This window comes from Flavisolibacter nicotianae, assembly GCF_003628535.1.
In the GTDB taxonomy this organism is placed as follows: Bacteria; Bacteroidota; Bacteroidia; order Chitinophagales; family Chitinophagaceae; genus Flavisolibacter; species Flavisolibacter nicotianae.
Genome location: NZ_RBCI01000004.1, coordinates 461,371 through 665,645, shown reverse-complemented (window position 1 = coordinate 665,645; position 204,275 = coordinate 461,371). Strand labels below are relative to the sequence as shown.

Annotated in this window: 173 protein-coding genes, 3 tRNA genes and 1 other RNA gene (1 of these 177 running past the window's edge); 123 read left to right on the top strand and 54 right to left on the bottom strand. The window is 50.6% G+C overall.

Features of this window, described 5'->3' with window-relative positions; all coding sequences use genetic code 11:
* The 14 genes from D6024_RS14630 to D6024_RS14560 form a co-directional block, all read left to right on the top strand.
* The coding region (locus D6024_RS14630) for a T9SS type A sorting domain-containing protein (RefSeq protein ID WP_162944776.1) at positions 1 to 451 on the top strand (451 nt) is incomplete at its 5' end.
* Between the two features lie 615 nt (positions 452 to 1,066).
* Entirely contained in the window at positions 1,067 to 1,651 is a 585-nt protein-coding gene (locus D6024_RS14625) for a serine O-acetyltransferase (protein ID WP_121355346.1), read from the top strand.
* A 543-nt stretch (positions 1,652 to 2,194) separates the two neighbouring features.
* Positions 2,195 to 6,952 (top strand): carbohydrate-binding protein, encoded by a 4,758-nt coding sequence (locus tag D6024_RS14620; protein WP_162944775.1) that lies wholly within the window; start codon positions 2,195 to 2,197, stop codon positions 6,950 to 6,952.
* Positions 6,953 to 7,256: 304 nt separating this feature from the next.
* Positions 7,257 to 8,060 (top strand): polysaccharide biosynthesis/export family protein, encoded by an 804-nt coding sequence (locus D6024_RS14610; protein WP_121355343.1) that lies wholly within the window; start codon positions 7,257 to 7,259, stop codon positions 8,058 to 8,060.
* A gap of 182 nt (positions 8,061 to 8,242) precedes the next feature.
* Positions 8,243 to 9,373: a non-hydrolyzing UDP-N-acetylglucosamine 2-epimerase gene (gene wecB / locus D6024_RS14605; protein WP_121355342.1), complete on the top strand. Its 1,131-nt coding sequence runs from the start codon at positions 8,243 to 8,245 to the stop codon at positions 9,371 to 9,373.
* 169 nt (positions 9,374 to 9,542) lie between these two features.
* Positions 9,543 to 14,216 carry a DUF3320 domain-containing protein gene (locus D6024_RS14600; RefSeq protein ID WP_240410042.1) on the top strand — a complete coding sequence of 1,558 codons (4,674 nt, stop codon included), beginning with the start codon at positions 9,543 to 9,545 and terminating at the stop codon, positions 14,214 to 14,216.
* A 69-nt stretch (positions 14,217 to 14,285) separates the two neighbouring features.
* Positions 14,286 to 14,879, top strand: a complete 594-nt coding sequence (locus D6024_RS14595) for an NUDIX domain-containing protein (RefSeq protein ID WP_121355341.1) — start codon at positions 14,286 to 14,288, stop codon at positions 14,877 to 14,879.
* A 169-nt stretch (positions 14,880 to 15,048) separates the two neighbouring features.
* Positions 15,049 to 16,023, top strand: coding sequence for a Gfo/Idh/MocA family protein (locus tag D6024_RS14590; protein ID WP_121355340.1), 975 nt, complete (start codon positions 15,049 to 15,051; stop codon positions 16,021 to 16,023).
* Positions 16,024 to 16,027: 4 nt separating this feature from the next.
* Positions 16,028 to 17,425: an exopolysaccharide biosynthesis polyprenyl glycosylphosphotransferase gene (locus D6024_RS14585; RefSeq protein ID WP_121355339.1), complete on the top strand. Its 1,398-nt coding sequence runs from the start codon at positions 16,028 to 16,030 to the stop codon at positions 17,423 to 17,425.
* A 455-nt stretch (positions 17,426 to 17,880) separates the two neighbouring features.
* Entirely contained in the window at positions 17,881 to 19,176 is a 1,296-nt protein-coding gene (pepT, locus tag D6024_RS14580; protein WP_121355338.1) for a peptidase T, read from the top strand.
* 131 nt (positions 19,177 to 19,307) lie between these two features.
* Entirely contained in the window at positions 19,308 to 20,339 is a 1,032-nt protein-coding gene (locus D6024_RS14575) for an OmpA family protein (protein WP_121355337.1), read from the top strand.
* A gap of 66 nt (positions 20,340 to 20,405) precedes the next feature.
* Entirely contained in the window at positions 20,406 to 21,392 is a 987-nt protein-coding gene (locus D6024_RS14570) for an SPFH domain-containing protein (protein ID WP_121355336.1), read from the top strand.
* Positions 21,393 to 21,565: 173 nt separating this feature from the next.
* Positions 21,566 to 22,261 (top strand): MotA/TolQ/ExbB proton channel family protein, encoded by a 696-nt coding sequence (locus D6024_RS14565; RefSeq protein WP_121355393.1) that lies wholly within the window; start codon positions 21,566 to 21,568, stop codon positions 22,259 to 22,261.
* A gap of 38 nt (positions 22,262 to 22,299) precedes the next feature.
* The gene (locus tag D6024_RS14560) at positions 22,300 to 22,698 is read left to right on the top strand and encodes an ExbD/TolR family protein (protein WP_121355335.1); all 399 of its coding nucleotides are present in this window, start codon (positions 22,300 to 22,302) and stop codon (positions 22,696 to 22,698) included.
* 424 nt (positions 22,699 to 23,122) lie between these two features.
* Here the strand turns inward: D6024_RS14560 and prmC are convergent, their stop codons facing one another.
* Entirely contained in the window at positions 23,123 to 24,034 is a 912-nt protein-coding gene (prmC, locus tag D6024_RS14550) for a peptide chain release factor N(5)-glutamine methyltransferase (RefSeq protein ID WP_121355333.1), read from the bottom strand.
* Between the two features lie 46 nt (positions 24,035 to 24,080).
* Here prmC and ribD point away from each other — a divergent pair, with 46 nt between their 5' ends.
* A complete protein-coding gene (gene ribD / locus D6024_RS14545) occupies positions 24,081 to 25,160 on the top strand; it encodes a bifunctional diaminohydroxyphosphoribosylaminopyrimidine deaminase/5-amino-6-(5-phosphoribosylamino)uracil reductase RibD (protein ID WP_262670719.1) in 1,080 nt (359 codons plus the stop codon).
* A 55-nt stretch (positions 25,161 to 25,215) separates the two neighbouring features.
* The gene (locus tag D6024_RS14540; RefSeq protein ID WP_121355331.1) at positions 25,216 to 25,812 is read left to right on the top strand and encodes an IMPACT family protein; all 597 of its coding nucleotides are present in this window, start codon (positions 25,216 to 25,218) and stop codon (positions 25,810 to 25,812) included.
* 52 nt (positions 25,813 to 25,864) lie between these two features.
* Here the strand turns inward: D6024_RS14540 and D6024_RS14535 are convergent, their stop codons facing one another.
* A complete protein-coding gene (locus D6024_RS14535; protein ID WP_121355392.1) occupies positions 25,865 to 26,599 on the bottom strand; it encodes a class I SAM-dependent methyltransferase in 735 nt (244 codons plus the stop codon).
* Positions 26,600 to 26,693: 94 nt separating this feature from the next.
* Between D6024_RS14535 and glmM the strand changes: the two genes are divergently transcribed.
* On the top strand, positions 26,694 to 28,088 hold the full coding sequence (gene glmM, locus D6024_RS14530) for a phosphoglucosamine mutase (RefSeq protein ID WP_121355330.1): 1,395 nt from the start codon (positions 26,694 to 26,696) through the stop codon (positions 28,086 to 28,088).
* A 127-nt stretch (positions 28,089 to 28,215) separates the two neighbouring features.
* The gene (locus D6024_RS14525; protein ID WP_317125271.1) at positions 28,216 to 29,412 is read left to right on the top strand and encodes a cysteine desulfurase family protein; all 1,197 of its coding nucleotides are present in this window, start codon (positions 28,216 to 28,218) and stop codon (positions 29,410 to 29,412) included.
* A 4-nt stretch (positions 29,413 to 29,416) separates the two neighbouring features.
* On the opposite strand, the gene D6024_RS14520 is transcribed toward D6024_RS14525, so the two are convergent.
* Genes D6024_RS14520 through D6024_RS14510 form a run of 3 tightly spaced genes read right to left on the bottom strand, consistent with a single transcriptional unit; the run spans position 29,417 to position 31,671 of the window.
* Entirely contained in the window at positions 29,417 to 30,034 is a 618-nt protein-coding gene (locus D6024_RS14520) for a hypothetical protein (protein ID WP_121355328.1), read from the bottom strand.
* Positions 30,031 to 30,534 (bottom strand): pyridoxamine 5'-phosphate oxidase family protein, encoded by a 504-nt coding sequence (locus D6024_RS14515; protein ID WP_121355327.1) that lies wholly within the window; start codon positions 30,532 to 30,534, stop codon positions 30,031 to 30,033. The genes D6024_RS14520 and D6024_RS14515 overlap by 4 nt, the downstream gene beginning before the upstream one ends.
* A gap of 33 nt (positions 30,535 to 30,567) precedes the next feature.
* Positions 30,568 to 31,671 carry an App1 family protein gene (locus tag D6024_RS14510; RefSeq protein ID WP_121355326.1) on the bottom strand — a complete coding sequence of 368 codons (1,104 nt, stop codon included), beginning with the start codon at positions 31,669 to 31,671 and terminating at the stop codon, positions 30,568 to 30,570.
* 21 nt (positions 31,672 to 31,692) lie between these two features.
* On the opposite strand from D6024_RS14510, the gene D6024_RS14505 reads away from it, so the two are divergent.
* Together D6024_RS14505 and D6024_RS14500 are read left to right on the top strand one after the other, a co-directional pair.
* Complete coding sequence (locus D6024_RS14505) at positions 31,693 to 32,616, top strand: diacylglycerol/lipid kinase family protein (RefSeq protein ID WP_121355325.1); 924 nt, start codon at positions 31,693 to 31,695, stop codon at positions 32,614 to 32,616.
* A 130-nt stretch (positions 32,617 to 32,746) separates the two neighbouring features.
* Complete coding sequence (locus D6024_RS14500) at positions 32,747 to 32,935, top strand: CsbD family protein (protein WP_121355324.1); 189 nt, start codon at positions 32,747 to 32,749, stop codon at positions 32,933 to 32,935.
* A gap of 63 nt (positions 32,936 to 32,998) precedes the next feature.
* Here the strand turns inward: D6024_RS14500 and nhaA are convergent, their stop codons facing one another.
* Positions 32,999 to 34,171 carry a Na+/H+ antiporter NhaA gene (gene nhaA / locus D6024_RS14495; protein WP_121355323.1) on the bottom strand — a complete coding sequence of 391 codons (1,173 nt, stop codon included), beginning with the start codon at positions 34,169 to 34,171 and terminating at the stop codon, positions 32,999 to 33,001.
* Between the two features lie 200 nt (positions 34,172 to 34,371).
* On the opposite strand from nhaA, the gene rimO reads away from it, so the two are divergent.
* Positions 34,372 to 35,679 (top strand): 30S ribosomal protein S12 methylthiotransferase RimO, encoded by a 1,308-nt coding sequence (gene rimO / locus D6024_RS14490; protein ID WP_121355322.1) that lies wholly within the window; start codon positions 34,372 to 34,374, stop codon positions 35,677 to 35,679.
* Positions 35,680 to 35,870: 191 nt separating this feature from the next.
* On the opposite strand, the gene D6024_RS14485 is transcribed toward rimO, so the two are convergent.
* Both D6024_RS14485 and D6024_RS14480 read right to left on the bottom strand, forming a co-directional pair.
* Positions 35,871 to 36,161, bottom strand: a complete 291-nt coding sequence (locus tag D6024_RS14485) for a hypothetical protein (protein ID WP_162944774.1) — start codon at positions 36,159 to 36,161, stop codon at positions 35,871 to 35,873.
* 206 nt (positions 36,162 to 36,367) lie between these two features.
* Positions 36,368 to 37,192 (bottom strand): DUF6089 family protein, encoded by an 825-nt coding sequence (locus tag D6024_RS14480; RefSeq protein WP_121355391.1) that lies wholly within the window; start codon positions 37,190 to 37,192, stop codon positions 36,368 to 36,370.
* A gap of 167 nt (positions 37,193 to 37,359) precedes the next feature.
* Here D6024_RS14480 and D6024_RS14475 point away from each other — a divergent pair, with 167 nt between their 5' ends.
* The 3 genes from D6024_RS14475 (at position 37,360) to D6024_RS14465 (ending at position 39,681) form a co-directional block, all read left to right on the top strand.
* A complete protein-coding gene (locus tag D6024_RS14475; protein WP_121355320.1) occupies positions 37,360 to 38,352 on the top strand; it encodes a D-alanine--D-alanine ligase in 993 nt (330 codons plus the stop codon).
* A 171-nt stretch (positions 38,353 to 38,523) separates the two neighbouring features.
* Complete coding sequence (locus tag D6024_RS14470) at positions 38,524 to 39,360, top strand: PASTA domain-containing protein (RefSeq protein WP_121355319.1); 837 nt, start codon at positions 38,524 to 38,526, stop codon at positions 39,358 to 39,360.
* A 6-nt stretch (positions 39,361 to 39,366) separates the two neighbouring features.
* Positions 39,367 to 39,681, top strand: coding sequence for a rhodanese-like domain-containing protein (locus D6024_RS14465; protein ID WP_121355318.1), 315 nt, complete (start codon positions 39,367 to 39,369; stop codon positions 39,679 to 39,681).
* Between the two features lie 212 nt (positions 39,682 to 39,893).
* Here D6024_RS14465 and D6024_RS14460 read toward each other — a convergent pair whose 3' ends face one another.
* The 5 genes from D6024_RS14460 to D6024_RS14440 form a co-directional block, all read right to left on the bottom strand.
* Positions 39,894 to 40,919: a WD40/YVTN/BNR-like repeat-containing protein gene (locus D6024_RS14460; protein WP_162944773.1), complete on the bottom strand. Its 1,026-nt coding sequence runs from the start codon at positions 40,917 to 40,919 to the stop codon at positions 39,894 to 39,896.
* Between the two features lie 157 nt (positions 40,920 to 41,076).
* Positions 41,077 to 43,806 carry a valine--tRNA ligase gene (locus tag D6024_RS14455; protein ID WP_121355390.1) on the bottom strand — a complete coding sequence of 910 codons (2,730 nt, stop codon included), beginning with the start codon at positions 43,804 to 43,806 and terminating at the stop codon, positions 41,077 to 41,079.
* Positions 43,807 to 43,873: 67 nt separating this feature from the next.
* Positions 43,874 to 44,299: a response regulator gene (locus D6024_RS14450; protein WP_121355316.1), complete on the bottom strand. Its 426-nt coding sequence runs from the start codon at positions 44,297 to 44,299 to the stop codon at positions 43,874 to 43,876.
* 131 nt (positions 44,300 to 44,430) lie between these two features.
* Positions 44,431 to 45,075 (bottom strand): response regulator, encoded by a 645-nt coding sequence (locus D6024_RS14445; RefSeq protein ID WP_121355315.1) that lies wholly within the window; start codon positions 45,073 to 45,075, stop codon positions 44,431 to 44,433.
* A gap of 6 nt (positions 45,076 to 45,081) precedes the next feature.
* Positions 45,082 to 46,956: a sensor histidine kinase gene (locus D6024_RS14440; protein WP_121355314.1), complete on the bottom strand. Its 1,875-nt coding sequence runs from the start codon at positions 46,954 to 46,956 to the stop codon at positions 45,082 to 45,084.
* Between the two features lie 171 nt (positions 46,957 to 47,127).
* Between D6024_RS14440 and D6024_RS14435 the strand changes: the two genes are divergently transcribed.
* Entirely contained in the window at positions 47,128 to 47,859 is a 732-nt protein-coding gene (locus D6024_RS14435; protein ID WP_121355313.1) for an esterase family protein, read from the top strand.
* 114 nt (positions 47,860 to 47,973) lie between these two features.
* On the opposite strand, the gene aat is transcribed toward D6024_RS14435, so the two are convergent.
* Positions 47,974 to 48,636 carry a leucyl/phenylalanyl-tRNA--protein transferase gene (aat, locus tag D6024_RS14430; RefSeq protein ID WP_121355312.1) on the bottom strand — a complete coding sequence of 221 codons (663 nt, stop codon included), beginning with the start codon at positions 48,634 to 48,636 and terminating at the stop codon, positions 47,974 to 47,976.
* Positions 48,637 to 48,715: 79 nt separating this feature from the next.
* Entirely contained in the window at positions 48,716 to 49,006 is a 291-nt protein-coding gene (locus tag D6024_RS14425; RefSeq protein ID WP_121355311.1) for an ATP-dependent Clp protease adaptor ClpS, read from the bottom strand.
* Positions 49,007 to 49,207: 201 nt separating this feature from the next.
* Between D6024_RS14425 and fucP the strand changes: the two genes are divergently transcribed.
* The 7 genes from fucP to D6024_RS14390 all read left to right on the top strand — a co-directional run bounded on the left by fucP (position 49,208) and on the right by D6024_RS14390 (position 56,757).
* Entirely contained in the window at positions 49,208 to 50,494 is a 1,287-nt protein-coding gene (gene fucP / locus D6024_RS14420; RefSeq protein ID WP_121355310.1) for an L-fucose:H+ symporter permease, read from the top strand.
* 24 nt (positions 50,495 to 50,518) lie between these two features.
* Complete coding sequence (locus D6024_RS14415; protein WP_240410041.1) at positions 50,519 to 51,298, top strand: SDR family NAD(P)-dependent oxidoreductase; 780 nt, start codon at positions 50,519 to 50,521, stop codon at positions 51,296 to 51,298.
* A 14-nt stretch (positions 51,299 to 51,312) separates the two neighbouring features.
* Positions 51,313 to 52,167 (top strand): fumarylacetoacetate hydrolase family protein, encoded by an 855-nt coding sequence (locus D6024_RS14410; RefSeq protein WP_121355308.1) that lies wholly within the window; start codon positions 51,313 to 51,315, stop codon positions 52,165 to 52,167.
* A 138-nt stretch (positions 52,168 to 52,305) separates the two neighbouring features.
* On the top strand, positions 52,306 to 53,085 hold the full coding sequence (locus tag D6024_RS14405) for an L-fucose dehydrogenase (protein WP_121355307.1): 780 nt from the start codon (positions 52,306 to 52,308) through the stop codon (positions 53,083 to 53,085).
* A gap of 62 nt (positions 53,086 to 53,147) precedes the next feature.
* Entirely contained in the window at positions 53,148 to 54,074 is a 927-nt protein-coding gene (locus D6024_RS14400; protein WP_121355306.1) for an SdiA-regulated domain-containing protein, read from the top strand.
* Between the two features lie 177 nt (positions 54,075 to 54,251).
* Positions 54,252 to 55,913 carry a glutamine--tRNA ligase/YqeY domain fusion protein gene (locus D6024_RS14395; protein WP_121355305.1) on the top strand — a complete coding sequence of 554 codons (1,662 nt, stop codon included), beginning with the start codon at positions 54,252 to 54,254 and terminating at the stop codon, positions 55,911 to 55,913.
* 67 nt (positions 55,914 to 55,980) lie between these two features.
* Positions 55,981 to 56,757: a sulfite exporter TauE/SafE family protein gene (locus tag D6024_RS14390; protein ID WP_205573285.1), complete on the top strand. Its 777-nt coding sequence runs from the start codon at positions 55,981 to 55,983 to the stop codon at positions 56,755 to 56,757.
* 14 nt (positions 56,758 to 56,771) lie between these two features.
* On the opposite strand, the gene D6024_RS14385 is transcribed toward D6024_RS14390, so the two are convergent.
* The 5 genes from D6024_RS14385 to D6024_RS14360 form a co-directional block, all read right to left on the bottom strand.
* Positions 56,772 to 57,008 carry a hypothetical protein gene (locus tag D6024_RS14385; protein WP_121355304.1) on the bottom strand — a complete coding sequence of 79 codons (237 nt, stop codon included), beginning with the start codon at positions 57,006 to 57,008 and terminating at the stop codon, positions 56,772 to 56,774.
* A 219-nt stretch (positions 57,009 to 57,227) separates the two neighbouring features.
* Positions 57,228 to 58,250 carry an SMP-30/gluconolactonase/LRE family protein gene (locus D6024_RS14375; protein WP_121355302.1) on the bottom strand — a complete coding sequence of 341 codons (1,023 nt, stop codon included), beginning with the start codon at positions 58,248 to 58,250 and terminating at the stop codon, positions 57,228 to 57,230.
* Positions 58,251 to 58,387: 137 nt separating this feature from the next.
* Positions 58,388 to 60,952: a zinc-dependent metalloprotease gene (locus D6024_RS14370; RefSeq protein WP_205573284.1), complete on the bottom strand. Its 2,565-nt coding sequence runs from the start codon at positions 60,950 to 60,952 to the stop codon at positions 58,388 to 58,390.
* 313 nt (positions 60,953 to 61,265) lie between these two features.
* Complete coding sequence (locus tag D6024_RS14365) at positions 61,266 to 61,799, bottom strand: hypothetical protein (protein ID WP_121355301.1); 534 nt, start codon at positions 61,797 to 61,799, stop codon at positions 61,266 to 61,268.
* An 18-nt stretch (positions 61,800 to 61,817) separates the two neighbouring features.
* The gene (locus tag D6024_RS14360) at positions 61,818 to 62,399 is read right to left on the bottom strand and encodes an RNA polymerase sigma factor (RefSeq protein ID WP_121355300.1); all 582 of its coding nucleotides are present in this window, start codon (positions 62,397 to 62,399) and stop codon (positions 61,818 to 61,820) included.
* Between the two features lie 425 nt (positions 62,400 to 62,824).
* On the opposite strand from D6024_RS14360, the gene D6024_RS14355 reads away from it, so the two are divergent.
* The 7 genes from D6024_RS14355 to D6024_RS14330 all read left to right on the top strand — a co-directional run bounded on the left by D6024_RS14355 (position 62,825) and on the right by D6024_RS14330 (position 68,332).
* Positions 62,825 to 63,232: a DUF6249 domain-containing protein gene (locus D6024_RS14355; RefSeq protein ID WP_205573283.1), complete on the top strand. Its 408-nt coding sequence runs from the start codon at positions 62,825 to 62,827 to the stop codon at positions 63,230 to 63,232.
* A gap of 95 nt (positions 63,233 to 63,327) precedes the next feature.
* Positions 63,328 to 64,617 (top strand): flavin monoamine oxidase family protein, encoded by a 1,290-nt coding sequence (locus D6024_RS14350; protein ID WP_121355299.1) that lies wholly within the window; start codon positions 63,328 to 63,330, stop codon positions 64,615 to 64,617.
* Between the two features lie 58 nt (positions 64,618 to 64,675).
* Positions 64,676 to 64,858, top strand: coding sequence for a hypothetical protein (locus D6024_RS26745; protein WP_162944721.1), 183 nt, complete (start codon positions 64,676 to 64,678; stop codon positions 64,856 to 64,858).
* A gap of 230 nt (positions 64,859 to 65,088) precedes the next feature.
* On the top strand, positions 65,089 to 67,017 hold the full coding sequence (nagB, locus tag D6024_RS14345; RefSeq protein ID WP_121355298.1) for a glucosamine-6-phosphate deaminase: 1,929 nt from the start codon (positions 65,089 to 65,091) through the stop codon (positions 67,015 to 67,017).
* 145 nt (positions 67,018 to 67,162) lie between these two features.
* Positions 67,163 to 67,654: a hypothetical protein gene (locus tag D6024_RS14340; protein WP_121355297.1), complete on the top strand. Its 492-nt coding sequence runs from the start codon at positions 67,163 to 67,165 to the stop codon at positions 67,652 to 67,654.
* Positions 67,655 to 68,072: 418 nt separating this feature from the next.
* Positions 68,073 to 68,180: a hypothetical protein gene (locus D6024_RS27275; RefSeq protein ID WP_240410040.1), complete on the top strand. Its 108-nt coding sequence runs from the start codon at positions 68,073 to 68,075 to the stop codon at positions 68,178 to 68,180.
* 78 nt (positions 68,181 to 68,258) lie between these two features.
* A tRNA-Arg gene (locus D6024_RS14330) sits at positions 68,259 to 68,332 on the top strand.
* Between the two features lie 220 nt (positions 68,333 to 68,552).
* On the opposite strand, the gene D6024_RS26740 is transcribed toward D6024_RS14330, so the two are convergent.
* A complete protein-coding gene (locus tag D6024_RS26740) occupies positions 68,553 to 68,744 on the bottom strand; it encodes a hypothetical protein (RefSeq protein ID WP_162944772.1) in 192 nt (63 codons plus the stop codon).
* A gap of 373 nt (positions 68,745 to 69,117) precedes the next feature.
* Here D6024_RS26740 and D6024_RS14325 point away from each other — a divergent pair, with 373 nt between their 5' ends.
* The 7 genes from D6024_RS14325 to folB all read left to right on the top strand — a co-directional run bounded on the left by D6024_RS14325 (position 69,118) and on the right by folB (position 76,096).
* Complete coding sequence (locus D6024_RS14325) at positions 69,118 to 71,313, top strand: penicillin acylase family protein (RefSeq protein WP_121355387.1); 2,196 nt, start codon at positions 69,118 to 69,120, stop codon at positions 71,311 to 71,313.
* A 162-nt stretch (positions 71,314 to 71,475) separates the two neighbouring features.
* Positions 71,476 to 72,285 (top strand): SDR family oxidoreductase, encoded by an 810-nt coding sequence (locus tag D6024_RS14320; RefSeq protein ID WP_121355296.1) that lies wholly within the window; start codon positions 71,476 to 71,478, stop codon positions 72,283 to 72,285.
* 86 nt (positions 72,286 to 72,371) lie between these two features.
* Positions 72,372 to 73,199, top strand: a complete 828-nt coding sequence (locus D6024_RS14315) for an SAM hydrolase/SAM-dependent halogenase family protein (RefSeq protein ID WP_121355295.1) — start codon at positions 72,372 to 72,374, stop codon at positions 73,197 to 73,199.
* Positions 73,200 to 73,227: 28 nt separating this feature from the next.
* The gene (locus D6024_RS14310) at positions 73,228 to 73,521 is read left to right on the top strand and encodes a putative quinol monooxygenase (protein ID WP_121355294.1); all 294 of its coding nucleotides are present in this window, start codon (positions 73,228 to 73,230) and stop codon (positions 73,519 to 73,521) included.
* Between the two features lie 102 nt (positions 73,522 to 73,623).
* Positions 73,624 to 74,538: a DUF4249 domain-containing protein gene (locus D6024_RS14305; protein ID WP_121355386.1), complete on the top strand. Its 915-nt coding sequence runs from the start codon at positions 73,624 to 73,626 to the stop codon at positions 74,536 to 74,538.
* A 136-nt stretch (positions 74,539 to 74,674) separates the two neighbouring features.
* Positions 74,675 to 75,619, top strand: a complete 945-nt coding sequence (trxB, locus tag D6024_RS14300) for a thioredoxin-disulfide reductase (protein WP_121355293.1) — start codon at positions 74,675 to 74,677, stop codon at positions 75,617 to 75,619.
* A 102-nt stretch (positions 75,620 to 75,721) separates the two neighbouring features.
* The gene (gene folB, locus D6024_RS14295) at positions 75,722 to 76,096 is read left to right on the top strand and encodes a dihydroneopterin aldolase (protein WP_121355292.1); all 375 of its coding nucleotides are present in this window, start codon (positions 75,722 to 75,724) and stop codon (positions 76,094 to 76,096) included.
* Between the two features lie 126 nt (positions 76,097 to 76,222).
* On the opposite strand, the gene D6024_RS14290 is transcribed toward folB, so the two are convergent.
* Entirely contained in the window at positions 76,223 to 77,569 is a 1,347-nt protein-coding gene (locus D6024_RS14290) for an MATE family efflux transporter (RefSeq protein ID WP_121355291.1), read from the bottom strand.
* Positions 77,570 to 77,635: 66 nt separating this feature from the next.
* Between D6024_RS14290 and D6024_RS14285 the strand changes: the two genes are divergently transcribed.
* From D6024_RS14285 to D6024_RS14260, 6 genes are all read left to right on the top strand, one after another.
* Complete coding sequence (locus tag D6024_RS14285; protein WP_162944771.1) at positions 77,636 to 78,439, top strand: DUF3822 family protein; 804 nt, start codon at positions 77,636 to 77,638, stop codon at positions 78,437 to 78,439.
* Positions 78,427 to 78,981, top strand: a complete 555-nt coding sequence (locus tag D6024_RS14280) for an RsmD family RNA methyltransferase (RefSeq protein WP_121355289.1) — start codon at positions 78,427 to 78,429, stop codon at positions 78,979 to 78,981. Before D6024_RS14285 ends, D6024_RS14280 begins: the two co-directional genes overlap by 13 nt.
* A 194-nt stretch (positions 78,982 to 79,175) precedes the next feature.
* Positions 79,176 to 79,745 carry a 5-formyltetrahydrofolate cyclo-ligase gene (locus tag D6024_RS14275; RefSeq protein WP_121355288.1) on the top strand — a complete coding sequence of 190 codons (570 nt, stop codon included), beginning with the start codon at positions 79,176 to 79,178 and terminating at the stop codon, positions 79,743 to 79,745.
* Entirely contained in the window at positions 79,735 to 80,808 is a 1,074-nt protein-coding gene (gene lpxK / locus D6024_RS14270; protein WP_121355287.1) for a tetraacyldisaccharide 4'-kinase, read from the top strand. The genes D6024_RS14275 and lpxK overlap by 11 nt, the downstream gene beginning before the upstream one ends.
* Positions 80,809 to 80,810: 2 nt before the next feature.
* Entirely contained in the window at positions 80,811 to 82,883 is a 2,073-nt protein-coding gene (gene rnr / locus D6024_RS14265) for a ribonuclease R (RefSeq protein ID WP_121355286.1), read from the top strand.
* 198 nt (positions 82,884 to 83,081) lie between these two features.
* A complete protein-coding gene (locus D6024_RS14260; RefSeq protein ID WP_121355285.1) occupies positions 83,082 to 84,047 on the top strand; it encodes a polyprenyl synthetase family protein in 966 nt (321 codons plus the stop codon).
* 96 nt (positions 84,048 to 84,143) lie between these two features.
* Here the strand turns inward: D6024_RS14260 and D6024_RS14255 are convergent, their stop codons facing one another.
* Positions 84,144 to 84,497 carry a hypothetical protein gene (locus tag D6024_RS14255; protein WP_162944770.1) on the bottom strand — a complete coding sequence of 118 codons (354 nt, stop codon included), beginning with the start codon at positions 84,495 to 84,497 and terminating at the stop codon, positions 84,144 to 84,146.
* A gap of 125 nt (positions 84,498 to 84,622) precedes the next feature.
* Here D6024_RS14255 and D6024_RS14250 point away from each other — a divergent pair, with 125 nt between their 5' ends.
* Together D6024_RS14250 and D6024_RS14245 are read left to right on the top strand one after the other, a co-directional pair.
* Positions 84,623 to 86,380: an APC family permease gene (locus D6024_RS14250; protein WP_121355283.1), complete on the top strand. Its 1,758-nt coding sequence runs from the start codon at positions 84,623 to 84,625 to the stop codon at positions 86,378 to 86,380.
* A 58-nt stretch (positions 86,381 to 86,438) separates the two neighbouring features.
* On the top strand, positions 86,439 to 87,461 hold the full coding sequence (locus D6024_RS14245) for a Smr/MutS family protein (protein ID WP_121355282.1): 1,023 nt from the start codon (positions 86,439 to 86,441) through the stop codon (positions 87,459 to 87,461).
* Between the two features lie 23 nt (positions 87,462 to 87,484).
* Here the strand turns inward: D6024_RS14245 and D6024_RS14240 are convergent, their stop codons facing one another.
* The 3 genes from D6024_RS14240 to D6024_RS14230 all read right to left on the bottom strand — a co-directional run bounded on the left by D6024_RS14240 (position 87,485) and on the right by D6024_RS14230 (position 90,342).
* The gene (locus D6024_RS14240; RefSeq protein WP_121355281.1) at positions 87,485 to 88,279 is read right to left on the bottom strand and encodes a hypothetical protein; all 795 of its coding nucleotides are present in this window, start codon (positions 88,277 to 88,279) and stop codon (positions 87,485 to 87,487) included.
* Between the two features lie 96 nt (positions 88,280 to 88,375).
* A complete protein-coding gene (locus D6024_RS14235; RefSeq protein WP_121355280.1) occupies positions 88,376 to 89,896 on the bottom strand; it encodes a glycosyltransferase family 39 protein in 1,521 nt (506 codons plus the stop codon).
* Between the two features lie 35 nt (positions 89,897 to 89,931).
* The gene (locus D6024_RS14230) at positions 89,932 to 90,342 is read right to left on the bottom strand and encodes an iron chaperone (protein ID WP_121355385.1); all 411 of its coding nucleotides are present in this window, start codon (positions 90,340 to 90,342) and stop codon (positions 89,932 to 89,934) included.
* 99 nt (positions 90,343 to 90,441) lie between these two features.
* Here D6024_RS14230 and rnpB point away from each other — a divergent pair.
* Positions 90,442 to 90,815: RNase P RNA component class A (rnpB, locus tag D6024_RS14225), an RNA gene on the top strand.
* A 132-nt stretch (positions 90,816 to 90,947) separates the two neighbouring features.
* Here the strand turns inward: rnpB and D6024_RS14220 are convergent.
* Positions 90,948 to 91,853 (bottom strand): CPBP family glutamic-type intramembrane protease, encoded by a 906-nt coding sequence (locus D6024_RS14220; RefSeq protein ID WP_121355279.1) that lies wholly within the window; start codon positions 91,851 to 91,853, stop codon positions 90,948 to 90,950.
* 79 nt (positions 91,854 to 91,932) lie between these two features.
* Here D6024_RS14220 and D6024_RS14215 point away from each other — a divergent pair, with 79 nt between their 5' ends.
* From D6024_RS14215 to D6024_RS14185, 7 genes are all read left to right on the top strand, one after another.
* Positions 91,933 to 93,078: an esterase-like activity of phytase family protein gene (locus D6024_RS14215; protein ID WP_162944769.1), complete on the top strand. Its 1,146-nt coding sequence runs from the start codon at positions 91,933 to 91,935 to the stop codon at positions 93,076 to 93,078.
* Positions 93,079 to 93,147: 69 nt separating this feature from the next.
* Positions 93,148 to 93,540, top strand: coding sequence for a hypothetical protein (locus D6024_RS14210; protein ID WP_121355277.1), 393 nt, complete (start codon positions 93,148 to 93,150; stop codon positions 93,538 to 93,540).
* 47 nt (positions 93,541 to 93,587) lie between these two features.
* A complete protein-coding gene (locus D6024_RS14205) occupies positions 93,588 to 94,061 on the top strand; it encodes a GAF domain-containing protein (protein WP_121355276.1) in 474 nt (157 codons plus the stop codon).
* 183 nt (positions 94,062 to 94,244) lie between these two features.
* Complete coding sequence (locus tag D6024_RS14200) at positions 94,245 to 94,469, top strand: hypothetical protein (RefSeq protein ID WP_121355275.1); 225 nt, start codon at positions 94,245 to 94,247, stop codon at positions 94,467 to 94,469.
* Between the two features lie 22 nt (positions 94,470 to 94,491).
* A complete protein-coding gene (locus D6024_RS14195; RefSeq protein ID WP_121355274.1) occupies positions 94,492 to 94,686 on the top strand; it encodes a hypothetical protein in 195 nt (64 codons plus the stop codon).
* Between the two features lie 3 nt (positions 94,687 to 94,689).
* Complete coding sequence (locus tag D6024_RS14190) at positions 94,690 to 94,884, top strand: hypothetical protein (RefSeq protein ID WP_121355273.1); 195 nt, start codon at positions 94,690 to 94,692, stop codon at positions 94,882 to 94,884.
* A 9-nt stretch (positions 94,885 to 94,893) separates the two neighbouring features.
* Positions 94,894 to 95,256, top strand: coding sequence for a hypothetical protein (locus D6024_RS14185; RefSeq protein WP_121355272.1), 363 nt, complete (start codon positions 94,894 to 94,896; stop codon positions 95,254 to 95,256).
* Between the two features lie 104 nt (positions 95,257 to 95,360).
* Here D6024_RS14185 and D6024_RS14180 read toward each other — a convergent pair whose 3' ends face one another.
* Positions 95,361 to 96,890, bottom strand: coding sequence for a S41 family peptidase (locus tag D6024_RS14180; RefSeq protein ID WP_240410039.1), 1,530 nt, complete (start codon positions 96,888 to 96,890; stop codon positions 95,361 to 95,363).
* Between the two features lie 158 nt (positions 96,891 to 97,048).
* On the opposite strand from D6024_RS14180, the gene D6024_RS14175 reads away from it, so the two are divergent.
* The 7 genes from D6024_RS14175 to D6024_RS14145 all read left to right on the top strand — a co-directional run bounded on the left by D6024_RS14175 (position 97,049) and on the right by D6024_RS14145 (position 103,650).
* On the top strand, positions 97,049 to 97,894 hold the full coding sequence (locus D6024_RS14175) for an N-acetylglucosamine kinase (RefSeq protein ID WP_121355271.1): 846 nt from the start codon (positions 97,049 to 97,051) through the stop codon (positions 97,892 to 97,894).
* Between the two features lie 74 nt (positions 97,895 to 97,968).
* Positions 97,969 to 98,793 (top strand): N-acetylmuramic acid 6-phosphate etherase, encoded by an 825-nt coding sequence (murQ, locus tag D6024_RS14170; RefSeq protein ID WP_121355383.1) that lies wholly within the window; start codon positions 97,969 to 97,971, stop codon positions 98,791 to 98,793.
* Between the two features lie 83 nt (positions 98,794 to 98,876).
* On the top strand, positions 98,877 to 99,443 hold the full coding sequence (locus D6024_RS14165; protein ID WP_121355270.1) for a hypothetical protein: 567 nt from the start codon (positions 98,877 to 98,879) through the stop codon (positions 99,441 to 99,443).
* 70 nt (positions 99,444 to 99,513) lie between these two features.
* Positions 99,514 to 100,230: a succinate dehydrogenase cytochrome b subunit gene (locus D6024_RS14160; RefSeq protein ID WP_121355269.1), complete on the top strand. Its 717-nt coding sequence runs from the start codon at positions 99,514 to 99,516 to the stop codon at positions 100,228 to 100,230.
* Positions 100,231 to 100,335: 105 nt separating this feature from the next.
* Positions 100,336 to 102,309, top strand: a complete 1,974-nt coding sequence (locus D6024_RS14155; RefSeq protein WP_121355268.1) for a fumarate reductase/succinate dehydrogenase flavoprotein subunit — start codon at positions 100,336 to 100,338, stop codon at positions 102,307 to 102,309.
* Positions 102,310 to 102,492: 183 nt separating this feature from the next.
* Positions 102,493 to 102,885, top strand: a complete 393-nt coding sequence (locus tag D6024_RS14150; RefSeq protein WP_121355267.1) for a gamma-glutamylcyclotransferase family protein — start codon at positions 102,493 to 102,495, stop codon at positions 102,883 to 102,885.
* Positions 102,886 to 103,650 (top strand): succinate dehydrogenase/fumarate reductase iron-sulfur subunit, encoded by a 765-nt coding sequence (locus tag D6024_RS14145; RefSeq protein ID WP_121355266.1) that lies wholly within the window; start codon positions 102,886 to 102,888, stop codon positions 103,648 to 103,650.
* 60 nt (positions 103,651 to 103,710) lie between these two features.
* On the opposite strand, the gene D6024_RS14140 is transcribed toward D6024_RS14145, so the two are convergent.
* Positions 103,711 to 104,994 carry an HAD-IIIA family hydrolase gene (locus D6024_RS14140; RefSeq protein ID WP_205573282.1) on the bottom strand — a complete coding sequence of 428 codons (1,284 nt, stop codon included), beginning with the start codon at positions 104,992 to 104,994 and terminating at the stop codon, positions 103,711 to 103,713.
* A 122-nt stretch (positions 104,995 to 105,116) separates the two neighbouring features.
* The gene (locus D6024_RS14135; RefSeq protein ID WP_121355265.1) at positions 105,117 to 106,421 is read right to left on the bottom strand and encodes an exo-beta-N-acetylmuramidase NamZ family protein; all 1,305 of its coding nucleotides are present in this window, start codon (positions 106,419 to 106,421) and stop codon (positions 105,117 to 105,119) included.
* Positions 106,422 to 106,599: 178 nt separating this feature from the next.
* Between D6024_RS14135 and D6024_RS14130 the strand changes: the two genes are divergently transcribed.
* Entirely contained in the window at positions 106,600 to 107,052 is a 453-nt protein-coding gene (locus D6024_RS14130; protein WP_121355264.1) for an FKBP-type peptidyl-prolyl cis-trans isomerase, read from the top strand.
* Between the two features lie 262 nt (positions 107,053 to 107,314).
* On the opposite strand, the gene D6024_RS14125 is transcribed toward D6024_RS14130, so the two are convergent.
* Together D6024_RS14125 and D6024_RS14120 are read right to left on the bottom strand one after the other, a co-directional pair.
* Positions 107,315 to 108,319: a hypothetical protein gene (locus D6024_RS14125; protein WP_121355263.1), complete on the bottom strand. Its 1,005-nt coding sequence runs from the start codon at positions 108,317 to 108,319 to the stop codon at positions 107,315 to 107,317.
* Positions 108,312 to 108,830 (bottom strand): RNA polymerase sigma factor, encoded by a 519-nt coding sequence (locus D6024_RS14120; protein ID WP_240410038.1) that lies wholly within the window; start codon positions 108,828 to 108,830, stop codon positions 108,312 to 108,314. Before D6024_RS14120 ends, D6024_RS14125 begins: the two co-directional genes overlap by 8 nt.
* Before the next feature lie 217 nt (positions 108,831 to 109,047).
* Here D6024_RS14120 and D6024_RS14115 point away from each other — a divergent pair, with 217 nt between their 5' ends.
* The gene (locus tag D6024_RS14115; RefSeq protein ID WP_162944768.1) at positions 109,048 to 109,344 is read left to right on the top strand and encodes a hypothetical protein; all 297 of its coding nucleotides are present in this window, start codon (positions 109,048 to 109,050) and stop codon (positions 109,342 to 109,344) included.
* Positions 109,345 to 109,440: 96 nt separating this feature from the next.
* Here the strand turns inward: D6024_RS14115 and xerD are convergent, their stop codons facing one another.
* From xerD to D6024_RS14100, 3 genes are read right to left on the bottom strand one after another with little or no spacing between them, the layout of a single operon-like run.
* Positions 109,441 to 110,391 (bottom strand): site-specific tyrosine recombinase XerD, encoded by a 951-nt coding sequence (gene xerD / locus D6024_RS14110; protein WP_240410037.1) that lies wholly within the window; start codon positions 110,389 to 110,391, stop codon positions 109,441 to 109,443.
* A 46-nt stretch (positions 110,392 to 110,437) separates the two neighbouring features.
* Complete coding sequence (locus tag D6024_RS14105) at positions 110,438 to 111,085, bottom strand: TolB-like translocation protein (RefSeq protein WP_121355260.1); 648 nt, start codon at positions 111,083 to 111,085, stop codon at positions 110,438 to 110,440.
* Between the two features lie 32 nt (positions 111,086 to 111,117).
* Positions 111,118 to 111,474: a YraN family protein gene (locus D6024_RS14100; protein WP_121355259.1), complete on the bottom strand. Its 357-nt coding sequence runs from the start codon at positions 111,472 to 111,474 to the stop codon at positions 111,118 to 111,120.
* A gap of 37 nt (positions 111,475 to 111,511) precedes the next feature.
* On the opposite strand from D6024_RS14100, the gene manA reads away from it, so the two are divergent.
* Both manA and D6024_RS14090 read left to right on the top strand, forming a co-directional pair.
* Positions 111,512 to 112,714 carry a mannose-6-phosphate isomerase, class I gene (manA, locus tag D6024_RS14095; RefSeq protein ID WP_121355258.1) on the top strand — a complete coding sequence of 401 codons (1,203 nt, stop codon included), beginning with the start codon at positions 111,512 to 111,514 and terminating at the stop codon, positions 112,712 to 112,714.
* Between the two features lie 51 nt (positions 112,715 to 112,765).
* Positions 112,766 to 113,335 carry a DUF6580 family putative transport protein gene (locus D6024_RS14090; protein WP_121355257.1) on the top strand — a complete coding sequence of 190 codons (570 nt, stop codon included), beginning with the start codon at positions 112,766 to 112,768 and terminating at the stop codon, positions 113,333 to 113,335.
* A gap of 48 nt (positions 113,336 to 113,383) precedes the next feature.
* Here the strand turns inward: D6024_RS14090 and rnhA are convergent, their stop codons facing one another.
* The 5 genes from rnhA to D6024_RS14065 form a co-directional block, all read right to left on the bottom strand.
* Positions 113,384 to 113,863: a ribonuclease HI gene (gene rnhA / locus D6024_RS14085; protein WP_121355256.1), complete on the bottom strand. Its 480-nt coding sequence runs from the start codon at positions 113,861 to 113,863 to the stop codon at positions 113,384 to 113,386.
* Positions 113,864 to 114,259: 396 nt separating this feature from the next.
* Positions 114,260 to 115,393 (bottom strand): alpha/beta hydrolase-fold protein, encoded by a 1,134-nt coding sequence (locus D6024_RS14080; RefSeq protein ID WP_121355255.1) that lies wholly within the window; start codon positions 115,391 to 115,393, stop codon positions 114,260 to 114,262.
* A gap of 5 nt (positions 115,394 to 115,398) precedes the next feature.
* On the bottom strand, positions 115,399 to 116,283 hold the full coding sequence (gene dapA, locus D6024_RS14075) for a 4-hydroxy-tetrahydrodipicolinate synthase (RefSeq protein ID WP_121355254.1): 885 nt from the start codon (positions 116,281 to 116,283) through the stop codon (positions 115,399 to 115,401).
* A 24-nt stretch (positions 116,284 to 116,307) separates the two neighbouring features.
* Positions 116,308 to 117,333: an acetyl-CoA carboxylase carboxyltransferase subunit alpha gene (locus D6024_RS14070; protein WP_121355253.1), complete on the bottom strand. Its 1,026-nt coding sequence runs from the start codon at positions 117,331 to 117,333 to the stop codon at positions 116,308 to 116,310.
* Positions 117,334 to 117,417: 84 nt separating this feature from the next.
* Complete coding sequence (locus D6024_RS14065) at positions 117,418 to 118,155, bottom strand: LexA family transcriptional regulator (protein ID WP_121355252.1); 738 nt, start codon at positions 118,153 to 118,155, stop codon at positions 117,418 to 117,420.
* Positions 118,156 to 118,260: 105 nt separating this feature from the next.
* Between D6024_RS14065 and D6024_RS14060 the strand changes: the two genes are divergently transcribed.
* From D6024_RS14060 to D6024_RS14015, 10 genes are all read left to right on the top strand, one after another.
* Positions 118,261 to 118,563 carry a hypothetical protein gene (locus tag D6024_RS14060; RefSeq protein WP_121355251.1) on the top strand — a complete coding sequence of 101 codons (303 nt, stop codon included), beginning with the start codon at positions 118,261 to 118,263 and terminating at the stop codon, positions 118,561 to 118,563.
* A 112-nt stretch (positions 118,564 to 118,675) separates the two neighbouring features.
* Positions 118,676 to 119,539: an AAA family ATPase gene (locus D6024_RS14055; RefSeq protein ID WP_121355250.1), complete on the top strand. Its 864-nt coding sequence runs from the start codon at positions 118,676 to 118,678 to the stop codon at positions 119,537 to 119,539.
* On the top strand, positions 119,514 to 119,993 hold the full coding sequence (locus tag D6024_RS14050) for a hypothetical protein (RefSeq protein ID WP_162944767.1): 480 nt from the start codon (positions 119,514 to 119,516) through the stop codon (positions 119,991 to 119,993). Before D6024_RS14055 ends, D6024_RS14050 begins: the two co-directional genes overlap by 26 nt.
* Positions 119,990 to 120,271, top strand: coding sequence for a hypothetical protein (locus D6024_RS14045; RefSeq protein WP_121355248.1), 282 nt, complete (start codon positions 119,990 to 119,992; stop codon positions 120,269 to 120,271). Before D6024_RS14050 ends, D6024_RS14045 begins: the two co-directional genes overlap by 4 nt.
* 120 nt (positions 120,272 to 120,391) lie before the next feature.
* Positions 120,392 to 121,012, top strand: coding sequence for a hypothetical protein (locus D6024_RS14040; protein WP_121355247.1), 621 nt, complete (start codon positions 120,392 to 120,394; stop codon positions 121,010 to 121,012).
* A gap of 249 nt (positions 121,013 to 121,261) precedes the next feature.
* Positions 121,262 to 122,740 (top strand): M6 family metalloprotease domain-containing protein, encoded by a 1,479-nt coding sequence (locus D6024_RS14035; RefSeq protein ID WP_121355246.1) that lies wholly within the window; start codon positions 121,262 to 121,264, stop codon positions 122,738 to 122,740.
* An 8-nt stretch (positions 122,741 to 122,748) separates the two neighbouring features.
* A complete protein-coding gene (locus D6024_RS14030; protein WP_121355245.1) occupies positions 122,749 to 123,042 on the top strand; it encodes a hypothetical protein in 294 nt (97 codons plus the stop codon).
* 124 nt (positions 123,043 to 123,166) lie between these two features.
* Positions 123,167 to 123,240 (top strand) — tRNA-Asp (locus tag D6024_RS14025).
* Between the two features lie 154 nt (positions 123,241 to 123,394).
* Positions 123,395 to 124,192, top strand: a complete 798-nt coding sequence (locus D6024_RS14020) for a helix-turn-helix domain-containing protein (RefSeq protein ID WP_162944766.1) — start codon at positions 123,395 to 123,397, stop codon at positions 124,190 to 124,192.
* Between the two features lie 65 nt (positions 124,193 to 124,257).
* Entirely contained in the window at positions 124,258 to 125,910 is a 1,653-nt protein-coding gene (locus tag D6024_RS14015; RefSeq protein WP_121355243.1) for an amidohydrolase, read from the top strand.
* A gap of 288 nt (positions 125,911 to 126,198) precedes the next feature.
* On the opposite strand, the gene D6024_RS14010 is transcribed toward D6024_RS14015, so the two are convergent.
* Positions 126,199 to 126,636 carry a hypothetical protein gene (locus D6024_RS14010; protein WP_121355242.1) on the bottom strand — a complete coding sequence of 146 codons (438 nt, stop codon included), beginning with the start codon at positions 126,634 to 126,636 and terminating at the stop codon, positions 126,199 to 126,201.
* An 81-nt stretch (positions 126,637 to 126,717) separates the two neighbouring features.
* Positions 126,718 to 127,638 (bottom strand): alpha/beta hydrolase, encoded by a 921-nt coding sequence (locus D6024_RS14005; protein ID WP_121355241.1) that lies wholly within the window; start codon positions 127,636 to 127,638, stop codon positions 126,718 to 126,720.
* Between D6024_RS14005 and D6024_RS14000 the strand changes: the two genes are divergently transcribed.
* From D6024_RS14000 to D6024_RS13970, 8 genes are all read left to right on the top strand, one after another.
* Positions 127,613 to 127,924 (top strand): hypothetical protein, encoded by a 312-nt coding sequence (locus tag D6024_RS14000; RefSeq protein ID WP_121355240.1) that lies wholly within the window; start codon positions 127,613 to 127,615, stop codon positions 127,922 to 127,924. The two genes, D6024_RS14005 and D6024_RS14000, sit on opposite strands and share 26 nt — an antisense overlap.
* Positions 127,925 to 128,005: 81 nt before the next feature.
* Positions 128,006 to 128,599, top strand: a complete 594-nt coding sequence (locus D6024_RS13995; protein ID WP_121355239.1) for a hypothetical protein — start codon at positions 128,006 to 128,008, stop codon at positions 128,597 to 128,599.
* Between the two features lie 243 nt (positions 128,600 to 128,842).
* Positions 128,843 to 130,771 (top strand): PAS domain-containing sensor histidine kinase, encoded by a 1,929-nt coding sequence (locus D6024_RS13990; RefSeq protein WP_162944765.1) that lies wholly within the window; start codon positions 128,843 to 128,845, stop codon positions 130,769 to 130,771.
* A gap of 109 nt (positions 130,772 to 130,880) precedes the next feature.
* Entirely contained in the window at positions 130,881 to 131,531 is a 651-nt protein-coding gene (locus tag D6024_RS27270; RefSeq protein ID WP_240410036.1) for a GMC family oxidoreductase, read from the top strand.
* On the top strand, positions 131,528 to 131,728 hold the full coding sequence (locus D6024_RS27265; RefSeq protein ID WP_240410035.1) for a gluconate 2-dehydrogenase subunit 3 family protein: 201 nt from the start codon (positions 131,528 to 131,530) through the stop codon (positions 131,726 to 131,728). The genes D6024_RS27270 and D6024_RS27265 overlap by 4 nt, the downstream gene beginning before the upstream one ends.
* Positions 131,729 to 131,748: 20 nt before the next feature.
* Positions 131,749 to 132,189: a VOC family protein gene (locus tag D6024_RS13980; RefSeq protein ID WP_121355236.1), complete on the top strand. Its 441-nt coding sequence runs from the start codon at positions 131,749 to 131,751 to the stop codon at positions 132,187 to 132,189.
* Between the two features lie 207 nt (positions 132,190 to 132,396).
* Entirely contained in the window at positions 132,397 to 133,824 is a 1,428-nt protein-coding gene (locus D6024_RS13975; protein ID WP_121355235.1) for an L-serine ammonia-lyase, read from the top strand.
* A gap of 188 nt (positions 133,825 to 134,012) precedes the next feature.
* Complete coding sequence (locus tag D6024_RS13970) at positions 134,013 to 136,214, top strand: B12-binding domain-containing radical SAM protein (RefSeq protein ID WP_121355234.1); 2,202 nt, start codon at positions 134,013 to 134,015, stop codon at positions 136,212 to 136,214.
* Positions 136,215 to 136,243: 29 nt separating this feature from the next.
* Here the strand turns inward: D6024_RS13970 and rpiA are convergent, their stop codons facing one another.
* Both rpiA and D6024_RS13960 read right to left on the bottom strand, forming a co-directional pair.
* Positions 136,244 to 136,906 carry a ribose-5-phosphate isomerase RpiA gene (gene rpiA, locus D6024_RS13965; RefSeq protein ID WP_121355233.1) on the bottom strand — a complete coding sequence of 221 codons (663 nt, stop codon included), beginning with the start codon at positions 136,904 to 136,906 and terminating at the stop codon, positions 136,244 to 136,246.
* Between the two features lie 42 nt (positions 136,907 to 136,948).
* Complete coding sequence (locus tag D6024_RS13960; RefSeq protein ID WP_121355232.1) at positions 136,949 to 138,079, bottom strand: alpha/beta hydrolase; 1,131 nt, start codon at positions 138,077 to 138,079, stop codon at positions 136,949 to 136,951.
* A 176-nt stretch (positions 138,080 to 138,255) separates the two neighbouring features.
* Here D6024_RS13960 and D6024_RS13955 point away from each other — a divergent pair, with 176 nt between their 5' ends.
* The gene (locus D6024_RS13955; protein WP_121355231.1) at positions 138,256 to 138,750 is read left to right on the top strand and encodes a VOC family protein; all 495 of its coding nucleotides are present in this window, start codon (positions 138,256 to 138,258) and stop codon (positions 138,748 to 138,750) included.
* A 61-nt stretch (positions 138,751 to 138,811) separates the two neighbouring features.
* On the opposite strand, the gene D6024_RS13950 is transcribed toward D6024_RS13955, so the two are convergent.
* On the bottom strand, positions 138,812 to 139,051 hold the full coding sequence (locus tag D6024_RS13950) for a hypothetical protein (RefSeq protein ID WP_121355230.1): 240 nt from the start codon (positions 139,049 to 139,051) through the stop codon (positions 138,812 to 138,814).
* 885 nt (positions 139,052 to 139,936) lie between these two features.
* Between D6024_RS13950 and D6024_RS13945 the strand changes: the two genes are divergently transcribed.
* Positions 139,937 to 140,020: transfer RNA gene (locus tag D6024_RS13945), tRNA-Leu, on the top strand.
* Between the two features lie 178 nt (positions 140,021 to 140,198).
* Here D6024_RS13945 and D6024_RS13940 read toward each other — a convergent pair.
* Together D6024_RS13940 and D6024_RS13935 are read right to left on the bottom strand one after the other, a co-directional pair.
* Positions 140,199 to 140,972: a response regulator transcription factor gene (locus tag D6024_RS13940; RefSeq protein WP_121355229.1), complete on the bottom strand. Its 774-nt coding sequence runs from the start codon at positions 140,970 to 140,972 to the stop codon at positions 140,199 to 140,201.
* 18 nt (positions 140,973 to 140,990) lie between these two features.
* Positions 140,991 to 144,143, bottom strand: a complete 3,153-nt coding sequence (locus tag D6024_RS13935) for a ligand-binding sensor domain-containing protein (RefSeq protein WP_121355228.1) — start codon at positions 144,141 to 144,143, stop codon at positions 140,991 to 140,993.
* 426 nt (positions 144,144 to 144,569) lie between these two features.
* Between D6024_RS13935 and D6024_RS13930 the strand changes: the two genes are divergently transcribed.
* The 19 genes from D6024_RS13930 to D6024_RS13840 all read left to right on the top strand — a co-directional run bounded on the left by D6024_RS13930 (position 144,570) and on the right by D6024_RS13840 (position 180,002).
* Positions 144,570 to 146,420: a glycoside hydrolase family 2 protein gene (locus D6024_RS13930; protein ID WP_121355227.1), complete on the top strand. Its 1,851-nt coding sequence runs from the start codon at positions 144,570 to 144,572 to the stop codon at positions 146,418 to 146,420.
* A gap of 32 nt (positions 146,421 to 146,452) precedes the next feature.
* Positions 146,453 to 148,150, top strand: a complete 1,698-nt coding sequence (locus D6024_RS13925; RefSeq protein WP_121355226.1) for an arylsulfatase — start codon at positions 146,453 to 146,455, stop codon at positions 148,148 to 148,150.
* A gap of 50 nt (positions 148,151 to 148,200) precedes the next feature.
* Positions 148,201 to 149,322: a formylglycine-generating enzyme family protein gene (locus D6024_RS13920; RefSeq protein ID WP_121355225.1), complete on the top strand. Its 1,122-nt coding sequence runs from the start codon at positions 148,201 to 148,203 to the stop codon at positions 149,320 to 149,322.
* A gap of 188 nt (positions 149,323 to 149,510) precedes the next feature.
* Positions 149,511 to 151,811, top strand: coding sequence for a GH92 family glycosyl hydrolase (locus D6024_RS13915; RefSeq protein WP_121355224.1), 2,301 nt, complete (start codon positions 149,511 to 149,513; stop codon positions 151,809 to 151,811).
* Between the two features lie 43 nt (positions 151,812 to 151,854).
* Positions 151,855 to 153,906 carry a beta-L-arabinofuranosidase domain-containing protein gene (locus D6024_RS13910; protein WP_121355223.1) on the top strand — a complete coding sequence of 684 codons (2,052 nt, stop codon included), beginning with the start codon at positions 151,855 to 151,857 and terminating at the stop codon, positions 153,904 to 153,906.
* 135 nt (positions 153,907 to 154,041) lie between these two features.
* Complete coding sequence (locus D6024_RS13905; protein ID WP_162944764.1) at positions 154,042 to 157,566, top strand: VCBS repeat-containing protein; 3,525 nt, start codon at positions 154,042 to 154,044, stop codon at positions 157,564 to 157,566.
* Positions 157,563 to 158,900, top strand: a complete 1,338-nt coding sequence (locus D6024_RS13900) for a vanadium-dependent haloperoxidase (protein WP_121355221.1) — start codon at positions 157,563 to 157,565, stop codon at positions 158,898 to 158,900. Before D6024_RS13905 ends, D6024_RS13900 begins: the two co-directional genes overlap by 4 nt.
* Positions 158,901 to 158,942: 42 nt before the next feature.
* The gene (locus D6024_RS13895; protein ID WP_121355220.1) at positions 158,943 to 159,443 is read left to right on the top strand and encodes an RICIN domain-containing protein; all 501 of its coding nucleotides are present in this window, start codon (positions 158,943 to 158,945) and stop codon (positions 159,441 to 159,443) included.
* 474 nt (positions 159,444 to 159,917) lie between these two features.
* Entirely contained in the window at positions 159,918 to 163,097 is a 3,180-nt protein-coding gene (locus D6024_RS13890; protein ID WP_121355219.1) for a SusC/RagA family TonB-linked outer membrane protein, read from the top strand.
* 27 nt (positions 163,098 to 163,124) lie between these two features.
* Positions 163,125 to 165,032 carry a RagB/SusD family nutrient uptake outer membrane protein gene (locus D6024_RS13885; RefSeq protein ID WP_121355218.1) on the top strand — a complete coding sequence of 636 codons (1,908 nt, stop codon included), beginning with the start codon at positions 163,125 to 163,127 and terminating at the stop codon, positions 165,030 to 165,032.
* A gap of 18 nt (positions 165,033 to 165,050) precedes the next feature.
* Positions 165,051 to 165,752, top strand: coding sequence for a DUF3823 domain-containing protein (locus D6024_RS13880; RefSeq protein WP_121355380.1), 702 nt, complete (start codon positions 165,051 to 165,053; stop codon positions 165,750 to 165,752).
* 128 nt (positions 165,753 to 165,880) lie between these two features.
* Positions 165,881 to 166,885, top strand: coding sequence for a glycoside hydrolase family 43 protein (locus tag D6024_RS13875; RefSeq protein ID WP_121355217.1), 1,005 nt, complete (start codon positions 165,881 to 165,883; stop codon positions 166,883 to 166,885).
* Positions 166,886 to 166,969: 84 nt separating this feature from the next.
* The gene (locus D6024_RS13870) at positions 166,970 to 169,078 is read left to right on the top strand and encodes a CehA/McbA family metallohydrolase domain-containing protein (protein ID WP_240410034.1); all 2,109 of its coding nucleotides are present in this window, start codon (positions 166,970 to 166,972) and stop codon (positions 169,076 to 169,078) included.
* A gap of 22 nt (positions 169,079 to 169,100) precedes the next feature.
* Positions 169,101 to 171,554: a glutaminase family protein gene (locus D6024_RS13865; protein WP_121355378.1), complete on the top strand. Its 2,454-nt coding sequence runs from the start codon at positions 169,101 to 169,103 to the stop codon at positions 171,552 to 171,554.
* 85 nt (positions 171,555 to 171,639) lie between these two features.
* A complete protein-coding gene (locus tag D6024_RS13860) occupies positions 171,640 to 172,737 on the top strand; it encodes a cellulase family glycosylhydrolase (RefSeq protein ID WP_121355216.1) in 1,098 nt (365 codons plus the stop codon).
* A gap of 267 nt (positions 172,738 to 173,004) precedes the next feature.
* Positions 173,005 to 174,069 (top strand): aldose epimerase family protein, encoded by a 1,065-nt coding sequence (locus D6024_RS13855; protein ID WP_240410033.1) that lies wholly within the window; start codon positions 173,005 to 173,007, stop codon positions 174,067 to 174,069.
* A gap of 116 nt (positions 174,070 to 174,185) precedes the next feature.
* A complete protein-coding gene (locus D6024_RS13850) occupies positions 174,186 to 176,384 on the top strand; it encodes a GH92 family glycosyl hydrolase (RefSeq protein WP_121355214.1) in 2,199 nt (732 codons plus the stop codon).
* A gap of 121 nt (positions 176,385 to 176,505) precedes the next feature.
* Positions 176,506 to 177,921, top strand: a complete 1,416-nt coding sequence (locus tag D6024_RS13845) for a glycoside hydrolase family 125 protein (RefSeq protein ID WP_121355377.1) — start codon at positions 176,506 to 176,508, stop codon at positions 177,919 to 177,921.
* Positions 177,922 to 177,974: 53 nt separating this feature from the next.
* Positions 177,975 to 180,002, top strand: coding sequence for a beta-L-arabinofuranosidase domain-containing protein (locus tag D6024_RS13840; RefSeq protein WP_121355213.1), 2,028 nt, complete (start codon positions 177,975 to 177,977; stop codon positions 180,000 to 180,002).
* 193 nt (positions 180,003 to 180,195) lie between these two features.
* On the opposite strand, the gene D6024_RS13835 is transcribed toward D6024_RS13840, so the two are convergent.
* Together D6024_RS13835 and D6024_RS26735 are read right to left on the bottom strand one after the other, a co-directional pair.
* Entirely contained in the window at positions 180,196 to 180,717 is a 522-nt protein-coding gene (locus tag D6024_RS13835; RefSeq protein WP_121355212.1) for a hypothetical protein, read from the bottom strand.
* Positions 180,718 to 180,763: 46 nt separating this feature from the next.
* On the bottom strand, positions 180,764 to 180,943 hold the full coding sequence (locus tag D6024_RS26735; RefSeq protein ID WP_162944763.1) for a hypothetical protein: 180 nt from the start codon (positions 180,941 to 180,943) through the stop codon (positions 180,764 to 180,766).
* 484 nt (positions 180,944 to 181,427) lie between these two features.
* Here D6024_RS26735 and D6024_RS13830 point away from each other — a divergent pair, with 484 nt between their 5' ends.
* The 5 genes from D6024_RS13830 (at position 181,428) to D6024_RS13810 (ending at position 186,467) form a co-directional block, all read left to right on the top strand.
* Entirely contained in the window at positions 181,428 to 181,883 is a 456-nt protein-coding gene (locus D6024_RS13830) for a MarR family winged helix-turn-helix transcriptional regulator (protein WP_121355211.1), read from the top strand.
* An 82-nt stretch (positions 181,884 to 181,965) separates the two neighbouring features.
* Positions 181,966 to 183,237 carry a TolC family protein gene (locus tag D6024_RS13825; RefSeq protein ID WP_162944762.1) on the top strand — a complete coding sequence of 424 codons (1,272 nt, stop codon included), beginning with the start codon at positions 181,966 to 181,968 and terminating at the stop codon, positions 183,235 to 183,237.
* 23 nt (positions 183,238 to 183,260) lie between these two features.
* Positions 183,261 to 184,367 carry an HlyD family secretion protein gene (locus D6024_RS13820; protein ID WP_121355209.1) on the top strand — a complete coding sequence of 369 codons (1,107 nt, stop codon included), beginning with the start codon at positions 183,261 to 183,263 and terminating at the stop codon, positions 184,365 to 184,367.
* Position 184,368: 1 nt separating this feature from the next.
* On the top strand, positions 184,369 to 185,946 hold the full coding sequence (locus tag D6024_RS13815; protein ID WP_121355208.1) for a DHA2 family efflux MFS transporter permease subunit: 1,578 nt from the start codon (positions 184,369 to 184,371) through the stop codon (positions 185,944 to 185,946).
* 83 nt (positions 185,947 to 186,029) lie between these two features.
* Positions 186,030 to 186,467 (top strand): universal stress protein, encoded by a 438-nt coding sequence (locus D6024_RS13810; protein ID WP_121355207.1) that lies wholly within the window; start codon positions 186,030 to 186,032, stop codon positions 186,465 to 186,467.
* A gap of 120 nt (positions 186,468 to 186,587) precedes the next feature.
* On the opposite strand, the gene D6024_RS13805 is transcribed toward D6024_RS13810, so the two are convergent.
* Positions 186,588 to 188,084, bottom strand: a complete 1,497-nt coding sequence (locus D6024_RS13805; protein WP_162944761.1) for a PAS domain-containing sensor histidine kinase — start codon at positions 188,082 to 188,084, stop codon at positions 186,588 to 186,590.
* A gap of 397 nt (positions 188,085 to 188,481) precedes the next feature.
* On the opposite strand from D6024_RS13805, the gene D6024_RS13800 reads away from it, so the two are divergent.
* Both D6024_RS13800 and D6024_RS13795 read left to right on the top strand, forming a co-directional pair.
* Complete coding sequence (locus D6024_RS13800; protein WP_121355205.1) at positions 188,482 to 189,993, top strand: alpha-amylase; 1,512 nt, start codon at positions 188,482 to 188,484, stop codon at positions 189,991 to 189,993.
* A 152-nt stretch (positions 189,994 to 190,145) separates the two neighbouring features.
* The gene (locus D6024_RS13795) at positions 190,146 to 193,943 is read left to right on the top strand and encodes an ATP-binding protein (RefSeq protein ID WP_121355204.1); all 3,798 of its coding nucleotides are present in this window, start codon (positions 190,146 to 190,148) and stop codon (positions 193,941 to 193,943) included.
* A gap of 103 nt (positions 193,944 to 194,046) precedes the next feature.
* On the opposite strand, the gene D6024_RS13790 is transcribed toward D6024_RS13795, so the two are convergent.
* Positions 194,047 to 195,735: a CHRD domain-containing protein gene (locus tag D6024_RS13790; protein WP_162944760.1), complete on the bottom strand. Its 1,689-nt coding sequence runs from the start codon at positions 195,733 to 195,735 to the stop codon at positions 194,047 to 194,049.
* A gap of 263 nt (positions 195,736 to 195,998) precedes the next feature.
* Between D6024_RS13790 and D6024_RS13785 the strand changes: the two genes are divergently transcribed.
* From D6024_RS13785 to D6024_RS13770, 3 genes are all read left to right on the top strand, one after another.
* Positions 195,999 to 196,589, top strand: a complete 591-nt coding sequence (locus D6024_RS13785; RefSeq protein WP_121355202.1) for a ferric reductase-like transmembrane domain-containing protein — start codon at positions 195,999 to 196,001, stop codon at positions 196,587 to 196,589.
* A 941-nt stretch (positions 196,590 to 197,530) separates the two neighbouring features.
* Positions 197,531 to 198,133 carry an RNA polymerase sigma factor gene (locus D6024_RS13775; protein WP_162944759.1) on the top strand — a complete coding sequence of 201 codons (603 nt, stop codon included), beginning with the start codon at positions 197,531 to 197,533 and terminating at the stop codon, positions 198,131 to 198,133.
* Positions 198,126 to 198,878 carry an anti-sigma factor gene (locus D6024_RS13770; protein WP_121355199.1) on the top strand — a complete coding sequence of 251 codons (753 nt, stop codon included), beginning with the start codon at positions 198,126 to 198,128 and terminating at the stop codon, positions 198,876 to 198,878. Before D6024_RS13775 ends, D6024_RS13770 begins: the two co-directional genes overlap by 8 nt.
* A gap of 14 nt (positions 198,879 to 198,892) precedes the next feature.
* Here the strand turns inward: D6024_RS13770 and D6024_RS13765 are convergent, their stop codons facing one another.
* Together D6024_RS13765 and D6024_RS13760 are read right to left on the bottom strand one after the other, a co-directional pair.
* Positions 198,893 to 201,661, bottom strand: a complete 2,769-nt coding sequence (locus D6024_RS13765) for a CHAT domain-containing protein (protein WP_162944758.1) — start codon at positions 201,659 to 201,661, stop codon at positions 198,893 to 198,895.
* 14 nt (positions 201,662 to 201,675) lie between these two features.
* Positions 201,676 to 202,500, bottom strand: coding sequence for a hypothetical protein (locus D6024_RS13760; protein ID WP_121355197.1), 825 nt, complete (start codon positions 202,498 to 202,500; stop codon positions 201,676 to 201,678).
* 218 nt (positions 202,501 to 202,718) lie between these two features.
* Between D6024_RS13760 and D6024_RS13755 the strand changes: the two genes are divergently transcribed.
* The gene (locus tag D6024_RS13755) at positions 202,719 to 203,936 is read left to right on the top strand and encodes an NAD(P)-dependent oxidoreductase (protein WP_121355196.1); all 1,218 of its coding nucleotides are present in this window, start codon (positions 202,719 to 202,721) and stop codon (positions 203,934 to 203,936) included.
* A 56-nt stretch (positions 203,937 to 203,992) separates the two neighbouring features.
* Here the strand turns inward: D6024_RS13755 and dapB are convergent, their stop codons facing one another.
* On the bottom strand, positions 203,993 to 204,275 hold the 3' end of the coding sequence (dapB, locus tag D6024_RS13750) for a 4-hydroxy-tetrahydrodipicolinate reductase (RefSeq protein WP_121355376.1). 434 nt of this gene lie beyond the right edge of the window; the window shows 283 of its 717 coding nt (coding positions 435-717); its start codon lies off the right edge, out of view; its stop codon occupies positions 203,993 to 203,995.

The following is a 204,275-nucleotide window of genomic DNA, read 5'->3' as shown; positions in this document are numbered from 1 at the left end:
TTCATCGGGTGGCTGGCAGACCTGGAAGACAGTGAGCAGCAGCGTCACGCTTCCGGCCGGACTGCAAACCCTTCGGCTCTATGTTGTCGACCCGGGCTTTACCCTCAACTGGTTCGAAGGACTGAATAGTGCTACCCTCGTTACGGCTCGTCCGGGCTTCGGTTCAAGCGCCGCTACGCAGGAGGTCAACACATTGAACACATCGTTGCTACGCCTTTACCCGCTTCCGGCGCGCAGTGAAATGACCCTTCAATTGAACAATACCTACACGGGTGCGCTGCATGTGATGATCCTGGATGAAGCCGGGCGGCTGCATCGGTCGCTTCGCCTGCAGAAGCGTGGGCCCGAAATGACACAACGTATTCCCGTGAATGATTTGTCAAGGGGCGTGTACCTGCTCCAGGTGGAAATGAACGGTCGTGTGCAAAGCCAGACTTTTTTGAAACAATAGCAGGAAACTAAAATAGCTTGACTTGTGAACAGGCGACCCTTCAAAGAGGTCGCCTGTTCTTTTTTGGTTGACGCAGGACGCACAACGTGATGCCAAACTGTTTTCGGTCAGGATTGTGTCGGTGGATAATGGATGATCGCAGGAAAATACCTGCGCTTCTTCACAGACGACGGTTTCATCCAATTATGAAATTAAAAAGAGAGACAGGACTATTTACGGAAGAAAATCTTGCAATCAATCATACTCCCGAACTTCTGGGAAGCTATCTTAAAATCTCCAGCGTCAATGGTGAATGAGAAATTTCAACATTGCCTATTTAAAAGTACAATCTGAAAAATCCATTTGAGGGACGGTTGCTAAACTGCTTTCTCCTTTAAAACGTTTTATAACCATCGTCCCTGAATGAACCAAACCTCGAACAATGACAGCGGGGAAAGACAAAAACGCCTGTCGGTGACGTCGGCAGCGCAAATGCCCCTATTTTTGACCGTCTCTTAATGTGCTGGAAGTGGGTGGGAGAGAAGGTTGCCGCAAACAGCACCAGCCTGTATCGTTCAATCGTGGCCCTGCCAGTGCAAAGAGAGATTGCTTTAACCTGTAAAGAGTAGAAACCTTATGGATAGTTTGGTCCTGGCCGACTTGTACCGGTATACCGGGAAAAGAGATAGAAAAACATTGCTCAAAACACTGATCAATGTTCCCACCTTTCGGTACCTCTTTTTTTTCCGCATGGTTGTGAAATACAAACGAAATTCAGTGCAAGGGCTCATAGCCCGGTACTTTTACCACCGGTATACCTTCAAGTACGGCATTCAAATTCCCAAGGAAGTGAAGATCGGTGGCGGATTGCACCTGCCGCATTTCGGTGGCATTGTCTTCAACTCGCGGTCGGTGATCGGCAGTGACTGTACCATTTTGCAAGGCGTAACGCTGGGAAACACCAAAAGAGGAAAAAACAAGGGTGCACCCACCCTCGGCAACCACGTGTACATTGGACCCGGAGCGGTTGTCGTTGGAAACATAACGGTTGGGAATAATGTAATGATTGCAGCCAATTCCTTTGTGAATTTTGATGTGCCCTCCAACAGTATCGTGATTGGAAACCCGGGAAATATTATCGCCAATGCATATGCGACGGCCGGTTATATTGTCAACAGCAATTCAGAATACAATTATACGATAACGTCATCTTCTCTTTAACAGCGAACCGTTTTATTGCGCATTCCTCGTCTGCAATTTCCCGCAGATGCCGGCGGTAACGTGCGAACATCATCCTGGCAGTTCGCCTTTTTGTAGTCTTTCCTGTTTCTTTTCACACCGCAGGAAATCGCACGGCTTTTTTTCCAACTCTCTGTCGTTTGGGTTGAACGGTTAAAACAATCGAATTGGCGAAATGGATTGGCGAATGGCTGCAGTGCGTAGAATCGTCGGATGACAAAGGCATTAAAAAACTTCCTAAAGTATTTTTGGTAGTCCTTTTTACGTGAAAAACCTTATCCAGACACACATATATAAACGTGAGTATATACGTAAACGGCTTCTGTCCAAACAACGAATAACTGAAATCAAAAACTCATTTTTTTTATCGAACAAATATTTGATTTTAAAACATTCGGTGTGATATTTGTCTAGTGCGGCTTCGTCTACGATGTGTATTGATCGACTCGATATGTAGAGCAAAATTCACAGTAGAATAAACCTAAGCCAACTATGTTCCTATATTCTTTAAACTCTAAGATTCCAATGAAAACCATTTTGCTAGGTCTTTGCATTATAATTTTTTTTAATGCAAACGCAACGAACTACTACTTCTCCTCAACAACGGGGGATGACAGCAGAAGCAGTGCACAGGCCCAAAACCCTGCCACTCCCTGGAAAAGTATTAACAAGCTGAATGCTGTTTTAAGTTCAGTCGCTCCCGGCGACTCCATTCTGTTTAAACGGGGTGATGTTTTCTACGGAACAATGTCGATGAGCCGCTCCGGACTTTCCGGCAGCCCGATCGTTTTTGCGGGTTACGGTTCCGGCGCCAACCCGATCATCTCGGGTCTGACGAACATGAGCGGCTGGCGTTCGGTCGGCAACGGTCTTTACCAGACAACGTTATCCAATCCTCCCACTAATCAATTGATGATGGTGCTGTTCGACGGCGCCTTGCAACCCCTCGGCCGGTATCCCAAAGCAGGCAAAGGCCGCGACTCTTATTTCTATATTTCGACCCCGGATCCCATCTCCAGCACAACAACGATTAACTCGAATGGCATCGGTTCGGCCCCTTCATTTGTCGGTGGTGAACTGGTGCAAAAAAAGGAACAATGGGTAATTGACCGCAGCCTGATCACCTCGCAAAGCAGCAATACGATTGTTTCAACTCCGTATGTGAGCCCCGATCACCCAACAACGACGTATAAGAGCCTGTACAATCACGGTTTCTTTTTTCAGAACCACGTGAATGCTTGTACACAACTCGGCGACTGGTGCTACGATAACAATTCGAAGACACTGACCATGAATTTTGGTCTGAACAATCCAACCGATTATTCCATTCAGGCAGCTACCCTCGACAGCCTGCTTTTTGTGAACGGGCAAAGCAACCTGACGTTCTCAGGGTTGACGTTCATGGGAGGCAACCAGCACATTGTCAAGTTTAAAGACGCTTCCTACATCACGATCAAGAACTGCGATCTTTCGTTTTCCGGAGCCAACGGTGTGAGCATTGATAAAACCGGGTTTATAGAAAACACCAATCACAACACCATTGCCAATTGTAATATTCACGACATCAACAACAATGGTTTGGAATTAGCCGGTTCGATCTATTGGACCATTTCCGGGAACTACGTCCATGATATTGGCATGAATTCGGGCATGGGACTGAACGGCGACAGCCAGTACATCGGCGTTTTTAATGTCGGGTCCAACTCGGTTGTAGAATACAACAAAGTCGAGAACATTGGCTACTCTGGAATCTATTTCAGTGGAAGCAACACCATTGTTCGCAAAAACGAATTAAAAAATTATGTAGCCGTAAAATCAGACGGCGGCGGCATTTATACCTATGAAAATTCCGGTACTAACCGTTTGGTGGAAGGCAATGTCTGCCATGATGGAGTCGGCGACCACTACGGGATCAACGTTGATGAAACGAATCCCTTCATTGGCCAGGTACACGGCATTTACATGGATGGCAACACGGCCAACGTAACCATCCGGAACAACACCTGTTTCAACAATTCCCGCTCGGGTATTTGGCTGGGCAGCAATGCCAGCATTACCGTTACCGGCAACACGCTTTACAACAATGCCGTGGGCCAGATCTGTGCGCACGACATGAAAGCTGTATTCACAAACATGGTGGTTCGTAACAACATCCTCTTCGCGGTTACGCAAGAGCAGTTGTGTATGTCGGCCATTTTGCGTTCCAATTACTACACCAGCGCTTTTTCCATGGACAGTAACTTCTACTGTCGTCCCGTGTTTGAAGTGTCTGGCATCAACTCAAATGGTTATCCCAACAGCGGCAGCTATGTGAACTATCCCGATGGCGGTATCATCGAAGCCTATGATTTGCGGTTTTACTCGTTGGATACATGGCAGCAGCTTTCCGGCATGGATGCGCATACCCAAAAAACACCGGTTAGTATTTCAAGTCCCAGCGATATTCGTTTCGAATACAATGCATCCAACACGTCAAAGACGGTTTCTCTTGATGCGTCGTACATCGACATGAAGGGGCAAACCTATTCCGGCTCACTGACCCTGGCGCCTTACAGCTCCATTGTCATGGTGAAAACCAGCAGTCAGACACTGACCCAGAGTTTGGACTACCTGCCCATTCCCGGTAAGATCGAAGCCGAAAGTTATTATGCCGTTCAGGGTGCGGTTATGGAAAGCTGTAGCGAAGGCGGCAAAGACGCCAGTGGTTTTGGTCAGGGCTCTTACCTTGATTACAAAGTCAACGTAGCGTCGGCGGGCACTTACACATTTAACTTCCGCATTGCAGGCTGGGGCGGACAGTTCCAGGTAAAAAACATCGCCGGTACGTTGCTTAGCACCGTGAACGTGCCTTCGACCAACGGCTGGCAAACATGGAAGACAATCAGTTCGACTGTGACCTTACCTGCCGGCCAGCAGATCCTCCGGTTTTATGTAACTTCTCCGGGCTTTAATCTCAACTGGGCCGAAGCATTGAACAACAGTACACAGATGCAAAGCCAGGTGATTAACTTCCCGGCAATAGCAAACAAGCAGACGACAGATCTCGCTTTTGCTCTTTCGGCAACTGCCTCTTCAGGCCTGCCAGTTATCTACAACCTGGTAAGCGGGCCAGCCTCCATTGCCGGAAGTACGGTGACCCTTACCGGCGGCACTGGTACTGTAACCATTGAAGCTACGCAGTCCGGTAATGGTACCTACAGTGCTGCCACACCGGTACGTCAGAGCTTTTCGGTGAACTCAATTTCGTTGCTATCGCAAACGATCAGTTTCCCTGCTATTCCAAGTAAACAAACGACCGATCCGGCTTTCGCCCTTTCGGCAACGACTTCTTCCGGTTTGCCGGTTAGTTATAAAGTGGTGAGCGGACCGGCTACCATATCCGGCAGCACAGTGACGCTGGGCGGCACGGCAGGAACGGTAACGATCGAAGCATCACAATCCGGTAGTACATCCTACAACGCGGCAACACCAGTAACACAAAGTTTTTCGGTGTCAACTTCATCAACTTCTTCATCTGTCTCAACTTCCGGCTACCAACCCATACCGGGCAGAGTAGAAGCGGAAAGCTATTCTGCGATGCAGTGGGTGTTGCTGGAAAGCTGCAGCGAAGGCGGACAGGATGCCAGTGGTTTTGGCACCGGTTCCTGGATGGACTATAAAGTCAACGTTGCAGCGGCCGGAACCTACACCCTGAACTTCCGTGTTGCCGGTTGGGGGGGTGCGATGCAATTGCAAAATGCAAATGGGAATACCCTGGCCAGTATCAGCGTTCCATCAACCGGAGGCTGGCAGGTTTGGAAAACCATTAGTGTTTCCGTAAACTTGCCTGCGGGTCAGCAAACGCTGCGCCTGGCTGTAATAACCGGCGGCTTTAATTTCAACTGGTTCGAAGGCGTCAGCAGTGTAGCAGTACAACAAGCACAAACCATTTCCTTCCCGGCTATACCCAATAAACTCACCACCGATCCGGCTTTCACGCTTTCGGCTACGGCAACATCTGGCCTGGCAGTCAGCTACAGAGTGGTAAGTGGCCCGGCCACGGTTTCGGGAAGCACTGTAACCCTCAATGGTGTTGCAGGAACTGTAACAATTGAAGCGTCTCAGTCTGGCAATACATCATACACGGCCGCCACACCGGTTAGCCAAAGCTTTACCGTGACTGCACCGGTCGTCTCCGCATCAGGCTACCAGCCGATCCCCGGTAAGGTGGAAGCGGAAAGCTATTCGGCCATGCAATGGGTGTTGCTGGAAAGCTGCAGCGAAGGCGGTCTCGATGCCGGTGGTTTCGGTACGGGCTCGTGGATGGATTATAAAGTAAACGTCGCCTCGGCAGGTACCTATACACTCAACTTCCGTGTTGGTGGCTGGGGTGGCTCGATGCAAATACGTAATGCCGGTGGTACAGTATTGAACACGGTATCCGTTCCTTCATCGGGTGGCTGGCAAACGTGGAAGACCGTCAGTGCAACAGTGAACCTGGCCGCCGGTCAGCAGGTTTTACGCCTCTATGTTGTTGATGGTGGCTTTACGCTGAACTGGTTTGAAGGTGTGACCGCCAGTGCTTCTACCACAACTACGCTTCCAGATTACCAGCCGATCCCGGGCAAAGTAGAAAGCGAAAGCTATTCGGCGATGCAGTGGGTATTACAGGAAAGCTGCGCCGAAGGTGGACTGGATGTAGGTGGCTTTGGCACAGGTTCGTGGATGGATTACAAAATAAATGTGGCCGCAGCAGGTGCCTATACCTTAAACTTCCGTGTGGCAGGCTGGGGTGGTACCATGCAATTGCAAAACAGCTCAGGCTCGTTGACAGTCAGCATTCCGTCTACAGGCGGTTGGCAGGTTTGGAAAACGATCAGTGTGCCAGTTTCCTTGCAGGCCGGACCGCAAGTCCTGCGTGTATACATCGTAACCGGTGGATTTAACCTGAACTGGTTCGAAGGCCTGAGCAGCAGCAGCGGAACGACGGTTGGCGGTCCTGCACCAAAACTCGGCACGACGGCCGGCATGGATGCGACGACACCTTCAACAACAAGTTCGTTCAAATTGTATCCGGTTCCTGTGCAGAGCGAAATGACGCTTCAATTGAACAATGCATACACAGGCGCAGTACAGGTTTCCGTTGTGGATGCCGCCGGACGTACGCACAAAGAGTTCAGTCTGCAAAAGCAGGGACAGGAACTGATCCAACGCATTTCCGTTGGTGGCCTGACACCTGGCGTTTACATGTTGCAGGTGAAAATGAAGGACAAAATGGAAGCAAAATCTTTCGTTAAGCAATAAGAGGTTGTTATCCTCGCAACGAAGCTGCCCTGGTCAATTGGCCAGGGCAGCTTTTTTTTACTCCTGTTGGCGTTGAGTGATATGAAAAAAATAGAATCAGTTCGTTTGTTTTCCAACTATTTTATAATTACAGCCAGCCGTAACCGAAAAAGTTGAACCAGGAAAAAAATGCGGCGCGATTTTTTGTAACGGAATGTGTCGGATAGAAACCATCGAAAAAATGTTTGGTTTCTTCTCGTTAGATTTGTTCCTTTCGGTACAGCATCCCGAAACCTTCTGTTGTTTACTATAAAGAATTATCATTATGGGTCGTATCTCGTTTAGCCGTATTCTTCGTTTTTGTTTTGGTATCAGCGTCCTGTCATTGTTGGCCTCGTGTGCCTCGGTGAGCAAGGCGACGTATTTTAACGGGTTGAGCGATGGGGATGTGCAGCGGGCAGAGGAAGCTCTGGACCAGCCCATTCAAAAAAGCGATATTCTAAGCATTGGTGTCACCAGTCTGAACCCGGAGGCATCGGCTGTTTTCAATATGCCCAATTTACCGGCGGGGTCTTCCTTTAGCTCGGCGGGCACCTCGGGCCTAGCCAGCGCCTCGGGCTACCTGGTCAACAGCGAAGGGGTGATCCAGTTCCCGATGCTGGGCGCCATCAAAGCCGAGGGGATGACCAAAAAGTCACTGGCGGCTTACATTACACGCCAGCTTACGGAGAAAAAGCTCCTGTTGGATCCCATCGTTTCTGTGCGCCAGCTTAACTTCCATGTCACGGTGCTGGGTGAGGTGGGCAAGCCGACGGTGATCACCGTTCCTAACGAAAAGATCAACATCATGGAAGCCGTGGGCATGGCAGGAGACCTGACCCTGTATGCCAACCGCGACCGGGTACTCTTGATCCGCGAAGAAGGAGGACAGAAGATCGTGCGTCGCATCGATCTGACCTCACCGAGAGCCCTGTCCTCGCCTTACTATAACTTAAAGAACGGCGACATTATTTACGCGGAGACCAACACCTCCAAGATCCGGGCAACGTCGGAAAGCCGGCAATACCTGCCCATCATCATCAGCGCCCTTTCAGTCGTGGCCATCGCCCTCGACCGGATCTTACGATAGAACCACCTTCGGTGGACCGGTGAATCCGTTTCATGCATTTTGCCATTGGCGATCATTCGTTGCCCAGACATTCAGAAACTGTTCGCCTGGACAAGAAAGTTTTATTGCCGGTCACCCGGTGAAAGCAAAAAAACCGTTTCTTTAAGAACGCAAACCCGATCATTCATACAACATCTAACCATATGTTCATCACCATCGTGGCCGGTGCACGCCCCAACTTTATGAAAATTGCCCCCATTATCAAAGCCATCCAGGCTTCGAAAGAAAGGGGAAAAGAAATTTCTTACCGGCTGGTACACACCGGCCAGCATTACGATAAAAAAATGAGCGGCGATTTTTTCGAGCAACTGGGTATTCCCGAGCCGCACGCCAACCTCGGCGCAGGTGGTGGCAGCCAGGCAGAACAAACAGCCGCAATCATGACGAGTTTTGAAAAAGACCTCCTGGCGCACCGGCCAGACGTTGTGCTGGTGGTGGGTGATGTTACATCCACAATGGCCTGCACCATCACGGCAAAAAAACTCAATGTTGATGTTGTACACGTGGAAGCCGGCATCCGCTCGGGCGACATGACCATGCCCGAGGAAATCAACCGTATCGTCACCGACTCGATCTGCGATCATTTCTTCACCACCAGCGAAGCGGCAAACGGGCACCTTCGCAAAGCCGGCGTGGAAGACGGCCGCATTCACTTCGTTGGCAATACGATGATCGATACCCTTTACCAAAACCTCGATCGCCTCCAGCAACCCGAAATCTGGCAACAAAAAAAGCTGTCAGACAAAGGCTATTTTTTGATCACCCTGCACCGTCCCAACAATGTCGACGATGTGGCTAATCTAAAAAAACTGCTCGATACCATTCTGTCCCTGACCGGCGGACTTCCCGTTATCTTTCCCATTCATCCCCGCACAAAAAAGATCCTGGACAGCGTTGGCTATGCCAACGACAACCTGGTGCAGGTCGATCCCATGGGCTATCTTGAATTCATTTACCTGGTTCAACACGCCAAAGCCGTTATCACCGACTCGGGCGGCATCACTGAAGAAACGACCGTATTGGGTGTGCCCTGTTTGACCTTACGCAATTCGACCGAGCGGCCCGAAACCGTCAGCATCGGAACCAATGAACTGGTCGGCACAGACCCCGAAAACCTCCGGCCGTATTTGCACAAACTGCAAGGCGGCACCTGGAAAGCTGCCGGCATTCCGGACCGCTGGGACGGTAAAACATCGGAGCGAATCGTTGCCCGGTTGCTGGACATCTACGGACGGAAAAAGTCGGCCAGCCCCGAAACCGTTCTCGTCGCGTAACAGCAATTGCGACAATACCTGTTCTGCTTTTTCGTTCATTTATTGCCTGTGTGCTTGCATGCAGCCGGGTCGGTATGGCTGTCTGTTGCCTTTGGAAAATGGTTACCGGTGGCAAGGCGGAAAATCCGTTCCGCCTTGCCTGCATTCACACGGCAAAACTTTCTTCCGTTTGAACCCGGAAAAAAATTATTTTGAGCCGATGCAGGACACCATTCTTTCACGCCTCGAAGCCGCACGAAAAGAGTTGCTTGACCTTGGGCTTCGCAATCCGCTGATTCATTACAAAGGTTCGAAGGCCAGGGGACTTCGGATCGTCAACGAAAATGCGGCGGATGTCTACCGCTTTTTGGTGGAAGACGGAAAGGCGATGACCTTTGCGGCGCTCCCCGAAATGGTAGCCGCTGCGCCGAATGAAAACGATGATTCAACCGCCTGGCCGCAAAACGTTTCGGACAACAAACTGCAAACAACCGAAACGGAAGAAACACTTCAACACAAGCTGCTGAACACATTTTACACGGCAAGAACCAGCCTTGAAGAACAGGGCGTGAACACGCTTTTTCTTGCCCTCGGCATGCTGCAATGGTACGAATCCGATTCGTCTTCGGAAGCACGATCTGCTCCGCTGGTTTTGGTGCCGGTCACGCTGGAACGGTCGAGTGCAAGGGAACGTTTTCGCCTTCGGTATTCGCAGGAAGAAGTGGGGCACAACCTCTCGCTGCAGGAAAAACTCAGGGCAGAATTTGGCCTGGCAATTCCCAACCTGCCGGACGACGAAAGCTGTGACATCGCCAATTATACCGGGCAGGTAGCTGAAGCGGTTAGCAGCCAACGGCGATGGATGGTGGTGGACAATTCCATTGAGCTCGGTTTTTTTTCCTTCGGCAAATTCATGATCTATCATGACCTGGACAATGCAGAATGGCCGAAGGATGAACAGCCGATACAGCACCCTGTTTTGCAAAGTTTGTTTTATACCGGTTTCAGGGATGCGCAACCCACTGCCGGGGATGACGCATTTATCGATACCGAAACGCCGGCCGATGAACTGCTCCAGGTTGTGGATGCCGACAGCTCGCAGATCCTTGCCATGCTGGCGGTGAACGAAGGCAAAAACCTGGTAATCCAGGGACCGCCCGGCACGGGTAAATCGCAGACGATCACCAATATTATTTCCAATGCCATCGGCCAGGGAAAAAAGGTCCTTTTCGTTGCCGAAAAACTGGCAGCACTGGAAGTGGTGAAGCGGCGCATGGACAATATTGGCCTGGGGGAAGCCTGCCTGGAATTGCACAGTCATAAAGCCAACAAAAAAGAGTTGCACCAGGAGCTGAAACGAATCCTCGAATTGGGCAAACCGGCCGTTCAGAAACTGCAGGAAGAGGTGGCGCTCCTGGCCCTGCACAAAGAAGAAATCAACGCCTATTGTCTGGCCGTAAACAGCGAGATCAAACAAAGCGGTTTGTCGGTTCATGATATCTATGGCCGTCTGATCAATATCGAACAGCAACAGGGCGCCGCTGAACTGCCCGTGATCAATCTGCCGGATATTCATCACTGGAACGCCTTGCAACAACAGGGCGCTGAGGCGATGGCCGAACGCATCCAGGCAAGATTAATGGAGATGGGCGTGCCGTCGGAACTTTTGTTCTGGGGAACCGGGCGGAGAGTGGTGTTGCCGCAGGAGTTGGCGCAACTGAAAACAACGTTGGCCGATGCCGGTGCCGCTGTGGATGCTCTTCGTTCTGTAAGTGCGGAACTGGCGCAGGCAACCGGCATGCAGTCTCCTGCCAACCGCGACGCAGCACTGAAGTTGCTTTCGCTTTTGCAACTGGCGGCCATCCGGCCCGACCTGCGTGCTGTTGCAATTGAAAGCAAGGCCTGGGTTGAACAAAAGCCGTCAATTGATGCATTCCTGCTTGCAGGAAAGCGCCTGGCCGCCTTGCACAACGCATATGAAGAAAATTTTTTACCGGAAGCCTGGGGCCTTGATGCACTGACCGTGCGAAGCGAACTGAAAACGCACGGCGAAAAATGGCACCGCTTTCTTGTTGGCTCCTACAAATCCGCGGTGAAACAACTCCGTGCAGTGTGCAAAAACGAATTGCCCAAAGACAATGCCGAACGGCTAAAATACGTAGAGGATATTCTGGAAGCCAAGCGTCTGCACGAAGCAATCGGTGCGCAAAGTGAAATAGGCGAAGAACTCTTTGGGCGGCGCTGGCAAAAGGAAAAATCGGACTGGAACAACCTGGAGGAAGTTGCCGCTTACCTGCAGACCGTTCACCAGCAGGTTGCCGATGGTACCTGCCCGGTTGAAATACTGTCTTATCTCGCACAGCACAAGGACCCGGAAATTGCAAGACGCGGTCATGCCTTGTTGCTGGATGCGTTGAACGAGCAGGGCAAGCAGTTGAACAGGGTGGTCGAAGCCTTGCAACTGAACGAGGCCCTTCGTTTTGGCGGCCCCCTTGTGCAACAGCCGTTCCTGGTACAAAAGCAAATCCTCGCAGCGTGGCAGGAAGGCCTGCCCGAATTGCAATCGGCCGTTTCCTGGAACAACCTTTCCGACACAGCAAGAGAAAGCGGCTTCGTCTTCCTCGTTGAATCCTCTGTTCGCTGGAAAGAAGCAAGCAATTTTCTGAAAACTGCCCTTCAAAAAACCTGGTACAGCCACTTGCTGAAAGTGGCTCTTTCTGAATTTCCCGCACTGCGCAAATTTGAACGGGCCAGCCATGAAGAAGTGATCCGGCAGTTTCGTCGTCTCGATGTATTGAACCTTCAATACAACCGGGCAAAAGCGGCATTGAAACATTGGGAAGCCTTGCCAACGCTGGAAGCCGGCGGGCAAATGAGCGTATTGAAAACGGAGTTCAACCGCAAAGCCAGGCACCTGCCCATTCGCCGGCTGATGCAGGACGCGGGGCTTGCCATCCAGGCCATTAAGCCAGTGTTCATGATGAGCCCTTTGTCCATTGCCAATTTTCTTTCGCCGGGTGCGCTGGCATTCGACCTGGTGATCTTTGACGAAGCCAGCCAGGTACGACCTGTGGAGGCACTGGGTGCCTTGCTTCGCGGCAAACAATTGGTGGTGGTAGGCGACAGCAAGCAGTTGCCACCTACCGCTTTTTTCGATACCCTCAATGACAGCGACGAAAGAGATGAAGAAAACATTACGGCCGATATGGAAAGCATCCTGGGTTTGTGTGATGCGCAGGGTGCACCGCAAAAAATGTTGCGTTGGCATTACCGCAGCCGCCATGAATCGCTTATCCGGCTGTCCAACCACGAATTCTACGAAAACAAGCTCGTGGTCTTTCCCAGCCCCGGATCGAACAGCCGCATGGGACTTGTGTTTCACTACCTGGCTGATACGGTTTACGATCGTGGTGGCACAAGAACCAATGCACGGGAGGCCGAGATCGTGGCACAGGCCGTGATGGAGCATGCCCGGTTGCATGGCAGGCAAAGCCTTGGTGTGGTGGCATTCAGCTCGGCACAACGCGAAGCCATCCAGGACGCACTGGAGCAAAAACGCAAGGAAAATCCCGATCTCGAAAACTTTTTCAGCACGGCGAAAGAAGAACCCTTCTTTGTAAAAAACCTGGAAAATGTACAGGGCGATGAACGGGATGTTATGTTCCTTTCGATCGGGTACGGTCGTACAAAGGAAGGATACGTCAGCATGTCCTTTGGTCCGCTGAACAACGACGGCGGCGAAAAGCGGCTCAACGTTTTAATTACCCGGGCCAAACAGCGTTGCGAAGTGTTTACCAATATCACCGCGGCCGACATCGATACGGCCCGCACGGGTAGCCGGGGTGTGCGAGCCTTGAAAAGTTTTTTGCACTATGCCCAGCACGGCAGCCTGCACCTGGCGGAAGTCACAGGCAAAGAGGCGGATAGCCCATTCGAGGAAATGGTTGCCACACAATTGCGTGGGTTGGGTTATACCGTGCACCAGCAAGTCGGCTCGCAGGGCTTTTATCTCGACCTGGCTATCGTCGATCCGGGCCACCCGGGCCGTTATTGGCTGGGTATTGAATGCGACGGCGCCGCCTACCATTCGGCCCGTTCGGCAAGAGACCGCGACCGCCTTCGCCAGCAGGTACTTGAAGGCATGGGCTGGCGCATTCACCGCGTTTGGAGCACCGATTGGTTTCGCCATCCGGAAAAGGAACTAAAGCGCCTTGTTGAAGCCATTGAAAAAGCCAAACTGGTATCCCACCTGCCGAACGATCCCGGCGACGAACTGACGATCGAACGGGCTATTGTACGGGAATCCCAGGATGATGATGAAGTGACGACCTACCAGGCTGCCACGCTTTCCGCTGAAATTGCAGCCAGGGAACTGCAGCAGCACAGCATGGGAAAACTGGCCGGCTGGATTGAAGACGTGGTAAAAAAAGAAAGCCCGGTTCATTTCGACGAAATGGCCAAACGGATGGCAGAAGCAGCCGGCATTACACGGGTGGGTTCGCGAATCAGGAGTCAGTTGCAGTTGGCGGCAAAATTTGCCGAAGGCGGCGGCAAGATCAAAACCAGGGGCGAGTTTCTGTGGGACCCGGAAATGAAAACTCCGGTCATCCGCAACCGTGCAAACCTGCCGGCTTCGTCCCGCAAATTCAAATACATTGCACCGGAAGAACTGGAATTGGGCGTGGAAAAAGTAGTACGGGAATCCATCGCTATCCAACCCGAAGCGGCTGTGGCCTATATTGCACGGCTCTTCGGCTTTACACGCATCACCGAAGAAATCCGCGATGAGATCCTGGCGTGCATCGAACAGAACCTTACACAAAAGCGCCTGCAAAAAGAAAACGGTTTGCTGAAACTGGCCTGAGCACAGCACGTATGAGCGTGACAAGGTGGGGTGTGCACATTCTTTGCAGCGCAAAGGAAAAAACACACGATGGCAAACGCACGAATCACAAACGAGACAATCCTGTCGGACGAGAAGTATACCTTCAAACGAATCGATTTTGACCTGCAGAAAAAAAACGGCGATTGGCAATCGCAAAAACGCGAAGTTTTCGACCATGGTAACGCGGTGACGGTACTGCTGTACAACCCCGAGGAAAAAACCGTTCTCCTCACAAAGCAATTCCGGATTGCGACCTACGTCAATGGAAACGCCGACGGCATGTTGCTGGAAACGCCGGCCGGGCTGCTGGATGAAAACGAGTCGCCGGAAGAAGCCATGCTGCGGGAGATCAGGGAAGAAACGGGTTATGCGTTGACCAGTGTACAAAAAGTGTTTGAAGCCTACAGCACCCCCGGTTCGGTAACGGAGCTGATTCATTACTTTGTGGCCCCTTATCGAAAAGACCAAAAACAAGGAGAGGGCGGAGGACTGGAAGAAGAAGGTGAAGACGTTACCGTGGTGGAATTGCCCTTTGCCGAAGCCGTGCAAATGATGAATAACGGAAGTATTCGTGACGCCAAAACCCTGCTGCTGCTTCACTATGCCTTGTTGAAAAAACTAGTGGGGGAGAGTTCACTCTAGCCGGGTAACAGCATCCGAAAACGGAATATTCTTCCTTTGCGTTTCTTTTACCCAACGATTTTGTATTGCTTGCAAGGAGTACGTACAACTTATGCACATAACCGGGCAAACAATCGCTGCCATCGGGTGAGAAAGGGGCTGCTTTTCATTCACGCCCTATCTTTGAGCCATGCTAAAAATCGGTGTATTTGGAACGGGTTACCTGGGAAAGTTTCATTTGAACAACTGGAAAGAGATCAGCGACGTGACCGTCGTTGGTTTTTTCGACCCGAATGATGCGATCGCAAAAGATGTGGAAGGACGGTATGGCCTGAAGCGGTTCGACAACGAAGACGAATTGATTGATGCCTGCGATGCCATTGATGTGGTCACACCGACGCAGTATCATTTTGCACTTTGCGAAAAGGCAATCAAAAAAGGCCGCCACGTGTTCGTGGAAAAGCCCATGGCGCATACGATCGATGAAGCAAAAGAACTGGTGAAGCTGGTGCAGGAGTCAAAGATCAAGTTCCAGGTGGGTCATGTGGAGCGGTTCAACCCCGCTTTCCTTGCCGCACAACCGCTAAAGCTGTCGCCGATGTTTATCGAAGTGCATCGCCTGGCGCAGTTCAATCCTCGTGGTACGGAGGTCAGCGTCATTCTCGACCTGATGATTCACGACATCGACGCAATCTTAAGTCTGGTGAAAAGCGATGTCAAAAATATTTCGGCCAGCGGCGTGGCGGTGCTGACCGATACACCGGATATTGCCAATGTGCGCATTGAATTTGACAACGGCTGTGTGGCCAACCTCACCTCAAGCCGGATCTCCATCAAGAAAATGCGCAAGATGCGCCTCTTTCAAAAAGACGCTTATATCTCGATCGATTTCCTTGAAAAGAAAACGGAAGTGATCCGGCTGAAAACGGAAGAAGACCAGAATGCCTTTGCCTTCGACCTGGAAACGCCGGCCGGCACCAAGACGATTGCAGTTCTCAACCCGCCTGTGCCGGATGTCAATGCCATTCGCCGGGAACTGGAGGAATTTGTCAGCGCTATCCGGAGTGACAAGCAGCCGGTGGTCAATGAAATTGACGGTTTCCGGGCACTTGAGGTAGCCCACCAGATCCTGCAAAAAATTGGTCACAACCAGACGGCCCAATAACCGGATGGCAAGGAAGAAATTCATTCAGCCCTTTTGGTATGCGGTAGCCGACTATTGCAGCGCCGCCATAGCCTGGGCTGTTTTTTACTTTGCCCGTAAAACGTACCTGGCGGAACCCTACACGATCAATTATAAATTCTGGCTTGGCGTGCTTGGTATACCGGCAGGATGGATCATACTGTATGCACTCATCGGGTCTTACCATTCGATTTACAAAAAATCGCGTCTGTCCGAAGCAACCAATGCCTTCGTTTGTGCGCTGATCGGTTGCACGGTCCTGTTTTTCCTTTTTCTCATCGACGACCGGAAAACCAGCAACAATTATTACTACACCAGTTATTTTACCCTCCTCGGGCTGCAGTTGTTTTTTTCCATTACCGGACGAATGATTGTCCTGAACACAGCAAAAAAGCAGTTGACTCAAAAGACCATCCAGTTCAATGCCATCTTGGTGGGACCGTCGTCCCGTGTCATCAATGTATACCGCGAAGCGCAGGCTCACCTGGCTGCCGAAGGGTTCAAGATTGTGGGTTTTGTCAGTACCGCTAACGGGAGAAACGGCGTACAAAAAGACCTCCCGTTACTTGGTGACAGCAACAGCCTGGAGCAGGTGATTGATGCATACAAAGCCAACCTTGTGGTACTGGCTGTTGACAAAAACGACCCGGCCCTGTTGGAAGACCTGCTGGTGCGGCTTTCCGAAAAAGATGTCGCTATCAAAATCGAAGCGGGCACGATCGATATTCTTTCCGGCACGGTGCGAACCGCCAACGTAATGGGAGCGGTGCTAACGGACCTACTTACCGGTCTGATGCCGGACTGGCAGTTGAATATCAAACGGGTCATCGACGTACTGGCAGCTTTTTTTGCGTTGGTCCTTTTGCTGCCGCTGTTGGTTTATATTGTCTTGCGGGTGGGCTTGTCATCAAAAGGAAGCATTTTTTTTTCACAGGAAAGAGTTGGCTACAAAGGCAAGTCGTTTCGCCTGTACAAATTCCGTTCGATGTACATGGATGCAGAAAAAAATGGCCCGGCACTTTCATCCGACCATGATCCCCGCATTACACCATGGGGAAAAGTGATGCGCAAATGGCGGCTGGATGAATTGCCCCAGCTTTGGAATATCCTGCGCGGCGACATGAGCCTGGTGGGTCCGCGGCCGGAGCGGCGTTTTTACATTAACCAGATCATTGCCCAATTTCCCTATTACAAATACCTGCTGAAGGTGAAGCCTGGTTTAACGTCGTGGGGCATGGTGCAATTCGGTTATGCCGAGAACGTAGCGCAAATGATCGAGCGGAGCAAATTCGACCTGGTGTATATCGAGAATATTTCGCTGCTGCTTGATTTTAAAATCATGTTGCACACGTTGCGGATCATTTTTTCTGGAAAAGGCAAGTAGGCGACCACCGCATTACCTTGAAGTCTCCCCGCCCTCCAAGGGAGGGAGTGGCATTTACACAGACCCTTGCTTTTGCACGATACTTCAAAGCCTTCATCGGTCATTTTGATGGAGGCTTTTTGCTGCCGTTTGGCGTCCCCGCTAACGGCTTTTTCTTTTGCCCCGAAGGAACATCCTGTTAATAGAAACAAGAATAGAGGGAGAAACAAATCTCCGCAGGAGCGATATATTTTATGGTGCCAGCAACAGAATAGCCATGAAGCTTCCGTTGCACAGTTTATCCTGACAAGGAAGGGCTCCATTCATCGTTCGGAACACGGATGGACAAAAAGAATTCCATCCCTTCAAGGGATGGCGTCTCTACGGATAGATAAGAATCCTGCCCAAGCAGGCCCTGTGCCCGGAATTTCCCTCTCCTTGAGGAGAGGGTTAGGGTGAGGTGTATATTTGCCTCCATGTTTACCAACTACGCCTTCACCGCTGCTGAACGATTTATGCGTTATGTGCAAATCGACACGCAAAGCAATCCACTTTCAGACTCGCACCCCACGTCTGAAAAGCAAAAAGACCTGTCGCGGTTATTGGTAGACGAACTGAAAGCAATGGGAATCCGCGACGCCGAAATGGATGAATGGGGTTACGTGTATGCAACCATTCCCGCCAATACCGACAAGGATGTCCCGGTCATTTGTTTTTGTGCCCACGTGGACACGGCACCGGATGCCAGCGGTACCGGTGTAAAACCCATCCTGCACAAAAATTATAGGGGTGAGGATATCGTACTTCCCGGCGACAAAACGCAGGTTCTTCGCAAAGCCGATTTTCCCTATCTTGAAAAATTGATTGGCCATGATCTCATAACGGCAAGCGGCACGACCCTCCTGGGAAGCGACGACAAAGCCGGTGTGGCAGAAATAATGGACGCTGCCCATTTTTTACTAGCGCATCCTGATGTAAAGCACGGCGCCGTGCGGCTGCTTTTTACTCCCGACGAGGAAGTGGGAAAGGGCACGGCAAACGTTAACATGCAAAAACTGGGTGCGCATTTCGGTTATACGCTGGACGGTGGCGAGGCAGGCTCGCTGGAAGACGAAACGTTCAGTGCCGACGGCGTGCACTTGGTCATACACGGTGTCATTACTCACCCTGGTTATGCAAAGGGCAAGATGGTCAATGCGCTCAAAATTGCCGGCGATGTGCTGGCCTCCCTGCCACGTGCCGAACTCTCTCCCGAAACGACCGAAGGCAAACAGGGCTTCATTCATCCTGTGCGTGTAGACGGTATTGCCGAAAAGGCCACCATCGATTTTATTATCCGTGACTTTGTAACCGATGGACTGAAAAAAAAGGAAGATTTCTTGCTGGGCATTGTGGAAATGGTGATGGAAAACTATCCTGCAGCCACGTTCGAATTTCACGTGACGGAACAGTATCGTAACATGAAAGAAGTGCTGGACCAGTACCCGCAGGTCGTGCAGTTTGCCAGGGAAGCGATCGAACGCAGCGGCCTTCCGTTGAAAATGGAAAGCATCCGTGGCGGTACCGACGGTAGTCGCCTTTCGTTTATGGGATTGCCTTGTCCTAACCTCTTTGCCGGTGAACAAGCCATCCACTCCAAGCTCGAATTCATCTCGGTGCAGGACATGAACAAAGCGGTGGTAACCATTGTCCATTTAACCACCATCTGGGAGGAGAAAGGCGTTGGTGTCAGGAATCAGTCAGCATTTGACAGCGTACCAAAAAGCCGGTAGATCGTTCTCATTTGCTAAATGTTAATTGCCATTCGCCGATTGGTGATTGTCGTTACCTTTAGTTGGTGAGATGGTTGCTGCCGATATGTTTTCTTTTCTTCCCGTTTTTACTCCGTGCGCAAAACCTCCTGATGAACGGCGGCTTTGAAGAGGAGAATATTTGCTCGGAATACCAGAAAAATTGTGCGCCGGAAGGGTGGATATCTACATCGCTTTACGCCGATTATTATTTTGATGACGCTCCCAACGCTTACGAAGGATCGCATTTTGTCGGGATCGTGCTGGCCGATTCGAGCAGGCCGTCGGGCCGGAATTTTTTGCGCAGCCGGTTGCTTTGCGGCTTGCGAAAAGGGGAGAAGTATAAACTTGATTTTTCGATCCGGTCCCTGCACAATGTCTTTGATTCGATCGGCATTTATTTTTCTGCCAACGATTTTTTATACCAAAAGGAAAAACTTCGCAACACGCAACCGCAGCTTTTTTTGCGCAGTGCCGGACTGCAGCCGTCGAAGGAATGGCAAAAAGTCTCCCTCGTTTATACCGCGGACGGGGCCGAAAATTTTATCGTTCTTGGCGATTTTAAAACGAAGGTCCATGATCTGTCGGGGCGCCGCGACCTGGGAAAGAGCTATTATTTTTTTATCGACAGCATTAGCCTTACGCCGCTGAATCCGCGGGAGCAACTTTGCGCCGCAGCCGACAGCGTTAAAGAAGAAGAATACAACTTCAGCGTCCGGCACAGCATGCTGGACCGGTTGATGTACGTAAACACCAAAAATCCACCGCCGGTGGAGCCTTTGCCCAAAACAACCCTGCAGCGCATAGACACCTTGGTAATTCCCGATGTGCTATTTGCCACCAACAGCTATGCCCTGGGCGAAAAAGCGAAGACTTTACTGGATGCCTTTGTTACAAGAACAAAATCCTACCAGGTTGACTCACTGGTTGTGGAAGGCCATACCGACAACCAGGGTTCGCTTTCGCTCAACCAAACGCTGTCAAGGAACCGGGCGGAGTCGGTTGCGGCTTATCTTTCTCCTGCCTTTCGCAGTGCGGTGTTCACGAGGGGCTGGGCCAGTGAGAAGCCGGTCGCAGACAACCGTCTGGCTGAAGGAAGGCAAAAGAACAGGCGGGTAGAAATTTATGTTTATGTTCGTGAATAGATTTGTACTCTTTCCAGCGATAAAAAGAAATTTGACTGTCAACTTTTATAACCAAAACAATAAGCCATGATACTACTTCAGGATAATGCAAATGGAATCGCCGGTTTTTTAGTGAATTTCTGGTGGCTGATTCTTCTGTTACTCATTGTTTTCAGCGGTCTGTTTACCATCAACCAGGGTTATATCGGTGTGATCACCATGTTCGGGAAATACCGGCGCCCGGCAAGACCCGGATTGAATTTTAAAATACCGTTCCTGGAACAGGTGTACAAAAAAGTGTCCATTCAAAACCGCTCGGTAGAGATGGAGTTCCAGGCTGTGACCCAGGACCAGGCCAACGTGTATTTTAAAAGCATGTTGCTGTACGCCGTGCAAAATGCCGATGAAGAAACGATTAAAAGAGTCGCATTTAAATTCATTTCCGACCGCGACCTGATGCAGGCCCTGGTACGGACCATTGAAGGAAACATCCGCTCGTTTGTGGCAACGAAGCGGCAGGCCGAAGTGCTGGCACTGCGCAAAGAGATCGTGGAATACGTAAAAGTGGAAATCGATCATACGCTGGAAGAATGGGGCTATCACCTGATGGACCTGCAGATCAACGACATCACCTTCGATAAGGCCATCATGGATTCGATGAGCAAAGTGGTGGCGTCGAACAACCTGAAAGCGGCCGCGGAAAACGAAGGGCAGGCGCTTCTCATTACCAAGACTAAAGGAGCTGAAGCAGAGGGCAATGCCATCAAGATCGCAGCGGAGGCCGAACGCGAAGCCGCACGTTTGCGTGGCCAGGGTGTAGCGCTTTTCCGCCAGGAAGTGGCCCGTGGTATGACAGAAGCCGCAGAGCAAATGAAACAGGCGAATCTCGATACCAATGTCATCCTGTTCAGCATGTGGACCGAAGCCGTGAAAAATTTTGCGGAGTATGGCAAAGGCAATATCATCTTCCTCGATGGCAGCGCCGATGGGATGGAAAAAACCATGAAGCAAATCCAGGCTTTGATGGTAAAACAAGCCGGAACCCCGATCGATGGGGAACGACTGATGCGGTAACAGAAGGTAACGTATAGGAGTAGGGACTTGGAATACACAAACTCTCCATACGCTGCTCTCACGGATTAAAACGTTAAATGTCGCCGGGAAGGCGGCATTTTTTATGGCTGCTTTTTATCATTGTAAAATATAAAGCGCTAAATCCCGTTATTTTTACCCAAAAGAAGATCCGCATGTTTCAATTGTTTTTTCTCTTGCAAGCCGATACGGCGACCCAACTGGCAGTTCAGAGTACAACTGCGAAGGAAAAAGGCGTAAGCTTGATCGAATTGTTGCAATTGGGCGGTTGGATCATGATCCCGCTGGCAGCTTTATTCCTGATCACCATCTTTGTTTTTTTTGAGCGTTACCTGTCCATCCGGAAGGCTTCCACGACAGAAGGCAATTTCATGAACATCATCCGCGATCATATTGTGAACGGGAACGTAACGGCGGCCCGGAGCTTTGCCAAAAACACCAACAACCCGGTTGCCCGCATTATCGACAAAGGCATCCAGCGTATCGGCAAGCCCATCGAAAACATTGAAAGGAGCATGGAAAGTGTTGGGAAGCTGGAGATTTTTAACCTGGAAAGAAACCTGTCCATTTTGTCGCTGGCAGCAGGTATTGCGCCCCTGCTTGGTTTTTTGGGAACCATTATCGGGATGTTCCAGTTGTTTTACAGTCTTGCCACTGGTGGCGATTTTACCATTCAGACCATGGCCAATGGTATTTATACAAAAGTGATCACGTCGGCAACGGGTTTGATTGTTGGTTTGCTGGCCTATGTTGCGCATAATTTTTTGACCACGCAGGTCGACAAAACCGCCTACAAAATGGAAGCGGCAAGCGCTGAGTTCCTGGATATTTTGCAGGAGCCCACTCGCTAAGGAAAGGCCGTTTTATTTTAAATGTTTTTTTGTTTCTTATGAACATCCGCAGAAAATTACGAGCCCATACCGAAGTGCATACAGGTCCGTTGAACGACATCCTGTTTATCCTTCTTTTGTTCTTCCTGATCACTTCCACGCTGGCCAATCCAAACCTGATTAAAGTAAACAATCCAAAAGGCTCAAAAGACACCAAGGCAAAGCAGGACATCATTGTCTCAATCGACAAAGACCATAACTTTTTTATCGGTTCGTCGCGGGTGCAGGGACCAATGATTGATTCAATGGTCAAAGAACACATCATCAAGGCCAAGCAAAAAGTGGATACGCCATCCGTGGTGATCAACGCCGATACCATTGCGTATTATGGCGAAGTGTTCCGCATCATGCGCATTGCCAAACAAAACGGCGCCAAGGTGGCGGCGTTGGTGAAGTAGAAACTTCCAGCCTGTCCTTCTAAAGGGAAACCATTTGCAGTACAAATATTGCAGCCTCCCCAAACCCCTCCAGGGAGGGGCTTACAACGTCACAGACCCTTGCTTTTACACGATACTTCAAAGCCTCCATCATACATTTTGATGGAGGCTTTTTGCTGCCGCTCGGTGTCCCCGCCAACGGCTTTTCTTTCGCCCCGGAGGGGCATCCTGTTAATAGAAAGAAAGAACAATCGAGAGAACAAAGCTCCGTAGGAGCGGCATATTTTTTCTTTTGCTGCCAGCAGCAGAATTGCCATTGAGATTGTGTTGCGTCGCACTCTTCAGCGTTCGGAACGCAGCCGGATAAAAAAGAATTCCATCCCTCGAAGGGATGGAATTCCTCGAAATAGAAAAGCATCTTGCCTTAGCCGCACAGGAGTACCGGCTAAACCCCTCTACCGGAAGAGATGACCTTCACCATCCGATCTTTTCCCTGCATGTCTTTTCGCAACTCCACATCCCGGTAGCCTTCCCTGTAAAACAAGTCGACGACTTCTGTTGAAAGGTCTTCGTGGATCTCAAGATAGATCGAGCCATCTTCAGCAAGCCGGCTTTTGGCAAACTGCGCAATGGCTTTGTAAAAAAGCAGCGCATCGTCAGTCGGTACAAACAGTGCCGTATGCGGTTCGAAATTCAGCACGTTGGGCCGCATGGTTTCTTTATCACGCAGGGGTATGTACGGCGGGTTGCTGACAAGGATATCGACAGTGGGCAGTGATTTTTGCTGTGATTCATCCAGGAAATTGGTTCCCTGGAAATCAACGCGGATGTTTTGTGAGGCTCCGTTCCGCCGCGCCACGTTCAGGGCTTCTTCGCTGCTGTCGCAGCCCCATACTTCCGCTTTTGGCAGGACCTTTTTTAAAGCCAGGGCGATGCACCCGCTGCCGGTGCCAACGTCCAGAATTTTTAATTCCGTTGTGGCGTCGGCCTGCATGGGACCGCGTTCGAAAACGGCGAGGCCTTTGTTTTTGACATCCCGCACGATCCATTCAACGAGTTCTTCCGTTTCGGGACGCGGAATCAAAACAGCATTGTCGACATACAGTTCCATGTCGTAAAACCAGGCCTTGTTGAGCACGTACTGAACCGGCTCGTATTGCTGCAGGCGGGAAAGACAGTTCCTGAGTTTTTCTTCCTGTTCTGCTGAAAGTGCGAAGTTTTTATTCAGGAGAAGGAAGGTTCGCGATTGCGTGGTACAGTCTTCCAGCACAAGTTGTGCTATCGCCGCCCGTTCGTCCGCATCATAAATTTCGCGTAAGCCTTCCCGGATGAATGAATGCGCTTCGCCGATTTTCATGCGCCAAACTTAAACCATTCTTTATTTTTGAATCTCCCAGTTTGTCTTGACTCCACACGAACGATACATGTTGCGATGCCTGCACCTGGCCCGTCAAGCCAGTGGCGACGTGGCACCCAATCCAATGGTCGGGGCAGTTTTGGTCTATGAAGATGAAATCATTGGAGAAGGCTATCATAGAGTATATGGGCAGGCCCATGCCGAAGTCAACTGTCTTGCTTCGGTAAAAGAGGCGCACCGCCACCTGGTTCCACAAGGCACCCTTTATGTTTCGCTTGAGCCCTGTGCCCATTTTGGTAAAACGCCGCCGTGTGCCGACCTCATCATCCGCGAAAAGATTGCCAGCGTTGTAGTCGGTTGCCGCGATCCATTTCCCGAAGTCAATGGAAAGGGGCTTGAAAAATTGCAGGCAGCCGGTGTGCAGGTGACCAGTGGTGTGCTCGAAAGGGAATGCCGCGACCTGAACCGGCGATTTTTTACGTTTCATACCCAGCACCGTCCATACATCGTGCTGAAATGGGCGCAGTCGATGGACGGCAAACTTGCCCACGCCGATTACAGCCGTGTACGGATCAGCAACGACTACTCCAACCGCATTGTGCATAGATGGCGCAGCGAGGAAATGGCCATTGTTGTCGGCACCAATACAGCTTTGTTCGACGATCCTTCGCTGACAACACGCCTTTGGCCGGGAAAGAATCCTATCCGCGTTGTCGTGGACATGAACCTCCGTCTGCCTTCAACTTTAAAGCTTTTTAACGGCGCCATTCCGACCGTTGTTTTCAACCGTCATCGACATACGCTTCCTTTTGAAAAAATCAGTCGTGACGATTTCGTTTCGATTGGCGTGGCCTATTACCAGGTGACGGAAGACACGAGCCTGGTTCACCAGATGCTGAACGGTTTGTATCAAATGGGCGTTCAAAGTATCCTGGTCGAAGGCGGTACGCAACTGCTGCAATCTTTTTTAGATGAATCGCTTTGGGACGAAGCCCGGGTAATTACAAACGAACAGTTGCTGCTTGGCGAAGGGTTGCCTGCCCCGCAGTTGCAGGGGGGAACGCTGGTACAGGAAGAAACCCTTTTTTCCGATCGCATTCACTGGTTTCGCCGCAACCCGCGCTGACCAACCGAAATCTTTGCCTTCAATTCTTTCCGCAAACCTACCTTCGCGGCCGCGAATGACACACTACAACACCATTGAGAAGCCTTCGCAGGCGGAGTACAAGGACAGGGGCAGCCGGTTCCTGGCCTATGCATTTCCCATTCAAAGCGTCGATGATTTTAAAAAAGAACTCAAAGTTTTAAAAGACGAACATCCAAAAGCCGTGCACCATTGCTTTGCGTATCGCCTTGGCTCTGATGGAACCAATTTCCGGGCGAGCGACGACGGCGAACCTTCCGGATCAGCCGGTAAACCCATCCTGGGGCAGATCGACAGCAAGGGTCTTACCAACACGGCCGTGGTGGTAGTGCGGTATTTCGGCGGCACCCTGCTTGGCGTGCCGGGTCTCATTACAGCCTACAAAACGGTTTCTTCCCTTGCTTTGCAGCTAACGCCAATCGTTGAAAAGCCCGTACTCGTTTCGTACGAGATGCAGTTCGATTACACCCTGATGAATGAGGTGATGATCTTTGTGAAGCGCTATCATTGCATCGTACTTGCAAACGAAATGCAGCTTTTCTGCCGAATCGTGGTGGGAGTACCCAAGGCCGAAGAAATTCATTTTACCGACCGGATCGGCGACATCCACGGTGTGGAGGTGCGCAAGCTGTAAGCAGTATCCTTGCTGCCGGTTGCAGCAGCGCTGTTCCAAACTTTTCATTTGCCTATTTTCTTGCCAGGATGATCAGGCGGGGTGTGGTTTTTACATCATAAGGCTGCAATGAATAATCGCCAAATACGTCTTCTACCTGCAGTTTTTGAAACGAAAGCATATCCGTAAAATCGCCCAGGTTAAATTTTGCCACCTTTTCCGTGAACTCAACCGGTTCTTTCATGGACGCATCCCGAACGATAATGCGTTTGAAAAAGTGATCCGTATCATGCCAGCGGTGGATCTCGTATTCGGTGTCGTTTATAATTTTCACTTCGTTATGCTGGAGGTGTTCTTCCGCGTAGTGCACATTCAGAAAATCAATCAAAATCCGGCCACCGGGTTTCAGGCACTGGGCAATCGTCCGTATGGCATCATCGTGCTCGCGTCGTGTAGGAAAGTAACCGAAGGACGTAAAGAAATTAAAGGCGTAATCGAAGTAATTGATCCAGAAAGGCAGGCGCATGTCGTGCCGGTAAAAATGAAGGTTGTCTGTTTCATGCTGCTTTGCATCCTGAATGCTGTTGTATGAAAGGTCAATTCCTGTTACGTCAAAACCTTTGGAAGCAAGGAAACGGGCATGGCGTCCGCGTCCGCAACCCACATCCAGCATACGGCTTTCGCGTGGCGGATTCAGCCGGGATAGCAGTGTGTTGATAAAATTTTGCGCTTCTTTCTCATCGCGGTTGAAATAGAGCTGATGATAAAACGTGGAGTTGAACCAGTCTTTGTACCATTCGTTGAGCATTTCCCGTTTTTTGCAAATGTAAACTGTCCGCGGCAGCCAACACGGCTTCTGGTAAGCCCGAAAGCCGTATTTTTGCCCTCTTAAAAATGTATTTGTGGCATTGATAAAGAGCATATCCGGCATCAGGGGAACCATTGGCGGCAAACCTGGTGAGTCCTTAACCGCTATCGACATTGTAAAATTTGCAACTGCTTTTGGGAGTATCATCACTGAAACCCGTGAAGACAAGACTGTACCTGCCAAAATCGTGATCGGCCGTGATGGCCGCATCAGCGGGAGCATGGTCAGCAGCCTCGTTGTTTCATCACTTGTCAGCATTGGTATTGACGTGATTGATCTTGGATTTTCCACCACGCCAACGGTTGAAATTGCCACGAAGACCGAAGGTGCGAATGGTGGTATCATCATCACCGCAAGCCATAATCCAAAAGAGTGGAATGCGTTGAAACTCCTGAATAACGAAGGTGAATTCATCGATGCCGCCGTTGGCGCCGACGTATTGAGCCGGGCCCAGAAAGAGGCTTTTGTTTTTGCTACGGTGGAAAAGTTAGGGACCGTTTCATCCAACGACAGTTATCTCCAAAAACATATTGACCTGGTACTCGACTATCCTTTGGTTAACAAGGAAGCCATCGCGAAACGCGGTTTCAAAGTCGTCGTTGATTGCATCAATTCAACCGGCTCCCTGGTGGTGCCGCAACTGTTGAAAGCCTTGGGTGTAGCCGATGTGGTCGTGATCAACGGGGACGTGAGCGGACGTTTTGCCCACAATCCCGAGCCTCTGCCCGAGCACCTGACATCGCTGAGCAACGAGGTTGTTAAGCAAAATGCGGATTTTGGTATCGCGGTCGATCCGGACGTGGACAGGCTTTGTTTTGTGTGCGAAGACGGCAGCATGTTTGGCGAAGAATACACCCTGGTGGCTGTTGCCGATTATGTGCTGAGCAAGCGCAAAGGCAATACAGTGAGTAACATGAGCAGCACGAAAGCACTGAAAGAGATTACCCAAAAACACGGTGGTGACTATTTCCCCTCCGCCGTGGGTGAGGTGAACGTGGTGACGAAAATGAAAGCAGTGAACGCCGTGATTGGCGGGGAAGGAAACGGCGGTATCATCGTCCCGGATTTTCACTATGGCCGTGATGCACTGATCGGGATCGCCCTGTTCCTTACGCATTTTGCCGGCTTCAGCAAAGGCTTAAAATCGTTCCGCGGAAACTACCCCGATTATTTTATTTCGAAGAATAAGATCGAGCTGGAAAATGGCGTGAATGTGCCGGCCATCTTCGACAAGATCAAAAGCAAGTACCGCAACAACCCGATCAACACGGAAGATGGACTGAAGATTGAATTTGATACGGACTGGGTGCATTTGCGCACGTCCAATACGGAACCCATCATCCGGATTTATGCCGAAAGCAATTTTGAAACGACAGCCAACAATATTGCCAAACGATTGATGGCCGATATCAAAGAATTAAAGGATTAAAACCCTTTTCCCATGCGGGAACGTGGGTAGAATTTGCTTTCATCCTGCAACCAGTTTTGTTGCACAAATATTTGTAAACCGTTTATTGGAAAGTTCAGTCACCAGATGAAACTTCCACTTAGACCGAATGAGAGAAATGGTAGAGAATAAACAGGAAACTAGAAGTCTCCGTTCCGACACCGGGGGACAGGCAGCCACCCGCATTTATTTCGACAACGCGGCCACAACGCGCCTCGACCCGGAAGTGCTGGATGCCATGATGCCTTACCTCACCGATCATTTTGGTAATCCTTCCTCGATTTACTCGTACGGAAGAGAAACCCGTCTTGCCATCGAAAACGCACGGAAATCGGTTGCCAAACAACTGGGTGTTCACCCCCGCAATATTTTCTTTACCAGCGGTGGAACGGAAAGCAACAATACCGCCATTGCTGCTTCTATTCGGGACCTCGGTTGCAATCACATCATTACGTCACCCATCGAGCACCACGCAGTACTGCACACGGTTGAACATTATTGCACTTGCAACAAGATCTCGCATTCGTTTGTAAAGCTTACCGACACAGGCGCTGTGGATTATGCCGACCTGGACAAACAACTGACGGCACAGGCGGAAGCCGGCAAAAAATGCCTCGTTTCCCTCATGCACGCCAACAATGAAATCGGTGTGCTGCTAAGCATTAAAAAAGTGGGAGAGATGTGCAAGGCGCACGGCGCCGTTTTTCATTCCGATTGCGTGCAAACCGTGGGGCATTATCCCATCGATCTTTCCAAACTGAATGTAGACTTTATTTCGGCCGCCAGCCACAAATTTCACGGTCCAAAAGGCGTGGGTATTTTGTTTGTCAGCGACGAGGTGCAGATCAAGCCTTTCATTTTCGGTGGCGGGCAGGAGCGAAACATGCGGGCCGGTACCGAGAACGTGTATGGCATTGTGGGCTTTGCCAAAGCACTGGAAATTGCCATGCGGGATTACGAAAAGGAAAGCGCTTACCTGAAGGAATTGAAAAGCTATATGAAGCAACGCCTGCAGGAAGACATTCCCGGCGTTCAGTTCAATGATTGCCCCGAGTCTTTGTATACGGTATTGAGTGTTTGCTTTCCCAAAACCGAAAAAAGCGAATTTCTGCTCATGAGCCTCGACATGGCCAATATTTGCGTGTCGGGTGGAAGCGCCTGCAGCAGCGGTGCCAGTGTAGGGTCGCATGTCATTCATGCACTGCAAAAAGGCGAGGATTGCACAACCATCCGTTTTTCGTTTAGCAAATACAATACAAAAGAAGAAGTGGACAGGGTGGTGGAGAAGGTGAAAGAATTGGTTTAATTGCTCAATTTTCTTTCGCCAATAATCCACTGACCAGGGCCTTCCACTGCAGTTTTGAAAAGCCTGTCACGCCGCCTGTCCCAACGATGGCATTCCGGACTTTGTCCAGCAAGTTTTCTGCAGCGTTTACATTGGGTTTTTCATTCCGTCCGTAAACACCGGCAGAGACGTTGCGCCCCTGGCGCTTTACGATAAAATTTGAGGTGGCTTCATCCGTGTAAAAGTGCGCTACGTCAGCATGGTCGTTTAGCGGGCTGCTTGCGGGCCGCACCCGGACAGATGTGAATTCCTCGTCATCTTCGACCCGTTCAACAATTTCTTCCACCCGCACCCAGTCGTAGCCTTCACCGGTTTGGATGCCCGGTGCCGGTATGCTGATCCGGAAAAAGTCTTCTTTTTGCGGCCGGCGGTCAACGGGATTGCCGGCCGGATCGGTCAGTTGAAAATCCGCGCTGAGCGAACCGGCAAAGCCATGCCAGCTGTTGACATTGAGCAACCGCTCTTTTACCTGCTGAAAAAATTTCTTTGCCTCCTCCGCATTGGGGAGAGAAACAGAATCTTCCACATTCACGGCCGTTCCTTCCTGGTGTTCAGGAATCCGGCTTTCCGGTTTTTCACTCATAAGTTCAGTTTTCCTTCAGCGCCATCTGCGAGGCGTTTGCCGGTCACCACAGATGCCGCCGCTTTAAGAAAATAGACCATTTTCCCTGTTTCATTGTCCCAATAGTAACAATCCTGCGGGCTCACTTTCAACAGAGCAAGATTAGGGTCTTCGGCTCCCCTTGCAAAATAGACCTTGACCATGGGGGTCCATTTCTCTTTAATTTTTTGCCGGTCAGTTACGACTGACGCTTTGGCCCACACATCCAAATAGCTGTCCTTGCCGGGATGTGCATAGACGAGGTGAACATTGTGGTCCCTCGACACTTCATCCACTTTGATAGAGCGCAGGTCGGTATAAAACCAAAGCGTTCCGTCCCCTTCTACGTCCACCGTTGCCATGGGGCGGGTGTGCGTTTCGGCATCACCATGGTTGTTGGTGATGAACATGCATATATTGACGTCTTTCACCAGCCTGGTAAATTTTTCGAGCGCCTGTTCATTCTGGAGATTCTTTTCCATGTTCGACTTTTTCTATTCAAGCTGGCAAAAACTTTATGCCATCTGCTGCTTTTGTTGCGCAGGCTGCTCCTGCAGTTTTTCTTCGGCGGAAGAGGCATCGACCAGGCCAATTTTTACCGAGTGCAGGATGGCTTCCTCGCTGTGTTTGAAAAAGAGACAGGGCACGCCGGCAGCTTCAATTTTCGTCAGCACGTCTTTTACTTTTTGATAGTTCCGTTCAAATACATCGCGGATATATACCGCATGAACCTGCTTTGGGAAATGTTTGACGACCGACTGGTAGATGTAAGGGTCTTGCTGCGAACTATCGCCCAACAACACGACCCGGTGTTTTGGAAAGGCTTCCAGGATGCGCACAATGCGGGTAAATTTCGTCCCATGATTGTTCTGGCCGGTCTTCAGCAATTGCGAAAAGCGTTTGAGCTGACTTAGGAGAAAAACCCCTCTCGGAATTTTGTTCACAGCTGTGAATTCGAGGATGTATTCATACAGGTTCCATTCGCTGCTCGACACAAAAAAGAACGGATTGGGCGCCTCCGGCGTGGTGCCGCTTTGCGCCAGTAACTGGTAGTGCCGCACCACGCCATCAAACGGTTTCCGACTGCGGGCATTCTGCGTAAACAAAACATACAGCCGCTTGCGCAAATTGCCCGAATGCGAGATCAGAAACGTGTCGTCGATGTCGGAAATAAAAATGTATTGGGTTTCGTAAGGGATAAAAATCCGGCCCGGTGCTTCGGCCAATGGGCGTTCATTCAAAAAAGCCCCGACCATCACCGGTACCCAGCCGCGATCGAAGGGTGCTTTGTCTTCCCATTCGAAGCGGAAAAAGCCATCTGTATCGGTGCAGGTTGTATAAGTCCTGCCTTTCCATTCCAACCGCACCTCTATGCCTGCAAACGGCTTGACTAGAAAAAGCCGCAGCAGCGCCAGTGAATTGCGGACAAAACTTTGCCGGTATTTTTTTCTCGGAAAAGGGCTGTGTTGAAACACGTGGCCAAACACCGTAAGGCAGTTATCGTGGCCATAACCATGATATACTTTGACGGTTGGTTCGGCAGTCAGCCTGAACACGTTTAACAGCTTCTCCTTCCGGCTCCGTTTTTTGTGCCGGGTTTCGTGGTCGGTCGTTTGCATAATGGAGCCAATACAAGAAACATGCAGAAGAACGTAAAACTATTGTTTGTCGTAAATCCCATTGCCGGTGGCAGGGAAAAAAAGGACTGGGAAACGGCCATCCGGGAATTCTTCAAAGAGTCGGATTACACCATTGAGTTTTACATCCAGACCGGCGAAAACGACAAGCCGTCCATCCAGCACCACATCGAACGGTTTAACCCCGGGACGGTCGTGGCGATTGGGGGAGATGGCACCGTGAAGATGGTCGCCGAAATCATTAAGGAGTCGCCCATAAAATTGGGTATTATCCCGGCCGGTTCCGCGAACGGTTTGGCTCGTGAACTGGGTATCCCGGTTGATGTCAACGAAGCCGTAAAAATCATCATTGAAGGCTATACCCGAAAGCTCGATGCCATCCGGATCAACGAAGAAGAACTGAGTTTCCATCTCAGCGATATCGGCCTGAATGCCCTGCTGGTGAAGTATTTTGAGGCCTCCAAAAAAAGGGGCCTCTGGGGATACGGCCAGTCCCTCTTAAAAATGCTCTGGAACAAACGGCAAATGCGGGTGACGATCAGCACAGACGGCAAACGGGTAAAGCGGAAGGCCTACATGGTGGTTTTGGCTAACGCCGAAAAATACGGTACCGGTGCGGTCATCAATCCGGACGGCAATGTTTCCGATGGCGAATTTGAAGTTGTCGTCGTTCGTAAACTACATGTCGTTGAGATCATTAAAGCGGTCATGGCCCGGAAATATTTTCACCCCGACCGCATCGAAGTTTTCCGCACCAAAAACGCCAAACTGCAATTCCAGCAAAGCTATCCGTTCCAGGTCGATGGCGAATATCGCGGGAAAATTGCTTCTCTCCAGGCCCGCATCATCCCCGGTATTGTGAACGTCCTGTGCCCGGTCCCCCAACCTCCCGAAGAGGGAAAGCCAAAAGCACAAGGGCCTGCTTAAGCAGTCGGCCGCATGTAGCTATTCTTTTCTGTTGAACGAATCTTCTTACTGCATACTGCCTACTGGTTACTGCCTGTTTTTTTTAATTAAATGGCACAGCTTTTTCATTATAGTAGCAAAAGACAGTTTTATGGATCAAATGGAAGTGAAAGGCAGATGGCACGAACTGAAGGGCAAGGTTAAGCAGGCGCATGGCGATTTAACCGACGATGACCTGAGATGGGAAGATGGAAAGGATGAAGAGTTCTTCGGCCGGATGCAACGAAAGCTGGGTAAAACCAAAGACGAATTTATCCAGTGGTTACGTGATCTTGGATAAATTCATTGATTTTTGGTTTTATGGTAAGAGCACCGTTTACGAATTGTAAGCCGTGCTCTTTTTTTATTCATCCAAATGATCGGGTTTAGCTGTGTTCCGAAGAAGAGTGAGGCCAATGATCGTTGCAAGGAGGGAACCGAGCAAAACAGCTACTTTGGAATAGCTGACGAGGTCTGCATCGGTAAAGGCCAGGTTGGAAATGAATATCGACATGGTAAACCCAATTCCCGCAAGGATGGCAGCCCCGGTTAAATGACTCCACCGGGCAAACTGCGGAAGTTTTGTTTTGAAAAATGTGATCAGCAAATAACAAAACAGCAGGATGCCGACCGGTTTTCCCACAACAAGACCCGTGATGATTCCAAGGCTGTTGCTTGTACCGATCTCAGTGATCCAGCCCTGTTTCAGAACAATTCCCGTGTTGGCCAGCGCAAACATCGGCACAATGAAAAAAGCGACCGGCTTGTGCAGGAATTGCTGGAGCTTATAAGACGGCGTGTTCTCGTTGTTGCCGGAAAAAGGGATGACAAAGGCCAGCAATACCCCGGCGATTGTGGGGTGCACTCCCGATTGCATCATGCAATACCAGAGCACCAGGCCGGGGAGGAGATAGAAGGCAAGGTGGTAAATTTTCAATTTACTTAGAAAAAATAGCCCTCCTAAAATTGCGGCAGATAAAGCTAGATAAAGCCATTGGATGCCAGTGTTATAAAACAAGGCAATCACCAGGATGGCACCGAGGTCGTCGATGATGGCAAGGGCGGTCAGAAAGATTTTTAGCGAATAAGGTACCCGGTTGCCGGCCAGGGCCAGCATTCCTAATGTAAAGGCAATGTCGGTGGCCATCGGGATACCAAACCCGCTTTGAGTAGGCGTTCCGTTGTTAAAAGCGAAGTGAATGGCAGCCGGAACGACCATGCCGCCGACCGCAGCGGCAATGGGAAGGATGGCATTGGAAAACGAAGACAGTTCGCCGGCATACAATTCCCGTTCGATTTCGAGCCCGACAAGAAGAAAAAAAATGGTCATGAGACCGTCGTTGATCCATTGCTCAACAGACAGATCCAGGTGCAGTCCGGCAAAAGACAAATCTGCTTTTTGATGCCAAAAATGGGTGTACGGTTCGCCCCAGCCACTGTTGGCAAGGATCAACGAAAGAATGGTGCAAAAAAGAAGAAGCAACCCGCCGATCCGTTCGCTATCGAAAAAGCCCCTGAATAATTTTGTCCATTCCATAGATTCGTTTTATCCTTCCGGGTGTGAAGTTTTACCGGTATCGGCAACTTTTTTCTGCCCTCGCTTTCGCTTTCAGCAGATCATTTCCTACGCAATATCCTTTCCTGTCACAGGGCCTTCATTTACCAATTTCTAAACAACGGCTCCGCGGTAGATTGGTTAGCTTTGCGCCTCAAATTTACCGGTAAACAGTTTCGGATATGAAGGCACGTACGCTCAAAAAAGACAAAGTCAATATTATCACGCTGGGATGCAGCAAAAACATGGTCGACAGTGAGGTGCTGAGCGGCCAGTTACAGGCTGCGGAGATCGACGTGGTGCACGAAAGCACCAAACGCGATCACAACATCGTGGTGGTAAACACCTGCGGCTTTATTGACAAAGCGAAGGAAGAAAGCGTGAATACAATCCTCGAGCAGGTGTCGCTGAAACAAAAAGGCAAACTGGATAAGGTGTACGTGACCGGTTGCCTGAGCCAGCGTTACCGCGACGACCTGGAGCAAAGCATTCCCGAAGTTGATGCCTGGTTTGGTACAATGGAGTTGCCGCTGATCCTGAAAAAATTCGAGGTGGATTACAAGGCCGAATTGATCGGTGAACGCCTGTTGGCAACGCCGCAGCACTATGCCTACATGAAGATAGCAGAAGGATGCAACCGTACCTGTGCGTTTTGCGCCATCCCGCTGATGAGGGGTAACCACGTCAGCCGTTCCATTGACGAGCTGGTGAAAGAAGCCGAGACCCTGGCCAAACGCGGCGTGAAAGAAATCCTGCTGATTGCGCAGGAACTGACTTACTACGGTTTGGACCTGTATAAAAAGCGGGCTTTACCCGACCTGCTTCGCCGCCTGAGCGATGTGCCGGGTATCGAATGGATTCGCCTGCATTATGCCTATCCGCATAAATTCCCGATGGAGATTCTGGACGTCATGAAAGAGCGGGAGAACATTTGTAACTACCTGGATATGCCCCTTCAGCACGCCGCGGATAATATGCTGAAAGCAATGCGCCGCCAGATTACCCGTGCCGAAATGGAAGACCTGGTAACGGGTATTCGCGAAACCGTACCGGGCATTTGTCTCCGCACCACGCTGATCACGGGCTTTCCCGGCGAAACGCTCGATGACGTGGAAGAACTGAAAGCCTTCCTCGAAAAGCAGCGATTTGACCGTGTGGGCATATTTACCTATTCGCATGAAGAAAACACGGCGGCGTACGGACTTATTGACAATGTGCCGGCCGATGAAAAACAGCGGCGTGCGGAGGATATCATGGCGGTGCAGCAGGAGATCAGCTACGAAAAGAACCAGGAAAAAATTGGAAAGACATTCAAGGTACTGGTTGATAAAAAAGAAGCGGGCCGTTTTATCGGACGGACTGAGTTTGACAGCGTGGAGGTGGACAATGAGGTCATCATCCAACCCGATAAACGGATTCAAACCGGCGGTTTTGTGAATGTGAAGATCACGAAGGCCTATGATTACGACCTGGAGGGAGAGGTCGTGTAGACGGACAGGAACAGTCCGGAAGAGGAGTTAAAATGATTTGGCTTTCCTTTCCAGCAAAAAACTTCTCCCCGTGCCATTACGACAAGACAACCATCATTTCCATATGAAAAGAGCCGTTTTGAAACGGCTCTTTGTTTTAAACTGATTTTCTGGATCTCTCCATCCTGTTCGGCGGTTGCCGGCACAGACGATTAACTTAACTGCTTGGTAGAAACCACAATTTCCAAAGCATCATCCGTTTCTGTTGCCCACTGTTTCAAAAGGCTGCTTGGAAGAGGTTCGTATACATCTTTCTGGTCCTGTGCTTTGGGAAGCTCCTTCATCGGAACCAAAACCAAAAAATGCGGCTCTACATAGTCGTAATGTTTGTCAAGCGTCAATCCTTTCACCTGAACGAACTTAAAACCCTCGTCTTCAATCTTGCGAAGCATTTGTAAGGTAAGGGGGGTGGTTGAGTTGCTCTCCGTTATTCCTTTACGCATGTATTCTATTGTGTTTTTTTCCTATTAATTAAACGAATAAACAACAAATTAGTTGTTTATTCAACCATAGCCGTCTTCATTTAACAAGTCTGAAATCGTTAGAAAGCAAAAATTGGCGCAGGATTATAGCCTGACTGAAACGTTGTAGCCAGGCAGGCGCAAATGTAAACAATTAAACCCGGATGGAAAATCGGTGAGTGAAGATCCTAAAAGACATTCTTCGGACAATCGGTTCTTCCCCTGTTTCGACGGCTGCTGCCACTGAAAATACCCCCACCTCCGCCACCAAAAATGCCGCCGCCACCGAAGATGCTGCTGCCGTCGCCACTATCACCAAGGCGGAAACTCAGGCCAAAAACGATGGAGGAAAAACCGTCTCTTTCTTTTCGGTTGGCCGATTTGCTAAAGCCGTCGAGGTATTCGGTGCTGGTAATACGCTTATTCGCTTCACCAAAAAGGGCAAGATTGTCCCCAATTTGGTAGCGCACGCCGAAACCAACCGGAAACGTCAGGATGGATCTCGGTAGCTTGGTTAAAGAATCGGTTGTCAAACCCGGCAAAACCCAGGATTGCCAAAAGCGGTAGGTGCGGTTGAACCTGCTGAAATCACGGGTAATATTGACAAAGGCTACACCAACACCGGCAAAAAAGTATGGACGAAAATTACCGGGCTCCTCGTAGCCGTTGTTAAAGAACGGATTGATCACCAGTTGCGCAGCGAACTCGTTATAAGGAGTTTGAAAGGAGAAATTGCGGAGTTGGTGAACACCGCTTGTGTAATGATCTTCGTTATCGCGGATAAATCCATGAGTAAAGCTGGCCCTTAATGAAGCGGCGGAAAAAATGTGTTGCTGGGCCATTACCTGGAAGGTAAAACCAGGTTTGTCGTAGGCTCCGTACCAGTTTGGGTTCAGGTCACCCTGGTAAATGGAGGCACCCAGACCAATACCCCATTCTCCACCCAGCGACTGGGCCGCACTTTGCCCGAAAGCAAACAAGAGGAGTAGAAAGGAAAAAAGCAGATTTCTCATTGGCTGGCCCGCAGTTACGTTTTCAGAACGAAAATACATTCGCCATAGCTAACATACAATTTTTTATAGGTCTTACATAGCGGAAGACAGAAAACCTCTGGCGGCCGCCGGCAAGTTCCGGCAGCGTGAAATGAACGGGCAATGACATTTCCGTTTAGTTTTGGCGCATGAAGAAAAAAATTGCACTGGTTACGGGAGGCTACTCCGGTGAGGCCGTGATTTCCTATAAATCGGCCACGACCATTTACAATCACCTCGACAAGGAAAAATTTGATGTTTACAAGATTGACGTTACACCGGAAGGCTGGTTTTATGTAGCGGAGAATGGGGCCAAAACAGCGGTTGATAAAAATGACTTTACCCTGACAGTGAATGGTGGCAAACTCCGTTTTGACGCCGTATTTATCGGGATGCATGGCACTCCCGGCGAAGATGGAAAGCTCCAGGGCTATTTTGATATGTTGGGCCTGCCGTACACCTCTTGCAGTGCGGCCACGTCGGCATTGACGTTTAATAAGCGCTACACAACTGCTGTGGCAGGTATGTCCGGCATTAACGTCGCCCGTTCGATCCTGTTTATCAAAGACCAGTTTACGAATGCGGAGGAAGCCGCGGCTAACCTGCAGTTCCCGGTTTTTGTTAAACCAAATAACGGGGGCTCCAGTATTGGTATGTCCAAGGTAAACGAAGCTTCGGAAGAACTGGGTGCAGCCGTTGAAAAGGCTTTCCGTGAAGACAACCAGGTGCTGGTGGAAGAAATGATCCAGGGAAGAGAATTTACGGTAGGCGTGTTCCGCACAAAAGGTAAAATTGTTGTTCTGCCGATTACCGAGGTGGTAGCGCACAACGAGTTTTTTGATTTTGAAGCCAAGTACCAGGGAAAGTCCTCGGAGACTACCCCCGCTGATATTTCGGAGGAATGGAAGGAAAACCTTGAGCAAACAGCCCGCAAGATCTACCAGGTATTCAATTGCCGCGGCGTTGTACGGATCGATTTTATTTACAATGAGGCAGTGGGGAAACCGTTTATGCTGGAGATCAACACCATCCCCGGCCAAAGCGATGCCAGCGTGGTACCGCAGCAGGTGAGGGCAAAAGGCTGGGACCTGAAAGAATTTTACACGCTGCTGGTGGAAGAAGCGTTGGAAAGGGGGAATTAGAAAACCAGTTGAACAAGGAACAGAAGAAGTATTTCCCCTGCTCTTTTTTCAAGTTCAATAGCAGCCTGTCTCAAACTGAATGGAAGGCACAACTGAAAGGACTTTCTCGGTCCCTTGTTCCTCTGTTCGATATTCCCTTGTTATCTTGCAGCCCTCAAACGGAAAACCCGGATGTCTAAATTTTTGAATAGCAAGCCTCTTTGGTTTCATATTTTACTGGCCCTGGGCCTCGTTGTTCTCCTGCTTTTTTTGTTTATCCTTTCCCTGGAATGGATCACCAAGCACGGCGAGTCGAGCACAGTGCCTTCGGTAACCGGCAAAAAGATCGATGAGGTCCAGTCCTTGTTGAAAAAGAATGGTTTTGAGCTGGTGGTGCAGGACTCTGTTTTTTATGATTCCATTCCCCGCGGCATGGTACTAAAGCAGGTGCCGGAGGCCGACGAGGTCGTGAAAGTAAACCGCACGGTGTATGTGACCATCAACCGTTTCATCCCGCCGGACATAGAAATTCCAAAGCTGAACGGGTTGAGCTATAAGAATGCGGAAATGTTGCTGAAGAATCTCGGTCTGCATGTCGGCGATACAACTTATAAGACCGATTTTGCCAAGAATACCGTGCTGGAAGCCCTGTTCCAGGGGAAGACACTGATGCCTGGCTCGAAAGTGAAAATGGGGTCGGCTATTGACCTCGTGATCAGCAGCGGCGTGGGTGAGGAAGCGATCCTGGTACCGAAACTGATTGGCCTGACCTATGAAGAAGCCAGGGCCTTGCTGGATGCACAAGGGATTGTTTTGGGAGCCCCGGTCTTTAACCCTGATGTGCATGATTCGGTAACAGCTTATGTGTACAAACAACGTCCGGCACCCATGACGATGGATGGTAAACGACTCAGCATGCGGGCCGGGCAAATGGTTGATATTTGGCTGCAAACCGAGAAGCCGAACGTCGATTCGTTACAAAAACTGCAAGCCGCCCCACAAGAAAGCGATCAAGAACCCCAACAATAGGAACATATGAAACGCATGACCGTTGAAGAATTGAAGCACAAACTTGACAGCGGCGAGAAGATCAACCTCATTGATTGCCGCGAGCCACACGAATACGAAGAAGCCAACCTTGGCGGACGGCTGATTCCACTGGGCAAGTTCCAGGCAATGGACCTGGACGAGTTGGAAGATCTCAAAGAGGATGAAGTGATTGTTCACTGCCGCAGTGGCAAGCGAAGCGCTATGGCCTGTACAATCCTTGACCAGATGGGTTTTACCAATACATATAATCTCGAAGGCGGCATCCTTGCCTGGATTGATCAGTACGGCCAGCCGAAATAACCCTTCTTTTAATCGATTGTTTTACTCTTGGTAGCAGCGAAGTATTATTTCCCGGTTTGCGTAGAACAAACCGGGAAATAATATTTTTCTTTTTGATCTGTGATAAACATGTAGGCCGTCGGTATGGAACTCCTTTTCGGATGCAAGAAAGCAAAACGTTATCGCTGCTGTTTTGAATAACGACGGCATACTGCCAACAGTTAAGGCTGCTCTTACCGAGCCAGCTTCGCCACACGGCCACCGTTGCCTGCCAGGTAAACTGTCTTTCCGTCCTTGGCACGGCGGCAAACATGATATCCCTCTTTGCTGATCTGTGTCCAGGTATCGCCGCTGTCAAAAGAAACATCCACTCCACTTGTGCCGCAGGTGACCAGTTCGTTTTCGGAAATGTACGCGACGCAACTTTTATAACCATGAGGCGGTTGCTTTGCTGCCTTCCAGCTTTGGCCACGGTCGTTTGAATAAAAGCAGTTGTTGGCAGAAACCGTGTCGGCCATATAGTCGCCGCCAACGACGATCAGTTTTTTGCCACCGTTCCGCTTGTTATGATCCCAAACGGCTACGGAGAAAGCGCCGGTGGATTCCTTTCCCTGTGCAATGGGCAGTTTGGTCTTCTGGTCACGGATATAAACGTGTGAACTTTTGCCTCCCGTGACAAACACCGCTTCATCGCGGTCGAGTGCCGTAATTGCCGTGCCGCTGGCCGCAAAAACTGCTTCACCGTTTTCCGTCGTGGGCCTGTATTGTTCGGGAATGGCCTGCCAGGAATAGCCGCCGTCAAAAGTTCGGGCAATAAACAGTTTTCCGTTGATCGGATCGCCGATCACGATGCCGGACTCACTGTTCCAGAATTCAAGGGCATCGAGGAACATGCCTTTTGCTTTGTTTTCATAAACGACCTTCCAGTTTTCACCGCCATCTGTCGTGCGCAGGATGTAGGCCGGTTCGCCTACGGAGATGACAATCGCCGTGGTGGCATCGAAGGCTTCAATATCCCGGAAGTCCGCTTTTTCAAACGATTTTACCTGGAACCATTTCCAGGCTTTTCCGCCGTTGGTGGATTTGCCAACCATGCCGTTCGTGCCGCTCACCCAAAGAACATTGTCGTTGACCACGCTCAGGCCACGAATGGAGGTTTTGGTGCCGGACGTTAATGTGTCGATTTTAGGTAAGGCTTTTTGCGCAAATAAGAGCGTCGACGAAAAAACGAAAAAGGAGAGGAGGATGATTTTTTTCATAGTTGTTGCGAATGAAAACAGGTGAATAAAGGTGCATATTTTTCGGTTTCCCTGCCCGGAAAACAAGGGCATTTCAGCCTATAAAAAAAAGCGCAAAACAAAAATCAACAATCATCGATTGTAATCCTTTTGAATTTGCGCTTTTGTGGTTATCTGTTTATGAAAGGTTCGCCAGGCTTTCTTCGATAGCCCGGATTTTTCCTTCCGCGTCTGCCTTTTTTTTCCGCTCTGCTTCTACCACTTCGGGTTTAGCGTTTTGGACAAACCGTTCGTTCCCCAGCTTTTTCTCCACCGAAAGCAAAAAGCCTTTCTGGTATTCCAGTTCTTTTTCCAGTTTATCTCTTTGGGCCCCGGCATCGATCTGCTGTTCGGTTTCGATGTAGAATTTATGCGTACCAACAACAACGGTGATGGTATTGGGCACTGCGTCTTCGACAAACTGGATTTCACTGGCGGCTACCTGTTTTGCCAGCAGTGGTTCGATGGATTGGAAAGCCGCGGGAGACGCAGTCTGTATAAAGAGTTTGATGCTTTCTCTGGGTTTCAGGTTGTGCTTGTTGCGGCTGTCGCGAAGAGACGTGATGGTATCCTGTAAGATATCACCCCGCTGCAAGACTTCTGTTGTGGACAGTTGCGAAAGTTTTTTGTGCTGGCCGCCTACTTCGCCCTGTTGCCTTATAGTAAGGTCGTCGCCTTCCTCGCGGGGCCGCAGCTGGTGATAAATTTCTTCGGTTACAAACGGCATGAAAGGATGAAGCAACTGCATCAGTTCTTCAAAAAAATCCAGCGTGCAGGTGAGTAGGTAACGGTCGATTTTATCGCCATACGGGGGTTTCACCCATTCGAGATACCAGCTACAGAAATCATCCCAGATCAGCGAATAAATGGTTTTCAATGCTTCGCTAAGGCGAAAGTCTTTGTACAATTCTTCTACTTGCGATTTTGCCCTGTTCAGCCTTGCTTCGAACCAGGTAGCGGCGAAGGCTGCTTTTTCAAATTCTTCGGAACGGTGCTCTTGCTCCGTGGTGCCGGCATTCTCCCACATCTTCACCAGCTTCAGGGCATTCCAAAGTTTGTTGTTGAAATTGCGTCCCTGGTCGCAACTGCTGTCGTCGAAAAGCAGGTCGTTGCCGGCAGGAGCGGAGATGAGGATACCAAAGCGAACCGCATCGGCACCAAACCGTTCGATCAGGTCCAGCAGGTCGGGGGAGTTGCCAAGGCTCTTACTCATTTTGCGACCCTGCTTATCCCGCACCATGCCGGTGAAATACACATGCTCAAACGGCTTTTCATCCATGTATTCTTCGCCGGCCATAATCATGCGGGCCACCCAGAAGAAAATAATATCCTGTCCTGTTACCAGTACGGATGTCGGATAGTAGTAACGGATATCCGCATTGCCCGGGTCTGTAATCCCATTGAACACCTCCATGGGCCAAAGCCAGGACGAAAACCAGGTATCGAGAACGTCCTCGTCCTGCGTCAGCGTTGCATCCTGCACGCGGAACGCCGCATGAAACGCTTCCTTTGCTTCTTCTTCCGTATCGGCCACTACGAATCTGCCGTCTTCATCATACCAGGCAGGAATGCGCTGGCCCCACCACAGTTGCCGGCTGATACACCAGTCCTTTACATTTTCCAGCCAGTATTTGTAGGTTGCCAGAAACCGTTCTTCAGGGTGAATTTTTACCTCGCCGCTTGTAACAGCGTCCAGCGCCTTGTCGGCGAGCTCCCGCATTTTTACAAACCACTGCGTGGAAATGCGTGGCTCCACCACGGCATTGGTGCGTTGCGAAAATCCGAGGCGTGTCTGGTACTCTTCTTCCTTGGTCAACAGGCCGTCTGCACGCAGTTTTTCAATGGCAGCCTTGCGGGCTTCAAACCGGTCCATGCCAACAAACACCACGGCTGCTTCGCTTAACGTACCATCCGGGTTGAGCGTATCAATAATGGGAAGATGGTGTTTCAGCCCCAGGTTGTAGTCGTTGATATCGTGCGCCGGTGTGATCTTCAGTGCACCGGTTCCAAAAGCAGGATCAACGTATTCATCTGCAATAACAGGCACTGCGCGGTTCACCAGGGGTACGATCACTTTTTTGCCAATCAGGTGTTTGTAGCGTTCATCATCGGGGTGTACACACACGGCAACATCACCCATGATGGTTTCGGGACGCTGCGTGGCGATGGTAATATAGTTGGCAGATGACGGTTGGTGGGTGGCAACAGAGTCTTCCCGGTTGTCTGTTACCTCAGCACTCTCACCACTAACCATGTATTTTACATAGTAAAGTTTTCCCTGAATATCCCTGTACTCCACTTCCTCGTCGCTCAGGGCTGTCTGTGCCTGGGGGTCCCAGTTAATGATGCGGGCACCGCGATAGATCAGGCCTTTGTTGAACAGGTCAATGAAAACCTTGATGACAGCTTTGTAGTAATGGTCGTCCATGGTAAATGTCACTCGGTTCCAGTCTACGCTGCAGCCCAGTTTTTTCAACTGGTGGTAAATAATGCCGCCGTATTTGTCTTTCCATTCAAAAGCATACTTCAAAAACTCCTCTCTCGACAGGTTTTGTTTCTGAATGCCTTTTTCTTTTTCCAGCATTTGCACCACTTTGGCTTCGGTGGCAATGGAGGCATGGTCGCTGCCGGGCACCCAGCAGGCATTATACCCGCTCATTCTTGCCTTGCGGATCAGAACGTCCTGCACGGTTTCGTTGAGGGTATGTCCCATGTGCAGCACGCCGGTTACGTTCGGTGGCGGGATCACGATGGTGAAAGGTTTTCGCTCATCGGGCCGGCTGCTGAAATAGTCTTTGTTCAGCCAGTGACTGTACCATTTTTCCTCTGCAATGCCTGGTTCAAAATTTTTGGAAAGCTCCGTACTCATGAAAATAAAATTGGTGGGCAAAGATAAGCTGCGCACCTGTTTTATCTCAACGGAAAACGAACGGCCCTCAGCCCTCCCGGCCGGCCATCTGGTCACGCACTTCTTTGCAGATGTAGGTGCCGCCATCGCAAACGGTCATGATGGCCAACACCAGCTCTTCAGAAGGAGAGTTTTTCGTGACATAGCCTTTTGCTCCCAGTTGCATGAGGTTGCGGGCATAAGTAGGAAGGTTATTGATCGAAAGGCCGATGATTTTGATAGCAGGATTGGCCTTTGTGATTTTCCGGGTGGCTTCAAACCCGTTTACCGGCGACATGTTGATGTCCATGAGAATAATGTCAGGCGATTCCTGTTGGGCACAAAGAATCGCTTCTTCGCCAGAGGCACATTCGCCAATTACGTCGATGCGCGGGTGACGCTGGAGGATCATTTTCCAGGTTTCCCGCATCATTTTATGATCGTCTACAATTACCAATCGTATACGTTCTACCATAGGTGCAGTCGAATTGAGGTTACTTCATCTGCAATTAACCTCCATTGCAAGGAAGGGCAATATGTATCGAGGCGTTCCTAGTGGTTATCGTATTCCGGTAGCAGGGCTGAAAAAAAGATTATGCCAATACGCTATTCAAATTCAAGCTGGCTGTTGTTAATGTAATTGACCAGTGCTGCCGAGTTTTTCAGGTTCAGCTTCTTCAGGATATTGTACCGGTGTACTTCTACGGTTTTAACCGAGATATCAAGATTTTCTGCGATTTCCTTGGAGGAAAATCCTTTTTTGATAAAATGGATGATTTCAATTTCCCTTTGCGAGAGTGCATTCAATCCGCCTTGCTGGTCTTCGCCATTGATGACCTGCTCGGAAAGGATGTTTTTGATCTCCTCGCAGATGTAGCGGCGGCCGGCCTGGATCTCCGTGATAGCCTTGAACATTTCTTCGCGGGACGAATTCTTGGTCACATAGCCCATCGCGCCTTTTTGGATCATTTTTCGGGCATAGGTCGGTTGGGTGTGCAGCGAAACACCCAGGATTCGCGACGCTGGCGAATATTTGCGTATCAATTGCGTCGCTTCAATGCCGTTCATTCCCGGCAGGTTGATGTCCATGATGACAATATTGGGCCGAAGTTGCCTGGCCAGCTCGACAGCTTCTTCACCACTGCCACTTTCGGCAATTACCTGAAAACGATCATCGGTGTTCAAAATAAAGCTCCACGTTTCCCTGACCAGTGTATGGTCATCCGCAATGAGGATCGTAATTTTTTCCATAATCGGCTATTGAATTTTATGTGGTTGTTCGTTGATAGGAAATTGTAATATCATGCTACAGCCATTTTGGTGGCTGCTGCGAAGCTGCAAAGTTCCGTTAATTAAATATATCCTGTTCTGAATATTTTTTAAACCGGCGCCTTTCTTCGTTGTAATGGGGTCAAAACCAACACCATTGTCCTGAATTAGCAGGTGTACCCGGCCATCGCTGACACTGAGGTTGATTTTTACCTCGGTGGCACCGGCATGGCGCAAAATATTGTTCATCGACTCCTGGATGATGCGGAAAACACCCAGTTTCTGGTTGGCATCGAGCAGGAAATCGATCGCGGGGTCGGCGTTGTGAGTCACCGTCAGTTTGCGGGTAAGGTGAATGTTCTCTACCAGGTCGTTGATCGAATCGACAAGGCCGAGGTCGTCGATACTCGGATCCATCAGGGAGCGGGAGAGATGGCGGATCTCCTGGATGACGGAATTGATATTCTGCAGGCTTTTCCGGATCAGTTCTTCTTTTCGTTCGCTGTTGACAAGGGCCAGGTCGAGATAAAGTTTCGTGGTCGTCAGCACCTGGTTGACGTTGTCGTGTAGTTCCTTGCCGATCTCAGCCCTTTCTTTTTCCTGCGTCTCTACCGTGGCCAGGTGAATGAGGCGATGGTACTCCAGGCTTTTTTGCAGCAGCTCTTTTTCCAGCCGCTTACGCTCCGAGATGTCCTCGGCCGACCCGATCACCCGAAATGGCTTGTCGTTTTCGTCCCGCAGCAGAATGCCCCGGTCATAAATATGGGCATAACTGCCATTCGACCGCTTGAAACGGTATTCCATTTCAAACGTATGCTGGTGCGGGGCCTGCAGCACGCCACGCAAGGTCCTTTCAACCATCTCCCGGTCTTCGGGATGGATGTACTGAAGCCAGGAATCAAACTGGCGGATATGACTATCGTCTTTAACGCCATACAGTTTTTTCAGGCTGTCCATCGAACGGGTGACTTCGTTCGTGGCGATATCCCATTCCCACAACACCTCGTGGGTCGCCTTCATTACACAGTCGAACCGCTCATTGCTGCGCTTCAGGGCCGTTTCCCGTTCAATGGTTTCCGTAATGTCGGTATGGGTGCCGATCATCCGTAAATACCTGCCATCTTCGCCCTTGTTTAGCAGGCGGCCCTTGGCCATGACCCAGCGATAGCGTCCGTCTTTGCCGCGGATGCGATACTGGCTGTCGTAAACCGGATCGTCCGACTGCAAATGCTCCACGACCATGTCTTTCATCTTACGCTGGTCGTCGGGGTGAATCCGGGTAATCCATTCCGAAACGTCGTTTTTTAAATCGTCCTCCGAAAAGCCGTACAGTTTTTTATACGAACTGGAATAAATGACTTCGTTGGTGGCAAGGTTCCAGTCCCAAACGCCTTGGTTGGCAGCCTCCAGTGCAAATTGCAGTCGCTCCTCGGACTCTTTCAGCACAGCCTGCGCCTTCTTTTTCTCGGTGATATTCAGGGAAGCGACGATGAGGCCAATAATTCGGTCACCATCGTAAGCGGGAATGATATTGTTATGGAAAAAGACCTCAGCACCATCTTCTTCCAATAACCGTATTTCGGTGCTGTGCCGTTCGCCGGCAAGCACCTGCCGGTAAAGGGCTGCCACTTTTTGCCGCCGGTTTTCGGGTGAGATCTGCAACAGGCTCATCCCTAAACTCACCTCCAGGTGCATTAAGCGGGCAATAATTTCTTTTGCAGCCCTGTTGTAGTACACGATTTCGAGCTGGTGATTCGCCAAAATAAAGGGCTCGTCAATATTTTGCAGAATGAGCCGGCTGTGGTCGGTATCCAAAGAAATAGGGGCGGTGGATAAAACGTCCAAGGTGTTTCCGGTGGTCATGAAAAGCGATCTGGTCTGTTATTATAAAAATAAACCATTGGTAAGAGTACCCTTCAATTCGTTGAAGGAAATTTTACAAAGTAAGTGTTTTCCCTTGTTTCGGTGTTGAATGTTTTTTGCGCCTACCTTTAAAATCCAAAACGCTTTCTGTTTACACTTCGAACGCAATACATGGAAAGAATTCTTACATCGTGGTACAGTCCACGGCTGCAACGCGAAATGCCGGTGGCCGTTTATGGACATTACGGTTTTGCTTTACTTATGGTTCCGACTGCAGCCGCCGATTATCTCGAATATGAACGATTCGGGCTGATCGACACCATCCGGCCGTTTATCGAGGGCGGGATGCTGAAAGTTTACTCGGTCAACAGTATCAACAACGAAAGCTGGATGAACAAAGGGGCGCATCCCCGGCACAAGACCTGGATGCACCAGAATTTCAACGGGTATATTTTTGAAGAAGTCATCCCCTTTATTAAATCCACGTCGGGGCCTGACACGCCAATCATCATCAGCGGCGCTTCGTTTGGTGCCCTGCACAGTATGAATCTTTTCCTGAAGCGTCCCGACGTGATCAATGGCGTCATCGCCATGAGCGGTGTGTATGACCTGACCGAGTATTCCTCGGGCCATTTCGACGATGACGTTTATTTCAACAGCCCGCAGCATTACATGCCCAATCTAACTGACCACAATACCCTGGAACAGATCCGGCGCAGCAATCACATTCATATTTTCAGCGGCAGTGGCCCGTACGAAGACCCCAACGCCAGCCGGAGCTTCGCTTCCATCCTGTATAACAAGGGAATTAACTACGAGCTGGATATTTGGGGCAGCGAATGGCCGCACGACTGGAACACCTGGCGAACAATGCTGCCGCACTACCTTGACACGCGGTTTTGAGAGAATGGGTTCATATGTAGTGGATATGAATTACTAGGATTGGGCATCGGTAAATCTGAATGCATTCATGTTCAGTTTCTTTTTAATGCCCGGATTTAATTGTTTGCTGGCAGTTTACTGTGCAGGAAAACACATTTGCCGGAGCAGGTGTACAAAATAGACGCGGGGAATTAGCCGTGCACCGAGGGTTTCGACATGCGATGTGTAGACCTGGCAATCGACCAGTTGCACGCCGGTTTGCTCCAGTTCCTGTACATAGCGGATGAAGGCAAATTTAGACGCATTGGACACCTTGCTGAACATACTTTCTCCAAAGAAAACATTCCCGATACGAAGGCCGTAAATGCCTCCCACCAGTTCGCCATCGAGCCAGGCCTCTGCGCTGTGCGCAAATCCGCGGCGGTGGAGTGTCGTGTATACGTCCTTCATTTCGGGTGTGATCCATGTGCCGTGCTGGCCTTCCCGCGGCATCGACGCACAGGCAGCAATGACGTCTTTGAAAGCCTGGTTGACCGTAAACGTGAAGGTTTCTTTCCTGGCCAGTTTTTGCATGCTCCGGCTGACGTGCATCTCCGGGGGAAAAAGCACAAACCGCGGATCGGGACTCCACCACATTGGGACATTGTCCTCGCCGTACCAGGGAAAAATGCCTTTCGGGTAAGCCTCCAGCACTCGTTCGGGTGTTACCTTGCCGCCGATCAGCAGCAAGCCGTCTTCGTTGGCGCGGGAGAGAGAAGGAAAATAAAACTGGTTTTCAGAAAAACAAACAACCGGCATAGCGCAATTCCAAATTCAAAAATAAAAACCAATACCTGGCCTTTCAACAGTGGGTTTTGAAATTTGACTTTTTAGTTTTTTAGGCGGTGACTTCTACTGTTGCATTGATGCCGCGTTCGAGGATGGCATCACATTTTGGCCGCAGGTCTTCGTAGGCACCTTCTTTCACTGCGTATTTGCCGTTGAAGTGGATGATGTAAGCACACTGTTCGGCCTGTTCGTAGGTGTGGCCGCAAATTTCAACCAGCGTTTCGATAACCCATTCAAACGTATTCACATCGTCGTTCCAGACGATAAGCTGGTAGGGATCGATCGTCTTTGTCAAAACGTCCTCGTCCACAAGAATTTCTATGTCTGTCGCAGGTTTCATTTATCGGGCAAAGATAAAAAAGGTTCGAAAAAATGCCGGCAGGATTTCGACAGGAAGATTCTGGTTCTCCGTTGGTCAACCGTTTGCACAGTACGGGTGCATCATTTTTAAAAGGAATGCCCTATTTTGTGAGGGCGTTTCCGGCTGCTGAAAACAGCTGCGAAAAAAAGCTATCAATACAAACCATAGACCTTTTGCTACATGATTAAACGGACGGTGTCCTTTCCTTTTATCCTCATTACTTCCCTGTTTTTTTTATGGGGTTTTGTACACAACCTCGACCCGATCCTGATCCCGCATTTGCGAAAGGCATTTCAACTGTCTACGCTGCAATCGTCCCTGGTCGATTCGGCCGTTTTTGTCGCCTACTTCGTGATGGCGCTGCCGGCCGGTTACATCATGCAGAAATACGGGTATAAATCCGGGATTATCCTGGGTCTTTTGCTGTTTGCACTCGGTTCTTTCCTTTTTGTTCCGGCGGCCAATACGCGGGAATACAGCTTTTTCCTTGCGGCCCTTTTCATCATTGCATCGGGACTGACCATGCTGGAAACTGCGGCCAATCCTTATGTGACGATCCTTGGCCCGGAAAGTACGGCTACCAGGCGGCTGAATCTTGCGCAGTCATTCAACGGGCTGGCTGTCACCATAGCACCACTCGTTGGCGGTCGCCTGATCCTGTCCCGTCAAAGCCATTCGCCGGCAGAACTGGAGCAACTGTCTGCCACAGCGCGGTCTGCCTATCTCCAATCGGAAGCGGCCAGCGTGAAACTTCCATATGTCGTGTTGGGTTCCATCATTTTGTTGGTAGCCCTGTTTTTTACTTTTACCAAACTACCGGATATAAAGGAAGAAAAAACCGAAAAAGGCGGCCTGCTTCGTGCCTTACGGCATCGCCACCTGGCGTGGGCCGTGGTTGCGCAGTTTTTTTATGTGGGGGCGCAGGTCTGTGTGTCGAGCTTTTTTATATTGTTGACCACGAAGGCCGCGGCCATCAGCGAAAAAACGGCCGCTGTTTATCTCGGACTGGGGTACGGGCTTGCTTTTATGACCGGACGCTTTTTCGGCACTTTCCTGATGCGCTTTGTACCGCCGGCCCGCCTGTTGTCGCTGTATGCAACCATTAACCTGCTGCTGACGACTGTTGCCATTTTTGCGGAAGGGATGGTCACCGTGTATGCATTAGTCGGGGTTGCTTTTTTTATGTCCATCATGTTTCCAACCATTTTTGCCCTCGGCATAAAAGACCTGGGTAAAGACACCAAGATCGGCGCCAGTCTTATCATCATGTCCATCGTTGGCGGCGCTTTGCTGCCACCGGTACTGGGGCTCATTGCAGACCGGACCGGCAATATCCAAAACGGTTACGTGGTGCCATTGGTTTGCTTTGGCGTGGTGCTTTTCTTTGGCTGGAAAGGTCATCGATCATTGCGAGCGGCCGAATCACCAGGTGTGGAAGATGTGCTCAGAAGCGAACAAATTATTTAACCATAATACCTAAACAAAAGACTCTTGGAGCAAAAAGCAATGTTTCGGTTTGATGAAAAAACGGCGGCCGTTACCGGTGCCGCCAGCGGAATTGGAAAAGCAACGGCCCTTGTGCTGGCCAGGCAGGGCGCCGAGGTGCTTGTAGTGGATGTAAATCAGGCTGCGGCTGCAGCAACAGCAGAAGAAATAAAATCTGGTGGGGGAAAGGCCCGTCCCGTTGTTTGCGATGTGACCAACGAAGAAAGCGTGGCGGCCGCGTTTGCCAGCATCGACCGGCTCGATATCCTGGTCAACAGTGCCGGCATTTCGCACATTGGCAATCTCGAAAACACAACCGCTGCGGATTTCGAGCGGCTTTTTTCGGTCAATGTGAAGGGGGTTTTCCTCTGTATGCAGGCCGCTTTGCGGTGCATGAAGAAACAAGGATCAGGTGTGATCATTAACCTGGCGTCGATTGCCAATCATGTTGGCCTGGCCGACCGTTTTGCCTATTCTATGACCAAAGGTGCCGTCCATGCAATGACCCTGTCCGTAGCCAAAGATTACATTGGCGCCGATATTCGCTGCAACTCCATTTCTCCCGCCAGGGTGCATACGCCTTTTGTCGATGGCTTTTTGCATAAGAACTATCCCGGCCGCGAAGAGGAAATGTTCCGGAAACTATCGCATTCACAACCCATCGGCCGAATGGCAAGCCCGGATGAAGTGGCGGCGCTGATTCTCTACCTTTCGTCCGACGAAGCATCGTTCATCACCGGCATGGATTACCCGATCGACGGGGGGGTTATTCATTTAAACAGCTAACAAATACAATAGACATGAAATTGATTCGCTTTCGTGAAAACGGGACAGAGAAGCCCGGTATTTTTTTGGATGAACAGTTTTTCGACCTGCGTTCTTTTGGAGAAGATTACAACGAGGCATTTTTTGAAACCGGCGGGCTCAGTCGGTTGGAAGCCTTTGTTGCAGAAAAACGGGACAGCCTGCAAAAGTTGGATTCAAACATTAAGCTGGCAGTGCCGTTTCAGCGTCCATCGAAGATAGTCTGCATTGGATTGAATTATGCCGACCATGCAAAAGAAACCGGCGCCACGCCACCGGCAGAACCCGTGATTTTTCTAAAAGCCACCACGTCGCTTGTCGGTCCGTCCGATCCCATTGTGATTCCAAAAGGTTCCGTAAAGACCGACTGGGAAGTGGAACTGGCCGTGGTAATGGGCAAAAAAGCCAGTTATGTGAGCGAAGAGGAGGCAATGGATTTTGTAGCCGGCTATTGCCTGCACAACGATGTATCGGAACGCGAATACCAACTGGAACGCGGCGGTACCTGGGACAAAGGCAAGGGCTGCGACAGCTTTGCTCCCATGGGCCCCTACCTGGTAACAAAAGATGAAATTTCGGACGTGGATGATTTGCGGCTCTGGCTGAAACTCAACGGCCAGACCATGCAGGACGGGACCACAGCGAACCTCATTTTTAAAATTCCGTTTTTGATTTCGTATGTCAGCCGCTTCATGACCCTGTTGCCGGGAGATGTGATTTCCACCGGCACGCCGGCTGGCGTTGGATTGGGTATGAATCCTACCGTGTACCTAAAACCGGGCGACGTGGTAGAATTGGGTATAGATGGTTTGGGAAGCACTACGCAAAACGTAGTGGCTTATGCGCATTGATGCTCACTAGCTTCGTAGCACTACAGGTCGAAGCAAGACAGGTGGCTATCATGGTACATGGCGGTTCTGCGCAGGAATTTTCTGCCGGCCAGGAACAGCTTTTAGCAGCAACGCTGTTCATTTTTACAACTTATCTGCATGAATTTAGGATTGCAAAACAAAGTCATAGTCGTTAGTGGTGGCGCCAAAGGTATAGGCGAAGGGATTGTACGGGTACTGGCAGTGGAAGGAGCCCTGCCGGTGATCATCGGCCGGAGTGATGCTGACAACAAAGCGTTGTTGACAGAATTAAAAGCACAAGGCTTCCATGGCGATTCGGTGGTGGCCGAACTGACCGTACCGGCAGAATGCGAAAAAGCGATCAGTGAGATTGTTCAAAAACATGGACGCATCGATGGACTTGTCAATAACGCCGGTGTCAATGATGGTGTCGGCCTGGAAAAAGGGAACTACACAGCTTTTATAGAAAGCCTTCACAGAAATCTTGTTCATTATTACCTGCTGGCCCACCATGCGTTGCCACACCTCATCCGGTCGAAAGGTGCCATCGTCAATATTGGCTCCAAGACTGCCGAAACAGGGCAGGGAAACACCTCTGCTTACGCTGCTGCCAATGGCGGACGCAATGCCCTGACAAGGGAGTGGGCTGTTGAATTGTTGCCGCACGGCATAAGGGTAAATGCGGTGATCGTGGCAGAATGTTACACACCGCTTTACCAACGCTGGATTCAAACCCTTCCGAACCCTGAAGAAAAGCTCCGGGACATCACGGCCAAAATACCGCTGGGGAACAGGATGACAACTGCGGAAGAAATTGCCAATGCCGTCGCCTTTCTTCTTTCCGAACGTTCCTCGCATACAACGGGGCAATTGATCCACGTCGATGGCGGTTATGTGCACCTTGATCGTGCCTTGTGAGTTGCGGGACGGTTTTTGTTCTTAATTTCAGGAACAGGTTTTTTTAAACTTAAAACTTTCCTATGCGTTCACCCTTTCTTTCTTTAGTCGCTTGTGTTTCGCTTTTGTCTGCCAACTGTGGTACCTCGACAGACCATGTGGTGAAGGCCGTTTCCGCAACGGCGCCAGAAGCGCCGGCGAGAGATTTATCCGCCAGTAAAGAAATGTTCCAATACAATTTGCAAAAGCCGTCGGCAACCTGGGATCTGCCCAGCGAATTGATTGAAATTTCAGGCAACGCCTGGATCGATGATAAGCATCTTTTGGTGATCGAAGATCTGCACCCCAACCTCTATGTCGTTCGCCTCGACAAAGTAGGCGTGATCGAAAAGACAATTCCGTTTGCACCGCCGAAGCTGGACAAATTCGACATCGAGGACATTACGTTTGTAGGGAATACCGCCTATGCGTTATGGAGCCATGGCACGATCTACAAAATCGACGACTGGCAGGGAACTCCCAAAGTCAGCAACTGGGAAACGGGTCTGAACAAAGCCAACAACACGGAAGGTATTTGTTACGATCCGGCAACGAAAAAAATCCTGGTCGCCTGCAAGCAGGCGTCGGGCGATGAAGATGAAAAAAAATCAACAAGGGCTATTTACCAACTTGATCCTGCAACAGGCAAAATGGCCGGTGAGCCGTTTTTGCTGATCGAGAAAAAAGAGCTGGAAAAACTGGCTGGGGCAAAGACCAACTTCCACCCTTCGGGGGTAGCCGTGCACCCAGTCACCGGCGATATCTATATTTTGTCAACCAAAGACACAAAAGGCCTTGCCACCTATTCGCAGGACGGAAAGCTCAAAGGCTTTCAATGGATCGACCGTGAGCAAATGCTGCAGCCCGAAGGAATTTGTTTTGCCCCCGACGGATCACTTTATATCAGCACGGAAGGAAAACGTGGTGTGCCGGCAAAGATTTTCCGTTTTGACGCCGTGAAGTCAAAGTAGATTTTTTCGTCCTGTTTCAAATTTTTTTCGAAGACATCTGCAGCCTGCCGTCTTATCCGGCTTTTCACTTCAGTTTGGGCGCAAGCTTCCTTTTTCACCTGTTGATGGCAACAGGTGAATGCGATCCGCTTTACCGAAGCGGATAGCAATTATCTTTGTCCCGCTTAAAAAATCGCCATGAGTGAAGAAAAGAGCCACAATTTTATCGAGGAGATCATTGAGAACGACTTAAAAGAAGGCAAATACAAATCGATTGTAACCCGTTTCCCGCCGGAACCGAATGGCTACCTGCACATCGGGCACGCCACGTCCATCTGGCTGAATTTTGGCGTTGCCAAAAAATACGGCGGTTATACCAACCTTCGGTTTGATGATACCAACCCGGCTACCGAGGAAACCGAATATGTAGAGAGCATCAAGGAAGACGTGAAATGGCTTGGTTATGAGTGGAAGAACGAACATTTTGCGTCGGATTATTTTGAGCAGCTGTATGAATTTGCCGTCAGGCTGATTAAAAAAGGACTGGCCTACGTGGACGATTCCACGTCCGAAGAAATTGCCGCGATGAAGGGTACCCCTACGGAACCGGGAAAGGACAGTCCGTTCCGGGGCCGAAGCATTGAGGAAAACCTTCGCCTGTTTGAAGAAATGCGTGCCGGCAAATACCCCGATGGAGCCCGGGTGCTGCGGGCAAAAGTAGACATGGCTTCGCACAACATGATCATGCGTGACCCGGTGCTCTACCGCATCAAGCATGCGCACCACCACCGCACCGGCGACCAGTGGTGTATCTATCCCATGTACGACATGGCGCACCCGCCAAGCGACTCGATTGAAGAAGTGACTCACTCGCTTTGCACCATGGAGTTCATTCCGCACAGGGAGCTTTACGACTGGTTGCTGGAAAACATTGAATCGTTCCCCTCGCATCAATACGAATTTGCACGACGCAACCTGTCCTACACCGTGATGAGCAAGCGAAAGCTGCTGCAACTGGTACAGGATGGGTACGTGGAAAGTTGGGACGATCCGCGCATGCCGACAATCAGCGGCATGCGCCGTCGCGGGTACACGCCGGAAGCGATCAGGGATTTTTGCGAACGCATTGGTGTGGCCAAACGCGACAACCTCGTGGACGTGGGCCTGCTGGAATTTTGCGTTCGCGAACACCTGAACAAAGTAGCCCTTCGCCGTATGGTGGTCTTCGATCCGCTGAAGGTGGTGCTTACGAATTATACAGGCGCGGTCGAAATGCTGGAAGGCGAGGAGAACCCTGAAGATGAGAACAGCGGCAGCCGCGAAATTCCCTTTGGCAGGGAGTTGTATATCGAGCGGGAGGACTTCATGGAAAATCCACCCAAGAAATTTTTCCGCCTCTTTCCGGGTGGCATGGTGCGCCTGAAGCATGCGTACATCATTCGCTGCGATGAAGCTGTGAAAGACGAAAACGGCAATATCACCGAACTGCATTGCACCTACATACCCGAAAGCAAAAGCGGGAGCGACACGTCGGGAATCAACGTGAAAGGCACTTTGCACTGGGTCGAAGTGACCAATGCCATTACAGCGGAAGTGCGTCTTTATGATCGTTTGTTCAAGGTGGAGGATCCGTCGAACGAGGAAGGTGATTTCAAGGATTACGTCAATACCGAATCTTTACAGACCCTTAGCGCAGCTTATGCCGAGCCTTCCCTTAAAAATGCCCGCCTGAACGAACGGTACCAGTTTCTTCGTAAGGGTTATTTTACACTCGACAACAAAGACACGTATAGCCGCCTCGTATTTAACCGTACTGTGACCTTAAAAGATGCATGGGCCAAAGAACAGAAGAAGGGGTGACGGATATTGGGTATGGAGATATTTGGATTGTAAAATAATGGATTTATGGTGTCCTAAATGAACGTTGATGGCTGTTGAATGGATGGACCTGTTTTTGTTGTGTGCGGCTGCTTTTTGTGCAGGATTTGTGGATGCGATCGTGGGTGGCGGCGGCCTGATTCAATTGCCGGCTGCACTGGTGATTCTTCCCCATTTTCCCGTGGCATCGGTCATCGGCTCGTTAAAAATTCCCTCGTTTAGCGGAACGGTTTTCGCCGCTTGGCAATACGTCAAAAAAGTAAGCATTGACTGGTGGTTGCTGACCATCGTTTGCGTGCTTGCTTTTTTGGCTTCGTACAGCGGTTCACTTTTACTGACGCAGGTGAGCAATGGCTTTATGAAGCCCGTGATCCTGGTTGTTCTCACCATCGTTGCCGTGTACACGTACACAAAAAAAGACTTTGGCCAGAGCGAGTCGCATGATCTTTCTTTCAACCGGCAACTGGCCATGGGGGTAATTATCAGCCTGCTGATTGGTTTTTACGACGGCTTTATCGGGCCGGGCGCCGGCAGTTTCTTTATCCTGGCTTTTATTGCCCTCCTTCATTTCGATTTCCTGCATGCATCGGCGCATGCCAAGATGGTCAACCTTGCTACCAATTTGGGCTCTGTCACGCTGTTTCTCATCAAAGGGAAAATCATCTGGCTGATTGCCTTGCCAATGGCAGCCGCCAACGCACTGGGTGGCTTTACGGGAGCAAAGCTTGCCATCGCCAGGGGAAACCGGTTCATCCGGATCTTTTTCCTGGTCATCATCGTGGGAATCCTGATCCGGTTTTGCTGGGATGTGTTTGTAAAAAAGTAACCTTCCGGTTGGGGTTAGGACAATTCTTTCTTTTCCTGTTCCAGCCAAAAGCGGCGAAGGGCATTGAGCTGGTCGAAATCGAGTTTTTCTTCCATTTCTTCCGTGAAGGTTTCGTCGTCCCGGTAACTGAAATGACTTTCCTTTCCGTCGCCGGTTTTGAGGGTGAAGTCATAGATGTGGTCGGGAGTGTGATTGACGACAACATGGGTGCCGTCTTCCAGCTTAAAATGAAGTGGATATTCTTTTTTCATGCCTGCGTTGGTTTGGCAGAAGTTACGAAAAAGAATTGTGCCAGCAGTACCCGTTTTCGGCGGTAATATTCCTTTCACCTGCGTACCAACTCGTGGTCTTTTTGGCGGCGGAAAAGGCAGCGACGTTTACCTGAATAGGTCCGCCGATTCGTTTTCACCCCGGAATAGCAGGCACCCCGTTTTTGACTGAGCAGGAGAGGCAGGGCTGCCCGAAAGAAATTATTTTTTCCAGGCGGGTTGCGCTCCTTCTTGTTTTGTTTCGATCATGTACACCGATTTCCCGCCAACGATGAAAAGTGTTTTGCGAAAGGCGCCGGTGCCAAAACACAGGTTGGTGGCCCGCGGCGATTTGATTTCGGTGATCAATTTTCCCTGCGGAGAGTACACGGCAACGCGGTTACCCAGGGCGATGTAGAGATTCCCGTCGGCATCAACGGTCATTCCATCGGGGCCGGCGGCAGATCCAAAGTCGATCAGCTTTGAGCGAAGTTTCAGCGAGCCGTCCTGGCGAACGTCGAAGGCATAAACAGCGCCTTCCATCGTTGGCCGAACGGTTGTTTCTTCAAAATCACCACCGCTGTTGCCGCTTCCAGGCCAGTCGCAATCGGCCACGTACAGGATTTTTTGATCGGGAGAAAACACGATCCCATTGGGCTTTGCCACATTGGCCGCTACCAGGTGCACTTCTCCGGTGGTGTCGACCCGGTACACACCCATTCCGTTTTGTTCCATTGTTTCCGGTCCTAAGTAGCGCGGATCCGTAAAATAGATTCTTCCCTGGCGGTCGATGGTCAAATCATTCGGGGAGTTAAATCGCCTGCCGCGGTAAAGACTTGCAACCGGGGCGCTTCTGCCGGTTTTCATGGTCGTCCGGGTAATCCCGCGGCCGCCGTAATTGGCACCTTCGCAGGCCAACAGGTCGCCGTTGGCGTCGAACTTCAACCCGTTTGACATGCCGCTGGGTGACCGAAAGATTTTGTATTCCTTGGTGGCCGGGTTCAGCGTCCAGATGATGCCGGCAAAGAATGGTGCGCCACCTGAGTTGGGAAAGTCGGAAAAATACAGAAGGCCATCAGGCGACATGGCAGCGCCTTCCAGAAAATCGACACCGGCGGTAAAGATTTCCTTTACGGTGGCGTTGGGAGCGATGATATCGGAGGCAGACGGTTGTTGCGCCAGTGCCTTTTGAAGGCCAGGCAACAAAAGCAGCAGGGCGGAAAAGAAAATACGGTTCCTATTCATGGTTGTGTGTTGAAAACGTTTTGAATTTACGGGTTTGTTCAGGAACGATTTTGTTTTTCTGTAAACATGGGTGCAGGCCTTGCAGCCAACAAAAAAAGCTCCCTGTTGCAGGGAGCTTTTTTTGAAAAAATGAGGTTTTATTTCGGATCCAGCACCTGTGCGATCCGGTCGTTCACATCCAGCAAATGGGCACGGCTGGCGCCGTCTTTATAGGCAGGCAGCGCAGCACGGATCTCGCTTTGCAGAATGCGCAACTGCGCTTTTGCAATAGAGATCGCATCCGTTGTTTTGCTATAGTCGGAGGGCAGGACGAAACCGCGGCCTGCCGAAATCGTGATGGCCGGACCGTCAGATTTCAGGTTGCCAACCAATTGCTCAACATAGGCTTTTTGCAGGTTGCGGCGGTAAATATCGATAGCTTTGTGTGAAGCCAGCTCGCTCCAGATTCCTTTGCGCAGATCGGTTACCATTTCCGTAGCGGTGTACACATTTTTTTCACCGCTGGCTTCTGCCCGGAACATCTTGTTGAAGGTGTTATTGCTCAGCAAGCGACCCAGCACACTGTTTTGGATTCCCAAAATCGTTGTCATGGCATTAGCGCCGGTGAGGTTGGCAATTTTCGGTTGTACCAGCCAGGTAGGCGTGGTAAACAACTGGGTCTGCAGGAACTGCATCGCTTCTTTCTGCCTGGCCTTCGACGTAAACTCTACGACCACGCCGCCTTCTTCCTGCATTTTCGGCGTGGTTTGAATACCGCCGATGTTTTTGGACACGTGGCCCATATAACGCGTAAACTGCCCGGTCAACTGCGTGTAGATCTGGTTCAGGCTCGTGTAATCGCGGTTGGCTTCCTTGGTCCACTCCGGCAGCTTCACCACGATGCGCTGGAGGTTCTTGATGCCATAGGCGCTTGCCTTCATCGCGTTGTCGCCCAGGTCTTCGTTTTGTGCACGGGGATCATCGGGATCCACTTCGGTACCAAACCACAGGCGTTTGTTCTTCATTTTTTCCGATGTCAGCTTATTGAGGGCCGGCACTTCATCCTGTGCTGTTTTGTAGTCCGGCATCCATTTGTAACCCCATTCGATCGCCCAGGTATCGTAGTCGCCGATGCGGGGAAACAGTCCCTTTTCCGAGATCTTGTCTTCGGGCTGGGCAACGTAGTTAAAGCGGGCATAATCCATGATCGACGGCGTATGGCCATTGGCTTCCACCCAGGCTTTGTTGCGCAGGTTTTCTACCGGCACGGTAGAAGAAGATCCGAAGTTGTGACGCAGCCCAAGTGTATGACCCACTTCGTGCGACGACACAAAGCGAATAAGTTCACCCATCAGCGAATCAGGGAATTGCAACTGGCGGGCACGGGGGTCGACGGCCGCGGTCTGGATCATGTACCAGTCGCGGACAAGGCTCATCACGTTGTGAAACCAGTTGATATGCGATTCGAGGATCTCGCCGCTGCGGGGATCGTGTACGTGCGGTCCCTGGGCGTTTGGCACGTCCGATGGCTTGTACACAATTGCCGAGTGGCGGGCATCTTCCAGGCTCCAGGAGGGGTCGTTGGTTGGTGCCAGCTTTGCAACGATGGCATTTTTAAAGCCGGCTTTTTCAAAAGCCTTCTGCCAGTCGTTCACACCCTGGATCAGGTAAGGAACCCATTTTTTTGGCGTCGCCGGGTCGATGTAATACACAATCTGCCGGGCCGGCTCTACCAGTTCGCCGCGTTTGTATTTTTCCACATCCTCCGGCTTCGGCTCAAGGCGCCAGCGGGTCACCATCCGGATCTTTTCGATGCCCTGCGGATTGGCGTCAAAGTCGGTGTAAGAGGTGGCAAAGAATCCAACCCGCGGATCAAAATACCGCGGCTTCATGGGTTCTTTTGGCAGGAGGATCATGGAGCTGTTCAGCTCAAAGGTTGACGGTGCGCCACCGGCAACAGGACCAAACGAAATGGTCATGCCGCCACCGGCTGGTGTGGGTGTGCGCATATAAGTCTTTACCGTTTTGATCTCGATGTTGGTTGGATAAGAGTTAACATCGTTGACGTAAGACGTTTCGCGTTGGAAACCGGTCAGGCCAAGTGCCCGTTTAATGCTGCCATCAAAAAACAGGATGTCGTTGTCTCCCATTAGGTAGTCGGTTACATCGATCACGGTTCCTTTTGCATTCGTAACGGAGTCTTTGGCAAAGGCTTTAATGTCGAACGAAGCAACAATGGGCTGTACGTTGGAATTGCGCACGGCATTGTACATCCCGGCCGAGTCGCGGCCGGCTTCGTCAAACGAATTGCTGCGAAGGAAAAGTTTGTTGTTGGGGCCTTTTTCGAAGGAGATCACATTTTCACCGATCTGGTCTCCGGCATAGCCCAAAAAGCCGGCACGTGGCCCTGTTGGTGCCTTGGAAATCCGGTTCACCACCAGGATTTCTCTTCCGAGCAGCGAATCGGGAATTTCAAAATAATACTTGTCGTCCACCTTGTGCGTGGTAAAAAGTCCTTTGTCTGTTTTGGCTTTTGCGGTAATGACATCCGCATAAGGCTTGGGGCCGGTGTTTTGGTTCATGCCTGCCCGGCCGGGAAAATTACCGGGAGTGGCTGTTCCATTAGTGGGCGGTGTAGTGGGTGGCGGAGTTTGTTGGGCAAATCCTGCAGCACTGGTCAATAAAAAGCCTGTTGCCATGGCAACAGCGAAGTGACGGTTCATGCCTGTTTGTTTGTTTTTAGGAAAATTTGTTTCAAAATAAAGCTCGGAAATTACAACAGTCGGTTTTGTTAAAATCAAGCGGGGCAAAGACTTAACTTTAATTAACACGGTTCCGGAGGCGGGAAACGACGATGGAGAATGAATGGCAGATGACAGCAGGCAGGTGACAGTTTTGGTCGTTTCGCTGTCATCCACCAGCTGTCTGCAAAGAATATTTTAGCGGCTGCAGCCACTTGTCATTGCGGGAGATCGTTTAGCGGTGACCTGTTTGATGATTTAGAAAGAAGTCCTGATTGGGCGTCTCTGGCCATCATCAGCGTTCCAGCATTTTTTTGCGCTTCATGTTCAGGAAGCGATCGAGCAGCATCAGGCCAAGGATCACATTAGCCATCATAAAAAGATTGACGAAGGTATTGTTGAACATTTTGCCGTAATCCACACTCGTGAAATCAACGCCCATCGGGTTACCGTTGCTGTTGCCTGCCGACCAGTCGACCTGTGCAAAGCCATAAACCAGAAAGCCTACAATTACAGTCAGGAAAAAGGCGGCAATGCCCCAGATGATCTTTGTATTGATGTATTGTTTGGTTGCCGGCGCAATCTGCAGTCTCGCAATTTCTTCCATTACGTTTTTGGTAAAACGCAGTGAAGGCTCTTCCAGCGCGGTGGACTGCACCAATTGATGCACCTCCATCAACTCGGCATATTTGGCCCTCCACTCCGCGTTTTCGGCAATCAGCCGTTCAATCACAGAAGGTTCCTGGCTGAGGCCATCGATGTATTCCCAAAGCCGCAGCTCCATGTCGTCGCTATGTTCCATTCCGTTATGCAAAGGATTGATGTCCATAAATCCGGGTTTTGCGTGTTAATAAATATCTCTTACTTCAGCGGAAAAATGTTTCGTCATTTTTTCTTTTAGTCGTGTGCGGGCCCTGTGCAACTGCACCTTCACCGCATTGGGTTCTTTGCCTATGATCTGCGCAATTTCTTCGAGGGTTTGTTCGCCCTTGTAAAACAGGGTGATCACCTGCGAATCCTCGGGGCTCAGCATCCGGATGGCCTCGTTCACCATCTGTACCCGGCTTTTTTGTTCGACCTGGTTGGCGCTCATCCCCCCGTCTACATTTTCTGCCACGGCAAACACATGTTCATTATCCAGCGACTGCACCGCCAGTTTTTTCTTCCGCAAAAACGAAAGACAGGTGGTGGTGGTGATGGTATACAGCCAGGTGCTGAACTTGGAGGCGCCCTTGAAATCGGCCAGCGACCGGAATGCCTTCACGAAAATATCCTGCGACACTTCCTCTGCGTCTTCACGACTGTTGATGTAGCGCAGCGCAATGGTAAAGACAAAGGACCGGTAACGCTCCACCAGCTCCGCATAAGCGGCCGTGTTGCCTTGCAGCACATCCTGGATCAGTTCATTATCGGGTGTTTTGGCATGCATTCCTCTGATAAGACGTCGGGTAATTGGTGTTGGTTACAGGGTGGGAAGGTATTGAGATATTGGGAGACCGGGATATTGAGAATTAGATATTTGATATTGGATATTGGATATTTGGTAAACTGGCGGCAAGTTCAGAATTGTCCTTTCCGGGCGATATTCTAAAAAACAAAAGACTGTCTTTTTGTAAAACAGTCAACTTGCATCATTTTGAGCATTATATCTAATATCCCAATATCTCAATATCCTAATATCCAACTCCTCCCTGTAACCTCGCCGAAACACCTGTCGTCCTATGTTCAGAACCAGTTCTTTGGAAAATTTTTCGAACGATCTGTAACCGGAATACAAAACATGTCGTCAGATTGTTTGAAGCCATCGAAAAAGGCTGGAAAATCAAAAACCTTCATACTTATAAAACTGACTTTATGCACAACGCAGAAATTTTAATCCCGATCTTGGTTCCCCTGGGCGCTTTTGCCATGATTTTCGGTATCATTTACCTCCGCACCCGCGAAAACATGGCCATGATTGAAAAAGGCATGAACCCGAAACGTTACGCCAACCTGCCGGCTCCGTTCCGCAGTCTTAAAACCGGATTGCTTTTCCTGGGCGCAGGCCTGGGACTGCTCCTGGCTTTCATCATATCCAAAAACATGGGCGGTCATGACAACGAAGCCATCTACTTTTCACTGATTGCCATCGGCGGCGGCCTGGGACTCGTTGGCTCTTACGCCATGGAAAAAAAGGAATACGATAACACCCGCGAATACCAAAATCAACGGGACTACCAGCACACACGGGAAACCACGGTGACCCGGAACCAGGAAGTCTGAGAAAGAAACAACCAAACCAAATGCAGGGTTGCCATAAGCAACCCTTTTCTCATTTTCAGACTTGGGTGGGATGAAAATTGTAGGAGAGATGGAATATGGAAAATCTTTCGTTCGATGCACTGGTGATTGGTGCCGGCGCGGCCGGCCTGCTGGCAGCGCTTGAAATCGCCCTCACGGGCCGTAAGGTCGCCGTTCTCGAAGCCAAGGCAAGGCCCGGCGGCCGCATCCACTCGGTGGAAAAAAATGGACGCTGGCTGGAGCTGGGGGCCGAGTTTGTACACGGCGATCTTCCCGTGACAAAAGAACTTTTTAAAAAAGCCCGTATAAAAACGGTCCCCGTAAAAGGGAGCGTTTGGCAGCACAAAGACGGCCGGCTGCAGGAACAGGCTGATTTTATAGAAGATGAAGACGAGTTGGAAAAAAAATTTCAATCCCTGGAAAAAGACAAACCCGTTGCACGGTTTCTGCGCGACGACCTGGCGGGGGAGCACTACAGCGACCTGCGCTTCAGCCTGAAAAATTACGTGGAAGGCTATTATGCCGCAGACACAGAAAAGGCCAGCACAAGGGCCCTGTGCGAGGAATTGACCAGCGGCGAAGAAGAGCAGTACCGGGTCGAGGGAAGCTATCATCGCCTGGTGGCCTATCTTGAAAACGAATGCCGGCATCGGGGGGTGCAGTTCTTTTTTTCGAGTCCCGTTACGCAATTGCAATGGAAAAAAGGAAAAGCCGTTGCCATCACAGAAACCGGAACATTTGCAGCAGCCAGGGTGTTGATCACGGTCTCCATCGGTGTCTTAAAAAATGCGGGCATTACGTTTTTCCCCGCTTTGCCCGCGGTTAAAAAAGCGGTGCAGCAATTAGGGTATGGACATGTGATTAAAATAGTCGTACAATTCGACCGGTCTTTTTGGAAGGAGCGTTCGATCACCGGCGGCCAAGACCTTTCCGACCTGAATTTTCTTTTTTCAACAGAAGCCATTCCCACCTGGTGGACTCATCATCCAAAGAAAGAGGCTATGCTGGTAGGCTGGCTGGGTGGTCCGAGGGCCGAACAACTGCAGCTTCTAGACAAGGAAGAAATTACACGAAAAGCACTGGAATCACTCACCAGGATCTTTTCGCTCGATCCCGCTTACCTGTCGAAACATTGCACGGGGATCGAGGTTTACAACTGGTCGGCCGATCCGCATTTCTGTGGTGCGTACGCTTACGAAGTGGTGAATGGGCATGACCTGATTAAAACACTTCAGCAACCGGTGGAGGAAACCGTATTTTTTGCCGGCGAAGGCTTGCATCCCGGTCCGCAAATCGGCACGGTGGAAGGCGCCCTTGTCAGCGGAAGGGAAACGGCCCGGCTCCTGATCGCCTCATTTCCGGCATAAGCGGCCTGTTGCAGGAAGAATGGTACGGTTTTTCTGTTGGTGTAAGAAAATTGTGGTTATGAAAAGCAGTAGAGATCAATCAAACATGCAGAACAAACAGATGGCAGGTCACCGCCCGGTACCCCAAAACCGCGATGACCTTGACAGTCGGAAAAACGAAGAACAGGAGACCAAAGGAGACGATATCACGCATAATCAAAAAGACGTAAAGCACGACCGGAAAAAAGTCAAAAATGATTAGGCTATGAAAAACAGGAGCCCCGCAAAAGCGGGGTTTTTTGTTGGCCTAACGCAACCGTGACAGCGAAATAAATTTACGGACAGGCCGTTCGTTTCAAGTCCCTGTCGGAGCGGCTTTACTTTCAATTAAAATGGTGTGGCTGCCAACAGATGAATAGGGGAGCAAGCCCCTGGTGTTCGAGTGTAGAGCATTCAGTTTTATCTTTATCGTGAACAAACAGACCGACCAACATGCTGAACCCATCTTCCGAGAACAGCCTCATTGATGCTTTTGAACGAATCCCGGTACATATTTTCCCGACGCTTGAGAAAGGATCGCAGGCGGCCGCAAAGGAAATTGCCAAATTGATACGGCAAAAACAGCAGTCCAGCCAGCCCTGCGTGCTAGGGCTTGCCACGGGATCAACGCCTAAATCGCTGTATGCGGAACTGGTGCGGATGCACCGCGAAGAAGGTCTCAGTTTTCAGAATGTCATTACGTTCAACCTCGACGAATATTACCCGATCGACCGCGATGCCTGGCAGAGTTACAATACCTACATGCACCGCAACCTGTTTCAGCACATCGACATCGACCCGGCCAATATCCATATTCCGAACGGCGAGTTGCCCAAGGAATCCGTGAAGGAGCATTGTGCCGCTTACGAAAAGCAAATTGACGATGCCGGAGGTATCGACCTCCAGATCCTTGGTATTGGCAACAACGGCCACATCGGCTTCAACGAGCCGGGTTCGAGCATTCATTCCCGCACAAGGCTCATCAACCTGGAAAATTCGACCCGCCTGGCAAACGCCTACGAATTTGCCAATATCTCCGAAGTGCCGCGGCTGGCGCTGACCATGGGGATCAGCACCATTCTCAAAGCAAAAAAAATCATCCTCCTGGCCTGGGGACCGGCAAAAGCCCCCGTGGTGCAAAAGGCGGTTGAACAAAACGTCACCGAAAGCGTTCCTGCCAGCCTGTTGCAGACCCATGGCGATTGCTCGTTTTATCTTGATGAAGCCGCAGCGTCCGAACTCACCCGCTACAAATCGCCCTGGCTGACTGGGGAAATTACATGGACACCGAAGATGATCAAAAAAGCCGTGGTGAACATGGCACTGAAACTCGGCAAGCCGGTGCTTTCCTTAACGAACAACGATTACAACGAATTTGGTCTTGGCGATCTCCTGGTAGAAGAAGGCGATGCCTACGAGATCAACCTGAGAGTCTACTATATGCTCCGGGACAGCATCACCGGCTGGCCAGGCGGAAAGCCCAATGCCACTATCCCGGCCCACCCCGAACGGTCTGAACCCTATCCCAAACGGGTAGTCATTTTTTCGCCCCATCCCGACGACGACATCATCAGCATGGGCGGCACCTTCCAGCGCCTGCACGACCAGGGACACGATGTGCATGTGGCCTATCAAACCTCCGGCAACATTGCCGTCACCGACGAATTTGTCACCCGCTTTCTTGATTTTGCTGTCGGTTTCGAAGAGATTGCCGGCATCAACAGCGATAAGTCGGAAAAGATTTTTGAAGACGTGCGCAGCTACCTTGCCCAGAAAAAAAGCAACCAGGTGGACACACCGTTCATTCGCGGTGTCAAGGGACTGATCCGCCGCTGCGAGGCAAAAGCCACGTGCCGCTATGTCGGGATCAAAGAAGAGGGCATTCATTTCCTCAACCTTCCTTTTTACGAAACCGGTACGATCGAAAAAGCACCGATGGGAGAAGCGGATATCCAGCTCACGATCGACCTGTTGCGGGAGGTAAAACCACACCAGGTCTATGCCGCCGGCGACCTGGCCGATCCGCACGGAACGCACAAGGTTTGCCTCGACATTGTGTTTGAGGCCCTCAGGCGGATCAAGGCAGACGGGGACGACTGGGTCGATGATTGCTGGTTGTGGCTCTACAAAGGTGCCTGGCAGGAATGGAATATCGACGAGATTGAAATGGCTGTGCCCATGAGTCCCGACCAGGTCATGCAAAAGCGATATGGGATCTTTATTCACCAGTCGCAAAAAGACATGGTCCCGTTCCAGGGAAGCGATGCAAGGGAGTTCTGGCAGCGTGCCGAAGAGCGCAATGCGGCAACGGCAGCGCTTTATGCACAATTGGGCCTCACGCACTATGCGGCAATGGAAGCTTTTGTGCGCTGGCATTATTAAGGAAAGACGGCTTTGCTGAAACGGCGGTCGGCCCGGCCTTTCCTGCCGGACCAATGCCGGCTGGGAGGGGTAAAGAAAAACCGCTGCTTATTGATTGTATATCAAAATCTTTACTCTAAATTTAGTAAGACAAAACAGCGGCCGCATGCTGAACCTGAAAAACCTCTTTCGAACGAAGGTCCTGGAGCTACAGGTCTCGAAGGCGCAGAAGGAACTCCTGGAACTTCTTCTCCTGAACAAGGACGATTTTGATCAATGGTGTCTTGCGCAGCCATCGTCGAAAATACGCTTCCAGTTTTTTTATCCCTCCGCCATCGATTTTTATTACGACGAATTCAAGCTTTTCAATTCGTTTTTCAGAAAAGATTCAAAAGGCGAGATCTGCCTGTTCGAGTTTAAAATGAGTGAAGTGAATTACGATTCGATCCGTTGCAGCAGTTGGGCGCCGTTCGAATCGGTGATCATTGACTTTCTCACCGGCCTCGAAGAAAACAAAAAGATCGCTTTGTTTGAAAAACGCAAAACCCTCTTGGAATACCAGTCTCTCTGCGCTCCCAATGCCGATGCCAAAACATTGCCGGGCGACTATGGCAAAGCTGTTTCAACAGCCCTGCAAATTTTGAAACCCTCGCACTAACGTTCACCTCTCTTTTTTCGTTTCGCTTGCGCAATCAATTATTTTTCCGAAAGAACCCAAACACCTGGAAATGCCTCTGTATGGGGTGCCGTGATTGTTTGGCGGGTGTACCGCGATCATTCTGCAGCAACTAATAATACCGCAACCGAAATGGCAATTTTTTGCACGTTGCTGCCATTACGGATATTCAATTTGCCCAGTGAAATCGTCGGAAGCTTTGTTCTGGTTTTTGTGATTTTTCATTTTATCAATGCCGAACTGGGTGAGCAAAAAAACACCGATCGGCCTGGGTTCGCTGGGTGCTATCCCGGTGGCTTTTTTGGTGTGGGCAATCGGCCTTTCCCTTGGCGGAACCACCGGTTAAGCTATCAATCCTGCAAGGGACTTTGGTCCGCGTATCGCACGTGCTTTTTTACCGTTGCGACAAGAGAGCAACAGCGACTGGGGTTATGACTGGATTCCGATTATGGGGCCGTTCATTGTTGGTGCACTTACCGCCGCTTTTTATCACTTCTTAAAAAGATGAAAAAAAATTCCGGAAGAAAAAGATTTTCTTCTTTTTGATCGAATCCATTTCCCTATATTTGCAGGCCCAAACGGGAATGGCTGCGTAGCTCAACTGAATAGAGCATCTGACTACGGATCAGAAGGTTTCAGGTTTGAATCCTGACGCGGTCACAGAGAAGGAGTTACGGTTTCGTAGCTCCTTTTTCTTTTCTGCATCTGCAAAATCTTTCCTCCTCATCTATCCTTCTCACAGCTTCGGTCTGTTGATCGAAAATCACATTTGTTTTCTCAATCGTTTTGAAAGATTCATCACAAAAAGGCAGCCATGCAAACAGGTGTCAATTACGCCCAGGCCTGCGACACTGGCCATAAAACGGCGAAAAAGAATTTTTTAATTTTTCGTTTTGCATCCGACTTTTTCAACAAGCGGGAAAAAAAGCGGGTTCTGTCCATCCATTGACTGCACAAGAAGCGAGGTGTATCCATCATTTTTTTCGAGTAAAACAGTGTAGGCGTTTCCCAATTTTTGTGATTGTAAGAGGCGGCGAAGAAGATGTTCTGCAGGAGTAGTGATTGTTTTCATCGATAGAGGATTTGATGCTAAAATAAACGGCCGCTGCCGTAAATAAAATAAGAGAGAACCCTTATTCGGCGTTTTTCAGCAGAGACTTACCAAATCTTTAATAAAAAAAATCATGTTTTCGTTCGGAAACTACGTTTCCCTTCTTAATTTACAGGATCATTACTGGACAAAACAAAATCGATCATTACAAACAAATATTCTATGAATTGGAGAGATGTTCTTTCGGTGTTGCTCGGTATCAGAAAACCCAAGCCGGTTTTGGTTCCTATACCCAAAGGAAATCGGCAAACGGTTAAGAAATAAAATTCCGCAACGAATTACAAACCCCGCTTCTGGCGGGGTTTTCTTTTTTTATCTTCACCCTTATTCCACTATGAGAAAAATTGCTTTCTTTCTTTTGTTGCCTGTTTTTTCGTTTGCACAAAAGCCGCTGCCCGGCGAGATTTCGGCTTGGGAAGCACAGGCCAAACGCGTAACCATCGTTGAAGACCATTGGGGCATCCCGCACATTTACGGACAAAAAGATGCCGATGCGGTGTTTGGCCTGCTGTACGTACAGTGCAGTCAGAACTTTGCCCGGATCGAAAGAAATTACCTGGAGATCATGGGGCGTCTATCGGAAGTGGAAGGGGAAAAGCGGTTGTACGAGGATTTGCAAATGCGCCTCATTTACGATACGGCGGCGGCCCGGGAAGATTACCAGCGCAGCCCTCAGTGGTTCAAATCGCTGCTGAATGCCTTTGCCGACGGGATCAATTATTATCTCTACAAACACCCCGAAACCAAACCGCTGGTGCTGCAACGGTTCGAGCCCTGGTTCCCGCTGCTGTACACCGACGGCAGCATTGCACCAACCCAGACCGGCGGGCTCACGGTACAGGACCTTCGCCATTTTTACGAAGGAAAAGACGACGCAACATCTTTGGTGCGGCCCGAACTTTCGGTCAACAATTTCAAAACCTCCGGCTCCAATGGCTTTGCGATCGCACCGGCCAAAACAGCTTCAGGCAACGCAATTTTGTATATCAACCCGCATGTCACCTTTTACTTTCGTACGGAAGCCCACCTGGTGAGCAACGAAGGTCTCAATGCATACGGTGCCGTAACCTGGGGGCAATTTTTTATTTACCAGGGCTTCAACGAATCCTGTGGCTGGATGCATACTTCGAGTTATGCTGATGTAGCGGACCAATACCTCGAAAAAGTAGAAAAAACCGGCAACGGGTTCCAGTACTGGTTCGACGGCTGGAAGAGCAAGGCAGGGTGGAAGCCGGTTACACAAAAAGAGATTGTCCTTCGGTACCATAACGCTAGCGGCAGTGAAGGCTCAAAACGGTTTTTAGCCTACTTTACGCACCACGGACCGGTGATGGGAAGACAGGAGGGGAAATGGATTTCGCTACGTGAGAACAACCGGTCGCTTTCCGCATTGATGCAGTCCTGGCTGCGCACAAAAGCCAATGGCTTTGCCGAATTCAAAAAGGTAATGGAAATGCGCTCCAACAATTCCAACAATACCGTGTTTGCCGATAACAAAGGCAATATTGCTTACTGGCACGGCAACTTCATGCCGAGGCGCAACCCGAAATACGATTGGTCGTTGCCGGTGGATGGCACCACGCCGGAAACGGAATGGCAGGGACTTCATACCCTCGACGAGATTATCCATCTGTACAATCCCAAAAGCGGGTGGATCCAAAACTGCAACTCTACGCCGTTCACCTCGTCTGGCGAAAGCAGTCCCAGGAAACAGGACTACCCGACCTACATGGCACCCGAAGGGCAGAATGGCCGGGCACTGAATGCCGTTCGCCTTCTCAGCAAAGCAAACAAGCTGACATTGGACAACGTCATCCGGCTTGGCTACAACACGTACCTGACTGCGTTCGATTATCTGCTTCCACCTCTGTTCGATGCCTATGCGAATCTTTCCGCCGCCGACAAGAACAAAACTTTCCTGGCCAATCCCGTGCATGTTTTGCAGGTATGGAACAGGTCCGCGGCCGCTTCTTCCGTCGCGACAACCATCGCTGTGGAATGGGCCTTCCGGTTGGCAAACAGGGTGCCGCCTGCCAGGACACCCGAAGCGGCCACCAACGCGGTCGGCAATTTTGAATACATGGCCAACCGTCTTTCAGCGACCGATAAACTCGAAGCCCTTGCCGAAACCATCCGCGAACTGGAACGTCTTTATGGCACCTGGCAGGTGGCCTGGGGGGATATCAACCGCTACCAGCGTTCCGCAACCAACCAGTTTTCCGACGATAAACCAAGTTTGCCCGTGGGATTAGGGCCGGGCACCTGGGGTTCGATGCCTTCGTTTGTGTCTCGCCGTTTCGATACGAAAAAGCGGTACGGCGTTTCGGGCAACAGCTTTATCGCCGCGGTGGAATTTGGTAAAAAGCTTAAAGCAAAGACCATTATGACCGGCGGCGAATCCTTTGATTCCTCTTCTCCCAACTTTACCGACCAGGCGGAAGGCTATATCGAAGGAAAATTCAAAGACATTCTTTTCTACAAAGAAGACGTGCAGAAAGACGCCGTTCGCACCTATCATCCCGGAGAATAAGCGGCGGAAATGGATTCTGTTGAAAAGCTGGCAAGACAAAACGGCGAATCGCCGCCGAATCGTTTTTTGCCTGTGAAACGGGCCCCGATTTAAAATTATTTGTCGCCAAAGGCTTTTATCCCACTGCTTTTTCGAGTAGGTTTGCGGCCATTATAAGCAATTATGTCCGAGTATTTTAAAGATAAAGTTGTCGTGGTGACCGGTGGCACCGAAGGGATTGGCAAGGCCCTGGTGGAAAAGCTGCTGGTGGAAGGGGCAAAGGTGGCCACATGCGGTCGTAACCAGGACAAACTCTATCGTTTGCAATCCGAATACCCTTCTTATCCCTTGCATGCCGTGATCGCGGATGTAAGCGTGGAAAATGACTGCCGCCATTTTATCGAGTCCACATTCAAAGTGTTCGGCGGCATCGATGTGCTGATCAACAACGCCGGTGTTTCCATGCGCGGCTTGATGAAGGACACCAACGCAGACGTCATCGAAAGAGTCATGCAGATCAATTTTTTTGGCACCGTTTACTGCACCAAATATGCCTTGAATAGCATCATCAGCCGCAAAGGAACGATCGTCGGTGTTTCGTCGATCGCCGGTTATCGTGGCCTGCCGGGCAGGAGTGGTTACTCCGCGTCGAAGTTTGCCCTGCAGGGATGGCTTGAAGCACTCCGTACCGAACTGCTGGATGATGGCGTCAACGTGATGTGGGTTTGCCCCGGCTTTACGGCTTCCAATATCCGCAATGCGGCCCTCAACGAGAATGGAGAGGCCCAGGGAGAAAGCCCGCTGGATGAAAAAAGCCTGATGTCATCGGAAAAATGTGCCCTTGAAATTCTCAAGGCCATTCGCAAACACAAGCGGACTATTGTGCTGACGTTCAATGGCAAGCGGACGGTGATTTTAAACAAGTTTTTTCCTTCACTCGCTGACCGGCTGGTGCGCAATTTTTTTTTCAAGAACGGAAAACTGGTGAAATAACAGTGAGCTAGCGTAGGTTTTTTTATTTATGCACATGCTACATCCATCTCATTCAAATTTTTGATTTTTACAGTTCACGTTTCTTCATGCCACTGGTTACCCTTACATCGGATATAGGCGAACAGGATTACCTCGTTGGAGCAACGAAGGGACGTTTATTGCGAATCAACCCGGAATTTAACATCATCGACATCACCCACAAACTTTCGCCATTTAATTATCCACAGGCGTCTTATGTGTGTCGCAATGCCATCAAGAACTTTCCGGAGTTTACCTACCACATCATTTTGGTAAACCTGTTTGAGTCAAAACCGGAGCAACTGCTTTTCGCTTTTTACAAGGACCAGTACATCATTTGCGCCGACAATGGTTTGCTGAGTATGATCATCGAAGAAAAGCCGGAGATGATCCTGGGTGTGCCTCTGGAAAAATCTGCGATCAAGAATACGCTGTATTGCATTGATGTGGCGGCCAAGGCCATTACCCAACTGACCAATGGCGAGCCCATTCAAAACATCGGTATTCCCGACCCCGTGTTTATCGAAAAACACCCGTTGCGGCCTACCCTGGGAGAAGACTGGATGGAAGGACAGATCATTTTTATCGACAATTTCGAAAACGTGATCGTCAATATTACCAAAGACCAGTTTGAACGGCAGCGTAAGGGACGGCGTTTTAAGATCGTGTTCAAACGCGACGAGATCATCGAACGTATCAGCGGTTCATATGCCGATGTGCCGCAGGGTGAAAAGTTGGTGATCTTCAACAGCGCCGGCTACATGGAAATTGCGATCAACAAAGGCAACGCGGCCGGTTTGTTTGGCCTCAAGGGCTACAGCGAAAGCAGCAACGGCATGCCCAACGTGATGCAGGCAAGGCTTTTCTACCAGACGGTTAAAGTTTATTTCGAATAAACCTTCGTTCCGTTTTCAATCTATCCAAATGATCATCCGCATTGTGAAAATGGTTTTCCGCGAAGAAGAGATCGAATCGTTTCAACATCTCTTTGCCGAACGCAAATCGCTCATCCGGAATTTTGAAGGGTGTACGCACCTGGAACTCTGGCAGGACAAGACCTACCCGCAGATTTTTTTTACCTGCAGTTGGTGGGATACCGAGGCTCACCTCGACCAGTACCGGGCTTCCCATTTTTTCGATGACACCTGGTCGCAAACCAAGCAGAAATTCGCCGCGAAACCGGAAGCCTGGACTGTGCAGGCTTTGCACGCACTGTAAGAGTGGTTGCTGCACAAAACAATCCATGAAAAAAACAGACTTGATCCCACTGTATTTTTGACTTCGATGGTTGAGCAGGAACGTATACAGGCAGGACGCAGGATGCGGCACAGGCTGAGACAAGTGGTACCGGGTTTCCCGCTTTTTCTGTCGGCTGCGTTGGTCCTGTCGCTTCTTTTCGGTTGCGAAAAAGACATCAAGTTTACGCTGAATGACGAAGCACCCCGGCTCGTGGTGGAAGCCACCATTGAGAACGGACAGCCGCCGCTGGTTTTCCTTTCCCGGTCGCTGGGATTTTTCTCACAGATCTCTCCCGATATCCTGTCGCAAAGCATGGTGCACGGTGCCGATGTTTTTGTTTCGAACGGCAACCGTACACACAAGCTCAAAGAATACATTGCAGCACTGGGTGGTGGCTACAGCCTTTCCTATTATTCCATCGACTCAAGCGACCTGGCAACCGCGTTTACCGGGGAATTGAACAAGCAGTATGACCTGCGGGTTGTAACGGAGGGCAAGGAATACACGGCTACCACCACCATTCCGGGTCTTACCAAGCGCATCGATTCGGTCTGGTGGAAAAAGGCGCCGCCACAAGCCGACTCCAACGATGTTATTGTCATGGTGCGGGCAACCGATCCGCCCGGCTTTGGCGATTACATTCGTTATTTTACCCGCCGCAACAGCGAGCCGTTTTTGCCGCCGGGCAACTCGGCCTTCGACGACCTTTTTGTGGACGGCACGACGTACGAACTGCCGATTGAAAGAGGCGTCGACCGAAACCTGAAAATCAGGGATGAAGACCGCTTTTTCAAAAAAGGAGATACGGTAACGCTGAAGTTGTGTAACATCGATAAAGCGACCTTTGACTTCTGGCGCACGATGGAATTTTCCTACCAGTCTGTCGGAAACCCGTTCTCCACGCCTGTAAAAGTGCAAAGCAATATCAAAGGCCCGGCGCTGGGTTATTTTGGTGGCTATGCCTGCCAATTCAGGACACTCGTTATTCCCAAATGAGCCTGGCGTTTTACAGCACCTGCCGTTATTGCATCCGTTTCTTTTGTTTGTGCCAGGCCTTACTGCAAGAGACTACCGGTGGACATGGTGTAACTGTTGACCGTACCTTTTTTCCCGTTATTTTTGCCGATTAATTATGGATAAGCAACTTGCCGAAAAAACGCATTTACTCATTATAGGTTCAGGACCGGCTGGTTACACAGCCGCAATCTATGCGGCACGGGCCAACCTGAAACCCATGCTCTACCAGGGAATTCAACCCGGCGGGCAACTGACGATCACGACAGAGGTAGAAAACTATCCTGGTTTCCCCGAAGGCATCCAGGGACCTGAACTCATGATCCATTTTGAAAAGCAGGCGCAACGCATGGGAGCCGATCTCCGTTACGGCCTTGCCACGAAAGTGGATTTCTCGCAAAAGCCATACAAGGTTTGGATCGACGAAGAAAAATTGATTGAGGCCGATGCGGTGATCATTGCCACCGGTGCTTCGGCCAAATGGCTGAACATCGAAAGCGAGCAACGCCTGAACGGGTACGGCGTCAGTGCCTGCGCGGTGTGCGATGGCTTTTTCTTCCGTGGTAAAGAAGTAGCGATTGTCGGTGCAGGCGATACGGCAGCCGAAGAAGCCCTGTATTTATCGAAACTTTGTTCGACGGTTCATATGCTGGTGCGTCGCGACGAAATGCGTGCATCCAAGGTGATGCAGGATAGAGTGAAAAACACGCCGAATATCAAAATCTACTGGAACACGGAAACCGACGAAATCCTTGGTGAAAAGACGGTGGATGGAATGCGCATTAAAAACCATGTTTCCGGCGAAACGCAGGAGATTCCCATCAAAGGATTTTTTGTCGCCATTGGCCACAATCCCAACTCGGATATTTTCAAAGGCTGGCTCGACATGGACGAAGCGGGGTACCTCATCACGCAGGCGGGTACCGCAAAAACCAATATTGAAGGCGTGTTTGCGGCCGGCGATGTGCAGGATAAAATTTACCGCCAGGCGGTAACGGCAGCGGGCAGCGGCTGTATGGCCGCCCTCGACGCCGAACGATACCTGTCGGCCCTCGGACTATAATCCTGTGGTGAATCGGCCATTGCCACAGGGCATTCGACAAAAGCAATTGGCAAATTTGGGCCAGCTTCCATTATTGCCGATTCACCATTCACTATTCACAGCATGACGTCCACGTTCACCATACAACTCAACAACCTTCGTTTTTATGCGCCGCATGGCCTGTATGCGGAAGAAGCGCAGTTGGGCAATGAATTTGAAGTCAACATTGCACTCGAGGTGAAAGCACCAAAGAGCAAGCTGACCTCAATTGAACAAACGGTCAACTACGCGGAAGTTTACCGCCTGGTAAAAGACCTGTTTGCCGTACGGAACGAATTACTGGAAAGCCTGGCAATGGAAATTGCCGCCACCATCAAGCAAACGTTTTCTTCGGTAAGGAGGATCAGCATACAAATCACGAAATGCAATCCACCCATCGCTTCCTTCACAGGTTCTGTTTCAGTAACCTACAACAGGATATATAAAGCAAAAGACTAATCCGGCCGTTGTTTTGCATAAAAAAGCGCAGCAGCTATTTGGAAAACGCGTACCCAACGGTTATCTATCATCCGTCATCTGCAAGCTGCCGCCTGCCAAAAGCAAATTCCCCGAAAGCGACAGGGGTTAAATTTCCACCTGCTTCTTCCATTTCCCCCGTTGCATATAGGAAAATGACAGCGTGAAAATGACTGTCCAGTAAAGTAGTTCGGATGCCCATCCCCAGGCAATCGGGAGCTTTTTCACTTCCAGAATAACATAAACATAAGTGCAATAAAAAACGATTGCCACGAGCTCGATGGTAAAGGTGATCTTGCTTCTGCCGGTGCCGGTTACGGAATTGAGCCATACGACAGCCGCCGAACAAAGAACCAGCGCGGCCGCCACGATACGCAGTGTCGGCGTGCCTTCTTCGGCAAAATTTTCTCCCTGGCCGAATACGGAAAAATACAGGCGGGGAAAGAGGTTCAGCAACATGCAGACGACCAGGGAGATCGCCATGCTGATGGTCATGATCTTCGTAATGAGGCGAGAGACTTCTTCTTTTTTACCCTGCCCGATGATGTTGCTCACCATCGTATTGGCCGCCGACGCAAACGCCCAGTTGAACACACCGAAAAAGCCAAACACATTGCGCATAGTATTGGAAATGGCAAGGCTTGTTTGGCCATGATGCTCGATGAGTACATAAAAGAAAAACCAGCTCCCGATGCTGATGACCATTTGGAAGATCAGCGGACCGGAAAGAACCAGGATGCGCCATGTGATCTCTTTGTTGTAAGCAAACCGGTGAAAAAGCGAAAACTGCCGGCTGATACCTTTTGCCCGAACCACCAGGAAGAGGACGAACATCCCGGTGAATTCGGCGATCACCGACGCATAGGCAGCGCCGTTGAATCCCAGCTTTGGCAAGCCAAAATGCCCAAATATGAAGGAGTAATCAAAAAACACGTTGGCAACCGCTTCGGCGGCCGTTCCGGCAACCAGTAAATTACTCCGGTTGATGCCCACCAGCAGGGCATTGCGCATTTGGTAAATAAACAAAAAAGGCAGTCCCCAGATTCGAATCCGCAAAAAAGAAAGAGCGTCTTGGTAAACCTTCGGCGAATGAATGGTCGAACGGAAAACAAGCGGTGCAACCAGGTAGGTCAGCAGGATGCCCAGTGCGCCGATGCCCATCGCAATAAATATTCCCTGCTGGAAAATAACGCCGATTTCCTGCGGTTTGTTTTCACCGGCACGTCGTGAGATATAAGCCTGCAGGCCGTTGTTAAGGCCAAAGCCAATGCCGCTGAAGACAAGGTAATAGACGCCGGTAAGACTGGCAGTGGCCAGTGCTTCTTCGCTCAGGTGACCCAGAAAAATCGCATTGGTGACAAAGTTCATCTGTGGCACCAGCAGGGCCAGCGAAATGGGCAAAGCGATCTTCAGGATTTGCCGGTAGGATGTTCCGACCTGTAATGCAGGTGCCATGAAAAGGGCACAAGCTACTGTCTTTTTTGTGTATCGAAATGGCTTACTTTGCAAAAAACCTGCAATTTGAAAACGCTATTCGATATTGGATCGGAACGAAAAGCCAGCGGCGAACACACTTTGCTGCTGGAGATTGGAAGGGAGTGTTGCTGTTATGCGTTTTTGCACCGGCCAACAAAGACGATCGACAGGATCTTTGTTTCGGCCACCGACGAATTTCAGTTGGACAACCAGGTAAAAGAGTTGCTGCAGTCCTTAAAAGGAAATACATTCAATGATGTCGTGGTCTGTTCTGCTTTTCCGCAGGCGCTGCTGTTTCCGCACAAATACTTTACCAGCGATTACACGGCACTTGATGTTATTTACGAACAACCAGCGCAAAAATATTTCCACGATCTCCTGCCCGAATGGCAAATGGTCAACGCTTATTCGCTGCCGGATTCGGTATATGCGTCACTGGAAGAATCGTTTTCTTCGGTGCGCTATGTGCACTGCTATACCCCGGCCATCCGTGTCCCCAATGATGTTGTAGCCGATGCACAGCTTTCGGTACATTTTTCGGAACAATACATCCGTGTATTGTTGAAAAAAGACATGCACGTTCACCTGGCGCAAACCTATGCCTACAAAACTCCGCTGGATGTGATCTATTACCTGCTCAAGATCTGTTACGAGTTCGGGCTTTCGCAGCAGGAGGTGGTGATCATCCTTTCGGGACTGGTTGAAAAAGACTCAAATCTTTTTACCGACGTGCAACAATATTTCACGCAGATTCTCTTTGCAGGGCAGCCTGAGATTGGCCTGCCGTCGAGCCCGCATCCGCATTATTTTTTTACGTCAATCTATAACCTGGCTGCATGCGTATCATAAGTGGAAAGCTCGGTGGCCGCCGCATCAACCCGCCGACCCAAATGCCGTACACAAGACCCACCACCGACATCGCCAAGGAAGGACTGTTCAACATCCTGCAGAACAATCTTGATTTCGAAGGTCTCAAAAGCCTTGACCTTTTTGGCGGCACAGGTAGCATCAGTTATGAATTGGCATCACGGGGCGCCAGCGACCTCACCGTGGTGGAAAAAGACACCCAGATGTTTGCCTTCATCAAAAAGACGGCGGCCGACCTGGGTTTGTCACAAATCAAAGTGGTGAAGTCGGATGTGTTTCGGTTTATGGACACCTGCCACGAAAAATATGATTTCATTTTCGCCGGTCCGCCTTATGCCCTGACGACGATTGATGATATTCCCAAGCGCATTTTTGAAAACGCCCTGCTCAACGAAGGCGGGTGGTTTATCCTGGAACACACGCCCCGCAACAGCTATCAAACCTACCCGTATTTCCTGCGGGAAAAAAACTACGGCACCACCGTTTTTTCCATTTTCGAAATGCCGGCGAAAGGGGAGGCGTAGTTTTTATGAAACAAGCTGCAGCGCTGTTGTCATCACCTGTGGCGTTGATCCTGGGGAAGGTTCACACGTCAGTGTTCGGCAAGACGATCAGGTAAGGTATAGTTTGTACAAAGAAAAAGTTTGCTCCGAAGGAGCCTGTTCAATCGGCAAGAAACGTTATTTCGAAAATCACCCTAGCTTAATTCCATTCGCCCATGCTGAAAAAACAAGCCCGTAAAATCTACGACCAAAAGCGCCTCGAACTCACATACACCGACCGGTTGAAATGGGATGACCTGATCCTCATAAATTTCCAAACGGTTGAAACGCCCCAACTGCATGCAGTGTTCAGCTTCTATCCAATGGAAGAACGCAACGAGGTCAATGCGTTTATCGTTACCGATTACCTGCACTTCCGTAATCCGTCGCTCCAGATCTGTTACCCGAAAATGGAGATTGATGTGCCGAACATGGAGGCCATGGCCTGCCATGCCGATACCATTTTTGAAGCCAACGAGATCAATATTCTCGAACCACTGGAGGCAACGACCGTCGATCCGCTGGACATTGACCTGGTTCTTGTGCCGATGCTGATTTGCGATGTCAGGGGCAACCGCGTCGGGTTTGGCAAGGGTTATTACGATCGCTATCTTTCCCGCTGCCGTCCCGATTGCCTCAAAGTGGGTTTGTCGTATTTCGCACCGGTGGCGCAGATCGATGATGCGGATGAATTTGATGTACCTTTAGATTTTTGTATCACACCGGAAAAGGTCTATGTTTTCTAATTGGTTCCTGAAGTCGTTTCGCATTCTGCTCCTTCCTTTTGCCCTGCTATTCGGCTTGGTTGTGGTGATCCGTAACTGGCTCTACGATAAAAACATTCTCAAATCGGCCTCGTTTGGTTTGCCCCTGATCGGCGTGGGGAATTTATCCGTAGGCGGCACGGGCAAATCGCCAATGGTGGAACTTCTTTTGCGACACTTGAAAGACCATCACAAAGTGGCCACCCTGAGTCGCGGCTATAAACGCAAAACCAAAGGGTATGCCCTGGCCAGCGAAAATACCACGGCCATCGAGATCGGCGATGAGCCCATGCAGTTTTACAAAAAGTTTCCGGATGTGCCCATTGCCATTGGCGAAGAACGGCTGGTGGCCATTCCGCAGCTCCTGCACGACAGGCCGCAAACGCAGGTCATCATCCTCGACGATGCGTTTCAGCACCGTGCCGTAAAAGCCGGCCTCAATATCCTGCTGACGGACTACGGCAACCTGTTTACCCGTGATTTTTTTCTGCCAACCGGCGATCTCCGCGACTCACGCAGCTCGTATAAGCGTGCCGACATCATCGTTGTAACCAAATGCCCGGCGAATCTTTCAGCCGAAGAAAAGCAAAGCATTATACGGGAAATCGATCCGCAAAAAGGGCAGGACCTTTATTTTACAACGATCGCCTACGGCACTCCATACCATATCACATCGCACGACACCGTAACCATCGACGAAGAAACCGAGGTGCTGCTGGTTACCGGCATTGCCAATCCAAAACCGCTCAAGAACTTTTTGGAAGAAAGGCTGGGCACATACCATATGATGCATTACAATGATCATCATATTTTTTCCATCGACGACTGGCGGGATATCAGGTTGAAGTTTGATAAAATGGAAGCGCCGAAAAAACTGGTGTTAACAACAGAGAAAGACGCCATGCGGTTATTGAAGTTCAGCGCTGAGATCGATGGCATGCCGTTTTATGTGATGCCCATCGAACATAAATTCCTGTTCGATGAAGAACCGTATTTTTTAAAGAGGGTGACAGGATTTATCGAAAATTTTAAAAATCCAATCTAATCATGGGACGAAAAAACGCGAAGCAGAAAGACAAGGCAGGCAGGAGGAAAGAGACAAAACACAAGGCCGGTGAACTGCGCGGCAAGCTCGAAATCACCCGCTCGGGAATGGGCTTTGTGATCGTGGAAGGCGAGGAGGCCGATATTCTGGTGCGGCCAACTGACTTCAACACGGCCATGCACGGCGATATCGTTCGGGTGCGCCTGAAAGAAGATCGCGGCGGCCGGCGCAAGCAGGGCGTGATTGTCGGCGTGGACGAACGAAAGCAGTCCGAATTTATCGGTCACCTGGAAATGAACAAGGGCTTTGCATTTTTTGTGAATGAGGCCGACAAACGAACGCCGGATATTTTTGTTCCCGAGCGATCGTTCAACGGTGCTACGGAAAGCGATCGTGTGGTGGTAAAGGTGACATCATGGGATAGCGAGGGCGGCAAACGGCCGGTCGGTGAAGTGGTCGGCATTCTTGATGCCAACGATAGCAATGACATGGCGATGAAAGAGATCCTGCTGGAAGCAGGCTTTCCCATCGGGTTCCCGGATGACGCCATGGAAGAAGCCGGCCGCATTCCGGATTTGATTGGCGAGGAAGAGATCAGGCGACGCCGTGATTTCCGTGAGATCCTTACGTTCACCATCGACCCTGTTGACGCAAAAGACTTCGATGATGCCCTGTCGATTCGTCTGCTGAAGAACGGTAATTACGAGATTGGCGTGCACATTGCCGATGTCAGTCACTATGTCAACCCCGAAACGGCGCTGGATGAATTTGCGTATAAAAAAGCAACCTCGGTTTACCTGCCCGACCGGGTCAATCCGATGTTGCCCGAACATATTTCGAATGTACTGTGCTCGCTGCGTCCGCACGAAGACAAGCTGACATTTTCGGCCGTTTTTGAAATGACGGCAAAGGGAGCGGTAAAAAAATACTGGCTGGGCAAAACCGTTATTCATTCCAATCACCGGTTTACCTATGAAGAAGTGCAGGAGATCATTGAAAAAGAATCCGGCATTTACGAAGACGAGATCATGCTCCTGAACAATATTGCGCAACGGTTGCGGAAAAAACGTTTTGACGCCGGTGCAATCAATTTTTCCAGCCAGGAAGTCCGCTTCAAGCTCGATGAAAAAGGCAAGCCGATCGGAATCGTGGTAAAGGAAAGCAAAGAAGCGCACCAGTTGATCGAAGAATTCATGCTGCTGGCCAACCGCTATGTCGCCCAGCACGTATCGGAAATCGAGATCAACAAAAAGCCTGTCCCGTTTCCCTACCGTGTGCACGACCTGCCGACAGAGGAAAAACTGGTTCCCTTCATGGCTTTCGCCCGGAAGTTCGGTCACAAGTTCGACACCTCCACGCCGGAGAAGATCGCCGAGTCCTTTAATACCATGTTGCAGGATGTCCAGGGCAAGCCCGAACAGCACGTGCTGGAATCGCTGGGCATCCGTACGATGGCAAAAGCGGCTTATACGACGGACAATATCGGGCACTATGGCCTTGGGTTTGAAAACTATTGTCACTTTACATCTCCCATTCGCCGCTATCCCGACATCCTCGTGCACCGCGTTCTGGAAGATCTCCTGAAAAACAGCGTGAAGCCTGATAAAAAAATGGAGCAAAAGTGCAAGCATTGCAGCGAACGCGAAAGGGCTGCGATGGAAGCCGAGCGGGCTGCCAACAAGTACAAGCAGGTGGAATACATGCGTGATTTTGTGGGTGATGAATTTGATGGCATTATCAGCGGTGTAGCAGCGTTTGGCTTTTGGGTGGAAACCATCGAACATAAATGCGAAGGCATGGTCAGCATAACCTCGCTGGCCGAGTACGACGAGTTCCGGCTGGTAGAAAGCGACTACAGCCTCGTGGGTATGCGCAGCGGCCGTCGATTCCGGATGGGCGACCGGGTGCGCATCAAGGTCATTGCAGCCAACCTCGAAAAACGCCAGCTCGATTACGAGTGGGTGTTGACGCCGCTTGCCGAAGACAGCGAAGACAAGACTGCCGAACCAAGACCGCGAAAGCCAGCAGCAAAACAGAAGTCGAAGCGCAAAAAGAAAAATAACAGCGAAGAATAGCTGCGAGGCGGCTTGTGAGTGGTGAATGGGAGGGACTTTCTTTTGCCACTCACGACTCACGAAAGATTTTCTGATTGCCTCAAAAAGGTGGCAGTAAAGACCGGGTATGGAAAGCTGGCTTTACCTGATCGGCGGTCGAAACCAAGAATCAGAATTTGCCGGGCAGCAGAAACTCCTATTTATGCGCCATATTTGCGGATGCAAAGTTTTGAACAACTGTCACTGGCGTTTAATGAAACGTTCAACACCCATCATTTCCCGGCCGAACCGGCCAGTTTGTATACTCCCAACAACTATTTCCTGCAACTGGGTGGCAAACGGGTAAGACCGGTGCTCTGCCTCATGGGCAACGAATTGTTCAACGAGATCAGTAAGGATGCCTGGGAAGTGGCCAGGGCGATTGAACTCTTTCACAATTTCACGCTGATTCACGACGACATCATGGACAAAGCGCCGCTGCGACGCGGCATGCAAACCGTTCACCAAAAATTTGGCGACAGCACGGCTTTGCTGGCCGGCGACGTGATGCTGGTGGTGGCGTATGATTACCTCAATAAAATTGAAACAGTTTACCTCCGGCGCATCATTCACCTGTTCAACAAAACGGCGAGAGAAGTTTGCGAAGGACAGCAACTGGATATGGATTTTGAAAAGATGGATGCCGTGGACTTTGCCTCTTACGAAAATATGATCAGCCTGAAAACATCGGTGCTGCTTGCAGCGAGCCTGCAATTGGGTGCCATCCTGGGCGGGGCCATGGAGCGAAGCCAGAACCTGCTGTATGAATTTGGTCGAAAACTCGGGCTGGCCTTCCAGGTACAGGACGATTACCTGGATGCCTTTGGCGATGCTGCGAAGTTTGGCAAACAAATCGGCGGTGATATCCGGGCCAATAAAAAAACATTTCTCCTGATCCATGCCATGGAAACGGCCTCTCCCGCACACAAAGAAAAATTGAAGCAGTTGCTCAGGGACGAATCGGATGCCAAAGTGGATGAAGTCCTCACTATTTTCCGCGATTGCAAAGTGGATCGGTGGGCCGAAGCCTTAAAAGAGAATTATTTGGCACAGGCATTGGCACACCTCGATGATGTGGCCGTGGTGTCGAAACGCAAGGAGCCATTGAAAGAACTGGCTGCCTTTCTCATCCAGCGACAACACTGATTGAGTTCAGATACCTTCTAAAAACAGAACTCCCGGTTGTGACGACCGGGAGTTTTTATTTCCTCTTAGGGATGGACGGGCAAGTGGCTTTGCCTTTTATGACAGCGCCAAAAAGACACATGAAACAAGAATGGCGATATCAATAACGATGCTTAGTGCAAATGCGGGTATTGTGATACGGGTAGGCATGGCCGCCAGGTTGGTGACAAGGGCGATGGCCATGGCTACAATGGCTACCATGAACAGGCTAAAACTGGGTCCTGCAGCAAGTGTAACAAATACAGTAATAGGCGTAAGGATACAGCCGTGCACCATCAGGATTACTCCAAGCCACAAAAGACGGTTGTTTTCCTGGCCCTGGCAATAGTTCATGAAGCGGCCCCACATGGATAATGACGTTGTTTCTCCGGTATAGGTGGTGTTGATCGTTTGGTGAAGTGTCGTTTCCATTTTCATTTCATTTTTGTTGCACAAAATTGTCGATCTGCCATTCGTTTCCACCTGACGGATGTAAATCCGGGAAATGATTTTTATCAGTTTTATTCAGTTTATTTACAACCAAAAAAAACGAACGAATGGCACATCCTCTTTTTCGACGTAAACCCATCACAGAGATCATGCACGACAAGACGGAAGGTGAGGCCCACCAAACAGGCCTCAGCCGGGTACTTACCGTTCGTGACCTGACGTTTTTTGGGATTGCTGCCATTATTGGTGCCGGTAGCTTCAGCAGTCTTGGAGGCGCAGTAAACTCAGGCGGCCCGGGTGTGATCGTTCTGTTTATCATTTGCGGTATTGCCTGCGGATTTACGGCGTTTTGCTACGCGGAATTTGCGAGCCGCATTCCGGTTGCCGGCAGTGCTTACACCTATGCCTATGCTTCCTTCGGCGAACTCTTTGCCTGGATCATTGGCTGGGCCCTGCTGATGGAGTATTCTATCGGCAACATCTACGTGGCCTTTTCCTGGAGTGACTATTTTACTTCTTTCCTCGATAAACTGCACGTCCATATACCCAGCTATTTCACCACCAGTTACCACGAAGCCCGCATCGCCATGGAGAATGGTACCGCCAACAAGGAGTTGCAAACAGCCTGGAACACGGCGCCTTTGCTTGGCAGCCTCCGGCTGATCGTCGATCTGCCGGCCTTGCTGATCAACGTGCTCATTACCTACCTGGTTTACCGCGGCGTGAAGGAAAGCAGAAACTTCAGCAACGTGATGGTGATGCTCAAACTCGCCGCCGTGGTGATCGTGATACTTGTTGGCGGCTCGCTGATTTTTTCAAACGGCCTTACCGGCAACTGGTTCCCGCAAAATGGCAGCGGCGTACGGTCATTTATGCCGGAAGGTTTTGGCGGTGTGATGGCGGCCGTCAGCGGGGTCTTTTTTGCCTACATCGGTTTTGATGCCGTTAGTGTACTGGCCGAAGAAAGCAAGGATCCGCAGCGGGACCTGCCGCGGGGGATGATCTGGTCGCTGATCATCTGTACCATTGTTTACATCTTGCTTTCTCTCGTGCTGACAGGCGCCGTGGTGTACAGCAAGTTTGCCAATGTGGGTGACCCGCTGGCATTTATTTTTGAAAAAGAAAACCTCAACATCGGCTGGATGCAGTTCCTGGTGGCCATCATTGCGGTAGTGGCCATGACCAGCGTGATGCTGGTATTCCAGATGGGACAGCCCCGCATCTGGATGAGCATGAGCCGCGACGGCCTGTTGCCGACCAAGTTTCAAACCATTCATCCCAAATACAAAACGCCTTCGTTCTCCACGATTGTTACCGGCTTGCTGGTTGGTGTCCCCATTTTGTTTACCGACAAAACCTTTGTTCTCGACTTTACCTCAATCGGGACCTTGTTTGCCTTTGTGCTGGTTTGCGGCGGTGTGCTGCTCATCCCGCGGCGGTCAAAAACGCCAGGCAAATTTCACCTGCCGTATTTCAACAGCAAGATCATTTACCCAGTGCTGATCCTCGGTGCCATTACGTTACTGGTTGCTTACAGTCCTGCCTATTTCAAAGAACTGTTCAACGGCGATTTTGGCAACTACCGGGATGCATCCAATTCCGGTGCCTACCTGTTTCAAACACCGGCCGTGAAAATTGCAACGATCATCTTTTGGATCATTTGCATTGTGCTTAGTATTCTTGCTTTTTTGCGCAGCCTGTCGCTCATTCCTTTGCTGGGATTGACGTTTTGCCTTTACCTCCTTACAGGCATGTCGGGAGCCAACTGGAAATATTTTTTCATTTGGTTTGGCATCGGGCTCGTCGTGTATTTTTTCTACGGCTACCGAAACAGCCGGCTGTCGGTTGCGCCGGCGCAGTCGTAAGTTTACAATCCTGTTAATCCAACGGAAATACGTTGAATCTGCGGTTACCTTTGCATGCATGAAATACCAGGTTGGCGATAAGATCATTGTGTTGCATTCCAACGAAGAAGGAGAGGTGATAGACATCATTAACGACAAGATGGTGATGATTCAGGTAAGAGGCGTGAAGTTCCCGGCTTACATGGACCAGATCGACTTTCCCTATTTCAAACGGTTCACGGAAAAAAAACTTTTTCCCGCGGAACCGAAGAAGAAATACATCGAAGACCTGCCGAAAGAAAAAAAGGTGTCGAAGCCTATCGAAAAGAAAGTGGCTGACGGCGCATGGCTTTCTTTCCTGCCCAAATTCATGACCGACGAATTTGGCGACGACGTCGTGACGGATTTAAAAGTTCATCTCGTCAACCGGACAGAAACCCCGCTCTATTTTATTTATTCGCTGAATTTTTTTGGCCGGCAGGAGTTTGAGCTTCGTGGTGAAATCATGGCCTTCTCCGATTTTTACCTGCACGACGTGGACTTTGAAGACATGAACGACAGCCCGGCCTTTGTCTTTGAATTTTCTCTTCTCAAGCCGGATAAGAAAAAAGCCGATTATTACGAGGCCTCGGTAAAGATCAAACCGAAACAGTTGTTTGAGCGCATCGAGCAACTAAAAGAAAAAGGTGAAGCCACATTTGCCTATCAACTCTTCGACCGCTATCCCGACAAGCCCTACGAGGATATCGTGGAAACGCCGGTAACAAAGGGAACCAAGATTTACAGCCTGAAAGATATCCGCCAGCACATCCTGCCGCCGCGAACCGTGGTTGATCTGCACATCGAAAAGCTCACCGACAACTGGAAACACCTGTCGAACGGTGAGATCCTGAACCTGCAGTTGAAAGAATTTGAAAAATGGTATGAAGCCGCTCTGGCCAATTACCAGCCGCAACTGATCGTGATCCACGGCATCGGCAGCGGTAAACTTCGCGACGAAATCCATGAGCTCCTGCGGTTGCGAAAAGAGGTGAAGTCATTCGTCAACCAGTATCACCCGTCTTTTGGGTACGGTGCCACCGAGATTTATTTCAAGGTGTAGCACTGGAATTTTTCAATAAAAAGTTATTGTACGGTAACCGGGAGAGCGCAGGATTCCCCGCCTAGTGGATGGGGGCCTATGATCTGCGGAATCAATGTAAACCTACCGGCCGTTACCGGTATCCCCGAGCCGGTGAGTGTGATGTATTGTGAACCGGTGTTTGTAAAATTTCCGGAAGCGGAAAAGACCATTCCATTGACTTTCGATGTTTGAATGGTAAAGTTTCCGGGCTGCTGTACATAGACGCTCATCGATACGGAATTGGCGTTTGTCAACGGTGTTTGTGTGTGATAACTTCCCGCGATTGTATAAATACAAGGGTTTGGATTACCGTAGCCTGATTCCAAAACATACGTAGCCAGTGGCTCACGGTTTTGAACGCCAACTTCAAAACTGCAATTCGAAGAAGGTGCTTTTGGCAGAAAGCTGAAAAGCCCCGCAAGAACGGGTTTGCCTGCCGCAACCAAACGGACGGTTTGCTTTCCCAGCCTGGTGAATTCGCCGGTGGCCGAAAAAGACATTCCGTTTACCGTATCGGTTTTGATGGTGTAGCTCCCGGTTTGGGTGACGGTCACCTGGAGGTCCGCCGTATTCAGATTGGCCAGCGGTTGATCAACAATGTATGTACCGGCAACAAAGGCGCCGGAACAGGCATCGGGGCTTCCGGCCAGCGTATAGGCCGCAACCATCGGCGGGTGCACAACGGTATCGCTGTGCGGTACACCCTCCGCACTGTATTCGCGGCTGCATTTCGTCAAGACAAGGCAACTGGTAATACAAACCAGCATGCCCATGTAAAAACCGGATGCCCTTTTCATTTGTTGAAAGATAATGTGTCGAGGCAAGGCCTTTTTACTGAATTTACAAAGCCTGCTGCAAATTCTTTTTCTTAAGCGGACAAACGGGTTCTTCTTTTATCGTTTGCGACTTTGGATCTCCATTCGCAGCCGCTCGTTAACATCAATTTTTGCACCTTCCAGTAAAAAGATCTTTGTGCCCTTTTCCCTCGCATACGGATTTTCAATACTTCCGGTCTGAAGGATCCGTTGAAACAAAGGCTGTTCTTTTTGCCGGCTGCTGTCTTCGTCGTCGACCTCTTTTACCAGGATCACATTTTGAATCGGTTTTTCCAGCGGCATCCAGTTGACGTAATCCGCATTGAACGAAACGGCGCGGATGTTTTTGAAGGCCGAGTAATAGTTGATGGCGCCGGCCTGCCCGTAATTGTCGCACAACACAAGGGTGGCATCCCTGTCGGGCAATAGCCTGTAAATAGAGTCGGTTTTTTGCGCCAGTTCCTTCCAGCCGGTCATGTCGGCATAATCCTGCGGCAGTTGGTGATCCTGTCCGTCTTCCCAGCGCAAAGCGCCCATGTTTTTGTACGGCTGCTGGTGGCTGGCATAATAAGCCGGCGGATGAATGGGAAAGGCCAGCAGCACAAACGGAACGGAAAGTGCCAACAGCAACAGGAGCGACACCGACCGAAGAAACGTTCGGCCTTTGGCTGAAAAAAGCCTTTCAAGGTAAACGGCGCCAAAGGAGAGAAGGACCGGGTAGAGGCCAACCGAGTAATAGCTTTTTGCCTGGAAAAATAGAAACAGGGCAAGGGTGATCGCAAAACTGACCAGCACAAACCGGTAGGGCCTGAACGGCCTGTATAAAAGGAAACCGGCCAGTCCGGCCAGCAGCACAAAAATTCCGCTCAGGAAGAAAAGCACCTGTTCTTTGAGGAAATTAAAACGATTGACATGCACCAACTGCCTTTCCGACAATTCCCGCAATTGTGCCAGCGTCGGAAAATGGTTTTGGTATTGCCAGACGAGGTTGGGAGAAACGACCAGGAGACCGATCAGTAGACTAACGTAAAAATGTTTGTTCGTAAAGATCCGGCGGTGTTCCGATAGCAGCAGTGCAGGGAAAAGGCCGGCGGCCAGGAACAAGATGTTGTATTTGCTGAGAAATCCAAAGGCAAGCGAAAGGCACGTAGCATACAGCCACCTGGTTCGTTTCGTATTGATGTAGCGGATCAGGGTATAATAGGTCAGCGTCCAGAAAAAAACGTCAAAGGAACTGGGCTGGTAAAGGATGTTAATGCGCAAAAGGATGCAAAACAGCAGGGCAAATGAGCAAAGCACACAGGCAAACAAGCCGCCTTTGAGTTCCAACACAATTTTCCAGGCAACAAGGATCGTAAGCGCACCAAAAAGTGCCGGGACGAATTTGATCCAGAAAACGCCGTTGCCCAGCAGGCGAAGAAGAAAGGAGAACCATGAGGTAACAGGCGGAACGGAAATATAGCCCCAGGCCAGGTGACGGCCCTGGTCAAGATGGAGGTATTCGTCGCGGTGCAGTTCGTAGGCAGGGTGGATGAGCAGGTAATGCAGAACGATCTTGAGCAATAGAATGCCCAGGAGAATGAGAATTTTTTTTTGCATGACTAAAAAAGTAAATGGACGTGGTAAGAGAGTATTCAGGCTTTTGCTTTCGACGGTTTCGCCTGGGATTTACGCTCCGCTTTTTCCTCGTTTTCCTTGACCCGGAACTTCACGATTGCAGTCAGCAACTTTGCCGGCAGGGGCTTGTCATGCGGCAGGCGGATCGTGCCTTTTGCGGTGTCATATGCAGTCAGTTCTGCTTTGAATGCCTCGATGGCTTTCGGCTGCGGGAAAAAGCTGTAGTGATGTTTAAACGCGGCAAAATAAACCAACGGGCTTCCTTTGTATTTGAACGTCGGCATGCCGTAGCTGATTCCTTCTTCGGCTTTTGGCGCAGCCTTTCTTATCAGCTCACGCAGTTTTTGCAGGGCGGGCTGCTGTTCTTGCGGTTGTGCGGCGATATAGGCATCGATGGAGTCAAGCTGTTGCATGCGGGAGGTGGCCATGTGCTTTGGTTTTATGGTGTCAAAGTACAAAAACAAGGGGATACCGGCGGCCGCATTTCTTAACAACCGCATCGCGGCGCAAGGTTGTACATTTGCGCCACTGCAAGTCGCGCTGTCGTGTGGTTGTAACAAACCGCAAGGAAAGTCCGGACAGCACAGGGCAACGCACCACCTAACGGGTGGGTGCCTTCGTAAAGAAGGCAACAGAGAGTGCCACAGAAAATAACTGCCGATCCTGAGCGATCAGGAGGTGAGGGTGAAAACGTAGGGTAAGAGCCTACGGGGCGTGTTGGCAACAACAGGCCGGGGTAAACCTTGCGTGCTGAAATGCCAAATATACCGGTGCCTGAGGGCGGCCCGCCCGAGCCGGGTGGGTAGGCAGATAGAGGTGGTCAGCGATGGCCATCCCAGATAAATGACAGCGGTCCCGCAACCGCGGGAAACAGAATCCGGCTTACAGGCTTGCAGTATTTTTTCTGAACCGGGATCTGTGGGATTTCTCGGATGAGTAGATGAAAGTTATTACCAGGCGAGAGGCGTTCTTTGCAGAACGCTTTTTACGTCATCATGACTCCTTCTAACGCCTTCATCCTGCCAATCACAGTTCAGAATAGTTGGTGGCCCAGGTAGCCACCGAGTTCCATCAGCCAGGCAATGCCCACATGCACCATGAACCCGCCAACAATGGTTCGGGTGTGATAGCTGACAATGCCCAGGATCATCCCGCCAAAATAAGAGGAAATGCATTCGCCCAGGGGCTTTCCAAAATGGATGGTGCAATAAAACATGGCCATCGGAAGAATGGCGCCCATACCGGCCCACCGGGCAAAGGCCAGCACAAGGAAACCGCGGAAGAAAAGTTCAATCGAAAAAAAATCGGAGCCGTACGATAGCTGGTAAAGGATCTTCTGAAAACCTCTTCCCGGCTGCTGCAGGTAGTCGATGCTTTGCATGCGCGGATACATGTGCAGGAAGTCTTGTTGCGTAGAAGCGGCGGCAACCAGCGGCACCATGATAGCCAGCATGACCAGGTAGGGCCTGGCGGAGAAGTTTTTCAGCGTAACGCCGTAGAAAGGCTCTTTTTTGTCGAACAGGTGGTGAACCAGAAGCAGCATAGCAGTAATGACCAGGACTTTGAACGGCCAGTAAAACACGGCGCCCCAGTATTCGTCTTCCAACCGGTTAGAAGAGAGCGTAAGATCAACTGTATAGGCCATCTTCCACGAAAAAATGGCTGGCGCCAGCAGCAGGAGAAGCAGGAATTTTTTTTGCGAAAAAATAGTCGACCCGAGAAACAGGGCCTGCAGCACATAACCCAATGAAAAAATCAAAAAGAAAACAGCGTACCAGGCCGCAAATGGCCAAAGTCCATGAAGTTGGCCAATGGCATGATTGAGACGGTAATGATAATTGCAAAACACCGCAAGGGCAGTGAACAAGGTCGCCAGCAAAAACATCCCTTTGTGCAGCGACTGGAAATACGCAAAGACATAACCAACGATCTTCTTCATGCGAAGTGAATTGTGCCGGGCCCGTAAAGTTGCGGGTATTTTATTTTCTCGAAACAGAAACTTGCTTCAATTTTATGCGATGAATTTTCTGTTGCGACTCCTTTGTTTGTTTTCATTCCTGGCTATCACAGGCGCCGGTTGCACCTCGCAAAAAAAGAGCGCCGGACAGCCAATCAGGCAGCTCAAACTGGTAAACGAATTTGACCTGCCGCATCACCTGCAATTCCACGGCACAACGGTGGGCGGGTTATCCAGCATCGATTACGTACCGTCCGAAGACGTTTACCACCTGGTTTGCGACGACCGTTCCGATCTGAACGCCGCCCGTTTTTACACGGCAAAAATCCGCCTGGGCGACAAGGGAATTGATACGGTGCAGCTCCTGAATGTTACTACCTTGCTGCAAAAAAACGGGAAGCCCTACCCGAACAAAAAAGAAGATTCACTGCATGTACCGGATCCCGAAGCCTTGCGGTTCAATCGTTCTAACGGCACGCTGGTCTGGAGCAGCGAGGGCGAACGCATTGTGCGGGGCGGAAAGGTTATCCTCACCGATCCTTCGATCAATATCATCGACCGCAAAGGGCAGTGGCTCGATTCGCTTCCCCTGCCTGCCAACATGCACATGCGGGCAACCGAAAACGGACCGCGGCAGAATGGCGTCTTTGAGGGCCTGGCTTTCACCGATGATAACAAAACACTTTTCGTAAGCGTCGAAGAGCCACTTTACGAAGACGGACCCCGTGCCGGTTTAAAGGATACCAGCGGCTGGATTCGTCTCATTAAATACAATATGACAACCCGCGAACCCGTAGCGCAATATGCCTACCGCATCGATCCCGTGGTGCAGGAACCTATCTCGGCCGGAACCTTTATCGTGAATGGCGTGCCGGATATCCTGGCCGTTAACGATCACCAGCTTTTAATTACCGAAAGGTCGTTTTCTACGGGCAGGCTCACGTGTAATATCAGGATTTACCTGGCTGAGTTAAAAGATGCCGACGATATTTCCGGTGTGGTGTCACTGCAAAAGAGCCCGGTTACCAGACCGGTGCAGAAAAAATTAGTGCTGAACATGGATAGCTTAGGCCGCTGGATCGACAACGTGGAAGGCGCAACCTTTGGCCCCCGGTTGCCCAATGGCCACCGAAGCCTTCTTTTTGTAACGGACGACAATTTTGCTCCCTTTGAGCGAACCCAGTTTTTCCTCTTTGACGTGCAATAACAAAATCTTGCAAGCTTTTAACCTCGGTTAACAAAGCCTCTTGTTACATTGCCGTAAATAAAAGCCATTATGAAAAAATTCTTTATGCTGGCTGCCCTTTTCGCAGCCCTGTTTACGACAACAGCCAATGCACAGGGTGGCCCTGGCGGTGATCCCCAGCAAATGCGCCAGCGGATGATTGAGCGCATCAAACCCCAACTGATCGAAAAAACAAAGGTCTCTGATGCCGAAGCAGAAAAAGTGCTCGACATATACATGAGCACCTTCCAGCAGCGCCGCGAAATCCGCATGGACAACAGCTCGAGCGAAGAAGACAAGAAGAAAAAAATGGATGCCATCGACGAAGAAACGACCAAGAAGTACAAGGCAATTCCCCTGAAAGACGAGCAGGTAAAAGCTGTGGGCGAATTCTTTGAGGATATGCGCAAAAACCGGATGAACCGCGGTGGCGGCAATCAATAACGCTTTCTTCCTACTTTTGACGCCCCGCAAATGCGGGGCTTTTTTATATGGCAGAAGATTTAACCATTGCGACCGGTTCGAAGAAAGAACAATACGAAGCCTTGCTTCCGCAAGTGAAAGGCTTGCTTGACGGCGAAACGGATTTGATCGCCAACCTGGCCAATGTAGCCGCTGCACTCAAAGAGCAGTTCGGCTGGCTATGGGTGGGCTTTTACCTGGTTCGCAACGACGAACTGGTACTGGGACCTTTTCAGGGTCCCGTTGCATGTACGCGGATCAAGAAAGGGAGAGGCGTTTGCGGCGCCAGTTGGGCAAAGGCTGAGGCATTGATTGTTCCCGACGTGGAAAAATTTCCCGGTCACATTGCCTGCAGCAGTTTGTCGCGGTCGGAAATCGTGCTTCCACTTTTGAAGGAGGGTGTGGTAGCCGGCGTACTTGACGTGGACAGTACTGAGCTAAACACCTTCGACGAAACAGACAAGATATACCTTGAAAAAATTATTCAATTTATTTCTCTTTGATAAAGAGAGCGAAGAAGGAATAACAAGCAGTTTTCGTTCTTCGATTCGCAGTCAGATTTCCTGGACAAACGCAGGTATATAGTTGTTCAAACAACTTACGAATTAAGAAAAAAGCGGCCACTGTGCCGCTTTTTTGGCGAAAGCGGCACAGTATTTCCGGTGCATACATGGCAAATTGATCGTATGGAAAAAAGAAAGGATAGCAACCAGTCGCGACCGCAACACGGAAGGCACGAGCATCCTTTGCCGCAGGAAATCAGCAAAACGGACAAAGAACGAAACGAAGCGGCACACAATGCAGCAGACAGGGATATGGAAAACGATGCAGAGTTAACGGCAGGCAGTCCAAAAGACGACCTGGATGAAGGCGAATCAGCCCGGCTGGGTGATCACACCTCTCTCATTTAATCATAACCGACAAACCATTTTTATGCAACAGTTTCAAGACCAAGACAGGCCAACCGGAAGGGAACGAAAAGAAGAGACGACCAGGGTCAATGCTTCTTTAAACCAACAACCGCAACAGGACAGAAGGTCCGGTGGCGAACCGGCAAAATACAATACCCGTTCCGAACGCCGCCGCATCGGGTGGGAAAATGACCTCTACGAAAGACAAAGCATCTGAGGTATGCCGGAAAGAAAAAAAGAACCATACGATTCAACCCGGGAGCCGGCCAGGGATAATGATGAAAATGCAACCGCAGCAGGCCGTAAGATCGGGTCCGAAGGTCTTTACAAGGGCTCCGGTTTAGGAATCACGCCAACTCCCGAAGGAGATGATGCGGGAGAGAACCGGGTGTCAACATCGTTGACAGAAGAATAAAAAAATGTTATGGCAAACAATCACAAGAATAGAAAAAGTGAAGCACAAAAACGGTTTGATGAAGCCGACAATGCAGGCCGTTTTGCCGGTAATGATGCGGACTCTAGAAAGGCAAAAGAGGAAGCACTGAAAGCTGGTGCACGGGACACGACAGGTTATGACTCTCGTCCGGTTGTCAATCAGAGAAGCCGGACCAATTCGGATAATGACGGCACCGATGAAGCGGCACACCGGGGTTCCGCACAGGCGGATGATTTTGCCGGTGATGCGCAGAATGTCAATGCCGACAACAGCAGGCCGTTGCAGGGCGATGAACTGAAACATGCCCGGAACAAAGCCAATGAAGGCAAAGGCACTGAGGGTAGCAGGTAGCGGGATGCGTTTGTGGCAGGCAGTCTTGGCTTGTAAACTGGTTTGGTAAAATAAAAACCTCCCGTTTGAAGGAGGTTTTTTCGTGTAGGCAATTCGATTAAAAATTAATTCGATTCTGCAGCCTGCTTTCCTTTTTTAAAGATCGGGTCGTACAGGTTGTACACTTCGTAAAAACCCTGTGAGCGCCATTTCAGGCGGGCAATGTACGCTTTGATCCGCTCTTCAATATTCTCCCGGTCAGAAGCCGGCACTTTGTTCAGGTAAATACTGTCCTTCAGTGCAAAAACGACCAATTGTTTCCAGGCATCTTCGGTATTTTGAAAATGTGTTGCCAGGTCAGTTGGTGATTTATACCGTTCAAACGATGAAATATTGGCCATGTAGTACTGGTAAATGAAATTCGAAAAGCGGCCATCGAGGTAAAGCTTGGTAACGTTGTGCGTAAACGAACTGGTGTCCACGGGAACATACACATCAGGAGTGATGCCGCCACCACCGTAAACTTTTCTACCGCCATTGGTTGTATAGGCCTTCTCCTTCTGGGTGTGAAGCGAATCGGGATTGATGATTTCACCATGTTCATACCGGTCGCGGATCTCTTCCATGTAGATCTTCTTGCCTTTGTCGTAGGGACGCTGGATACTGCGTCCGCTTGGCGTGTAATACCGTGCTACGGTCAGGCGAATGGCCGACCCATCGCTCAGGCCGTATTGTTCCTGCACCAAGCCTTTCCCGAAACTGCGGCGCCCGACAATGGTAGCCCGGTCCCAGTCCTGCAGTGCACCAGCCAGGATTTCCGAAGCACTGGCGGTTAGTTCGTCTACCAGTACAACCAGTTTTCCCGTTTCGAAAATGCCTTCCTTGCTGGCCTTGTATTCTTTTTTATCGATATTGGTTCCCTGCGTATAAACGATCAACTTGTCGCCCGACAAAAATTCATCGGCAATGTTGACTGCCTGGGTAATGTAGCCGCCACCGTTTCCGCGCAGGTCAAGAATCAGGTTTTTCATCCCGTTGCCTTTCAGCTTTTCCATGTTCTCCATGAATTCACGGTAAGTGGTTTCCGAAAACTTATTCAGCCGCAGGTAGCCTGTTTGGGAATCGACCATATAAGAAGCATCGAGTGCCGGCAGTGGAATACGGCCGCGGGTAATCGTGATCGTTTTCAGTTCATCGCCCCGTTTTACCGTCAGTTTTACGTTACTGCCGGCCTTGCCGCGAATCAACCGGCGAATATCCTGGATAGGAAGGGTTTTACTGATGATGGACGAGTCATTCACCTTAATGATCTTATCACCAAGCAAAAGGCCGCCTTTTTCACTGGGACCATCCGGTATAACGTACGTAATGTTGACTGTATCGCGAAAAAGGTTAAACTCTACACCGATGCCTTCAAAATTTCCGGCAAGATCTTCGTTGGCTTCCGCCACTTCTCTTTGCGGAATATAAACAGAGTGGGGGTCCAGCCGGTCCATAACCGCATTGATGGCATCGTCTTTCAGCGAATCCAATTGTACACGGTCGACATAGCGGTTCCTGATCAGTTCCATCGTCTCTTCGAGGGTTGTTGTTTTGTCGCGCCGGAAGAATTCGGCCGCACCGGTTTGCTGGTGCATTTTAAATCCAAAAAACATCCCCAGAATCATCACCACAGAAAGTATCAAAGGGAGCCAGACCTGTAATTTTTTATTGTGCATTGTTGCCTTTACTTTGTAAATATTTCGCAAAATAGGGCATTTCAGAGGAACGGTGTTTCCATCCCTGTATTTCAACAATTCTTTAAGCGCAACACATGTCTATGATTTTACTGGCCGATAGCGGGGCAACAAAAGCTGAATGGTGTTTGATCAACGGAACGAAAGAGACAACTCTTTTTACGGCGGGCATCAGCCCGTATTTTTTATCGACGAATGCCATCCGAGAACTGGTACAAAATGAAGTGGCTGCAGCGGTGAAAAATGCACCTGTGTCCAAGGTGTTTTTCTATGGCACCGGTTGCGCCAATCCCGAAAATGCCAAAAGCGTAAAAAAAGCCCTGCAGGCGGTTTTTCCTTCGGCACATATCTCGGTGAACACTGATTTGATGGCGGCTGCCAGGGCACTTTGCGGTTCGGAGAAAGGCATTGCCTGCATCCTGGGCACCGGCTCCAATTCCTGCTTTTACAACGGAAAGACGATTACGAAAAACAGCCCGGGCATCGGCTATGTACTGGGTGATGAAGGAAGCGGAGCCTACCTCGGAAAAAAAGTGTTGCAGTACTATATGTACGATACGTTTGACGAGGACCTGCGTGCCCGCTTCGACGCAAAATATGTGACCACCCCGGTCGAAATTCTGGACAATGTTTACAAAAAGCCTTTGCCCAACCGTTATCTTGCGTCCTTTACCATGTTCCTTGCTGAAAACCGCGGGCACTTTATGATCGAAAACATTATTGAAGACGGCCTCAATGATTTCTTTTTCCAGCACCTGAACAAGTACAACGAAGTATGGAAATACCCGGTCAGCTTTGTGGGTAGTGTTGCCGATGGCTTTAAGGATGTGATCCAGGGCCTGTGTGAGTCGTATGAGTTTGAATTGGGAAAGATCCTGAAAAACCCGATGCAGGGATTGGTCAGTTATCACAGCGAGTCGTAAAGTTTTCAGAGCGATTCGTATACCTTTTGGGTTCTGTGAAAACAAAAAATGTGTTTGTACACGAAACAAAACCGATGTCAGATTTTATCAAAATAACCGAGCAGCCGAGTACTTACCGGCACCTGGAGAAAATGACCATTGCCGAGTTGCTCACCAAGATGAACAACGAAGACAAAACCGTTCCCCTGGCCGTTGAAAAGGCCATCCCGCAAATTGAAAAACTGGTTGCTGTCCTGGCCGACAAAATGCTCGCCGGCGGCCGGCTGTTTTATATCGGTGCAGGCACCAGCGGACGACTTGCCGTGGTTGATGCCAGTGAATGTCCGCCCACCTTCGGTGTGCCCTATGGATTGGTCATTGCCCTGATTGCCGGCGGCGATGAGGCTATCACAAAAGCGGTGGAAAATGCAGAAGATGACTCGCAGAAAGGATGGGACGATTTGCAGCAATACAACATCACCGACAAAGACGTGGTGATTGGAATTGCAGCCAGTGGCACGACGCCTTACGTCATCGGTGCGTTGGAGGAATGTAAACGCCACGGCATTATCACCGGCAGCATCACCAACAATCCCGGTTCGCCGCTGGCAACAGTAGCCGATTTTCCCATCGAGGTGGAAGTGGGGCCGGAGTTTGTTACCGGCAGCACCCGCATGAAAAGCGGCACTTCGCAGAAACTGGTCCTGAACATGATTTCCACCTCGGTGATGATCCAACTGGGCCGTGTGGAAGACAACAAGATGGTGAACATGCAACTGACCAATGAAAAGCTCATCGACCGTGGCACGAAAATGATTATGGAGAAGTTGGACCTGGCGGATTACGAGAAGGCAAAGGGTCTTTTGCTTCAGTTTGGAAGCGTAAAAAAAGCCGTGGAAAATGCCGGTGCGAAGGGTTAAAAAGCAGCAAATGTGAAAATGTTGCCTCCCCGGGTGAAGCAGCATTTTCACATTTTGAGATTTGCTAATTTGCATGGTGATTTATGCATGATATAGAACCATATTACAATTGGCGGCACATTTATGTGAGTGAGGAAGATCAGCGGTCACCGTTCTATAACCGGCAGTATTCCGAATTTGAGTTTACCTCAACCGTTTACAATTATTATATCCACCCGCAGTGGGATGATTTCGGCAGCCGTACGCTTTATTTAAAAGTGCTGCTGGCTGATTACGAAGAGAAGTATGTTGTAATTGAATTACTCGGCGAATGGAATGACGCCATCGAGAACGACATCATGGAACTCAAGCGGGAAGTGATGGACAAGTTCATGGAAGAAGGTATCTTCAAATTCATTCTTATTACCGAGAATGTACTCAACTTCCACAGCGGCGATAAGGATTATTATCAGGAATGGTACGAAGAAGTGAGCGACGAAAACGGGTGGGTGGTGAGTCTGAACATGCCGCAGGCCACGCAGCACGATTTCAAAAAAGCGAAGCTGAATTACTACATCGAATTGATGGAGCTGGACAACTGGCGAATCTATAAGCCTTTCCACTTATTCAAGAAAATCGACAACGAGCTAAGTCGCCGTTTGCCCCTTTAGTTTTTTATTTTCTTTCACAATTTTGTTGTTCCGCACTTACCTTTGCGACACAAAATTTTTCAGTCCAAATATGAAATGGTCCTACTTCTTCACATCTGCAGTTGGAAGAAAAATCGTCATGGCGCTTACCGGTATTTTTCTCATAAGTTTTTTGCTGGTTCACGTAGGGCTGAATGCCTGCATATTTGCTGATCTGAATTGGCTCAACCCGGCCGACAACGGCGAAATGTTTAACAAGGCGGCGCACTTTATGGGTTCTACCATTGTGACCCGTTTGCTGGAGCTGGTGTTGTTCGCCGGTTTTCTCCTTCACATTATCCAGGGCTATGCCATCGAAGCCAAAAACCGCAGCCGCAGGGGCCAGGGTTACAAGGTTTCAATGGGTAGCCGCGGCAGCACCTGGATGAGCCGCAGCATGGCTATCCTGGGTACCCTGATTTTTCTTTACCTCGTCATGCACATTGCACAGTTCTGGGTGCCTTCCCGCATTACAAAGGATTTGCAAGAAGTGACCTATAACGGTGTAGAAATGCACAATCTTTATTTACGTATGTACGAAGTATTTCAGCAGCCCGTGGTCGTATTGCTTTACCTGGTTGGTGTGGCCGCGCTGGCCTTTCACCTGCTGCATGGCTTCCACAGTGCGTTTCGCAGCATGGGTGTGCACAACAAAAAATATTTGAGCTTGTTGAAGGGATTGGGCTATGGTTTTACCGTGATCGTGTGCCTGCTGTTTGCCCTGATGCCGATTGCCATGTACCTGCAATGGGTGAGCCCGAACAGCTGAGGAATATCCAACAGATGAAGGAATGGTGAATGGAGAAGCAAAGAAGAAGTAACCGTTAAAGACTGCAAACTATAAAATCGCAAATTTCAAATAAGAAATTGATTTATGCTTGACGCAAAAATTCCTGCAGGGTCGCTGGAGAAAAAATGGGAAGATTACAAAGGACATGTGAAGCTGGTGAACCCTGCCAACAAACGAAAAATTGAAGTGATCGTCATCGGTACCGGCCTGGCCGGCGCCTCTGCAGCCGCATCACTGGGTGAACTGGGTTACAAAGTGAAAGCCTTTTGTTTCCAGGACAGCCCCCGCCGTGCACACTCTATCGCAGCACAGGGCGGTATCAATGCAGCGAAGAACTACCAAAACGACGGTGACTCGGTCTTCCGTCTTTTTTACGATACAATTAAAGGTGGCGACTACCGTGCACGGGAAGCCAACGTTCACCGCCTGGCCGAAGTCAGTGCCAACATCATCGACCAGTGCGTAGCACAAGGTGTTCCGTTTGCAAGAGAATATGGCGGTTTGCTGAGCAACCGTTCTTTCGGCGGCACACAGGTGCAGCGGACATTTTATGCGGCCGGTCAAACCGGTCAGCAGCTTCTCATCGGTGCCTACCAGGCCCTCGAAAGACAAGTGGCACTGGGCAACGTGAAAATGTACACCCGCCACGAAATGCTCGAGCTGGTGATCGTTGACGGGAAGGCCCGCGGGATCATTGCCCGCGACCTGGTAACAGGGGCGCTGGAGCGTCATTTCGGGCATGCCGTGCTGCTGTGCAGCGGCGGCTATGGCAACGTTTTCTATCTTTCCACAAACGCCATGGGCAGCAACACCACTGCAATCTGGAAAGCCCATAAAAAGGGCGCCTATTTCGGGAATCCGTGCTTCACCCAAATTCATCCGACCTGTATCCCTGTAACCGGAGAGCACCAGTCGAAGCTGACCCTGATGTCGGAATCGCTGCGGAACGACGGCCGTATCTGGGTACCCAAAAAGCAAGGCGACAACCGTCGTCCCAACGAAATTCCCGAAGGAGAAAGAGATTATTACCTCGAGCGACGCTATCCTGCATTCGGTAACCTCGTGCCCCGCGACGTGGCTTCCCGTGCAGCAAAAGAGCGTTGCGATGCCGGTTACGGTGTCGGTACTTCCAAACAGGCCGTTTACCTCGATTATGCCGAAGCCATTCAGCGCTACGGTCACATTGAGGCCGGCAAGCGTGGACTCGAAAATGCCGATGCGCAAACCATCACGGTTTTGGGCAAGGAAGTCGTGAAAGAAAAATACGGCAACCTGTTCGACATGTACGAAAAGATCACCGGCGAAAATCCCTACGAAGTGCCGATGCGGATTTACCCGGCGGTACACTATACCATGGGCGGCCTGTGGGTGGACTATGAACTGATGACGACCATTCCCGGCCTGTATGCACTGGGCGAATGCAATTTCTCCGACCACGGCGCTAACCGTTTGGGTGCCTCAGCCCTAATGCAGGGACTCGCCGATGGTTATTTTGTCATTCCCTATACCATTGGCAACTACCTCGCCGACGAGATCCGCACCGCCGCAATTCCGACTTCGCACCCGGCGTTTGAGGAAGCCGAGAAAGCGGTTCGCGAACGCATCGATCATCTCATGAACATCAACGGCAAGCAAACCGTCGAAAGCATGCACAAGCGCCTCGGCAAAATCATGTGGGACAAGTGCGGCATGGCCCGCAATGCGCAGGGACTGCGTGAAGCGATCGAAGAAATTCGCCAGTTGCGCAAAGAATTCTGGAGCGACATCCGCATCCCGGGAAAGATCAACGAATTCAATCCCGAACTCGACAAAGCCAACCGCGTGGCCGACTTCATGGAACTGGGTGAACTGATGTGCCTCGACGCCCTGCAGCGCGAAGAAAGTTGTGGCGGTCACTTCCGCGAAGAAAGCCAGACGGAAGAAGGCGAGGCCCTGCGTCACGATGACCGGTTTATGTATGTAGCGGCCTGGGAAAACGCCGGCGATAACAACTGGACCTTGCACAAGGAAGACCTGAACTACGAAGTTGTGAAGCCCAGTCAAAGAAGTTACAAATAAGCATTTCTCCTTTCCTGAAAAGGGAGGGCGGAAGGCAATTGATAAAAAGCAGTTCTTTAAAAGATAGTTTGATTTTTGGGTAACCGGCAGCGGTAAACCGACCCTCGGCTGTGGAGTTTATCCGCACAAAGGAGGGTGCACACTCGTTGCGGTTCCGGTCACTGACTGGCAAAACAAACCCGGATGAACAACGCGTATTTATTTGTTTATGGCACGTTGCGGAAGGGCTACGGTTTGAAGCTGTTGCAGGAGATTGGTTCGGCGCTAACCTATGTGGGAGAGGCGACGGTCCAGGCAACATTGTTCGACCTTGGTGACTTCCCCGGTGCGGTGAAAGGTGGCGAAGCCGAAATCAAGGGTGACGTTTTTACCCTTCATGACCGGCAGGTTTTCGACCTGTTGGATGCATACGAAGGAGAGGCGTTCAAACGTGAAGAAGCCACTGTTCGGTTGCAGTCCGGGGAAAAGGTGAAGGCCTGGCTATACTGGTACACAGGCAACACAGCCAATTGTCCGGCGATCCCAAATGGCGACTATCTGGATTATTTGAAAAGCAAAAAAGACCGTTTCGTATAAATGGAACACTATACTATGAACCTGACGCTGAAAGTATGGCGCCAGTCAGAAAAAAACAGCGATGGCCGTTTTGAGACCTACGAAGTAAAAGACATTTCCTCCGAGATGTCTTTCCTTGAAATGTTCGATGTACTGAATGAACAACTGGTAATCGAAGGCAAAGACCCGATCGCCTTCGACCACGATTGCCGCGAAGGAATTTGTGGCATGTGTTCAATGTATATCAACGGACGTCCCCACGGCCCCTGGCATGCCACCACGACCTGCCAGTTGCACATGCGTGCTTTCAAAGACGGCGACACTGTTGTAGTAGAGCCTTGGCGGGCAAAGGGTTTCCCGGTCATCAAAGACTTGGTGACCGACCGTTCGGCTTTTGACCGCATTATTCAATCGGGTGGCTTTATTTCTGTCAACACCGGTAATGCCGTTGACGGAAACTCTCTCCCTATTGAAAAAGAGAAGGCAGACGCTTCCTTTGCTGCGGCGGCCTGTATTGGTTGCGGCGCCTGCGTGGCGGCTTGTAAAAATGCATCGGCTTCGCTGTTTTTGTCGGCAAAGGTGGCACACCTGGCGCTGTTGCCGCAAGGCCAGCCCGAACGGAAAAACCGTGTTTTGAGCATGGTGGCCCAAATGGACAAGGAAGGCTTCGGCTCCTGCACCTTTACAGGTGCTTGTGAGGCTGTTTGTCCCAAGGAAATTGCCATCACCAACATTTCCCGCATGCACAAAGATTACCTGGCGGCGGGTCTTTCGAACGAACGTTAACGATTGGCGAGATAACACACATGAGAAAAAAAGAGCAGGGCGTTGGCCCTGCTTTTTCGTTTAAAGTGCCGCGGCAAATTCGGCCAGCGACGCAAAGCGCAGGTCGATGGTGGGATGCGGAAACGGCTCATCGGGATTGGTGGTGGTAAGAAAAACGGTAAACATGCCGGCAGCCCGCCCAAAGCGCATGTCACTGGGTTTATTACCCACCATGATGCTTTTTGAAAAATCAATGTCCGGGAAATCCTGTTTTGCCTGGTACGCCATGCCGGGATTGGGTTTGCGGTGATAGGAAGTGTTTTCCACGTCGGTGCAGTAATAGATCTTTTCAATATGGCCCCCGGCGATCTTTACTTCCCTCTGCATCTCGTAGTGAATGCTGTCAAGCGATTCATTCGTCATGAGCCCTTTTCCCACGCCCCGCTGGTTGGTGATGATGATCAGCTTTCCAAAAACATCGCTCAACTTTTTGAAGGAGTGCAAAACGCCCCTGCTAAAAATAAATTGGCCCCAGTGCAGCACGTATTCACCGACCGTTTCTTCATTGATAACGCCATCACGATCGATGAAGAGGGTCCAGCTTTTATCAACTGCTTTCAGGTCCAGTGTAGGTGATGCCAGTTCCTCTTGTGCTTTTTCAAAATCCGCTGGAATGCCGATATCGATAAAATAACCTTCCTGCACCGACGCATAAAACACGCCTTCCGAGCAATATTTTTCGAGGTAGTCTTTCTCAAAGGAAAATTTGGGCGGAAAGGCACGACGGAAAAATTTCTCCTTGTCGAGAAGATAAACACCACCGTTGATCAGGCCTGATTCAAAAAACCGTTTTTCTTCAAACGATCCAATGCGTCCTTCCTTGTCGAGTTGCACCGCACCATAACGGTCAAAATTTTTCATCGGTTTCAAAGCCAGTGTACATTCTGCGTCGGCACGGCGGTGTTTGTCTGCCAGCGCCGCAACATTGGCTCTAAATAATGTATCGCCATTGACGATCAACACCTGTTTTTCCCTAGTCTTTTGCAGGGCCATCCGGATACCGCCACCCGTGCCAAGCGGTTCGCTTTCTTCTGCAAGCACATAATCCAGTGTCGGGTAGTGCTCTTTCAGGTATTGTACAATGGTATCGGCTTTGTAGCCCAGCGAAAAAACAAAGCGGGACAAGCCCTGCATGCGCAGCGAATCGATCACATGCGAAAGAAAGGGCCGGCCGGCCACTGGTGCCATCACCTTTGGCAGATCGGGAACGGCATCACGCAAACGGGTGCCAAGTCCCCCGGCCAAAACTATGACTTCACGTATGTCCCTGTAATCGGGAGAAAGAGAGGAAGGGGTCGAATTCATGTCGGTCTTCATTTCAATACTTGATTCTTTGCTGGTTACTGCCTGCGTTTCACGTACGACTTTTCGCAGCCCAGGCGCTGCAAAGAAACGTTTTGCTATATGCTATTTCAAAAAGGAAGCAGCTAGTCAAAATCGGGATAGAGAAGGTATTTTTTCCGGATGACTTTAAATGCACCCAGCTTGGGTTCCCAGCTTTGGCGGATCTCGTCTTCTGATTTGCCTTCTTTGATCTGCTGCATCAGTTCGTCGGTGCCGGCAAGACGGTTGATGCCGTTGTTTTTGGTGAAGAAGTTTTCTTTGTCGGGAAAGAGGCGGTACGCCTCAAGCAGGTATTTCAGTTGCAGCCGGTTGCCCACCTTTTGCAGCACCTGCTCCGGTGTGCCGCTTAAATCGTAGCCATAACAGGTCTTGCCTTTGTGCTTGGGTTCCGGAGCGCCGGTTGTGGAAGCTGGCATAAATGAGAACATCGTTTTGGGCATCAGCGGGTGACCAATGTATTGAAACGGTTTGGGCGTTCCGCGTCCTTCGCTAAAGGTTGTGCCTTCGAAAAAGCAGGTCGAGGGATACCAGTAGATCGACTGCATTTCGGGAAGGTTGGGAGAGGGCTTCACCGGAAGCATGTATTTGCTTTTATGCGTGTAATTGGCCACCGGGATCACCTGCAGGTGGAAATATTTGGCGCCTTCCCTGAACCGGATCAGTTTTAGTTTTTCATAGGCTTTGTTCGCGGCTTCGTTCAGCCAGCCTTCTTCGAGAAGCATGTGGGCATATTCGCCGATGGTCATGCCGTATACAACCGGGATCGGTTGCAGGCCGACGAAGGATTTAAACTTCGTATCCAGCACGGGCCCGTCCACGTAAAAGCCGTTCGGGTTGGGACGGTCAAGGATCACGAAGGGAATGCCGTTCTCCAAAGCGGCTTCCAGGAAATATTGCATGCTGGAGATATACGTGTAAAAACGGGTGCCGACATCCTGGATGTCGTACACCATAATGTCCACGTCACGCAGGTCTTCAGGTGTCGGTTTGTTTTTTTTGCCGTAAAGGGAAACGACAGGCACACCGGTTTTCGGATCGGTTGTGGTTTCAATCTTTGCACCGTCGGGTGCATCGCCGCGAAAGCCGTGCTCGGGACCAAAGACAACCTTGATTTTCACACCTGCGTGCAGCAGGGTGTCGATCAGGTGGGTGTTTCCGACAACGGAGGTTTGGTTGACCAGCAGGGCCACATTTTTTCCTTTCAGCAAGGGCAGGTATTTATTCATCTGATCGGCGGCCGGAATGATGGCGGTTTGCGGAAGGCTTGCGGAGCCTTTCGTTTTCACCTTGATCTTGTTTTCACTGATCCTGATCTTTTGCTTTTGGGCGGAACACTGGCTTTGTACGGACAACGCAGCCAAAAGAAAGAGAAACAAACGGGATAACATGGTACTGCTTTTGAGGTAAAATTCAAAGATCAGCAAAATAACGAAAGAGAAAGAGGAAAGATGGTTAACTTGCCGGCCCTGCTTTTATCTTTTTTGCTCTCCCCACCTGGTGCTGCAAGAGCGGTTGAAAGTGGCAATATTCAATAACCGGATTAAACAACGATTAAATTAGTAAAACATGCAACAAGCAAAAGAAGGCGACAAGGTAAAAGTGCACTACCACGGTCGTTTGCGCTCAGGTGAAACCTTTGACTCCTCTGAGGGCCGCGATCCGCTTGAATTTACAGTGGGCGCCGGTCAAATGATCAAAGGCTTTGACGAAGGCGTAAAAGGCATGCAGGTAGGTGAGAAGAAAACAGTGGAGATCGGCGCCGATGAAGCCTACGGCCAACGGGAAGCAGGCAACCTGATCGAATTCCCGAAGGACCAGTTTCCGCAGGGCATGGATCCTCAGGTGGGCATGCAACTGATGCTTAGCAACGACCAGGGACAACAGTTCCCGGTGGTTGTAGCCGAGGTAAAGGAAAACGCTGTCGTGCTGGATGCCAACCACCCGCTGGCTGGCCAGGATCTCATCTTCGATATCGAAATGGTGGATATCCAGGCGACCTCCCGAATCATCATGCCGTAAATAAAATCGTACGTCCAAAACGATACCGGCAACAGCCGGACGTTTTCAATATAGTGTTCAACGCTGGTTTCGGCCAGCGTTTTTTTATTGTTAGGATGCCAGCCTGCCAAATGCCCAATTGTGCTTTTTTCTTTCGAAAGGTGTTACACGGAAATTGCTTTCAGGTTTCCGTAAATGCCGATGGCAGAGGAAGGATGACAATAGAGAGAAAGTAGTGGGCAGCCGGCAATAGGCAGGAATGGAAATTCGAATGCTGACTTCTTTATGGACTCAGCGGGATTTTCACCAGGCCGGTTTTTCCTTTCCAGAGCGGCCCGTTTTGCAGCAGGCGGATTGCCTCAGCATCGCAGGCCGTGCAAAGCGATTTGGTTACGCGGATATTTTGGGGGATACCTTCAGTTGAAATTTCGAATTGCAGTTCAACGAACCGGCTGCTGTCGGGCAGTGCAGGTAAGCCGGCAACCGGTTTCCTGTTGCGAGAGACAAAGTTTTCAAACAGCGGCCAGCCGTTCACGGGCTCTCCGTCCGTTACCCCGTGGCCCGGCGCGGCAGTTTTAGCAGCCGCCACCCTGCGCAGCCGTGCATTTTCTGTGTAGCCGTACTGGCCTGTCGAATCGGTGGGCAAAGGCCGGGCAGTAGCAGCGGCGGTTTGGTTAGTAACCGAGTCCAGCCGCTCTGCAGGCGCAGCGAGTACTTGTATGGCATCAGCGGTTGCTGGTTCTTCCCCTCGTGTTTTCACTGCCCCAGCGGCCGCAGGAGCTGTACTCGTTGCCGTAACTCGATCATTTGTTTGAACAGTTCCTTTTTGTTTTGCAGCGGCAACTACCTGTCGGTTATCGCTGCTGTCCGTTGTGCCTGTGGAAGCGGTGGTTTGCACCGGCGACTTGGCGGGAACAGTGAGTTTCGGGGCTTGTTGTTGTTCCTTTACCGAATTATTTTTTGCGATTTCGCTGCCACGCGGGGAAAATGTTTGGATCGCCAGCCAGCCGGCACCGGCAAGTAAAACAAACAGCGCTGCTATGCGAAGCCACATTGGCACGACGATACCCGCTCCGCCGGCTCGCCTGTCGATGCGTTGTTGCAGGCGGTTTTGCAGTTCCTGCAGGTCGGCGGCTACTGGTGATCGTTGCATGTAACCGTCCAGTGCATCAGCCAAAAGCGGGTCGTCCAGCGCAGCCTTTTCGAGCCGGTGCATTTCCGCAGCCGACATTTCGCCACGGAGGTAGCGTTCGATGTCTTTTGCTGTATAATTTGTCGGCTCACTCATTTGATTGAATTTGCTGTTTCGCAGCTTCCATGCAGATCTTCAGGTTGCGCCGTCCGTTCTGAATGGAACTTCGTACGCTGTTCCAGTCGATCCCGGTGTCTTCACTGATTTCCTTGTAGCATTTACCCTGCAGGTAAAAAAGCTCGATCACGTTTCGTTGGCCATCACCCAACTGCTGCAGGCAGTCTTCCAGTTGCCGCAGGTTTTCTTCACGGGCCAGTACCGCTTCCAGATGCCCGTCTTCGCCCGATTGCATAAACGAATCGGACAATTTTGTAACGGGTTGTTTTTTCTGCTGACGCAGCTTCATCAGGCAATGGTTTTTTGCCAGCGTATAAACCCAGCTTTTGAAATTTTCCACCTCGTGCCGTTGCAGCTTGGTTACCAGCTCTTCAAAAATGGCCATCACCGCATCCTGTGCGTCTTCTTTATCAGCAAGGTATTTCAGGCAAACGCCATAGAGCAGGTCCATGTAGCGGCTGTACAAGTCGCCCAATACCGCCAGACTCAAGGTGGTGCGATACGCCGAGATCAGCTCCAGGTCCGAAAGCGATGAGGATGATATGTTTCGCAGGAATGCCAGGCACTAAAAATAAGAACGAATTCCCTGTTTGGTTGTTAACGTTGTAAGCAGTTCAGTGACGGAAGGGTGTTTCAGTGTGCGCAAAAGTTACATCCCGTTTTTCAGCGCTGACTTTAAGGAAATCCTGGATGCAATCTTGTTTTGTTTGATGAAATTCCAACGACGAAAAGAAACGGAGCTTTCAAAGTTCACGATTGTACCCGGTCCTGTACCGATCGGTGAATCGGTTTGGCTGGATGTGAACGAAATGGAGCCGGGATCGTACCGCCTGGCGATTGTAAACAGCGCCGGAAATGACGTTCAAATCAGCGAATGCCTTATCACGCGGCAAACAAAGACAATTTTACTCCCTACCGACCTGCTTCCGGCCGGTCCCTATTTCGTCCAGTTGACCAATCTTTTATCCGGGAAGATTTTCCGGGAAATCCTGGTGGTGCCGTGAACGGCTGAACTTTCAAATACATGACCAGGAAAAACGACTGCACAAAAATTTTTTACATGGTCCGGTAAACAAAGCGCATTCGCTTTTACCAACGCTTTATCCATTCGATTGAAATCCCGGATGGTATTGTTCGAGTGTTTTGCGCAGGTATTCGCGGTCGAGATGGGTGTAAATTTCTGTTGTGGTTATGCTTTCATGTCCCAGCATTTCCTGCACGGCACGCAGGTCGGCGCCGCCTTCCACGAGGTGGGTGGCAAACGAGTGCCGAAAGGTGTGGGGCGAAACGGTTTTGTTGATACCGGCTTTTTTTACGAGGTCTTTGATCACCAGGAAAATCATCACCCGGGTCAGGCGTTTGCCGCGCCGGTTTAAAAACAATATGTCTTCTTCGCCTTTTTGGATAGCCTGGTGCACCCGCACGTAATTGGTGTATTGCAGGATGTGTTTAACCGCGCTGCTGCCGATGGGCACCAGCCGTTCTTTGTTGCCCTTTCCGATCACACGGACAAAACCCACATCAAGGAAAAGCTGGGAAAGTTTCAGGTTCACAACCTCGCTTACACGTAAACCGCAACTGTACATGGTTTCCAGGATGGCTTTGTTGCGGGTACCTTCCGGTGTGCTCATGTCGATTTGCGCCAGTATGCTTTCAATTTCGTTGAAGCTGAGCACGTCGGGCAGGGCTCTTTTGAGCTTTGGTGCTTCGAGTAACGTGGTGGGGTCGACGGTGGAGATGTCTTCGAGAAGGCAGTACTTGTAAAATGTCCGGAGCGCCGAGATGAGGCGGGCCTGGGAGGTTGGCGTCATTCCCAGTTCTGCAATCCACTGCACAAATTGCTGCAGGTTTTTCAGATCGATTTCGGGTGGCGCTTTCTTCAGGTCATTGGCCAGGAGAAACTGTGTCAGTTTTTCCAAGTCCGACAAATAGGCCTTGACGGAATTGTCGGAAAGAGACCGTTCCAGTTGCAGGTAGGCTTTGAATCCTTTTTTATATGGCTCCCACATGGTACAATCGGCAATGGGCAGTACGCAATGGTCAAAAGACAATTTCTGCTGTCTCTGCTCTTAGCCGATTGTGTACTGCCATGTTGTTTTAAAGGCTCACTTTTTTCTCGTACGGCTTTTTATTGCCTTCGCGGATCATCTGCACAAAAATGCGGTCCCTGGTAATGTGTACGCTGTCGACCATTTCGTGCAGCTTGTTGAAGTCGATTTGATACTGCTTGTCGAATGCAAGCACGGCCTTTTTGCCCGACTGCAGATTTTCCACGAAGACCGAGCCCCTGTCGGTATAGGCGATCAGTTCCGGGTCGATGGAGAACTTGGGATCGAACTTTGTAAAAGCAGCCGTGATTTTGCGACGCTCTTCGCTTTTGCTGAACGGCAGCTTCAGCAAATACCCTCTTCCTGTTTTGCAGTCGTTGAATTGCAGCCAGGCATAACTGGTGTCTTTGAAAAAGCAATCGATGGCCGACTTGTTCAGGTACACGTCCTGCCCGAGATCGTCGCGAAGCGAAAGCAGTTTCGACCCGGCGAGATCGTGCGTCCATAAAACAGTGTCGCCCTTGCAGGCATTGAGACCGATGACCACCACAGGGTTTAGTTTGTGGTCGCCTTTGAACCGCAACGAATCGGTGCCGCAGGCTGTATCGCAAAAGTTTTTAGCCGATGTCGAGCTGTTGCTGCAGGAAGTGAAAACAAGAAACAAGGCAAGGAGAGTGGTAAAACTGATTGTTCGCATAAAAAATCGGTTGCAAACAAAAATAAGGGAATTCAAAGCGTTACATCTTCAATGAGAAAATACTCCACCCGGCCGGGTGCGATTTGGGTGATGGAAATGACGTCGAGCCGGAAGTCATCGTATTGCGGGTGAAGGAAAAGGAATTGATCGATCGCCTGCAGCAGGGACTTGATTTTTTTCTTCGTTACCGCTTCTTCCGGATTGCCATACTGGTTGCAGGAACGGAACTTGACTTCGACAAAACGCAGCTTTTCATTTTTAAGGGTCACCAAGTCGAGTTCGTAACGGCCGTAGCGCCAGTTGCGGTGCAGCAGCTGATAGCCTTTTTCGGAGAGATATTGCTCGGCAAGTTTTTCGCCTTCCTTTCCAATGTCCAAGTGCGAGGCCATTGTTATCTTTAGCCCAATTTAAAAATTAAACTGCGGAATGCATAGTCTTACCAAATTACGCGGCGTTGTTCAGCACTATAGCTGGGGAGGAAATACGTTTATCCCGGCCCTGATCGGAGAAGAAAATAAAGAGGACAAGCCATTTGCCGAATACTGGGTTGGTGCCCACCCCAACGCACCGGCCATACTGGAGAATGAAGAGAAGAACTCGTTGTTTACTGCCATTCGAAATGCACCAGCAGAAATTCTCGGTAAACGCGTTGCGCAGCAATTCGGCACGTTGCCCTACCTGTTTAAAATTCTCGATGTGCGGCAAATGCTTTCCATCCAGGTGCACCCATCCATTGAGTCGGCCGTGAAAGGTTACCGGGAAGAAAATGAAAAAGGAATCCCGGTTACGGCACCCAACCGGAATTACAAAGATCAAAACCACAAGCCCGAACTGATGGCCGCTCTGAGCGATTTCTGGCTGCTTCACGGCTTTAAAGACGAACGTGGAATCGAGGAAGTCTTCGATTCCGTTCCGGAGTTTGGCGAGTTGCGCAAGGCCTTCCAATCGGGTGCCTACCAGGGTTTGTACGAAACCGTGATGACGATGCCGCAAGAGAAGGTGAACGATCTTTTAACGCCGTTGGCGCAGAAAATTCTTCCGCAGTACGAGGCGGGCAGCCTGCCAAAAAACAGTGCTCATTTCTGGGCGGCAAGAGCCGTGAAAACATTTTGCCGGGACAATCACTACGACCGGGGCATCTTTTCCGTCTATTTTTTCAATCTTTTGCACCTGAAAAAAGGCGAAGGCATTTACCAGCCCGCCGGCCTGCCACATGCCTATCTCGAAGGGCAGAACGTGGAGGTGATGGCCAATTCGGACAACGTGTTACGGGCTGGTCTAACCGACAAACACATCGACGTGCCCGAGTTGATGAAGCACGTCAGATTTGAACCGACGGTGCCCGACATCATTCCGGCACGCGAAGAACAGGAGCAGGTGTACACAACACCGGCTGCGGAATTCGAGCTGACAAAATTTGCACTGGCCGGCCCTGCTTTTATTGCGGCGGAAAGCGCAACGGTCTTGTTTGTTTACGAAGGCAGCGCGGAGATCAGCACAAATGGCGAAAAACTGGTGCTGTGCAGGGGAGAAGCGGCGCTGATTGTTGCCGACAAAACGGTTGAATTGAAACCGGTTGACGGGACTGCAACGGTTTTTGCCGTTACGGCGCCAGCGGTGAAAAAATAGCTGTCTCGTTCTCCTTTCTTAATTAAATTTGTCGCTTCAAGAACAAAACACATGAAACTGAACAAATCCGTTTTACTTGCCTTTGGTCTTCTCGTCCTGGCATCTTCCCTGTACCGCGTTTGGCCGGGTCGTCCTTTTGGTTTTGCACCGCAATGGGCGATGGCTGTTTTTGCCGGTGCCGTGATCAAGGATAAGAAAGCCGCTTTCCTTTTACCCTTGCTTTCCATGCTGGTTTCCGATACAGTGTACCAGCTTTTGTATAACAGCGGCATCACCCAGATCCAGGGCTTTTATGGCGGCCAATGGCTGAACTATTTGTTGTTTGCGTCGATGACCGTATTTGGTTTCATGATCGCCAGGCGTCTCAGCGCCGCCAGGGTACTGGCTGCTTCGCTGGCTGCACCTTCTGCATTTTTCCTCTTGAGCAATTTCGCGGTATGGGTCGGCGGCGGCGGTTATCATCGTCCGTTGACGGGTGCCGGACTGCTCCAGTGCTATGCTGACGGCGTACCCTTTTACCAAATGAGTCTCCTGGCAACGCCGGTGTTCTCAGCCATTTTGTTCGGTACGTTTTTCCTTGTGGGTCAAACCTTCTGGAAAGCCGAAAAGCAAGCTGCCTAAAATAGATTTCTGCATAGAAAAACCCTCGCTTTGGCGAGGGTTTTTTGTTTATAGAGTCAGGTGGTTGGGATCCATTTCGTACCCTTCGTCAACCTGGAGGTCGCTGCCATCGGCTGCCGTGGTGGCCAGCACGTCGCAACGGTTATTGAACGGGTTGTTGGCATGGCCCTTCACCCAAACAAATCTTATTTTGTGCTGCTTGTATAAGTTGTAAAACTTTACCCAGAGATCCTTGTTTTTTTTGCCGCCCGAAAAATTCGTGGCAAGCCACTTGTTCAACCAGCCTTCATTCAACGCTTTAACGATGTACTGGCTGTCGGTATAAACGGTGATGGTCAAACCCGTCTTCTTCAACGCCTCCAGCGCGGCGATAACGCCCATCAGTTCCATCCGGTTGTTGGTGGTTTTTCGGTAGCCTGCGGAAAGTTCTTTTCGTTTGTCTCCAAACATCAGGATGGCACCATAGCCGCCCGGACCGGGATTGCCTCTCGACGATCCGTCCGTATAAATTGTAATCGCTGCACTCATGTCGTGCGGCAAAATTAACCCGTTCGGCTATCCTGTTTCCCGATGGTGGAAATTTATTTCGGAAGGCGAGAAAATGTAAGGGGGAAACTTTCGCAGCTGCTTTCTTCTGCTATTTCCATTTCAGTTGCCCGATAGTAGATATTTGGATATTGGGATATTCGGATATTTCCTGCGACAATTTCATAATATCACAATATCGCAATATCCAATATCACTAGAAAGCGAAGTGCCGTTTCTTTTTACACATGGGTGTGAATCCTGAAAACACATTGAAGTGAACGATACCGTTTGCAATGCAAGCGATGACTTCATTTGTATGGTTATTGGCTACAAAAAAAGAAGATGGCCAAACTGCGGCCATCTTCCGGTAAAAGTTTTTGTAAACAAGGCGTGTTGTTACTCGTCCTTTACAAGCCATTGATAAAACCCGGGGAACTCTTCCCGCCAGGTTTCTTCGCTGTGCTTGCCCTCTGCACGGATATGGGTTTTGAGCCTGGCTTTCGAGTGTTGGTTCAGGATGTCGAAAGCAGCCAGCATATCCGGAACCATCGCATCACTTTCCTGTTGGCCCGCATAGAAATAAAAACGCCCTTTTGCTTTAGCAGCCTGCCGGGTCGTGTAGTCCTTGATTTGCGGTACAATCCAGAAGGCGGGTGAAAAAACGCCAGCCGCGCCAAACTTATTCGGGTATTTCAGCGCCGCGTAAAAAGAGATCAAACCACCCATCGAACTGCCGGCAATCGCCGTGTAGCGGGCACTCCGCTTCGTGCGGTAGTGGTGATTGATATAGGGCATCAGCGTTTGAGCAAGGAAATCCACATACGCATCACCCTCGCCTTTGCCGTAGTTCTCCATATCGAACGGTGAATATTCGTTGATGCGTTTTTCGCCGCCGTGATCCACGGCTACCACAATGGCTTCGCCGTACTGGTGACTCAAGGTATCCAGCGCTTCGTCTACTCCCCATTCGCCAAACGACGATGTGCCGTGGTCGAACAGGTTCTGTCCGTCGTGCATGTACAGGACGGGATATTTTTTCTTCGTGGTCGCATACGAAGGCGGAAGGTAAATCCACACCCGCCGGTGGCGATTCAACTGCGGCATGTAAAACGCCGTATCGAGGATATGAACATTTGGCGAAGCGGTTGAGGCTTTCGGCTTTTTCGGAAAATGATCTGTCCAGTGATCGATTTCTACCAAAATGGTCGTGTCTTTTTCAATAGTGAAAAACCTGTTTTCCATAGCGGTTCCGCCTTCACCGCTTTCGGCTGCATCCCAATTCCCGAGCGTAAACTTATATTCAAACATACCCTTGGGTAAGTCAATAGTAATGCCGCTTTTTTTGTCCTTCGCCACCACCGCATATTGGGGATTTTTGGGGTTCCAGCGGTTGAATGATCCCGCGATATAAATCGTATCGGCGGTATTGTGGTAGGGTGGAAGCCTGGAAAAAAGAAAATGCACTTTGTATTGTGCATTTATCATGATCGATGTCAAGCAAAACAGGAGGGCCGCAGCGCCTTTTTTCATGCAAACTATTTCAGTGTTTTCAGATAGTCCCTTACCTCGTTGTGAATACCCGCGCTAAGGGGAACCAGTGGCAGTCGAAGTTGATTTTTTACAATGCCCAACTCGCTCAAAACGGCTTTGACGCCGGCCGGGTTGTTTTCGGCAAACAACAGGTCGTAGCCGCGGAGCAGCAGGTTGTTGTAGCGGCGTGCGGTATCATAGTCACCGTCCAGCGCCGCCTGCACCAGCAGCGAAAAATCTTTGGGGAAGCTGTTGGCTGCAACACTGATGATGCCGTCCATGCCGCAGGCAATCTGTGCCAGGGCCAGGTTGTCGTCGCCACTCACCACCATAAACTCCTGCGGCTTGTCGCGAAGAATTTGCATGCACTGCGACATGTTACCGCTGGCTTCTTTGATGCCGGCAATGGTGCCGACTTCGTGCGCCAGCCGGATCGTGGTGGATGCGGCGATATTGCTGCCGGTGCGACCGGGAACATTGTACAGGATGATCGGCTTCGTCGTTGAATCTGCAAGCGCTTTGTAGTGCTGGAAAATTCCTTCCTGCGACGGTTTGTTGTAATACGGGCTGGCCGACAAAATAGCAACTGCATTTTCAATAGGGAAGGTTTCGATGTCCTTCACAATCGCAGCCGTGTTGTTGCCGCCGATACCAATGACGACGGGTACACGGTTCGCAACAAACGAAAAGGTTGCCTGGATGATGTCCAGCTTTTCCTCGCGGCTCAGCGTCGGTGTTTCCCCGGTCGTGCCGAGGGTGACAATGTATTGTACGCCGCCTTCGATCACAAAATTGATCAGGGAGGCCAGTGCATCGAAATCAATGCTTTTGTCTTCGTTGAAAGGGGTCACCAGCGCTACACCGGTTCCTCGTAAAATATCGCGAAGCATAACTAAATTGGTCGCTCTTGTTGGTTAGTGATTGTTTTCTTCCGTGTTCATGTGTTCCGGGTTTGGCTGCCCGTTTGCCGGCACTTCTTCCCAGAATCCCATTTTTCCAAATTTCGTGATGCGGTTGGTAACGCGTTCTTCCTGCGGGATGTTCGCCAGCTCCGCCAGCACATTAAGCAGGTGGGCTTTCAGGATCTGCGCCGATTCGTCGTAGTCCCAGTGCGCACCGCCGGCCGGTTCGGGAATGATGTCATCCACGAGGCCAAAGCTTTTCATGTGATCGGCCGTGAGACGAAGCTGTTCGGCTGCCACTTCTTTTTTATCCCAGCTCCGCCACAGGATCGACGAGCAGCTCTCGGGGGAAATCACCGTGTACCAGGTGTTTTCCATCATGTACACGCGGTCTCCCACGCCAATCCCCAGGGCTCCACCAGAAGCGCCTTCGCCGATGATGACGCAGATGACCGGCACCTTCAGGCGGATCATTTCAAAAATATTGCGGGCAATGGCTTCTCCCTGGCCGCGTTCTTCGGCTTCCAGGCCCGGGTAGGCGCCGGGAGTATCAATCAGGGTAACAATGGGTTTGTTGAATTTTTCAGCCAGCTTCATGAGGCGGAGAGCTTTTCGGTAGCCTTCGGGGTTGGCCATGCCGAAATTGCGCATCTGGCGGGTTTTGGTGTTGATCCCTTTTTGCTGCCCGATGAACATCACCGTGTGGCCGTCGAGGGATGCAAATCCGCCCACCATGGCTTTGTCGTCTTTCACATTCCGGTCGCCGTAAAGCTCCACGAAGTTGGTGGTCATTTTTTCGATGTACTTCAGCGTATAAGGCCGGTCGGGGTGGCGGCTCAATTGCACTTTTTGCCAGGAGGTGAGGTTTTTTGTCAGCTCCCTGCGGCGTTCCAGGATCTGAGTTTCCAGCCTGGCAATCATGTCCGAATAATCGATTTTTTTGCTTTCGGAGGCGTGCTTTAGTTTTTCAATTTCATCAATGAGGTCTTTGATGGGCTTTTCAAAATCCAGGAATTGTCTGTTTGCGTTTGCCGGCATAGATGATTTTAAAAGTGGCGGTAAAAGTAAGCAGAATGCACGAATGAAGTGTGCACGAAAAATCGCCGGCCATTACGCACATCCCTACGCGGTAATCTTCACTTCTTTTGGTTGCGGTGCCCGGCTGCGGATCTGCCGGCGAAACAACCAGAGTTGTTTGACCTTTTCCACCGGCAAAACAAGCTGCGGTGCCACGTCTTCGTTGTCGGAGATCAGCACCCATTCTGTTTCCGATTTTCGGTAAAGACGTTTGATCAGCAACTGATCGGCGGTCAGGATCACATACACGGAAAAGTTTTTAATGTCGTTCCAGTCTTCGTGCGGAACCATGGTGGCCAGCACGATGTCGCCACTGCCGAAGGTAGGCTCCATGCTGTCGCCATCCACTTCAAAATAACGCCATACGGCGCCGATCGGGTTGACGCCGGGAAGAAGGGAGTATTGCTCCAGTGTGTCGATGTAATCAACCTCCTCGAACCCTTTCACGTAGCCTGCCTGCGCCTTAATGCCTACAAGCGGAACCCAAAAAGGCGTGCTGGTATTTTTCTCTTCCAAAAGCTGCTTTTGAAAGGGAAGGGTGCTGCGCTTTTTTTCGCTGGTTTGTGAACTTTTACCCAAAATATTCACATCGCCGGAATAAAAGCCATAAGGATGTTCCTGCAGGAAGGTTTGCAGCCTCGCCGCTGTTCGTTTCGAAACCTTCATTTTCCCTTTTTCCATTTTATTCACGACCTCCCTTGTAATGGCTAGCCGCTTGGCCAAGTCGGTCTGGCTAAGTCCATATAATTCTCTGATTTCTAATAGATTGTAAGAGTCAAACATGGCGTTAAGTATTTGTGAATAAAAATGTGAATTACGTGTGCAAAATGTGAATTATTCGTACCTTAGTCTTCACAAATTTAACCAGAAACTTCACAATTTCAAACAATGAAAAATACAGCACGGGATTTCCGGTTTTCATTTCCGCTCAAACACAAAGTCGTCCGGAACTTAACGATCGTTACAGAGCATGTCGGTGACCTGCAGGTGGAAGGTGTGGGTTACTTCAATCCTTCCGCTTCGCGACTCGACATCTTCGACCGCTACTCGGTCGACATCGATGCCGTGACCTGGGCTGGGAAAGATATCAAGCCGGTGCTGGAAGTGACCGGCGGGATGGACGAGATCATCGAAGCCTCGATCCGCTTCTTTGCCCACGAATTTGAAAATGGCATGGGCCGGGCGGCGTAGTGCGGCGTGGTATCAGCTATCGGCAATCGGCAGTGGTCAAAGGCAAATTTCTAAAAGCTGATAGTAGACGGCTGTCTGCAACAACATTAAGTACGATTAAAACGAAATAAAAATGCAATTACGGAAAGCAACACGAAAAAAAGCAAAAATCAGGTTAGGGCTGTCGGCCGTTTCGGGTGGCGGTAAAACCTACAGCGCCATTCAGATTGCGAAAGGCCTGACAGGCGACTTGAGCAAGGTGGCTGTTATCGACACCGAAAACGGCAGTGCCGATTTGTATGCCCACCTGGGCGACTACAATGTGCTGCCGCTGACGGCGCCCTTCACACCAGAGCGATACATTGAAGCCATTCGTTCCTGTGAAAAAGCCGGGATGGAAGTGATCGTTGTGGACAGCATTTCGCACGAATGGGACGGGAAAGGCGGTTGCCTGGAGATCGTTGAGCAACTGGGCGGCAAGTACCAGGACTGGGCGAAAGTGACGCCGCGTCACCAGGCCTTCCTCGATGCAATCATCCATAGCTCGGCGCACATCATTACTACCGTCCGTCGCAAGCAGGATTACGAAATGACAAAAGACAATAATGGAAAGGTAAAAGTGGAGAAGGGCGGCCTGAAGGAAATCACCCGCGAAGGATTTGAATACGAACTGACCATCAACCTTGAAATGGATACCAATCACAATGCAACAGCGTCGAAAGACAGGACAGGGCTGTTTATGAACAAGCCTGCCTTTGTGCCGTCGGAAAAAACCGGCGAGACGATAGCGCAATGGTGCGAGCAGGGCGAAGAGCAGTTTGACGTCATCAAGCCGGGTAGCGACTGGTACCAGAAAGTGGACAACTGTGTTACCCACAAAGAATTGGTGGAGTTGTACCACAAGAACAAAACAGAGATCGACGCCAATCCGCTGTTGCAGCAATTAATTGCTAACCGTAGAAATCAGATCAATGGCAAAACACTTAGTGCAGCCTGATACATTACCGGCCATCCGTGAAGGATTGAGCAAACGGCAGATTGCCGAACTGGCCGACAACTCGGTGGAAGTCCTCCTGGAAGATGGCAATGTTTTCCAGGTCGCCGAAGCCCTGGCGTCGATGGAGGAATTTGTAAAAGCCGTGCGGAAAGACGAACGCTATATCAACTTTCTGCGGGACGAACTGGCCAAACACCACGGGCGGCTGGTGACAACCTCGGGGGCAAAGATCGAATTGTGCGAAGCCGGCGTTTCGTACGATTATTCCGGCAACGGCGAATGGCGGGAGTTGGAGGCAGCACGTTTTGAAATCGAAAGGCAAAAAAAAGCCCTGGAAGAAAAGCTGCGTCTCCTTTCACCCGGCCGCGTGGCCGTTGATCCTGAAACAGGAGAGATGCTGGAAGGACCGCTGAAATCATCTAAATCAACGTATCGAATAACACTTGCAAAATGACAAAGACAATTTACCAGGAATGTGTCGATATCGTAAAAGACCTGGTCGGTCACGACTACCTGTATTTCGAATCAGCGGTGGAAGTAAAAATCACGCCGCATACCCCGCCATTCAGTGCCTGGGCTGCCTGTGTTAGCCCGTCCGATGAAATCTACGTGATGGACGGCGACGAGCAGTGGCATGCTGTTGCGCTGAGCGACATGAATGCAGTTCTGGTGGTCGGCAGCCTGTACCAGCGTCTGAAGCTCATGCGAATTAATTATGCAAAAGCCTCGTAAGGTCGAAAGGCGTGCAGTCGGGACGAACGAATTCGTTATCACGGAAAAGTTCATTCGTGCCTGGGTATGCTTGAAACTGGCTTTGCCCTGCATTACGGTTACTAAAAAAAGGAGAAAATCATGAAGAGCACACATACTATCCTTCCCATCGAAGGAAAAGAACCGGAACTGAGGCCCATTCCCGGCAAACGCTATGTCCGTTCGCTGGAATACGAGGTAATCGCCAACCTTGCCATGAAGCAGTTTGTAGAAGGCGACGAGGTCCTTTATGAAGGCTTACTTTCCATGCCGCTGGCGGAAAGAATACCGGGCCTGATCAACGAATACGGGTTAAAGCGGGCACACCGGCTGATCAAGATGATCCTGCAGGAATTTTGTTACAGCATTCCGTTGCCGAAAAGTGCCAAATTAACGGAGACGCGGATTGCTGCCTGCGCCTGCGATCTCATCCTCGCCGCTTACGAAGACCAGTTGGGTCTCGAAGACCTGATCGTCTTTTTTGAGCGGGCAAAACAAGGAAAATACGGGCGGTTTAAAAGTGTATTGACACATGCAGCCGTCATGCAGAAATTGGAGCAGTACCGCACCGATCGTTCGGCAGCCTACCAAAAGCTGCGGATGGAACAGGAGGCGGCGTATAAAAAGATGAACGACATCCCGCGAATTGGAGAAGTCAAGTCAATTGGCGAAATCATCCAGCGGGGCGAAGTGATCAATATGACAACACGGCAAAGTGGATAGGAAATAGAGAAGGGGAGCGGATTTCGCTCCTTTTTTGTTTTGGCCATTCCGTTATTCGACAGATGCGAAACCGCAACCGTACATCGTCATAGATTCCTGTTCAATTTTGTTTTACATTTAGTTTCTCATCCAATCCGGGTAAAAACCTTTCTTCCATTCGACCCGCAGTTCTTTGCGATCTTCTTTTCCTTGTTTTTTCGTTTTCAGCCAAAGTGATCCTTCCATTTCATCAAACCATAAAATCATGTTATGAGAAAGAAAATCAAAGGCAGTGTCGAAGACCTATTGGCCGTTTACAAGGCCGCAGCAGCCAGTAATGACGGCGAACGTTGCCTCATCTCACCCAGCCCGGAAGTCAGGGAAATGCTGAAAAGAGACTTGGCCCGGATGCGGAATCTTGCGTCCGACAACGTCTTGTCGAATCTTCTGACCTCGAAGCAGGAAACCCGGGTGGGCTTCAACGATGGGCTTATTATGCCGGGCAATGTTTTTCCATTGGGTACATCTGCAATGGCTGTGCGCACGCATGCATCGCGCCGGTCGCCGTTACGCGGCGCCATTCGGGTAGCCGTGGTATTGGTGGATTTTCCCGATAAAAAAATAACGCAGACCAAAAAGCACTACGAAGAGCTGTTCTTTTCCGACAAGTCCGGCAGTGTTCGCGATTATTACAAGGAGGTAACGGGGAAAGCCGTTTCCATCGAAGGGCAGGTGATTGGACCAATTACATTGCCCCGCAAATTGCGTGAGTATGCGAATGGGGCCAGCGGCACCGGGTCTGCCCAGCCCAATGCGCGGACCATGGCAGAAGATGCAGCCAAAATTGCCGTAACGAAAATGGATTTTTCCAAATACGACAACGACGGCAATGGCTACGTGGATGCCTTTGTGGTCATCCACGCCGGGCGGGGTGCAGAAGAAACAGCTAGCAAGTGGGACATCTGGAGTCACAAATGGCTGCTGCCAAAAGTTTTCAATGCCGGTACGGTCAATATTTATGCATACCTCACGGTGCCGGAAGACTGCAAACTGGGTGTGTGTGCACACGAACTGGGGCACCTGCTTTTTGGCTTCCCCGACCTGTACGATACGGATTATTCGAGTGAAGGTGTGGGCGACTGGTGCCTAATGGGTGGTGGTAGCTGGAACGGCAACGGCAATACCCCGGCACATCCATGCGCCTGGTGCAAAGCGCAGCAGGGCTGGGCGATGGTGATCAACCAGGTAAAGAATGAAGACAAGGTAAAAATCGACCCGGTTCAAAAAAGTAAAACCGTTTACCGCTTGTGGAAAGGGGGGATTTTAAGCAATGAATATTTCCTGGTCGAAAACCGGGAGCAAAAAAATTACGACAAATTCATCCCCGGCGGTGGCCTTTTGATCTGGCACATCGATGACAGCATCGATGGCAACAGCAACGAGCTGCATTACCGTGTTGCGCTGATGCAGGCCGATGGAAACAAAGACCTCGAAAGCGGCAACAACCGCGGCGACGACGGCGACTGTTACCCGGGAGTGGCAAGGAACAAATCTTTTACCAAATCATCAGTGCCCAATTCGCTTTCGTATGGCAATGTGGAGACAGGTGTGCAGGTAAACAACATCCGGAAAAGCGGTGCAACGGTTCACGCTGATTTGTATGTATCGGCACAGAAAGCAAAAGCCGCAAAAGCGGTAAAGGCGGCGCAGACAAAGTCGGCCGCAAAAAAGAAAAGGCTCGCAAAATAAACCTGAACATGGTTTCTATCGTTCCCAACCAATTCCGGATCGAGGGCATCGTCAAAGCCAAAGAGAAGGACAAACAATTGGATAATTTTTTCCGTTTGCTGGTAAAGCTGGAGAATGTCGAACAGCTCGAGGGACCCGGCGGCTTTCTCGATTCCTCTCTGAAAGAGATCGTGATCAATGTTGTGGACACCGTTGCAAAAACGCTGAGGGAAGGAATGCGCATTCGTTGCAAAATCAGGAAAGCACCGGGCCGTTTTTTTATTTTACCAAACAGCATTCAAACGGAAGAAATGACAGAATAAGGCCGTGTGAAATGGCCTTGTTTACTGAGCTTCATTGCCGTGCAGGAAAAAAAAATTTTGAAAAAGGCATTTTTGTTTTGGCAGAAAAGAAAAGACTCCTATTTTTGCCACCCCAACGGAAAAAGGATCGGTAGTTCAGTTGGTTAGAATGCCGCCCTGTCACGGCGGAGGTCGCGGGTTCGAGTCCCGTCCGGTCCGCAAGAAAAGCGATAACGAAAGTTGTCGCTTTCTTTTTTTATCCCATCCTTTTCCGCCGCAACCGGGTGAGTGCACTGGTTTGATATGACACATTTGCTGTATCTTTTCTCCTTCGCGAAAAGCTATGGTTTGCCGTTTTTATCAGCCCCACCCTTTGTTACAGGAGATCGTGAGCAACATCATGATCTATAGCCACCAATACGATCGTGATACAGATTTGCCTGTCAATCTTTTTCCCGCAATCCCGGAACATAGCCTTTATTTTTATCCCCGTGATCCCCTGGTCGTTCATTTTCCTGAACAGGGCACAACATTCACCTGCCAGCCAAGTATTCTTGTCGGTCCGCAGGTGGAAAGAGTGAATCTTTCACTCGGCTACAATCACCTCGTCATAAGGGTTGGTTTTCATCCGGGCGGGCTGCACCGGCTTTTGCACCTGCCATTGCACGAAATGGTCGATTACACCATACCCTCACAGGATTTTCTGGGCGGCGGTGTGCGGGATGTGAATGAGCAGTTGGGTCTTGCAACAGACTTCACCGAGATGAAGCAGATTGTTGAAAGCTTTCTGCTTCGCTACCTTCCCAAAACAAAACCGGAATTGCATTTCGACAAAGCGATGCAGGCATTGATGCGGGCCGGCAGCAACCTGTCCCTCGACTACCTGGCAAACCAATCCTGTCTAAGCTTCCGGCAATTTGAGCGCAAATGCAAAGAGCGCATTGGCCTTTCTCCCAAACTGTTTTCGCGGATTATCCGATTTTCAAAAGCCTACCGGATGCGGGAAGCCAATCCTGCAATTAGCTGGACGTCCATTGCGCATGCAGCGGGTTACTTCGATCAAATGCATTTCATCCGCGATTTCAAAGTATTTGCCGGTGTAACTCCCTCCGTTGTCGACAAGGAACTGGCGAAAACACCATCCCGCCTGCAGGCCGATCTGCGTTTATAAATGTCGCGTTTGTACTATTTCGAGCCCAACGCGGTAACGAGCTTTGGCTTCTTAATGCAAACAGTATGACCAAAGCGTATCAAATCCTTTTACTGGTTTTTTGTGGAGCGCTTGCACACCATGTACAGGCACAAGCTCCCGATTTCATTTTTACCCATGGGAAGATTTTTACGGCGGACCCCACGCAGCCCTATGCGGAAGCGGTGGCGATCAAAGGCGACAGGATTCTGGCCGTCGGAACAACGGCCTCGATTGAAAAATTGGCCAACCAAAAAACAATCCGGATGGATCTGGGTGGACGAACCGTTATCCCCGGCATCAACGATGCGCATGATCATATTGGGTTTGGTACGCCGGTTGGGCGGTTTATCGCATTTACAGAACCCATGCTTTCCGGCCCTACACTGGCCCAGGTGCTCGATTCGCTGGCTGTGGTTGTCAAACAACTGCCGAAAGGCAGCCTCATTCAGGGTAACCTTGGTCTTCGGCTGCTGGAAGATACAGCAGCCCGCAGGACGGCTTTGGATGCCGTGTCGCCGGATCACCCGGTTATTCTTACTGCACCCTGGGGACATGGCACCATCATCAACACCAAAGCCATGCAGATGCTTGGCCTGCCGGATACAGCAGAAGACCCCGTGGGTGGCTATTATGAGCGCATAGGAAACTCGCGTCGTATTTCCGGTCTTTTGCGTGAATACGCAGAATTTGGCGTCTTGCGCAAATGGTTCGCTTCCGTTCCCGACAGCGTATTTGTCGCAGGGTTTCGACGCTACAGCGAGAATGCCGTTCGTTGGGGAATCACCAGTGTGCAGGACATGGCAACGGCATTGGAACTCGATAAAACAGTCCGGGTGATCAGGGCGGCGCAACTACCCATCCGGATCCGGGTCATTCGTTTTCCGGGCAGCAACCCGGCCGGCCGCGAATTGTCCCAGTGGAGCATGCAATATCCGCCAACCACTCATTTGCGGGTTGATGGCATGAAATGGGTGCTCGATGCGACACCGCTTGAACGAGGTGCCCTGATGCGTGCCAGTTACAGCGACAGGACAGGGTGGAAGGGAGCGCTCAATTTCCCACCCGATACCCTTCGCAAGCTGCTTGCAGAAGCGCTCCGCAGCAAGGAGCAATTGCTGCTGCACATCGTGGGAGACTCAACACCCAATTTGGTTCTTGCCGAAATGAGAAAGGCAGCCAGTATGCAAACCTGGAACGGAAAACGGGTTCGATTTGAACATGCCGACGGTATGCTGCAAGACCAATGGGAAACGGTCAGGCAGATGGGGATCGTCGCCGTTGTAAACCCGGCGCATTTTACGTTTGCAGAGGTCAATCATGCACGGATCGGCGAGGAGAGAAGCCGGCACTACCAGCCGTTGCGGTCGCTGATCGAAGCGGGCATACCTGTCGCCATCGGCTCAGATGGTCCCAACAATCCGTTTTTGAACATCATGTTTGCCGCACTGCATCCAACCAACCCGCACGAAGCCATTACCCGGGAGCAGGCTGTCATCGCTTATACCAGGGGATCGGCTTATGCGGAATCCAGCGAAACGGAAAAAGGTATGCTCAGGGCGGGTATGCTGGCAGATCTGGCTGTGCTTTCGCAAGACATTTTTACCGGCCCCCTGCAGGATTTGCCAAAGACAGTCAGCGTACTCACGATGGTAGGCGGTCAAGTGGTGCATGATGCGGGTGCAGTGACGAAAAACTAAGAATGCGATGCATACAAAGGCATTTGCCCCGCCGCAAAAAGAAATTTTCACCTGTCAAAAGGTGCTGTGCGAACGGCGAAGAGCCATCATTATCGTAAGGGAGGGTAGAAGGGTACACGCATCCAATCAAAATACCTGACCGTAGATTCAAGCAAGCGTGTCGATACTTGAATACGCTGGTTGAAAACTGGCCCCGGCAAAACAGAAGGGGTATTTACTTTGTTACAAACAGCGTTCAGGTAAGCATATCAATTGATGTAATTGGACTCATCGCGGAATCGGCTGCATTTACTTCACGTAGCGATAATTCTTACGGCCGTTTTGAATCTCTATTTTTCGGACGTTTCGTAGTGGAATTGATTTTTGTACGGATAAAAGAATCCGTGACGGGCTTCCGCTTATAGTGTCCCGGTCATACCGCAACCGGTCGAAATACAAAATGGTTTTGCGGCTGGCACTGTCAGTAAACCGGATTTCCAGTGCCGGACTGTTGACCAGAAACACTGGTGTTCCTTTCTGATCGACGGCAAAAACAGAATCAATCGCATAGGTTTGATAGCGCACCCGCTCACCAAGCGGGCCCTGTGTTGTAACTGTTCGCATGGGTTGCAAACGGGCGGCCTCCATTTGGTCGCGAAAAACGGAAACAGGAATGGAATAGGTTTGGCAAGACGAAAGCGCAACGACTGCGATCGTAAGCGCTGCAAGAAAAAGAGTAGTCTTCATCGGTAAGCGAAAATTAGTGCCGGCAGGAAAATGGTTTGCCGGCGAAGCATTGTTCCGAAAAAATCTTGTGAATGCTAAGTTTTAGTTGTGCAGGCGTTTGATCCAGTCTGCACAAAGCGTCGTCCAGCTTTCTGCCAGGCCTTTGCCAATACCAAGTCCAAATCCATGTCCGCCACTGGGGAAAACGTGCAGTGCACCAGGAACGCCTTTGTCTTTCATTGCCTGGAAAAAAAGCAGGCTGTTTTCAACCGGCACGGCATTGTCGTCCATCGCATGGATCAAAAACGTGGGTGGAGTTTCCTTGGTCACCTGCAATTCATTTGAATACAGCGTAGCCAGGCTAGCATTGGGGTGTTCGCCAATTAAGTTGTTGCGGGAGCCTGCATGCATGATGGGTTTGCTCATCGAAATGACCGGGTAAACAAGAACGCCGAAATCGGGCCGCGAGCTCCACCGTTCGACTGAATCCGGTGCATCGCGATTGCCCTCGTCGAAATGGGTCAGCAGTGTAGACGCGAGGTGTCCGCCTGCCGAAAAACCCATTACCCCGATCTTTCCCGCCTGGATATTCCACTGCATGGCGTTGGCTCTCACCAGGCGCATGGCCCGCTTGGCATCCAGCAGTGGGGAGAGGTGCGGCGTAAGGTTACTTTTGGAAAGCGGCAAACGGTATTTCAGTACGATCCCTGCAATGCCTTTCGTGTTAAGCCATTTGGCCACTTCCACACCTTCCCAGTCGTACGCTAAGCCGGCATAGCCGCCACCAGGGCAAATCACGACCGCTTCACCGGTGGCATTTCGTTTGGGTGGCAGAAAAACCGCAATATCCGGTGTTTGTACCTGTGTCACCCACAGGATGTCGGTGCTTTCGTGCTTTTCCGTTTCATTGCTTTTCTGCCAATTGGGAATTTTCCCGGCCGGGTACAGGGGGAGTGTCAGGGTTTGGGCAAACATCATTTTCGAAAAAATAAACAGGATGAAGAAAAGAGACGACTTTCTCATGCGGTGTATTTTGGAGATGGAAAATAGCGGAAAATCACGAGGAACGAACGCTACCGGCAGAAAGGGAAGAAGGAAGCTGAATATTCCTGTCATGTTACTGCCTGCCTGCCTGCAGCGGATGAATCAATATTTTGAGGAAAAAAAGACAAACGCTAACTTGGAGTTCCTACCAGTTGAAAGCCAGCCTGTCTGCATCCGGGAACTGCATTCGTACACCTCCATAAAACAATCGGCTATGGTCATCACAACAGCGTTTGACATACCTCACCGGCTGCAAAAACGCTGACAACCGGCAAAGAGCAATGTATACGGCGATGACTAAACGAATTATTCCGGCCTGTCCGTGTCACCACCTAAAACTTGACATATGCCTTTGACACTTCCGGCAACAGGGAAACCGCGTTTGTCGACAAAAGAAATCGAAGATTTTTTGGAGCCGTATGGAATTGACAGGGACAAATTCCCTCTGCTGGTAATGGGCTTCAGGGGATATTACAAAGACACCATGGGGGCTCCCGGCGTAAACGACCGTGGCATTTACGACGATGCCATTGTCATACACTCACCATCGGCAACAGCCACCTTCAATGGCAATACCGATCCGTCCGCGTATAAAAAAGGAACGGGTTTCGGCGCAGCCAAGGGCATGGCTTCGCTAAAGGCCGGTCCGTGGTTTGTACACAAATTCGACCTTCACCACGGCAAATACCTGGCGCTTTGCCAACGTCTCGGAGCCGTCACGGTCATTCGCGACGGCGACCCGCCGTATACGGATACCGGTTATTTCGGAATCAACATCCACCGCGGGGGGTATAACGGTACGTCGAGCCTCGGTTGCCAAACCATCCACCCCGAACAATGGGATAGTTTTATTCACCTGTCGGTCGACCAGGCCAAGCGCTACCTCGGCACCAAATGGAACAAGGTCTGCATCCCCTATGTTCTCATCGACGAAAGTTGACCTATGGCTCATGGAAAAAAATCGTTGAAGAACCATTCCAAAAAAGCTGGCTCTTGCAGGGCCGGCTTTTCATTTTGCGGTCACGACAGGAAGGAGGAGTTTGCAGGCAATTGGTTGCATCGAACCTAACGGAACAGATATGGTACTTATATAGGTTTTTTTAAATCAATACCTTTGCTGCGGCGGCAACGGAAGCGGTTTCCTGCGAACGCATCAACCTGTGTAAAACAAAACAATCCTTCTGTGGACCAAGAGGAACGATTACGGATCCTGCGCTTGTATGACGGCGACAACGAAACCTTGCAGGACTCGATGCAAAACCTGGCGCAGTTAATGGCAGTGGATTTTAACCTTCCTGCCGCCGGCATTGTGTTCGTTGAGCAAGAATCTGTTTTCGTCAAGGCAGCCACCGGGCTGGAGACCTTTTCGAATGCGAACCAACTGAATTCTCTTTATTTGTCGGCGATCAGTTCCAACAAAATTTTCGTTTTCCAGGATACGGAAAACCTGGCAGGCAGTCCTCCTCATTCACCCGATCAAATTAAAACGCCGCTTCGCTTTTTTGCTGCGGCACCGGTGTTGACGGAAAAGGATAGCTGTATCGGGCTTGTCTTTATTGCCGGTGATCGCGAACGCCAGCTTTCAACAATTGACAAACGACGTCTTTCCGGGTATGCAAAAATTGTCCTGTTCGACCTTGAACTGACATCGCAGATCACGTGGCGGATGGCAAGCCTTGAGCAAAAAGAAATCCAACTTAAAAAAGCATTTCAGGTAGCAGGTATCGGTACCTGGGAGTTTGATGTGGAAACCGGCAAGGCTACCTGGTCCGATGAGTTGTTCGAGATTTTTGGCGTTGCCAGGAAATCGCCGGAAGAGGATCTTTTCAAACGCTATCTGACCCTGCTCGATCCCGAAGCCGAATCGGCAGTTCGATCAAACCTGCAACATATCGACCAGATACCGGATGCGATGACCGAGCGGTTGACCCGTCCCGATGGGAAACGCATCTATGTCAACCAGTTCAAAAAAAATTTTTACGACGACAATGGAAAGCTAGTGAAACTCATTGGAATTGCCCAGGACGTCACCAGCCAGGTCGTGAACGAAGAACGACTCAGGGAAAGCGAGGAACGGTTTAAAGCACTGGTGCAAAACAGTTCCGACATGATTGCCGTACTTGATGAAAACGCAAATTTCAAATTTGTCAGCCCTTCCTGTACCACCATCAGCGGGTATTTGCCGGACGAACTGGTAGGGAGCAATGTTTTCGATTTCTTGCACGATGCCGACCGTGATGTGCTGGTGGCAGAATTGGAAAAGGTGGCACGGAACACCAATTCGGGTGATCCCACCCTTCACCGGTTCCGCACAAAGGGTGGCACGTGGATCTGGCTGGAATCGAAAGGATTGAATCGCCTCGACGATTCCCACATTGGCGGCATTATCATCAATGCCCGGGATGTAACGGAACGCATCCAACTGGAAGAGCGGCTTTCCATTGAACAACTCAATCACCAGCGCACGGTTACATCGGCCGTGATCAGGGCGCAGGAGGACGAACGGTCTGACCTGGGCCGCGAACTGCACGACAACGTCAACCAGGTGTTGACCACGGTAAAACTTTATACGGAAATGATGCGTGACAACATCGGCGATCAGGCAGAACTGGCAGCAAAAGCATTGACTCACCTGCAAAGCTGCATCGACGAAATTCGCAGTATTTCCAAGCGCCTCTCTGCGCCAACACTTGGTGAAATCAGTGTCGAAGATTCGATCCGGGAACTGATCGAATCGATCAACCTGACCGACCGCATCGAGATCCAGTACCAGGGGGATATGGCCGCTGGCGTAAAGCTTTCGCCGGAACTTCACCTGGCCATTTATCGCATCATCCAGGAACAATTGAACAATATTATCAAGCATGCCGGCGCTTCTTTTGTGTCCATTCATCTCTCTGGCAGCGGATCGCGGCTTAGCCTCCGCATTGAAGACAACGGCGTAGGGTTCGATCCTTCGGCGAGGCGCATGGGAATGGGCCTCACCAACATGCGAACAAGGGCGGAAAACCTGGGTGGCCATTTCGAAATGAAAAGTACGCCGGGCAAAGGCGTGCAGTTACACGTCGTCTTTCCGTTAGAAAACCAGGCGGTACCTGGTGAAACTGTCTGAGTGAAATTCAGTCTTTGATGTGAATGAAAAAGAACCCGCAACAGAATTTCTTCTTTATCTTTCATCCCGGTTCAATCGCACCCCTTTACCCGTTTAATGATTGCTGATTATGCCAGATTTTCAGATAAAAGTTCAGCCAAAAAATTACGACGTTAACATTGTGGGTGCCGGTGGCGGTATGGCTTCATACATTTTAGCCAATGCCGGCTTGAGTGTTGCCCTGGTGGAAGCAGGCCCGATGTACGACCCGGCAAAAAATGTTACACAGCTAAAATGGTCCTGGGAATCACCCCGGCGAGGTGCTGCCACCAAATTTCGTCCGTTTGGCGATTTTGATGCCTGCTTCTGGGGATGGGATATCGACGGCGAGCCATATACAAAAGCGGAAGGCACATCGTGGGATTGGTGGCGTGCCCGCATGCTGGGTGGTCGCACCAACCACTGGGGACGAATCTCGCTGCGTTTCGGTCCGAAAGATATCAAGCGGCAAAGCATCGACGGCCTTGGCGACAACTGGCCGATCGGCTATGAAGATATCAAGCCTTATTACGACCGGCTGGACAAACTGGTGGGGGTATTTGGCACCAACGAAGGGTTGGAAAACGATCCGGATGGCATTTTCCTGCCGCCACCCAAACCCCGCCTGCACGAGTTTTTTATCAAACGGGCGGCAACCCAGGCCGGTGTGACGGTTATCCCGACCAGCAGATTGCGTTGGTTGACGCCATTGCCTACCCTGCCAAGGCCAAACCCGCAATGAAGCAGGGTGTTTCGTTTTTTACCCTGATGCGCAATCTCACAGCCAGTGGTTTTTATTCGTCGGAAATGGGCATTAAAGACATCGGGTATAAAGGCAATGAACCAACAAGGTGGAACGGTGTTCCCGACGATGTGTTGAAACAATACGGGCTTTCCTATACCGACAAGGAACTGGCCGAATGTGTAAAATTTTCCTGATCCAAATTAAATCAAATCGAATGCGACATCATTTTTTTATTGCCTTGTTTCTTTTGAGTGCCATCACGTCGATGGGACAAAAAAAGAGTCATCTGAACCACATTGCCCTGTCGGTTGCCCAACTGGAAAGAAGCTACCGTTTTTACCACGAAGTGGTGGGCCTGGATACCATTCCCGAACCCTTTCACGACGGCCGCCACGTGTGGCTCTCCGTCAGCGAACATGCCCACCTTCACCTGATCCAGAACCCGCCGCCGATCGTGGCGCCGTCCAAGAACACACACCTCTGTTTCAGTGTGCCGGATGTCAATGAATTTGTGCGGCTGCTGCAAAGCCGGAAGATCGCCTTCGAAGACTGGCCGGGCAAACCCTCTGCCATCACCACCCGTACCGATGGCATTCACCAGGTGTATTTGCAGGATCCCGACGGGTATTGGATAGAGATCAACGACGATTTTTAATCGTGTTGACCAAACACCGAATAGATGGTTGCCTGCGATTCGACCGCTTGCTCCAATGATTTGCCTGGTTGGATTGTTAGCCGGAGTCACGATTTGTCTTGCAATTTCGCCAAGGCAATTCATCCATGCATTGGTCAATAAAAGCCCGGTACATCTTTCACATTTCCCTGATCGAGGTGCCGTTACCTTTGCATAAATTCATTTCCGTTGGCACACGAAGCGATTTCGGTTTTTGACATTTTCAAGATTGGCGTAGGACCGTCTTCTTCGCATACACTCGGTCCCTGGCGTGCAGCGCAACGGTTTGTGCAGTCGCTCGAGCAAAAAGAACTTCTTTCTTCCCTGACGGGTCTGAAAGTTTGCCTATACGGTTCCCTGGCCAAAACCGGTAAAGGACACGGTACCGACATCGCGGTACTCCTTGGCCTTGGCGGCGCCGACCCGGTGACGTTTGATGTAACGAAAATTGCTTCCGCCATCGAAACGGTCAATCGTGAAAAAACCGTTGTCCTCGCAGGTCGTCAGCCCATTTCATTTCACCCTGCCGAAGACCTGCAGTTTCTCTTTACGGAAACCTTGCCTTTTCATCCCAACGCATTAAGCTTCCTGGCTACATTTGAATATGCTGCACCGTTAGCGGAAACATATTACTCTATCGGCGGTGGCTTTGTGATCAAGGAAGGAGAAGAAGCCGGCGGGATGCAGCCCGTTTCGCTGCCTTTCCCCGTCAATTCTTCTGCCGACCTGTTGCATTGGTGTCTAAAAACCGGGATGGCCATTCATGAAGTGGTCATGGAAAATGAATCGGCCTGGCGCAACGAAACCGAAACCCGCGAAGGCGTCTTGCGAATCTGGCAGGTGATGAAAGAGTGTACCTACCGCGGCTGCCATACCACGGGCATTTTGCCCGGGGGCTTGCTGGTGAAACGCAGGGCGGCCGAACTGGCCAAACGATTGCTGAAAGGCCGCACCTACACCAATTACGACGAATGGATCGCCGCCATCAAAGCCGGCGGTCATTCGTTTCAGTATATTCTGGATTGGGTGAGTTGTTTTGCTCTGGCGGTGAACGAAGAAAATGCGGCCTTTGGCCGTGTGGTTACGGCTCCTACCAACGGTGCCGCCGGTGTAATCCCGGCGGTGCTTCATTACTATCTTGTATTTGGTGAAAATGTCACCGACGAAAAGGTCATTCAATTCATTTTGACCGCTTCGGAAGTAGGCAGCATTTTTAAAAAAGGGGCGACCATTTCTGCGGCGATGGGCGGCTGCCAGGCCGAAATTGGCGTTTCCTCCTCCATGGCGGCGGCTGCATTGACCGAAGTCTCCGGCGGAACGCAACGGCAGGCCCTGATGGCTGCCGAAATTGCCATGGAACACCACCTCGGGATGACCTGCGATCCCATTGCGGGCCTCGTACAGGTGCCCTGTATTGAGCGCAATACCATGGGCGCCATCAAGGCCATCACCGCTTCGCAACTGGCCCTGCAAAGTGCACCCGATTATGCCAAGGTTTCCCTCGATGCCGTGGTGGAAACCATGTGGGAGACGGCCCTTGACATGAACAGCAAGTACAAGGAGACGGCAGAAGGCGGGCTGGCCGTGAATATTCCGCTGAGCCTGAGCGAGTGCTAGCGCTGCCTGCCATTGGCCATAGTGCTGTATGCTGCCATCGAAATTCAACTGCATACGGCTTACTGCCAACTTACGATCCTGGTTCATTTTTATAAACGAAAGCCAAACTGGTGGGCAATGTTAATTCTGGCGGGTCCTGCAGTGTTAACCGGTCGCATACCAATATTTTTGCAGGATAATTTTTCTGTTTGCAAGCACCTGTTTTTTTACTCACGCCTCCTTTTACGCAACTCAATACGCCATACCCGGCAACCGCCTACCTGAAAGGTTTTTTGAACACAAAAAATATTGCTTCACACCAGGCCGACCTGGGTATTGAAGTGACCCTGGCGATCTTTTGCAAACAGGGATTGGAAAAGCTTTTCGGCCATATCGAAAGCCATCGCACAGGGTCCTATTCGGCAAACGTGGAGCGGATCATTGCCCTTGCGGAAGATTATATCACAACCATCGACGATGTTGTGCTCTTTCTGCAGGGAAAACGACCTACGCTGGCACAGCTCATTTGCAAGCGGGAATTTTTGCCGGAAGCCAGCCGCTTTGCCCAGCTCGACGACCTGCACTGGGCCTTCGGCAGCATGGGAGTGCAGGACAGGGCCAAACATCTTGCCACGATGTACCTGGAAGACCTGGGCGACCTGGTCAAGGAAACCATCGACGAGCATTTTGGTTTCAGCCGCTATGCCGAACGACTGGGACGGTCGGCCAGCTCCTTTGATGAACTCCACGCATCGTTACAACGGGAGTATACCTATGTCGATCAAATCCTGGTCGACATTCTGCAAAAAAAGATGGAGGTGTTGCAGCCAAAGCTGGTGGCGATCTCGGTTCCGTTTCCCGGCAACCTGTATACATCGCTGCGTTGCGGACAATGGATCAAGCAACATTGCCCCGGTGTGAAAGTGGCCATGGGTGGTGGTTTTGCCAATACGGAACTGCGCTCTCTCAGCGATCCGCGGGTCTTCGAATACTTCGATTTCATTACGCTGGATGACGGTGAGGCGCCGGTAGAGCAGCTGATTGCTTTCGTGGACGGCAACATCGAACAGCAGGAGCTGAAACGGACGTTTACCCTTGTCGACGGCGTTGTTACCTACATCAACAACGCGTCCTGCAAAGACTACCGCCAGGGCCAGGTGGGCACTCCCGATTACAGCGATTTTTTCCTCGACCAATACATTTCCGCGATCGAGGTTGTGAACCCGATGCACAGCCTGTGGAGCGATGGGCGCTGGAACAAGCTGACGATGGCCCACGGCTGCTATTGGGGCAAATGCACGTTCTGCGACATCTCTCTCGACTATATAAAAAATTACGAGCCGATTGCCGCTTCGCTGCTGGTCGACCGCATCGAAGAAATGATAGCGCAGACCGGCCAGAACGGTTTTCATTTTGTCGACGAAGCGGCACCGCCGGCTCTCATGCGGGCTCTTGCGATGGAAATTATCCGCCGCAAACTGGTTGTTACCTGGTGGGCCAATGTACGCTTTGAAAAAAGTTTTACCCGCGATCTCTGCCTTCTTCTCCAGGCCTCGGGTTGCATTGCCGTTAGCGGGGGACTGGAAGTAGCTTCCGACCGGCTGCTGCAATTGATCAACAAGGGTATTACGGTTGCCCAGGTGGCAAAAGTGTGCAAGCATTTTACGGAGGCCGGCATCATGGTTCATGCCTATCTCATGTACGGCTTTCCAACACAAACGGAGCAGGAAACCATCGATGCACTGGAAATGGTGCGCCAACTGTTTGAAACCGGCGTGCTGCAATCCGCCTACTGGCATCTTTTTACGATGACGGCACACAGCCCGATCGGGCTCGAGCCGGAACGGTTCAAGGTGAAAAAACTGACAACAACAACAGGCACGTTTGCCAACAACGATCTTGAACACGCCGATCCAGGCGGTGCCGAACACGAACGTTTTGGTTACGGCCTGCGAAAGGCCCTCCTCAATTACATGCACGGTGCCTGTTTTGATTTTCCCCTGCAGAAATGGTTCGATTTCAAAGTGCCGCGAACAACCGTCGCCCCCGGTATCATTCGCAAGGCAATAGAGGAAACGGATTACACATCGGCTGGTGCCAATCACAAAGTAGTCTGGTTGGGAAAACCTCCCAAAGCGGAGACCATCATGAAGTCCAAAAAAGGTGCGCAGTGGGAAGTGCTGTCGCTATGCTTTCAAACAAAAAAAACCTCGTTTTCCATCCAGCTTGAGCCGGCAAAAGGCGCCTGGCTGGCTGCTCTTTTGCCGCGGCTAGGTTTGAACAATCCAAAGCTGTTGACCCTGCAGGAAATCAGGAGCGAATATGAAATGGCTGGTCTCGAAGACTTTGAACTTTTCTGGGATAACAAGCCCATGAATACCCTGCACAGGGCCGGGCTTCTTCGTTTGTAAAAGCTCCGGCAAACGCAATCAACTAAAAATTACAGCACAAGCACCTCGCCATTTTTCGTACCCACGATCACGTTGGTGACAAGAGCGTGGGAGAACAAGCCGGTTTCCAGCACACCCGGAATTTGGTGAAGCTGCGCATCAAGCGCCTGTGGATCGTTGATGGGAAAGAAGTGGAGGTCAGCAATGAAATTGCCATTGTCCGTTACATAAAGACTCCCGCCTTTTTCCCGGATGGTGGCTTCTCCAAACCGGCGCAGTTTTGCCAGTGTCAGTTCCATGGCGAAGGGAAGGATTTCCAGCGGCAACGGGAACCGGCCCAACTGGTCAACACGTTTACGTTCGTCAACGACGATAAAATATTGTTTGGAGTGATAGGCCACGATTTTTTCCCGCAACAACGCACCGCCGCCACCTTTCAAAAGGTTTTTGTTTTTGTCCACCTCGTCGGCACCATCGATGGTGAGGTCAATTGTCTCGATAGCGGAAAACGGAACGAGTGGGATGCCCAGGTCTTTTGCCAATTTTTCCGTCTCCAGCGACGTGGCAACAGCCTGAATGCGCAGTCCCTCCGTGATTCTTTCTGCTATTTTTTGAATGGCCCAGTAGGCCGTCGTGCCGGTGCCCAACCCGACAACCATCCCGTCTTTAATGGCTTCCACCGCTTTTTCGGCAGCCTGTTTTTTACTTTCCATCTGGCTGAAATTTCAGTTTGACCAATCATCCACTTGTCATTGTCAGCTTTGCTTCTTCAAAATTGCATCCAAAAACTGGCGCACCGTCCACGTGCTGAGTTGTCCTCCGGGACCGTTGAGCGTATAGTCAAATCCGTGCGTAGCCCAGGGAAGGGTCAGTTCGAAAAAGGGGACGTGGAGGGCCCGCAGTTTCACGGCAAGCCTTGTTCCGTGCCGCGGCGAAACCAGCGGGTCGTTTTCGGCATAGATCATCAGCGTGGGCGGTGCCTGTGCCGTTATGGACTCGGTGGCCGAGCTGTGAACATATTGCTGCGGCACTTGTGTCAGGGTGCCACCCAGGTAATCTTCCATGATTTTCCGGCTGTCGAGCACAAGCGGGCTGGTTGGATTTTGATAGCCCCAGACCATGTCGGTTGGTCCGTAAAAATCAATGACGCCTTTCACGAATGGGTTGCTCTGTGTATAGGCGGCAGACAGGGCAATTTGCCCGCCTGCACTGCGGCCCAGCAGCACAAAGGAAGACGGATCGATGGAAAGTTCACCAGCCTTACTGCGGAGAAACGTGATGGCGGTCTGCACGTCGTCGAGTGGCGCCGGGTAATGCGCTACCGATGCCAGCCGGTAATGTATGCTGGCTACGTGGTAACCCCATTTGGCCATTTCGCTGTTCAGTTCCGGTAACTGCCGGTTATTGCCACCGGCCCAGGACCCGCCATGGATAACGAGTACGCAGGGCCAGGGACCGTCTGCTTCCGCGGGGTAAAAGTCCAGCGTCAGGCCGTGTGCCGGGTCAAAGACAAACGTTGTAAACGCAATTTTTTTGGCATTAATGCCGGTAAGGACTTGCAGGGGATGGAAAGGTGAGGCACTGCGGTAAAATTTTGGAGGCGCGAACGCCTCTTCAAATTCAGTTTGTAGCCGTTTCTGAAGCCGCCAGGCCTGCCAGTATGGAAGCAGGAACAGGATAGCGCTGGCCACTGCCAGCAGGGTGTTCGCCAGCGTATAGGGCGTCTTTTCAAACCGCCAGAACAGCAGGAGGAAAACAAGGCCGAGGAAAATCCAGGAGAACTCCGTCACGAGAATGGCAACATACCAGAGCAGGCTGGCAGGTGCACGAAAAATAACCAACAGGGAAAGCAGGAAAAGAAAGGAGAGGAGTATCAGCCGAATCATACCGGTTTGTTACGTTATGCCTTTGGAAAACTGCGAAGTAAAGAAGGTTTATTGTACCGGCAAGGAGCGTGTCGATTTTCCTGCATTGTCGTTTGCCGCAACGGCCCCGTTTTCTGCCGTAACGCCACACGCCATTTGCGGAGGTTGTTCGGTAGGTTTGAGTAAAATAAATTCTTATGCAAAAGATCACACCCTTTCTTTGGTTCAACGACAATGCAGAAGAAGCCGTTCGGTTTTACACGAACGTCTTCAGCGATTCAAACATACTGAACATGGTTCGCTACACCGCTGCGGGCCCGGGTCCCGAAGGCGCCGTAATGACGGCCGTTTTCGAATTGCAGGGACAAGCCTTTATTGCCCTGAACGGTGGCCCGCAGTTTCGCTTTACGGAGGCCGTTTCGTTTGTGGTGAACTGTGAGACGCAGGAAGAAGTGGACCGTTACTGGGAAAAACTTTCCGAAGGTGGCGTAAAGGATCGTTGCGGCTGGCTAAAGGACAAGTTTGGCCTCTCCTGGCAGGTTGTTCCGACAGCCCTTTCCCGTCTTCTCAGCAGCGGTGATCCGGAACGGACAAAAAGGGTAATGGAAGCGATGATGACGATGGATAAACTGCAAGTGGCGGTCCTAGAGCAGGCCTACAATGCAGAAACAGCCGTGTCGATCCAACATTGAAAATGGAATCTAAAACCGGGAAGTTGGCCAGGTAAAGAATGCAAAACTGAGTAAGCGACCTTCAGGATAGGAGGGGTTCGATGTCGATTGCACTCAGGTAAGGCTGCAGGAGATCGGGATTTTGAAAACAACGCATATTGAGTGCATCTTTTTCGAGAATCTTGTATTCCACGTAAAAGCCATCGATCTGACGGCACTCAACCAGTGACTGTCCTTCGAACCGCTGCCCAATCAGCACCCCGCTCCAAAAACGCTTGATCTGTTGGGTCTTTTCCAATCGTGCATACTGCGATAACGTCATACCGGCAAGCTTTACTTAGTCAAGTTACTGCGTAAAATTCATTTGTACAAAACCGGGACCATTTTCATTTTTGCCTGTAGAAAAACAGCATTCAAATGGGGCCGCAGGGGCATCGAAAGCCGGTTTTTCGGATGTCGCACTCTTTTGCGTAGTTCTACGCTTGCTGTTTTCCCGTTTATTCTTCATCTTTGTCTCGGTTTTTCATAGGATATTGGATTTTAAACGAGGCCGGATTTCTATCCAGCCTTTTTTTTTGCCCTGCCATTCCCGTCTGCATTTTTACGTACGTAAATTTTCGAGCTTTTCTGTGCGTGTTTTACGTCCGGTGCCGCAATTTCCATAAACAAAAGATTGGTCAGATTTGCCCTTGTTTGCGCGGCTTTGTCATGCTAGTTTTGCTGCAGAAGTTGATTGATACGATGTATCAATAAATCCAATACCAAAGAAGAATCATTTATCCAATTGTTAAGAAAACCAACTGTCCAGTAAGTTTTTGTACCAATCCAAGTCCTAAAAAAAGCCAAACCGTAAAATCGAATATCAGTCAACTTCTTCTTTTCCCTTCTTGTCTTTTTCCAAACAGTTTTACGCATTCCCTGAACATTACGTGTACGTGTCGATTCAAACAAGCAATTCTACAGCGTACCGTTCGCAGCATCTATTCATTGTAACTGTGAATTTAACACCCGCACCAGGCCGGGACAATGTAACTTGCACGGGACGTAAACGGATTTGGTATGATGCGCCGACTTCTAAAAATCATTCGCAGCATTTTATTCCCCAAAAAAAGTTGTTGCAAATAAGGGGTAAAAAAATATTTTTTCTCCCTGCAGGCAATTGAACAGAATAATGTAATATTGCACCCCTCAAAGTTCTTAACGGTTTGCCCGGGTGGCGGAATTGGTAGACGCAGCAGACTCAAAATCTGCCGTTCGCAAGAATGTGCTGGTTCGATTCCAGTCCCGGGCACAAATTAAAAAAGGCAATTCATTCGAATTGCCTTTTTTATTGGATCCAACCGCTGTTTATACCGCAGTTATAAGACTGATGACTGAATTCGTTTCATTGTTGCGGCATTTGTTGTAAGACTACTGGCCGAAGGCGCCTCGACTTTTATTTTCGGGTGTGTAAATTGAAGCTCATTCCCTTACAACTTCGTTTCACTTTGTTTTGTCTGCAAATAATCCGTCGGGCTCATGCCAAATTGCTTATGAAAGCTCCTGGCGAAATTGCTTTGCGAACTGAAGCCCACCATGTCGGCCACTTCATACACACGGAGATCGCCCTGGAGCAGCAAAGAAGCCGCTTTCTTGAGACGGGTGATGGTAATGAGTTCAACCGGAGAGAGGTTTGTGGTCGCCTTGATTTTCCGGTACAGCGTGATGCGGGTAATGTTCAGGATCTTGGCCAGCTTCTCCACGTCCAGTGCCGGGTCGTCCAGGTTTTTATCAATGGTTTCATTCAGCAATTCCAAAAACTGCTCGTCGGCTTTGGAATAAGCCATGCTTTTCATGTGGATCAGCGGCGAACTGGCAAAATACTCCCGTATCATGCTGCGGTTGCTGATCAGGCTGGCCATTTGCGCCAGCAGGTGTTCCTTGGAAAACGGTTTTTCAATATAGGCGTCGGCGCCCAGTTCCAGTCCTTCAATCTTTGCCTGCATGGTGTTTTTTGCTGTCAGGAGGATGACCGGGATGTGCGAAAATTCAAAATTTCCCTTGATGGCTTTGCACAGTTCGAAACCGTCCATTTCAGGCATCATCACATCGCTGACCACAAGCTGAATGGCTTCGGTGCTTAAAATAGCAAGCGCCTCTTTTCCGTTTTCGGCTTTACACACGGCATATTTCACCCGCAGAATTCTTTCGAGGAATTCCAGGATCTCTTCTTCGTCGTCGACAAGTAAAATCGATGGTTGCATACAGGTCAATTTAGGTGATCAGGCAATTTGGTTATTCGTTTCGTTTCTGTTACTGCGTTTGTTTGCAAGGGATTGGTAGGGCAATTCTACGATAAAAATATTGCGTCCCGAGTCTGATTCTTTGACATAAATTTTCCCGTTGTGCAATTCCACCAGCGAGCGCACTAGCGCCAGACCCAGGCCGGTTCCTTTTTGCGTGTTGGTTTCCCTGATCCGGAAAAACGGTTCGAAAATTTTTTCTTTCAGGTCGGAAGGAATGGTGCGTCCGTCATTGCTGAATTCAACAACCAGCCTGTTCTCGCCCCTGGCGGGTGGCTGGAGTTTTACCGCAACATCGCTGTGCGCATATTTCACGGCATTGCTGAACAGGTTGTGAAAGACCTTCGTCAGCGCTTCGTCATCGGCCATCAATGACACGGGCATTGGCGGAAGGCTAAGGCTGTAACGGATGTTTTTCTTTTTTGCAAGCGGCATAAACGTAAGGTAAGCTTCCTGCATGATCTCATTCACATTGACCTCGGAGAAATCGAGACTGAAACCTTTTGTTTCGGTTTGCCGGAAATCCAGGATCTGGTTGATCAGGTTTAGAAGTCGATTGGTATTGCGGTTCAGCGTAGTCACATCTTCCCTGATTGACGGTGTCTGGTCAACCATTTCGCCGAGATTTTCCACCGGTCCCTTGATCAGCGTAAGCGGCGTTTTGATTTCATGGGCGATGTTGGTGAAGAACTCAATTTTGGCCTCGTAAATTTCCTTTTCCTTTTTGTTTTCCTGCACTTCGTGGTAACTGCGGATCAGGTAAAACACGAGGAGAACAGCGACCAGGAAATAAAACAAATACGCCCAAAGCGTCGCCCAGAACGGCGGGGTAATCACAATGCGCAAGGCAGCTTCATTTGGTCCCCACTGACCCGCGTTTCCGGCTTTTACCCGGAATGTATACGTGCCCGGTTTCAGGTTGGTGAAATAAACTTTTCGATTCGATTTCAGATAGGTCCATTCTTTGTCCAGGCCTTTCATGGTGTAGCTGTACTCGATGGTTTCCGGTGAGGTGAAACTGACGGCTGCAAAATCAATACTGAAAGACGACTGATCGTACGGCAGGGTGATCTGCCGTGTGGTGAGAATGGAGGTTTGTAAGATCGTGGAGTCCTCCGCTCTTTCCACATCCCTGTTCTGGACCTGCAGGCCGGTGATATACACAGAAGGCGTGTAGCCGCTTTTGTGAAAGGCTTCCGGGTTGAATTTGATCATGCCCTGCACACTGCCAAAATAGATGTTCCCTTCGCCATCTTTATAACCCGAATTATAATTGAACTGGTCATTCAAAAGACCGTTGGCTTTTGTGTAAACAGTCATTTTTTTCCCGTCCTCATCCATGCTGACAAGGCCCTTCGAGGTTGTCACCCAAATTGTTTTTTTCTGGTCTTCCAGCACTTTAAAAACAAAGGTGCTCGGGAAGCCGTTTTTTGTGTTGTACCGCGTAAACCGGCTTCGGCTCCTGTCCAGTCGGCACAGGCCTCCGCCCTCTGTTGACAGCCACAGGTTTTGGTTGCTGTCTTCGTAAATAGAATTGATCGAGTTGTTGGTCAGGCTGTTTGGGTCGGCCGGTTCGTTTTGGAAATGACCTTTTTTCCCGGTCGACGGGTTGAAATAAAAAAGCCCGCGGTTGTGCGTGGCCACCCAAACGGTTCCTTCATGATCTTCGGCCAGGCAGGAGATAAAGCTGCCTTCGGCCACTTCTACCATATAGCGAAAATGGTCGTTCGCCCGGTTGTACTGATATATGCCCCAGGCCGAGCCCACGTAAACTTCACCTTTCCTGGTTTGCAGCAACGAAACAATAAAATTGTTGTTTAACCCATGGTTACCGACACCGGCTGCATAATGCCTTTTGACCTTGCCGGTGGCAATATCCATGATGTCGAGGCCGTGTTCGAACGTGCCAATCCAGAGTTCTTTATCCACCACCAGCAACCCGTGAATGTTGTAATAGCTGATGCTTTGCGGCTTGCCGGTGGGTTCGAAGTGCGATATCAAACCCGTTTTCGGGTTCAGTTTATTCAATCCCGCATCTTCTGTTCCGATCCAGATGTTGCCTGTTTTGTCTTCACAGATTTCCCGCACGGCATTCCCGCTGATCGAGTTCTTGGAGTAGTCCGGAAAATATTTTTGAAAGGTGGACTGCTGCCTGATAAAATAATTTAAGCCGCCAAAAAACGTTCCGGCCCATATACCGTTTTCGGTGTCTTTGAAAAGCGTATACACGGCATTGTCAGATAAGGAATACGGATCGAGGGTTTTCTTTTTCAGTTGCGTCAGTTTGCCGGTATCGTTGTTCCGGATGAAGATGCCCGACTCCGTTGCAAACCAGGTTTCCTGCTCACTCACCTGCAGGATGTCCCGTACAAAAATGCTGGTTCGATCGGGGTTGAAGGTCAGGACATCGCGGTAGTCGTGGCGGTTGGGCCAAAATTCTTTGATGCCCTGGTTGTTGGTCCCGACCAGGATGGTGCCACGCTGGTCGGCTGCGATTTTTTGGATGACCCGTGATTCGGCAGGCGGGGAGTGGCCAAAAACGGAATAGCTTTTAAAGGTTTGCGTGGCTGCGTCGTATTGCTGGAGATAGCCGTCCAGCGTCGAAAACCACATGGAGCCATCGGGTGTTTCGCACAGGGAAGTAGCGCTGAAAAACCATTCCGGCGGAAAGGTCGTGCTCTTTTTTGTCGTGAAATTATAGCTGACGACTGTGTAGTCGGCAATGAACCAGAGTTGTCCCTTCCGGTCAAAAAAAAGATCGTTGATACCGTGCAGTGTATCCAAAAAAGGAACAAAGTTTTCCCGCTCCGAATCAAAATAATAAAGGCCCTTTTGGGTTCCCACCCAAAGATTGCCCCGCCGGTCCGTGGCCAGCGATAAAATCAGGTCCTTTACCAGGCTGCTTTTTTCTTCGTTGGTAATGGAGAATGTTTTGAAGCGGTAGCCGTCAAAGCGGTTCAGCCCGTCCTTGGTACCAAACCAGAGAAAGCCTTTTTTGTCCTGGGCCGTACAAAAAACAGTGTTGTGCGACAAGCCGTTTTCCACCTGGTAATGCCGGAAATAATAGGTCTGTGCGTAGGTAGTTGTAAAAAGACACAGCAGTCCTGTAAGCAACGGTAAAATCTTCTTCACGTCGTTCGTAATAGACGTCTAATATAAAGGTTCCTGCAGGCTGTTGCGACTTCATTTCTCAAAATCCGCCGGCCGGTTCAAAAAAATGTAACATTTTGAAAAGATTATGATACATATTGAATTAGCGGAATCGTTTTAAAGCACTTTCTTCACACCCTGGTAAACCGGCAACGACGTTCCGGTTTGTACCTGGCAAAACGATGCTTGATCCCGCTGTAACAAGAAGCTGCTATACGATCGTAAATCAGGGTTCTCTCTCGGCACTTTTTCTACAACAGGGAATGCGTTTGGCACGACTGCCAGGCCGCCATCATCGAAACATGCCGGCAGTTCATTTACTGGATAATCTAAACGATTGCAGAAAAAGACTGTTCCACCCGTACACCACCGGGCAGCATTTCAAACAGACTTCAAATAACGATATATATGAAACGACATTTCCTGACTTGCCTGTTTTTTCTCCTTTTTAGTTACCCGGCTGTATTTGCACAGCAGGGATGGCAGATGGTGCCCGGAAAGATTGCTTCGCCATGGGCGGAGAAAGTAAACCCTGCCGCACCCTTGCCGGAATATCCCCGTCCGCAAATGGTGCGCAGCAACTGGACAAACCTGAACGGGCTATGGCAGTACGCCATTTTACCCAGGGACCAGCAGGCCGTCCCGGCAAGCTTCCAGGGTAAAATCCTTGTTCCGTTTGCAGTGGAATCGGCGCTTTCGGGTGTAGGCAAAACGGTCGGAAAGGACAGCATCCTCTGGTACAAACGAACGGTGACGGTACCAAACGCAAAGGGAAAAACCGTGCTCCTTCATTTTGGTGCGGTCGACTGGAAATGCACCGTCTATGTCAATGGGAAGGAAGCCGGCTCACACCAGGGCGGATACGACCCGTTCACCATTGATATAACCAACGCCCTAAAGAAAGGTGCCAGCCAGGATATCGCCATCATGGTTTGGGATCCTTCCGACGATGGTCCGCAGCCCCGGGGCAAGCAGGTAAAAGCGCCGCATGGCATTTGGTACACACCTGTCACCGGAATCTGGCAAACGGTTTGGCTGGAAGCGGTTCCGCAAACCTATATCGCTTCCACTCGTCAAACGCCAAATGCCGATTTGAAAACCGTCAAAATAGAAGCTTCAATTGAGAAACCACAAGCCGGGGACCTGGTGCTCGTAACGGCATGGGATGGAGGAACGAAAGTGGCCGAACAAACCGTCGCTGCCAACAGCGAAGCCAGTTTGTCCATCTCTGCTCCAAAACTCTGGTCCCCGCAGTCACCATTTCTCTACGATGTAAAATACAGTGTTGTTCGCAAGGGCAAAGTGATCGACGAAGTGAAAAGCTATTTTGCCTTGCGCAAAATTTCAATGGCACCCGATAAGAACGGCATCCAGCGCATGCTGCTGAACAACCAGTTTGTTTTCCAATACGGCCCGCTCGACCAGGGTTGGTGGCCCGATGGCCTGTACACCGCACCAACCGATGAAGCCCTGAAGTTCGACATCGAGAAAACAAAGGAAATGGGCTTCAACATGATCCGCAAACACGTGAAAGTGGAGCCGGCCCGCTGGTATACCTACTGCGACCAGATGGGGATCCTCGTATGGCAGGACATGCCAAGCGGTGACCTTGGCAACCGCTGGGAGAACCGTCCCGGTGTATTTGGCCGTGCAACCGACAAGGACCGGACGGCCGAGTCGGAAACGATTTACCGCACCGAGTGGAACGAGATCATGCAGGATTTACACAACTTTCCCAGCATCGTCGTGTGGGTTCCGTTCAACGAGGCCTGGGGCCAGTTCAAAACAAAAGAAATCGTGAACTGGACCATGCAGAAAGACCCGTCGCGACTGGTAAATACCGCCAGCGGCGGCAATTTCGAAGACGTGGGCCATATCATTGACCTGCACAACTATCCCGAACCGCTGATGCCCGACCCGGCCCTGTTCGGCCAGAAACGAGTACTGGTCCTGGGTGAGTTTGGCGGCCTGGGTTTGCCTATCGAAAACCACACCTGGCAGGAGAAGAACAACTGGGGCTACCAGAGCTTTAAAAACAAGGATGAATTGCTGAAGCGCTATGCAGAATTGATCGACCGCATTCCGGGCCTGATCGCAAAAGGGTTGTCGGCCGCGGTGTATACCCAGACAACGGATGTAGAAGTGGAAACGAACGGACTGATGACATACGACCGGAAGGAGATCAAAATACCGGCGGAAAAACTCAAAGAGATTCACGCCAAATTATACAGCCCTTCGTTGGTGGTGGCAAGCCGTTAGATAAAAACGCTTCGTTTATAGAATTAACGCTGATGAAAGTTTTCACCCGTTCCTGTCTTGTTTTGCTGTTGTTTGGGCACCTGGTCTCCAACGCACAAAAAACAAAAAACGCTACAGCGAAGGACAAACGACCCAATATCGTGGTCATCCTTGCCGATGACCTGGGCTATTCGGACATTGGCTGTTACGGCGGTGAAATTGCCACGCCCAACCTGGATGCTCTCGCCGCAAGCGGGTTGCGGTTCCGGCGCTTTTACAACACATCGCGATGCTGCCCGACAAGGGCTTCCCTGCTCACGGGAGTGTACAACCACAATGCCGGTATTGGCGAAATGACCACCGACAGGAACCTTCCCGGTTACAGGGGCTTTTTAACGCCCAACACGGTAACTATTGCGGAAGTGTTGAAGGAGGCTGGTTATCACAGCGGCATGGTGGGCAAATGGCATGTGTCCAATACCATCGAGCAAAAAGACCCGCAGGCGCAATTGCGCTGGCTGAACCACCAGGAAGAGCACCCGTTTTTTTCGCCGGTTGAACAATATCCCACAAGCAGGGGATTTGAAAAATATTACGGCAATATCTGGGGTGTGGTCGATTTTTTTGACCCGTTTAGTTTGGTAAACGGTACGGAGCCGGTAAAAAATGTACCGGCCAATTACTACCACACCAATGCCATCAATGATTCGGCCGTTGCATACATACGCGATTTCAGCAAAGACGACAAACCCTTCTTTTTGTACGTGGCCGAAACGGCACCGCACTGGCCATTGCATGCCCTGCCGGAAGACATCAAAAAATACGAGAACACCTACAAAGTGGGTTGGGATGCAATACGGGAAGCCCGGTATAAAAAAATGCAACAACTCGGCTTGATCGACCCGGCAAAAGCACCGCTTTCGCCACGCATGGCGGCCGACCTGAAATGGGAAGACAACCCGGATAAAGACTGGGATGCAAGAGCCATGGCGGTTCATGCCGCGATGATCGACCGCATGGACCAGGGAATCGGCCGGATCATTCGTGCATTAAAGGAAACAGGAGAACTGGACAATACGTTGGTCCTTTTTCTAAGCGACAACGGTGCCAGTCCGGAGAACGCCATGCAGTACGGAACGGGTTTCGACCGGCCCAGTGAAACCAGGGCTGGGCAAAAGATCGCTTATCCTTTAAAAAAAGGTGTGCTGCCCGGACCGGAAACGACATTCAGCTCGATCGGCCCCCGCTGGGCCAACGTGGCCAACACGCCTTACCAGTACGCCAAAGCCGAATCGTATGAAGGTGGTATTCGCACACCGCTGATCGCATCATGGCCTGCAGGGATTAGGTTACCCAAAGGCAGTTTTTCAAACAGAACGGGGCACGTGATGGATTTTATGGCAACGTTTGTGGAACTGGCTGGCGCCAGGTATCCCTCATCGTACAAGGGAAATGCCATCAAGCCGATGCAGGGAAGCAGTTTGGTTCCTGCTTTCCGATCGGTGAAGGCAACCGGTCATACCGTTTTGTTCAACGAGCATTTTGGTGCCCGGTATGTCCGGTACGACGGCTGGAAACTGGTTTCCCGCAACAGGGAGCCGTGGCATCTTTTCCGGATTGATGACGATGAAACAGAATTGAATGACCTGGCAAAGCAGCACCCGGACGTGGTGCAGAAGCTGGAGAAGATGTGGCAGGACTGGACCAAAGAAAACCAGGTAGTGCCGAAACAACCGGACAAAGGCAAATGATAATAGAGCAGGTAATTAGTTGACAGAATGGAGTGAAGACTCCACACGCCATGCGACGCAAAGACTTGATAGCACTCTTTTTTCCCGGTCTGATTGCCTCCTGTGCCAATCAGACGGAGGCGGTGTTGCCAAAAAAAGAAGCAGCGGTCAGTTGCACTAAAATGCCTTCGCGGCTGATGGGTAGAATTGATACGGCGGAAACGATGTTGCAATCCAAAAACAGCAGCACAACAGCCGGCATGGTGTTGATACCCGGCGGGACGTTTGCGATGGGTGGAGACAATGAGCAGGCGTCGCCGGATGAATACCCGAAGCACGAAGTGAGCGTAAAATCCTTTTGGATGGACGCAACAGAAGTGACCAATGCGCAGTTTGCAGCCTTTGTTAAAGCAACGGGTTACAGAACAACGGCTGAACAAAAACCGGACTGGGAGTCGTTGAAAAACGAACTGCCGCCCGGAACGCCAAAACCGGCCGACAGCATGTTGGTTCCCGCATCCCTGGTGTTTACACCATCCGACGGACCGGTTGACCTGGCTAACTGTTCGCTTTGGTGGCGTTGGCAGAAAGGTGCCGACTGGAAACACCCGGAAGGACCCGGCAGCTCGATTTTGGGCAAAGAGACGTATCCTGTCGTCCAGGTTTCATGGTACGATGCGCAGGCCTACTGCAAATGGGTGGGAAAGCGGTTGCCGACCGAAGCGGAATGGGAGTTTGCGGCGAGAGGTGGATTGCAAAACAACATCTATCCCTGGGGAAACGAGCCGGTGAACGAAGGGGCAGCGAAATGCAACAGTTGGGAAGGAGAATTTCCCTATTGGAATACGCAGAAAGATGGCTTTTTACGGTCGGCACCGGCGCGTTCGTTTGCACCCAATGGTTACGGCCTGTTCGACATGGCGGGCAACGTATGGGAGTGGTGCAGCGACTGGTATCATGCGGAATATTACCATTCGCTGCAAAAAGGGCCGACCCTGAATCCGCTGGGGCCAACCAAAAGTTACGACCCGGATGAACCTTACGTACCAAAACGTACGTTACGGGGCGGATCGTTTTTGTGTAACGACAAATACTGCAGCGGCTACCGTGTGTCCCGGAGGATGAAAAGCAGTCCGGATACAGGTTTGGAGCATACGGGCTTTCGCTGTGTCAAAGATGCCGGTGCAAAATGAAAATTCTTTAGCAGTTATTTCTCATATAGCAGTCGTTTAGTGCCCTTTGTTTCTACAAAGGGCCTTTTTAAAAAACAGGAAGTGCAGTGATAACAGCCTGTCATAGGCTGAAACGCTTGGCTTTTCCTGCAACAGCAAACACCTGCAGGTAAACCGTACAGCCACGGCAGGTCGATAAAAAAACGTTGATGATGGTAAAGAAATCCCTTTCTCTTTTGGCTCTTTTGTTTTTCGGCGCGGCTTCAGTCCAGGCGAAGCAGAAAGACCCGGTCGATTATGTCAATACTTTGCAGGGAACGAACTCGAAGCACGAACTAACCCACGGCAATACCTATCCGACGACCTCCTTGCCCTTTGGGATGCACACCTGGACCCCGCAAACCGGGAAAAACGGTGATGGATGGAAATACCAGTATTTTAAAAAAACCATCCGTGGTTTTCAGCAGGCCCACCAATGCAGCTCGTGGACGAACGACTATTGCGTGTATTCGTTCATGCCGGTTACCGGCAAGCTCACCGTAAACGAAGACGAGCGGGCCACGGGTTTCAGCCACGAAAACGAAATTGCAAAACCCCACTATTACAAAGTCAAATTGGACAATGGAATCGTTACGGAGATGGCGCCAACAGAACGCGGTGCGCATCTGCGTTTTCGTTTCCCCAAAGGAGGACCCAGCTACCTTGTTTTGGACGGTTATACCGGGTTGAGCCAGGTAAAAGTCTGGCCCGCCGAACGAAAGATCACCGGTTATGTCAGTAACAACCGCACCAACAAGGACAACCTGATCAAAAGCTATTTTGAGATCCGGTTTGACAGGCCCTTTAAAAGCTATGGCACCTGGGAAAACCGGCACAACACCATCCGGGCAAATGAACAGCAGGGAGAAGGAGAGGGCATTGGCGCCTATCTGCAGTTCAGCGAAGGCGAAACCGTGCAGGCCAAAGTCGCTTCCTCTTACATCAGCCCCGAACAGGCAGCCGTCACGCTGGCAGCAGAACTGGGAAGGTCCAAAAACCTGGAGGAGACAAAAGCCGCCGCGGCAGCCATCTGGAACAAGCACCTGGGAAGGATCCTGGTGGAAGGCGGCACCGAAGAAGAAAAGGCCACCTTTTATTCCTGCTTCTTCCGGGCCAGCCTTTTTTCCCGGCAGTTTTACGAATACGACAAAGAAGGAAAACCGTATTATTTCAGTCCCTACGACAAAAAGGTGCATGCGGGCTATATGTTCACCGATACCGGTTTTTGGGACACCTTCCGGGCCCAGTTCCCGCTCAATACGATTCTGTACCCAACCATGCATGGCCGCTACATGCAGGCCTTGCTGGATGCGCAGGAACAGTGCGGCTGGCTGCCGTCGTGGTCCTTTCCCGGTGAAGAAGGCAGCATGATCGGCAACCATGCCATCTCGCTGCTGGCCGATGCCTGGGTAAAGGGCATCCGGTCCTTCAACCCGGAAAAAGCACTGAAAGCCTATTTGCACGAAGCCACGAACAAAGGCCCCTGGGGACCGGCAAACGGACGGCACGGGTGGAAAGAATATTACGCGTTGGGATATGTTCCCTACCCGGATTACCGCGAAGCCACGGCAAAAACACTGGAATATGCCTATGATGATTTTTGCGGCTACCAGTTGGCCCGACAAACCGGCAACACGTTTTATCAAACGATTTTTTCCCGGCAGATGTACAACTACAAAAACGTCTACGATCCGGGCACAGGATTCATGCGGGGCAGGAAAGCAAACGGCGAATGGGTTGAAAACTTCGACCCCGTGGAATGGGGCGGGCCCTTTACCGAGGGCAATGCCTGGCACTGGGAATGGTCTGTTTTTCACGATGTGCAGGGCCTCATCAACCTGATGGGCGGAAACAAAGCCTTCAACGCAAAACTGGACTCCGTTTTTACGGTGCCCAATACTGTTAAAGTGGGCACCTACGGCGGGATGATCCACGAAATGACGGAAATGGTGATGGCAGACATGGGCCAGTATGCCCACGGCAACCAGCCGATCCAGCACATGATCTACCTGTACAACTACACTGGCGAACCCTGGAAGGCCCAATTCCATGTACGCAACGCCATGAATAAATTGTACAATGCAACCGAGAACGGCTATCCCGGTGATGAAGACCAGGGACAAACATCCTCGTGGTATGTGTTGAGTGCATTGGGCTTTTACAGTGTCTGTCCCGGAACCGACCAGTATGTGTTGGGAAGCCCGGTTTTCCAAAAGGCGACGATCACTCTCGAAAACGGGAAGAAATTTGTTATTGACGCAAAGAACAACAGCAAGGATAACGTGTACATACAATCGGCCTCGCTGAACGGCAAACCGTTCAATCGAAACTGGTTGTCTTATGCGGAAATTACTAACGGCGGCACTTTGCACCTGGAGATGGGACCTTCCCCCGAAATGACACGTGGTGTGGCAGAAGAAAGCAAGCCCTTCTCCCTGTCAAAAGAACAACAGTCGAACTTCGCGAAATGATCTACAGGCAGATGCCAGTGCCTGACGCGACAAAAAATAGAGTATGAAAAAAATGGTCTTTGTTTCGATTTTCGGCAGTGTGCTGTTGCTGTCAGCAGGCCAGGATCTGCAGGCGCAAAAGCGCCAGGTTGGGGCCACCAAAACTGGTTTCGCAGCACCAATGTATGCCGAGGTTCCGCTTGGCGCTACAAAGCCAAAAGCCTGGCTGCTGCACCAGTTGCAGATCATGCGTGATGGAACAACCGGCCACCTCGATGAGGTGTACGGTAAAGTAAAAAGGGACAACGGTTGGTTGGGCGGCCAGGGCGACGGGTGGGAAGAAACGCCCTACTGGCTCGATGGTGCCACGCCGCTGGCTTATTTGTTAGACGATAAAGACCTGCAGGCAAAAGTGCTGCGCTATATCAACTGGACACTGGATCACCAGCGCCCTTCCGGTTATTTTGGTCCCGTCACGAAATGGGAACGGGAGACAGGAAAACAGCTTAGCGTGGACAATTGCGACAAAGGCGAAGACTGGTGGCCCAAAATGATCATGCTGAAGGTGCTGCAGCAATACTACACCGCCACCAACGACGCACGGGTGATCCCCTTCATGACCAACTATTTTGCGTACCAGTTAAAAACCCTGCAAAACTGCCCCGTCGGGAAATGGACCGATTGGTCGAAGGCCCGCGGTGCCGACAATATCCTCGTCGCACAATGGCTATATGGTATCACAAAAGACAAGGCGCTGTTGCAGCTTTGCGATGTTTTACAGGCGCAATCGTTTACCTGGAGCAAATGGCTGGGCAACCGCGACTGGGTGATCAATGCCGCCGCCTACCAGAATGGAAAAGACTGGATGACCCGCCACGGGGTGAATGTTGCCATGGGCATAAAAGATCCGGCCGTGCAGTTCCAGCGAACCGGCGATAAAACCTATTTGCAGGATCTGCAAACAGGGTTCAACGATTTAATGACACTGCATGGAATGCCATACGGTATGTTCTCTGCAGACGAAGACCTGCATGGGAATGCGCCGACGCAGGGAACAGAATTGTGTGCGATCGTGGAAGCGATGTTCTCGCTGGAACAAATCATCGGCATTACCGGCGACACCCGGTACATGGATGCCCTGGAACGAATGACCTTCAATGCCCTGCCCACGCAAACCACCGACGATTACAACAACAAACAATATTTCCAGATCGCCAACCAGGTGCACATCAAAAGGGGCGTGTTTGCATTTTCGCTGCCCTTCGAACGGGAGATGAACAACGTGCTGGGGATGCGCAGTGGATACACCTGTTGTCTGGCCAACATGCACCAAGGCTGGACAAAATTCAGCTCTCACCTTTGGTATGCCACACCGGGCAAGGGGCTGGCAGCGCTGCAATTCGGTCCCAGCCAAACCACGGCAAGACTGGGTGCTTCCAATACCGAAGTGACCATCAACGAAATCACGGATTATCCCTTCAGTGATGTGGTCGACTTCATGCTTTCGGCGAAAAAAGATGTTGCCTTTCCGCTGCATGTCCGGATTCCGGGCTGGTGCAAAGAGGCGGTGCTCACGCTGAACGGCCAACCCTTTCGTACCGAAAAAGGCGGACAGGTTGCCGTGATCAGCCGCACCTGGAAAAACGGTGACCGGTTAACGCTTAAGCTGCCGATGGAAGTAAGAACATCGAACTGGGGTGGCAATGCCAGGGCCGTAGAACGTGGACCGCTTGTCTATGCTTTAAAACTGGACGAACAGTGGGAAAAGGGAACAGACGAAAGAGAAGGCGACTATTTTTCTGTTTATCCGAAAGAAGACTGGAATTATGGCCTGGTGAAAACGGTTGTAGAAAAACCCGAAACGGCTGTGCAGGTAAACGTTGTGAAACCCGTAACGGACAGTTTTATCTGGAATCTTGCACATGCGCCAATTGAATTAAAAGTGGCGGTAAAGAAAATCCCCGACTGGAAGGTCGTCAACGACATTGCGCCGCAGCCGGTCACCGCTAGGGATGGATTGTATATGGGGAAAGTGGACGGAAAAACCGAGGAAGCCATATTGGTGCCCTACGGTTGTACAAAAGTTCGGATCGTGGCTTTCCCTGTTGTAAAATAAGGGATCGGCTGGGTAGAGGTGAACGTATTTTGGCTGAATCCCTTATCTTCCCAATTCGGCCTTGTTCAAAAGATGATGGAATCGAATGCCAGGCAGGACGAACTGCAGATTTTCTAAATGTTTTTTGCCATCACCATGAGATTTGTTTTAGTATCCTTTTTTATCCAGTTTGCGTTTTTCGGCAAAGCGCAAAACAATTCGCCGCTTTTCAAACTGCTTCCTGCCTCGCAAACCGGTATTGCTTTTACCAATGCCATTACGGAAAACGACACCCTGAATATTCTCAACCAGGCGAATATTTATAACGGCGGGGGAGTCGGCATCGGCGATTTCAACAACGACGGCCTGCAGGATATTTATTTCGCCGGCAACATGGTGTCAAATAAATTATACATCAATAAAGGGAACCTGAAATTCGAAGACCAGACCACGGCTGCCGGAGTTGGCGGCGAAGGCCGGTGGTGTACCGGTGTTTCGGTGGTGGACATCAATGCCGATGGGCTGTTGGACATTTATGTCTCTGCCTCTTTCTGGAAAAATCCTTTTCTCCGGACCAATTTATTGTACATCAACCAGGGTTCGCAAAACGGCATTCCCACGTTCAAAGAATCGGCAAAGGAATATGGCCTGGCCGACGACGGCTTTAGCACGCAGGGCTATTTTTTCGATTACGACAGGGATGGTGACCTCGATCTGTACCAGGTTACGAATGCGCTGTACGATCCAAAGACGCCCATCCGCTTCCGGCCGAAGGTAGTGGACGGCAGTGCCCTGAATACCGACCGCCTGTACCGCAACAACGGCAACGGCACCTTCACCAATGTTTCGAAAGAGGCCGGTGTGTTGATCGAAGGCTGGGGCCATGCCGCCTGCATTTCGGATTTCAACCGCGATGGCTGGCCCGACATCTACGTGGCCAATGATTTTGTCTCGAACGATATTTTGTACATCAACAACGGCAACGGCACCTTCACCAACCGCATCACCGACTATTTCAGGCATACTGGCTGGAATGCAATGGGAACCGATGTGGTGGACATCAACAATGACGGGTACCCGGATGTAATCTCGCTGGAAATGCTTCCGGAAAGCAATCTTCGCAAAAAGCGGATGCTGGGCGGCAACGAATACTACAATTATTTCAACAGCGAACGGTTTGGATACCAGCACCAGTACGTTCGCAATGTGCTGCAGTTAAGCAGTGGTGCCACGCCGCTTGGTCACCCGGTTTTCAGCGATGTGGCCTTCATGGCCGGCGTGTACCAGACCGACTGGAGCTGGTGCCCGTTGGTAGCGGATTTTGACAACGATGGTTTGCGTGACATGATTATCACCAATGGCCTGCCCCGCGACGTAACGGACCTGGATTATATTGCCTATCAAAACGGGCAGGGTGGTGGCGCAGCCAATTTGTCGTTGACGATGGCGCACACCTTGCCGGTCGTCAGCTTGCCCAATTATGCCTTCAAAAATGTTGATGGTTCGTCCTTCCGCAACACAACCGAAAACTGGGGACTAAACGAATCTTCTTTTTCCAATGGTGGCGCCTATGCAGACCTCGACAACGACGGCGACCTGGATGTCGTGATCAACAACATCAACGGTCCGGCCTTTGTTTACAAAAACACGGGAAGTGCCGGCGGTGAAACAAAGCTGGGAAACACGCTTATGATAAAGCTGGTGGGCAGCGGCATGAACAGGAGAGCCATCGGCGCTAGGGTAACCGTCTATAGCCATGGCCGAAAAATGTATTACGAACACCAGCCAACCCGCGGCTACCTGTCGACAGTTGACGACCGGGCTTTTTTTGGGCTGGGTACCGATGCTGCAGCCGACACCGTTAAGGTGGAATGGCCCGACGGGAAAACAAGCCTGGCGACCAATGTGCCGGCCAACAAACCGTTGGTGCTCGAACAAAAGGATGCAACAAAAGACGAAACCGTTCCCCAAAAGCCGTCACCGCTTTTTGCATCCGCTGCCAGTGAATACGGCCTTCACTACCTGCCGGCGGAAGCCGATTTTGTCGACTACAATATCCAGCCAACCCTGCCGCATAAACTGAGTCAGTACGGACCCGGCATTGCCGTGGGTGATATCGATGGCAATGGCTATGACGATTTTTACATTGGGGGTTCGTCCGGCAATCCCGGTAAATTCTTTCTGCAAAAAGCGGATGGTTCGTTTTCCATCGACTCGTCCCGCATTTCCCGGGCCGGGAGAGAACTGCAGGAAGAAATGGGCGTCTTGTTTTTTGATGCGGATAACGACGGCGACCTCGATCTGTATGCCGTCAGCGGCAGCTACGAAATTCCTCCGCAGCATCCGGTCGGCCAGGACCGTCTGTTCCTGAACAACGGAAAGGGACAATACCGCCTCGCCGCTGGTGCACTGCCGGTCGAAACGACCAACGGTTCCTGTGTGCGGGCCGCCGATTTTGATGGCGACGGCGACCTCGATTTGTTCGTTGGCGGCCGCGTGGTTTCCGGTGCCTATCCAACAACGCCGAAAAGCTTTTTACTCGAGAATCGCAGCGGGAAGTTTATCGACGTCACCGCAAAACGTTGCCCGCAACTGCAAACGATCGGTATGGTCACCGACGCCCTGTGGACCGATTTTGACAACGACGGGAAGGCAGACCTGGTACTGACAGGCGAATGGATGCCGGTAACCTTTTTGAAAAATACAGGGGCGACGTTTCAGCAACTCACCCAAACGGGTGTAGGCCAGTACCTTGGATGGTGGAACAGTTTGTCCGCCGGGGATTTTGACAACGATGGCGATATGGATTATGTGGCCGGCAACCTGGGACTCAATTCCAGTTACACGGCCACCGCCAGCGAACCCATGACCCTTCTTGCCAAAGACCTGGACAATAACGGCTCGCTTGATGCGATGGTCTTTTGTTACCTGAAAGCGGAAGACGGCAGTCGGAAGCCGTTTCCGATGCACGCTAAGGACGACCTCACCGGCCAGCTCATATCCATTCGCAAAAAATATCCGACTTACACCAGTTACGGGCAGGCTACGATGGATGCCTTGTGGCCGGTAAAAGACCGGCAGGGCGCTATGGTGAAAACCGCTACGTACATGCAATCGGCCTTTTTGGAAAACAGGGGGAAAGGGCAGTTCGTTCTCCGGGCATTGCCGGCCGAAGCGCAAACCGCACCTGTATTCGGCATGTTGAGTGAAGATGTCGATGGTGACGGCAACCTGGATTTACTCCTGGTGGGCAATGATTACGGAATGGAGCCCTACAGCGGCCGGCACGATGCCTTCAACGGCCTGTGCCTGAACGGTGATGGCCAGGGTGCCTTCCGGCCATTGACGGTGGCGGAGAGTGGATTTTGGGTAAAGGGAGATGCGAAGGGCCTGGCCCGGCTTCACACGGCAAAAGGCGAGGACCTGTGGCTGGCAACGCAAAACAACGACAGCCTCGTGGTGCAAAAAAAGGCTGGCATCAAACAAGGCGGTAAATGGGCTACGCTAAAACCCGATGATTTTTTTGGCACTGTCGTTTTAAAAAACGGAAGCCGGAAAAGAGTCGAGTTTTATTACGGTTCCACTTTTTTATCGCAATCGTCACGCAGGTTGTTTGTGGGCGATGATGTACAATCGATCACCATTACCAATTTCAAAGGCCAAAAACGAGAACTGTTATGAGAGCTGTGCTGCTTATTTTTTGTGCCGCTATTTGTTCACTTGCGACAAAAGCCTCCGAAGAAAAAGAGTGGAAGGCAAAAACCGAAAAAGCGGAATATGTGCACCGGGCCATCAAACAAATGACCGATGTGATGGTGCACGACATTTATTCGCCGCCGGTGGCCAGCCGTACCTATGCCTATATCTGTATTGCCGGGTACGAAGCCGCGATCCATGACAACCCGGCCTACCAGTCGCTGGCGGGCCAGCTTCGTGGCCTGAAAAACCTGCCCAAGCCTGATAAAGGAGAAGAATACAGTTACACACTGGCAGCTGTTCATGCGATCCTCACCGTGGGGCGGACGATGGTGATTTCCGAAAAAACTATCGAGGATTTTTACAAAAGCCTCCTGGCCGAATTGAAGGAAGCCGGCATGCCCGATGCAGTGTTTTCCCGTTCCATTGCGTACGGGCAGCAAATAGCGGATCATATCCTTGCCTGGGCGGCAGAAGACAATTACAAGCAAACCCGCACGTTCACAAAATATACAATCGATAATGACGCCGCGACCTGGAAGCCCACGCCTCCCAGTTACATGAAAGCCGTGGAGCCGCACTGGAACAAACTGCGTCCTTTTCTGATCGACTCGGCACAGCAGTTCAAGCCTTTGCCGCCGACAAAATTTTCTGCCGACAAAGAAAGCCGGTTTTATAAAGAAGCGTTGGAAGTGCGGGACAGGGGTTTGAACCTCACGCCGGATCAAAAAGAAGCGGCTAATTTCTGGGACTGCAATCCCTTTAAGATGAATCTCAACGGGCACGTGATGTATGCATCCAAAAAGATTTCTCCGGGCGGTCACTGGATGAACATCACGCGGCTCGCCTGCCAGAAAACAGGTCTCGACGTTGTTGCTTCCTTGGAAGCCTATGCCTGCCTGTCCATCACCATCGCCGATGCCTTTATCAGTTGCTGGGATGAAAAATACAGGAGCAAGGTTATCCGTCCGGAAACCTACATTAACCAGTACATCGACGAGAGCTGGATGCCCCTGTTGCAAACGCCGCCTTTCCCCGAATACACCAGCGGGCACAGTGTTTTGTCTGCCGCGTCGGCAGTTGTGTTGGGCAAAATCTTCGGTGAGAATTTTGCGTTTACCGATTCCACGGAAACCGAATTCGGCATCCCGGTACGGCGGTTTGCATCGTTCCGCCAGGCGGCCGAGGAGGCGGCCATCAGCCGCTTGTATGGCGGCATTCATTACATGCCCTCGATTATGAACGGAACGGAAGAGGGGAAAAAAATTGGAACCTTTGTCAATGGAAAACTGCGCACCCGGAAACGTACATTTAAATAACGCAGCTAGCAGACCCTCTTGTCATAAAGTAAATTCAATAAAATGAAACGGCTTTCCTTCATCCTTTTCTTTGCAACGGTCCTGGCCGGAAAATCTTTTTCGCAGGTGATCAAAGGAACCTACGCCATTAAAAATGTGGAATCAGGCCTCTTGCTGCGCATAAAGGACGCAAATAAAAAAGACGGAACTCCACTGGTAGCTTATTCGCCCATAAACTGGAAATGCATGACCTGGGATTTTCAGCACGTAGAGGGACAAACCTACCGGTTGCAAAATTTATTTACCGGCAAAACCTTCCAGGCGGCCGGAACGCCGGCGGACAGTGTAGGCCTGCAGCAGCAGCCCTTGGGAACGACCAGCCAACAGCTATATGATTTTATTTCAACGCCGGAAAAAACCTTTCTGATACGGCTGAAAGGAACAGGCTTATACCTCACGGCATCCGAAGGAAAAGACGGAGTGGATGCGCCGATTCTTCTTACCGAGAAGAGCAACACGAAACGGCAACAGTGGACCATTTACGAACAGCACCCGACGATGTGAGCCGGGTGATACAGTTGTCTGAGAGGGTAGACGAAGTTCTCCCTGTTGAACGCTGCCGTGTTTCCAGGTACCTGCCGGAACGTCCAAAAGCGATGGCGAAATAAAACTCGGATTTGACGAGGTGCTCACCCTTCCGCTATGCCTTTTTCATTCCAGTAACCTCAGTTTTCTTTAAAAATGTGATGGCGGGTTTTGTCCTTACCGGGCATTCGAATCGTTCCAGGTTCGCTTCCTAAAGGAGTAATTCCAGGGTAAATAACGGGCTGGCAACTGTTAAATTCCTGGAATAAACCGTATTAGACATTGCTGAATTCGCTGTTCGGGAAAATGAAACAAATTGAATAGAATATGAAACATAACGAATAGTTAAATCGGGCCTTATGTAGTTTCTTCACAAATCGATTGACTCAGCGGTTTCGGCGAATGTAAACTCTGCAATTATTCACAACTTTCTTAACTACAATTGATTGCTACATGGAAACTTCTACCAAGTTTAGCTTGTATGGAATTACGTATGCGGCAACGCATGTCTGGCAAAAAAGAAGGCTTCTTTTATTTGCCTTTTTCTTTCTTTCTTTTATTCAGTCTGCCTTATCGCAAAACGCTGGAAAGATCAGTGTTTCCGGCGTTGTCAAAGACAGCAGCGGTGCCGGTATGCCAATGGTGACAGTCTCCGAAAAGGGAACCCGCAACGCAACCACAACCGGAACGGACGGCAGTTTTACTATCAGCGTGGCAAACAACCGCTCTGTCCTGGTATTTAGCTCTGTTGGCTTTGCGTCACAGGAGATAACGGTCGGCAACCAGACCTCTCTTTCCGTGTCATTAACACCGTCAAACGGCAACCTCGGCGAAGTCGTGGTGATCGGTTACGGCACACGGAAAAAGGAATCTCTGACAGGTGCCATTTCATCGGTCACCTCAAAGGATCTTGACCGGGTGCATGCCGGTTCTACTGTCAGTGCAGGTTTGGCCGGTAAGATTCCCGGCGTTTCCTTCCGCATGTCGGATGGCCGTCCCGGTTCAAGTGCGAATATTCAAATCCGGAATATGGGCAACCCGCTCTTTGTTATCGACGGTATTCAACAGGATGTGGGGCAATTCAACAACCTGGCTCCTAATGATGTGGAAAGCATCACGGTGCTGAAAGATGCATCGGCAGCTATCTATGGTGCCCGGGCAGCCAACGGTGTTGTGCTGGTAACAACAAAGCGGGGCCGCACAGGAACACCCGCCGTCAATATCGACGCTTTCTATGGCATGCAGAACTGGGTGCGCTTCCCCGATGTGCTGAACAACTCCTATGATTATATGCGCTACAAAGCGGAAGCGGAAGTCAACAACGCGGGAACAACCAACATCACACCGGCTGAACTGGAGAAATACAAGGCCGGTACAGAACTGGGCTACCAAAGCTTCGACTGGCGCAAATTCATTATCAAATCAAACGCACCGCTTACTTCCGTCAATGTAAACCTGACCGGAGGCTCCGATGCGGTACACTATTATATCTCCGGGACCAACCTGCACCAACAATCCGTGCTTGGACGGGAGTATATGTTCGACCGCAGCAACATCCAGTCGAATCTTGATGCCCGCGTAACCAAGGGACTTCGCGTAGGTGCACAAATCAACGGTCGGGTGGAAACGAGAAACAACCCTGGTGTGCCAGGCCAGGATGACTACTGGCTGCCCCGGTTTGCCATCCTGCGCAACCGGCCATTTGAGCGGCCTTATGCCAATGACAATCCGGATTACCTGAATACCATCGAACAAAACGACGCCAACTGGGCCTACAACACCTACAAGAATGCCGGCAAACTGACAGACGAATGGCGTGTATTGCAAACAAACGCTGAAGCCGAATACCAAATTCCCTTCATCGAAGGATTGGCGGTAAAAGGCATGTATTCGTATTACATTGCGGACAACCTGTTGAATAACCAGGAGTTCACGTATAAAACCTATACCTACCGGCCGGCTACAAATACATATGAGCAAACGGGGGGAAGTATCAACCCCTGGCGTGAACGAAACCAGGTAAAGCAAATCAACACGACCTCGCAGCTCCAACTGACGTATAACAAAACCTTTGGCGAGCATACAATTGGCGCTTTGGTGGCCAATGAGCGCATCAGCCAGCGCCGCCGCCGCAACTGGGTGCGCAGCATCCCGCAGTCCAACGTACTGCCGCTGATGTATTTCTCTACCCTGGCCGATTATGTAGACGAGGAAAACCGCGAGGCCCGTATCGGTTATGTCGGACGCATCAACTACAATTATGCGAACAAGTATTACCTGGAAGTTTTCGGCCGCCGCGACGCTTCGCAACTCTTCCGCCCGGGTATTCGTGTGGGTTATTTCCCTGGTTTTTCCGTTGGTTGGAGAGTGGAAAAAGAAAGCTTTACCACAGCACTTTTCCGTGGTCCGCTGACCAGCCTGAAACTTCGGGGTTCCTACGGTACATTGGGTGACGACAGAAGCCTGCCCTTTGGCAACTTCGCCTACCTGCCGGGTTATTTCTACGGCAACAATGGCGTGTCGATCATCAATGGCCAGGCGGTTACGGTTTCCCGCGACCGCGGTATTCCTATCACGGATTTCTCCTGGATCACGGCAAAGAATACCGACATCGGTGCCGACTTTACGTTGTTCCATGGAAAGCTGACCGGTACGTTCGACTGGTTCTACCGCAAGCGGACCGGCCTGGCCGGACAGCGGTACGACTTGCTTCTGCCAAGCGAGTTGGGATATGGACTGCCTCCTGAAAACTTAAATTCCGATGCCATTTTTGGCGAGGAAGGATCGCTGGTCTACAATGGCAAAATCGGCCGTGACATCAACTTCAATGTAGGTACCAACCTTAGTTATGCCAGGTCGAAAACCTTATCAACCTACAAACCTTTATTCTTTAATTCCTGGGACAAGTACCGCAACAGCGTAGAAGACCGCTACCAGCGAATCGACTGGGGTTACGAAGTGATCGGTCAGTTCAAATCGCAGGAAGAAATCAACAACTACACGGTGAACATCGACGGCCAGGGAAACAAAACCTTGCTGCCGGGTGATTTGATCTACAAAGACATCAACGGCGACCGCAAGATCGACGGCCTCGATCAGCGGCCAATCGGTTATGGTAATGCCAACCCGAACATCAATTTCGGTTTGACCTTTGGCCTGACCTGGAAAGGATTTGATTTTAATGCCGACTTTTCGGGCGGTGCCGGTTTCACCTGGTTCCAGAACTGGGAAACACGCTGGCCTTTCCAGAACGGTGGCAATTTCAACAAGATCTTCGAAGACCGCTGGCACAGGGCCGATTTGTATGATGTCAACAGTGCCTGGATCGAGGGAAAATACCCGGCGCTCCGGTTCAACCAGGGTGGACATAGCGACTACAACAAAACCTCAACTTTCTGGGCGCACAACGTGAAATACCTGCGTGCACGGACCCTGCAATTGGGTTACTCATTGCCAGAGAAAGTGCTGAGCAAGGCGCACCTGAAAAAAGCCCGGTTTTATGTCAACGCCTACAACCTGTTTTCCATCGACAACCTGGGCCAGTATGGACTGGATCCGGAAGTGGCCGATGACAACGGTCTGCAGTTCCCGCAGATGAAGAACGTAAACTTTGGCGTCAACCTAACCTTTTAATTCATGCTTGCAAAACGATTTGATACGATGAAAAAAATAGTTGCAATAGCTTCCCTTTTTCTTCTCACCACGCTGTGGAGTTGTAAAAAGGACAGCGACTTCCTGGATGTACAGCCTTTCAACCTGCTGACAAACGAGCAGTCTTTTTCCGACCCGGCACAGGTGCTCACGATTGTGGCCGACTTGTATAACAGGGTGGTGGATATTACAGCTTTCAAAAACGGGTGGGAAAGTTTTATCGATCCCGGCGAGGCCATTGCCTCCACCAACAACATTCACTACACACAATCGAGAAACGGTTGGGGATACAACGAATGGTCGATTTGGGACTATGGCTATTTACGGGAAATCAACCTGTTTATCGAGCGGGCAACGGCCGCCACAGCCCTGCAGGATGCCGACAAAAAACGGTTCATTGCCGAAGGTCGTTTTCTCCGCGCCGTTTATTATTTCGAACTGGTAAAACGCATGGGCGGCGTGCCACTCATCACGCAGTCGCTGACCTATGATTACAGTGGCGATGCCACCAAGCTGCAAACAGCGCGGGCCAAAGAATCCGATGTATACGATTTCGTCATCAGCGAAATGGAGGCCATCAAAGGCGACTTGCCGGTAAATGCACGAACAAAAGACCGGGCAACACGGGGCACGGCGCTGGCCGTAGAAGCGAGAGCTGCCCTTTATGCCGGTTCCATCGCAAAATACGGCGCCAACACGCCATCTGTTTCCTTGTCCGGTGGCGAAGTGGGCATTCCGGCTGGCATGGCGAATGGCTATTATACCAAAGCACTGGCTGCGGCAAAAGAAATTATCAGCGGAAGCGCAGGAGCATATGCGCTCTACAACAAGTTCCCGACCAACAAGTCGCAGAACTACGCCAACCTGTTTGTCGACAATGCCGACAAACAAGGCAATCCCGAGATCATCTGGATGGAAGACTACAAGGTCCGCAGCGGTAAAACCCATGGCTTCACCATCCAGAACCAACCCATTTTTGGTGGTGAGGAAGTGGAAGGTGGCCGCATCAATCCCTCGCTGAACCTGGTCGAGAGTTTTGAAAAATTAGACAACACATTTGCACCGCTCCCGATCAAGGATGGCAGCGGCAACCCGATTTATTACGACAACCCGCTGGATCTTTTTGCAGGTCGCGATGCCCGATTGGCCGGCACTGTTACACTGCCTGGTTCTACAGGTCGCAACCGGCCGGTTGATATTTTCGCCGGATGGGTTTTGGACAACGGCTCTGTTGTTTCCGGTACGTCGCTGGGGCAGATCGGCAAATTGCCCAACTCCTCGGTTGATGTGAAACTGGTGGGCAGCGATGGACCGATCAATGGGGTGGAGTACAGCGCCCAAAGCGGCTTTTACATCCGCAAGTTTGTTGACCCGGCTGTGGGTGCAGGTTCCCGTGGTACGGGCAGTGAAGTGCCGTGGATCCGCTACCGGTACGCAGAGGTTTTGTTGAATGCTGCCGAAGCAGCTTTTGAACTGGGGAATACAGGCGAAGCGGTCGGTTATATCAACCAGGTTCGCGAACGGGCTGGTTTTACTACACCGTTAGCGCCAGCAGAACTGACCTTTGATCGCATTGTGAACGAACGCCGCGTAGAACTGGCTTTTGAAGGCCATTATATTTTCGATCGCAAACGCTGGCGGATAGCACATATCGTATTGGACGGTGCAGCCATGAATGAGGCGGAGCTCGTGTCCAACATCGGTTCGGCGACCAAGCGCAACACCCAGGCCTTCTCGTTGTGGCCCTACAAAGTGTATAGCCCCAGTGGTCCCAACAACAACAAGTGGATCTTCCGGATCCAGCGCAACGCCAATGTGATCGGCGCCAACCGTTTTCAGCTCGGGAACTATTATTCAGAGATCAGCACCTCGATCCTGGCCAACAACCCGAAGCTGGTGAAACAACCCAATCAATAATCTACAATGATCAAACGCATGAAACGTCATTTTCTTCCGATAGCGCTGGCCGTTTTTTGCCTCGCAGCTTTCTCCTGTAAAAAAGACAATTACGAGGAGCCCAAATCGAAGTTGACCGGGAAGTTTCATTACAAAGGTGAAGCCATCCAGGTGCAATACGACCAGGTGCCTTTTGAACTTTACCAGGACGGCTTTGGGAAAGTCGGTCCCATCAACGGCGCCCTTACACAAGAAGGAACCTATTCGCATGTCCTGTTCGACGGGGATTACAAACTAGTTGTTCGTGCAGGGCAGGGACCGTTTTACTGGCCCCAGACAGGCGGCAAGTCAGACACGCTTCTTCTCTCCGTAAAAGGAGATACACAACGGGATATTGAAGTGGAACCTTATTACATGATCCGCTCGCCGCAGATCAGCAAAACCGGCGGAAATGTAACGGCGACATTTAAGATCGAAAAAATCATTACCGATGCCGCCCGTGCGAAAGACGTCCAAACAGCAACGCTTTTCATTAACAAAACACAGTTTGTTTCGGGAAACGACAACATTGCCAGGACCAATATTGCCGGCAGTGCCATCGCCGATCCAAACAACGTCAGCCTGAGCGTTGCCATACCGACCATTTCGCCAACACAGAACTATGTCTTTGCCCGAATCGGCGTGAAAATAGCCGGAGTGGAAGACTGGATCTTTTCACCGGTAGTAAAAATTACGTTCTAGGACAATTAGAGAATTTGATTGAAGTGGAGAGCCGGGGTACAGCTCCGGCTCTCTTTCATACAAGATCACTTGCATTGAAACAGACTTGAACTTTGCGGCAAACAACCCGCAAACGACACCCTTCGAACATGATTACACCAACAGGCAGGAAGACCCTATTTTGTTTCGCAGTGCTGTGTGCATCGCTGGCCGGCTTTTCACAAGCGAAAAATGATACGCAGCGTATCACATCCGGCAACCCGGTCTTTCCCGGCTGGTACGCCGACCCGGAAGCAAGAATTTTCAACCGGCAATACTGGGTTTATCCAACCTACTCGGCAAAGTATGAAGAGCAGGTTTTCCTCGATGCCTTTTCGTCGCCCGATTTAATCCACTGGACAAAGCACAGTCACATCCTCGATACCGCCAATGTGAAATGGGCAAAAAAGGCGGTGTGGGCTCCTTCGATCGTGAAAAAAGGGAAAAAGTATTTCCTGTTTTTCGGGGCCAACGATATTCAGAACGATCAGCAATTGGGCGGCATCGGTGTGGCGGTGGCCAACCGTCCCGAAGGCCCTTTTAAAGACTACCTGGGCAAGCCGCTCGTCGACCGGTTTCACAACGGTGCGCAGCCCATCGACCAGTTTGTTTTCGAAGACAGCGACGGGCAGTTTTATCTCCTTTACGGCGGCTGGCGCCATTGCAACATCGCCAAACTAAACAAAGATTTTACAGGCTTTGTGCCGTTCGACGACGGCACCACGTTCAAGGAAATTACACCCAGGGGCTATGTGGAAGGGTCCTTCATGTTCCGGAAAGACAACAAATATTATTTCATGTGGTCGGAAGGCGGGTGGACCGGGCCCAATTACTCGGTGGCTTATGCCGTAGCCGAGACACCGTTCGGTCCCTTTGAGCGCATCGGGAAAATCCTGCAGCAGGATTCGACTGTCGCCACGGGTGCAGGGCACCATTCGGTTCTGCACGTACCCAAAACAGAGCAGTGGTACATCGTTTACCACCGCCGGCCCCTGGGAGAAACAAACGGCAATCACCGCGTGACCTGTATCGATAAAATGGAATTCGACGAAAAGGGACTGATCAGGCCTGTAAAAATTACACAGGAAGGTGTACAAAAACAGGCCCTGAAGTAAGCCGTTTTTTACTTGCCCTTTACGGTTTCAAAAATTCAACCCTGGCTGCAGCATAACGGCTGCATTCATTCAATCACTGGAGGCTTGTTGATAAAAAAAAACATACTGATCTTCTTCCTCTTTTCAGGTCTTGTCGCCGGGGCGCAGCTGCGTGTTGACCTCAGCGGGTTTAACCCAAAAGGCGAAGCAAAAGCAAATGTGCAGAAAGAAGGTCTCAGCATCAATTGGCCTGTCGGCGGAAACGAAAGGGGCAGGCTGCACATCAACCTGCAAAAGGGACAACCGCTTTTCAGCAGCATTCAACAAACAAAGAAAGGCGCATGGAAAGAGATCGCCTCAAACCTGTCTCCCTCTTTTTTGCTGACGGTAGGAAAACGAGACCTGGTTTCACAGAATGGCTGGAATATTTTTTTCGACAAAACAAATAAACTCCCGAGCAAGACCTTCACCGTTGATCTCGAAAAACAACGGGCTGCTGTTATTTCACAGGGATCCCGGACGGTTGTAAAAATTTCCCGTGTCGAAGCGGGCACTTTCAACGGCGACCTGGAAATAACAGTGTATAACGGAAGCCCCTTGTTCAATGTGGCCGCCGTGTTGGCAACAGAAATGGATTCAACGGCCATCCTCTACGATGCCGGTCTCGTTGGTGAGAAAAATGACTGGAACAAAATCGCCTGGGCCAATACGAACGACAAGCTGCAGTCGGTAGGCGTTGGGGCGCTGGATACCAGTCGCAACCAGGCGGTGAAATACCGTACGATCATCGGCGAGAATGCACATGGCAGCCTGGCCGTTTTTCCCGCCCCGCACCAATATTTTTATCCGCTCGACGAAGCGTTTAATTTGAAATTTACCTGGTACGGTCCCAACTATAAAAAACTGGTTCCGGGCTTTGGCCTTGGCATCCGCCAGGATCCGATGGGTGACAATCGCTGGGTGCCCTGGTTTAATGCGCCTCCGGGGACAAAGCAACGGCTGAACTTTTTTTGCCTGCTCAGTACAGGCGATGCGGGGACTGCCCTCACAGCCGTGAAGCGCTTTACCAACGGTGATGTGTATCGGGCTTTGCCGGGTTACAAAACCATGTCGAGCCATTTTCACAACGAGTACGTGATGAACGTGCTGTTGGCCGGCAAGCCCTCACCGGATACACCCAATTTCGTTCGGGTGTTTAAAAACACCGGTATCAACATCGTGCACCTCGGCGAGTTTCATTACACGGCACATCCCAAAGGTCCCGACGAGAAACGGTTGCTTGAGTTGAAGACCTTGTTTGACATGTGCCGGACACATTCTGATGCAGACTTTCTGCTGCTACCCGGCGAAGAGCCGAATGAGTTCTTTGGCGGCCATTGGTTGGAATTTTTTCCAAAGCCGGTTTACTGGATCATGTCGCGGAAGGAAGAAGCGCCGTTTGTTTCGGCCGACCCGGTCTATGGCAAAGTGTACCGCATCGGCAATAAGGCCGAGATGCTGAAATTGCTGGAATTGGAGAACGGCCTGGCCTGGACAGCACATCCCCGGACAAAGGGATCCACAGGTTACCCCGACAAGTACAAAGAGGAAGCTTTCTTTGCCTCCGACCGGTTTTTCGGTGCAGCCTGGAAGGCGATGCCGGCCGATCTCTCACAGCCACGGTTGGGCAAGCGGGTGCTCGACCTGATGGATGATATGGCCAACTGGGGATATCAAAAACACGTGTTAGCCGAAGCCGATCTCTTTTCTGTTGAACCCGAAAACGAGATGTATGCGCACCTTAATGTGAACTACCTGCAACTGGATCGCCTGCCCAAGTTCAACGAAGGATGGCATCCGGTGCTGGATGCTATGCGGCAGGGGAAGTTTTTTGTCACGACAGGCGAAATCCTGCTGCCGCATTTTACTGTCAATGGAAAAGCGCCGGGTGAAACGGCTGTTCCGGTTAAAGGGGGCAAAACCACGATCGAACTGGATATCAACTGGACCTTTCCGCTGCAGTTTGCCGAGATCGTTTCAGGCGATGGAAAGGCCGTGTACCGCGAAAGGATCAATCTTGACAACACAAAACCGTTTGGCAAAAAGAAGTTCAGCTTTCAAACCAATCTAGTAAACCGCAAATGGGTAAGGGTAGAAGTGTGGGACGCTGCGGTGAACGGCGCCTTCACCCAGCAGGTTTGGCTACAGGCAAAAACCGCTATCGTAAAAAAATGACAGATTATAAATGACGTTACAAATGAAAAAGATTCTTTTCTCCTTTCTGCTTTTTTGCTGCAGTACTGTTTCGTTTGCGCAGGTCAGTAAGGCACCGGCGTATCCGCTCATCACACACGATCCGTATTTCAGCATCTGGTCGACGAACGACACGCTTGCAGCACAGCCTACCAAACACTGGACCGGCGCCGATCAATCCCTGCTTGGCCTGATCAAAGTGGATGGAAAACTGTACCGCTTTATGGGCAATGCTGAAAAAAAGTTTACCAGCGTACTGCCAGCCTCTGACGAGGTGAATTATGAAACCCTGTACACGGAAGAAGAACCGGCAGCAGGCTGGATGAATGCTTCTTTTGAGGATGCAGCCTGGAAGAAAGGCCTGGCTCCCTTCGGCGACAACCGTACGCAGGCCAAAACCTATTGGAAGAGCAACAACCTGTGGGTGCGCCGGACATTCGATCTGAAAAAAACGGATTTCAACAACCTGTTTTTGAAATTGCACCACGACGATAACGTGGAAGTGTACCTGAATGGCAAAAAGGTGTACGAACGCAAAGGCTGGACGGGCAAGTTTGTTTATATCCCGCTGAAAGGCACGGCCAGCGGCAACCTGAAAACCGGCAAGAACGTGCTGGCTATTCATGTGGCCAACACCGCTGGTGGCCAGTGGCTGGACGCAGGTCTTGTGAACGAAGTGGTGGATGCTTTTGACGCCATGGATATTGCCCAACAGCAAAAGGTCAACATCACGGCTACGCAAACCACGTATGACTTCCGTTGCGGCAATGTGCTGCTGACGCTCAACTTTGTTTCGCCATTGCTGATGAACAACCTGGACCTGATTTCCCGCCCGGTTTCTTACGTCAGTTTCAAAGCCGCATCGGCTGACGGCAAGCCGCATCTGGTGCAGGTTTACCTGGGTACGTCCACCAACCTGGCCGTGAACGCATCGGTGCAGGAAGTGAAGGCAGAGAAAGGCATGACAGGCAACCTGTCTTATCTGAAAGCGGGAACTACGGCACAACCGGTTTTGCAAAAGAAAGGGGATGACCTGCGCATCGACTGGGGTTACCTGTTTGTAGCTGCGCCCCAGGCCGCAAAACCGTTGCAATACATCACGCCTGCCGCCGATGCCGTCAGCAGTTTTCGCACAGGAAAAACCGTATCATCCGCTTCGCTAACAGGCAAGGGATTGATGCTGAATACGGTGCTGAACCTTGGCGCAGTGGGCAAAACGGCCAGGGAACAAGTGCTCCTTTTGGGTTATGATGATCTGTATTCCGTTCAATATTTCGGCACCAACCTGAAACCCTGGTGGAAGGAAAAGGGAAGCACAATCGAAACCGAGTTGACAAAAGCACAGACGCAGTACCAGCAGGTGCTTGCACAGTGTAACGCTTTCGACAAAAAGATGCATGCCGACGCGGTAAAAGCCGGTGGCGAAGACTACGCAAAGCTTTGCGATATGGCCTACCGCCAGGCGATAGCGGCACACAAGCTGGTAAAAAGCCCCGGGGGGGATATTCTCTTTCTTTCCAAAGAAAATTTCAGCAACGGCTCTATCAATACGGTGGATATCACGTATCCTTCGGCACCCCTGTTCCTGGTGTACAACCCCGATCTTTTAAAGGGCATGATGAACGGCATTTTTTACTACAGCGAGAGCGGCAAATGGGCCAAGCCCTTTGCGGCGCATGACCTGGGCACCTATCCGCTGGCCAACGGCCAGACCTATGGCGAAGACATGCCGGTGGAGGAAAGCGGCAACATGCTCATTTTGACAGCCGCCATTGCCAAAGTGGAGGGAAATGCGGACTATGCCAAAAAGCACTGGAACACGCTGACCACTTGGGCCAATTACCTGCTCAGGGAAGGCTTTGATCCCGCCAACCAGCTTTGCACCGATGATTTTGCCGGGCACCTGGCCCGCAACGCCAACCTTTCCGTAAAAGCGATCATCGGGATCGCTGGCTATGCGCAACTGGCAAAACAGCTTGGCCACAACGACACAGCGACACGGTATATGGACAGCGCACGGGCCATGGTTCAGCGGTGGATGAAACTGGCTGGCGCCGGTGACCACTTTTCGCTGACGTTTGAAAATCCCACGACCTGGAGCCAGAAATACAACATGGTTTGGGACAAGGTACTGGGCTTTAATCTTTTTCCTGAAGACGTTTATAAAAAAGAAATGAACTACTACCTGAAAAAGCAAAACGAATTCGGCCTGCCGCTGGACAGCCGGCGGACCTACACAAAGTCCGACTGGATCATGTGGACAGCCACGCTGGCCGAGAGCCCTTCTGATTTTGAAGCGATCGTCAAACCCGTGTACAAATATGCCACCGAAACCCCTACCCGGGTACCCCTGAGCGACTGGCACGAGACGACAAATGGCCGGCAGGTAGGCTTCCAGGCGAGAAGCGTGGTAGGCGGCTATTTCATGAAACTGCTCGAGCAAAAACAAAAAAAATAACCGGTGGCGAACGGCAGATCTGCCCTGGCAAGGCCGGTCTGTGAGTTGCCGCACGAATAATTGATCATTCAAAATAGATATGCACATGAAGTTTGGGACCCGGTTTTTAGGATATGCGTTGCTGTTTTTAACAACGACAGCTTCCGCACAGCAAACCGTCAAACCCGTAGCGAAGACGGCTGTCGCAGGCAAGGTCTGGACTCCGGAAAAAGCGAATGCCTGGTATAGCCGGCATCAATGGCTTACCGGTGCCAATTATATTCCGGCCAACGCCATCAACCAACTCGAGATGTGGCAGGCAGAGACCTTCGACCCGGCCACGATCGACAAAGAACTGGGCTGGGCACAGGGCATTGGTTTCAACACCATGCGGGTCTTCCTGCATTCCCTCGCCTGGAAACAGGATCCGCAGGGATTTAAAAAACGCGTCGCCCAGTTTTTAAGCATTGCCGACAAGCACGGCATTCAACCCATGCTGGTTTTTTTCGACGACTGCTGGAACAAAACACCGGTTGCCGGTAAACAACCGGAGCCCAAACCGGGCATACACAATTCCGGATGGATGCAGGACCCGGGACAGCCGGCATCAAACGACGCGAAACTTTACCCCGGCTTGGAGAAATACGTGAAAGACGTACTCACGACATTCAAAAACGACAAGCGGATCCTGCTTTGGGATTTGTACAACGAGCCGGGGAATTCCGGTAAAAGAGATTCCTCGCTTGCATTGCTGGCAAAGGTATTTCAGTGGGCGAGGGAGGTCAATCCCGACCAGCCGGTCAGCGCCGGCTTGTGGAACTGGGATTTCGAAAAACTCAACGCCTACCAACTGGCCAATTCGGACGTCATCACGTACCACGACTACGAAGAGGCACCCTGGCACAAGCGGGTAATCCAGTTGCTGAAAGCAAACGGCAAGCCCCTGATTTGTACCGAATACATGGCCCGCACCCGGAACAGCCAGTTTGCAACCGTTCTGCCGTTGCTGAAAGAACAGCAGGTCGGTGCCATCAACTGGGGCTTTGTGGCGGGAAAAACCAACACGATCTATGCCTGGGATACACCGATGCCGGACGGCAACGAGCCAAAGGTTTGGTTTCATGATATTTTCCGCAAAGACGGAACGCCCTACAAAGAAGAAGAAGTGGCCCTGATTAAAAAACTCAATGGCGTGCAGCAGTAAGGACAGCCGTCAACCGAATTCTTGTTGTGAGCAGGGAGTGAAAAACGTCGCGTTATTCACGATTGAAGATTCACTATTTACGACAGGCATTGAAAACGAAAATCAAAACCGGCGCTTTCGATATTTGTACGCCACTACCCAATTTTTCAATTTATGCACACGAATGGACAACGGATAAACATCCTTCCACTTTTACTCAGCACGCTTCTCTTTGCGTGTTCGAACAACGAAAACCAGTCTGCGACAACAAAAAGTGAAACGGATTCAATGACAAATCAAGCAACGGCCGGAACAGACAGCACAGGCTTTCAACGGACCATCGAGGGCAAAACAGCCACGCTTTATCACCTTAAAAACAGCAGGGGCATGACGGCTGCCATTACCAATTACGGTGGCCGGCTGGTCAGTCTCCTGGTGCCGGATAAAAACGGGAAGCCAACGGACGTCGTGGTGGGTTTTAAAAATGCGGACGACTACGCAAATTCCACCGAACCTTATTTCGGTGCCACGATCGGCCGCTATGGCAACCGCATTGCAAAGGGGAAATTTTCGCTGGATGGAAAACAATATACCCTGTTCACCAACAACGGTCCCAATACCCTGCACGGTGGGAAGAAAGGTTTCCAGGCCGTGTTGTGGAACGCAGACCAGCCAAATGACTCGACCCTTGTCCTGACTTATCTTTCGAAAGACGGCGAAGAAGGGTTCCCGGGAAATTTGAATGTAAAGGTGGTGTATCAACTGACGGCGAACAATGAATTGAAGTTGGAGTACGAAGCCACGACCGATAAAACCACGGTGGTGAACCTGACCAACCATGCGTTTTTCAACCTGAACGGCGAAGGCAGCGGTACCATCAACAATCATATCCTCCAGATCAACGCCAGCCAGTACACGCCGGTCGACTCCACGCTAATTCCAACCGGAAAAAATCTGCCTGTTGCCGGCACGCCTTTCGACTTTACCAAACCGGTTGCCATTGGCGCACGGGTGGAGGAAAAGAACGAACAGTTGCAAAATGGCAAGGGTTACGACCACAATTTTGTGTTGAGCGGCACCGGAATGAAACACGCGGCGACCGTAGTGGGAGACAAATCCGGCATTGTGATGGATGTGTACACCGAAGAACCCGGCCTGCAGTTCTACGGTGGTAATTTCATGCAAAGCAAAAACACCTTCAAGGGCGGTGCGAAGGATGACTTCCGGACAGCGTTTTGTTTGGAAACACAACACTTCCCGGATTCGCCCAACCAGCCTGCGTTTCCGAGTACCGTGCTGAAACCGGGACAGACCTACCGGACAAGTTCTGTGTATAAATTCTCATCCCGCTAAGGCAATTGCAAGACAGAATTTTGCCACCACGAAATGGAATAATGTGTTTGATGTACAAAAACTGAACGCAATTCCGTGAATGGCGGCTCCATTGGCTAATAAATTTTTGAACGGGCATGCGTTGGCTTCTTTCCATACTGGCAGGATTCGTTTGGATGACGGTGACCTCCTGTAAAATCACGGCACCGGTCGTTGCGAAAAGCAGAAAGGGATTTACGCAATACGTCAATCCTTTCATCGGGACAACCCCCTTAACCGACCCGCGGATTGTTGGCTTTACTGTTCCGAAGGGCTGGCGGCCCTGGTCCGGACTAACCTACCCCGGATCTGCTTTGCCCAATGCAATGGTGCAGCTTAGCCCCATGACCGAATACGGCTCCGGTGCCGGTTACGAGTACGAGGATACCACCATAGTCGGCTTTGCGCACACCAACAAAGGGCATTGGAACTTGTGCAATATCCCGGTTTTGCCGCTGCCGGGCCAGGTAAAGGGCGGAAGCTACTCGTCGCGTTTTTCACATGCAAGCGAATCGGCCGCGCCGGGATTTTACCAGGTTTACCTGCAGGATTACGGCATCAACGTTCGCCTCACTTCCACGCTGCGCTGTGGCTATCATCAATACGAGTTTACCAACCACAAAGACCGCAAAATCCTGTTTGACCTGGCAAGGGCAAACAACCGGGTGAATGGCTGGCATATCGAACAGGCGGGACCTTCGGCGGTCCAGGGCTACCAGCAGGTAGGGCATGACAAGATCTGTTTTTACGCAACGGTAAACGGCAACATCGCCAGTCTCGATATAGTGTCTGAGGGCAGGCGGGAAGGAAGGGCAATCGTACAGTTGAAAGATGATGGCACCACCCGCCCTGTCGAGCTGAAAATAGGATTGTCGTTTGTCAGCACCGGCAACGCGAAGCAAAACCTGGAGCAGGAAATAGGCGGCCGGTCTTTTGAAGAAATCAGAAGCGCAGCCGACAGCACGTGGGAAGCGATGCTGTCGAAAATTGCGGTGCAGGGTGGAACCGGTAAGCAAAAACAACTTTTTTATTCTTCTTTTTACCGGGCCCTTTTGTGGCCTGCACTTCGCAGCGATGTAAACGGGGAGTATACCGATGTAAAAGATTCGGTTGTAAAGGCAACCTACAATTATTACACGGTGCCTTCGCTTTGGGACACCTACCGCAACAAGTTGGTGCTGTTAAGTATTGTTTCGCCGAAGGTTACGGCCGATGTGATCCGGTCGTTGAAAGACATGGGTGACAAAACAGGGTTTATCCCGACGTTTTTTCATGGCGATCATGCCGCGTCCTTCATCGCCGGTTCCTACCTCCGCGGGATCGATGATTTTGATGTAAAAGGAGCTTATAACCTCTTGCTCCGAAATGCGTATGTGGAAGGCAGCAGCCGGCCGCACCTGAACGAGTACCGCGAGAAGGGTTTTATTTCGGAACCCGATCTTCCCAATCCGCACGTCGAAACCAAGGCGAACACCGGTGTGTCCAAAACGCTGGAATATGCCTACGATGATTATGCCCTTGCCCAAATGGCAAAAAAGCTGGGTGATACCGCTCATTACCGCGAACTGATGGAGCGGTCGAAGAATTACAAGAATGTCTTCGACCCCTCCACACGCTTCATGCGGGGGCGCCTGGCGAACGGTGACTGGGTAAAAAATTTCAACCCCCAATATCCCTACTACGAATACATGTACCGTGAGGCGAATGCCTGGCAGGTATCGTTTTTTGCGCCGCACGACATGGATGGATTGATCGGTTTGTACGGCGGAAAGAACGCATTTGAGGGCAAACTCGATTCGCTGTTCACGCTTCCCTGGAACCCGGCCTATATTGCCCGCAACGTGGAAACCATGATTGGCCAGTATTGCCACGGCAACCAGCCCGACCACGAAGCGCCGTTTGCCTATTATTTTGTGGGAAAGCCGGAGAAATCGCAAAAGATCATCGATTTTATCCTGGACAGCTTGTACGGGATGGGCCCACAGGGTCTTGACCTTTGTGGGATGGATGATGCCGGCGAAATGTCGTCATGGTATGTTTGCAGTGCATTGGGACTCTATCCTTATGTGGCTGTTGATGACCGCTACCTGGTTACGGTGCCGCTTTTCGATCGGGTGGTGTGGAAGCAGAACAACGGCAGGATACTCACCATTCGAAAAAGCGGAGCCGGCAGAAAGCTGGAAAGCATTGCGGTCAACGGTCGTTTGCAACACGGTTTTTTTGTGCCGCACGAACTGTTCCGAAACGGGGGATCGATTGACATAAAAACGGGAACGGCACCGGTAAAAAGTCCCTGACGTTTTGAATCAATCGCTTTTCACCAACGGCATCACAAAAAAACAGGAACAAAAAAGCGACAAAAAAGCTAGGTTGCAAAATCGTTATCGATTCGGATTTTGCAGTAAAACAAAAGAGAAAATGAACAGAAGACATTTTATAAAAAACACGGGGTTTATCGGCGCCGGTGTTTTCTTCCAGCCGAATGTATTTGCGGCCCTGAATGAATTCCCGGTTGTGCGCATCCCGGAGAGCGAACGGCATTTTAAAAGCACCAGTGTAGAAAAGGCCATCACTGATTTTGCCGCCAGGGTAAAGAACAAGGAATTGGCCTGGCTTTTCAACAATTGTTTTCCGAACACACTGGACACAACGGTTGATTTTTCGATGGTCAACGGCAAGCCCGATACCTATGTGATTACCGGTGATATTGATGCAATGTGGCTGCGGGACAGCACGGCGCAGGTATGGCCTTATCTTTCTTTTGCAAAGGCGGATAAAGCCCTGCAGCAGTTGATTGCCGGCGTGATCAACCGTCAGGCACGAAATATTTTATTCGATCCTTATGCCAACGCGTTTTACAAAGACCGCAGTAAAGTCGGTGAGTGGAAGAACGATCACACGGCAATGAAACCCGGTTTGCATGAGCGCAAATGGGAAATTGACAGCCTTTGTTACCCGGTACGACTGGCGCACGGCTATTGGAAAACCACCGGCGACACGTCGGTCTTCGACGCCGGTTGGAAAGAAGCCGCAAAAACCATCATCAAAACATTCCGCGAACAGCAGCGCAAGGCAGACAAGGGCCCCTACAAGTTCGAACGGACAACGGCTTGGGCAACAGACGGGGTGCCGTTGGGTGGTTATGGCTACCCGGCAAAACCCAATGGCCTGATCTGCTCCATGTTTCGCCCCAGCGACGACGCGACAATCTATCCCTACCTGGTGCCCTCGAACTTTTTTGCTGTCGCAAGCCTGCGGCAGATAGCAGCGATTGCGGCCGCCGTTTACCACGACAATACCCTGGCTGGTGAAAGCACCGCCCTGGCAGACGAAGTACAAAAAGCCCTGCAGCAATTTGCCACCACAACGCATGCACGATTTGGAAAAGTCTACGCCTATGAAGTGAACGGGTTTGGCAGTTTCAACCTGATGGACGACGCCAATGTGCCGAGCCTGTTGGCAATGCCTTACCTGGATTCTGTCAAGGCTACCGACCCGGTTTATCAAAATACACGAAAGCTGGTGCTGAGTTCCGACAACCCGTTCTTTTTTAAAGGCAAGGCTGCGGAGGGTATTGGCGGACCGCATGCCGGCCTGGATATGATCTGGCCCCTGAGCATCATCATCCGGGGCATGACGTCGTCAAACGAGGCAGAGGTGCGCACCTGCATACAGACATTGCAGGCAACCCATGGCGATACCGGCTTTATGCACGAATCGTTTCACAAAGACAATCCCAAAAAATTTACCCGCAAATGGTTTGCCTGGGCCAATACCTTGTTTGGGGAATTTCTCTGGAAGGTGTATAAAGAAAAGCCGCAGCTTCTGGCCTGATAAAGCAGCATGAATAAAGAGCCAACCTTGCGAATAAAAGAAACAGCAGACAAATGAAATTTCTTCTGTATGCCCTTTTGATTTCATCACCGGTGATGGCACAGGTGAAAACGGCAAACAAGGCCATTGCCTTCCAGGGCTATGTAGCCAGCCGTGCCCCGTTGCGGCAAAATCCCTATATCGAATTGCCGTTGGGTGCCATCAAACCACAGGGCTGGCTCAGAGAAATGCTGCTCCGCCAAAAGGCTGGGGCAACCGGAAACCTGGACAAACTTTATCCCCTGGTGATGAACCAGCGCAACGGCTGGCTCGGTGGCGACGGCGACCAGTGGGAGAGAGGACCCTATTGGATCGACGGGCTGGTGCCGCTGGCATATATTTTAAACGACCGGGAACTTATTGCAAAAGCAAAACCCTGGATCGAATGGGCCCTCAATAGCCAGCAGCCCGACGGCTATTTTGGTCCGTCGAAAGATTATCCGTACGAAAGAGGCATTCAGCGTGACAACAGCCGCGATTGGTGGCCAAAGATGGTCATGCTGAAAGTGCTGAAGCAGTATTATTCTGCAACCGGTGATAAACGGGTCATCAACCTGATGACCAGGTATTTCCGGTACCAGTTAAAAGAGTTGCCCAAAAACCCGCTGGATCACTGGACCTTTTGGGCCCGCTACAGGGGTGGCGATAACCTGCAGGTGGTGTACTGGCTTTACAACATCACGGGTGATCCGTTTTTACTGGAACTCGGCGACTTAATCCACCAGCAAACCTTCGACTACACCAATGCATTTTTGAACACTGACCTGCTCTCCCGGGAAGGCAGCATCCATTGTGTCAACCTGGCCCAGGGTATGAAAGAGCCGCTTGTTTACTACCAGCATCATCCCGAGCAGAAGTACATTGACGCAACCAACAAAAGCCTTGCTGATTTGCGCAAGTACAACGGCATGGCGCATGGCATGTATGGCGGCGACGAAGCGTTGCACGGCAACAATCCAACGCAGGGTTCCGAACTCTGCTCGGCAGTGGAGATGATGTTTTCGCTGGAAGGCATGCTGGGCATCACTGGCAATGTGGCCTATGCCGATCAACTGGAAAAGATCGCCTTTAATGCGCTGCCGGCGCAGGTTACCGACGATTTCATGGCACGACAATATTTTCAGCAGGCCAACCAGGTAATGATGACCCGGCAGACACGCAATTTTGACCAGAACCATGGCGGCACCGATGTTTGTTACGGCCTGCTGACGGGCTATCCCTGCTGCACGTCCAACATGCACCAGGGCTGGCCAAAATTTACCCAGAATTTATGGTATGCAACACCGGATGCCGGGGTGGCAGCGTTGCTTTACGCACCCAGCGAGGTGAATGCTTTTGTGGGCGACGGAACCGCAATTTCCATCAGCGAGGAAACTGCCTATCCTTTTGAGGAGGCGATCCGGTTTACGCTGACCATGGCAGGCAAAAAGAAAGCGGTTGCCTTCCCGTTTCATCTTCGCATTCCGCAATGGTGTAAAAATGCGGTTGTCAAAATCAATGGAGCCAAGTACCAGGAAGCTGCCGGCAATTCCATTGTAAAAATCAGCAGGGAATGGAAGGCCGGGGATGTGGTGGAACTGCAGTTACCGATGCACCTGTTTCAAAACACCTGGTACGAAAACGCGGTTTCCGTCGAACGCGGCCCATTGGTCTATGCATTGAAGATGGAAGAAGAGTGGAAAAAAATCAAAAATGAAAAAGACCCGGTTGAATACGGCGAAAGTTATGACGAGGTTTATCCCCGGTCACCCTGGAACTATGGTTTGATTCAGGTACCGACCGGCAAACTGGAGACTGCAATTACCGTGACAAAAAAAGGAGAGGTGGCCGCGTTTCCCTGGAACCCGGAGAATGCCCCGGTTGAACTACGGGCAGCGGCCAGGCGAATCCCGTCGTGGGGACTTTACAACGGAATGACAGGCCCCATTCCCTACAGCATAACGAACGGGTTGGAAACAGAAAAAGAAACAGAGCAGATTGTCTTAATTCCCTATGGCTGCACCAACCTGCACATTTCCCAGTTCCCCCTGATACGCCGATGAAATGAAGAAACTTCCCTGCCTGTAGCCAGGAGAAGTGTCCGCTTGTACAATTTTTTTTCACTGGTAGGAGGTCTCCAGGTTGGTTTTAACCTTCCGGACGACTGCGAAAACCTGCCCTGTCATTTTGCAACTAATTGCTCGGAAAAAAATCCCCTGCGCCTGCAGGGGATTCGCAACGACAACGGCAAACCCGTTAGGCTGTTTTCTTCAACGGGGCAATCATTTTTGAAAGGATCGTTTCCCACTGTTTTGCTTTCGCTTCCAGTTCGGCAATCTCGGTGAGATGATTGTCAAAATGTTTATAAAAAACAATTTCTACCGGCTCTTTGTAGGCGACTTCAAAATGGAGTACAATTTCTTCCAGATATTGTTCCGGCTTCCTGGTTTTTAATTCGCCGCTGTTGATGGTGCCGTATTGCTTTTTCACTGAACAGCGGTTGACCGCGAAAAGGTCAATGACCAGCGTGTTGTACACGTTTTCGCTGCTGCGTTTCACCACAACAAGTTTTCGCCGTGCACCATCCAGGCCAAGGATGGCGTCTTTGAGGATTTCCTGGCTCGAGAATGTAAACTGAAGAAGCGAGCCTGCCTGGCTAAACTGGTCAAGTAGATGGTTCATGGCCTTGCGTTTTTGTTTGTTATCAAGATGAACAAGCATAAAGCAAACGGCTGCAACGAGGGCAACCAGGATGGATGCTACAAGTAGTGTCGACATAGACTCAATTTTTGAGGTGATGGATTCATCATCACCGGGATGATGCTTAGACAGATTTTTTTATGTAAGGAAGGATTGAAATCAGCAACAGCGGAAAGGTGACAGGTATGAGTTTATACCAACCGTGGTTTGAAACAAATCCCTGCTCCAAAACAATGGTGTTGAGAAGTACAAACCAAACGACCGCCATGCCGCGTACTGAAATCTGTTTTTGATTTCTGCGCATTGCAAATGATTTAATGGATGAATGACGGAAAGAAGTCAAATGCAAAAAATCCCAAGCCTTGCGGATGGTTAGGCTTGGGCCGATGTTTTAAAGTCCTTAAAACTGGAGAAATAGTACAGTTGAGGGCAAAAAGGAAGAAACTCCGGGAACGACCAGGTGTAACAATCACTCATATCGAGAATCACGAACTCGACCGGATGCGTGTGATGTATCTTGTTTTGTTGACCTGTCATCGTCGACAAACATACGGAAATCCAAAACGGAACAGAACATCCCGGTGAATTTTAGCAAAAGGGAAGGGAAACGTTTCATCGAATTTAAATAGCGGAAAAAGGCAGGACCGATGAGCAAAGCCGGCCGGCCAAACTGGGCCTTTCCCGGTCCCGTTCGAAGCAGTCAGGGCCGGTTCGATGGCCGGCTAATAGAAAAAAATTCAAATTGGTTTGATATTTAACTATTAAATGCTTAACTTTGTGTCCTGTTTATGGCAATGACAAAAAACGATACCTTATCGGCCTTTACAATGTCCATGCGAAAGGCCATGCTGGAGTTCAAATCCTTTTTGCGGAACAAGCTCAAGGAAAGCAATATCGACCTGACCTTCGAAATGCTGCAGGTCCTGATCGAGTTGTGGAAAAAAGACGGGGTGAACCAGCAGGAACTGGCCAATTTGCTGCACAAGGACAAGGCCAGCCTGACCTACCTGATCGACAACCTGTCCAAACGAAAGCTGGTGCAGCGTTTTGAAGATCCCAACGATCGCCGGAATAAGATCATTACCCTTCTGCCCGAAGGCAGCCGGCTGCAGGCAGTCATCCTGCCCTGGATCGACGAGATGTATACCGTAGCCGGAAAAGACATCCCCGTGCAGTTGATTAAGGATGGCATTCTGTTGTTTGAAAAAATACAGTCGAACCTAAATCCTTCGGCGCACAGCTAAAAAAATTTGGCTAAATAGTAAAATGTTTAACGATTAAGTGTTTTACTACTTGGCCTTTTGATGGTAGATGAAACAAAGCAAGATGAAACAAATGAAACTGAAAACCGTGTTACTCTGTATGTTCCTCGGCGCAGCCAGCCTGGCAGGAAATGCCCAGCAAAAGCTGCTGACACTCAGCGAGGCACTTTCCAACGCAGAGGAAAATTATCCTTCCCTGAAGCAAAAGTCACTACTGGAAGAAGCGGGCAGGGAAAATCAAAAGCTGCTCGATGCATCGCTTTATCCGCAGGTAAATGCAACGGGACAGGCAACCTACCAGAGCGAGGTGACGTCGCTGGATATGCCGGGCCTGCCAAAAGGCCTGGGGCAGAAACCCGATAACTATAACATTGGACTGGAAATGCGGCTTCCGCTGACGCAGTTTGGCACTGTAAGAACCCGCAGGCAACTGGAACAGGCGCAGACCGCCATTGGTTTGTCGCAGGTGGACGTTGATTTGCAGCGGCTGCGTGAACGGGTGACAAACCTGATGGGCAATGCCTCATTGCAAAGCGAAAACCTGGGCATTCTCAAACTTCGGTTGCTGGATCTGGATTCGCAACGGAAAAAAGTGGCGGTTGGTGTCGCCAATGGTGCCGTTTTAAAAAGCAATCAACTCGTTTTAGAATCCGAAATCCTGGCCACGCAGCAACGCATCGACGACATCAATGCCACCGTAAAAGGGTTGACCGGTGAATTGGCGATTTTAACCGGGTTAGCCGTAGGTGAAACAACGCGGATGCAGTTGTCGGATGGAATGATGACGGGGCAGGCTGCAAACCGGCCCGAGTTGAAGTTGTTTGAAGCGCAGCGCAATGTTCTCGAAATCCGTTCCGAACTGCTGAAAAAAGAATCGCATCCAAATCTCTATGTCTTCGGGCAGGGCTTTTACGGACGGCCGGGTTACAATTTCTTAAATACAAACCTTCGGACCTATGGCATCGGCGGTCTGGGGCTGAGCTGGAATTTGAACAATCTCTTCACCCAATCCAAGCAACAAAAGATCATAGACCTGAACAAAGAGATCGTCAACAGCCAGCAGGAGACGTTCAACCAGAATCTGCAGGCCTCGTTAACGGAAAAAACGGCGGAGATTGAAAAATACCAAAGCATCATCTCGAAGGATGCGCAGATCGTCAAAAACAGGCAGGAGATCATCCGGGCAGCTGCCAGCCAGTTGGCAAACGGCGTGATCACCTCCACGGAATACCTGCAGGAGTTAAACGCACAAAATGCGGCGCAGTTGAACCTCACCCTTCACCAGGTGCAACTGGCCATTGCCAAAGCACAATACAATACGTTATTGGGATATTAACCGAATTCAATTTCAATACAAAAATGGAAACGAAAAGCAAAGAAACCTCTCTTAGAGAAACACCGGGCAAGAAGAATTATTCACGCTTGCTGATTATCGGCGCTGTGGTACTGGTTGCCGGCTTTTTTGGCCTTAGGGCCTGGCTGCACGGGCAGCACCACGAGTCGACCGACAACGCCCAAATCGACGCCACCATTACCTCCGTACGCAGCGCAGTATCGGGCTTTGTAAAGGAAGTACGGTTTGAAGACAATCAAAAGGTAAAGAAAGGCGATACGCTGGTGATTATCGATAACCGGGATTACCAGGCCAAACTAATGCAGGCCAAGGCGCAGTTGCAAAGTGCCGAAGCGCAAACCGGCGTTTCCCGCGTCACGGCGCAGGCGGCAACCCAAAGTGCAAGTGCTTCATCGCTGAACGCATCGGCCTTGCAGGCCAATATCACCGCCGCCAGCGCACGGCTGAACAAGGCGGAAAAAGAAGTGGACCGCGTGGAGAAAATGTTTACCGAAGGGGCGGCAACACAACAGCAGTTGGATGCGGTGAGGGCCGAATACCAAAGTGCCCGTGCCCAGCACGAAGTGGCCGTGCGCCAGTACCAGGCATCGGCTACGCAAAGCGGCAGTGTGCAGGTCAATGCGCAGGCACAGAAAGAGCAGGTGGGTGTTTCCAATGCCCTCGTGCAGCAACGGCTGGCCGAATTGCAGTTAGCCGAATCGCAACTGGGTTATACCGTGATCGTGGCCCCATTCGACGGCGTGGTGTCAAAAAAAGCTGTAGAAGAAGGCCAGTTGTTGCAGGTCGGACAACCCGTTTGTTCGGCCGTGGAGTCGAATGATTTGTGGGTGACCGCCAATTTCAAGGAAACACAGTTGAACCGTATGCATGTCGGCCAGAAAGTGGACATTGATCTCGATGCCTATCCTTCCCTGAAACTGACGGGAAAAGTCGAATCCATCGGGGCGGCAACAGGTGCCAAATTTTCCCTGCTTCCCCCGGATAATGCAACCGGTAACTACGTGAAAGTCACCCAACGGATCCCGGTACGGATCAAACTGGATAAAACGGCGCAAAAAGACCTTACGCTGACACCGGGACTGAGTGCCAGTGTAGACATAGAAATTAACTAACATGCAGGCACAGCAAACAATCAAATACCCCGAGGGAGCCGAGCGGGCCGTCCTTGTCATAACGGCGATCAGTGCGGCTCTCCTGCAGTTGATCGATACGTCTATCGTCAATGTTTCCCTGCGGGAAATCAGCGGCAGCATCGGTGCGTCAACGACGGAAATTGCATGGACGGTCACCTCGTATGCCATCTCAAACGTAATCATGATCCCGCTGTCGGGCATGATGGGCGACCTCTTCGGACGGAAGCGGTATTTTACCATATCCATTCTCATTTTTACTATTGCCTCGCTGTTTTGCGGGCTGGCAACGTCACTTTGGGGTTTGGTGGCCTGGCGCTTTATCCAGGGCATTGGCGGGGGTGCCCTGCTGACGACCTCGCAAACCATCATCGTGGAAGCCTTTCCACCCGAAAAGGTCAACATTGCCAACGCCATCTTTGGTGTGGGGGTGATCCTCGGACCGACATTTGGTCCGACACTGGGTGGCTTTTTAACCGATAACTATTCCTGGCACTGGATCTTTTTCATCAACGTGCCCATTGGCCTGCTGGCGGCGTATTTGTCGTGGACCTATGTAACAAACCGGCGCGGTGCCAGCAAGCCGAAAAAGATCGACTGGGCCGGGATCGGCTTGTTGGTCGTTGCCGTTGGCTCGCTGCAGTTTGTACTGGAAGAGGGCAGTAGCAAGGATTGGTTTGAGAGCAGGGAAATTTTACTGTTCACCATCATTGCGGCCGCCGGTTTTGTCGGTTTCGTGTGGCGGGAATGGACCTATGAATTCGCAGCAGTCAAGCTCCGGCTGCTAAAAAACTGGAACCTGGCGCTTGGCTCGGTGCTCAACTTCGTGGTGGGAATGATCTTGCTGGCAACGGTCTTCGTGTTCCCGCTCTTTGTGCAAATCGGGTTGGGTTGGACGGCCACAAAGACCGGTAACTTCATGATACCCGGTGCCCTTGCTTCGGCGGTGTCGATGGCCATTGTCGGGCGGCTCCTGACAAAGGGCTACAATCCCAAGGTGATCATGCTCATTGGAACGGCGATGGTTTTTGGCTTCGCTGCCATCATGAGTTTTTCGTCGCCCGATTCAAACGAAGCATTCTTCTTCTGGCCTTTTATCCTGCGCGGATTTGGAATTGGCTTTATGCTTTCGCCGGTCATGTCGCTATCTCTGCAGGGCTTGAAAAGCCTGGACATTCCGCAGGGAGCCGGCTTGAGCAACATGATCCGCCAGTTGGGCGGCGCTGTGGGCATTGCCGTGATGAACGTGATCCTGGTGCACCGCAATGCTTCCAACGACGTCTACCTCCTGCAACATGCCAATATTTACAACGAGCCGTTCCAGGACCGCGTAAACATGCTGACGCAAAACTTCGCCTCCCAGGGCTACTTCCTGGATGATGCACGGCAGATGGCGTATCACCTGACCAATTTGTCCATATTCAAACAACAATCGCTGGTGAGCTACGACAATATTTTCTGGATCGTGGCCCTGGCCGTGCTTTGTTGTGCGCCCATCATCCTTTTGATCCGCAACAACAAATCTGCCGGCACAGCGCCTGTTGATGTGCACCTGGAATAGGAAAAATCGTCGCGTTGTCGCCTGCTGCGTTCGAAAGCCTGGCCGGTGCGGGTAAAATCTTTTAGAACGATTAAAAAAAATTTATGGATACCCTGCTTGTTGCAACTGACCTGGGCACAATGAAAGAGGAAGTGCTGAAGACCGGTTTTGACCTTGCGAAGAAAATGAATGCCCGGGTGCAGTTGGTGGTCATCATCAATAAAAACCTGGAGTATTTTCCGCCCGACAACGGGATGATTTTTTCGGATCAGTGGGCGGCTCGGAAATATTTGGCGGAGCAGGAGCTGGAAGAAATCAAAAACAACCACCCGGTTATTGCCATACAAACGCTTGTCTGTATTGGTGACCCACAGCGTGACATTGTTGAACAGGCGATCGAAGCCAGGGCCACCATGATTGTAATGGGTACGCACGGCAGGGGAAGATTGTACCATGCTCTCATGGGCGGAACGGCGCAATACGTGGTCCGTCATTCCCCGGTACCGGTTTTGGTTGTGCCCTTCAACAAGGGCCGGCATTAAGCCGCCAACAAACAAATTACCGCTGGTAGAAAGAGGACCAATCCCCTAAACGGGGGGGGGTGAAATCAACATGTTTGCAAAGATGTTTATATCTACCCCTTTCGGGGTATGAAGAAGTTCTCAGGCATTCTCCTGCCTGTTCACCGTCTCTTTGATGATCGATGTATACCTGCCGTGATTTTCGTTCACCGGGAACCGAACGGTCACTGTGCAACCTTTTCCAGGTTCACTCTCCAGTAAAAATTCACCGTTAAAAAGGTTGGTTCGGTTGATCATATTGGTGATGCCAATGCCGTTTGCTTTTTGCTTTGGATCGAACCCGATCCCATTATCAGAGATGACCAGGGTAAGCGCATTGGCCGTGCAGGTCAGCCGTACCAGCACGTGGCTGGCTTGGGAATGTTTCAAAACATTGGTCAGCTGCTCCTGGGCGATGCGATAAGTTGCCAGTTGCAAATCTTCATCTATCGCGTCGTTGCAGTGTGGCGGAAGCTCGAGTTCCAATTCCAGTTTCTGCGTCAGGCGTACCGACTCGGCCAGGTCTTTCATCGCTTCTGCAATTTCGACGGTGCCGAAGGATGGCGCTGCCAAGTGTTTGGAGATGCGACGGATTTCGTTGATCGTGTCATTTAAAATAGCCGTGCATTTCGGGAGATATACGTCGAGATCCACCACTCTTGCCGCACACAATTCCGTGTAGAGTTTCGCGGTGGTCAGCACCTGGTTTACATTGTCGTGCAGTTCCCATCCAAGGGTGTTCCGTTCGAGTTCCTGGCTTTTGATGGCCGCCGCTGTAAGCCGCTTGTTCAAGAGGTCACGCTCCTCGTCCAGCTTTTTTTGCAACGCAACTTTTTCCGTGATATCATGGGCAATGCCCACAATTTTTGTGATGCGTCCGGCCTTGTCCTTTACCGGAATCACACGGATTTCGCCAACGCGTTTGCCGGCCGGGTGAACGGCGATCTCGATGTAGTCGACAATCTTCCCGCTCTGCATGGCTTCTGTGTATTTTTCCCTGACCAACTGGTGCGAGGTAACCGGCAACACATCTTCAATGACATTGCCCACGACCTGTTCGGCTTTCAAACCCGTGACATCGGTAAACGCGGTGTTGATGCTTTCGAACCGGAACCGTTCACCGTCTTCGATACTGATCAGCCACATGGGATCGATGGCGCTGTTGTAGATCAGCGAAAGCTGGCCCTGGCTGTGTTCGAGTTTTTGGACAATTTTGTTTAAGTGGGTTGTTTCGTAAACAAAACATAAAAGACTTGTAACCTTGCCGCTGGTATCTTTCAGGGCAGAGTTATACCATTCACAATAAATGACTCGTCCACTTTTCGTATAATTTCGGTTGGTGCAACGGTTACTGCTGATGGTGCCGTCGAGGATTTCCGCAAATTTTTGATGAACCTTTTCCCGGTCTTCTTCAAAAACAAAATGCAGCTGGGAAATTGGCTGGTGCAAGACGTCTGTTTCTTCCCATTCGAAAATTCCCGCTGCCCCGTCCGACCAGTAACTGATTTCCAGGCTGGGTGTCAGGCCAACAATGCCCAACGGGGTGTTCTGCAAATGCTGATAAAAATTCAATTCATCGAAAAAGCCGGGAGTTCTCATTTTACCATTTTTGTGTTTGGAAACAGTGCAGACGATCATTTCTGTTGATTGTCTTCCGAAAGAGGCTTACCGCATTTTAAAATGTACTGAACATTTTTCTTTTCCGACGGAATCACTGGCCTGGAGGTGGCTTATCCATTGAACTTTCGTCGTTGTGCAGCGTTTTGTGTAGGTATCGATAGGGACGTGAATCATGATTGACCAACATTGGCTTGCAGTACAAGCCTTGCATTCGTATGGCAAAGGTACGGAGGCTGGTTTGTGTTTCGCTGCGAAAAACGAATCCGGCTTTCATTGCATAAAGCGGGAGGATATGATGAATTTCATGTTTCCAGCCTGGCCGGTTTGCACAAATGATGTGTACCTTTCTTAGCACAATTTTTTAGAGAACAGAGCCATGCAAAACGGAACAATGATGCAATACTTCCATTGGTACTATCCCAACGATGGAAGTTTATGGAAAAAAGTCAGAGAAGAAGCACCCAGGCTTGCTGCCATTGGAATCAACGCACTGTGGCTGCCGCCAGCCTACAAGGGAACCCAGGGCGCACATTCCATCGGCTACGATGTTTACGATCTCTACGACCTGGGAGAATTCAACAGTAAGGAGTCGGTGCGTACCAAATACGGCACGCGGGACGAATACCTGGCAGCGATACAAGCCTTGCACAACGAAAAGATCCAGGTTTACGTGGACATCGTTGTCAATCATTTGGGCGGCGGCGACGAAACGGAATTGATCCAGGTGCTGCGCATGAATCCCGACAACCGCAACGAAGCCATTGGTGAGCCCTACGACATTGAAGCCTATACGAAATTTACCTATCCGGCACGCAAGGGAAAGTATTCGAATTTCGAATGGAACCATACGTGCTTTTCCGGCGTGGACTACGATCACCTGCGGGGAGAGAACGGCATCTTCAACATCATCAATGAATATGGCCTGGAATGGGAAGAAATGCTGACCGATGAAAAAGGCAACTACGATTACCTGATGTTTTGCGACATTGAATTTCGCAATCCGGCCGTACGGGAAGAATTGAAAACCTGGGGCAAATGGTATTATGAAACAACGCATTTTGACGGCATGCGACTCGATGCTGTCAAACACATCGCCCCGCAGTTTTACAACGAGTGGCTGGCCTACATGCGGGATATGTCCGGCCGCGAACTCTTTGCGGTTGGCGAATACTGGGCGCCGGGCGACCTGCCACTCTTGCTGCGATACATTGAAGCGACAGATGGAAAACTTTCCCTTTTTGATGCCGCCCTGCATCATCGCCTCCATACAGCCTCCAAACAGGGACGTGACTACGATCTCCGCACCATTTTCGATGATACGCTGGTGGCAACGATGCCGCACCTGGCCGTGACATTGGTGGCCAACCACGACACGCAACCCTTACAAGCCCTGGAAGCTCCCGTTGAGCCCTGGTTCAAACCGATTGCCTACGCACTGATCCTGCTGCGGGAAAAAGGCTATCCCTGTATTTTTTATCCCGACCTGTACAGTGCCGAGTACACCGACAAAGGCCAGGATGGAAACGATTACCACATCGTGATGCCTTCCCTGGCAAGCCTGCCGCTGTTATGCAAGTTGCGCAAAGAAGCATCCTATGGAGCGCAGCACGACTATTTTGATCACCCGAATTGCGTGGGCTGGACAAGGGAAGGCGACGAGGCAGTGCCGGACAGCGGCTGCGCCGTGGTTGTATCGAATGGAGATCCGGGCAGCAAGCAGATGTTCGTTGGCTTGCACCAGGCCGGCAAAACATTCGTCGATGCCCTGCAGCACGAAACCCAGGAGATCCTGATCGGGGAAAATGGTGAAGCGGAATTTTATTGCCCGGGCGGATCGTTATCCGTCTGGGTCAGCAAGGACCTGCTTCCGCGGCTGGCCATCGGTTAGCCCTCGCCGGACACAGGTATCAGGATCTCTGTCGTTCGCAAGAAGCAGGTTGCAACTGAAGCCTGGTGGCAGCAAAGCGGCAGAAAATGAGACTAGAAACATCCAATTAAATCGTTTGGTAATTCGTACTTTTCGGCACGATTACCTTAACCATGCAAGCAACTTCTTTTGGCAGGCAGCCATCTGTACCCGAATTTTTGGCCGGTGGCGGTGAAATGGGAGAACGAATTAGAAACCACGACTGGTCGAAAACGCCGCTGGGTCCTGTCGAAACATGGCCGCAAAGTCTTCGCACCTGTCTTCGCATCATGCTCACGTCCCGCCAGCCCATTTGGATTGGCTGGGGCAAAGACCTGATCAAGTTTTACAACGATCCCTATAAAGCCATTGTCGGTGGCAAACATCCCTGGGCACTGGGACAACCCGCATCCGTGGTGTGGAAAGATATCTGGAAAGACATTGAGCCCATGCTCCGGCAGGTCATGGAAAAAGACGAGGGCACTTATGTAGAGTCGCAGTTACTGATCATGGAGCGCAACGGCTATGCAGAAGAAACCTACTATACGTTTTCCTACACGCCCATCCCCGGCGACGACGGCCGTACGGCCGGGATGTTTTGTGCCAATACCGACGACACGGACAAGATCATCAGCGAACGGCAGCTCCGCACATTAACACACCTGGGCAAACGGCTGGCCGATTGCAAAAGCAGCCGCGAGGTCATCGAAAAAACCATCGCTACCCTGACGGAGAATCCGCATGATTTCCCCTTTGCGCTCTTCCGGCTGGTTCGGGATGGAAAGGCCGTCCTCGAGCATTCGACGCCGTTGGGTGCAGCCGAAAAGATTATCCAAAAGGAGGTGGACCTGTCCGGTGGCAGTCCGATCACCTTGGCTATTAACAAGACCCTGTCGCTACGGCAGCCACAGGTCTATGAGGGCTTGAAAAAAGATTTTGGAGAGTTGCCTAAAGGAACCTGGGAAGTTCCGCCCAACAAGTGCATCGTAATACCGATTTTACAGGCGGGGATGAAAGACATTCACGGCATGTTGATAGTGGGTATAAATCCCTACCGCCTGCTCGACGAAAAGTACAGCAGTTTCTTCTCGCTCATCGCCGACCAGATTGCAACCTCCTTTTCCGAAGTTCACGTGTTGGAAGAAGAAAGAAAACGCGCCGAAGCGCTGGCCGAAATCGACCGGGCCAAAACAACCTTTTTTTCCAATATCAGTCACGAGTTCAGAACGCCACTCACCCTGCTGCTGGGTCCCATTGAAGAAATCTTACACGATCCCGCAACGATTTCGGATAACAAGGTCCGTGCGGATGTCGCTTTTCGCAATGCACTTCGCATGCAACGACTGGTGAACACGCTGCTGGAATTTTCCCGCATCGAGGCCGGCAGGGTGGAAGGTCGATACAGCCTTGTAGATATTTGTCTGTTTACGAAGGAACTGGCAAGCACCTTTCGATCGGCGATCGAAAAAGCCGGCCTGCAGTTGCACTTCAGCTGCACGAACGTGAAAGCCAATGTATATGTCGACCCGGATATGTGGGAAAAGATTGTCTTGAACCTTCTTTCCAATGCTTTTAAATACACCAGGGAAGGGCAGATCGCCATACGGGTGGCCGAAGTGAATGCCAGGCTGGAGCTGTCAGTTTCCGATACGGGAGTGGGCATTCCGGAAGACCAAAAAAGCAAAATTTTCGACCGATTTCACCGCATCGAAAACATCCAGGGAAGAAGCCAGGAAGGAACCGGTATTGGCCTTGCCCTGGTGAAAGAACTGGTGAAATTGCATGGCGGCACCATCAGCGTCGACAGCCAGCCGGGGAAGGGCTCCATATTCACGGTTTCCATTCCAACCGGCAAGGCGCACCTGCCGGCGGATAAGATTGTAGGGCAGGAAGGCAATGTCTCGCTTTCGCAGACAGCCGTTTCCTTTGTGGAAGAGGCGAAGAAATGGCTTCCGGCCGAAGAGGCAGCAGTTGAAGCAGAGGTGAACGAAGACAGTTTTTCTTATCAGCAGAACAAATCCGGAAAGAAATACAAAGTGCTGCTAGCCGATGACAATGCGGATATGCGGGATTATGTGCGAAGGCTGCTTACACCGCAGTTTGATATAACGACCGCTGTGGATGGTGAAGATGCTTTCCGCAAATTAATGCAGGACAAACCTGATCTCTTACTTTCCGATATCATGATGCCGCGACTGGATGGAATCGGCCTGCTTCAAAAAATACGCAGGCATCCGGATGTGAAAACGCTACCGGTTGTCTTTTTGTCGGCACGGGCCGGCGAAGAAGCAAAGGTGGAGGGACTGGAAGCCGGCGCCGATGACTATCTGGTAAAACCGTTTTCTGCAAAGGAGCTGCTGGCAAGAGTGGATACCAATATCAAGATCGCTGAAAGCCGGAAGGCTGCGGAGAACAATTTGCGGAATAGTCTCCTACAATCACCCGTTGCCATGGCAATTTTGCGGGGCAACGATTTTGTGATTGAATTGGCCAATACAAAGGCGCTCGAATTGTGGGGCAAATCGTATGAAGAAGTGATGAACAAACCTGCCCTGGAAGCCTTTGCCGAATTACAGGGACAGGGCTTCGAAGAAATATTTAATGGCGTTTTCAGCGGCACCGGGTTTAAGGCAAATGAAATGCCGTTGACACTGATCCGCCACGGAAAGCCCGAAAACCGGTTCATCAATTTTATTTATGAGCCGTTGCGCAACACCACCGGCGAGGTAGAAGGAATCATTGCCGTGGGAATCGATGTAACCGATCAGGTGATAGCCCGGAGAAAGATCGAGCAAAGTGAAAAAGAACTGGCTGAACTGGCCAATGCGGTGCCGCAACTGGTTTGGGTAGCGGAAGCCGATGGCCGGGTGATTTATTACAACGACCGCATCACCGAAGTGGCAGGCGCTCATAAAAAAGAAGACGGTAGTTGGTTCTGGCAGGGGCTTACGCATCCCGACGACACAGCGGCCACAGAACAGGCCTGGAGAAAAGCGGTGAAAAACGGGACCGTTTACCAGGTGGAGCACCGGATCCAGATGAACGATGGTACTTATCGCTGGTATTTGAGCCGCGGCCTGCCTTTCAGGAACGAAAACGGGACGATCGTGAAATGGTTTGGGAGCGCAACCGATATTCATGCAGCAAAAGAGCAGGCAACCATACTGGAAGAAGAGGTGAGAAAAAGAACCGCGGAACTGTCGGAGTTGAACCTTTCCCTGCAACGATCCAACAACGAGTTGCAGCAGTTTGCCCACGTCGCCAGTCATGACCTGAAAGAACCCCTGCGCAAGATCAAAACCTTTACGGGGCGCCTGGCCGATGACCCGGAAAATTCACTCTCGGAAAAATCCCGCACCTTTTTGCAAAAGATCAACTCAGCCTCGGATCGCATGGTTGCCATGGTGGAAGGCGTGCTCAATTATTCTGTGATCAATACCAGTGAGCAGGTCATCGAGCCGGTTTCGCTGGAAACGGTTTTGCAAAGCATCGAAACCGATTTGGAGATCCTGGTCTCACAGAAAAAAGCAGTGATCCGGTACGAAAACCTGCCGGTGGTGGATGGGTCGTTTGTCTTACTTTACCAGTTGTTTTACAACCTCGTGAACAACTCTCTTAAATTTTCCAAACCCGACGTGCCGCCGGACATGCGCATTGGTGCGGAAAGCTTCCAGGCTGCCGGTGAAGAATGGATCAGCATCCGCGTGGACGACAACGGGATTGGCTTTGACCAGGCCTACGCGGAAAAGATTTTTGAAAGCTTTACCCGCCTGAATTCCAAAGATCATTTTGAAGGAACGGGGCTGGGTCTCTCGCTTTGCAAGCGGATCGTCGAACGCCACGGTGGATCGATCGAGGCAACGGGAAGGCCGGGGCAGGGCGCTTCCTTCCTGATCCGCCTTCCTGCCAGGCAAACGAAAAAAGCAATCTGACAGAAAAGGTCGGCCGAAACAGGCTGCGCTTACTGGATTTCGATGTGAATAAAAAAACTCCCAACAGGCGGTTGGGAGTTGCAGTTTAAAAAGAAAGGTAAGCTTACTGGAGGAGCACTTTGGTTTGCTGGGTGCCCTTGTCGCTGACCACTCTGATCAGGTAAAGGCCTTTGGCTTTGCCTGCGAGGTCCACCTCCACTACACTGGTTTGTTCACCATTAAGGGTTCTTTGTTGCAGTACGGTGCCTCTTGCATCTACCACCTGTAGTTGTATACGTGGAGCCTTGATTCGGCCCAGCTGCACCTGGAAGCGTCCTTGCGAAGGATTGGGATAAGCTTGCAGGGTAGCTACTCCTTCTTTGGCTTGTGCACCTCTGGCAGCTGGACGAGCAGTGGCAACTGTGGCACAAGGGCCATAGTAATCCTTCCGTACTTCTCTTGTGACAATGGCACTTTCGGTTCCGTAAGCATCCTTCAGCCGCAGCTGGTAAGTTCCGGCAGCCAGGTTCTGGAAGGTGTAGCCGGTTGCGGGACCTTCTACATACGTCACTCCACCGTCTAGGGAGTACTGGAAGGGTGCTGCCCCGCAGGTGGGGATGATGGAGATGTTGCCGTCATTAGCGCCACAGCTGGCATCGAGCACAATGGTGCCGTCGTTACGGAACAGCGGACCGCCGTAGAATTTGCGCACCTCACGGGTTATGACGGCACTCTCGCAACCGCCTGCATCTTTCAGCCGCAACTGGTACGTGCCCGGTGCCAGGTTCATAAAGGAATAACCGGCAGCAGGGCCGTCCACATACGTGGCGCCGCCGTTGATAGAATACATAAACGGTGCAGAGCCCGAGGTGGGAATAAGGGAGATCAGCCCGTCATTGCCGGTGCAGGAGGCATCCAGCACAATGGTCAGGTCATTTTTGAAAGTGGGTGCAACGCAATCACCCGCTGCACCAAGAAGGATTTGTGCCCGGATCTCGCCGCCGGGCAACGTCGAGGTATGAATATTCGAATACATCAATCCCTGCATCAGGTATCCTTCCTGTGTTTCGCTCAACATATCGGTGTGTGTATACGTTCCCGCTGTCACACCTGTCGGGAAGCCGGCATGCGGAATGATGACGGGTGCAGATTGTGTTGGAGGCGCAGGAGCATGGAAATGCGCTGCCGTGCTGTTGGCAGTCAGGCCACGGAAATGAATGGTGTACGAGATCATGTTCGTGACTTTATTGTACGAGCCATAGATCACGCCAATGGCAGGTGAAGCATTGGGCGGCACTTCATTGGAGCCCCTGTACACACTGACAAAAGGATAGGTGGTGGCATCCAGGACAGTTGGGTTGAGCTGGGCCTTTATTTCGCCGCCCGGCAACGCCGTGGTGTGAATATTCGAATACACCTGCCCGTTGAGCAACCAGGCCTCCTGGGCGTCTGAGAGGATATCGGTGTGCGAATAAACACCGGACGTTACACCGGTCGGGAATCCGGCATGCGGAATGATAACCGGTGCGGAAAAACCGGGAAGGGCCGGCGCATGGAAATGGGCGGCAATGGAAGGAGCACTAAGCCCGTTAAAAAAAATGGTGTAGGTCAACGTGTTGGTGACATCATTGTAGGTGCCGGCAATGATTCCCGACGCTATGGAAGCGTTTGGCGGCACTTCATTGGCACCGCTGTAGGTGCTGCTAAACCAATAATTGTTGGCTCTGGCGCTGAAGCTAAGCAGGAATAAGCCGGTAAAAAAACTAAGAACTGTTTTGTGTAAAAGAACGTTTGGTAGGTAACTTTTTTTCATAACCATCATTGTTAAGGTAAAAAATGACGGTTTCCCAAGGACCTGAAGTTTGCCGTTCTCAACGGGGTGCCGGGTCTTTAAAATTAATTATTTTCTTAACCTGTTGAAAGGTGACCTTTCCTGAGTCAACGCGCAGTGCGGGATCGTAACCGCTGGATTATTTTAATGACGGTGCTTTATTCTCACAAACCAGCCTGCAAGGGATGGGAAACAGGCTATATTTACGTTTGTTCAAAAAAGAAAGAAAGTTTTAATCAAAGGCCATGAATGTTCTCGACCTGTCCGCCACCCTTGGGTTGATGGCAACCATTTCACTGACACTGAACATGCTCCTGGGCATGCTGCTCGGAACGGCATACAGAAAAAGCCGGCTGTGGAAAAAACTACCGCCGGGCCTCCGCCGGATCCGCCTTTTCACCTTGCACAACTGGACCGCCTACCTTTCACTAACCCTGGTTTTGTTGCACCCTGTTTTACTCCTGTTTGACGCATCCACAAAATTCAAAGCTATCGACCTTGTCTTTCCCCTTCATGCCCCCACGCAGCGCTGGGCGGTAGCGGTAGGCACGGTTTCGCTTTTTATAGTAGTAGGGATTGTACTCTCTTCCCAAAAAGCCCTGCGGGTAAAACTGGGCTACCGGGGCTGGAAAAATCTTCACCTGCTTTCATATGCCGCGGCCATTTTGTTTTTTGTTCACGGGATCGCACTGGACCCCTTGCTGAAAGACCGGCCGGTTGATTTTCTGGATGCGGAAAAAGCCGTATCTGAACTCTGTGCACTGGTCTTGCTGGCTGCAACCTTGCTGCGGTTCCGTTATTATCGCCGAACGGCAAAGGCCGGCCACCACAAGTGATTCCATCCGGACGGCGCCGGGAAGACCCAACGTTCTTGCGAAAGCAGGTTGCGCTTCTTTCCGCCCAATCTTTAGTTCAAAAACAGAGCACGGCCCTGAACAGGATCAGTGGAAGAATTCAACAACACCCAATCAGGTGTTAGCGCCATTATTCAGAAATTACGTGCAATTACTGCGAAGGACGGCTAAAGGCGAGCTGAGTTGTCCCGATCTCCCAGCTGAAAGGAGCAGGATTCTCACGACTGGCCTCTGCGGGGTTTACGACTACCGCACGGAAATCATTGCAGGCAAAACCTGTTTCTTTTTCCGAGCAATCACAATGCACAGTCAGGTCGGAAATGTTGATTTCCCAATGCTTGGCTTTGGAATATTTCCGGAAAGCCGTCAGGTAAACGAAACTTGGAAATTTAAGTGTAGTTGTTTTCACGTCTTTTGCTTTTTTTTCATAAGGCCTCACAGGGGATATCAGCAGCAAAAAGACCTTTCAACGGATATATTGGTTTTCGAATGGTCGGGAAATAAAGATAAAAAATTTCAGGAAGCATCCAATAACGATTTCTGCCCAACTGAAATATTCTTTCTATCACGATCAACTTCTCCGCGGTTGTTTTCATCTTTTTCGTATCCTGTTCAACAACGACAGGCTAAAACATAGCCCTTCGTTGTTGGTCATGTGGAAATCTACGATTGCCACCTGGCTCAGGATCCTGTTAGAACAAAAACAGCCGGTGACACATAACAGCAATTTTTGTTCCGCACCTTTCCTTCCACAAAATGTGAAATCCGGTTGCCCCTCTACGTCACAGGCGTGGAAAATGCCGGTGCTTCTGCCGATCCAAACCTCCGCCGGCCGAAGCCGTTCCAAAAAGGATGGCGCTCATTTCTGAAAAAAAATTAGCTTCCGGTTACAATTTTCATTTTTCAGCGTACAAATGATGGTATTGAGAAAAGAAATGTTCACCGATGCAGAGATCATTCGCAACCTGGCCAATGACCAGGAGAGCTCTGCAACGATCCGCCAACTGTATCGTGAGAACTTTGACTTGCTGAGCCGCTACGTTCAGAACAACAGCGGCAGCGAACAGGATGCCGAAGATATCTTCCAGGAAGTGATGGTAGCTTTTATTCAATTGCTCAAAGCGGGGCGGTTTAGGGGCGAATCCAGCATCCGCACATTTCTTTTTTCGCTCAACAAAAACATTTGGCTCAACGAACTGAAGCGACGGGGACGGGCCAGCAAACGCGAAGAGAAATACGAAAAAAACATGAACAGGGAAGTCCAAACCGCCGACATTGCCATGGAACTTCAGCAAACCCGCAGTGAACTGCTGAATACACTGGAGGCACTGGGCGAAAATTGTAAAAAAATCCTCCTGCTTTTTTACTACGAAAATAAAAGCATGAAGGAAATGGTGGGAGAGCTGCCGTACGAAAACGAGCAGGTGGTCCGCAACAAAAAAAGCAAATGCCTGAAAAAGCTGGCAGAACTGGTGAAAGGGAATCCGCTTCTTTACGATCAACTGAAAAACTTCGTCCATGAGTAATTCTGTACACAACGAGGATCTGCTGGTACGCTATATTGACGGCGAACTCTCTGCCACAGAGAAGGCAGCGGTCGAAGTCCGGCTGAAAAACGATGCGGTTTTTCGTGAACAATACCAAAACCTGCAGGTAGCCCTCCAGGCAATCCGCCAACTGGGTACCCGGCAACAGGTAGAAACCATTCACCACGAAATGATGCAGGAGCTGAAGGGAAAAAAGGCACCTGCAAAGGTCGTGCGCCTTTCCCGGGCTGTTCGCTATACGATGGCCGTTGCTGCCTCTATCCTGGTTCTGTTCGTTGGTGTGCGGCTTTACCTGGCCACACAGCAATCACCCGACAGGATCTACAACGAAACTTTTGTGGATTTCAACGTGGCCAATGCACGCAGTTCGGCAAACCAGCTTTCACAGATCGAAACACTTTACCAGAACAAAGATTTCCGTGGTGTTGCGGCTACGACCCGTGCCGTCTCCCTGTCGGCTAAAGACAGCCTGCTGATTGGCCTGTCTTACCTTCATACGGAAGACTGGCAGGCTGCTGCCCGGTGGTTTCATACCGTTTCCGTAACGGAAAATGAATACCGGCAGGATGCCGAGTTTTACCTGGCCCTGGCCTATCTCAAGACAAAAGAATTTGCAAAAGCGCAAACATTGTTTCAGCGCATTTACAATAACCCGGCGCATATTTACCACGAACAGGTTTCGGCTGATCTTCTTGCCGACGTAAAAAAGCTGGAGAGTCACTGATAACTTGAGCAGTCTCACCTTGTTTTTCGAAACCGGGAATAAAACAAAGCACCGAAAAACAGCAACAGCCCTGCGCCGGCCAGCCATGGCCAGAACGGCCGCGTGTCTTCCTGTACATTGCCGATGAACACCAGGTGCGACCAGTAAAACGGGTGTTTTAACCGCGGGTGAATGCTGCGGTCGGAAAGATAATCCTTCTTGGCCCGCTGTACGGCTTGCGCAATGGATAACCCTTCGTCCAGGTGCCGGTGAATGCGGGCCGTGAGATAGGCCGTGGAAAAGTCGTGGGCCTTCCACAAAGTGGTGACCACGTTGGCACAACCGGCGTAGCGAAAAGCCCGGCTTAAACTCATCACACCTTCGCCCTTTACCAGTTGTCCCGAACCCGTTTCGCAGGCACTCAGCATTACCAGTTGGGTATGCTGCAGCGGCAGGTTATAGATTTCCTGGGCATACAACAGGTGATCGCTGGTTTGCGGAGAAAACGCGATATAGGAAAGGTTGTCTTTTTCGCTGTTGACAACGGCATGGGTGGCCAGGTGCACCAGTTTGTAGGAGCCGCATTGCTGGAGAAAGCGGGCCTTTGTGGCAGCTGTATCGAAAAAGGATTGCCCTTGGAGGCCTTCAATTTCTTCCCGCGAATGCGGCAATTGCGAAAATCCCTTTGCCGCCTGCCGGCTGAACGGGGCAAACGAAAGCACCGCCGCATCTTCCAGGTTGTTTTTTTCTTTTTTCAACAGGGCAGATGAGTACTGGTATTGCACGGCCATGTCTTCTACGAGGTAGCGGCCACCCTTGTTTCGCAGGGCTTCAAATGGCAGGTAATTCAGCACATCATCCGGGATGATGATCAGTACTTTGACACCCTGTAACGGAACACCATCAAACAATAGCGAAAAAAGACCCGGTGAAGATGACTGCGCTGTCGTGTTGTCCGGATCTTTCAGGTAATGGAGATAATTGGCAAAGGTTTCGGCAAAATGGTCGGGCAGGCTTCGCTGCAGGCAGCGAAGGCTATCTTTCCGGATGGTCAGGATGGTGAGCAGGCTGTCCGATAAATGGTAAGAAACCATCGCGGTGTTTTTATCAAGCACTTCTTTTTGCAGGGTGGAAATGGACGGTATGCTGGTTTCCTTTCCCGCTGTTTGCCGGTTCACCTCGTCCTGCACCTTGCTCAACTGGATCTCTTTATCGCGAATACCCTGGTTGAGTGCCGCCAGTTGCGCACTGTCGGTGACCTGCGCCGCACGGATAGACGAAAGCGTGATCGCTGATTTCAGTTCCTGTTCTTTTTGCAGCAGGGGTGAATGGCTTCGTCCCAACTCGTCGCTGAGCTGCCGGCTTAAAACGAGCGCCGTCGCCTTATTTTGCTGGTCAAACAGGTACAGGTCTTCAAGAAAACTGCTGTTCTTCGTGCGGCGGTACAGTTCATATGCAATGGCTATGGGCTTCACGTGCAGCGTCGAGCGGATCTTCGAAAGAAACAGCCGGGCTTCATCACTTTCATAGGTTCCTTCCACATAGGCAATCAGGCGAAACGCCGATTGATAAGTGGCCAGTTCTTCCCTTGCCGCGGCAAGGCTATCGGTTTGCCGGTAAACAAAATGCCAGGCATCGGCCTTGGCCACCAGTGCCTGGAACAAATTGATATAGGAAAATACACCGGAAAACCGGATGGGGTTGCGGTGTATATCCGGCGAGGTAAAGGAAGGATAAAACTGCCGGATGGATTCCTGGTAAAACGCTAACGCTTCCCTGTACCGGCCAAAATGCACGGCAGAAAGCCCCAGGCTTTTCAGTGTCAGGCCGTGGCCGATCGGATCGCTGTTCTTGCCCAGCGATTGGTAGGTTTGAAGTGCTTTGTTATAATACGCAGTGGCCGAGTCGTAGCGCTGCTCGCTGAAAAACGCATCGCCCATGCTGTTATATAGGCGGATGGCTTTGTTATAACCCGGCCCGATCTTCCGGAAGAAAAACAGGGCTTTTTCCGCCGCACCCAGCGACAGGTTCAGCGACCCGAGGTTATGGTAAATTTCACGGGTCATGATGTTTAGCGGGAGCAGCTTTTGGTAGATGGTGTTCGCCTCGTCGTATTCTTCCAGCTTCAGCAGGATCTGCGCCAGGTTGATGTGGTAGTTGACATAAAGATTGTCGTACGCTTCATTGTCGGGACGCAGCACTTCAATGGCTTTTTGAAAATAATTGCGGGCCTGCCGGTAGTTGCCTCTTTCGTAATAAAGCACACCCACGATGTTGTACAGCCGTTCGCCTTCCGGCAGGGCGTTGTTGTATTTTTTCTGGATCGACTCGGCGACCGTGAAATACTGCAGTGCCGAATCAAATTTGTTTTGCGTGTAATAGATAATGCCGGCGTAGAGATAAGGCTTGAAGAAAACCGAGTCGGGCAATTGCCGCTGCTTTTTAACGGCCAGCGCTGCATTGTAAAAATGCACGGCCTCGGAAAAATTCTCAAAATAGTGCTGCAGTTCCCCCACCTTAAACGCTGTGTAAAAACGGAGCGAGTCGAAGCGTGAATCGTTGGGCAGCAGGGGATACAGTCGCTGGAATTTCCGGAGGGCGGAGGCATTGAACCGGTCTTCGTCCTGTGCACCCGCATTTTGGCGTCGGCCAGCCAATGTAGCACTGTCATAATCTGCCTGCGCTTCGCTGTATTGCTGCGCCATTGCCGCAACCGTTGGTGCAACTTGCTGTGAACGGGAAAGAAAAAGGCCGGCCAGGAGCAGGGCCAGGAAAAATGGGCCTCGCAATGCAGTGCTTCTCACACGCTAAAAATAACTCAATTGCCAACAATCACCACACAGGGTGGACGCGGCTTGGATAACGAAAGATCGCTGGGAAGGCTGCTGTCAAAGGTTCCATCGGTCGATGGTATGTAACCCGTGCGAAGGCCGAGGGTCATGGTTTGGTGTGCCTGCATCAATTGACTGACATTGCTCGGCACTTCGCTGATCGTGTGATAGTAATAAAGAAGGATATCAATGCTGTTGAGGGCACCGACGCTTTTATCATTGATCGCATATTTGATCGTGGCCTTTTTCCACCCGGTGCTGCCGGCCTGTTTGGTGAAATATCCCCGGCGCATGCACTCGCGGATGTTGATTTGTCCATTGGCCGGGTTGATAGCAAAATCGTTGCTATGCTGCAGGTCGTAATTGCCCGACGGAATGGCCTTTGCCGGGTCGGCATTGTAAATCGGTGAAATGATCGAGTCGTTTTGCGCCAGCTGGTAAAACTTGTCGATATACGTAAGCCCGGAAAGCAGGATCATCGTGGAATCGGTTTCGCCCGACGCCGCCGACCGGAATTTGATCTTATACCAAAGCCCTGTTTGACTGTTGCCGTCGTTGCCCGGAACATCGACGGTGATGGCACCCGTGGCTGGGTCGATCTTCAGGTTGTCGGGATAGGCAGAATAGGTGCCGGCTTTGGTTTGGGTGGGAGAAATGCTGTACGCCGAATTTCTCAGGTAGAAAATCGAATCGCCGTAGCTGAGTCTTGTATTGCCGGCAATGGGATGTACAATAGCGGTGTCTTTTTTACTGCAGTGCGAGAACAGTAGCAGGTAGCAAGCCACAAAAAACAAAACGAGCAGGCGTTTCATGAAAGCTTTCGTTTACGGTAATTCAAATATACAAAATAGAATCCGGGTCAAAAGCAGTGGAATGGCAGGATGTATGACAAATTGCATTTCGCTGCGGTTGGCGAAGACGCCAACAAAGGAACCTAAGCGGCGACTGCTGCAATTTTCCATACACCGGTTTTGCGGATTGTGCTTTTGATACCCGATATGTCACCGCGTCTTCCTAAATTGTAACCGGCATGTTGAAAATTGGAATCATCAGGGAAGGAAAAATACCCGCCGACAACCGGGTGGCACTGACGCCGGCACAATGCAAATGGCTGCAAACCACCTATCCGGGTTGCCAGGTAATTGTGGAGCGGTCGTCCGGCCGCTGTTTCAGCGACCGCGAGTACAGGATGCAAAAAATAGCCGTGGCCGACAGCGTGGCCGACTGCGATATTTTACTGGGAATAAAAGAAGTTCCGCCGCACGACGTCGTGCCGGGCAAAAAATACCTTTTCTTTTCCCATACCTGTAAAAAGCAGCCACACAACCAAAAGCTCCTGCAAACGCTGATCGAAAAAGGATGTACGCTCATCGACTACGAATGCCTGCGCCACGATGACGGCCAGCGCATCATTGGTTTTGGTTTTTTTGCCGGCGTCGTAGGGGCGCACAACGGGATGATGGCCTATGGCACAAGAACCGGGGCCTATCACCTCGAGCGGGTTTACAAACAAAAAGATTTTCAATCGCTCATCCATACATATTTCGGACTGAAGCTGCCTAATTGCAAGATCGCCGTCACGGGTTCGGGCCGGGTGGCCCACGGCGTGCTCGAAATCATGAATCTGTTGGGCGTGACAGAAGTGGAAAAAGAAGACTATGTGGCAAGAGAATTCGACTACCCCGTTTACCTGCACCTCAAAGGCGCAGACCTTTACCGGCACAAAGAGACTGGGACATATAACCGGGATGCGTTTCACCACAAACCACAGGAATACGAATGTCTTTTTTCCCGCTATACCGCACACACCGATGTGCTGATGAACGGGGTATACTGGGACAAAGGCGTACCGCGTCTTTTTGAAAGAGAAGCCATTTCTGATCCCTCGTTCCGCATCGCTACCATTGCCGACATTACCGACGACTGCAACGGTTCTGTTCCCATCAACGCCGGCGACCAAACTATTGAAGACCCGGTGTATGGCATCGACAGAATGAGCTTCCAAAAAACAGCGCCTTACATGCCCAACAGCATCGACGTAATGGCCGTTGGCAACCTTCCCAATGAATTGCCCCGCGATGCATCCAAATACTTTGGCGAACAGCTGATCAAATACATCCTGCCGGATTTGCTGCAGGGTTCTTCACCAGTCATCGAAAGGGCAACGATTGTAAACGCGGGCAAACTGACGGCGCCCTACGACTACCTCTGTGAATATGCGTCCGGTAAAATCGGCACCGCCATCTAAAAAGAAAAGCACACGGCTGATGACCGTGTGCCCATATAAGTTTTTGAAGGTTGTTGCTACAGGTGCAATACATCATCCATGGTGAACACCCCTTTCTTGCCGGCCAGAAATTCCGCGGCCAGCACGGCGCCCAGCGCAAACCCTTTCCGGCTGTGCGCCGTATGAATGATTTCAATATCGTCCACCTCCGACGAATATTTCACATGGTGCGTTCCGGGTGCCGGGTCGATCCGCTCGCTGAGAATGGCGAGTTCCTGATCGTTTTCGGCAGGCCGGTTCACCCAGGCTTTTTTGCGGTCAATTTGCTGGAGCACCTGCTCGGCCAGTGTGACGGCCGTG

What these genes read in the sequence shown, in the direction of transcription:
- D6024_RS14625 (WP_121355346.1), top strand. Translation starts at nt 1,067, where the DNA reads ATGGATAGTTTGGTCCTGGCCGACTTGTACCGGTATACCGGGAAAAGA.
- D6024_RS14620 (WP_162944775.1), top strand. Translation starts at nt 2,195, where the DNA reads ATGAAAACCATTTTGCTAGGTCTTTGCATTATAATTTTTTTTAATGCA.
- D6024_RS14610 (WP_121355343.1), top strand. Translation starts at nt 7,257, where the DNA reads ATGGGTCGTATCTCGTTTAGCCGTATTCTTCGTTTTTGTTTTGGTATC.
- wecB (WP_121355342.1), top strand. Translation starts at nt 8,243, where the DNA reads ATGTTCATCACCATCGTGGCCGGTGCACGCCCCAACTTTATGAAAATT.
- D6024_RS14595 (WP_121355341.1), top strand. Translation starts at nt 14,286, where the DNA reads ATGGCAAACGCACGAATCACAAACGAGACAATCCTGTCGGACGAGAAG.
- D6024_RS14590 (WP_121355340.1), top strand. Translation starts at nt 15,049, where the DNA reads ATGCTAAAAATCGGTGTATTTGGAACGGGTTACCTGGGAAAGTTTCAT.
- D6024_RS14585 (WP_121355339.1), top strand. Translation starts at nt 16,028, where the DNA reads ATGGCAAGGAAGAAATTCATTCAGCCCTTTTGGTATGCGGTAGCCGAC.
- pepT (WP_121355338.1), top strand. Translation starts at nt 17,881, where the DNA reads ATGTTTACCAACTACGCCTTCACCGCTGCTGAACGATTTATGCGTTAT.
- D6024_RS14575 (WP_121355337.1), top strand. Translation starts at nt 19,308, where the DNA reads ATGAACGGCGGCTTTGAAGAGGAGAATATTTGCTCGGAATACCAGAAA.
- D6024_RS14570 (WP_121355336.1), top strand. Translation starts at nt 20,406, where the DNA reads ATGATACTACTTCAGGATAATGCAAATGGAATCGCCGGTTTTTTAGTG.
- D6024_RS14565 (WP_121355393.1), top strand. Translation starts at nt 21,566, where the DNA reads ATGTTTCAATTGTTTTTTCTCTTGCAAGCCGATACGGCGACCCAACTG.
- D6024_RS14560 (WP_121355335.1), top strand. Translation starts at nt 22,300, where the DNA reads ATGAACATCCGCAGAAAATTACGAGCCCATACCGAAGTGCATACAGGT.
- prmC (WP_121355333.1), bottom strand. Translation starts at nt 24,034, where the DNA reads ATGAAAATCGGCGAAGCGCATTCATTCATCCGGGAAGGCTTACGCGAA.
- D6024_RS14540 (WP_121355331.1), top strand. Translation starts at nt 25,216, where the DNA reads ATGACACACTACAACACCATTGAGAAGCCTTCGCAGGCGGAGTACAAG.
- D6024_RS14535 (WP_121355392.1), bottom strand. Translation starts at nt 26,599, where the DNA reads ATGCTCAACGAATGGTACAAAGACTGGTTCAACTCCACGTTTTATCAT.
- D6024_RS14525 (WP_317125271.1), top strand. Translation starts at nt 28,216, where the DNA reads ATGAGAGAAATGGTAGAGAATAAACAGGAAACTAGAAGTCTCCGTTCC.
- D6024_RS14520 (WP_121355328.1), bottom strand. Translation starts at nt 30,034, where the DNA reads ATGAGTGAAAAACCGGAAAGCCGGATTCCTGAACACCAGGAAGGAACG.
- D6024_RS14515 (WP_121355327.1), bottom strand. Translation starts at nt 30,534, where the DNA reads ATGGAAAAGAATCTCCAGAATGAACAGGCGCTCGAAAAATTTACCAGG.
- D6024_RS14510 (WP_121355326.1), bottom strand. Translation starts at nt 31,671, where the DNA reads ATGCAAACGACCGACCACGAAACCCGGCACAAAAAACGGAGCCGGAAG.
- D6024_RS14505 (WP_121355325.1), top strand. Translation starts at nt 31,693, where the DNA reads ATGCAGAAGAACGTAAAACTATTGTTTGTCGTAAATCCCATTGCCGGT.
- D6024_RS14500 (WP_121355324.1), top strand. Translation starts at nt 32,747, where the DNA reads ATGGATCAAATGGAAGTGAAAGGCAGATGGCACGAACTGAAGGGCAAG.
- nhaA (WP_121355323.1), bottom strand. Translation starts at nt 34,171, where the DNA reads ATGGAATGGACAAAATTATTCAGGGGCTTTTTCGATAGCGAACGGATC.
- rimO (WP_121355322.1), top strand. Translation starts at nt 34,372, where the DNA reads ATGAAGGCACGTACGCTCAAAAAAGACAAAGTCAATATTATCACGCTG.
- D6024_RS14485 (WP_162944774.1), bottom strand. Translation starts at nt 36,161, where the DNA reads ATGCGTAAAGGAATAACGGAGAGCAACTCAACCACCCCCCTTACCTTA.
- D6024_RS14480 (WP_121355391.1), bottom strand. Translation starts at nt 37,192, where the DNA reads ATGAGAAATCTGCTTTTTTCCTTTCTACTCCTCTTGTTTGCTTTCGGG.
- D6024_RS14475 (WP_121355320.1), top strand. Translation starts at nt 37,360, where the DNA reads ATGAAGAAAAAAATTGCACTGGTTACGGGAGGCTACTCCGGTGAGGCC.
- D6024_RS14470 (WP_121355319.1), top strand. Translation starts at nt 38,524, where the DNA reads ATGTCTAAATTTTTGAATAGCAAGCCTCTTTGGTTTCATATTTTACTG.
- D6024_RS14465 (WP_121355318.1), top strand. Translation starts at nt 39,367, where the DNA reads ATGAAACGCATGACCGTTGAAGAATTGAAGCACAAACTTGACAGCGGC.
- D6024_RS14460 (WP_162944773.1), bottom strand. Translation starts at nt 40,919, where the DNA reads ATGAAAAAAATCATCCTCCTCTCCTTTTTCGTTTTTTCGTCGACGCTC.
- D6024_RS14455 (WP_121355390.1), bottom strand. Translation starts at nt 43,806, where the DNA reads ATGAGTACGGAGCTTTCCAAAAATTTTGAACCAGGCATTGCAGAGGAA.
- D6024_RS14450 (WP_121355316.1), bottom strand. Translation starts at nt 44,299, where the DNA reads ATGGTAGAACGTATACGATTGGTAATTGTAGACGATCATAAAATGATG.
- D6024_RS14445 (WP_121355315.1), bottom strand. Translation starts at nt 45,075, where the DNA reads ATGGAAAAAATTACGATCCTCATTGCGGATGACCATACACTGGTCAGG.
- D6024_RS14440 (WP_121355314.1), bottom strand. Translation starts at nt 46,956, where the DNA reads ATGACCACCGGAAACACCTTGGACGTTTTATCCACCGCCCCTATTTCT.
- D6024_RS14435 (WP_121355313.1), top strand. Translation starts at nt 47,128, where the DNA reads ATGGAAAGAATTCTTACATCGTGGTACAGTCCACGGCTGCAACGCGAA.
- aat (WP_121355312.1), bottom strand. Translation starts at nt 48,636, where the DNA reads ATGCCGGTTGTTTGTTTTTCTGAAAACCAGTTTTATTTTCCTTCTCTC.
- D6024_RS14425 (WP_121355311.1), bottom strand. Translation starts at nt 49,006, where the DNA reads ATGAAACCTGCGACAGACATAGAAATTCTTGTGGACGAGGACGTTTTG.
- fucP (WP_121355310.1), top strand. Translation starts at nt 49,208, where the DNA reads ATGATTAAACGGACGGTGTCCTTTCCTTTTATCCTCATTACTTCCCTG.
- D6024_RS14410 (WP_121355308.1), top strand. Translation starts at nt 51,313, where the DNA reads ATGAAATTGATTCGCTTTCGTGAAAACGGGACAGAGAAGCCCGGTATT.
- D6024_RS14405 (WP_121355307.1), top strand. Translation starts at nt 52,306, where the DNA reads ATGAATTTAGGATTGCAAAACAAAGTCATAGTCGTTAGTGGTGGCGCC.
- D6024_RS14400 (WP_121355306.1), top strand. Translation starts at nt 53,148, where the DNA reads ATGCGTTCACCCTTTCTTTCTTTAGTCGCTTGTGTTTCGCTTTTGTCT.
- D6024_RS14395 (WP_121355305.1), top strand. Translation starts at nt 54,252, where the DNA reads ATGAGTGAAGAAAAGAGCCACAATTTTATCGAGGAGATCATTGAGAAC.
- D6024_RS14390 (WP_205573285.1), top strand. Translation starts at nt 55,981, where the DNA reads ATGGCTGTTGAATGGATGGACCTGTTTTTGTTGTGTGCGGCTGCTTTT.
- D6024_RS14385 (WP_121355304.1), bottom strand. Translation starts at nt 57,008, where the DNA reads ATGAAAAAAGAATATCCACTTCATTTTAAGCTGGAAGACGGCACCCAT.
- D6024_RS14375 (WP_121355302.1), bottom strand. Translation starts at nt 58,250, where the DNA reads ATGAATAGGAACCGTATTTTCTTTTCCGCCCTGCTGCTTTTGTTGCCT.
- D6024_RS14370 (WP_205573284.1), bottom strand. Translation starts at nt 60,952, where the DNA reads ATGAACCGTCACTTCGCTGTTGCCATGGCAACAGGCTTTTTATTGACC.
- D6024_RS14365 (WP_121355301.1), bottom strand. Translation starts at nt 61,799, where the DNA reads ATGGACATCAATCCTTTGCATAACGGAATGGAACATAGCGACGACATG.
- D6024_RS14360 (WP_121355300.1), bottom strand. Translation starts at nt 62,399, where the DNA reads ATGCATGCCAAAACACCCGATAATGAACTGATCCAGGATGTGCTGCAA.
- D6024_RS14355 (WP_205573283.1), top strand. Translation starts at nt 62,825, where the DNA reads ATGCACAACGCAGAAATTTTAATCCCGATCTTGGTTCCCCTGGGCGCT.
- D6024_RS14350 (WP_121355299.1), top strand. Translation starts at nt 63,328, where the DNA reads ATGGAAAATCTTTCGTTCGATGCACTGGTGATTGGTGCCGGCGCGGCC.
- D6024_RS26745 (WP_162944721.1), top strand. Translation starts at nt 64,676, where the DNA reads ATGAAAAGCAGTAGAGATCAATCAAACATGCAGAACAAACAGATGGCA.
- nagB (WP_121355298.1), top strand. Translation starts at nt 65,089, where the DNA reads ATGCTGAACCCATCTTCCGAGAACAGCCTCATTGATGCTTTTGAACGA.
- D6024_RS14340 (WP_121355297.1), top strand. Translation starts at nt 67,163, where the DNA reads ATGCTGAACCTGAAAAACCTCTTTCGAACGAAGGTCCTGGAGCTACAG.
- D6024_RS26740 (WP_162944772.1), bottom strand. Translation starts at nt 68,744, where the DNA reads ATGAAAACAATCACTACTCCTGCAGAACATCTTCTTCGCCGCCTCTTA.
- D6024_RS14325 (WP_121355387.1), top strand. Translation starts at nt 69,118, where the DNA reads ATGAGAAAAATTGCTTTCTTTCTTTTGTTGCCTGTTTTTTCGTTTGCA.
- D6024_RS14320 (WP_121355296.1), top strand. Translation starts at nt 71,476, where the DNA reads ATGTCCGAGTATTTTAAAGATAAAGTTGTCGTGGTGACCGGTGGCACC.
- D6024_RS14315 (WP_121355295.1), top strand. Translation starts at nt 72,372, where the DNA reads ATGCCACTGGTTACCCTTACATCGGATATAGGCGAACAGGATTACCTC.
- D6024_RS14310 (WP_121355294.1), top strand. Translation starts at nt 73,228, where the DNA reads ATGATCATCCGCATTGTGAAAATGGTTTTCCGCGAAGAAGAGATCGAA.
- D6024_RS14305 (WP_121355386.1), top strand. Translation starts at nt 73,624, where the DNA reads ATGCGGCACAGGCTGAGACAAGTGGTACCGGGTTTCCCGCTTTTTCTG.
- trxB (WP_121355293.1), top strand. Translation starts at nt 74,675, where the DNA reads ATGGATAAGCAACTTGCCGAAAAAACGCATTTACTCATTATAGGTTCA.
- folB (WP_121355292.1), top strand. Translation starts at nt 75,722, where the DNA reads ATGACGTCCACGTTCACCATACAACTCAACAACCTTCGTTTTTATGCG.
- D6024_RS14290 (WP_121355291.1), bottom strand. Translation starts at nt 77,569, where the DNA reads ATGGCACCTGCATTACAGGTCGGAACATCCTACCGGCAAATCCTGAAG.
- D6024_RS14280 (WP_121355289.1), top strand. Translation starts at nt 78,427, where the DNA reads ATGCGTATCATAAGTGGAAAGCTCGGTGGCCGCCGCATCAACCCGCCG.
- D6024_RS14275 (WP_121355288.1), top strand. Translation starts at nt 79,176, where the DNA reads ATGCTGAAAAAACAAGCCCGTAAAATCTACGACCAAAAGCGCCTCGAA.
- lpxK (WP_121355287.1), top strand. Translation starts at nt 79,735, where the DNA reads ATGTTTTCTAATTGGTTCCTGAAGTCGTTTCGCATTCTGCTCCTTCCT.
- rnr (WP_121355286.1), top strand. Translation starts at nt 80,811, where the DNA reads ATGGGACGAAAAAACGCGAAGCAGAAAGACAAGGCAGGCAGGAGGAAA.
- D6024_RS14260 (WP_121355285.1), top strand. Translation starts at nt 83,082, where the DNA reads ATGCAAAGTTTTGAACAACTGTCACTGGCGTTTAATGAAACGTTCAAC.
- D6024_RS14255 (WP_162944770.1), bottom strand. Translation starts at nt 84,497, where the DNA reads ATGGAAACGACACTTCACCAAACGATCAACACCACCTATACCGGAGAA.
- D6024_RS14250 (WP_121355283.1), top strand. Translation starts at nt 84,623, where the DNA reads ATGGCACATCCTCTTTTTCGACGTAAACCCATCACAGAGATCATGCAC.
- D6024_RS14245 (WP_121355282.1), top strand. Translation starts at nt 86,439, where the DNA reads ATGAAATACCAGGTTGGCGATAAGATCATTGTGTTGCATTCCAACGAA.
- D6024_RS14240 (WP_121355281.1), bottom strand. Translation starts at nt 88,279, where the DNA reads ATGAAAAGGGCATCCGGTTTTTACATGGGCATGCTGGTTTGTATTACC.
- D6024_RS14235 (WP_121355280.1), bottom strand. Translation starts at nt 89,896, where the DNA reads ATGCAAAAAAAAATTCTCATTCTCCTGGGCATTCTATTGCTCAAGATC.
- D6024_RS14230 (WP_121355385.1), bottom strand. Translation starts at nt 90,342, where the DNA reads ATGGCCACCTCCCGCATGCAACAGCTTGACTCCATCGATGCCTATATC.
- D6024_RS14220 (WP_121355279.1), bottom strand. Translation starts at nt 91,853, where the DNA reads ATGAAGAAGATCGTTGGTTATGTCTTTGCGTATTTCCAGTCGCTGCAC.
- D6024_RS14215 (WP_162944769.1), top strand. Translation starts at nt 91,933, where the DNA reads ATGAATTTTCTGTTGCGACTCCTTTGTTTGTTTTCATTCCTGGCTATC.
- D6024_RS14210 (WP_121355277.1), top strand. Translation starts at nt 93,148, where the DNA reads ATGAAAAAATTCTTTATGCTGGCTGCCCTTTTCGCAGCCCTGTTTACG.
- D6024_RS14205 (WP_121355276.1), top strand. Translation starts at nt 93,588, where the DNA reads ATGGCAGAAGATTTAACCATTGCGACCGGTTCGAAGAAAGAACAATAC.
- D6024_RS14200 (WP_121355275.1), top strand. Translation starts at nt 94,245, where the DNA reads ATGGAAAAAAGAAAGGATAGCAACCAGTCGCGACCGCAACACGGAAGG.
- D6024_RS14195 (WP_121355274.1), top strand. Translation starts at nt 94,492, where the DNA reads ATGCAACAGTTTCAAGACCAAGACAGGCCAACCGGAAGGGAACGAAAA.
- D6024_RS14190 (WP_121355273.1), top strand. Translation starts at nt 94,690, where the DNA reads ATGCCGGAAAGAAAAAAAGAACCATACGATTCAACCCGGGAGCCGGCC.
- D6024_RS14185 (WP_121355272.1), top strand. Translation starts at nt 94,894, where the DNA reads ATGGCAAACAATCACAAGAATAGAAAAAGTGAAGCACAAAAACGGTTT.
- D6024_RS14180 (WP_240410039.1), bottom strand. Translation starts at nt 96,890, where the DNA reads ATGTTTTTTGGATTTAAAATGCACCAGCAAACCGGTGCGGCCGAATTC.
- D6024_RS14175 (WP_121355271.1), top strand. Translation starts at nt 97,049, where the DNA reads ATGTCTATGATTTTACTGGCCGATAGCGGGGCAACAAAAGCTGAATGG.
- murQ (WP_121355383.1), top strand. Translation starts at nt 97,969, where the DNA reads ATGTCAGATTTTATCAAAATAACCGAGCAGCCGAGTACTTACCGGCAC.
- D6024_RS14165 (WP_121355270.1), top strand. Translation starts at nt 98,877, where the DNA reads ATGCATGATATAGAACCATATTACAATTGGCGGCACATTTATGTGAGT.
- D6024_RS14160 (WP_121355269.1), top strand. Translation starts at nt 99,514, where the DNA reads ATGAAATGGTCCTACTTCTTCACATCTGCAGTTGGAAGAAAAATCGTC.
- D6024_RS14155 (WP_121355268.1), top strand. Translation starts at nt 100,336, where the DNA reads ATGCTTGACGCAAAAATTCCTGCAGGGTCGCTGGAGAAAAAATGGGAA.
- D6024_RS14150 (WP_121355267.1), top strand. Translation starts at nt 102,493, where the DNA reads ATGAACAACGCGTATTTATTTGTTTATGGCACGTTGCGGAAGGGCTAC.
- D6024_RS14145 (WP_121355266.1), top strand. Translation starts at nt 102,886, where the DNA reads ATGGAACACTATACTATGAACCTGACGCTGAAAGTATGGCGCCAGTCA.
- D6024_RS14140 (WP_205573282.1), bottom strand. Translation starts at nt 104,994, where the DNA reads ATGAATTCGACCCCTTCCTCTCTTTCTCCCGATTACAGGGACATACGT.
- D6024_RS14135 (WP_121355265.1), bottom strand. Translation starts at nt 106,421, where the DNA reads ATGTTATCCCGTTTGTTTCTCTTTCTTTTGGCTGCGTTGTCCGTACAA.
- D6024_RS14130 (WP_121355264.1), top strand. Translation starts at nt 106,600, where the DNA reads ATGCAACAAGCAAAAGAAGGCGACAAGGTAAAAGTGCACTACCACGGT.
- D6024_RS14125 (WP_121355263.1), bottom strand. Translation starts at nt 108,319, where the DNA reads ATGAGTGAGCCGACAAATTATACAGCAAAAGACATCGAACGCTACCTC.
- D6024_RS14105 (WP_121355260.1), bottom strand. Translation starts at nt 111,085, where the DNA reads ATGCGAACAATCAGTTTTACCACTCTCCTTGCCTTGTTTCTTGTTTTC.
- D6024_RS14100 (WP_121355259.1), bottom strand. Translation starts at nt 111,474, where the DNA reads ATGGCCTCGCACTTGGACATTGGAAAGGAAGGCGAAAAACTTGCCGAG.
- manA (WP_121355258.1), top strand. Translation starts at nt 111,512, where the DNA reads ATGCATAGTCTTACCAAATTACGCGGCGTTGTTCAGCACTATAGCTGG.
- D6024_RS14090 (WP_121355257.1), top strand. Translation starts at nt 112,766, where the DNA reads ATGAAACTGAACAAATCCGTTTTACTTGCCTTTGGTCTTCTCGTCCTG.
- rnhA (WP_121355256.1), bottom strand. Translation starts at nt 113,863, where the DNA reads ATGAGTGCAGCGATTACAATTTATACGGACGGATCGTCGAGAGGCAAT.
- D6024_RS14080 (WP_121355255.1), bottom strand. Translation starts at nt 115,393, where the DNA reads ATGAAAAAAGGCGCTGCGGCCCTCCTGTTTTGCTTGACATCGATCATG.
- dapA (WP_121355254.1), bottom strand. Translation starts at nt 116,283, where the DNA reads ATGCTTCGCGATATTTTACGAGGAACCGGTGTAGCGCTGGTGACCCCT.
- D6024_RS14070 (WP_121355253.1), bottom strand. Translation starts at nt 117,333, where the DNA reads ATGCCGGCAAACGCAAACAGACAATTCCTGGATTTTGAAAAGCCCATC.
- D6024_RS14065 (WP_121355252.1), bottom strand. Translation starts at nt 118,155, where the DNA reads ATGTTTGACTCTTACAATCTATTAGAAATCAGAGAATTATATGGACTT.
- D6024_RS14060 (WP_121355251.1), top strand. Translation starts at nt 118,261, where the DNA reads ATGAAAAATACAGCACGGGATTTCCGGTTTTCATTTCCGCTCAAACAC.
- D6024_RS14055 (WP_121355250.1), top strand. Translation starts at nt 118,676, where the DNA reads ATGCAATTACGGAAAGCAACACGAAAAAAAGCAAAAATCAGGTTAGGG.
- D6024_RS14050 (WP_162944767.1), top strand. Translation starts at nt 119,514, where the DNA reads ATGGCAAAACACTTAGTGCAGCCTGATACATTACCGGCCATCCGTGAA.
- D6024_RS14045 (WP_121355248.1), top strand. Translation starts at nt 119,990, where the DNA reads ATGACAAAGACAATTTACCAGGAATGTGTCGATATCGTAAAAGACCTG.
- D6024_RS14040 (WP_121355247.1), top strand. Translation starts at nt 120,392, where the DNA reads ATGAAGAGCACACATACTATCCTTCCCATCGAAGGAAAAGAACCGGAA.
- D6024_RS14035 (WP_121355246.1), top strand. Translation starts at nt 121,262, where the DNA reads ATGAGAAAGAAAATCAAAGGCAGTGTCGAAGACCTATTGGCCGTTTAC.
- D6024_RS14030 (WP_121355245.1), top strand. Translation starts at nt 122,749, where the DNA reads ATGGTTTCTATCGTTCCCAACCAATTCCGGATCGAGGGCATCGTCAAA.
- D6024_RS14015 (WP_121355243.1), top strand. Translation starts at nt 124,258, where the DNA reads ATGACCAAAGCGTATCAAATCCTTTTACTGGTTTTTTGTGGAGCGCTT.
- D6024_RS14010 (WP_121355242.1), bottom strand. Translation starts at nt 126,636, where the DNA reads ATGAAGACTACTCTTTTTCTTGCAGCGCTTACGATCGCAGTCGTTGCG.
- D6024_RS14000 (WP_121355240.1), top strand. Translation starts at nt 127,613, where the DNA reads ATGAAGAAAAGAGACGACTTTCTCATGCGGTGTATTTTGGAGATGGAA.
- D6024_RS14005 (WP_121355241.1), bottom strand. Translation starts at nt 127,638, where the DNA reads ATGAGAAAGTCGTCTCTTTTCTTCATCCTGTTTATTTTTTCGAAAATG.
- D6024_RS13995 (WP_121355239.1), top strand. Translation starts at nt 128,006, where the DNA reads ATGCCTTTGACACTTCCGGCAACAGGGAAACCGCGTTTGTCGACAAAA.
- D6024_RS27270 (WP_240410036.1), top strand. Translation starts at nt 130,881, where the DNA reads ATGCCAGATTTTCAGATAAAAGTTCAGCCAAAAAATTACGACGTTAAC.
- D6024_RS27265 (WP_240410035.1), top strand. Translation starts at nt 131,528, where the DNA reads ATGAAGCAGGGTGTTTCGTTTTTTACCCTGATGCGCAATCTCACAGCC.
- D6024_RS13980 (WP_121355236.1), top strand. Translation starts at nt 131,749, where the DNA reads ATGCGACATCATTTTTTTATTGCCTTGTTTCTTTTGAGTGCCATCACG.
- rpiA (WP_121355233.1), bottom strand. Translation starts at nt 136,906, where the DNA reads ATGGAAAGTAAAAAACAGGCTGCCGAAAAAGCGGTGGAAGCCATTAAA.
- D6024_RS13960 (WP_121355232.1), bottom strand. Translation starts at nt 138,079, where the DNA reads ATGATTCGGCTGATACTCCTCTCCTTTCTTTTCCTGCTTTCCCTGTTG.
- D6024_RS13955 (WP_121355231.1), top strand. Translation starts at nt 138,256, where the DNA reads ATGCAAAAGATCACACCCTTTCTTTGGTTCAACGACAATGCAGAAGAA.
- D6024_RS13950 (WP_121355230.1), bottom strand. Translation starts at nt 139,051, where the DNA reads ATGACGTTATCGCAGTATGCACGATTGGAAAAGACCCAACAGATCAAG.
- D6024_RS13940 (WP_121355229.1), bottom strand. Translation starts at nt 140,972, where the DNA reads ATGCAACCATCGATTTTACTTGTCGACGACGAAGAAGAGATCCTGGAA.
- D6024_RS13930 (WP_121355227.1), top strand. Translation starts at nt 144,570, where the DNA reads ATGAAACGACATTTCCTGACTTGCCTGTTTTTTCTCCTTTTTAGTTAC.
- D6024_RS13925 (WP_121355226.1), top strand. Translation starts at nt 146,453, where the DNA reads ATGAAAGTTTTCACCCGTTCCTGTCTTGTTTTGCTGTTGTTTGGGCAC.
- D6024_RS13920 (WP_121355225.1), top strand. Translation starts at nt 148,201, where the DNA reads ATGCGACGCAAAGACTTGATAGCACTCTTTTTTCCCGGTCTGATTGCC.
- D6024_RS13915 (WP_121355224.1), top strand. Translation starts at nt 149,511, where the DNA reads ATGATGGTAAAGAAATCCCTTTCTCTTTTGGCTCTTTTGTTTTTCGGC.
- D6024_RS13910 (WP_121355223.1), top strand. Translation starts at nt 151,855, where the DNA reads ATGAAAAAAATGGTCTTTGTTTCGATTTTCGGCAGTGTGCTGTTGCTG.
- D6024_RS13905 (WP_162944764.1), top strand. Translation starts at nt 154,042, where the DNA reads ATGAGATTTGTTTTAGTATCCTTTTTTATCCAGTTTGCGTTTTTCGGC.
- D6024_RS13900 (WP_121355221.1), top strand. Translation starts at nt 157,563, where the DNA reads ATGAGAGCTGTGCTGCTTATTTTTTGTGCCGCTATTTGTTCACTTGCG.
- D6024_RS13895 (WP_121355220.1), top strand. Translation starts at nt 158,943, where the DNA reads ATGAAACGGCTTTCCTTCATCCTTTTCTTTGCAACGGTCCTGGCCGGA.
- D6024_RS13890 (WP_121355219.1), top strand. Translation starts at nt 159,918, where the DNA reads ATGGAAACTTCTACCAAGTTTAGCTTGTATGGAATTACGTATGCGGCA.
- D6024_RS13885 (WP_121355218.1), top strand. Translation starts at nt 163,125, where the DNA reads ATGAAAAAAATAGTTGCAATAGCTTCCCTTTTTCTTCTCACCACGCTG.
- D6024_RS13880 (WP_121355380.1), top strand. Translation starts at nt 165,051, where the DNA reads ATGAAACGTCATTTTCTTCCGATAGCGCTGGCCGTTTTTTGCCTCGCA.
- D6024_RS13875 (WP_121355217.1), top strand. Translation starts at nt 165,881, where the DNA reads ATGATTACACCAACAGGCAGGAAGACCCTATTTTGTTTCGCAGTGCTG.
- D6024_RS13865 (WP_121355378.1), top strand. Translation starts at nt 169,101, where the DNA reads ATGAAAAAGATTCTTTTCTCCTTTCTGCTTTTTTGCTGCAGTACTGTT.
- D6024_RS13860 (WP_121355216.1), top strand. Translation starts at nt 171,640, where the DNA reads ATGAAGTTTGGGACCCGGTTTTTAGGATATGCGTTGCTGTTTTTAACA.
- D6024_RS13855 (WP_240410033.1), top strand. Translation starts at nt 173,005, where the DNA reads ATGACAAATCAAGCAACGGCCGGAACAGACAGCACAGGCTTTCAACGG.
- D6024_RS13850 (WP_121355214.1), top strand. Translation starts at nt 174,186, where the DNA reads ATGCGTTGGCTTCTTTCCATACTGGCAGGATTCGTTTGGATGACGGTG.
- D6024_RS13845 (WP_121355377.1), top strand. Translation starts at nt 176,506, where the DNA reads ATGAACAGAAGACATTTTATAAAAAACACGGGGTTTATCGGCGCCGGT.
- D6024_RS13840 (WP_121355213.1), top strand. Translation starts at nt 177,975, where the DNA reads ATGAAATTTCTTCTGTATGCCCTTTTGATTTCATCACCGGTGATGGCA.
- D6024_RS13835 (WP_121355212.1), bottom strand. Translation starts at nt 180,717, where the DNA reads ATGTCGACACTACTTGTAGCATCCATCCTGGTTGCCCTCGTTGCAGCC.
- D6024_RS26735 (WP_162944763.1), bottom strand. Translation starts at nt 180,943, where the DNA reads ATGCGCAGAAATCAAAAACAGATTTCAGTACGCGGCATGGCGGTCGTT.
- D6024_RS13830 (WP_121355211.1), top strand. Translation starts at nt 181,428, where the DNA reads ATGGCAATGACAAAAAACGATACCTTATCGGCCTTTACAATGTCCATG.
- D6024_RS13825 (WP_162944762.1), top strand. Translation starts at nt 181,966, where the DNA reads ATGAAACAAATGAAACTGAAAACCGTGTTACTCTGTATGTTCCTCGGC.
- D6024_RS13820 (WP_121355209.1), top strand. Translation starts at nt 183,261, where the DNA reads ATGGAAACGAAAAGCAAAGAAACCTCTCTTAGAGAAACACCGGGCAAG.
- D6024_RS13815 (WP_121355208.1), top strand. Translation starts at nt 184,369, where the DNA reads ATGCAGGCACAGCAAACAATCAAATACCCCGAGGGAGCCGAGCGGGCC.
- D6024_RS13810 (WP_121355207.1), top strand. Translation starts at nt 186,030, where the DNA reads ATGGATACCCTGCTTGTTGCAACTGACCTGGGCACAATGAAAGAGGAA.
- D6024_RS13805 (WP_162944761.1), bottom strand. Translation starts at nt 188,084, where the DNA reads ATGAGAACTCCCGGCTTTTTCGATGAATTGAATTTTTATCAGCATTTG.
- D6024_RS13800 (WP_121355205.1), top strand. Translation starts at nt 188,482, where the DNA reads ATGCAAAACGGAACAATGATGCAATACTTCCATTGGTACTATCCCAAC.
- D6024_RS13795 (WP_121355204.1), top strand. Translation starts at nt 190,146, where the DNA reads ATGCAAGCAACTTCTTTTGGCAGGCAGCCATCTGTACCCGAATTTTTG.
- D6024_RS13790 (WP_162944760.1), bottom strand. Translation starts at nt 195,735, where the DNA reads ATGAAAAAAAGTTACCTACCAAACGTTCTTTTACACAAAACAGTTCTT.
- D6024_RS13785 (WP_121355202.1), top strand. Translation starts at nt 195,999, where the DNA reads ATGAATGTTCTCGACCTGTCCGCCACCCTTGGGTTGATGGCAACCATT.
- D6024_RS13770 (WP_121355199.1), top strand. Translation starts at nt 198,126, where the DNA reads ATGAGTAATTCTGTACACAACGAGGATCTGCTGGTACGCTATATTGAC.
- D6024_RS13760 (WP_121355197.1), bottom strand. Translation starts at nt 202,500, where the DNA reads ATGAAACGCCTGCTCGTTTTGTTTTTTGTGGCTTGCTACCTGCTACTG.
- D6024_RS13755 (WP_121355196.1), top strand. Translation starts at nt 202,719, where the DNA reads ATGTTGAAAATTGGAATCATCAGGGAAGGAAAAATACCCGCCGACAAC.